The organism is Qipengyuania marisflavi (assembly GCF_005884405.1).
Taxonomy (GTDB): domain Bacteria; phylum Pseudomonadota; class Alphaproteobacteria; order Sphingomonadales; family Sphingomonadaceae; genus Qipengyuania; species Qipengyuania marisflavi.
Genome location: NZ_VCAO01000003.1, coordinates 275,710 through 472,120, shown reverse-complemented (window position 1 = coordinate 472,120; position 196,411 = coordinate 275,710). Strand labels below are relative to the sequence as shown.

The window sequence follows — 196,411 nt, the reverse complement described above, 5'->3', positions numbered from 1 at the left end:
CGAGGTGTCACCGCCACTGTCGGAAACGCTTCATCCGGCTTACTCTCTGCCGCCGGATATCAGCCGCAAACATCGGACCAAAGCGGTTCCACCACAGCCGGACCGTCTCGTGGCAGATGTCAATTCCGCGTTCGAACAGCAGATCTTCGACGTTGCGGAGCGAAAGCGGAAACCGGACATAGATCAATACGACCGGGCGGATGATGTCGGGCGATGAGTTGAAATAGCGGAAAGGGCTGGCAGGTTTGCGAGATCTGGGCATGTCGCTTGCCCTACCCTGCGACCATCATTTGCCAGCGGGATTAAAGCCGCGCCCTGCTACACGCCCTGCCCCACCCCGCCATCAATCGACCCCAGTGGCCACCAGGGGCCGCCTTCTCGGTTGGCCTTGTGGCGGCCCAGTTCGCGTAGGCAGGTCATGAAAGCGGGTTTGAACATCTCGTCATCCTTGAAGTTCTCGCCCTCGGTGTGCGGGAAAGTGTCGTATTGGTCGGCGCTGGTCAGCATGATCCGGCCATAGGGGTTGTACAGACGCAGCGCCGCGATGGCGCCGATCTCGCTTTCATTGACCAGCAAATCATAGCCGCGCTGGCCATTGCTCAGCGGGCCGGATTTGCTGTTCAGCTCTGGCTCGGGCTTGCGCATGGTCGGGCCGTTGCGCACGACATAGACCGTCGGCGCCGTCTGTTCGTAAGCCTCGGCGAAGTCGCGCGGGGCGAGCGATTTGGTCTTTGCAATGGCTTCGCGCACATCATGGTCGAACAGCGTCATGGCGCGGTCGAAAAAGACCGAGCGGCGCGTGCCGCCATCGTAATAGGTCAGGGCCTTCCCGTTCGAACCCGCCACGCGCAATTGCTGGTTAAAGACCGGCATGGCGCTGGAGGCCATAGTCACTGCCGCCAACCGTACGGCCGCCTGTTCGGGAGACGCGGCGGTACGCGCCAGCGCGCCGATGTCGGCATATTTGAACAACCCGCTATCCGCCTCGACAAACCCGGCGTATCCGGCGATCTTGGCGGCGGCGATGGCTTCGATCAGGCGGTTGTCGCCATCTGGTCGCAGCGCCTCCAAAATCCGCTGACGCAGGGGCGCAGTGCCCGCAGCCGAGCCGAACAGCGGCACTTTGAACAACCCGGAGTGAGCGACGACATCGCTCTCTTTCTCGGGCGAATATCCCCATGCCAGCTGACCCAGCGCGAAGCGGCGAATCTCGGCATCCTGACTGTCATCAAGCGCGACCATCAGCATCATTGTCTGCAGTGATCCGGTGCTGATCCCGGTGATGACCGCCACCCCCGGCAGCGCCATGTCACTGCCGCTGTTCTTGCTCAATTCGCAGAACAGCCCAGCGCCAAAGGCACCCCACTGACCGCCGCCCGACAGCAGCAGGACATTGCCCTGCCGCGCAGCGTCGCCGCCCTTCACGGCATCGCGGATCGAACAGGCGAGCGGATCGTCGGCGCGGCACATCTGCGGTACTTGCGCATCGTGTTGCACATCGCGGATCAGGCGGCCCGGATCGCCGTCGATGACATGGGCTTCAAAGCCCGGACATTCGAAAGTCAGCGCACCGCGGCGAAACACCGACAGCGCCAGCAACAGCCCGCTGATCACCAGCAGCGCCATTGCCGCTGCCCCTGCAAGAAATGCCCCGACCATATCCAATTCTCCCACCTATCCAGTGCGAGAGTGCCAGCGGGCCGGGCATCAAGGCAAGCCTTTCCTGCGGCGCGTCAGCCGTGCGCGCCAAACACATTGGCAATCGCCGCGCCGATGCGCAGGACCAGCGCGTGCGCTTCTTCGATCGGTTCGATGAAGTCGCGCCGGATCGCCGCATAGCCCACACCCTCGCCGCGCGGATATTCGCCCGGTTCATCGACCGCGAAATCAGTCTTGCGCGGGAAGCTGACCGGATAGGCGCGGCGCAGCTGGGCCAGCGCATCGTCGATCCGCAGAGAAAACACCATTTCCAGCACATCGGTGCGGCTGATGTCATTGGCGCGGCTGAATGCGGGGACCGAAACCGCCTTGAGGAAAATATGCTGGAGCAATGCCAGCCGCAGCGCCTGCAATATGCCGATGGTGCGGCGGACATTCTCGCGCGACTGATGCGGCTGCTCGTCAGGGATCAGCGCCAGCAGGCGGTGCAGTTTCAGCGCATCGACCCGCAGCCGCGACGCCATGCGGCGGAACACCCCATTGCGGTCATCGCCGGTAAGGTATTCGGCCAGCGTCTCGCACGCGCGCGCCAGATGCTCCTCTGTGCCGCGATAGGGCCGGCTGGCCCAGTAAGCCGAGTTGAACAGCTCGCCAAACGCCGCAACCGTCTTGATGCTGGCCAGCGCATTGGCGGCGCGCACCAGCCGCACGATCTGCCGCCCGCGCGCGCTTTCGGTCAGCAGCGCGGCGACATCTTCCTCGATACCGTCGGCTGCGCTGCCCACCCCGGCTATGACATTCACCGGATAGCCCAATTGTTGGAGGATGGCGTTGTGCGGGATCGCGCGGATCTGGCGCAAATTCATGTCGCGGTCGGCAGCCAGGTCGGACTGGCGGCGCGAGCGGCGGCTGCCGGTTTCGCTTAGCAGGCCAAGCCCGAAGGCGGTGACGGCGCGCGCATAGGTGCGGCTGGCCAGATGCCCCTGCTGGTGATCCTTGATGGCGCGGTAGAAATCCAGGCTGAGATCCGTGCGGCGATAGAACAGATCGGTAGGGACATCGACATCCGGCTTGGCCGGAGCCAGTTCGGCAATCCGCGTCAGCGTGGCGAGCGCCAGTTCGGGCGTGGCGAAGAACAGATAGCCATCGCCGCCCTGAAAACTCACCTCGGGTTCCAGCCGGATATCGGCCCGCGCAAAGCGTCGCCGCGCCCACGGGCTGAGCGGCCATTCAAGCCGGTCGGCAAAGCCCGAAGGATGCGCGCCGCGCCCCATGCCCTCGCCATGTGTGTCGAAGATCAGCGCGGCCACATCGCTCAGACCGTTGGCCGCCATCGCGCTCGCCAGCCGCCCTTGCAGCCGCTCAATCGCCAGACTTGCGGGGATCTGGCCCACGAACCGCCCCGCGTCGGAAAAGCCGGTCTGGATCGCCACCCTGCCTCTGGCGCGGGCGTAGCTGCGATAGTCATCCTCGGCGAGCAGTGCGTCGAGGAAGCGCCCGCCATGCTCCAACGCCGCCTCAGTCTCGAACAGCGGCGAGATATCAACTTTGTCAGCAATCCCGAAACGCCGCGCGAAATAAAGCGCAGCAAGCATGGTGGCGGGTTGTTCGCATTCCGCCACCAGCATGCGGATCGGGCTGTCGGCATCGACGTGCTTGAAGATCTGCGTCATCACCAGAAACTGGCGCACAGCGGTCGAGCTTTCGATGCCCAGGCTGGCGAAATTGGCGGTGAGCGGCTCTGCCCCCGCCAGCAATTCGCGCAATGCGGCCAGTGCGCCGCGGCTCCCCAGATCCAGCTCGGCACCGCCCGCCATGCGGGTGCGGATCGCATTGTGCAGCTGCTTGGCGTTCACGCGGAAATGAACCCAGCCCATGCCCAGCCCGTCGGCGCGCATGGCCGCTGCCAGCGTGCGCAGGGCAATGGCGCGTTCGGGTAAGGCATCACCCGCCTCGGCCTCGATTGCGGCAATCGTCTGACCCAGTGAGAGCAGCCTGTCCTCGTGATCGGCGGTCAGGCGATTGGCCGCTGCGCTCAGCGCCGCAGGTTCGCTCAAATCGCCGGCAAATTCCTCTGCTGAAACCGCCGCATGCGCTGCCGCGCGTTGCAATCTGCCGAGCAGGGGATGATCGCTGTCGATGGCCTTCAGCGAGCAGGCATAGCTTTCCAGCCGCATGACTTTTTCCGACAGGCGGAAGGCGATCGAGGTGTACCACTTGATATCGGTGCGCCCATCCATGTCGTAACCGACCCAGCTGGCGAAGCGGAATGGCATAGGGGCAAGCTCGCCCCAACGATCAGGCCAGCGCGCCTGCGCCTGAGCGAACACCGATGACACAATCCGGTCGCGCGCCTGCTGCGCATTGCCGATCGCAGACAACGCCTGCGCGTGTTCATAGGGCAAGGTGATAGTGGGCCGCGAGGTGTCCGTGGGGGTCAGCGCCTCCCCCGTCTGGGCCGCATTAGCGACAGCCGCAGTGGCGTCTGGGCCAAGCAGGAATGTGGGGTGCGCGGTAAACACCGCGTGCAGCTGGGGATGCTCCCAATGGGCGCGGAAGGCATCGAACCCGGTATCATTATCGGCAGTCAGCTCGGTCAGGCGGTCTAGCGTCCGAGCAGGCTCGACCAATGCGCCCAGACGCTGCGCACGCGCGGCCAGTCCGGCGGTTTCCAGCTCCTCCACCAGCCCGCCAAGATCGGCCAGCCCGGTCTTCCCCGCCTCGATCCGCCGTGACAGATCAAGCGACAGCTGGAACACCGGATTGAACAGGGGCGTTTCGCTGGTTTGCCGGTGCAACACCCGCAACCGTTCGGCGAGCGCGTCGAGCGTGATGTCTTGCGGCAAATCGGTCACTGTTGTTCCTCGTGGCTGCAGGCGGTGACTTCGCCGTGAAACGCGGCGGCCTGTCAAGGCGGCCGCCCGGCGCACGCCGATGAATACTTATGCGCCGACAAAGCCCCCATCACCCCTGCCTTTGGTCTGGACAGCGCGCATTTGAGCCGCCACCGCTGTGCCAGGAGCGCCGCGAACGGGGCCATAAAACGGGGATTGCAATGAGCGACTGGACCATCGGCATTATCGGCGGCTCGGGCCTGTATGCCATCGACGCGCTGGAAGATGCGCAATGGATCTCGGTGAAATCGCCATGGGGTGAGCCATCGGACAAGATCCTGTGCGGCACCATCGGACATGTCCGCGTCCGTTTCCTGCCGCGTCATGGGCGCGGCCACCGCATCGCCCCGGGCAGCATCAATGCGCGCGCCAATATCGATGCGCTCAAACGTTCGGGCTGCACCGATATTCTGGCGATCAGCGCGGTCGGATCGTTGTCCGAAGAATTGGCGCCGGGCCGCTTTGTCACGGTTGACCAGTTCATCGACAACACCCGGGGCCGCCCCTCCAGCTTCTTCGACAGCGGCTTTGTCGCGCATGTCAGCATGGCCGATCCGGTGTGCGCACGGCTGTCCAAACACGCGGTGCGCGCCGTGGGCAAGGCGGGCGGTGAAGTCACCGATGGCGCAACCTATCTGGCGATGGAGGGGCCGCAATTCTCCACCCGCGCGGAAAGCAAATTGTACCGCCATTGGGGCGCCGAGGTTATCGGCATGACCGGGATGCCCGAGGCCAAATTGGCACGCGAGGCAGAGCTGCCCTACGCGCTACTGGCGATGGTCACCGACTGGGATGCCTGGCGCGATGACGAGGCTGCGGTCGAAGTCGATCAGGTGATCGCGCAGATGCAGGACAATGCCAAACTGGCGCGCAAGGTGGTGGAGGCGTTCTGCAAGGGCCTGCCCAAGAAACGCGCACCATCTCCCATCGACCAGGCGCTGAGCGATGCGGTTATCACTGCGCCGGAACAGCATGACAGCACGCTGATGGCGAAGCTGGACGCTGTGGCGCGGCGTTTGCTTGAACGCGGATGAGCGAGCCGGTCGACCTGCTGGTCGTTGGCGGCGGCATCAATGGCGCGGGCATTGCGCGCGACGCCGCCGGGCGCGGGCTGAGTGTGCTGCTGGTCGAAAAGGACGACCTTGCCTCGCACACTTCGTCCGCCAGCACCAAGCTGGTGCATGGCGGGCTGCGCTATCTGGAGAATTTCGAATTCCGGCTGGTCGCTGAATCGTTGCGCGAGCGCGAAGTGCTGCTGCGCGCCGCACCGCATATCATCTGGCCGCTGCGCTTTGTCATGCCGCACGAACCCGAAATGCGGCCCAAGTGGATGCTGCGGCTGGGGCTGGCCTTTTATGACCGGCTGGGCGGCCCGCGCAGCCTGCCCGGATCGCACGGCGTCGATTTGCGCCAGCCGCCGCATCGCGGGGTGTTGCAGGAACGGCTGGTCAAGGGCTTCGAATATTCCGACTGCTGGGTCGAGGATTCGCGGTTGGTGGTGCTGACCGCAATGGATGCGAAGGAACGCGGCGCGACCATCCTGACCCGCACCGAATGCACTGATCTGGACCGTTCGGGAGAGCACTGGCGCGCCACCTTGCGTGATGCCAGCGGCGAACGTGTCATCACCGCGCGCGCAGTGATCAATGCGGCGGGGCCGTTTGTCGATCAAGTGGCCAAAACCGCGCTGGGCAGCGGCACGCCCGCGCATTTGCGGCTGGTCAAGGGCAGCCACATCATCGTGCCGCGCGCCTTTGCCGGTGAGCATGCCTATATCTTCCAGCAGCCCGATAAGCGGATCGTATTCGCCATCCCGTATGAGCGTGATTTCACGCTGATCGGCACCACCGATATGCTGTTCGAAGGCGATCTCGACGCGGTGACAATCTCGGCTGAGGAGCGCGATTATCTGCGCGCCGCCGCCTCGCGCTATTTCCGCAGCGGAATTGCCGAAGACGAGATCGTGCACAGCTTTGCCGGGGTGCGCCCGCTCTATGAAGACCATTCGGCGAAAAACTCGACCGTCACGCGCGACTATGTGTTCGAAGTCGACGCCGACGATGGCGCGCCGATCCTGTCGGTCTATGGCGGTAAGATCACCACCTATCGCCAGTTGGCGCAGCATGCGCTGGCGAAGCTTGGCAAGCACCTCCCAATTCCCGGCACAGAATGGACCGCGCAGGCGCCGCTCCCCGGCGGCGACATGACAGATGGCGATTTTTCGCGCTTTCTGTGGGAAGCCAGCGAAAATTATCGCTGGGCGCCGCCAGAGATGCTCCAGCGGCTGGCGCGCGCCTACGGCACGCGGATCGAAGCGATATTGGGCGGGGCGAGCGGGCTGGGCGATCTGGGCGTGTTTTTCGGGCGTGATCTGTATTCGGCAGAGCTGGAATACCTCATCGCCCACGAATTTGCGCGCACCGCCGAGGACGCATTGTGGCGGCGCAGCAAGCTGGGCCTGCATCTCGGTGCAGAGACGATTTCCGCGGTTGAGGACTGGTTCGCCGCGCGCTTTGCTTGATCGGACAGGCGCGCGGGTCCAAGGGGCCAAAAGGCCCTCCCCAGGACGAATCATATGGCATTGAACGACCCTTCCTCCGCCCTGTCCCGCGCCGATCTGCGCGCCCAATATCGCGCGGAAGAAAACGCCTGCGTCGAGCAGCGCATGGCGCAGGCGGCGCCTGCTACGGCCAAGCACGCCGAAGCGGCGGCGCTGGCCAGCGAACTGATCGAACACGCCCGCACCCGCAAGGCGAGCGGGCTTGATGCTTTCCTCCAGCAATATGGCCTTGCGACCGATGAGGGCATCGCGCTGATGTGTCTGGCCGAAGCGCTTCTGCGCGTGCCCGATGCCGCCACCGCCGATGTGCTGATCCGTGACAAGATCGGCGATATCGACTGGTCCGAGCATCTGGGCGCATCCAGCTCCACCTTCGTCAACGCCGCGACATTTTCGCTAATGCTGACAGGCGAAGTGCTTGAACGCCCCGAACAGGCGCAGCAGGGCATGGGCAAGACGCTTAAGCGGGCTATCGGGCGCGTCGGAGAGCCAGTGATTCGCAAGGCCACATTGCAGGCCATGAAGATTCTGGGCGGCCAGTTCGTGTTTGGGCGCACCATCGAAGAAGCCATGAAGCGGGCTGCACCAGAACGCGCCAAGGGTCTGACGCACAGCTTCGATATGCTGGGTGAAGCAGCGATGACGTTCGAGGATGCCGAACGGTACCGCGTCAGTTACGAACGCGCGATCGAACGGCTGGCGCGCGAGGCCGCCGCGGGCGTGTATGCATCACCGGGCATTTCGGTGAAACTGTCGGCACTGCACCCCAAATACACTTTCCTCCACGCGGAAAAGACCGCCGCCGAACTGGTCCCGATCCTTCGCGGGCTGGCGGGCAAGGCGCGTGATGCGAACATCCATTTCACCATCGACGCCGAAGAGGCCGAACGGCTGGAATTATCGATGGATATCATCGAAGTACTGGCGCGCGACGACAGCCTGTTCACCCGCGAGGATGGCAGCCGCTGGACCGGCTTCGGGCTGGCCATCCAGGCCTATCAGAAGCGCGCAGTCGCACTGTGCGAATGGACCGCCGCGCTGGCGCGCCAGCATGACCGGCGGTTTTTCGTGCGGCTGGTCAAGGGCGCTTACTGGGATACCGAAATCAAGCTGAGCCAGGTTGGCGGGTTTGATGACTTCCCGGTTTTCACCCGCAAGCTGGCAACCGATGTCAGCTATCTTGCATGCGCCGAGGTGCTGCTGGCCGCTGATGATGCGATCTACCCCGCTTTTGCGACGCACAACGCCTATACGGTGGGTGCGGTGAAGGCGCTGGCTGCCGCTGACGGCAAGGTTCAGACCGCCAAGGCGTTCGAATTCCAGCGCCTGCACGGCATGGGCGAAGATGTGTATGGCGCGCTGGCCAGTGTGGAAGGCAATGCGCGCACCCCTGTGCGGATTTACGCGCCGGTTGGCACGCATAAGGACTTGCTAGCCTATCTGGTGCGCCGCCTGCTCGAAAATGGCGCCAACAGCTCGTTCGTCAACCGTATGGCTGATGCCAATGTGCCTGTTAGCGAGCTGGTGACCGATCCAGTGGCGGACCTCACGGTGCTGGATCCCAAGCGCAATCCCGCGATCCCGCTGCCGCGCGACATTTTCCCGAACCGCCCCAATTCTGCCGGTGTCGATCTGGCCGATCCGCTGGTGCTGGTGCCGTTGATGGAACGGCTCGAAAAACTGGAAGACGTGCGCTTCCATGCCGAGCCGACCTTCATGTCGGGCGCCGAGGGCGAAATCGCGCCGATTACCAAGCCGCACCATCTTGATGTCGAAGTCGGTACAAGGCGGGACGCATTGCCGTTCGAGGTTGAGGAGGCGATTACCCGCGCCGACGCAATCCAGCCGGGTTGGAATGCGCTGGGCGGTGTCCGCCGCGCCTTGCTGCTCGACGCTGCTGCCGATGCGTTCGAAGCGCATACCGACGAAATCCTGAGCCTGTGCCAGCGCGAGGCCGGCAAGACGCTGGTCGATGCCGTTCTGGAACTGCGCGAAGCGGTCGATTTCCTGCGCTATTACGCCAATGAAGCGCGCCGCCTGTTTGCCGCCCCGCTGATGCTCCCCGGCCCGACTGGCGAGGAGAACCGGCTGAGCCTTGCCGGGCGCGGCGTGTTCGCCACGATCAGCCCGTGGAACTTCCCGCTGGCAATTTTCATCGGTCCCCCTGCCGCCGCTCTGGCCGCAGGCAATACGGTGGTCGCCAAGCCTGCCGAACAGACCCCGCTGATCGCCGCGCTAGCGGTCAAACTATGCCATCAGGCAGGTATCCCGGAAGATGTCTTCCAACTGCTGCCCGGCGCAGGCGATGTGGGCGAGATCATCACTTCGGACCCGCGCGTCGCCGGGGTTGCCTTCACCGGATCGACCCAGACGGCGCAGGCGATCAATCGCAGTCTGGCCGCGCGCGAAGGGCCGATTGCCACATTCATCGCCGAAACCGGCGGCCAGAATGCGATGATCGTCGATTCCACCGCGCTGCCCGAACAGGTGACGCGCGATGTGGTGGCATCAGCTTTCCAGAGCGCGGGCCAGCGCTGCTCGGCGCTGCGCGTACTGTATATTCAGGACGATGTTGCTGACGGGATGCTGGCAATGATCCGCGGTGCCTTCGAAGCGCTGACCATTGGCGATCCAGAACTGCTGGCCACCGAAGTCGGCCCGGTTATCGATCCCGATGCCAGGGCGGCGCTGGAACGCCATGTCGCACGCCGCCAAAAGGCGGGGCGGTCAGTGATACGGCGCAAGCTGTCGCGCACCCTGTCAGATGGCTGTTTCGTCGCCCCCACTCTTATCGAGATGGATTCCATCCTCGATCTGAAGCGTGAAAACTTCGGCCCGATCCTGCACGTCGTGCGATACCGAGCGGCGGATTTGCCGCAGGTTGTGGCGGATATCAACGCCACCGGCTTTGGCCTGACGCTGGGCCTGCACAGCCGGCTGGAAGGCACACGCGAATATGTCGAGCGGCACGCGCGGGTCGGCAATTTCTACGTCAATCGCAACCAGATCGGCGCAGTGGTGGAAAGCCAGCCGTTCGGCGGCGAAGGTATGTCGGGCACGGGCCCCAAGGCAGGCGGGCCGCATTATGTGGCGCGCTTTGCCACCGAACGGGTGGTGTGCATCGACACCACGGCAGCCGGCGGAAATGCCACACTTCTAGCCAGTTAGGCCCACAGGTTCTTCGCAAGTTCATGTTCGCGCGCTATGGAGCCGGTATGCAGCTATTCCGGATTCTCTTCGCCGTCCTTGCGCTTTCGTTTGCCACCGCAGCGCAGGCCGATGTTCGCATCACCTTTCACAGCTTCAATGGCTCGGTGCTGATGGGCCGTTATCCGCACACCTTTGTGTCGATGATCGGAACCCTGGATGATGGCACCAGAGTGAAGGAAAATTACGGCTTCTCGGCCAAGAAAACCAGCGCGGCGATCCTGCGCGGTCCGGTCGAACACATGATTCTGGTCGAAAAGGACAAGTGGCTGGAAAATACCAACCGCCACTTCACGCTGACCATCGATGATGCGAAATATCGCGAAGTGAAGGCCGAGGTCGAGCGTTGGCGAAATGCGCCGGGTGCCTATTATGATCTGAAAACCCGCAATTGCATTCACTTCGTCGGTTCGCTGGCCCGCATCGTTGGCGTCAGGGTCGAATATCCCGACGATATGCTGCGGCGGCCCAAGGCGTGGCTCAACCATGTGACCGGTCTCAACCCGAAACTCGGCGCAAAACCCATCGATTAGCGGATAAGCCCTACTGCGGCGCTTGCCCCCGCAGGCTGGCTGGGGGATCACGGGCACATGGCGATTCTCTCCGACAAATGGATCCGCGAAGCGGCGACGACACGCGGCATGATTGAACCCTTCGTCGAGGCGCAGCGCCGCGAAGGATGCATCTCCTACGGCCTCAGCTCCTATGGCTATGACGCGCGGGTGGCGGACGATTTCAAGATCTTCACCAATGTCGACAGCGCAGTGGTCGATCCCAAGGATTTCGCCGCCAACAGCTTTGTTGATCGCAAGACCGATGTTTGCGTCATCCCGCCCAACAGCTTCGCACTGGCCCGCACCATCGAATATTTCCGTGTGCCCGAAGACGTGCTGGTGATCTGCCTGGGCAAAAGCACCTATGCGCGCTGCGGCATTATCGTGAATGTCACCCCGCTCGAACCGGGCTGGGAAGGGCATGTGACGCTGGAGTTTTCCAACACCACCCCGCTCCCCGCCAAAATTTATGCCAATGAAGGCGCATGCCAGTTCCTGTTCCTGCAAGGCAATGAACGCTGCGAAACCAGCTACAAGGACCGCGCGGGCAAATATATGGGCCAGCGCGGGGTCACGCTGCCGCGGCTTTAGGGATGTGGGATCAGGCGTGCTGGCACAGATAGAAGGCGGGTGATGGGCTTTGTCCCACCAGCCCCGCTCCCCCTGCCGTAACGTCTTTGACACGCACCGCGTGGGGGCGCACATCTTCTGACCAACAGGAGATGCATGCATGACCAAGGACACTGCCGAATTTGATATCGTCGTTTACGGGGCCACCGGATACACCGGACGCCTTGTGGCCGAACATTTCGTGCGTGAATATGGCGGGAAGGCAAATGCGCCGAAATGGGCGATGGCGGGGCGCAGCAAGGACAAGCTGGAGGAAGTACGCGCCGAAATCGGGGCGCCTGCCGACACGCCGCTGGTGGTGGCCGACGCCAGCGATCCTGCCAGTCTGGACGCCATGTGCCACCGCACCCGCGTGGTGCTGACCACGGTGGGGCCATACCAGCTTTACGGCGATGCCCTGGTCGAAGCCTGCGCGCGCAGCGGCACCGATTATGCCGATCTGTGCGGCGAGCCGACGTGGATGCACGAAATGATCACTGCGCATCACGAAACCGCGAAGAAGAGCGGCGCGCGGATCAGTTTCTCATCGGGCTTTGATTCGATCCCGTTCGATCTGGGCGTGCTGATGTTGCAAAAAGAGGCGAAGCAGCGCCACGGCAGCCCTGCGCCGCGCGTAAAATGCCGCATCCGCGCTATGAAGGGCACATGGTCGGGCGGCACTGCGGCCAGCGCGACCCAGACGATGAAGGCCGCGGCACGGAACCCGAAACTGCTGGGTCTGCTGCGCGATCCCTTCAGCCTGACTCCCGGTTTTGAAGGGCCTGACCAGCCTTCCGGCATGATCCCGCGTTACGAGGACGAGCTGGGCAAATGGACCGCGCCATTCGTCATGGCGACGATTAACACCAAAAACGTCCACCGCACCAATTTCCTGCGCGGTTTTCCCTATGGCGAGGATTTTCGCTATGACGAGATGGTGCTGACCAGCCCCGGCGATGCGGGCAAGGCCGCTGCCAATGCGCTGGTCGAACTGGTCAAGAACCCGTTCGGTGCCAAACCGCCCAAGCCGGGCGAAGGACCCAACCGCGAAGAGCGTGAGAAGGGTTTCTACGACGTGCTGTTCGTAGGGGAATGGCCCGACGGCAAGCGGCTGCATTACGGTGTGAAGGGCCGCTATGATCCGGGATATGGCTCCACCAGCCGGATGCTGGGCGAAACCGGCATCGCGCTGCTCGATTGCAAGGCAGAAGGCGGCATCGGCACACCGGGTTCGTTCCTGGGCGAAGCGCTGGTCAAACGGCTGCGCGATCATGCCGAACTGACCTTCGCCGTCGAGGAGTAAGGAACCCGCGCGGCAAGTGGGCAGTTCTACCGTGTAAGACTTCAGGGGAGAGCAAAAATGGCAACCATTGCAGCAATTATCGGACGCATTCTGATCGGCGTCCTGTTCATCATCGCCGGACTGGGCAAGGTGATGGATCCGGCAGGCACGGCGCAGTATATGGAAGCCAGCTCTCCCTTCCCCGGAAGTCTGGCGCTGGGCGTGGGCATTTTTGAAATCGCTGCCGGACTGGTGCTGGCCAGCGGCTTCATGACCCGGATCGCCTCACTGGCGCTGATCGGTTTTACGGCCCTTGCGACATTGTTCTTTCACAGCAAGGTGACCGACCCCGCAGTGGCGGCGATGGCGCTCAAGAACCTCGCGGTGATCGGCGGATTGCTAATGGTGTTCGCTTATGGCCAGATGCGCGGGCGGATGGATGTGATCGAAGAACGCGCCAAGCGGCTCGATGCCGAAGTGCGCGCCGCCCATGCCGAGGGCAAGGCAGAAGGCGCAACCACCGTCGCCGCCCAGCCGGTCACACCTGTTGTGGCTGAGCCGGTTGCTGCGGAGCCGGTAGCCCCCCGTCCGGTTGCGGTCAAGCCAGTGGTCGACCGCGATGGCGATGGCCGTCCGGACTAGAAGCTTACCCGCACACTCGCGCTGAAATTGCGGCCTGCCAATGGGACGAAATCCTTGGTGAAGCTGGCATGGCGGCGGCCGCTGACGTCGAAGATATTGTCGGCCTTCAGCACCACGCTGACCATGTCATTGCCGCGAACCGGCCGCCAGGTGACCAGCGCGTTGACGAAGGTAAAGCCATCGGTGCGGGTTTCCAGCGGGGCCACTCGGTCCTGTTTGGCGGTCCATTCCGCCTCCACCCGCGCGTCGAAGGCGGCGGTCTGCGCCTCCAGCCCGGCGGTTAGGCTGAGCGGCGGGATACGCGGCACTGGCAAGCCATCGTCCAACTCGGCATGGATATAATCGCCCTGCAAATCGAGCACTAGCGAAAGCGGATCACGGTCGAGGAACGCCCAGCTAACCTCGCCCTCCAGCCCGCTATAAGTTGCGCCGGCCTGACGATAGGCGAACACTGGCAGGCCATCTTCCACACCGCCGGTTGCGGCCTGATAGATGTAATCATTAAACCAGCTGCGGAACGCCGCCAGGCTGAAAGTGATCGGCCCGGCGCGACCACGGGCATAAGCCTCTGCGCCCCACGCTTTTTCCGTGACCAAATTCAGATCACCGATTTCAAAGGCCTGTGTCGCGATATGCGCGCCATTGGGCAGCAATTCCTCGGCACTGGGCGCGCGTTCGGCGCGTGACACGTTGACGCCAAAGCGGATGCCGCCCGTCGTTTCATAGGACAGCCCCAGCGCGCCAGAGAACGCCTCGAAACTGCGCGCATAACCAATCGATACCGCATCGATACGGGTGGTTTCAAACCGCGCCGCGGCCTCGACCTCGACCGGGCCGTTGCCAAATTCTTGCAAGGCGAAAACTGCGAACTGGTTGGTGCGATTGGGGGCGATATAGGCTTCTTCGCCAGTGGCCGCGAAATCGCGGAAATAATACTGGCTACCAAACGATCCACGCCAGCCGCCGCGATCGGCCTGTTCGAAAGTCAGGCGGCCTTCGATGCCCTGAACGTCGAACACGGTCCCGGTTTCGGCGCCTTCGAATTCGGTATGCGTGTAATCGCTGAACCCGGCGCGCAGAGTCATGCGGCGCAGGAAGCCGGTACCAAGGTCAAGCTCGCTGCGGGCATCGGCGCGCAATTGGTGGAGGGCGATGGAGACATCCTCCTCGCCGCCGGGACGCGCGGGGATGCCATATGCGGTGTCATAAACACCCACCGAAGCTCCCAGATTGCTGTCGCCGCGGAACAGCGCAAAGCCGCCGTTGAACGTATAGGTCTCGGTCGCGCTATTGGGCACCGTGCCGCGATTGAGCGCCGCCGTGCGCAGCTCGTCCGCCGCCTCGGCATCGCCGCTGGCGACCAGCGCATCGGCCTGACGCAGCAAACGCGCGCGCAGCACGCGCGCGACCTGATAGCCGGCAATCTCAAGATCATTGCTGGTGTGATACGATCCGTCGAAATGCACCACCAGACCACCGCCCAGCGGTACATCAACCGACGCCCCGGCCTCGCGCAGATCGGACGCGGTGTCGCCCAGCAGCATCGCGTCGACATGGACAGCCTCTGCCGGGACGCGGCGCGGGATGCGCTTGTCGATAACATTGACCGCGCCGCCAATGGCCGAACTGCCATACAGCATCACCGCAGGCCCGCGCAGCACTTCGATCCGCTCAGCCGTCAGCGGGTCGATGGTGACCGCATGGTCAGCCGAAGTGTTGGAGATATCGATCGAGCCCAGCCCATCGACCAGCACTCGCACACGCTCGCCAGAAAAACCGCGCAGCACCGGGCGGGAAGCACCGGGGGAAAAGCCGGTCGCCGAAACGCCGGGCAATCCGGCCAGCACATCGCCGATCTGACTCGCCGCATTCTGTTGCAGCTCACTGCCTTCCATGACCGATGTCCCGGCCAGCAGATCCATTTGCTTGAGGCCATGCCCTTGCACCACGATCTGGCCCGTGGGGTTTACGCGGCGATCATGCAGATCATCCTCAACCGGGTCATCCTCCACCGGCGCCTTGGTGGCTGGCTTGTCGGGCGCGGGCTGCGCCTCCTGCGCCGCCACAGGCGCGGCCATGACCAGCGCCAGCATAGAAAGAGAGGCGGAGAGGCCGCCGTGAAGAGAGAGAGCAGGATACAACATTACCTGCGCATGTAGACCGCCGCTGCTGTCATGCAAGTGAACATCGTGCGATGATGGGGAAATGCCGACAAACTGCTATCGCAGAGCGGCCAGCTGCACACCCGCCGGCCCCGCGCGATCATGTCGCGCGGGGCCGGCCGGTAATGCTGGAAAATGGAGCGGGCGAGGCGATTCGAACGCCCGACCCCAACCTTGGCAAGGTTGTGCTCTACCCCTGAGCTACGCCCGCTCACTGACGCCCCGGACCCGTACGTTCCGGTGGGGAGGCGCGCGATTAGCAGCGACCTTGTTATCCCGCAAGCCCAAAGATTGCCGATCTGTCCAAGCGCGCCTCTGGCCCTTGCTCATGCGCGCGCGGGGCTTCACAATACCGCCGCGCACCCCACATGGGCCGCAGCACACTTCCCCGATTGAAAGGCGATAAACATTGGCAAGCATGGGTCTTAGCATCGACGAACAGAAAGCTGTCGACCGGTTCCGCACCAACGTGGTCGAGCCTTCGATGACAAAGCTCGTGATTCTGGACTTTTATGCCGATTGGTGCGGCCCGTGCAAAGCGCTGACGCCGATGCTGGAAAAGGTCGCGGCGGAATATGCCGACAAAGGCGTGATACTCGCCAAGATCGACGTCGATGCCGACAAATTCGTGGCCGCACAGTTCCAGGTGCAATCCATCCCCACCGTATATGCGATGTTTCAGGGCCAGCCGGTTGCCGATCTGACGCCGATGCGCAGCGAATCGCAATTGAAGCAGACGATTGACCAGCTGCTGACGCAATTGCCCATTGGTGAAGGTGCCGCAGCAGCCGATGCCGGTCCAGATGTCGCGCAATTAGTGGCGATGGGCGACGAAACGCTGGCGGGCGGCGATGCTGAACGCGCAGCGGGTATTTTTGCTCAAATTATCGAAATGACGCCGGACAATGCGGCTGCGCAGGCGGGGCTGGTGCGCGCATTGGCGCAGGCCGGCCATGTCGAGCAGGCGCAGGCGGCACTGGCCGCCGCCGAGGCCAATCCCGCGCTGGCGGACGACCCCCTGCTGGCGCAGGCCAGATCCGCGCTCGAACTGGCGGGCAACCGTGTTGACGATGGCGAACTGGCGGCGCTGCGTGACAAGGCGCAGGCCGATCCCGCCGATATGGCGGCGCGCTATGCCTATGCCGAGGCCGCGTTTGCGGGCGGCGACCGCGAGAGCGCAGGCACAGAGCTGCTGGCCATGTTCACCGCCGATCGCGAATGGAACGATGGCGCGGCCAAGGCCAAGCTGCTCCAGATTTTCGAAGCTGTGGGGATGGAAGACCCGTGGGTTGTGGCCACCCGCCGCCAGTTGTCCCGGCTGCTGTTCGGTTGAGCGGCACGGTGCCGAAACGGCTCTCTATCTTTCCGCTGCCCGGCGCAATCCTGTTTCCGGGGCTGCAATTGCCACTGCACGTGTTCGAACCGCGTTACCGCGAACTGGTGGGTAGCGCGCTGGCCAAGGATCGCCAGATCGCCATGATCCAGCCGCAGCGCGGCGGTGACGGCGCCCCGCTCTATAATGTCGGCTGTATCGGCAAGATCGATGATGTCGAAGCGCTGGAGGACGGGCGGTACAATATTGTGCTGGAGGGTGTGTCACGGTTTCGCCTGCTGCGCGAACTGGACGTGACCACCGCCTTTCGCCAGGTCGAAGGCGAATTGATCACCGATGTGCAGGACGAGGTTCTGTCCTCTGTCGAGCGCGGCAATTTCGAGTTTGAAGCGCGGCGCTTTGCCGATCTTCAGGGCTATTCGGTGGATTGGGATTCGGTCGAACGACTCGATGACGAAACGCTGATCAACGGCGTGGCCCAGATTGCACCGTTCGATGCTGCATCAAAACAGGCACTGCTGGAAGCGCCGGGGCTGGCACAGCGGTGTGAATTGATGGTCCAGCTGATGCAGTTCTACGGCTTCCGCGACGACGGCGAGGAAATCGTCACGCTGCAATAGCGGTCATATTCCGAAGCTGTTTTTCAGCCCGTCGATCACATATTGCGCCGCCAGAGCGGCCAGCAGCACGCCCAGCAGGCGGGTGATAACCGCCTCCACCCGGTCGCCGAACAGCCGCATCAGCGGACCGGCAGCAATCAGCGCCAGCATGGTCAGCACCAGCACCGCGCCCAGCGCGCCAAGGATGACCACCGTCTGCTCGGTCCCTTCGGCCTCGTTCATCAGAAGCATGATTGCGGCAATTGCGCCCGGTCCGGCCAGCATCGGCATGGCCATGGGGAAGACAGAAACATCCTCTACCTCAGGCGTCAGCGCCACCTTTTCGGCGCGCTCTTCACGGCGCTGGGTGCGTTTCTCGAAGACCATTTCAAACGCAATCCAGAACAACATCATCCCGCCGGCAATGCGGAAACTGTCGAGCTCGATATGCAAAGCGCCTAAGAGCCCCTCACCGAACAGCGCGAAAATCACCAAGATGATCGCCGCAATGAACGTCGCACGGATCGCCATATTGCGCCGCTGCGCCTGATTGGCACCCTTGGTCAGGCCCGCATAAATCGGCGCGCAACCGGGCGGGTCGATCACCACGAACAGCGTGATGAAGGCGGAAATGAACAGCTGAGTCATCATCTCAATCGCCGCAACTTATTGCTGGCGTTCCGGTGGGCGCTTGCGGCGCAGGAGCATTGGCGCGGAAGACTTCCTCCGCCGCCCCGGCGCGCATCACTTCGACCACTACCGTGCGCGCGCAGTCGGCGCCCAGCTCGCTGCGCCACAGCAGTGATCCGTCGTTCGAAACATTGGACTGCCACGCCTCTGACCGGCGCGTGCCGCGGCGCGGCGCGACGGTTTCGGGGCAATCCGCGACGGCGGCGGCGATCGTATCGGGTGCAACCTCGGCCTGATCGTCTGGCACGCCCTGATCCAGCACCCAGCGATATTCACCATTGCTCTGGCGTTGCCATACCGTGACAAACCGTGCGCGGCGGCCACTGGGATATTGCGCGCCGCCGGTGCTGACCGCAAAGCTTCCATCACAGCTGGACCATACCTGATCCGGGCCCCAGACAATCGGTTCGGCTGGATCAGCAAGTCCGCTGAGCGCTTGCTTCACGGGGACAAAATCGGGTGATGGCATCAGCGCATCATCGGTCGCGTAATGGCGGAATGCGGTCCAGGTGCCCTTTTCCCGCGCCATCCGTGCAAACGCCAGCTCGGCAGCGATAACCTCGCTGGGATTGGCCTTGGGCGTCAGCAAATAGCGATAGCGGTCGTTCGGACTGTTCGGGGCGTTGCACGCGCCCAGAGCGAGAGCCAGCAGGACAATGGCAAATCTCATATCGCGCCCTCTGCCAGAGCCACACCCGCATTGCGATGGGCAGCGACCAGCGTGTTGCGCAGAAGCACGGCAATCGTCATCGGCCCGACCCCGCCCGGCACCGGCGTAATCGCGCCCGCCACCGAACTGGCACCGGCATAATCGACGTCGCCGACCAACCGGCCCTTTTCCGCGCCGTCGGCAGGCGGCAGGCGGTTGATCCCGACATCGATGACCGTCGCGCCGTCCTTCAGCCAGTCCGCTTTGACCATTTCGGCGCGCCCCACGGCGGCGACCACAATATCGGCGCGCCGCACAACTGCGGGCAAATCCCTGGTCCGGCTGTGTGCGATGGTGACGGTGGCATTGGCGTCGAGCAGCAGTTGCGCCATCGGCTTGCCAACGATGTTGGAACGGCCGATCACCACCGCCTCCAGCCCGGACAGATCACCGAGCCGGTCAGTCAGTAACATCATGCAGCCCAGCGGTGTGCACGGCACGAAGCCGCTTTGCCCAACCGCCAGCCGCCCGGCATTGGCGACATGGAAGCCATCGACATCCTTGTCCGGACTGATCGCGGCGATTACCGCCTGTTCGTCAAGATGATCGGGCAGCGGCAGCTGGACCAATATGCCATCCACCGTATCATCGCCGTTCAGCTGTTCGACCAGCGCCAGCAGGTCAGCCTCGGCGGCATCGGCGGGCAGCCGGTGCTCGAAACTTTCCATATTGGCGGCCAGCGTCGCCTTGTTCTTGCTGCGCACATAGACCTGGCTGGCAGCGTCATCGCCCACCAGCACCACCGCCAGCCCGGCCTTGCGCCCTGCCGCAGCGGCAAAGCGCGCGGCCAGGTCGCCCACGCGTTCACGCAGGGTGGCGGCAAAGGCTTTGCCGTCGATGATAGCGGCGGCCATCAGGCGTAGATCACATTGCCGAGCACGATCAGCACAATGTTGAGCGCGATAATCAGCACCAGCGGCGAGAAATCGATCGAGCCGGTTTCCGGCAGCACCTTCCGGATCGGCCGCAATACTGGTTCCAGCAAACGGTTGATCGAATTGTAAAATGCGCTGAGAAATTCGTTGCGGTTGCTCACCACATTGAACGCGAACAGCAGCCCGATGATGAACTGGATGATGATCAGCATCACCAGCACATTGGTGAGCATGGCGATGATTTCGTAAATTGCGGAGAGCGCCTGCATTTGGCTTAATTCCGTCCCGTTGCTGTGTGACCAATGTCCTACAGGCTCTGCGCCTTGTGCGCCAAGCCCGAAAACCGCTTATCCCTTATCGTGAGAAGCGGCGTCGTGCGCCGTGCCGCCATTGCGGCTGATCAATGTACCCGCGCCGCGCGCAGTGAAGAATTCCAGCAGCATCGCGTGCGGCACGCGCCCGTCCAGTACCACCGCCGCCTCGCATCCCGCCTCCACCGCATTGACGCAGGTTTCCAGCTTGGGGATCATCCCGCCGGTAATCGTGCCCGCATCGCGCAGGCTGGCGATGTCGGCGGGGGACAGATCGGTCAGCAGCTCGCCCTGACTGTCCAACACGCCCGGCACATCGGTCAGCAGCAGCAACCGTGCCGCGCCCAGCGCCGCCGCCAACGCGCCCGCCATCGTATCGGCATTGATGTTGTAAGTGTGCCCGTCCTCGCCCGCGCCAATCGGGGCGACTACGGGGATCATGCCCGCAGCGGTTACGGTTTCCAGAATGGTAGTGTCGACATGCGCAGGCTCGCCCACAAAGCCGAGGTCCAGCGCCTTTTCGATATTGCTGCCCGGATCCTTGACCGTGCGGGCCAGTTTGCGCGCGGTGACCAGTGCGCCGTCCTTGCCCGATATACCGATGGCCTTGCCCCCGGCGCGGGCGATCGAGGACACGATGGCCTTGTTGATCGCGCCCGACAGGACCATTTCGGCAACTTCGGCAGTCGCCTTGTCAGTCACCCGCAGCCCGTCGATAAAGCGGGTCTCGACGCCTAGCTTCTCCAGCATGGCGCCGATTTGCGGCCCGCCGCCGTGGACCACCACCGGATTGATGCCGACCGCTTTCAGCAGCACCACATCCTCGGCAAATTCACGCGCGGCGCGTTCGTCGCCCATCGCGTTGCCGCCATATTTCACAACGAAGCTGCGTCCGGCATAGCGCTGGAAATAGGGCAGCGCTTCGATCAGCGTTTCGGCTTTGGCGTGGATCGCCGCCATATCGGGAGAACTATCGGTCATTGCCGCGCCCGCTTAGCGGCGGCAGTGCGCAAGGGCAAAGGATTCGCACCGCCCCCGGCGCGCTGCTAAGGCCGGATGGATGGGAAAGATCGTCCGTTTCGACAAATCGCGCCGTCGCCGCACGTCGAAATGGACGCGGGCGCAGGATTACGGGGGACCGCCGCGCCCACCGCGCAAAGATGGCGGCGGTCCCGGCTGGCTGGGCGCACTGCGGCCGCTGTTCTTTCTGGTGCTGCTGTGCGCCGCATGGGTGCTGTACGAAAACCCCGAGCTGGTCGGCGCACCCGACTTGCTCGCCACCGAACCGGAAGTCGTGGACGCCAGCTGGACCCGCTGCGGACCGGGGCGCGGTCAGCATTGCGTAATCGATGGCGACACCTTCAAGATCGGCGCGGCGAAGTTCCGCATCATGAGCGTGGACGCGCCCGAGGTCGATGCGCGGTGCCCGGCGGAGAAACAGGCTGCCGAGACGGCGACGCAGGGCCTGCAGGACTGGCTGAACGCGGGCGCTTTCACCATGCAGGGCCGCTGGGACGAACCCACCGACCGATACGGACGCGGCCTGCGCGAGCTTTACCGCACCAGCAACGGATCGCGGCAATGGCTGGGCGATGCGCTCGTCGAGCAGGGTCTGGTGCGCCGCTATTACGGCGGGACTCGCCAGAGCTGGTGCGCGACCGACTGACCGGCGTTACAGCGCCAATTCGGCCGCCAGCGCGGCGTAGTTTGCAAGACCCGTCACCGGCGCAATCCGCTCGGCCCACATGGCATCGATCTCCTGAGCAATTGACGGCGGGATCGGTACCCGGCGGGCGTCCTCACTGCGCACCTTGGAAGAGCTGCTTTCCACCGGCAAACCCAACACCCGCGCATTCATGTGCCGCATCAGATGATCGTCGAAACGGTCCTTGTGCTCCAGCATGAAGCCGCGGCTGGTGCGCACTTCAACCAGCGCCGCAGTCGCATCGGACAGCGGCAACTGCGCCAGCGCGGCCAGCCTGCCGATAGCCCCGCGCTTGTTCGCAATTACATCGCGGTAATCCATTACCAACGTATCCGCCTCGCCGCGCCGCGCCCACCAGCTCAGCAGATGGGTGAAATAGTCCACCCGGCTCGGCCCACCGCGTGCCCAGATCGGCATAAACGCCTCCGGCTGGATGGTGCCGGGCTCGAACAACCACCCTTCGAAGAAGTGGTACATCGACATATACGCCTCGTGCGGATCGCGCAGGGTGACCACATAGCGCATGCCCTTCGGCAGGCCTTCGTAATGCAGATGGCTCTTGTACCCGCGCGGCGCCGCCCGCTGATCGGCGTGCACATCGGTTTCGGGCAGCAGGATTGCCATTTCCAACCACGGCACTACGCGGCTGATATCGTCGAAATCCATGTCCCCGCCGCTGCCTGCCATGCGCAGCTGGTGGAACATCTGTTGCAGCATGGTGGTGCCGCATTTGCCAAACGGCGTGATGACCACATCGCCGGGGCGCGGGTCGAGCGGGCGAAACGCCGCCGCCTGCTGAGCCGAGGGGGTCAGCCCCGCCAGCATCGCCCCCAATTCCTCCGCCGAGCGTGGCCGTTCGCGTAGTTCAGCAGTCATCGCATCATCCTCCCGTTTCGGCCATCGGATGGCATGGCGAGGGGCTGGCCGCAAGGCTGCCGCGATGTTGGAGCGGGGCCCGGCACCCCATGATAGTTATGGAGACATGGACCACATGGACCACAGTCCTGGAGGGAAAAAACCGTCGCCCGCCAAATCGGCACTCATCGGCAAAATTACCCCGCCGCAAACCCTGTAGGAAAGCGCTTTGCCCGCGCCGCCATCTGGCCAAGCCGCGCAAACGGTGGCACTCCCCGCGTCATGACCATTCGCACCCTCGCCATCACCGCCGCTCTTGTCCCCGCCCTCACCGCCTGCGCCCACCGCGCGCCGGAGATTGCGCCGCAAGAGGCGTTCTGGTCCGCATTGGCGAGCCATTGCGGCAAGGCCTATGCAGGCGGATTGGCGAGCGAGGATGCGCGCGATGCCGACTGGCAGGGCAAACGCATGATCGCGCATTGGGCGGACTGCTCGCCAACCCGGATCGCAGTGGCCTTCCATGTCGAGCGTGATGCCGAGGATGGCAGCGATCCCGAAGCCTCAGGCTGGGACCGCTCGCGCACCTGGCTGGTCACGAAGACCGGCACCGGCCGCGCCGCGCGGCTCACGCTGAAACATGATCACCGGCACGATGATGGAACACCCGATGCCGTGACCTTTTACGGCGGCATCACCGCCGCCCCCGGCACTGCCCGCGCTCAGGATTTCCCCGTGGACGCGGAGAGTATCGCCCTGTTTGGCCGCGAAGGACTGGCCGCATCGCTCACCAATGTATGGCGCGTGGAGGTCGATCCGGCGGGCACGGGCGGCGCGAAATTCGCCTATCAGTTGACCCGCAAGAATGACCCGACACGGCTGTTCCGAGTGGCGATTGATGCCAGCACCCCCGTGCCAGCCCCACCACCTGCGTGGGGTTGGGAGTAGAGCGTCAGTACATCGGCTCGCACGCGATACCGTCATCGTCACCGTCCATGCCGGAGCGATATCCGGGCTGCCCGCGATAGAGCGGAGCCTTGCCCGCGGCGCGCACATCATTGCAGCCAGGATAATAGACCGAGGATTCCGCTGCATCGACAAATCCGCTGTCGGCGAATTCGGTGCTCGGTACGTACAATTCCTGCGCCGCGACCGGATCAGTATGTTCCGGGGTCACCACCGGGTCAGACGCGCTCGCATCCCAGATCAGGAACCCCAACACCCCAGCGCCCACGACGTAGAAGAACAGGACCGCAGAGAGTAGGTTCGTGAAGCTCTTCTTGCGGGTCTTGTGCCGAAATAGCGCGCGCCCGGTGTAGGCACCCGGCAGGCCCCCCATGACCGCAAGCTGGATCAGGGCGTTCTCGCTCACCCGCCGGCCCCCCGCCTCGGCCTGCGCCTTGTCATAGCCAAAGGCGGCGAAGGCGAAGAAATTGATCGCGATGAGATAGTAAGCGAAGTATTCGAGCATGGGTGTTTCGTGCGGCATGACGGACCTGTGTGACGGGTCTGCTGTGCTAGGTCCGTATTGTGAAGGAATGGTGTGCTTTTCTTGGGATTTGTTTGTTTGTAATTGTGTGAGAGGGGCGGGCTGCAATCGCGTGTGAGGTCAAGAGCGTTCAATCGATATGATTAGACGCGCGAAGTAAGGCCGCTTCGCCCTCGTTTTTGGCTGTGTATGAGAGGAATTCACGCTTCCCGAATTTCAGACCGAGCTGCCTCATGAGGTCAGCGTCATTTTCGGAATAGAGAATGGCGATTCCTTTCGGTGCAAGGATATCGCGCGCGCCGCTGTTGCGCCGGATACGCTTCATAAAATCATCTTGGGCAGCGACCCCTTCAATTTGAACCCTCGAGATCGCGACTTCCTGAAATCGTTCAAAAAGTGTGGCAATCCGCTGCGTCCCGCCGCCTTGCATGATTGCGTTGCGATCGTCAGAATTTGTAAGCGACCAGAAATTTGGCGTGTATGCAAAACGCTCCGCCATCCACCAGATGTTCTTCCGACCTTCAGCCGAAAGACCCGTCTTGGCATCGCGATTCGCTCCGGCCCGAAGATATTCTTGGCGAGCACGCACAAGGCCGAAATCGCAGAGCGCATCGCGTTCATTGACCTTAATCAGAATGCATAACTGGTTGAATGCTTCAGGCGGGATCATCCATCCACCTTTTTGTGCTGATGTCGATGTCTTGACATCAACCTCCTCCCCACCAACCAGAAGATCGAATTTGATACCTCGTGGCACGTCCAGCCAATCGCGCAGAATTATCTCGAACTTGGTGCCGAGATAGGTTTTTTCAGTCTTCTCCAGATCCGAGAAAAAGAACCTTCCCGTGCGCGCCGTATCGATAACTTCATCGATTGCCGACCTGAAGAAACCCCGCAATTTTTCCTCGAATGCTTCCCATCCCCCGACGGCATTGATGAGTTCGGTTTCGAGCCGCGCCAAATCGGGAAAATCCAGATGGTGATCTGGAAGCGGAATGCGTTGAGCTTCTTCGAACAGGTTCATGCAGCGCGTGGCGAACTTGCTGCGAATGTTTTTTGGACGCGCAACGCAACTGCCAGGTTGGCCGCAACCGCTCTCGCGACAGGGGGCGGAAATGCATTGCCTATTTGGCGGTATTGCGTGGTTTTCTTTCCGTAAAACTCCCAGCTATCGGGAAAACCCTGAAGCCGCGCGGCCATGCGTAGAGTCAAACGTGGCATCCCGACGAAATCTCGCTCCGGAGGGGCATTTGCAAGACTCTTGCCTTCGACACCCAAACTTGCCCAAGCCTTGCGCGCTCGCGTTGGCCCGAGATCTGGACCGCCATGCTTTTTCGACCCTCCCACAAGAGTCGGAGCGATATCATCGGCGCGGGCGGCCCATTGGCTTGCCCCTCGCCAACCATTCTCGGCCATAAGGTCATGGAGGAGTTTGCCAACCGAACGCGGGTTGTGCGGCTGCACTTCAGGCCAGTCGAATGCCTCAACCAAGTCCTTGCGAATGGCCACGATAACCACACGCGGGCGAAGCTGCGATACACCGAAATCAGAGGCGTTAAGCAAGCGCCAGTCGGTCTTATAGCCAAGTTTGTCCAACTGTGCACGCAAATGCGTTCGATAATCCTCGAAAACTGCTGAAAGAAAACCGCGGACGTTCTCGATCATTACCGCTTTGGGCCGAATTTCGTCCACCAATCGCAGGGCAGCAGGAAACAAATTGCGCTCATCCCTTTCACCCAGTTGCTTTCCAGCGACCGAAAATGGGGGGCATGGTAGCCCTGCCGTCAGCAGCTCTACGCCTTTGTAAGGTCGCCCATCAAACGCAGCCATATCCGCAGCGCGAACATCCCACGCAGGACGATTCAATCGCAAAGTGTTGGCAAAATCGGGCTCAATCTCGACCAGAGCCTCATGCCGGAAGCCTGCCTGCTCCAACCCGAGTGCCTGACCACCAGCCCCTGCACAGAATTCTATCGAATGCATGCGATACTCCCTCTTCTGGTATCGCTATGTTCTCTATGCGTTCCGGTCAAGCAGATGCCGCCAGTTTGGATCAACTCACTCCGCCGCCTGCACCCCGGCGTCATCGCCAAACAGACCCGGACCGTCGTTCTCGGCCAGATCGTTGGCTTCCTCGCCCTTGCCGGCGTTGGCGCGTTTGTCGAAGCTGCTCCACACGTCCTGCCAATTGCCGGTGGTCGCGCCCTTGGAGTATTCGGTGGCGCGGGTTTCGAAGAAGTTGGCGTGCTCCACACCGTTCAGCAGCGGGGCCAGCCACGGCAGGGGGTGATCCTCCACCATGTAAATCGCGGGCAGGCCCAGCTGGCCCAGCCGCCAGTCGGCGATGTAGCGGATGTAGCGCTTGATTTCCTTGGCGGTCATGCCGGGGACGGGACCGTCCTCGAACGCCAGATCGATGAAATTGTCTTCCAGCCGCACGGTTTTCTGGCAGGCATCCATGATGTCTTCCTTGACCGATTTGGTCAGGCAGTCGCGCTCGGCACAGAAGGCGTGAAACAGGCGCGTGATGCCTTCGCAATGCAGGCTTTCATCGCGGACCGACCAGCTGACGATCTGCCCCATGCCCTTCATCTTGTTGAAGCGCGGGAAGTTCATCAGCATCGCGAAGCTGGCGAACAGTTGCAGCCCTTCGGTAAAGCCGCCGAACATCGCCAGCGTGCGGGCGATATCCTCGTCACTGTCAACACCGAATTCCTGCAGGTAATCATGCTTGGCCTTCATCTCCTCATATTCGAGGAACATGCCATATTCGCTCTCGGGCATGCCGATGGTGTCGAGCAAATGGCTGTAGGCGGCGATGTGCACCGTTTCCATGTTGGAGAACGCGGCGAGCATCATCTTGACCTCGACCGGCTTGAACACGCGGCCGTATTTTTCGTGGTAGCAATCCTGCACCTCGATATCGGCCTGGGTGAAGAAGCGGAAGATCTGGGTGAGCAGATTGCGTTCGTGCGAGGTGAGGTTCTGCGCCCAGTCGCGGCAATCCTCGCCCAGCGGCACCTCTTCGGGCATCCAGTGGATCTGCTGCTGGCGTTTCCAGAAGTCGTAGGCCCACGGATATTCGAAGGGCTTGTAGGTGCTACGGGCTTCGGTCAACGACATCTTGTGGTCTCCGGGGATTCTGGGTGAACGAATCCATATAGGCAATTTTGCAGAAAAATCGAACCCAAAGCGTGGTGATTCGGCGGGGATAAGCCGGGGAGAAGTGTCCGTTCGTCGCAATGCACCGCTGCCGCGCCCGCTCCGGAACCGCGCGCGCGCCAGCGGCGTTGATCCGGTGAACGCAATTGTGCGGTCTTCGGGGACAGGCGAGCAGGCCCGGCCTCCCCTTTCGCGGGCCAATCCGCCGCCCCCGCGCCCCGCCTTGCGAAAGGCGGGGCGTATTGGTTTGGGGGTGAGGGAGTGTTTGCTGCCCTATCGCTGCGCTGCCTGAGGGCGGTTTTGTTCGCCCTAACGCTTCGCTGTTTGAGGGCGGGAGCTCACTTCCAGAACCAGCGACCCTGCGCTCCGCGGCGGGCGCGGTCGGTCCACATGCGCAAATACATCCACAGGCCCGAAAAGGCGAAAAACAGCAGCGCGAAGCCTGACAGGATCGACAGTGCGGTGCCCACGGGCCCGAATTCTTCGCCCGAATGCAAATGGTGGAAGAACCCGACCCATGCACGCGGGCCGGTCTGCGGCGGATCGGGACGGCAGCGCCACCCCTCGGGACAGGTGAATGCGGCTGCTTCGGGGGCGGTGGCGGGTGCGGCGGGTACAGTGGCAGTCGGGGCCGCAGCCTTGTCCACATTCTCGTGCGCCTGCACCTGCGGCACAACCTCTACCGGGCTTTCGGGCCACAGCGCGGCGAAATGGCTCAGCAGGCCAGTCGACGCGATAAACAGCAGGAAGATGCCGAAAACAACCGAAAGCCAGCGGTGCCACTTGCGCATAATTTGTCCTTTTGAGAATCGTTCGCAAACCCACTAGCGAAGGGTTGCGCCAAGGCAAGCGGGGAATGGCCGATTGTCCTTTAACCATTTATCCCTACAGTCGCCGCGATGGACGGGACTACTAAGCCAACTGAGGGGCTGGGGGCGATGACCGACCTTGCGCTGGCGCAGGGGACCGGTCCGCGCGCCTGGCCGAAACCGCTGCGCGCCGCTTTTGATGCCGACATGACCGAGCGGCACTTCCACGATGTGCAGTTCTTTGTGGCGATGGGCATGGTGCTGGCCATCGTTACCCTGTTTGTCGACGCCATCTCGATGCCCGACCATATCGTCGAGGCATCGCTGAACCGCCTCATCTTCGTGCTTCCGCTACAGATCGCGGCGCTGGCTATTCCGCGTCGCTACCCGCATTTGCAAAAAGTGCTAATGGGCGTGTCGCTGATAGCGTTTTCGATGGTGCTGATGCGCGGTGCGGTCTGGCCCGAACCGCCGATCGATGCATTCCTGATGATGGGCACAGTCCTGATGTTGGGAATAGTGGTTCCGGTCCTGCCGCTGGCGCCAATCGAAAAAGCGATTTTCGTGGTCTGCTATGTGATCGGCACCGCTGCGGCGATGTTTGCGTATGATCACCGGATCGCGGCCGAGGCGCCGTTTGTTGCGATCATCGTGCTGACAGGGGTGTCTGCTGCCGTACTGGGGCAGCGGTTGTGGCGGCTGCAAATCCGCAATTTCCTGTTGGCATTGCAGGCCAGTCACCAGATGGCGGATATGGAAACCGCCAACGCCCGCCTGGCCGAACTGTCACGGCGCGACCCGCTGACCGATCTGGCAAATCGACGCCATTTTGAAGATGTGTTTGCCAGCCATTTCAACGCCCGGCCCGCCCATGGCGAGGCGCGTGTGGCGGCGATGATGCTCGATCTGGATCACTTCAAGGCCTTCAATGATCGCTGGGGCCACCAGACCGGCGACGAATGCCTGCGCGCGGTGGCCGATGTGATGCGCAATTGCGCCGACGGACATGGCGGGCTGGCGGCGCGATTTGGCGGCGAGGAATTTGTCATGCTGCTGCGCGTCGATGGCGAGACGCAGGCGCTGCAGATTGCCGAGGATCTGCGCACCGCGATCGAGCGGATCGAAATGGTCCACAGCAACACCGACACCAGCGTCACCTGCACCACCAGCATCGGCGTGGCGATCCACGAAGATGACGAAGCACCGCATCTGGGACGGCTGCTCGCCGAAGCCGACATGGCGCTTTACCGCGCGAAAAACGACGGTCGCAACCGCACGCAAATGGCGCTGCCGGGAGCAAAAATGGGGAAAGTCGCGGTGGGAGCTGCGGCCTGATAAAGACTTCCGGAAAGCGCGTGCTGACGCGAGCCGCCTAACTATTCAGCTAGCATACAATGAGTTCCACTATTTTTTAGGTGGTGACCAACCTGAAAAGTACTTTGCGCGCTGTCGAGTGGGAGGGAATTGTGACGCCTCCTGTTCTGCCATAGTTATATTTATTCTCTTTGCATCTAGGTTTTCGACATCAAGATACATTGCTTCGCCAGTCACGCCATGTATATGAATATCACGATATACGTGATCTTTCCCATACGCTGCAAATACAGCATTGCTTTTTCCCAAGGCCTCTATCGGATTTTCAAGTCGGAGACGTTTCTCCTCTTCCGTTTCTTTCATGTTCACTTCCTTGTTCGAATTCCGGTCAAAAACAATCCAAAGTATACCTATTAAGATTCCTGCAATCCCGATATATAAAAATATAGGACTGGTTTTTGGAAATATGTCAGGTGCCGTCTCTACGACCAGCGTCCATCCGGCACTAATAAATGTAGTAGCCCAAGGCGCTGGATTAAGTTTTTTCAGCAACGCAACAGATTTCCTTGATCTCATCAACTCGACCATATGAGCCCATCACTGACAGGCGAGGCATTCCTCGTAATCGGTTTGTTCGGCAGACAGTTCGAACTTGGCCGCATCGGCGGTGTTGTCCGCTTCCACGCCGCCGGCGAAACCGGCGCGCTGCACGCTTTTGGAGCGGAGGTAATAGAGCGATTTGATGCCCTTTTCCCACGCCTGGAAGTGCAGCATCATCAGGTCCCATTTGTCGACATCGGCGGGAATAAACAGGTTCAGCGACTGCGCCTGATCGATAAAGGGCGCGCGGTCGGCGGCAAATTCGAGCAGCCAGCGCTGATCGATTTCGAAGCTGGTCTTGAAGGTCGCCTTTTCATCCGCCGTCAGGAAATCCAGATGCTGGATCGAGCCGCCCTTTTCGAGGATCGAATTCCAGACATTGTTGGAATCCTTGCTCTTTTTCTGGAGCAGTTTTTCCAGATAGGGGTTCTTGACCACGAAGGACCCGGACAGTGTCTTGTGCGTGTAAATATTCGCCGGGATCGGTTCGATACACGCGCTGGTGCCGCCGCAGATGATCGATATCGACGCGGTCGGCGCAATCGCCATCTTACAGCTGAAGCGTTCCATTGCGCCGGTTTCTTCGGCGTCGGGGCACGGCCCGCGTTCCTTGGCCAGCATCATGCTCGCCTCGTTCGCCTTGGTGCTGATGTGCTTGAACATCTTCAGGTTCCAGACCTTGGCCATCGGGCTTTCAAAGCCGATGTTCTTCATCTGGAGGAAGGAGTGATAGCCCATCACGCCCAGCCCGACACTGCGTTCGCGGCTGGCGGAATATTTGGCGCGCGCCATTTCATCGGGCGCGCGGTCGATATAATCCTGCAGCACATTGTCGAGCATGCGCATCACATCTTCGATGAACTGCTTGTCACCTTCCCACTGCTCCCAGGTTTCCAGATTGAGCGATGACAGGCAGCACACGGCGGTGCGGTCATTGCCCAGATGGTCACGCCCGGTGGGCAGGGTAATTTCGCTGCACAGGTTTGACGTCGACACCTTCAGACCCAGCTCGCGGTGATGCTTGGGCATCATCCGGTTCACCGTGTCGGAGAAGACGATATAGGGCTCGCCCGTGGCCAGCCGGGTTTCGACCAGCTTCTGGAACAGGCTGCGCGCATCGACAGTGGCGCGCACTTCGCCGGTCTTGGGCGAGGTGAGGTCGAATTTGTCGCCTGCACGCACCGCTTCCATAAAGGCATCGGTGATCAGCACGCCGTGATGCAGATTGAGCGCCTTGCGGTTGAAATCGCCACTGGGTTTGCGGATTTCGAGGAATTCCTCGATCTCGGGATGGCTGACATCCAGATAGCACGCCGCCGAACCGCGCCGCAGTGAACCCTGCGAAATCGCCAGTGTCAGCGAATCCATCACCCGCACAAAGGGGATGATGCCGCTGGTCTTGCCATTCAGGCCAACCGGCTCGCCAATGCCGCGGACATTGCCCCAATAAGTGCCAATGCCGCCGCCCTTGCTGGCCAGCCAGACGTTTTCATTCCACGTGCCGACAATGCCCGCCAGGCTATCATCAACGCTGTTGAGATAGCAGCTGATCGGCAGGCCGCGACTGGTGCCGCCGTTCGACAGCACCGGAGTGGCGGGCATGAACCACAGGCGGCTGATGTAATCATACAGCCGCTGGGCGTGTTCGGCATCATCGGCATAGGCATCCGAAACGCGCGCGAACAAATCCTGGAAGCCTTCACCGGGCAGCAGATAGCGATCGATCAGCGTTTCCTTGCCGAAATCGGTCAGCAGGGCATCGCGGCTGGGGTCGGTCTGCACGTCGAAACGGCGATCCATGACCTTCTTGCTGTCCGAGTTTTCAGCGTCGGCGCCGGCCTTGGCGACCGTGGCCATTGCCCCGGCGAGCATATCGCCCGCATCGTCGTCGATCAGGGCGTCGCTGCCCTTGTCATTCCTGTCCATTGCAACCGCTTTCTTTGTATTCTTAGGCTTTGCGCCATCGGGCTTATCGCTCTTGGGTTTGCTCGCAGACTGGGTGGCGGGATCGTCCTGCGTTTCCAGATCAAAATTCATCGCCGCGTCGCCCCCAGTCCGAAAATCCATGTCATCCCCACTATCTGTTTCGCGGTGCCGCGCCAGCTGCGCGATGTTCCGCTTGTGTTCGAGTCGGCAGGACGAAAGCCCAGCCTAGCAAAATTCGCCGGTCAACGGGCGAAAACTTATCCCGTTTTTCCCCACAGCCCGGCAAATTTCGTGCCCCTTCCCATATGGGGAGTGGCTGCCGAAACTCTAGGTCTTGTGGGTACCCCCGGTATCCTGACCACTAGATACTGAATCAGCTGGCGCAGATGTGCAAGAGGGTGAAGGAAGTTTTAACGCGGCTTTGCGGCCAATCGTGCAGGTGTCTTGCATTGGTGCAACGCAGCGACGCGTGGACCAAGCTGGACTTGTCGCTTGCGCAAGCCAAAAAATGAATCCGTGAAAAAATTTTTGCGGGCAAAGCGGCACGGCGCGGCTTGCGATCCAAACGAATCCAGCGGCGCAAGAAACGAATCCGCAGGCTAGCCGTCCAGCATATCCATCCGCCGCCGGATCGGTCCTGCGATCAAGACTATGGCGATAGCCCCGGTGGCCGAGAACGCGGCGTGCATCGTCCAGAAGGCGGTGTCCCCCATCGGTTCGTAAAAGCGCGCGAGGAAGCCCGAGATCACGCCGACAGCAAACAGCGTCAGATAAGCGCCCGCCATCATCAGCGCGTTGATCTTGGCCGGGGCGCGGCGGGATACCAGCGCCAGCGCGGTGGGCCATTGGTACATGAAGGCGACGCCCGACAGGAAGTAAGCGATCAGCGGGAAGAGAATGGACACCTTGCCCTCGCCCGCCAGCAATGATCCCAGCGCCAGCATCCCGGCGGATACGGCCATGATCGCCGCGCCGGTTGCCAGCTTGCCGAAATCGCCCGGCTCCTTGCCCCGCCGTGCCTGCCACGCCCACAGGCCCAGCAGCACCGGCAGGATCATCACCGAGGCAAAACTGTCCTCCGCCCCGAACCACGGCACCGGAACCGCAAACCCGCCGATAGACAGCGACACCCGTTCCGACACCCACAGCAGCCCGACATTGAACATCTGTTCGTAGGCAAAGCTCTGGAACATGGTCAGCACCAGCACGAACACCACCAGCGCGATCATCCGCCATTCGATGCGGGTGAGCGGTGGCAACACTTCGCCCGCTGGCGCAGCGGCGCGGTCTTCGGCGAAATATTTCAGTCCGGCAAAATAGACCACGGCGGCGATCAGCATCATCACCCCGGCGGCCCCAAAGCCGAAGTGCCAGCCGTAAAGCTGCGCCAGCAGGCCGCAGAACAGCGGGCCTATGGTGGCCCCGATATTGATACCGGTGGAAAATATCGCATAGCCCTTGGAGCACAGCTGCTCCTCGTGCCGTTCGTACAAATGGCCCACCTGCGCGGCGATATTGCCCTTCAGGCAACCCGATCCCAAAACCAGCAACAGCAGCGCGATCAGGAAGCTATAGTCGAACGCCATCGCGAAATGGCCCAGCGTCATCAGCGCAATGCCGATCATCACCACCCGTTTCGCGCCCAGCCAGCGGTCGGCCAGCAAGCCGCCGAACAGCGGGGTGAAATAGACGAACCCGGCGTACAGGCCGAAGGTCTGGCTGGCGAAGGCCTGCGTCGACAATTCGCCGAAGATTCCTTCTACCACGCTGCGATAGCCTGCCATGCCCGCGACATTGTCGATCCGGCCCGGCAGCAGCAGTTCCTGCACCATATAGAGCACCAGCAGCGTGCGCATTCCGTAGAAGCTGAACCGCTCCCACGCCTCGGTCATGGCGAGGAAATACAGTCCCTTGGGATGGCCCCAGAGCCGTTCCTCGCTGCGCGTCAACACTGCTGCTGTCATATTGCCGCCTCCCCGTTACCTATGCATCACACCGCGCGGGCGTGGCCGACAATGGCGTCGGCGATTTCCTCGACCAGTTCCAGCGGCAAATCATGCCCCATGCCGGGAATAATCTTGAGCTGCGCGCCGGGAATGGCGGCGGCGGTGTCGCGGCCGCCTTCGCATTTGACCAGCGGATCGGCCTCGCCGTGGATCACCAGAGTCGGCGCGGTGACTGCGCGCAGCCGTTTGCGGCGGTCGCCATCGGCGATAATCGCGGCCAGCTGGCGCTGCATCCCCTGCGGATAGACGCTGCGGGTGACATTGGCGGCGGTGCGTTCGCGCAGCCGCGCTTCGGGCGTGGGATAGTCCGGGCTGCCGATGGCGCGGGCGACCCCCATGCCGTGTTCGACCAGTACATCATGCTCCATCGATGGCGGCCGCGCGGTCAGGGCGCGCATCGCATCCTTGTCCGCCATCGGCAGTTTGGGATTGCCGGTGGTCGACATGATCGAGGTGAGGCTGGTGGTCTTTTCCGGGTGGTTCACAGCGATCAGCTGCGCGATCATGCCGCCCATGCTGGCCCCCACCACATGCGCGCCGGGAATATCCAGCGCTTCCAGCAGCGCGGCACCGTCATCCGCCATATCGGTCAGCGTATAGGGCGTGCGCGGGGTGAAGCCGAACCGCTTCATCAGCGCCGTGCGCATAAAGCCCGGCGCGCGCACGCCTTCAAACTTGTGGCTCAGCCCGATATCGCGATTGTCATAGCGGATGACGCGAAAGCCGCGCTCCACCAGTGCCTCCACCAGCTCGATCGGCCACAGCGTCAGCTGCGCGCCCAGCCCCATCACCAGCAGGATCACCGGCGCATCGGGCGTCCCGTGATCTTCATATTCAAGCTCGATTCCGTTGGCATGGATACGCGGCACTCTTGTCTCCTCCCGATATTATCTTATTCGGGGCGTATAGGCCCCACACAGGAAGACTTGTCCATGTTGAATATCCTCGGCGCAATTATCACCGGACTGCTGGTCGGCGCATTGGCGCGGTGGTTCTATCCCGGCACGGTGGAGATGAGCTGGCTGTACACGATCCTGCTGGGCGTGGGCGGATCGCTGCTGGCCGGGCTGGTGGTGCATCGCGGACGTGGCGGGATCAACCGTGCGGGCTGTCTGTCCAGTGTGGTGGGCGCGATGGCGCTGATCCTGCTGGGCCGGATGATGGGCTGGGGCTGACGCGCTCAGGCGCAGGCGGCACGCGCCTGACGCTTTAACGCATAGAGTTCCTCGCCAGCGTCCTTGACCGCTGCCTCGATCACCACATCGCTGGCGTCGATACAGGGGGCCAGCCCGATGTTGACGCTGACCGCCATCCCGTCGAGCAACGCCACGGGATGCTGGAGCAGAGAGGCTTCGATCCGCCGGATGATCTTTTCGGCATCGCCGCGGGCGACCGCTTCGAACAGGATCACGAATTCATCGCCGCCCCACCGCGCCGCCAGATCGCTGGGGCGGATGGTGTCGGCAATCCGCCCGGCGATAGCGCGCAGTACGCGGTCGCCCGCCGCGCGGCCCAGCTGATGATTGATGGCGGTGAAGCGATCCCCGTCGAGCACTGCGAGTGTGCCCCCGCGCGAGTTCCGGCGTGCCAGCTCGTCATAAAAGCCGCGCCGGTTGTACAGGCCGGTCAGCAGGTCGGAATTTACCGCTGCTTTCAGATGCATCACCGCAGCCCTGCTGGCCCGGGCTGGCGGCGCATCAGCGGCCGCGGGAGCAGTTCCGCGCGGCCCGCCCGCAAACAGGCGCAGCCACGATGTCCCCGGCGCTGCGGGATCGACAAGCCCGGCCAGGCCGAAGCCCGCCACAATCGCCCCCAGCAGCGTGGCGGTGAGCAGGGTCAGGAACAGCGGCCAGTGCCATTGCCGCAGCACGCCTTCCATCAGCACAAAGCCGACAAGCGGAACCAGCACAGCCCCCAATGACAGGGCAATCATCCGGCGCGCATGGGCGCTGGGCAAGTCTGGGGTGCTATCAATGTCTGCGCGCATATCCGGCCCTTCAGGTCAGCTTTTGTGGGCTTTCCCAATGGCCTGTCCGGGCAAGGATATGGTTTCCCCGGGGGCAGGGGTTTCTACGCAGGCGCCCTTATGGGATCAGCACGGTATCGCGCGCCACCGCTTCGGTCTGCTTGTGGTCCAGCGTGAAATGCAGGCCCCGGCTTTCGTGACGGCGCAGCGCGCTGGTGACGATCAGATCCGCCGATTCAATCAGATTACGCAACTCGATCAGATCGGTGGTGACGCGGAAATGGCCGTAATAATCCTCGACCTCGCCGCGCAGCATCCGAATGCGGTGCGCTGCCCGCTCCAGCCGTTTGGTGGTGCGGACAATGCCGACGTAATTCCACATGAAGCGGCGGATTTCGGTCCAGTTCTGCTTAATCACCACCTCTTCATCAGAATCGGTGACGCGGCTTTCATCCCACGGTAGGATCGCGGGCGGATCTTCCAGATCATCCCAGCTGGCCAGCACATCCTTGGCCGCCGCCTCGCCAAAGACGAAGCATTCCAGCAGCGAATTGGACGCCAGCCGGTTGGAACCATGCAGCCCGCTTTCAGTGCATTCGCCCGCCGCCCACAGGCCGGGCAGATCGGTCTTGGCATCCAGCCCGATCAGCACCCCGCCGCAGGTATAATGCTGCGCCGGGACGACCGGGATCGGATCCGTGGTCATATCGATCCCCAGCCCCATCAATTTGTCATAGATGGTGGGGAAATGCGCCTTTACGAAATCGGCGGGCTGGTGGCTGATGTCGAGATGGACATAGTCCAGACCATAGCGTTTGATCTGGTCATCATTGGCACGCGCCACGATATCGCGCGGGGCCAGCTCCATCCGCTCGGCATCGTAATCGGCCATATAGCGGTGTCCGGTGACCGGGTTGATCAGATGCCCACCCTCGCCGCGCACAGCCTCGGTGATCAGGAAATTCTTGACCTCAAGATTGTACAGGCAGGTCGGGTGGAACTGCATCATTTCCATGTTGGAAACCCGCGCCCCGGCGCGCCATGCCATCGCGATCCCGTCCCCCGTCGCGCCGCGCGGCGAGGTGGAGAACAGATAGACGCGGCCCGCGCCGCCGGTCGCAAGCACCGTGGCGCGCGCGACATGGGTCAGCACCTTGCCGCTCGCCTCGTCCAGCGCATAGGCGCCCCATACGCGGCCCGATCCCGAATAGTGTTCCTGATTGCGCCCGGTGATCAGATCGATGCAGGTCTGCCCCGGCAACAGCGTAATGTTGGGGTTTGCCGTGGCGGCCTTCAGCAGGGCCTCCTGCACTGCCCAGCCTGTGGCATCATCGACATGGACGATGCGGCGGTGCGAATGCCCGCCCTCGCGCGTCAGGTGCAGATCGCCGCTGTCCTGATTGAACGGTACGCCCAGCTCGACCAGCCGGGCAATGCTTTCGGGCGCGCGTTCGATAACGTATTCGACCGTTTCCAGCCGGTTCAACCCTGCGCCCGCCACCATCGTGTCACGCACATGGTTGTCGAACGTGTCGCCCGCATCCAGCACGGCGGCAATCCCGCCCTGCGCCCAGGCAGTCGATCCGCCATCAAGCGAACCCTTGGCCAGCACCAGCACCTTCTTGTGCTCGGCCAGCGCCAGCGCGGCGGTCAGTCCAGCAGCGCCAGAACCGATGACCAGGACATCGTGGAGTTCTTCATACATGCGCGCTCAATGGCGGCGCTTTCGGCGCGCGGCAAGAACAGAACGGCTTGCCGCAGAAGTGGCCACGGCATGGCTGGTTTGCGTTACCTCCGATTCGACGGGGATTCGGGGGTGCAGGGTCGCACACATGACATTGGGCTATATCGGCTGCGCTATCGGCCGCCACACTATCGACAAGCAGGCTATCAAACATATTCACGGGACCGATGTTGGCCGGTGTCGGCATTGTTCGGCCGCGCTTGAACATCAGCATCCAGACCATTGGGTGGTGCAGCAGGTTCGCGATGCGGGACTGAGCCACCGCTTCCGGTAATCCGGTAGCGGGCGAATTATCCCGCGCCGGTCAGCTGGACGAACACATCCTCCAGATCCGCTTCGCGCGTGGAGACGTCCTCGATGGCATAGCCGTGGCCCTGCACCAGTGCCAGCACCTGCCCCGCGCTGATGGCATCACGGTCATAGGTAACCTCCAGACGGCGCGGTTCGACCACTTCGGCCTTGATGAAGCTCGGCTCCATGAACGGGCCGGCCAGATCCTTGTCCACCGTAACCGCCACGATCTTCTCGCGCGCCATGCCCACCAGTTCGCGAGTCGGCTTGTCAGCGATCAACTCGCCGTGATTGATGATGGCGATGCGGTCGCACAATTGCTCGGCTTCCTCGAGGTAATGCGTGGTCAGCACCACCGTCACCCCGTCCTGATTGAGCTGGGTGACAAGTTCCCACAGCAACCGCCGCAGCTCGACATCGACGCCCGCCGTCGGCTCGTCCAGCACCAGAATCGGCGGCGAATGGACCATGGCCTTGGCAATCAGCAGGCGGCGCTTCATCCCGCCTGACAGCGTGCGCGCATACGCATTGCGCTTGTCCGCCAGATGCACCGCGCGCAGCAATTCTTCCGAGCGGCGCAGTGTTTTGGCGATGCCGTAAAACCCGCCCTGATTCTCCAGCACCTCAAACGGCGTAAAGAACGGGTCGAAAACGATTTCCTGCGGGACAATCCCAATCGAGCGTTTGGCGTTGCGGGGGTTGTCATCGATATCGAAACCCCAGATTTCCGCGCTGCCGCTGGTCTTGCGCACCAGCCCGGCCAGAATGTTGATCAGCGTCGATTTGCCTGCGCCATTGGGGCCCAGCAGGCCGAAGATGCCACCTTGCGGCACGTCGAAAGTTACGCCTTTCAGCGCCAGCTTGCCCACCTCGCCCGCACCCGGAGCGGCATAGCGTTTGACGAGGTTTTCGATGCGGATGGCAGGCGTGGTGGTCATGCCCGCCGCCCTAGGACGCGCGGCCCGCACGGGGCAAGCGGCAATGCTGGCGTGTGGCGTCCGACCAGCAGGAAAGCCAAGTGAGCGATTGCGAACACCGGCGCTTGAGGCGAAACACAAAACTCTTTATCGGGAGCCACCATGAGCCTGCCCCCGCCCGAAATCACCACTGTCGAAACCCGCCGCGTCTGGTGCGATGGCGCGACCGATATCCGCAGCGGCAAGAATTATCGCCCGGCGGTGCTGGGCCATCCCAAGGTGTGGCTGCAGATCGACGAGCATGGCTATGTCGATTGCGGCTATTGCGACCGCCGCTTTGTGCTGGCGGGCGGGCCTGCCGATGGTGCGGATCAGGCCAGCCTGCCCGACATCTCCGAAGGCGGCGATCCGGGACACCGCTGACCGCGCGGCGCAATCGCGGCTTCCACCCCGGCGCCCGGCACCCTACATGGGTGTTTATGACCCAGCTCAGTGATCCCTTCGGCCTGCTTTACGGCAGCACCTTTTCACCCGATGAAGCACAGGCGTTGACCGCGCGCATCCTCGCCCCCTGCGATGATGGCGAGCTATATCTGCAGTTCAGCGCCACCGAAGTGTTCTCCTTCGATGACGGGCGGCTGAAAACCGCCAATTACTCACGCGATTCGGGATTTGGCCTGCGCGGCGTCACGGGCGAGACCACCGGCTTTGCCCATGCCAATGAAATCAGCGCCCCCGCTATCGCGCGAGCAGGCGAAACGCTGCAATTGCTCGACCCGGCAAGCGGCGCCAAGGCCCCGCCGCCCGAACGCACCAACCGCCATCTCTACACCGAAGACAGCCCGCTGGACCTGGTGCCATTCGCCGAAAAGGTCGCGCTGCTGGAGAAGATTGACGCAGTTGCGCGCGCCAAGGATCCGCGCGTCGCGCAGGTCAGCGCCAGCATGGCGGCCAGCTGGAGCGTGATCGAAATCGTCCGCGCCGATGGCTTCACCGCGCGCGACATCCGCCCGCTGGTGCGGCTCAACGTCAGCATCGTGGCCGAAAGCAACGGACGGCGCGAAAGTGGCAGTTACGGCTTTGGCGGGCGCTATCTCTATGACCGTCTGTTTGACGAAGGCGCCTGGCTGCGCGCGGTGGATGAGGCGGTCCGGCAAGCCACCACCAATCTGGACAGCGTGGCTGCCCCGGCGGGCGAATGCACTGTGCTGCTTGGCCCCGGCTGGCCCGGCGTGCTGCTGCACGAGGCGGTCGGTCATGGTCTGGAAGGCGATTTCAACCGCAAAGGCACCAGCGCCTTTTCTGGCCGCATCGGCGAACGGGTCGCCGCACCCGGCGTAACCGTGGTCGATGATGGCGCTATCGCCAACCGCCGCGGCTCGCTCAGCATTGACGACGAAGGCACGCCAACGCGCGAGACTGTGCTGATCGAAGACGGCATCCTCAAAGGCTATATGCAGGACCGCCTCAACGCGCGGCTAATGGGGGTCGAGCCGACCGGCAATGGCCGCCGCGAAAGCTATGAACACGCGCCCATGCCGCGCATGACCAATACCTTTATGCGCGGCGGCAGCGACGATCCCGCCGAACTGCTGAGCCGCGTCAATGACGGCATTTACGCCACCAGCTTCGGCGGCGGACAGGTCGATATCGTCAGCGGCAAATTCGTCTTCGCCTGCACCGAGGCTTACAAGGTCGAAAAGGGCAAGATCATCGCCCCGATCAAGGGCGCCACACTGATCGGCGACGGCCCCAGCGTGCTGACCCGTGTGATCGGCATTGGCGACGATATGGCGCTGGATGAAGGCATCGGAATGTGCGGCAAGGGTGGGCAAAGCATTCCCGCCGGGGTGGGCCAGCCGACGCTGCTGATCAACGGCATCACCGTGGGCGGCACGGGTTAGGGCGCAGCAATGCTCGTCAACGGGCCACTGCGCCGCTTGCCGGCTTGGCCAAAACCGCGTGTGTGGCGATCAGCACTGCCAGTGGCGGGCATCGGCGGCGCTGCGCTGGGACTGATAGCTTGGCTTACCGGACTTGCACATTTTCGCCAGCCGAACTCAACCCATCGGCCCTGTCTACCGCGCTCATGCTGTTATTGGTCCCCGCTCTGGCCGAAGAACTCCTGTTCCGCTGGCTGCTGTTTCCCAGAACAGGCATTCGCGCTCACAAGGCGCTGGTCGGCATGTCGGTCGCTCTTTTCGTCCTGTGGCATCCGGTTCAGGCATGGAGCGGGTTAGGCCCTGCATGGTCGGCGATCTTTCTGAAGCCCGGCTTCCTTATGGCGGTCGCTGTGCTCGGTGTGACGCTCGCCGCCTTGCGTCTGAAGACCAACAATCTGTGGCCATGCATCCTGTTTCACTGGCTAGTCGTTTGCGCTTGGAAATTCTGTTTGCAGGTCCGTTCTGACACTCATCGTGGGTTCAGCCCAACTGTGCTATACACTGCGCTTCATCAGGAGACTCGCCATGCGCAAATTTGCTGCCACTGCCTTTTTTTCGCTTGCCGCTGCCGGTTTGCTGGCCGCCCCGTCCGTGGGTGCGCGCGAGCGGTTGTCGGGCGATGCCAAGCTGGCCAAGCTGCTCGACGGGCGCGTGGCCGGTGAGGGACGCAATTGCCTGAGCAGTTACAAGATGCGCCGGATGCAGGTGATCGACGGCACTGCGATCGTGTACCGCGATGGCAGCACGCTGTGGGTCAATATCCCCGCCAACGCCGAGCATCTGGATGATAGCGACGTCATGGTCACGCGGATGTTCGGATCGAGCTTGTGCCGCCAGGACATCGTGGACACCTACGACCGCTCCGGTCATTTTATGAATGGCGTCATTTTCCTTGGTGATTTCGTGCCCTATCGCAGAGTCGATAGCTAAGCCGCCTATTGTGAATTCAGACAATCGCGATTGGGCCGCCGAGCTGGTCCATTTCTGGTTCAGGGAGCTGGACAGCACCGACTGGTACAATGGCAGCGCGCGGGTCGATGACATATTGCGCGAGCGGTTTGCTGGTGATCTGACGCAGCTGGCCGATGGCGACTCCGCTGATTTCCTGACCGACCCCAAAACCGCGCAGGCTGCGATCCTGTTGTTCGATCAGGTGCCCCGCAACATTCACCGCAAAAGTGCGCTCGCCTTTGCCAGTGACCCGCTGGCGCGCGCGATTACGGATGGGGTGATAGAGCGTGGCTGGCTGGCGACATTTGCCGAGCGCGAGCGGCAATTTGTGCTGATGCCGCTGATGCATAGCGAACAGTTGGCCGATCAGGATCTGAGCGTCGCGCTGTTCGAACAACATGCGCCCGGAGCTTTGCCCTTTGCCCAGTCACACCGCGAAATGATCGCGCGCTTTGGCCGCTTCCCGCACCGCAATAATGTGCTGGGGCGCGAGACCACTACGGAAGAACAGGCCGCCATCGACAGCGGCTTCAGCTGGTAAGACGCCGTGCACGCGCCCCCGGACGCATTGGACCGGAGGCGCGGCGCGTGGTCAGGCGATCAGCGGCTCAGCTGGCCGCGAATGGCGCCATTGGGAAATGCCGCAGTGTGGACATTGACATAGAACGCTTCGGGATTGCCCTCGATGCGGTTCTGTTGCCATTCCATCGCATTGGCGCAACCCTTGTAACCGCCCTCGTTCGACGGCTTGAGCGTATAGACTGGCGGGCCATCGACGCCGCGTGCGCCCAAATGGATATGCGCAGCAGTAATCGGCCCTATATTGCGGATATCGTTGAGATCCCAGCAAACCTGGTTGGCTTCGTCCGATACAGTGATTTCCGCCATGCCCGCGCCATCGGGATCACCGCCGCCCACTTCCTGCGCGCCGGTCAGCGTTGCGCGATAGGTGTCGGATGTGGCTTCTGCGATGGATTCCTCCAATGTGGCACAGGCCGAAAGTGCAGCGGCACCGGCAATGGTGGCCGCGATCTGATAAATGCGTACCCGTTTCATGACAGCTCTCCTCATGTGGCGGCCCGTCAGTCCTGCGGGCCAAGCCACGGGATCAACGCCTCAAGCGCCCTTGGCGTTCCGCGCCTGCCCGGTGTGGCAATCGCCGCTGACCGGACATTCGCCGCACGCCATGCGCGAAGGGCGGCACAGGCTCTGCCCCAGTTTCTTCAGCAGAAGATGATGCTCATCCATATCGGCGGCTGACCATTCGTCCGGCACGATGGGCATCAGCGCATCATAGGCGCGCGCGGTGTCGGCTTTGGCCGGCACCAGTCCCATCCGCTGCATAATCCGGCGATGATGACCGTCGAGCACCATGGCGCGGCGATCGAAGCTGGAGACATTCATCACCCCCGCCGCGATCTTGCGCCCGACCCCGGGCAGCGCCTCCAGCCATGCCATCGCCGTGTCAGTGGACAGATTGGACAGATGTCGCAAATCCGCCGCCCCGCGATCGGCCACGATGGCGGTGAGGCAGGCCTTGAGCCGCCCGGCCATCATATTGGGATAGGTCGCCGTAGCGAGCATCGCCGCCAGCGCCTCCTCCTCAGCCTCGGCCACCGCCTCCCACGATCCGTAACGGGTCAGCAGGCTGTCGGTATTAGTATTGGAAACCGCCGATTTGGTCCGCGCCCCGATCACCCCCTGCACCAACGTCCACAGCGGATCACGCTGCCGCTCTAGCCGCGGCGTGATCCGTCCGAACCGCGCGATCAGCGCCGCTTGCGTGCGGCGCAGAATATCGGTGCGCGGGTCGGAGCCGAGGGGGAGATGCATGGCCCGTTATTGACAAAATGCCGTAAAGGTGTCAATTTGACACCATGGCAAAGACAGTCAAGATTGATGACGAACTGATCGATATAGTCGCGCGTGAGGCGTCGGTGATGAGCCGTTCCCTGGCGGGTCAGGTGAGGCATTGGTTGCGCATCGGCATGACCATAGAACGCTCAAGCGATTTCGATCAATCGCATGTGGCCGCTGCGCTTGGCGGGCGAATTGGTCCAGATGCGCTTTCGTGTGCCGAGCAGGAAAGCTTTGTCGAAGGCCTGTTCGAGGCAGCGCGCGAAGGCACGGCCGAACAGGACCGTTTCTTCACCGCACGCCGCGCTGAGGGCTTGGGCGTGGGCCTGCGTGACGGTGTGATCGTCGCGCAATCGGATGAGGTTGCACCGGGCTGATGGCGTCGCCGCCGTCCCGGCCAACCCTGTTCCTTATCGCCGGACCGAACGGGGCAGGCAAATCTACTTTCTACGACACCGTTCTGGCAAGCCGGATCGCCGCGCCTTTTGTAAATGCCGACCTAATCCAGCGCGACGAATTGTGCGATCCGTCGCCTGAGGCGTCCTATAAAGCGGCAAGTATGGCCGAAGAACGCCGCAGGGAATTTCTGGCCGAGCGGCGCAGCTTCGTGACGGAAACGGTTTTCTCGCACCCCTCGAAGCTGGAACTGCTCCGCTACGCGCGCAAAGCGGGATTTCGCATCGTGGTTTTCCATCTCAATGTTGCAAGCCCGGACCTCGCGGTGGCCCGCGTTCGCGCTCGCAGGGCCGAGGGAGGGCACGACGTTCCCGAAGCAAAAACGCGCGCGCGCTATGAACGCAATCAGGCGCTCATCCGGCAGGCGGTGTTACTGGCTGACAATGCGCAGATACTCGATGCCTCGGCTCTCAATCAAAAGCCGCGCGTACTGATGGAATTGAGCAATGCCCGGGTCGTGCGCCGGGCAGAGCAACGCCCTGACTGGTTCGAGGCGCTCTATTCAGACCTGCTCGACTAAACCGCTATTCCCACTCGATCGTCCCGGGCGGCTTGCTGGTGTAGTCATAGACCACCCGATTGATGCCTTTCACCTCATTGACGATCCGCGTGGCGCAGCCGGTCAGGAAGCTGGCGTCGAAGGGATACACATCGGCGGTCATGCCGTCGGTGCTGGTGACGGCGCGCAGGCCGCAGACGCTGTCATAGGTGCGCGCGTCGCCCATCACGCCCACAGTCTTGACCGGCAACAGCACCGCGAACGCCTGCCAGATCGCGTCATACAGGCCCGCGTTGCGGATCTCGTCCAGATAGATCGCATCGGCCTTGCGCAAGATGTCGCAGCGTTCCTTGGTCACTTCACCGGGAATTCGGATTGCCAGGCCGGGGCCGGGGAAGGGGTGGCGGCCCACAAAGACATCGGGCAGGCCCAGCTCGCGGCCCAAATCGCGCACCTCGTCCTTGAACAGTTCGCGCAAGGGTTCGACCAGCTGCATATTCATGCGTTCGGGCAGGCCGCCGACATTGTGATGGCTTTTGATCGTGACGCTTGGTCCGCCGGTGAAGCTGACGCTTTCGATGACATCGGGATAGAGCGTGCCCTGCGCAAGGAAATCCGCGCCGCCGATCTTGCGGGCCTCTTCCTCGAACAGATCGATGAAAGCGCCGCCGATGAATTTTCGCTTTTTCTCCGGGTCAGTCAGCCCGGCGAGGCCGGAGAGGAACATGTCCTCGGCATCCACATGGACCAGCGGGATATTGTAATGGTCGCGGAACAGGGTGACGACCTGCTCGGCCTCGTTCATCCGCATCAGCCCGTGATCGACGAACACGCAGGTCAGTTGCTCGCCAATCGCCTCGTGGATCAGCACCGCCGCGACTGCCGAATCGACACCGCCGGACAGGCCGCAGATGACCTTGCCATCGCCCACCTGCGCGCGGATTTCCGCGATCTTGGTCTTGCGAAACTCCGCCATCGTCCAGTCGCCCGCCAGCCCGCAGACATGGCGCACGAAATTTGCGAGCAATTTGCCGCCATCGGGGGTGTGGACAACCTCCGGATGGAACTGCGTGCCGTAGAATTTGCGGGCTTCATCCGCGATCACTGCGAACGGCGCGCCGTCGCTGGTGGCGACGATTTCGAAGCCGGGGGCAAACTGCGTGACCTTGTCGCCGTGGCTCATCCACACCTGATGGCGCTCGCCCTCTTCCCACATCCCGTCGAACAGGGCGCAGGGTTTGGTGACGGTCAGGAACGCGCGGCCAAATTCGCCGCCTTCCCCGGTTTCATGCCCCGGACGGACTTCGCCGCCCAGCTGCTGCGTCATCACCTGCTGGCCGTAACAGATGCCCAGGATCGGCACACCCGCGTCAAACAGGACATCGGGCGCGCGCGGGCTGCCGTCTTCGGGCACACTGGCGGGGGAGCCGGACAGGATGATGCCCTTGGGCCTCATCCGGTGAAAGGCTTCCTCCGCCATCGTATAGGGAGCGATTTCGGAATAGACCCCCGCCTCGCGCACACGGCGCGCGATCAGCTGGGTAACCTGGCTACCGAAATCGACGATAAGGATGGAATCGGGGAGATGAGAAGCGTCCATGCGCCCCGATAAGGCCAGCGCGGCGCGCCTGTCCAGCATTGCCCTGTGCGCATGGCGATCCGAGCCGGGCATTAGAGCATCGTGCACACCCTTCCCGCTCCATGACACTTGCGTCAAACGCAACACCCGTCGAGATTTTCGCACTTTAGTTCAAAAGTAAGCAAGTATATTACAGCCCTCAAGCCGGAATGCTGCATCCCTCCCAGCAGCCTTCTGGCATGACAGGACCCTCGGCGCGCTTTAGCGTGGTGTGGGTCCTGGCCTTCCTCTCCGGTGTGCGGCGTGTCCCGCCGGACAGGCGATATGGCAGCGAGTAGAGACGCGGCCACCGAACTTCCTCTCCCCCTCCCCCCCTAGTTTCGGTGCCGCGTCTCGAACGCGCTGTCCTTTGCGGGGCAGGTTTGAATATTCCACAACTCTGCACTTTTCGCGCAGTTTCGCGCGAAATTTGCACGTCCTCCCCAAACCCATCCCGATGGAGAATCCCATGACCATTTTCGCCACCCGCGCCTTTTCCCTGTTCGCTGCTGGCACGCTCAGCACCCTGATGCTGGCGCACACTTTCGTCTGAGCAAACTTCCAGCCTACCCTCATGCCGCCGCTTGTTCACAATGGTGCAAGCCAATGCTGCTTAGGCGTGCGGCATGAGGGAGAATTTATGACCGCTTGCAAACCCGTGCTGGCCTGTCTGGCCGCGCTGCTGTCATCCGCCGTACTGGCGCAAGACACGCCCGCTATTGAGCTGGCGGCCCCGGCAACCGCCACCATTGTGATCGACGGGCAGGATGTGCTGGTGGAGATCGCACCCGATGGTGCCAGCAATCCCATTGTCGATCCGGCGGTCGCTGCCGAACTGGGCCTGAAGGGCGGGTTCGTCGACGGCATCCATCTTGTCGGGCGGACCCGGATCAAGGCCGATTCCAGCCTTGAGCGTGTGGATTTCGGCGATGGCAAAGCGAAGAAGCGCCGCGTTTTCTGGTTCGACCGGCCCTATGGCACGGTGGCACAAGGCCGCGTCAGCCCGTATGCGTTGCCCCACTCCGTCATCACCTATCGCCTGCGCGGCACAGTGGCGGGAGAGCATGAAATTGTGCTGCCGCTGTTCAGTCACAATCGCGGCGGGCTTTATACCAAGCTGTTGGTTGGCGACGACTACGTGCCCACCTATTTCACCTTTGACCGGGCAGAAACCATGGTCACGGCGGCCGCTGGCGCGCTGCTGAGCGAGAAATTTGCCGGACGGATGGCAGGCGAAGCGCGGCCCATGACGCTGGAACTGGCGGTCGAGCGCCCGGTGCGTGCGATGGTGTTTGCACAGCCGGTGATGCTGGGCGCATTGCCGCTCGCCAATCTGGTGGTGCGCACGCAGGATACCGGATCGACCGCGGATATTCCCGACGACGAGCGCGATCCGAATGAAATCGTGGTGACCGCCGGCAAGGGCAAGCCGATGCACCGGCTGTTTGTCGGCCCCGACAGCCTGGCCGCGTGTTCAACGCTGACTTTTGACAAGCAGGCAGAGGAAATCCGCCTGTCCTGCCTCCCGGCCTAACCGCCGCTCAACATTCGATGACGTTGACCGCCAGCCCGCCCTTGCTGGTTTCCTTGTATTTTGTCGACATATCCAGCCCGGTCTGGCGCATGGTTTCGATGACCTGATCCAGACTGACGCAGCCTTCCGCGCCGGTGCGGTGCAGCGCGAGGCGCGCGGCGTTGACCGCCTTGACCGCGCCGATGGCGTTGCGTTCGATGCAGGGCACCTGGACCAGTCCGCCTACCGGATCGCAGGTCAGACCCAGATTGTGCTCCATGCCGATCTCCGCCGCGCTGGCGATCTGCATTGCGCTGCCGCCCCACAGCGCCGCCAGTCCGCCCGCCGCCATTGAACAGGCCACGCCGACCTCCCCCTGACAGCCCATTTCCGCGCCGGAAATACTCGCGCGCTGTTTGTACAGCAGGCCAATCGCGCCCGCAGTCAGCAGGAATATCCGGCGGCTTTCCGCGCAATCCTGATCATCCTGCGTCTTGCAGTAAAAGCGCATTACTGCCGGGATAATCCCCGCCGCGCCATTGGTGGGCGCAGTGACCACGCGGCCGCCCGCCGCGTTTTCCTCGTTCACCGCCATTGCATAGCAATTGAGCCAGTCGAACAATTGCTCACGCTCGTTCGACAGCGGATTGGCAGACAATTTCTCCCACAGATCGGGCGCGCGGCGGGTGACCTTCAGCCCGCCGGGCAGCACCCCGCGCTGCGTCAGCCCGCGATCGATACAGGCATCCATCGCCTGCGCCACGCGGTCCAGCCCGGCCACCGTCTCGGCGCGCGGGCGCAGCGCGTCTTCATTGGCCAGCACCAGATCGGCAATCGCCAGCCCGGTGGCATGACAGCTGGAGAGCAGTTCGGCAGCCGATCCGAAATTGAACGGCACCATTGTCCCGGCTGAAATCCGGTCATTCTTGGGCGGCTTTTTCAGCTGCGCCTCGCTGGCAACGAACCCGCCGCCGGTGGAATAATAGGTGCGCGCCAGCAGTGTCTGCCCGCCTGCATCGCTGGCGGTCAGCTCCATGCCATTGGGATGCAACGCGGGAATGATATGCCCCGCCAGATCGATATCGCGTGCGGGATCGAAGTCGATGGCTTGCTTGCCGCCCAGCAGCAGGCTGCCTTCGCTCTTCAGCGCGTCCAGCGCGGCGACGGCTTCGTCAGGGCAGGTATCTTCGGGCACAAAGCCCATCAGGCCCAGCATGGCCGCATCCAGCGTGCCGTGCCCCACCCCGGTCAGCGCCAGCGAGCCTTGCAACTCCACAGCGACCCGCGCGGTTCGCCCAAGCTTTCCCGTCTTGGCCAAAGCGCGCGAAAACATCGCGGCAATCCGCATCGGGCCGACCGTGTGCGAGGAGGATGGACCGATCCCGATCCGAAAGATGTCGAGGACAGATAGCATCGCCCAGACATGCGCCCCGCCGCCGCGCAAAGCAAGTGGTTGCAGCTGAAACCGCATAGGCTGCGAACTGTGGGAAAAAACCACCCGTAAACTTTGGCTTTGCGCTGCTTCGCGCCTATATAATCACTATGAACGAGAACTCTCAGAACACTCCCGATAATACCCCTGAAACCGCTGCGGCCCAGCCCTCTGCCAATGTGAAGCAGATGGGCGAGTATGGCGCCGATTCCATCAAGGTTCTCAAGGGCCTGGATGCGGTGCGCAAACGCCCCGGCATGTATATCGGCGATACCGATGACGGGTCGGGCCTGCACCACATGGTGTTCGAGGTATCGGACAATGCCATCGATGAAGCGCTGGCCGGGCATTGCGACCTGGTGCTGATCGAGCTGAATGCCGATGGTTCTGTCTCGGTCGAGGACAATGGGCGCGGCATTCCGGTGGATATGCACAAGGAAGAGGGTGTCTCCGCTGCCGAAGTCATCATGACCCAGCTGCACGCGGGCGGAAAGTTCGAAAACACCAGCGACGACAATGCCTACAAGGTGTCGGGCGGCCTGCACGGTGTGGGGGTTTCGGTGGTCAATGCGCTGTCCGAATGGCTGGAGCTGGTGATCTGGCGCAATGGCAAAGAACACTGGATGCGGTTCGAGCATGGCGATGCGGTCAGCCCGCTGGAGATCAAGGGCGATGCCGGGCGCGAACGCACCGGCACCCGCGTGACCTTCCAGCCCAGCACCGGCACGTTCAAAAACGTGATCGAGTTCGACTTTGAAAAACTGGAGCACCGCTACCGCGAGCTCGCCTTCCTCAATTCCGGCGTCCACATCCTGCTGCGCGACAAGCGGCACGAGGAAGTGGCCGAGCATGATCTGTATTACGAAGGCGGCATCGCGGCCTTTGTGAAATATCTCGACCGCAACAAGGCGCCGCTGATCCCCGAACCGATTTCGGTCTCGGCGGAAAAGGACGGCATCGGCATCGACGTCGCGCTGGAATGGAACGACAGCTATTACGAAAACGTCCTGACCTTCACCAACAATATCCCGCAGCGCGATGGCGGCACGCATCTGGCCGCCTTTCGCGCCGCGCTGACCCGCACGCTGAACAATTACGCCACGTCATCGGGCCTGATGAAGAAGGAAAAGGTGACGCTGTCGGGCGAAGACATGCGCGAAGGGCTGACCGCCATCGTGTCGGTCAAATTGCCCGATCCCAAGTTCGGGTCGCAGACCAAGGACAAGCTGGTTTCCTCCGAAGTGCGCCAACCGCTGGAAAGCCTGATGGGCGAGAAGATGAGCGAATGGCTGGAGGAAAATCCGGCTGACGCAAAATCGATCATCCAGAAGATCATCGACGCCGCCGCCGCGCGTGAAGCCGCGCGCCGCGCCCGCGAAATGAGCCGCAAGGGCGCGATGAGCATTGCCAGCCTGCCCGGCAAGCTGGCCGATTGCCAGGACCGCAATCCCGCCAATTGCGAACTGTTTCTGGTCGAGGGTGATTCCGCTGGCGGCTCCGCCAAGCAGGGTCGCGACCGCAAGACGCAGGCGATCCTGCCGCTGAAGGGCAAGATTTTGAATGTGGAGCGCGCGCGGTTTGACCGGATCATCGGATCGAAGGAAGTCGGCACGCTGATCCAGGCGATGGGCACCGGCCTGCGCGACGAATTCAACCTTGAAAAGCTGCGCTATCACAAGATCGTGATCATGACCGACGCCGATGTCGACGGAGCGCATATCCGCACGCTGTTGCTGACCTTCTTCCACCGCCAGATGCCCGAAATCGTCAAGGCCGGACACCTCTTCATCGCGCAGCCGCCGCTGTACAAGGTCGCGCGCGGCAAGTCCGAGGTCTATCTGAAGGATCAGGCCGCCTATGACCGTTATCTGATCGAGATGGGGTTGCAGGGCCGGATGCTGGAAACCGCCGGCGGGCCGCGCGGTGCAGGCGAATTGTCCGAGCTTGTCCAGCACGGGCTGCGGATGCGCAATCTGATGGGTTTCGTGCCGCGCAAATACAATCTGGCACTGATCGAGGCGGTTGCGCTTTCGGGTGCGCTCGACCCCGAAATGTCCGACCGTTCGGCAGCGCTGGACCGCGCCGCCGCGCATTTGCAGATGGGCGATCCCGACGCGCGCTGGTCAGCGGAAACAGACCCCGATGGGCTGGTCCGCTTCCGCCGGTTGTGGCGCGGCGTGACCGATGTTCACGAGATCGAGGCGGCGTTTCTCCACAGTGCCGAGGCACGCAAACTGCACCGCGTGGCGGGCGAATTTGTCGAAGTTTATACCGCCCCCGTCCGTCTGGTCCGCACCGCTGCGGGCGAGGATCAGGTCGAAGTGGATGATGCCGAGGATGGCGACACTGACGCGCCCACCTTTGGCGATGATTCGCTGACCCGCCCGACCGAACTGCTCGAGGCAGTGATGACCGCCGGGCGCAAGGGTCAGAAGATCCAGCGCTACAAGGGGCTGGGCGAGATGAATGCCGAACAGCTGTGGGAAACCACGCTGGACCCGGACAACCGCGCGCTGTTGCAGGTCAAGGTCGAGGATGCCGACATCACGGACGAAATCTTCACCCGGCTGATGGGCGACGTGGTCGAACCGCGCCGCGAGTTCATCCAGAACAACGCACTGAATGTCGCCAACCTCGACGTGTGATCCGGCTCAGGCGGTGCTGAAGAACCCGCTTTCCTCCCAGCGCGCGCGGCTGCGATTGTAAGTAAATTCGATCCAGTCATCCCTATGGTCGAGTGTGCGGGTGGCCATCATCGCCATGCTCGGCGCGGCACCCTTGGTAAAGGTCACGCTGCCCTGATCGAGCTGTTTCACCAGCCGCACCTGTTGACGGTCGGCATAACCATAAGCTGCGCCGCCCGCCGGATAGGCAGGCAGGGTCAGCGCCAAGGCGCTCTCGCCAGTCACCGCCAGCGCCATCAGCGGACCGGCGGGTGCCAGCACGCCTGACGCGCTCAGGCTCGCACCCTTGTAGATGCCCTGCGGCGTGTAAGCGGTGGTCGCCGTCCCGCCAGTAAAGGCGACGAAGGGCATCGACAGCGGATTGTCGCCGCCATTGGGCGTGCGCGCGCTGGCATAATCGCCCGACACCGCGATCCGGCAATTGCGCGCGATATAGCCTGCCCACACTATGCCCAGCCACTCATTGCCCAGCGTCTCGGCCAGTGCGGTGCGGAAATGGCGTAGCGTGATCCGCACCTGCGTGGGCGGCTGCTTATGCGTGTCTGCTGGCGCGCCCGGCACAGCTTCGGTCAGCGTATAGACGCCGTAGAATGTCAGCGCCTGAAACGACGGGCGGCGGTCGATCCACGCGTCGATTTTCAGATCGACATCGCGCAGCGCCATCGCCGCATTGCCGGTCATATGCACGCGCGTATCCACGGTGACGATATGCCCGCGCACCCAACTGGCGATGCTCAGCAGCCCGGCGGAATGGAATCGGCAGCCATCCAGCACAGTCGCCGGCGGCGCGGCGGCCTCGTCACGAGTGGGAAAGGCGATGTTGTACAGATAACCGCCCGCCGGGCCGCTGCCCAGGCCGAGCGTTTCGCAATCGCGCCACAGGCAATTGCGATAGACCGCGCTGGTCTTGCCGGTTTCCTCCTGCGCTTGAAAACAATCGCCAAATTCGCAGTCGCGCGCCACCAGATCGCAATCGACGCCGGGATTGAAAGCATTGCCATTGGTGGTCAGGAAGCGGCACCTCGTCACGCTTAACCGGCGCACCGCATCGACCGCTCCGGCGAGGTAGAAAATCTCGCCGCGCCAGCCAATCATATCGGTATCGGTGCAGTGGATTTCGCCCAGATAGCAATCCTGCGACCAGAACGCCTTGTCCGATATGTCCCACCCGTCGCCCGTTACGGGATCGGCGGGCCAGGTGGCGACGCCGGTGCGGGTACGGTTGCCCTGCAACACCAGCCGGTCGAGCGTCAGCCGGGCAATGCGGCGCGGCTGGGTGGTCGGGCGCGGGGTGTCGCCCTGAACATACAGCCCGCCGCCGCGCCACACCGCCGGGGCGGAGTCCGCTACGGACCGCGCGACTGTCTGCCAATTGCTGTCGGGATCGGCGCCGCCCACCCCGCGAAAATCGAGCACGCTGCGGTCTGGTGCACAGCCGCGCAGCGCCAGCGTGCGGCGGACCACGAGCGGATGGCCATCCTCCGCGCGGGTGTCGGCGGCGGGCGACGTGCGGACCGGGCAGTGGATGCGGTAATGCGCGCTTTCGAAACGCAGCTCGCGCGCGCCGATCGCCTCAGCATAATCGATCGCGGCCTGGATTGCGGGCTGGTCATTGCTCAAGGCGTCACCCAATGCCCCGCCCTGTTCGGCGCTGAGCGAACCGGCCTCGGGGAACAGGCGAAAGATGCGTCCATTGGCGGCAGCGAACACGAAACGCGGATGCGCGTCCAGCAGTGCCGCATCGCATAAATCATCGGCGATATAGCGCGCCGCACCCTTGCCCGCTGCGGCATATCCGCTGCTCTCCAACAGCACTATTTCGCCCGCCGGACTGCGCAGCGAGAGATCGGCGAACAGCGCGGGCAAGGCCTGCACCGCGCGCTGCGCCAGCCCCAGCGCCGGGAGCGCCAGCCCGCTCATTGCGACACCCGGTAGCTGATCGTGCCCGATTGCGGCGTCAGTTCCAGATACAATTCCGCCCCCGCTTCGCTGTCCTCCCACACCGGCTCACAAGCATTGGCGGCAAATACCCCCCATTGCGCGCCGCCAATCGTGACGGGAAATTTGGTCGCGCCGCCATCGGTCGAACGCAGCAGCCGCACGCTGCCCTCCCATGCGCCGGACAGACGCAGATAGACTGGCGCGAAGGGTGCAGGCGTGAACGGCCCGGCGACCTGCGGTGCGGCGGCCTGACCGGACAGCGGCGCGGGTGATTGCGGGCGGGCGGCGAAGGTGGGCAGCGGATTGGCCGGGCCGACGGCGGCGCAAATCCCTGCGGCGTCTTCCTGCCCCAGCGCGATCAGGGGGGCGAAGCCGCCGGGTGCTTCAACGCGAATCGGATCATTCATTTCCGGTTTGCTCCTTGTTTGAAAAGAGCCAGATCGGTTAATCAGCGATTGCCGTGTAGGAAAATGATTTTTTGCGCTGGGGTATTTGATGCGCGATAGGCTGGGGTAATGAAAGTCGCCGTTTTCCATCCTGGTACGCAGCATTCGCGCCAGACCGCGCTGGCGTTGCAGCAGCTTGAGCTTCTGGCCTTCCTGGCCACCAGCCTGTTCGACCATCCCGGTCGCAAGCGTTGGCCCGGTCCGCTGGGCCGCGCGATGGACACTGCGCTGGCCGGGCACCGCTTCCCCGCGCTCGATCCCGCATTGGTCCGCACCCACGGGGCGGAGGAATGGGTGGAACGGATTGCCGCCAAGCTTGGCGCGCGGCGATTAGCGCGCCGGATTGACCGCTTGGGCAATCGCCGTTTTGGAGGATGGCTGGCGGGGGAAGCGGCGCGAGAAACACCGCTCGCGCTATGGGGTTTCAACGGCGCATCGGCGCGCGCCTTCGCCGATCCGCGGCTGCGCGATTGCCCCAAGATCCTCGACCGCACAGTGGCAGACTGGCGCTTCTGGAACGCCGAGCTGGAAGTGATCCGCGCCAGTCATCCGGGCTGGCTGGCGGAAGGGCCGTGGCCCGCCGAAGCTGCTCAGATTGCGCGCGACGATTTGGAATACGCCCATGCCGACCGGATCGTCTGCGGCAGCCCCTTCGTGGCGCAGAGCATCCGTGACCACAGCGCAGCCGCCGGTCTCGACGCCAAATTGACCGTGCTGCCCTACCCCTTCGACACCGCGCTGTTCGGCGGAGCGCCCGAACCGGTGCCGCCGCCTTCGGGAGAGCCGGTGCGCTTCCTGTTCGCGGGTCAGGTTTCGCCGCGCAAGGGCATCCAGCATGTGCTCGAAGCAGTCCAGCGTCTGCCACGCCGCGATGCCCGGCTCAGCGTGATGGGCCCGCGCATGGTGCCCGACCGGATGCTGGCCCCCTATGCCGAACGGATCGACTGGCTGAGTGAACAACCACGCAGCGCGGTCCCGGCGATCATGCGGCAGCACGAGGCGCTGGTGTTTCCCAGCCATTACGAAGGCTCAGCGATCATCCTGCTCGAAGCGATGGCCTCGGGCCTCGCCATCATTCAGAGCCGTCAGGCGGGGCTGGGCGCATCGGCGAACAGCGGCATCGTGCTGGACGCGCCATCGGCGGACGGGGTGGAACAGGCGATGGCGGCGATGGCAGCCGACCGTGATGTATTGTTGGGCATGCGCCGGGCGGCATGGCGCGAATCGCAGGCGTTCAGTTTTGACGCTTATCGCGGCAATATCGCGGCGCTGCTCGCTGATATGGGGATTTAGCCCAGCAACGCCTGCATCGCGGTTTCGAATTTGTCGACAATCGCAGTCCTGGACCACAGCGCCTCGGCGCGTCGCTGGCCATTTGCGCCCATTTCCGCGCGGCGTGCCGGATCGGCTGCCAGCGCTTCGATCGCCTGCGCCATTGCCGCATCATCCAGCGGCGGGATCACTATCCCGCAGCCCTCAACCTCGCGCGCGATGCCGGTCCCCGGCGCAGCTGTGGCGATGACCGGGCGGGCCGACGCGAACATATTGCCCAGCTTGGACGGCAGCACCAGATCGGCCGCACCGGGCAATTGCGGCAGCAGATGGACATCCGCCAAAGTCAGCAGCGCGCCGAAGTTTTCGGGCGGCTGAAGGTCGCGAAACTGCATATTGGGCAGGCCCTGCGCCTGCTGCTCCAGCCGCACTCGGTTTGGCCCCTCACCAGAAACCACAAAGGCTATATCGCTGCGATGGGCCAGACGGCGCGCTGCTTCGATCACCACCTCCAGCCCCTGTTTGTTGGCGATGTTCCCCGAATAGAGCGCGACGAATTTGCCCTCCAGCCCCCATTCCTTGCGCAGGCCGCCGCCGTCAGCCGCTGCGATCTGCTGCGCATGATTGGCCCAATTGCGCAGTTCCAGCACCCGGCTGGGCGGGATGCCCTTATGCGTCAGCAACGTGCACATCGGTTCGCTGATGGTCGAGATCATGTCCGCCGCGCGCAGCATCCTGTCTTCAAACCGGGTGGCGGCATCGGCGATTCCGCCCTCGCGGTCGAGCAGGCCGGTGGCAAAGGCCGCGCCGACTTCGAAATCCTGGACATGCAGCCACAGCGGCACGCCCTCGCGCCGCGCCATACGCGCAGCGACCGGCGCAGCGACCAGTGACGGCGCGACGGTAAACACCAGATCGGGTTCCAGCGCCCGCCGCGCCGCACGGGCGGCGGGATAGGCGCTGCTGGCAAAGCTCATATGGTGCGCAAGCCGTTTCTTGCCGGTTGGATTGGCGGGGATGTAATGCGGACAGCGCATCACGGTGACGCCGTTTTCCTCGCTCGCCTGCCAGCGCCCCTTGAAGCGCGGATGCAGTTTCCAGTCGGGGTAATAAGGCTGTCCGACCACCGCGTGGACCCGGTGCCCGCGTGCCACCAGCGATTCCGCCAGACCCGCGCTGAACGGCCCGATGCCGATGGGTTCGGGCGCGTAATTCAGCCCGATGAAAAGGATTTTGCGCGGCGGCCCTGCGGTCATGCGGCGTGCAGGCTGCTGCGTCCGCGCGCGCCGCCGTCGCTGCCCGAAAGCCCGGCAAACAGGGTGTCGATAATCGCGCCCAACTTTGCCTCGCTCAGCCGGTCATCCAGCATCATCAGCATATCGGGCATGGTATAGGCGACCACCATCTGGTTGATCAGGCTCAGCGCCTCGTCAATCTCCAGCTTCGCGAAATAGCCTTCGTCCTGCGCCTGCGCGATCAGTTCGCACAGATAATGATCCGCCAGATCGATATAGGATCGCACCCGCTCAAACCGGCGCGAACCCAGATCGCACAGCAGCGCAAAAGTGTCGGGATCGCTGCGGAAATAGGCCCGCTGATGCACGAAGCGGCGCGCGAAAAATTCGTACAGCTTGCGATTGGCCGGCAAATCGCTGGCCATCACCGCTTCCATAATTTCAATGTGCGGCGCGAACCAGCGTTCGGCGACCGCGTCAAACAGATTGCTGCTCTCGGGGAAAATCGCATCGATGCGCGCCCGTGACAGCCCGGACTCGCCCGCGAGGATTTCGGGTGTCACCTCGACCCCGCGGCGCGCGGTAACTTCCATCGCCAGCGCCGCCAGCCGGTCGCGTTCACGCGCCTTGTTGTCCTGTGTCATCGCGCGATTTCCACCTGTCCGCTAACCCGTTGTGTCAAATTAGGCGCTGGCGGCGCAGGATTAAAGTCCTTATGAAGAAACTTACCCCTGCGGCGCGGCCCGCGGCGGGCGCGGGAAGAAGGCCGAGGTACGTTGTTGGTAGTCGGCATATCCGGCGCGAGACTTCGCCATGCCCTTTTCCAGCAGCGCGGCGCCCGACCATTTCATCAGCGTAAAGGTCAGAAACAGCGCCCCGATAATCGTGAAGGCTGCTACCCACCATCCGGCAGAGCAGGCAGCAATCCAGATCCCCCACCACACGCAGGCATCGCCGAAATAATTGGGATGGCGGGTATAGCGCCATAGCCCGCGGTCCATCACCTGACCGGCATTGGCGGGATCGGCCTTGAACCGGGCCAATTGCCAATCACCCACCCATTCGAAGAAAATTCCCACGCACCACAGGGCAAAGCCGGTGATCGCCAGCCCGCTGATCGGCTCGAACGTGCCGGCTTCGAGAATCCCGTATTGCGCGGGGCTGGAGACAATAAACAGCAGCACTGCCTGCCCCAGAAACACCTTGGTCAGCGCGGCCCAGCCAAAGCGGCCTTTCGCGCGATCCTTGCGCAGCATCCGCTCGTACCGTTTGTCCTCACCCTCGGCCCTCCAGCGGCGCAGCAGATGGATCGCCAGCCGCAGCCCCCAGATCACGGTCATTGCCATCAGCAATGTCGCCAAGGGGCCGGGTTGCTTCAGCCGCAGCCAGCTGACCAGCGCCAGCAGCGCCATCCCGCCGCCCCAGAAGGCATCGATAAAGGATACGTCGTTCACCTGCAGCGAAATTACCCACAGCAGCAGGACCAGCCCCAGCAAAATCACGGCATTGCCAATCAGCGCTTCAATCACGGCGTTTTATCTCTCCGGCTGTGTCGAGCGATGCCTCCAAGACATTGAAGCGGTCACAATCGGGGCGTTTTTCGCGGTAGAATGCGGCCAGCTTGGCCAGATCGGCGCGGTAATCACCGGTCGGCATCAGCGGTTCGCCGACACCGCCGCGCATCATATCATTGTCGACCCATGCGGGCAGGATCGGCACGCCCGCCGCCATGGCGATGTGATAGAAGCCGGTGCGCCATTCGCCGTTTGAACCGCGCGTCCCCTCAGGCGCGATAACCAGCGCCAGATCGTCTGCCTTGGTAAAGGCATCAGCGACCTGCTCGACATAATTAGCCCGCTTGTTCCGGTTCACCGACACCCCGCCCATATCATACATGAAATTGGTCATCGGCCATTTGAACAGCGTGTGCTTGCCCATGAAACTGGGCTTGATCCCCAATTCATGCGTCGCGCCAAGAAAGAAGATGAAGTCCCAATTGGACGTGTGCGGGGCGCCCAGAATCACGAATTTGCGCACCGCCGGTCGGGTGCCCTCAATCGTCCACCCCTTCCAGCGATACAACGCGATCAGCAGCCGCTTAAACAGGCGCGACAGCAGTGACGGCTGGCGGTTCGGATCGTTCGGCATTCTCTCTCCCTGTTTTCGCTCATAGCGAAACATCCGGCGAATGCGAGCTACATCCTGAACACGCCAAACGCGGGACGTTCCGGGATGGGTGCCTCCAGCGTTGCGGCGAAGGCCAGGCCCAGCACGTCGCGGGTTTGGGCCGGGTCGATCACGCCATCATCCCACAGGCGGGCGGTGGCGTAATAAGGGTTGCCTTCGTCCTCATAGGTCTGGCGGATCGGGGCCTTGAATTCCTCGACCTGCGCGGGGGTCCAGCTGTCCGCATCGCGGTGCACGGTAGCCAGCACCGATGCGGCCTGTTCGCCGCCCATCACGCTGATGCGGGCATTGGGCCAGGTGAACAGGAAACGCGGGTCATAGGCGCGCCCGCACATGCCGTAATTGCCTGCGCCAAAGCTGCCGCCGATGACTACGGTAATCTTGGGAACTGTCGCAGTGGCAACCGCAGTGACCAGCTTGGCGCCGTGCTTGGCGATGCCTTCCGCTTCGTATTTGCCGCCAACCATGAAACCGGAGATGTTCTGCAGGAACAGCAGCGGGATGCGCCGCTGGCACGCCAGTTCGATAAAATGCGCGCCCTTTTGCGCGCTTTCGGAAAACAGCACGCCATTGTTGGCCAGGATCGCCACCGGCATCCCCCAGATATGCGCGAAGCCGCACACCAGCGTGCTACCGTAATGCTGTTTAAACTCGTGAAACTCGCTGCCATCGACCAGCCGCGCGATCACTTCATGCACGTCATAGGGCGCGCGGACATCGTCGGGGATGATGGCGTAGAGATCATCAGCGTCGAATTTGGGCGGGCGCGGATCGCGCAGGTCGATATTTTCCGCACCGCCATTGGCGCCCAGATGGCTGACGATATCGCGGACGATAGTCAGCGCATGCTCGTCATTTTCGGCGAGGTGATCGACCACGCCCGATTTCTTCGCATGAAGATCGCCGCCGCCCAGATCCTCGGCAGTGATTTCCTCACCCGTCGCGGCCTTCACCAGCGGCGGCCCGGCAAGGAAAATCGTGCCCTGATTGCGCACAATCACGCTCTCGTCCGACATCGCCGGGACATAGGCCCCGCCCGCAGTGCAGCTGCCCATGACACAGGCGATCTGCGGAATGCCCTGCGCCGACATATTCGCCTGATTAAAAAAGATCCGCCCGAAATGGTCGCGATCGGGGAAAACCTCGGCCTGAAACGGCAAATTCGCGCCGCCGCTATCGACCAGATAGACGCAGGGCAGGCGGTTGGCCTGCGCGATTTCCTGCGCGCGAAGGTGCTTCTTGACGGTCAGCGGGTAATAACTGCCGCCCTTCACGGTGGGATCGTTGCAGGCGATCATCACCTGCCGCCCCGACACCCGGCCAATGCCCGCAATCATCGAGGCGCCGTTGACATCGCCGCCATACATTTCATTGGCGGCCAGCTGCCCGATTTCGAGGAAAGGCGAGCCGGGGTCGAGCAACCGCTCCACCCGCTCGCGCGGTAACAGCTTGCCGCGCGACACATGCCGCTCGCGGTGCTTCTCGCTCCCGCCCAGCGCCGCCTCGGCCACCTTGGCGCGCAACTCGTCGGCCAGCCCCTTATTGTGCGCAAACCGCGCCTTGGTTTCCGGGGCTTCACGGTCGATTTTTGAGGTTAGAGTTGGTGCGGTCATACCTGATTATCCTCTGGTGGCATTACCAATGGCAGCGCGGTCGCGCGCTCTCCCCTCTGACCGCGTTTACGATACTTGCTCTGGTATGCGCGGCGCTGTTTTGTAATCTCATACAAAACGATGCCCGATGATGTGCCGAGATTGAGGCTTTCAATCATCCCAAACATCGGAATGGAAATGCAAATTTCGCTTCGCTTTACGGCGAGATCGCTGATTCCCCGTTTCTCGTTTCCGAACCAAACCGCCAGTTTAGCATGTTCGGTATAGTCGCCTTCGTGAAGTACGGCATTGACCTGCCCTTTTACATGAGGCGATGTCACAACCGAATGAAAATTGTTCTTTTCCAAGTGGTCCAAGCACTCTTCGGTGCTGTCAAACCGCTTCACGAAACTCCATTTGACCGCTGATACGGATGTTTTGAAAATCGACTTCTTTTCACGCATGTCTTGCCAGTCATCGGGCAACGCCTTCCGTGGATCTACGACATAGACCTTTTCGACGCCCAGCGCGTTTACGTTGCGAATGACGGTGCCGATATTCTTCATGTCCGCAGGGTCTTCGATCACCGCTATCAAGTTCTTGCAGACAAATGGCTTTATCGCGTTCGCGCGTGCACGCATCGCCGGTTTCGACTTCTTCAGTTCTTCGCCTACTGCAACTGGCATATCCTCACCCCGCCGCCCCGATCAATTCGCGCCCGATCAGCATCCGCCTGATCTCGTTCGTCCCAGCGCCAATATCGAGCAGCTTGGCATCGCGCAGATAGCGTTCGACCGGCCAATCCTTTGTATAGCCTGCCCCGCCCAGCGCCTGCACGCTTTCGCCCGCCACGCGGAAGGCATTCTCGCTCGCCAGCAAGATGCACCCTGCTGCGTCGAACCGTGTAGTGTGTCCGGCATCGCAGCTTTTCGCCACCGCATAGGCATAGGCGCGCGCAGATTGCAGCGCGACATACATGTCCGCCACCTTGGCCTGCATCAGCTGGAAGCTGCCAATGGGTTTGCCGAACTGCTTGCGTTCGCGAAGGTAAGGAATCACCGTGTCGAGGCACGCCTGCATGATGCCCAGCTGCAATCCGGCCAGCACCACGCGCTCGTAATCCAGCCCGCTCATCAACACGCCCACGCCGCCATGCAGCGCGCCCATCACATTTTCTTCCGGCACGTGGCAATCGTCGAACACCAGCTCTGCCGTCGGGCTGCCGCGCATCCCCATCTTGTCAATCTTCTGACCGATGGAGAAACCCGGCATGTCCTTTTCGATCAGGAAGGCGGTAATACCGCGCGATCCGGCGCTATTGTCGGTCTTGGCATATACTACCAGAGTATCGGCATGGGTGGCGTTGGTGATCCAGAACTTGGTGCCGTTGAGGACATATCCGCCCTCCGCGGCATCCGCCTTAAGCTTCATTGAAACCACGTCCGAACCGGCGCCCGCCTCGCTCATGGCCAGGCTGCCGACATGTTCGCCAGAGATCAGCTTGGGCAGATATTTGGCCTTCTGGTCATCATTGCCCCAGCGGCGGATCTGGTTGACGCACAGGTTCGAATGCGCGCCATAACTCAGCCCGACACTGGCGCTGGCCCGGCTGACTTCCTCCACCGCGATGACATGCTCCAGATAGCCCATGCCCAGCCCGCCATCGTCCTCGTCCACGGTCAGGCCGTGCAGGCCGAGCTCTCCCATCTTGGGCCACAGCTCCTGCGGGAACCAGTCCTCGCGGTCGGCCTTTTCGGCCAGCGGTGCAATCTGCTCGTCCGCAAAACGGCCGACAGTCTCACGGATCATCTTGGCGTTTTCGCCAAGCTGGAAATCGAAATCAGGGGTCGCGCGCATGCTCTCTCCTCATGGCTCGCGATGATGGTGCGACCGGGCGGATAGCCGAGCCGGCCCGCGCGGGCAAATCGTAAGCCGTGGTTCATGGATGACAATGTAATTCGGTTATTATATGGGAGGACATCCGTCCTGGTTGGGGGCATCAAGTGTATCCGAAATCGCGTGAATTGTGGCCGCAGGGCGTAGCTCCGGCACAGGCATTCTGTGCTGAGGACAAGCGCCTGACGGTGCTGGCCGCGTACGGCACCGATGCGTTGATCGATGATCCTGAACTGCAGCGTATCGTCGAACTGATCGCCAGAATTTGCGATGCGCCGGTGGCGATGGTCACCATGGTCGAAGCGAACCGGCAGCATTTCCTCGCCAAATTCGGTGTCGATGAGCGAGAGACCCCGCGCCCGACCAGCTTTTGCGCGCACGCGATGCTGGGTGACGAGCCGATGGTCATCAATGATGCCACAGTCGATCCGCGCTTTGCTGACAACGAACTGGTCACTGGCGATCCGTTTCTGCGGTTTTATGCCGGGCAGCCGCTGATCTCGGACGAAGGTGCACCGCTGGGCGCGCTGTGCGTGATCGATATGGTGCCGCGGCCGATGGGGCTGACGCCATTGCAACGCGAAACGCTCGCGGTGCTGGCCGAGGCGGTGATGCGGCGGCTGTCGCAGGGACGCCAGGGGCGCGCCGCGACCAACGCGATCAAGCGCCGCGAAAACCGGCTGAAGACCATGATCGACAGCGTTCCCGGCATCGCCTGGTCCGCTGATGCGGATGGCAATCTTGATTACGTCAACGCGCGGTGGAGCGAGATTACCGGCGCGCCGGTCCCGCAATCGGTCAAGGAATGGGCCGACCATATCCATCCCGATGACCGTGAGGCGTCGTTGACGCGGTGGACCGGATCCATGCGCAATGGCGAGGCGCATGAGGATGAAATCCGCATGCTGCACGCCGACGGTTCGCACCGTTGGGTACTGTCGCGCGCGATCCCCGTGCTGGAAGAAGGGTCGGGCGGCAATCGCTGGTTCGGCACAGTAATCGATATCGACAAGGCGTACCGCCTGTCCGAATCGCGCGATCTGCTGGCGAACGAGCTGTCGCACCGGATCAAGAACATTTTTGCAGTGGTGTCCGGCCTGATTGCCGTGCGGTCACGCGGCAAGCCGGAGGTCAAGGATTTCGTTGGCGAGCTGAGCACGGCCATCCGCGCGCTGGGCATTGCGCATGATTATGTGCGCCCCTTCGATGGCCGCAAGACCGACAAGCTGCAGGGCCTGCTACGCGATTTGCTGGCGCCCTATGACAACAATGGCAAACGCTTCGACATTACCGGCGGAGATGTCGCGATCAGCCCGCGCACTGCCACGCCGCTGGCCCTGATCTTTCACGAGCTGGCGACCAATTCAGCGAAATATGGCGCGCTGTCGTCGCACGACGGCCGCGTGACGGTGGAAATTACGCTGCCCAAAGATGGCGATGACGGGATCAGCGTCGCCTGGCGCGAATCTTCCGATGTCACCATCGTCCCTGTCATCAAGGCCGACGAAGGCTTTGGTTCGCGCCTGCTGCGGCTGGCCATCGAAGGGCAATTGGGCGGACGCTTCACCCGCGAGTTTTCCGATGACGGGCTGGATGTGCTCCTCGAATTTCCGATGGACCGCATCGCCGGCTGAACGGCCGGGACAATTCGCGAGGCTTGGGGGTCGCAAGACACGGCTGCCCCGCCTATGGTGGCCGAATTGCAGGACAATAAAGCGGGACGAGACCATGCGGATAGCGATCGGAATGACAGCGGCACTGCTGCTCGCCGGGTGCGCGCCGCCCGTCGATGATGCGCCAGTGGCGGAGGACACCGATGCTGCGGTTGAGGCTGTGCCGACACCCGATCAGCCACTCCCCGAAATCTACGCCCAGACCGCGTGGCGGTCGGCGGCCGAAGATGGCGCACGTTATACCACCTATATCGACGAGGACGGCAGTTACCGCGATCTGCGCAATGGCGATCCGTGGCAGCAAGGCAATTGGACCTATGACACCAGCGGCAAGAAACGGCTGTGTTTCACGCCAGAGGACGAAGGCGCTGCGACCACTTGCTGGAAACCGGGCCGGATGGACGGCGACACCATGTATGCCACCGGGCCAAGAGGCCGCAGGATTGCGCTGGAGCAAGTCGACTATATCGCCCCAGAGGATGACGGCGAAACGTGACCTCAGCCCCGCCGCCGGCTCTTGAATTTCGCGATTTGTACAAAAGTTATGGCGCGGTTGACGCGGTAGCGGGCGTGTCGCTGGAAATCGCGCCGCGCAGTTTCGTGGCGCTGGTGGGCGCGTCGGGCTCGGGCAAATCCACACTGCTGAAAACCGTCAACCGGCTGGCCGTGCCCAGCAGCGGCGCGACTCTGTTTGAAGGCGATGATGTCAGCGGCGTCCCGCTGCCCGCCTTGCGGCGGCGGATCGGTTATGTGTTCCAGTCGATCGGCCTGTTCCCGCATATGAGCGTGGCGGAAAACATCGCGATCGGTCCCCGGCTGGCTGGGGAGCGACTGGTGGCGGAGCGCATTGCCGAACTGCTCGAACTGGTCGAGCTTGACCCAGCGATGGCGCTGCGGATGCCCGATGAATTGTCGGGCGGGCAGCGCCAGCGGGTGGGCGTGGCACGCGCGCTGGCGGGCGATCCGCATCTGCTGTTGATGGACGAACCCTTTGGCGCGCTGGATCCGATCACGCGCGATGCGCTGGGCACTGCGGTGCGGCGGCTGCATGACGAATTTGGCCTGACCACAGTGATGGTCACGCATGACATGGCCGAAGCGCTGCTGCTGGCCGACCGGGTGCTGGTGATGGATGCCGGCAGCATTGTCGCCGATGAAACGCCGCATTCGCTGCTGGCGGGCAATGGCAGCGCAGTGGCGCAGGCGCTGGTCGCCGTTCCGCGCGCGCAGGCCGCCCGGCTGGCGGAGATGACCTGATGGCCGGAGTGTTTTGATGGAAGGCTTGGGCACCGCGATGTTCGCATTGGGCGACAAGCTGGCCGCACACGTGTTGCTGTCGGCGGCGGCACTGGCGCTGGGCATCGCAGTGGCCTTACCGCTGGCGGTGTGGGCCAGCCGCTCGCCCCCGGTGGCGAAAATTGCGCTCGGATTTGCCAGCCTGGTGCAAACCATTCCGGCGCTGGCGCTGCTGGCGCTGTTCTTCCCGATCCTGCTCAGCCTACGCGCGGTGTTTGGCGAAGGGCTGCCGACGCTGGGCTTCCTGCCCGCGCTGCTGGCGCTGGCGCTCTATGCGCTGCTGCCGATCCTGCGCAATGCGGTCACCGCACAGGCGCAGCTTGATCCCGGCGTGCTGGAGGCGGCGGACGCGGTCGGCATGGGCAGCTGGCAGAAATTGCGGCTGGTCGAGGCTCCTCTGGCCGCACCCTTTGTGATGGCGGGCATCCGCACCGCCGCAGTCTGGACCATCGGCGCGGCCACGCTGGCAACCACCATTGGCCAGCCCAGTCTTGGTGATCCGATCTTTGCCGGATTGCAGACGCAGAACTGGGTGCTGGTGCTGGCCGGCTGTATCGCCAGCGCCGGTCTGGCAATGCTGACCGATGCGCTGCTGGGCTTGGCCGAGCGCGGCTTTGCGCTGCGCAAACGCGCGCTGTGGCTGGGCGGTCTGGTGGCGGTGATGCTGGGCATCGGCGCGGCGCTGTTCGTGCAGTTCGGCGCTCGCGATCAGGACCGCGTGGTGATCGGCGCAAAGACCTTTTCCGAACAATATGTGCTGGCCCGCCTGATTGGTCAGCGGCTGAAGGCCGAAGGCTTCGCCGTGGAATACCGCGATGGGCTGGGATCGGCTGTGGCGCATGATGCAGCGGCGACCGGCGCGATTGACCTCTATGTCGATTACACCGGCACGATCTGGACCAACCAGCTCAAACGCACTGACAATCCGGGCCGCGCGGAAATGTATGAGGAAATCGTGCGCTGGGAGAGCGAGACCAGCGGTGCGCGCGTGCTGGGGCGGCTGGGTTTTGAAAACGCCTATGGCTTCGCCATGCGGGGCGATCAGGCCCGCGCGCAGGGGCTGACCTCACTGGAGGATATCATCCCGCTGGCCCCGCAATTGGTAATCGGCGGCGATCCGGAGTTTTTCGAGCGACCCGAATGGGTCGCGGTGCGCGATGCCTATCGCCTGCGCTTCCGCGACAAGCGGACATTTTCGCCCACCTTCATGTATGATGCGCTGCAATCGGGCGAGGCCGACGTGATCAGCGCCTATACTTCCGACGGACGCATTGCGGCAGATGGGCTGACGGTGCTGGACGATCCGCAGCAGGCGCTGCCCAGCTATGACGCCGTGCTGGTGCTCAGCCCCGCCGCTGGACGCAACGAAGCACTGGTCGCCGCCCTGCAACCGCTGATCGGCGCAATCGACGTGGAAGCCATGCGCGCGGCAAATTTTGCCGTCGACCGTCCGGACAACAAGCAATCCTTTGCGCAAGCGGCGCGGGAATTGGCGGCGCGCTCCGGCCTGTAATCAGCCGCCGCGCTGCCATTTCTGGGTTTGGCAGAACGGGCCGAGGCAGCCTTTGACTTCAAGCTGGGAGGCGCCCTTGCGGCGCAGGATCGAGCGGTAGGTCTTGCCGCTTTTGGGATCATAGATCTGTCCGCGCCAGACATCGCCATCGGCAGTAAAGCCGGTCAGGATCGCCATGCCCATCAGCTTGCGGCTGCGTTTGCCGGCGTCCGAATTGTTCACATCCCGCTGATCCGCGCCGCCGGGAGGTGCAACGAGGAATTTGGCGATCCGCCCGCACAGCTTGACACCGCAGGGGGCGATTTCGACCACCGCATCGCGGCTTTGCGTGACCCAGCGGCCTGTGATCGGCTGCACCGCGAGCAGCGGCTGGACGGCCACCAGCAGTGCAGCAGCAGCGGTGATTGCGAGACGTTTCATGTGCGGCGCTTCCCTTCGGCGAATCCTGCCCCGCGCGGCCAGTCGCGCGCGGTGATCGCCATTATCTTGAACAGATCGCCCATCTGGTCGGGCGCGACAAGCCGATTGTGCGCAGCGGCGATTTCTTCGATCCGGTCGGGCGCCCGCACACCCAGTGCCTGCGCGCGCAATCCGATGCCCATCGCGCCCAACCAGGCCCCCTGCGTGGCCGTTAGCGCCGCCAGCCCTTCCCGCTGCGCCAGTTGCACCAGCGTGGCAAAATCGACATGCGCAGTGAGGTCGATCTCGCCCGGCGCGGAGAAAATATCGACTTTCTGATGCGCCCGCACCGCTTGCAGGGTGGAACCGGTGCGGAGCGAAAGATGCCCGTAATCGGCGAACAGCGCCGCGCCGCCTGCGACATCAATCCGGCGCGCGGCGTCCTGCAGGATCGCAGCGGCAGCGGGGCAAGTTTCGATCACGGTCCCGGCATCAGCATCGGCAAATCGCGCAGGCACCGCATCATTCATCGGCTGCGGTCCGGCGGCAAAGACGAAGTCCTCGCCGTCCAGCGCCACCAGCCGTTCACGCCAGCCGCTTTCGGTTTTCACCAACTGGCGGATAGGCAGCGCATCGAAGAATTCATTGGCGGCGAGCAGGATCGGCCGGCCTTCGGGCAGGCTGTCCAGACTGTCATGAAAATGCGCGCCCGCCAGTGTCCCTGCCTGGGTCTGGCGCAGCGCAGGAGAGCCTTCGACCAGATGCACTTGCGGCTGCAATCCCTGCGCCGCCATCGCCCGCAGCGCATCGCGCGCCAGCGTTCCGCGCCCCGGCCCCAGCTCGACATAGATCGCGTCTGCCGGCCGGCCCGCGCGGGTCCACACATCGGCCAGCCACAGCCCGACCATCTCGCCGAACATCTGGCTGATTTCGGGCGCAGTGGTGAAGTCCCCGCCCGCACCCAGCGGATCGCGGCTGGCGTAATATTGCGCGTTGCTTTCGCCCATATATCGGGCGACCGGCATCGGCCCATGCGCCGCGATCAGGCGGCGGAAGCGCGCGCCAAGGTCGGCGGGATCGCCCGCCTCGCTCATGCTGCCTGCGGCGCTGGCGCCTTGGCCCCTCCAACCGGCGGGCGGGTCAGCGCATAGCCGATCACCAGCAGTCCGACCGCGATCATCGGCAGGCTGAGCCACTGACCGCGCGACAGCCCGGTGTCAGTGACCACATGCACCAGATAGCTATCGGGTTCGCGGAAGAATTCGTTGATAAAGCGCGCTCCGGCAACGCCCACGGTAAACACGCCGACCAGCAGGCCGGGACGATACCGCGCGCGTGTTTTCCAGAACAGCGGCAGCATGATGACCAGCAGCAACAAGCCTTCCAGCCCGGCCTGATACAGCTGGCTGGGATGGCGACCAACTTGCATAGGATCGGTCGGGAAGACCATCGCCCAGCTGACATCGGTGGGGCGGCCATACAACTCGCCATTGATGAAATTGGCGAGCCGACCCAGCAGCATCCCGAAAGGCACATTGACCGCCAGATAATCGCAAACCCGCAGCCAGTTGAGCCCGCCGCGCCATGCCACCCAGGTGATCGCCAGCAGCACGCCGATAACGCCGCCGTGAAAGCTCATCCCGCCTTCCCACAGCTTGAACATGTCCAGCGTGCCGAACAGTTCAGGCTTGTAGAATACGACATAACCGAATCGCCCGCCTAGGATCACACCCAGCGTGCAATAGAAAAACAGATCGTCAAAATGACGCTGCGCCAGCGGGCTGCCGGGTGCCTTCATCATCCGGGACAGATGCCAGAAGCCCAGCACCAGACCGCCTAGATAGGCGAGCGAATAATAGCGCAGCGTGAAGAATCCCAAATCGATACCGGGCTTTAATCCCAGCTCGGCCCATTGGATCGGTTCGGCCGCTGCAGTCGCAGCCAATAGTGACAGCAAGTTCGTATCCCCTTAGAGAGAAGGCAAAGCCGCACCGGCGACCCATCGGGCGCGGCTTTTGGCATAGCAGGGGATTTGGGGAAAGCCTGCACCGCATGCCTGTGGGCGGATGCGTGGCGGTTGGCGCCGCGCGGCGACCACAAATGGAGAGGACCGAACACCACATGCCGACCGAACTCGACCAGGATATCGCACGTTTTACCGCCGCTGTTACCTCACCGGGGCAAATGTTCGAGACCGAGGAAACCACGCGCCGCGGCGTGGAAATGCCTGCCTTCAAAAGCGCCCCCCCCAGCCTCGCGCATTATTTCGCGCATTTCTGCAACGAACATCGCGAAGCGGTTTTTCTGGTCGATGGCGATCAGCGGATGACCTTTGCACAGGTCTATGCCGCTGCCACGCATGTCGCGCACGGGCTGGCGCATGACCACGGCATCACCAAGGGCGACCGCGTCGGCATTGCCGCGCGCAACTCCGCCAATTGGATCATCGCCTATATGGGCGTGCTGATGGCGGGCGGCTGCGCCACATTGCTCAATGGCTGGTGGACAGGCGAGGAGCTGGCTTACGGCATCCGGCTGGGCGAATGTTCGGTGGTGCTGGCCGATGAACAGCGCGCCGCGCGGCTCGACGGGCATGACCACGGCGCCAAGCTGATCGTATTCGGCCATCAGGCCCCGGCCGAGCTGGGGCTTGGTCCGATCTGGGGCACCGGCACCACGGCGGCGGCGATGCTGGGCGAATTGGGCCCGGATGATCTGGCGACCATCCTGTACACTTCGGGTTCGACCGGCAATCCCAAGGGCGCCTATTCGGACCACCGCGGCGTGGTCAATGGCGTGATGAACTATGTCGCGCAGACGGTCATGATCCTGCAAATCCTGACCGAGCGGGGCGAGGCACCTACAGTGCAGCCATCCGCGCTGATCGCGGTGCCGCTGTTCCATGTGACCGGCGAAGTGCCGCTGCTGCTGCAAAGCTTCGCCTTGGGTCGCAAGCTGGTGCTGATGCCCAAATGGGACGCGCGCGAGGCGCTGCGGCTGCTCGACGAGGAGAAGATCACCTATTTCGTCGGCGTGCCATTGATGAGCTTCGAGATGGCCACACACCCGGAACGTGGCAGCTTCGACCTGACATCGTGCAAGAGCTTTGCCGCTGGCGGCGCACCGCGTCCGCCCGAACACGTCACCAAAATCCGCGAGGCATTTCCCGATGGCTTCCCGCTGCTGGGCTATGGCCTCACCGAAACCAATGCGGTCGGCTGCGGCAATCTGAACGAGAATTACCTGGCCAAACCCGGTTCGACCGGCATGGCATCGCGGCCACTGGTCGATCTGGCGATCATCGATGATGATGGCAACAAACTGGAAAGCGGCGCTGTGGGCGAGGTTTGCATCCGTTCGGTCTGCAATTTCCTGGGCTATTGGCGCAATGACGATGCGACCGCTGCGGCGTTTACCGAGGATGCCTATTTCCGCACTGGTGATCTGGGTTACGTCGACCCGGACGGCTATCTGTTCATTGTCGACCGCAAGAAGGATATTATCATCCGCGGCGGCGAGAACATCAGCTGTATCGAGGTTGAGGAAGCGCTCTACAAACATCCCGCCGTCGCCGAATGCTCGGTCTTCGGTGTGCCGGACGAGCGGCTCGGCGAAACCCCCGCAGCGGTCTATTTCCTCCATCCGGGTCAGGAACTGGCGCCAGAGGAATTGCAGGCCTATCTGCGCGAGCATATCGCACCGTTCAAAATCCCGTCGCATCTATGGCGGGCTGACGATCATTTGCCGCGTCTGGGCACCCAGAAGGTCGACAAGCGCGCGGTCAAAGCCGTCTATGTGCAGGAACTGGCGGGCGCTTGAACCGGGTCGATGTCCCCCGTCAGCGCGCGATCATCGACCGGCGCAGGCTGGTCGGCGAAATTGCAGCGCTGGCGGCGAGCGACGATGCGCGGGGCGAAGTTGTCGCGCTGCTCAAAAGCGCACTGGAAAACGGCCGCGCCGAGCTGGAGCGGCGGCTGGCCGACAAGCCATCGGCAGGTCACGAGATCACGGCGGGCTATGCCTTCCTGGTCGATCAGCTGGTGCGCGTCATCTATGATTATGTGACCACCCATCTGGTTGCGGGCAGCAATCGGTCACAGGCCGAACGGCTCGCGATCATGGCGGTGGGCGGATATGGGCGCATGGAAATGGCGCCGCATTCGGATGTCGATATCGCCTTTCTGGTCGGCCATCGGCGCACCCCGTGGTGCGAACAGATGGTCGAGGCGATGCTGTATATGATGTGGGATTTGGGCCTGAAAATCGGCCATTCCACGCGCACGATGGATGATACCTTGCGGCTGGCGCGCGGCGATCTGACCATCCGCACCGCTCTGCTCGAAGGCCGCTATGTCTGGGGCGACCGCGAGCTGTATGACGAAGGATCGCGCCGCTACGAGCGTGAGGTAATGAAGGGCCACGAACGCACCTTCCTGACCGAAAAGCTGGCCGAACGAAACGCCCGGCACAAGCGGATGGGCGACAGCCGCTATGTCGTGGAACCCAACATCAAGGACGGCAAAGGCGGCTTGCGTGATCTGCAGACGCTGTACTGGATCGGCAAATTCATCCACCGCGTGCGCAGCGCCGCCGAGCTGGTGGACAAGGGACTGTTCACGCCGGTTGAATATCGCAGCTTCCGCCGCGCGGAAAACTTCCTGCTGGCGGTCCGCTGTCACCTGCACATCGTCACCGAGCGTGCCGAGGACCGGCTGACCTTTGATTTGCAGCGGCAAGTCGCCGAACGCATGAAATTTGCCGAACGCACGGGTAAGAGCGCGGTCGAACGTTTCATGCAATATTACTTCCTGCAGGCCAAACGCGTTGGCGGCCTGACGGGCGTGTTTCTCTCGCACATCGACGAGGAACTGGCGCAGACCCGCCAGCGCGCAGGCTTCTTCGCTGCCTTCACCCAGCGCGCGCGCAGCATTCGCGGTTACCGGGTCTATGGCGGGCGCATCGCCGCCCCGTCAGAGGACTGGTTCGAGAAAGACCCGGTCCGGCTGGTCGAAATCTTTCAGGTGGCAGAGGCCGAGGGGCTGGAAATCCACCCCGACACCATGCGCCGCGCTGACCGCGACAGCCGTTTAATCGATGCCGCCGTGCGTGACGATCCGCGCGCCAATGCGCTGTTCCTCGACCTGCTGAGTGGGCGCAACGATCCCGAACCCGTGCTGCGCTGGATGAATGAAGTCGGCGTGCTGGGGCGGTTCGTGCCCGATTTCGGCAAGGTCAACGCACAGATGCAGTTCGATATGTACCACCACTACACAGTGGACGAGCATACGATCCGCGCGATCGGCCTGTTGGGCGCGATCGAGAAGGGCCAGCTGACCGACGACCATCCGCGTGCCAGTCGCCTGATCCACAAGGTGAACAGCCGCCGTGCCGCCTATGTTGCAGTGCTGCTGCACGATATCGCCAAGGGGCGCGGCGGCGATCATTCGGTGCTGGGGGCCGAAGTGGCGCATGAATTGTGCCCGCGATTTGGTCTGACCGAGAGCGAGACCGATCTTGTGGCATGGCTGGTGCGCGAACATCTGTTGATGAGCGCCACCGCCTTCAAGCGCGACCTGACCGACCCCAAGACCATCGAGGATTTTGTCACCCGCGTGCAAAGCGGCGAGCGGCTGCGCCATCTGGCGATCCTGACCGCGGTCGATATTCGCGCGGTCGGGCCGGGAACATGGAACAGCTGGAAGGGCCAGCTGCTGGGCGAATTGTACGATCAGGCAAGCGAGCGGCTGCGGCTGGGCCATATGCGCCACGGGCGCGAGGCACAGGTTTCAGCGCGGCAGGCAGAGGTTGCCAAGTTGCTGGCCGACAAGGGCGGACTGGTCGCTGCTGATGCGGATTTGTTCGATGATGCATACTGGATTGCCGAGCCGCCCGATATCATCGCGCTGAACATGGTCCATTATGCCGCCGCGCGCCGCATGGGCCACGAACTATCCATTCATTGCGAGTTCTATCCCTCGCGCGGGGCCACGCTGGTGACAGTGATTGCCGCCGACCATCCGGGCCTGTTTTACCGGATCGCCGGGGGCATCCATCTGGCGGGCGCAAACATTATCGATGCGCGCATTCACACCAACCGCAAAGGCTGGGCGGTCGACAATTTCCTGGTGCAGGATCCGCATGGCGCGCCCTTTGGCGAGGCGGGCCAGCTGGAGCGCCTGAAGACCAGTATTGGCGATGCACTGGCGAACCGGATCGATCTGACGCCGCGTCTGGCACAGCGCCCGCTGCCGCACAGCCGCTCCAAGGCGTTCGATGTCAGCCCGCGCGTATTGTTCGACAACAAGGCATCGGGCCGCTTCACGGTGATCGAGGTCAATGCCCGCGACCGTCCGGCGCTGCTCAATCGGCTGGCGCGCACGCTGTTCGAGGCGGGTCTGGTGGTCCATTCGGCGCATATCACCAGCTATGGCGAGCGCGCGGCGGATACATTCTATGTGACCGATCTGACCGGCCATAAGCTGGCCTCGACAGAGCGGATGGTGAAAATCGAAAAGCAGCTGCTCGATGCGGCGAGCGATGCCACACAGGCGCGGCTGGAAGACGCTTAGCCGCGTTCGCCAAACAGCGCAGAGCCGACCCGGACATGGGTCGCGCCCAGCATGATGGCGCTTTCGAAATCGGCGCTCATCCCCATGCTGCGCCCCTCCAGCCCGTGATCGCGCGCCAGCTTGTCGAGCAGCGCGAAAAACGGCGCCGGTTCGATGTCGGCAGGCGGCAGGCACATCAGGCCGGCCAGCGGGATCTCCGCCGCACGCGCCTGATCCAGCAGGGCTGGCAGTTCGGCGACTGCGCAGCCGCCCTTTTGCGGTTCTTCGCCAATATCGACCTGAACGAAACACGGCACCTGCCGCCCGGTCTTGTCGAACGCCTTGGCCAGGGCGGTCACCAGGCTGGGCCGGTCGAGCGAGTGGATGCAGTCGAACAGCCGCACCGCATCTTCTGCCTTGTTCGATTGCAGCGCGCCGATCAGATGCAGCTGCACGGCGGGATGTTCCTCGCGCAGCGCGGGCCATTTGGCCGCCGCTTCCTGCACGCGGTTTTCCCCGAAATGGCGCTGGCCTTCGATCAGCAGCGGCTTGATCGCCTCTGCGGGATGCGTCTTGCTGACCGCCACCAGCGTTACCTCACCCGCATCGCGGCGCGCGCGTTTGCACGCGGCGGCTATTGCCTGTTGCACCTCACCGAGCGGAGTCTCTGCCTTTTCCATCGCATTGCGCTATAGCGCAGCCATGTCCCCGCGCCAGTCCCTACCCCTGCTATGGCTGCTCAGCGATGCGCGCAATGATGCCGTGCTGGAGAACGGCCTGCAGGCACTGCCCAAGGGGTCAGGCTTCGTGTTCCGGCACTATCATCTGGACCCGGCGCAGCGGGCACGCCGGTTTGGCGAACTGGCTGACTTGGCGCGGAAATCCGAGCACCTTGTGATCATGGCGGGCGAGGCCGGACTGGCGCGCAGCCTTGGCGCAGACGGTATATACGGCTCGCCCGCCGCCATCGCAGACGCAGAGGATATGCTTCGCCTCGCCGCCGCGCATGACGGCGCTGAATTGCAGGCCGCAGAGGCTGCGGGGGCCGATGGCGTGTTCCTCTCCCCCGTCTTTCCGACCCGCTCCCACCCTGGCGGCGCGACGCTGGGCGTGCATGGTTTTCAGGTGCTGGCGCAGCAGTCCCCTATCCCGATAATCGCGCTGGGCGGGATGACCCACGACCGCGCTGAAGAGCTTGCCTGGCCGCGTTGGGGAGCCATTGACGGCTTGAGCTAAATCCCACAGCTCGACGAACGCCGCTTGACGGCGGACTCGCACAGGACTCATACTGCGCGCTCACACCGCTCGCAGGGGAATATTCATGGCAACTCGCGCAGGCGCCAAACCGGACTGGCGCGCAGCCTTTCGTCGCTCGCTGCGCCGGGTCACGCATATGGCGGGCGCGGGGCTGCTGCTGGCCGTACTGGCGTTCCTGACGCTGAGCGTGGCCAGCTATACCCAGACCGATCCCAGCCCTTCCACCGCCGCCAGCGGGCTGGATGTGCGCAATTGGATGGGGACCAGCGGGGCGTGGACCGCCGAACGCGTGCTCAATTTCTTCGGCCTGACGGCGATCCTGCTGTTTCCGCTGCTGTATATCGCTGCCCGCCGCCTGTGGCGCGGTGTCGAAAATGCCGACGAGACCGAGACACCGGGCCGCTGGTGGGGGCCGCTGCTGCTGCTGTTGCTGGCGATGGTGCTGCTGGGCACAGTGTTGGCACTCAGCTTCGATGCGGCTTCGGGCTCGCTGCCCGCCGGGCCGGGCGGTCTGCTGGGCCAGCTGGGTGCGCTGGGCGTTGATGGCGTGGCGCTGCGGTTTGGTGAAAGCGCAGCGGGCTGGATCGTGCTGGCGCTGGCGCTGGTGGCGCTGTTTGGCGGCATTGCGCTGGTCACCCGCGTGTTTGCCATCGATTGGGCGCAGTTCCTGACCCTGCCTGAATTCCTGACCCGCCGCCGCGCAGAAACCGATAGCGACCTGCCCGTCACGCCCAAACGCCGCATTCGCGATAATGCCGCCCAGGATGATGACGAGGAGGCAGAGGATGCCGCCCCCGCGATGCGCGAACCGCGCCGCAGTCCGACGATCCCAGATCCGGTATCGGCCCCCGCCCAGCCCCGCGCCGCCAAGCCCAAACAGCGCGATATGTTCGCCACTTACGAGCTGCCCAGTCTGGAACTGCTCAACGAAATACCCGAAAATTCGGTGCCGAAGCTCGACAAGATCGCGCTCGAACGCAACGCCCGCCTGCTCGAAAACGTGCTCGACGATTTCAACGTCAAGGGCGAAATCACAGCGGTCCGCGCAGGGCCGGTGGTCACCATGTACGAGCTGGAACCCGCCGCCGGGATCAAGGCCAGCCGCGTGGTCGGCCTGGCCGAAGATATTGCCCGCAATATGAGCGCGATCAGCGCGCGCGTTTCGCCCATTCCGGGACGCACGGTGATCGGTATCGAACTGCCCAATGCCGACCGCCAGATGGTCAGTTACCGCGAGCTGGCCGCCTCCGGCGCGTTCGTCGACAGCAAGGGCGCGCTGCCGATGATCCTGGGCAAGGATATCGCGGGCGAACCGATTGTCGCCGATCTGGCCGCCATGCCGCATCTGCTGGTGGCCGGCACCACCGGATCGGGCAAATCGGTTGGCCTCAACGCCATCCTGCTCAGCCTGCTGTACCGCTTCACACCAGAGGAATGCCGGTTGATTCTGGTCGATCCCAAGGTGCTGGAACTCAAGACTTACGATGATATCCCGCACCTGCTCAGCCCGGTGGTGACTGAACCGCACAAATCGGTTCGCGCGCTGAAATGGGCGGTCGAGGAGATGGAAAAACGCTATCGCATGATGAGCAGCGTCAATTCGCGCAACATCGCCAATTTCAACGAGAAAATCAGCGCCGCCATCGCCAAGGGCAAGCCGCTGGGCCGCCGCGTGCAAACCGGCTTCGACGCCGAAACGGGCGAGGAAATTTACGAGGAAGAGCAGCTGGATTACGCGCCGCTGCCGCTGATCGTGCTGATCGTGGACGAGCTGGCCGATCTGATGGTCACTGTGGGCAAGGAAATCGAGGTGCTGATTCAGCGGCTTAGCCAGAAAAGCCGTGCGGCGGGCATCCATCTGATCATGGCGACACAGCGGCCCAGCGTCGATGTCATCACCGGCGTGATTAAGGCGAACCTGCCCACCCGCATCAGTTTCAAGGTCACCAGCCGGATCGACAGCCGCACCATCCTGGGCGAACAGGGCGCGGAGCAACTGCTGGGCAAGGGCGATATGCTGTACAAGCCCAACACCGGCGCGATGGTGCGTGTCCACGGGCCGTTTGTGGCGGACGAAGAGGTCGAGCGGGTCGCCGACCACTGGCGCGCGCAGGGTAAGCCCGACTACGTGGACGCCGTTACCGAAGAACCCGAGGATGGCGGCTATAATTTCGAGGACGAATTCACCGCCAGCGACAATCCTGACGAACGCAAATACCGACAGGCGTGCCAGATCGTGTTCGAAAACCAGAAAGCGTCGGGTTCGTGGCTGCAACGCCAGATGGGCGTGGGCTACAACACCGCTGCAAAATGGATCGAGCGGATGGAAAGCGACGGGCTGGTCGGACCCGCCAACCACGTCGGCCGCCGCGAAATCTTCCGCGACCGCGATGGCAATCCGATGTAGCCGAGCGCCCGCTCTGGCACAGCACATGCGCAGGAATACCTAGGCCCCCGGTCGCGGGATTATTTACCCCGTGCCGCTTTAAACCTCGCCATGGACGAGGGACACTTTGCAACCACACCCGCCGTAGCGGTTTCCGAAAACCGGCGTGTCGCAGAGCTGCATGCTCTGGGCATTCTGGACACCGCGCCGCAAGCGATTTTCGATTCGATCACCGCGCTGTGCAGTGCCAGTTTCGCGTGTAAGCTGGCGGGCATCGCACTGCTTGATGCTGACCGCCAGTGGTTCCTATCGACGTCCGACCCACTGATCCTGGAAGTGCCTCACGAGCTGGCACTGCGCAATCACATCATCGCATCGGGACAGCCCTTGCTGGTCACAGATCTGGCCGCCGACCCGCGCTTTCCCGATCACCCGATGGCTCGATCACAGAATGGGATTGCTTCCTATCTGGGTCAGCCGCTCAAGGGGCCGGGCGGTCACTGTATCGGCACACTGTGCCTGGCCGATCCGCAGCGCGCCAAGTTCACTGACGCTCATGTCACGCAGCTGGGGAAACTGGCGCTGGTGGTCGAACAATTGCTGCTGATGCACCGCAGCCATCTGGCAATCAGCGAGCTTAACTCCGAACTTGAGGGCCGGTCGCGCGAACTTAGCAATTCCAACCGCATCTTCGAGCAGGCGGAACGCACCGCCAATATCGGATCATGGCATCTTGATCTGGTCTAAAACACGCTGAACTGGTCGGCGCAGGTCTATGCAATCCACGGGGTCGAGCCGGGAACACCGCTGGAAGTCGACAAGGCGATCGAGTTCTATCTGCCCGAATATCGCGAAATGGTGAGCAGCAGCATCCAAGAGGCTCTGGCGCATGATCGACCCTTCGATTTCGAAACCAGTATCCAGCGGCCAGACGGGACAGTGCGCCGGGTGCGCAGCCAGGGCGAACGAATGCGTGATGACAGCACTGGGCAGGATTCGCTGATCGGGGTGTTTATGGACATCACCTCGAGTCACCGCGACCGCATTGCTCTGGTCCACGCTGCCAACCATGATTTGCTGACAGGGTTGTACAACCGGCTCCATTTCGATCGTTTGCTCGTCGAGAAGATCGCCGCGAGCCAGGGGCAGCGCGGCGCGCTGTCGCTGATCCTGATCGATCTCGACGGATTCAAGGACGTCAATGACACCTTTGGCCACCTTAATGGCGACTATGTGCTGGCTCAGACCGCCCAACGGATCGCTCGCGCAACGCCAAAGCAGGCGGTTGTGGCGCGCTGGGGCGGTGATGAATTTGCGCTGCTGGCCCCGCCCGGCGCATCGCGTGAACAGCTGGAGTTTATTGCCAGACGGATCACTGAGGCAGTCAGGCAGGACATCAATGTCCCCGGCGGCAAGATTTCAGTCGGCGCGACTTGCGGCGTGGCTGTCCACGATGGTCTGATCGAAGGTAAGGAACTGGTCCGCCGCGCCGATCTGGCGCTGTATCACGGCAAGAAATACGAACCGGGCCAGACACATTTTTATTACGACACGCTTGAGCGGTCGAATCATGCCCGCCAGATTGCCGTTGCCGAAGTGAAGAGCGCGCTGGCGAACCAGCGGATATGTGCCGGATATCAACCCATCGTACGTCTGGAAGACAAAGCCATTGTCGGCTTCGAGGCGCTGATGCGGCTGGATACCGATTCCGGGGTACGCATGACTGCAAGCGAGGTGTTGCCCGCGCTGCTCGATCCGGTTCTGTCGCGCGAGATTGGCAATAGGATGCTTGGCTTCGTGTGCCGCGACATGTCAGTTATGCAGGCAGCGCATAACGGATTGCGGTTCGTCAGTGTCAACGCGACCGAGGCCGACATCCTGAGCCGGGATTTTGCAGAGAATTTCCTCGCCACCCTGCGTGACAAGCAAATCGCGCCCCATTCGGTGGCGCTGGAAGTGACCGAAACGATGTTGCTGGTCAACGACACCCGCCGCGCGCAGCGGGTACTGACCACGCTGCACGATGCGGGCGTACGGATCGCGTTGGATGATTTCGGGACAGGGTTCTCCTCGCTGTCTCACCTGCGGGACTTCCCGATTGACAAGGTCAAGATCGACCGCAGCTTTGTCGAAACTATCTGCTCCGTGCACCAGAACCGGATGATTGTTCAGGCGCTGATTTCGATGGCGCACAATCTGGGGATCAAGGTGATTGCCGAGGGGATTGAAACCGAGGATCAGCGCGCTTTGCTGATGCAGATGGGCTGTCATCTGGGGCAAGGCTATCTGATCAGTACAGCGCGGACCTTGCGCGAAGTGACCCGCCCCGCCGCGACCACTGGCCAGCACAGGGCGCCGCCGACGGATCAGCGGGGCCGGTGGAAAGCGCCCGTCCCCCGCGCCGTCAATTCTCGCTGAGGTGGCTGTTATCATCATACCCTCTCGCCGTTAGGGCAATAGGACTTTGCAGGCAGTATCTTGCCGCGCTGTGGTTGCAGTTGTAACGAGCTGGGCGAGAAAAGGAGTCCTCCCCATGCGCATCGGTTGCCCCAAGGAAATCAAGAACCACGAATACCGTGTCGGCCTGACCCCCGAAAGCTCGGGCGAACTGGTGCACCGCGGCAATGAAGTGTGGATCGAAAGCGGGGCCGGAAACGGCATCGGCGCGAGCGATGACCAATACCGTATGGCGGGCGCCAAGATCGTCGACGGGCCCGATTTAATCTTCGCCGAATGCGAAATGGTGGTGAAGGTCAAGGAACCGCAGGCGGTCGAACGCGCCAAGCTGCGCCGCGACCAGATCCTCTACACCTACCTCCACCTCGCTCCCGATGCCGACCAGACCCGCGAGCTGGTCGCTTCGGGCGTTACCGCAATTGCCTATGAGACGGTCACCGGGCCAAACGGCACTCTGCCGCTGCTCAAACCGATGAGTCAGGTCGCCGGGCGCATGAGCATTCAGGCGGGCGCAACCGCGCTGGAGAAGGCGCATGGCGGACGCGGCGTGCTGCTGGGCGGCGTTCCCGGAGTGCTGCCCGCCAAGGTCACTGTGATCGGCGGAGGCGTGGTCGGTTTCAACGCCGCGCAGATGGCGGTTGGCCTGGGCGCCGATGTCACCATCCTCGACCGCGATCCTGAAGTGCTGGAAAAGCTGGGTATCCATTTCGAAAGCCGCGCCAAGACGCGCTTTTCCAACAAGGCCAATCTGGAAGAGGAAGTCTGCAAGGCCGACCTCATCATCGGTGCCGTGCTGATCCCGGGTGCCGCTGCGCCCAAGCTGATCAGCCGCGAAATGCTCAAATCGATGCAGCCGGGCAGTGTGCTGGTCGATGTCGCGATCGATCAGGGCGGCTGTTTTGAAACCAGCCGCGCCACCACCCATGCCGATCCGACCTATATCATCGATGATGTCGTGCATTATTGCGTCGCCAATATGCCCGGCGCGGTGGCGCGCACCAGCACCTATGCGCTCAACAATGTCACTCTGCCGCACGCGCTGCGGATTGCGCGCATGGGCTGGCAGGGCGCGCTGGCGGCTGATCCGCATCTTGCCGAGGGGCTGAACGTCCATGCTGGCGAGGTGACGTATGAAGCCGTCGCGACCGAATTGGGTTATGCCTACCGCCCGGTCGCCGAACTGCTGGGGCATTGATTCTTTTCTGAATTGCCCCGGAAATCGTCTCTGAATTCAACGCACTGAATTTTTGGTTGGTTTCAACTATTTTCGGCTAAGCCTTGTCCAGATGCTTCGTCTGGTTTTCCTTTTTTGCGCAACGCTATTGCTTTGGCTTGGCGCAGCATCTGCGCACGCCCGGACCAATGCCATTGAAGTTGCACCCAAATGTCACCTTTTTACCGGTGATAGCGCGACACTTGATGGCGCACTCAAATCACCTTCTAACTGGGATTGCAGCGCAGAGGGCTGGGATTCGCGGCTGCCGATAGCCTGGCTATCTTTCGACATGAGGGGGTTCACCAAGACCGAGCCCGCGTTCGATTTCCGCGCTCACATGGCAAAGCTTCGTTCGGTCACGCTTACGGCCATCGATGCGGATGGTGAACGGCGCAGTATCGTTCATCAGCCGGAGGACCTGTCTTATACGGAAACCGGTCCGTTTTACACTGTCACGCTTCCCGAAATCCGCGACGATACAGTGCAACTGATCGCCCGCATCGACCGCGCCCACAATATCCTGTCATTAAGCGGATCGCGCGTATCATCTGACGAAACCATGCAGGTATGGTCGACCGGGTCAGTGGCGCTGACGGCACTGGTCATGGGCCTTTTGATCGTCGCACTGGTGCTTGATCTCGCAGCCTACATGATACTGCGCCAACGTTTCGCCCTGATGCATGCCTGTATCATCGTCGGAATGCTCGGCTTTCTTGCCGTATCAAGCGGGCTGGTTTCCTTGGTCAGCGATGCCCGCACCGACCGGCTGTGGGTTTTCGGAACGCTGTGCTGCGTGTTTTCCGTCGCATCCTCATCAGTATTCGCGCGCGACCTGATCGAGAAAGGCATGCTCCCCTTGCAATTGCGCAAAGCGCTGCTGGTCTCTGCGGTATGGAGTTTCACGGTATCGGGTTTCTTCGGACTTCAACTGCATGCTACCCACGCTTTTGACAATTCGGCATATTTTATCTCGTTCCTACCGGTAATCGCAATTTACGCCATTAGCGTGTTTCAAGCGCTGATCCGAGGAAGCATTGCGGCCCGTTATCTCGCTTTCGGCTGGGCCGCTGTTATTCTCGCAGTGGTTGAGCGTATTGCCCGCGGGATGGGACTGTATGTAGGGCCTTCGGAGCTCGATCAGTTGCTGCATCTTGCCGTCGGGATCGAGGTCCTGATTGTCGCATTGGGCGTTGGCCACCGCTTCCTGCAGATTAAACGCGAACGCGACCAAGCCTTGCAAGCGGCTGATGTGATGGAACAATTGGTTCTACAAGATCCCCTGACAGGCGTCATGAACCGGCGCGGGCTTGAGCCTGAATTCGATCATTTGCTCGAACAAGGGTTTACCATCTGGGCATTGATCGACCTCGACAATTTCAAATCGGTCAATGATGAATTTGGGCATCAAATTGGCGATGAAGTACTCAAAGCGACAGCGCTGGCGCTTTGCCCTGACGAGAATACTCTTGTTGTCCGGATTGGCGGTGAAGAGTTCATTCTGCTGCTACGCGGCGCGAATGCCGTCGAACGAGCAGAGCGGCGGCGGCGAGCTATTACCAACAGGGTGATGACAGCAGTGCCGGTGCTTGATCGTCCGGTAACTGCCAGTATGGGAATTGTGGACATTGAAAACGTGGCCAAAGAGGTCAATATCGATTTCACAATTGTCTATTCGCGCGTTGACCAATTGCTATATCGCGCCAAGGAACAGGGCCGCAATTGCTACACCCATGAACGGCTGTCGTTATTTGATCCCGAACCTGCCGGTGAAGCAGGTGCGATGGAGCTGGGCTATGACTACCGCCCGGCTGCGAATCTTCGCGGATAAGAATTATTGCTAATCCCGCTCTCCGTAACCCGCCTTTAAGGCGTTGGCTCTAGGGCGGTCGGATGGGACGGGAATTTTCCGCCTTTTCGATGCGCAATTTGCGTGTGCTTTTGCTTGCGATTTTTGCGGGCTTTTTTGTCGTGCCTGCTTTAGCGTCGGCCCAGGCCGTGTTTTCGCCCGGCTCGGTCTGTCACACTTCGGGCAAGCTTACAGCATCCTATACCGACCTCCGGGCTGATCCGGCGCGCTGGGTTTGTGAAGGGTCGGAGATGGACTGGGAGCAACCGCGCCATGTCATCCGCCACGATTTGCGCGCCCGGCCCGCAGACCAGCCAAACCCGCAGTTTGCGCAGTTCGATCGCTATGATTTCGACGGGCTGACCGTCATTGTCGAAGGCGTGGATGGCAGCCGCGCGTCAAAGAGCTTTGCGTTTGACGATGTGCGGTTGGGATCGTCCAGCCTGCTATCGGTTGTCGACCTGCCAAAGATCAAGGAGCGCGCCGCTGCGGTGGTGATGGTGCTGGATGGCGGAATGTATCCCGAAGTGCTGGTGACTGCGCAGCTCACCGACAGCCTCATGGCCCGCGCCACTGCCGGGCTGCCGCATCTTTTCGCCGCGCTACTGTGCGGTTTGCTGCTGGCCCCGATGCTGTTCGATCTGGGCTACTTCCGCGCGCTGCGTGAGCCATTCCCGCTGTTTCATGCGCTGTTTTGCATTATGGCATTTGTGCAGACCGCCGCAGTATCGGGCCTGATCCCGCTGATGACCAATCTGAGCTTTTCAACCGAATTGATCATCACTTATTTCAGCCTCGACATCATGGTCGCGGCGACATTCCTGTTCGCCTATAATTTTATCGAACGCGAACATCTGGGCAGCTGGCATCGCAAGCTGCTGATCGCGATCGCGGCATTGGCAATCGCCAGCGGGGTGATGACCACATTCCTGCCCGATGCATTCGGCTATTGGATCGATCATGTCTATTTTGGCGTCTATGCGCTGATCCTGGCCGGCTATTTCACCGTGCTGTTTGTTGCCAAGCGGCGCGGCAGCCGGATGGCACCTTATCTGATCTGGGGCTTTGCGCCGCTGTCCGCGATCATTCTGGCCCAGCTGGCCAGCGTTTACATCCCGGTGCTGGGATGGGAATTCGACGAAACCTGGCCGCAAAATCTGGCGTTGCTGTTCGAAGTGGTCGCCACCGCGCTGGCGGTTGCCAACCGCTTCATCCGCATCCGCCGCGAGCGTGACCAGGCGATGGATGAAGCGCGCACGCTGGGCGCACTGAGCGAGCGTGACGAGCTGACCGGCCTGCTGAACCGCAGGGCGCTGGAGACGCGCTATGAAGCGCTGGTCGCTGACGGCTTCCACGCGATGGCGGTGGTCGATCTGGATCATTTCAAGCCGATCAACGACATTTACGGCCATCCGGTGGGCGACGCGGTGATCCAATGCGCAGCGGATGCGCTGGCTGCGGGTAGCGATCAGGATGTGCTGGCCTTCCGCATCGGCGGCGAGGAATTCCTGCTGCTGCTGCGCGGCAAAGGCGCCGCCAAACGCGCCGAAGCCCGCCGCCGCGCCATCACTGCGCGCACATTATCCGAAATGGACGGGTTTGATCGCCCGGTGACCGCCAGCATGGGCTTCCTCGAATTCGGAAAAGTCGTCGGCCAGCCGGGGATAGACTTTACCGCACTGTATTCGCGCGCCGACCAGCTACTCTACGCGGCAAAATGCGGCGGGCGGAACCGTACGGTCGAGGATCAGCTGGAAATGTTTGTTCCCGAAGACGAGGACGAAACCGGCTCGACTGCCTTCGCTTAAGCGAAGAAGGGCGCGACCACTTCCGGCCGGACGCGTACCAGCCGCCCGCTGGCGCGGTCCAGCATCGCCCAGTTTGTCGCTGCCGAGACAATCACCTTGCCAGCCGCATCGCTGAAATCGACCCGGCGCAGCGAAGTTGCCCCAAGCGGCTGCCCTTCGATCCAGGTTTCAGCAGTAACACTGTCGCCTACATCTACATTGCCCCGATAATCGATCTCGTGCCGCACCACGACCCAGATGAAAGCCGCATCATGTTCAGGCGCCGCCAGCGCGCGCCAATGCTCGGTGGCAAGGTCCTGCACCCATTGCACCCACACGATATTGTTGACGTGCCCCAGCTCGTCGATGTGCTGGGGCAGTGCCGTAAAGCTCTTGCGGAAGCGGACGCTCACGGCTGCTTGGTCATACCCAGCTGCCACAGAATGAAAGCGAACTCCTCGGCGGTTTCATAGATCGATTGATAACGGCCCGATTTGCCGCCGTGCCCTGCACCCATATTGGTTTTGAGCAGCAGTTCGTTGTCGTCGGTCTTCAGCTCGCGCAGCTTGGCGACCCATTTGGCTGGTTCCCAATAAGTGACGCGCGGATCGTTCAAGCCGGCGGTGACCAGCAGCGGCGGATAATCCTGCGCCACCACCTGATCATAGGGCGAGTAGCTGAGCATATAGGCAAACGCCTGTTTCGAGGTGATCGGATTGCCCCATTCCTGCCATTCGCCCGGCGTCAGCGGCAGGCTGTCATCGAGCATGGTGTTGAGCACATCGACAAACGGCACATGCGCCGCCACTGCGCCCCACAGATCGGGATCGGTGTTGATCACCGCGCCCATCAGCTCGCCGCCGGCAGAACCGCCTGAAATGCTGATCCGGCCCTTTTGCGTGATGCCGCGCTCCACCAATCCCTTCGCCACATCGACGAAATCGTTGAAGGTGTTGGTGCGGGCATTCATCTTGCCCTGCAGATACCAATTGCGCCCCAGATCATCGCCGCCGCGAATATGCGCGATGGCATAGGCAAACCCGCGATCGATCAGGCTGAGCCGCGACACGGTGAAGCCCGGCGGCACCGCATAGCCATAGGCGCCATAGGCATAGAGATGCAGCGGTCCGGCCCCGCCGTCTGCCGCCTTGGGCCGGTCCTTGCGCATCACCACGCTGACCGGGACCATCGTGCCGTCACGCGCGCGAATTTCCAGCCGCTCGGTCGTGTAGAGCGAGGGATCGTAACCGCTGGGAATTTCCTGCTGCTTGAGCAGTTCCAGCTCGCCGCTGGCGACATGATAATCATAGACCGAATCGGGCGTGACCATGCTTTCATAAGCCAGCCGAAGCTTGTTTGAGGCGTATTCGGGATTGTTCGACAGGCCTGCGGAATAGCTGGCCTCGGGGAAGGGGATCGCGGTCAGCTTTGCCGGATCGCGGTAATCGCGCAGCTGCACCTGATCGAGGCCGTTCAGCCGCCCTTCGGTGATGTAAAAATCGGCAAACAGATCGAATTCCGACAGATAAAACTCGTCCGACCCCGCTATCAGCGTGGTCCAGTCACCGGGCGCATCAAGGCTGGCGGTGGCGAGGCGGAAATTGACGTGATCATCGTTGGTATGGACGAACAGCGTCCCGTCACGCACGTCGACATCATATTCGACGCCTTTCTTGCGCGGTTTGACCAGCAACTGCGGCCCTGTGGGATCATCGGCGCGCACCAGCCGCACTTCGGTGGTTTCATTGTCGCCCGCCGCGATGATCAGCCAGTCTTCCTGCGCGGACAACCCGCTGCCAACGCGGAAGGTCTCGTCATTCTCGTGATACAGCTCGACATCCTGATCATTGGCCTCGCCCAGTCGGTGCAGCCGCACATTGTCGACGCGCCATTCCTTGGTCGCCAGACCATAGACAATGGCGCTGTCACCCGCCGCCCAGACCGGACCGGCCAGCGTGCCGGGAATCTCGTCCGCCAGCAGCTCGCCTGTGGTCAGATCCTTGATCCGGATGGTGAAGCGTTCCGCCCCGCTGGTGTCGGTCGAATAGGCGAGATAGCGCCCGCTGCGCGACATCGCGAAGGCGCCAAGGCGGAAATATTCCAGATCCTTGGCCAGCGCGTTTTCATCAAGGATCAGCACCGGATCGCCGCCACTGGCCGCGCGGCGGTAATGTTTGCGGTATTCCTGACCGGGCGAAAATTCGGACCAGTACAGCCAGTCGCCATCTTTCTGGGGCACTGAGGAATCGTCTTCCTTGATGCGTCCCTTGATCTCTTCGAACAGCGTATCGACCAGCCCCTTTTGCGAAGCCATCCGCGTCTCGAACCAGGCGTTTTCGGCCTTCAAATGGTCGAGCACATCCTTGTCATCAACCTCGGGATAGCCCTGATCTTTCAGCCAGTGATAGGGATCGGAAATGGTGATCCCGTGGTGGGTATAGGAATGCGCGCGCTTGTCGGCCGAAGGCGGATTTACGGGCGGTTTGGCGGGCTGATTCAACGGGGTCTGATCCTTGTCGGCAGGGGTCTGGGCCATTGCTGCGGGCGCGGCAGCAAGCCATGTGCAGGCGGTGATGAAGGCAATCGAACGCGGCAGTCGCATGGCTTGTCCCTTACCTATGTCCGCAGCGGTGGAAAGACCCGCCGCAGATCGCTATGATGGGTTCCTGACTATGCCGCCCGGTGATGGGCCGCAAGCGCCAACTCGCCCGATGGGCGAACGGCTCCGACAAAAGGTAGATTACGATGCTGATGCACACCCATGAAGCCCGCCTCGACGCCCTGCGCAAGGAACTGGCCAAACGCGGGCTGAACGGCTTTGTGATTCCGATCTCGGACGAACATATGAGCGAATACGTCGGCGAATATGCCCAGCGGCTGGCCTGGCTGACCGGCTTTGGCGGCAGCGCAGGCAGCGCGGCGGTGCTGGCGGGCGAGTTTTCGGGCAAGGGTGCCGCGATGTTTACCGATGGCCGCTATACCGTGCAGGTGCGCGATCAGGTGTCGGGCGAGCTCTATGATTACGAGGATGTCCCCGCCACCAGCCCGGCCAAATGGCTTGCCGCCAATGCGCCGCAGGGAGCGAAAATCGGCTATGACGCATGGCTGCACGGCATTGACTGGGCCGAAGATGCCGAGGCGCTGTTCGCCAAGCGCGGCATCACGCTGGTGCCGGTGGACAGCAATCCGATCGACACGGTGTGGCAGGATCGCCCGGCGCCCTCCGCCGCGCTCGCGGTCCCGCATGACGACAAATTCGCGGGCCGGTCCAGCGCCGACAAGCGCGCCGAAATTGCCGATTGGCTGAAACGCGAAGGCTATGACGCCACAGTCATCACCGCGCTGGATTCGGTGGCATGGCTGCTCAATATGCGCGGGGCCGATGTGGCCAACACGCCGGTGGCCCTGTCCTATGTGGTCGCCCATGCCGATGGCACTGCCGAACTGTTCATTGCGCCCGAAAAGGTCAGCCCCGAACTCTCGCAGCATCTCGGCAATGCGGTAAAGGTCCGCGACCGTGCGGACTTCCTGCCCACGCTGGGCAGTCTGTCGGGCAAGACTGTCGCGGTCGATCCCAAGCACGCGGTGGCAGGCATATTCTACGCCTTGCAGGCAGGCGGCGCGAAGCTGGTGCGCGATGCCGATCCCGCCGTGTTGCCCAAGGCGATCAAGACACCCGCCGAACAACAGGGCCACCGCGATGCTCAGGCGCGCGACGGGGCGGCGGTGACGCGGTTCCTGCGCTGGTTGAGCGTGGAGGCGCCCAAGGGCGAGCTTGACGAGCTGGGCGCGGCAGCCAAACTGCGCGAATTCCGGGGGCAGAGCGCTGCGCTGCGCGATACCAGCTTCGACACCATCAGCGCCGCGGCGGGCCATGCCGCCCTGCCGCATTACAAGGTTGATGAAGACAGCAACATCACCATCCCGCCCTCCAGCATTTTCCTGTGCGATTCGGGCGGTCAATATGATGACGGCACCACCGACATCACCCGCACCGTGTGGGTCGGGCCGGGGCAGCCGAGCGCGGAAATGATCGACCGCAACACGCGGGTGCTCAAGGGTCATATCGAACTGGCGCTGGCGGTCTTCCCCGATGGCACCAGCGGCGGCGCACTGGATGCGCTGGCGCGGATGCATCTGTGGGCTGGCGGTGTCGATTACGGCCACGGCACCGGCCACGGCGTCGGGAGCTATCTGTCGGTGCATGAAGGGCCGCAGCGGATTTCCAAGCCCGGCGGCGCGTTCCCCGGAACCGAAACACCGCTGCGCGAAGGCATGATACTGTCGAACGAGCCGGGCTATTACAAAGCAGGCGAATACGGCATTCGCATTGAAAACCTGATCCTGACCGTGGCCGCCGATATCGCTCAGAGCGAAGGCCAATATCTGGGCTTCGAGACGTTGACCTTCGTGCCGCTGGACCGGCGGCTGGTCGACAAGACCATGCTGACACCGCGCGAAATTGCCTGGTGGAACGATTACCACGCGCAGGTTCGCGCTATCCTCGCGCCGCAGCTCGATGGCGATGATCTGGCCTGGCTCGAAGCCGAATGCGCACCCTTGTAGAAGCACTTATGTTCCCATAATGTTCCGATGCTGCGAGTCGCTTGATAGGAGAAATCGCATGCTTGGTTATGTTACTCTCGGGACCAATGATCTCGAACGCGCCGCCGTTTTCTATGACGCCATCGCCAAGGAAATGGGTGTGGGGCGGATGATGGAATTCGACAGCTTTATCGCCTGGGGCGAAATGGGCGGCGCGCCGGGCTTTGCGGCCACCAAGCCGTTCGATGGCAAGGCTGCGACATCCGGCAATGGCACGATGGTGGCGCTGGAAGCAAAGGACCGCGACCATGTACAGCGGATTTACGATGCCGCGCTTGCCAATGGCGGCAGTGACGAGGGCGCACCCGGCCCGCGCGGGGAGCCGGACCCCACTGGCGTGGTTTTCTACGCCGCCTATTTCCGCGATCCCGATGGCAACAAGTTCAACGCCTTCCTGATGGACAAAGTGTCCTGACATGACCGACAAACGCACCCTGTCCGAAAGCTTCCTGCACCTCGGACTGGGTGCGACTGCGGTGCCGCAGCCCGAGTTTTCGGGCATGGAATGGTACGAAGGCTATGGCGCGCGGCACGGCGCGGACGGGGCCGAAGGGCGGCTGGTGTCGCAATATGAGTTTACCGAAGACTGGACCAGCTGGGAAATGCATCCGCATGGCAGCGAAGTGGTGATCTGCACCGCTGGCCAGATGACTCTGATCCAGGAAATTGACGGCGGCACAGACCAGACGGTCATGCTCGAAGCGGGCGAATATATCGTCAATCCGCCGGGCGTCTGGCACACCGCCAATGTCGAAGGAACGGCCACCGCGATCTTCATCACCGCTGGCGAGGGCACCCAGCATCGCCCACGCTGACCAGCTGTCACGCGGCTGAACACCGCGGCATGAACGGGACAAAGCGTTACAATTCACGCTGGGCGTGGGATAAAGCTGCGACAAAGCGCGCCTATAACCAATCCATGAGTTGCGGCGGGTCGGCCACTTTCCCCCCCTCACCCTGTTGCAGGCACCGTCGCAGCTCTTCGTTTTTACATTCGGAGAACCACCATGAAGAAGTTTGCCCTGACCCTTTCAGCCGCCGCACTGGCGCTGACCGGCGCGCACGCTGCGCTTGCCCGCGATCATGACCGCCCCAACCCTGACGCCAATGGCGATGGCGCAGTAACGCTGGCGGAAATGCAGGCGCATGGCGCGCAGATGTTCGCCAGGATGGATGTCAACAATGACGGCGCGATCAACGCTGCCGACCGTACGGCCAAGATGGGCGAGCGTTTCGCCGGAATGGACGCCGACGGTGATGGCGAAATCTCGCAGGCCGAAATGCAGGCCGCCCATGCCGCACGGATGCAGCAGCGCAGTGAGCGCCGCAGCGATCACATGGCCGATCGCTTCGCCAAGATGGACGCTGATAACAGCGGCGGACTGTCCGCAACCGAACTTGAAACAGCGCACGAAGGCCGCGGCCACCAGATGGGTGACGGCAAGCGCGGCAAGCACCGCATGGGTGGCGGCAAGGGCGAACGCGGCGGCCATCACGGAATGCGCGGCGGCGCTCACACCATGCTGGCGATGGCCGATGCCGATGGAGACAAATCGGTGTCGCGCGCCGAATTCGATGCCGGCATCACCGCACATTTCGGCATGATGGACAGCGATGCCAATGGCTCGCTTTCCGAAGCCGAGCTGAAGGCCGGGCACAATGCCATGCGCAGCCAGCGGCACGAACGCCGCCGCGACCGCGCTGGCAACTGAGCCGCTTGCCTCAAACCGGCACCAGACGGTAGGCGCGGGACAGGACATGACCGAACCCGCGCCCACCACCCTGCTGCTGGTCGATGACGAGCAATCCCTGCGCGAACCCCTGGCGGAGTATCTCACGCGCCAGGGGTTCCGCGTGCAGGAGGCCGCCAGCGCTGCTGCTGCGCGCAGTATGCTGCTGGGCGAAATGCCCGATCTGGTGCTGCTCGACATCATGATGCCGGGCGAGGACGGGTTGTCGCTGACCCGCCATCTGGTCGAGGCGCATGGCCTGCCGGTGATCCTGCTGACCGCCAAGGGCGAGCCGATGGACCGCATTGTCGGGCTGGAAATTGGCGCCGATGATTATGTGGCCAAGCCGTTTGAACCGCGCGAGCTGGTGGCGCGGATCCGTTCGGTGCTGCGCCGGTCGGACCGCACTGCCGTTCCGGCGGATGAGCAGCAGGCCTATCATTTTGAAGGCTGGACACTTGATCCGCTCAAACGCCGCCTGACCGATCCCGACGGCACGCTGATCCCCATCTCTACTGCCGAATTTCGCCTGCTACGGGCGTTTTGCGACCACCCGCGTCAGGTGCTCGACCGCGACCGCTTGCTCGACATGGTGCAGGGCCGCGAGGCGCAATTGTTTGACCGTGCGGTCGACAACCAGGTCAGCCGCCTGCGCCGCAAGGTAGAGGCCGACACGCGCAACCCGCATTTCATCCAGACCGTGCGCGGCGGCGGCTACCGATTCGGCTGCGATGTCACCCGCACTGCCGCGCAGGACGCGCGCTGATGCGGCTGCTGCCGCGCAGTATGCTGGGCCAGGTGATGCTGGCGTTGGCCGCCGCGCTGCTGATCGCGCAGGCAATTTCGGCAGTGCTGCTGTACCGCGCCGCCGAACAGCGCCGCGAATTGGTGATCGTCCACGCCGCCGCTTTCCAATTGCTGAGCGGGCCGCGCCGCAGCGGGCGGCATGAGGCCATGCGCGGCGACCGCCGTCATGGGCCGCACCGCTTTGACCCCGCCCGCGATAGTTCCGAGGCGATCCGCCTGCCGCGCCGCTTCCGCTATGACGAAACCCGGACCAATCCCATTGGACCCGGCGAGCCGCGCGACACCCGCCGCGAACGCGCGCTGACCGCGCTGTTACAGACGCAAGGTATTGCCATCGATGCCCTGGCCATCACCCGCCATCCATTGGCGGACGATCCTCTGGCGCAGCAGATGCGCGAAGAATTGCCGCTGCTCGACCAGACATTGCGCAGCCTGCCGCATGATGTGATGGTCATCGGCCTGAAACAGGAGGGCGCCGAGAACTGGCAGGTCGCCCGGCTTCCGGTCCCGCCGCGCGATGGCCAGATCCTGCGCACGCTGGTGCTGCAAACGCTGATCCTGTTCGCGGTGCTGGTCGGGTTGCTGTATCTGGTGCTGCGGCGGATTACGCGCCCTCTGGCGGCCCTGGCAGAGCGCACCCGGCGCTTCACCGGCACTGGCTCGGAAGAGCCACCGCTGCCCGACACCGGGCCGCAGGACATCCGCCGCCTGATCACCGCACACAATGCCATGCAGTCGCGGATCGGCGCGATGCTGGATGAAAAGGACGTGATGCTGGGGGCGATCGGGCATGATCTCAAAACCCCGCTAACCGCGCTGAGAGTTCGGATCGAAGGCATTGACGATGAAACCGCGCGCACCAAGATGGCCGCGACCATCGAAGAGATCACCCGCACCCTTGACGAAATCCTCGCGCTGTCCCGCATTGGCCGCAATGATGCCGCTGCCGAGCGTACCGACGTGGGCGCGCTGGCGGCCTCTGTGGTCGAGGAATTCGAGGATCTAAACGAGCCGGTCGAGCTGGCGCTGGGCGAGCGCGTGGTGGCTCCGGTGCATCTGACATGGTTGAAGCGCGGTCTGCGCAATCTGGTGTCCAATGCGCTGCGCTATGCGGGCGGCGCGCGCGTTTCAGTGGTGACCGAGGGCGGCGAGGCGATACTGCGCGTCGATGATGACGGGCCGGGGATTCCCGAGAGCCGCATCGCCGAAATGCTCGAACCGTTCACGCGCGGCGAAAACAGCCGCAACCGTGAGACCGGCGGCGCAGGTTTGGGACTGGCGCTGGCCCGCGCCGTGGCGCAGCAGCATGGCGGCACGCTCGTGCTGGCCAACCGCCCCGAAGGCGGCTTGCGCGCCGAAATCCGGATTCCGCTGGCTTAACGCATCAGCCCGCCGACCAGATTGCGCACAAATCTCCCGGCAAATGCCCCGCCGAAACTGGTCGCCACCGTGCCTGCCGCCGCAGTGGCCGCTGTGCGCACCGGATTGGCGCGCGATTTCTTGCCGAGGATGGCCGCCGCCGCCACGCTGGCCGCCGATCCCGCCGCCGCGCCCATCGCCGCCTTGCTGGCTTTCTCCCACAGCGAAGTGGTCTTGCGCGCCCGTTTGCCGACTTTCTCGCGGCCCTTTTCGGCAACCTCTTCTGCCGTCGCAGCAGCATCAGAAGCTTTCTGCACCAGCACTTCCTCCGCGCTTTCGCGGTCGACCGCTTCATCATATTTGCCGTCGAGCGGGCTGAGCGAATTGATGATCGCGCGTTCCTTGGCTGTAACCGTACCCAACCGCGAATGCGGCGGTTTGATCAGCGTGCGCTGGACCACGCCGGGCGCGCCGTCTTCCTGCAGAGTCGACACCAGCGCCTCGCCCACGCGCAATTCGGTGATCGCCTGTTCGACATCGAGGTCGGGATTGATGCGGAAAGTTTCCGCCGCCGCCTTGATCGCCCGCTTGTCGCGCGGGGTAAAGGCGCGCAGCGCGTGCTGGACGCGATTGCCCAGCTGGCCGGCGATTTCTTCCGGGATGTCGATCGGGTTCTGCGTGACGAAATAGACACCCACGCCCTTGGATCGGATCAGCCGCACCACCTGCTCCACCTTGTCGGTCAGCGCCTTGGGCGCATCGTCGAACAGCAAATGTGCCTCGTCAAAGAAGAACACCAGCTTGGGTTTGTCGGAATCGCCGACCTCGGGCAGCGTTTCGAACAGTTCGGCCAGCAGCCACAGCAGGAAAGTCGCATACAGCTTCGGGCTGCGCATCAGCTGGTCGGCGGACAGGATATTGATAATCCCGCGCCCCTGATCGTCCAGCTTAAGAAAATCGTCGATTTCCAGCGCCGGTTCGCCAAAGAACATATCCGCGCCCTGGCTTTCGAAGGACAGCAGCTGGCGCTGGATCGCCCCCACGCTGGCGCGGGTGACATTGCCGTAACGCGCCGACAGATCCTTCGCATTCTCGACCGTATAGGCCAGCATCGATTGCAGATCGCCCAGATCGAGCAGCAGCAGCCCTTCCTCGTCAGCGAATTTGAACACGATGTTCAACACGCCTTCCTGCGTGTCGTTGAGGTCGAGCAGGCGGGCCAGCAGCAGCGGCCCCATCTCGCTTACCGTAGTGCGGATCGGGAAGCCTTTTTTGCCGAACAAATCCCAGAAAACCGCCGCATTATCGGCATAGGCATAATCCGCCATGCCCAACTCCTGCGCGCGCGCTTCCAGCTTGTCGGCATGCTTGAATTGCGCCGAACCGGCCATGGCGATGCCGGACAAATCGCCCTTCACATCGGCCAGAAACACCGGCACGCCATTGGCGGAAAAACTCTCCGCCAGCCCCTGCAATGTCACGGTCTTGCCGGTGCCCGTTGCCCCGGCGATCAGGCCGTGCCGGTTAGCCTGCGCCAGTCGCAATACCTGCCGCTGGCCATCCTCACCCAATCCGAGAAAAATCTCGCTCATCGCCTGTCGCTCCCGTTCAAATTTGGCCTCCCGTGTGGCGCAGCGGTACAGGCGCGGTCAAGCAATGCCTCGACATGGCGGCGCGAGCGGTTAAATGCTGCTGCCGATGGCCGACCGGCATCCCTTCGTCCTCCTCGATGATGCCCGCGATAGCGGCGCGGCTGACGCGTTGCTGTTTGAAAACCCGCACGCAGTGTTCGTGGCGCGGCGGCCCGGAGATGTGGCCGAGGTGCTGGCCGCTGCTGATGCGGCGCGGCAGGCGGGCGGTACGCTGGCGGGCTATATCGCTTACGAGGCCGGGCTGGCGTTGGAGGACAGGTTGCAAGGGCTGGCCGATGCGCGCAGCGGCGGCGCGGGGCCGCTGGTATGGCTGGGGCTGTTTGACAATCACGAGCGCATTGCTGCTGCCGAAATGCCCGGATGGCTGGCCGCGCGTGCGACCGGTCCCGGCAGTGTCGGCCCCCTCGAACCGCAAATATCACTGGGCGGCTACGCCGAGGCGTTCGCGCAATTGCAGGAAGCGATCCGTGCGGGCGATATCTATCAGGCCAATCTCACCTTACCGTTGGCCGGCGGCTTCACCGGCGATCCGCTGGGACTTTATGCTGCGCTGCGTCCGGCTGCGCAGGCAGGTTATGGCGGAGTGGTGTTCGATGGTTCGCACTGGCTGCTCAGCCTGTCGCCAGAGCTGTTTGTCTCGCTCAAGGGGCAAGACGCCAAGGCCAAGCCGATGAAGGGCACCCGCCCGCGCGGCAATGATGCGGCGCAGGATCGGGCGCTGGCTGAAGAGCTGGCAAATTCGGCCAAGGACAAGGCCGAGAATCTGATGATCGTCGACCTGATGCGCAACGATCTGGCACGGGTTGCCGAGGCGGGCAGCGTGCGGGTCGATGCGCCTTTCGCGATCGAAAGCTATCCCACCGTGCACCAGATGGTGAGCGAAGTGCGCGCGCGGCTGAAACCGGATGCGGGCGCGATCGACATGGTGCGGGCCCTGTTCCCCTGCGGATCGATCACCGGCGCGCCCAAGATTCGCGCGATGGAGCTGATTGATGCGGTCGAAGCGGCGCCGCGCGGTCCCTATTGCGGTGCCATCGGGCGAATCGATGCGTCGGGCGATGCGGCGTTCAATGTCGCAATCCGCACCCTGCGGCTGACCGAGATCGAGAATGCGCGCGGCAAGGCGGTGCTGGGTGTGGGCGGGGCCATCGTCGCCGATAGCGAGATGCGCACCGAATGGCGCGAAGCCCTGCTGAAAGGCGCGTTCGCCCGCGCCAGTTCGCCCGATCACAAGGCCGCGCAATTCGATCTGATCGAAACCATGCGCTTTATGCCCGATGGCGGGATTCCGCTGCTCGAGGCGCATCTGCTACGGATGAAACAAAGCGCTGCCGAGCTGGGCTTTGCCTTTGACCGGCACGAGGCGCGCAACCAGCTGCACGCGCTGTGCTTTGTGCTGGAACAGCCATCTCGCGTGCGCTTGCTCGCGGCGCGCAGCGGGGCCATCGCGCTAGAAGCCTCGGACATTCCCGCGCCGTGGCCTGAGCCCGCACGCTGCATCGTGCTGCCGCTGCCAGTCGATCCGGGTGACTGGCGGCTGCGCCACAAAACCACCGACCGCGGCTTTTATGACGAGGGCCAGCGCATCGCGCGCGAACATGATGCGCAGGAGGCGCTGTTCGTGTGCGAGGACGGGCTGCTGACCGAGGGCTGCATTTCCTCTATCTTCGTGCGCGGGGAGGACGGTGTGCTGCTGACCCCGCCGCTGTATCTGGGGCTGCTGCCCGGCGTGCTGCGCCAGTCGCTGATCGACACGGATCAGGCGCGCGAGGCCGAATTGACAATCGCCGATCTCGAGGACGGATTTTTCCTCGGCAATGCGCTGCGCCAGCTGGTGCGCGCGGAATTGAAGGGTTCATGAAGAATATTGCTATCGTCTTCGAAGACGCCGAGGCATTGGTGATCGACAAGCCTGCGGGTCTGTCGATTGACCGCCCGCGCAAGGGCGGCCCCGCGCTCGAAGACCATTTCGAACAGCTGCGGTTGGGGTTCCAGCGCGATCCGGTCCCGGTTCACCGGCTGGATACCGATACCAGCGGCTGCCTGCTGCTGGCGCGCAATCCCAAGGCGCTGTCGCGGTTTGGCCGGGCGTTCGAGGAGCGAGTGGTCGAGAAACGCTATCTTGGCGTTTTGGCGGGAGTACCCGACCAGACCGAGGGTACTATCGAACTGGCGCTGTCGAAAATCAGCAGCGCCGAAAAAGGCTGGCGGATGATTGCCGCCAAGAAGGGCAAACCTTCGGTCACGCATTGGCGGATGTTACAGGACGTGGGCGGCCACGCGCTGCTGGAATTCCTCCCCGAGACCGGACGCACACACCAGATTCGCATCCATGCGCTGGCCGGGCTGGGCACAGCGCTGCTGGGCGATCCGGTCTATGGCAATGGCAAGGGTGCGCCGCGCACCATGCTGCATTCCGCAGCGCTCACCGTGCCGCGCGCGGGCAAGCCGCCAGTGGCCGCCACCGCGCCGCTGCCTGCGGATTTTGCCGCGCTCGGCTTTACCGATGGGTAAGATTGTCGACCGCGCGCTGGAGATTGCCGAGGAGAAGTTTATCGCTGCCTCCGGCCCCGGCGGGCAGAACGTCAACAAGGTCGCCACCGCAGTGCAATTGCGCGTCAATGTGTTCAAGATCGGTATTCCGCCCGAAGCGTTCGAGCGGCTCAAAATTATCGCCGGCAGCCGCTTGACCCAAGCCGGGGAAATCGTGCTGACCGCCCGCGAATTTCGCACGCAGGAGCAGAACCGCGAAGCCGCGCGCGAGCGGCTGACGGCGATTCTCGACGATGCGCTCAACCCGCCGCGTGCCCGTAAAAAAAGCCGCGTCAACCGCGTGGGTAAGGTCAAACGGCTCAAGGCCAAGAAGGTGCGCGGCACGGTAAAAGCCAATCGCGGCAAACCCGAACTGTAATCCGCCCTGTCAAACGCCGCCATTCCGCCGATAGGCCGATGCGCACACCAGCTTGACTTTTACCCGTGAATCACCGAAGGGGCGCGCCGGACGGCGGTGCATCGCGCGCCGCCCTTATTTTTTCACTGTAATTTTACCGGGGCCAACCGCCCCTCAGCGATCTTTAGGAACACGCCATGGCGAAGCCCGCAACCGTCAAGATCAAGCTCGTCTCGACTGCCGACACGGGTTTCTACTACGTGACGAAGAAGAATCCCCGGAACACCACCGAGAAGATGACCTTCCGCAAATACGACCCTGTCGTGCGGAAGCATGTCGACTTCAAGGAAGCGAAGATCAAGTAATCCGCGTTCCGCCTGAACACCGGGAACGACCCGGGTTCACGGACGGTTCAATGCTCCGACACTAATTGCAGGAGCATGATCAACTTGTCTTTTTTCTCGCATAATCCGATTCGCACCGCCGTCGCGCTCGCGCTGGCCGCTGCGGCGGTTCCCGTGTCCTTTGCCGCCGCGCCTGCCCCGGCAGCCGCGGCCGCTGGCGATCTGGACAAGGCCGTTGCCGCCTTGCGCGGTATTTCGACCATGAAGGCCGATTTCACGCAGACCGACCGCTCTGGCCAGACCATGGCGGGCGTGATGACGCTGAAACGGCCCGGCAAGATCCGCTTCGAATATGGCAAGGGCGTGCCCATGCTGGTCGTGTCCAACGGCAAGTCGATGTATCTGATCGATTACGAAGTGAAGCAGGTCCAGCGCTGGCCCATCAGCTCCTCGCCGCTGGGCGCGCTGCTTGATCCCAGCCGCGATGTGAAGAAATACGGCAAATTGCTGCCCACCAGTCACCCCGATGTGGTGAGCATCGAAGTGCGCGACACCAAGCATCCCGAATTCGGCGTCATTACGCTCATCTTTGCGCGTGATGCCTCGGCACCGGGCGGCTTGCGGCTGACGCATTGGGTGGCGCTCGATTCGCAGAACCATCGCACCACCGTGCGGCTGGCCAATCACCGTTACGGGGTCAGCGTGGCGGACAGCGCATTTACCTTCAAGGACCCGCGCCGCACGTCCCGTCGCCCGCGCTGAACGGTTGAACCATGAGGTGTTCGCGCCTTCGGTTTATTTGCGCGGCAACGTTCATTGGACAGCAATCCCATTGGGCATAGTTTGTGACTTCGAAGCGGCGCGGAGCGGGTTTCCCCCCTGTTAATCCCTCCGGCTAACGCCGTTTCGTTCCAAGCGTGACGAACGCTAACAAGGAACCCTCGTGCCAATGCCCCCGGCGCGAGGGTTTTTTGTTGCCTGTTACCGGCCTCGCCGCACTGGACCCGTGCGACGGCGCTCTCTATCTCCGCCCGATGGTCTCAGTCGCTTCATGGAATATCAATTCGGTCCGCTTGCGGATGCCGTCGGTCGCCCGCTTTCTGGAGGAACAGGCGCCTGACGTGCTGTGCCTGCAGGAAATCAAATGTCAGGAACACCAGTTCCCCTATGACGCGTTCCGCGCGCTGGGGTATGAGCATTTCGCCGTGCACGGGCAGAAGGGCTATCACGGAGTTGCCACTGTCGCGAAAGTGCCGCTGCGCGAATTTTCTCGGCATGACTGGCAGGCCAATGGCGAGGCGCGGCATGTCGGGGTGGAACTGACCGATCCCGCGCATCAGGGCATGATTATCGAAAACGTCTATGTGCCCGCCGGGGGTGACGAGCCCGACCGCGAAATCAATGCCAAATTCGGGCAAAAGCTGGACTTCCTCGAACGCATGACCCGCTGGGCCGACGCGGTTGACCGGCCGACGCTGATTCTGGGCGATTTCAACATTGCCCCGCTGGAAAGCGATGTGTGGAATCACAAGCAATTGCTCAAGGTGGTTAGCCATACGCCGCTGGAAGTCGAAACACTCAAGCGGTTTATGGATGCGCATGGCTGGACCGATCTGGGCCGCAAGCATATCCCCGATCCCGAACGCTATTTCAGCTGGTGGAGCTATCGTTCCAGGGACTGGCGCGTCAATGATCGCGGGCGGCGGCTGGACCATATGTGGGCCAGCCCCGAACTGGCCGCGAAAAGCATCGCGCATCATGTGCATGAGGATTGTCGCAGCTGGGAAAAGCCCAGCGATCACGTCCCGCTGGTTACCGAGTTCGCGCTCTGAGCGAGCCGCCATCACCCGCCCGCCGCGCGGCGCAGGCGGTGGACGCGCTGCGGCATGGCTGGCCGGTGCAGATAGCCGGTGCGCCGCTGTTGCAACCGGTCGAAACGGGGTTTGGCGAGCTTTCGGGTGAGGCCATGCTGGTGTCGGCCAGCCGCGCCGCCACGCTCAAGCTGGCCAACCAGCGTGACGCCGCCGTGCCGCGTGCGCCGGTCTTGCTGCGCGGGGCGGAGCCTTTCGATCTGGCGGCGGCGCTGGCTGTGGCCGACCCGGCGCTGGACCTTCAGACCCCGCTGAAGGGGCCATTCAAGGCGCTGGCGCTGGACTGGGACGATCAGGCCCGCGGCGCGCTGGAGCTGGCGCGAATCGCCGGGATCCTGCCCGCCTTTCTGGTCGCGCCGGGGGGTGCGGGCGAGCCGGTGCATCTGGAAGCAGGTGACATCGCCGCCTTTGCCGATCCGGCGCAGCTGGTCATTGCCACGCGAGCGAAATTGCCAATTGCCGAGGCCGAGGATGCGCAGATTGTCGCTTTCCGCAGCCCCAACGACACGCGCGAACATGTGGCGCTGGTAATTGGCCGACCCGACCCAGAACGCGCGCCGCTGGTCCGTCTGCATTCCGAATGTTTGACTGGTGATGTGCTGGGCAGCCTGAAATGCGATTGCGGGCCGCAGCTGGATGCCGCGCTGAGCGCCATGGCCGCAGAGGCCGCAACGGGCGGGGCTGGCGTATTGCTGTATATGCGGCAGGAAGGACGCGGGATCGGCCTGATCAACAAGCTGCGCGCATACCGTTTGCAGGATCAGGGCTTTGACACGGTCGATGCCAACACGCGGCTGGGTCTGCCCGACGAGGCGCGCGATTTCGCCACCGCCGCGCGGATGCTCGACCTGCTGGGACTGCGCGCCGTGCGGCTGATGACCAACAATCCGGCCAAGGTCGCGGCGCTGCAGGCAGCAGGCGTAACTGTGAGCGAGCGCGTGCCGCACGCGCTGCCCGATAATCCGCACAACGCCCGCTATCTGGCCACCAAGCGCGACCGCGCCGGGCATTTGCTGCCTTAGCTGGTCGTCAGGCTAAAGCCGCCGTCCGATCGGCTCGCCCATCCGCACAGTGCTTCCCGGTGACAGGCTGGGCAGCCATTCCACCACGCCGGGTTCGAACAACAGCACCACGGTCGATCCGAGCACGAAGCGGCCCATCTCGTCACCCGCTGCCAGCTGCCGTTCGCCGCCTGCAAATTCGGACCGGACCAGTTTGCGGCCATGCGGCTCGGCCGGGCCGGACCACACGGTTTCAATCCCCGCAACGATCATCGCGCCGACCATTACGCTGGCAAACTGGCCGACTTCTCCGGAAAACAGGCACGCCAACCGCTCGTTACGCGCGAACAGGCCGGTGACATTTTCGGCAGTCACCTGATTGACCGAAAACAGATCGCCCGGGACATAGGTGGCCGAGTTCAGCTCACCGGCGGCGGGCATGTGGACGCGGTGATAATCGCGCGGCGACAGATAGATCGTGGCGAATGCGCCGCCTTCGAATTGCGCAGCGGCCTTCGCATCGCCGCCCAGCAACTCCGCAACGGAAAAGTCATGCCCCTTGGCCTGAAACACGCGTCCTGCACTGATCTGCCCGATCTGGCTGATCGCGCCATCGGCGGGGCTGAGGATCTGCGTTGCCGCATCGCCCAGCGCGCGCGCGCCGGGTTTAAGAGCGCGGGTAAAGAAGTCGTTGAAGCTGGCATAGTCCGATACCGGCAGCGCAGCTTCACCCATGTCGACATCATAGGCGGCGATGAAACGGCGAATCAGCGTATCTTTGACCATAGGCACCGTGCTCGAAGCCAATTTGCCCACGCCGCGCGACAAGGCATGATGCGGCAGCGCGTGCTGAAGCCAAATAAAGGGGGAGCTGGCCATCTGTGGCTTTCCGCTAAGAGGAGGGAGACGCCGCCATGTCGCGGACGGGCGGCTGCGTCAACGCAGCTGGCTGTCCTTGCTGCCCCGGCGGTTGATGGCGGCATGGCTGACCGCGCTATCGCGGCCCGACTGGCACGAGACACAGGTGCGCACACCGGGCAAGGCAGCGCGGCGGCGCTCGGGAATAGCCTCGCCGCATTCGTCACAATATTCGGCGCTGGCACCCTTGGGCATCCGCGCACGGGCAATGCTGACCGCGTCGCTTACCGTATCGTCAATCTGATCCTGCACCGCGCCATCACGCGCCCATCCGCCTGCCATGACTATCTCCTTGCCGCATTAACGACCGAGATCGGCGATGCGTTCCGTGGGAAGAAACAGCGCTTACAAGGACTAACGCCGTTCAAATTCCCGGATACCCAGGCCAAGCCGGTTGTCGCGCAGTTCCAGCCGGTCGCCGGTCCAGTCGGCCACGAAGGCGGGCTTGCGCGTCAGGCCGGGGGCCAGCCGCGCGTCATTGCCCGCGATCAGCAACCCATCGGCGCTGTATCCGGCATCCTCTGCCCCCACCGCGATGAAGGTGGACCAGTTTTCCTTGTCCGGTCCCTGTACAAACCAATTGCCGGTAATCGCACCCGTGCCGCCATCGGGCAGGTCGATCATGTAATTGGTGCCCTGGCCTGCCGAATCGTCAAAGCTGCTGTCAGCGATCACCGTGCGTCCGGCGCGCGATTTGACGTAATGGCCGCCGCGTCCCGCTTCGAACCGGCTGCGGGTGATGGTGACGCGGCCATAATCGCCCGCATAGATCGCATGGGCGCAGCCGCCCGATCCTTCGCAGGTGCCCAGACGGGTAAAAGTGGATTTGTCGATCGCCAGATCGCTGTTTCTGCCGTTGACGGTCAGGATGCCTTGCTCACTATCTCGGAACCAGCTTTGCGAGACGGTCAGCGGGCCGTTCTCCAGCCGGATGCCCGCGCCATTGCGATCCTCGACGCGAATATTGGCGAAGACCAGTCCAGTGACCTGTGCGCCCTCACCATCCAGCACCAGTGCGGCCTTGCCCTGACAGGCCTTGCCATCGAATATCGCGGTACCGTTCTGGCGCGCGCGATAAGCGATGGTGCCTGCCTTCTGCACCGCGCATTGGCGATATGTGCCCGGCGCAATCAGGATCGTCCCGCTGCCGCTGCCAATGGCATCGACGGCCTGCTGCAAGCTTTCGTAACTGCGTCCATTACTCTCGACCGTGAAAGGCCGATCTGCCTCCTGCGCCAACAGTGCCGCCGCCGGAATTGCGCCAACCGCCAGCAGCGCGAGCAGCAGCACGGGCCACAGGCTGGGGCGTGTTGCGGGGCGGGATCCGGGCGAAACCATAGGCTTTTCATACGCCCTAATGGTTAATGAGGGAAAAATATTCGTCCTGGTGTGATCCACCAGCTATTGAGAAGGGGGCCGACCGCGGCGCGGGCGCGGCCCGGAATGGACCGGGATCCCGCGCCGCTCCAGAGCCTCGCGCAGCAGCATTTCGATCTGCGCATTGGCGCTGCGCAGCTCGTCGGCGGCCAGATGCTCGACCGCGGCGTGGACCGCCGGGTCGAGCCGGAGCGCAAAGGCCTTTTTCTGGGACAAGCTGGCCAAGGGTCGCGCTTAATAAAGCGAACCGGCGTTGACCACCGGATGCGCCTCGCGCTCGCCGCACAGTACCACCATCAGATTGGACACCATCGCCGCGCGGCGCTCGTCATCCAGTTCAACGATATTGTCCTGGCTCAGCTTGGTCAGCGCGTCTTCGACCATGCCGACCGCGCCGATCACAAGTTTGGAGCGCGCGGCGATCACCGCATCTGCCTGCTGGCGACGCAGCATGGCGCTGGCGATTTCGGGCGCATAGGCCAGATGGGTCAGGCCCGCTTCGTCAACCACAATCCCAGCGACGTGCAGCCGGTCGTTCAGCTCTTCGAGCAATTCCTGCGCGACCACTTCACCGCCGCCGCGCAGCGTGACTGCCTCGCCTTCGAAATCGTCATAGGGATGGCGCGAACCCACGGTGCGCAATCCGGCCTCGATCTGGATATTCACGAACTCTTTGTAGTCGTCGACATCGAAGCTGGCCTGCGCAGTGTCGGCCACGCGCCAGACCACATTGCACGCAATTTCAATGGGGTTACCGCGAAAATCGTTGATTTTCACCCGCTCGGAATGAATGTTATGAGCCCGCGCACTGAGCTTGGTGCGCATCATCCATGGCCATACCCAGCGTAGCCCCTCAGTCCGCTCGGTCCCGCGATAAGCGCCGAACATTGTAATTACGGCTGCCATATTGGGCTGGATCATAAAGAAGCCGGAAGCGACCACCCCCAGCGCCAGTATTGTGCCAATAATCGTCCCGATGAAGGTCAGCTTGGCGGCTTTGCTCGAGCCGCTGACTGGAACGAATTGCGGAATCACAAACGCTGCGACAACCACAATTGCCAGCAGCACGAGCAGCATGATATAGCCATTCGTGCTGGTCGCCGGACGCTCCCGGCTGATGTTCATTCCTTTAAGTTCCACCGTCATTGCGAATCAACTATGATATAAATCTGATATCATGTTTATATCAAATGAGGGTTGTGTCAATTCTGTTCGATGGTCCTCAGGAACCGCTCGCCATAAGCTTCGAGCTTTTTTGCGCCGACGCCCGCTATCTCGCCCATTGCGGCAAGGTCGGACGGACGGTGCGTCGCCATCTCGCGCAGGGTCGAATCGTGAAACACCACATAGGGCGGCACGCCCGCTTCGGTGGCCAGTTCGCGCCGGGTTTCGCGCAATGCCTCAAACAGCGGATCACCCACCGGATTGGGTGCAGCGTCACGGCCCCGGCGGCTGCGCGTGGCGCGCGGGGGGATGACGATCTCGACCACGCTCTCGCCCGTCAGGATCGCGCGGGCCGATCCGCCCAGCGCCAGCCCGCCATGCTCGGTCGCCACCAGATCACCGCGCGCCTGCAAAGCGCGCGACAGCGGCTGGAGCATCCGCGCCTCCTCGCTGCCGACGATCCCGAATACCGACAATTGGTCATGCCCGCGCTGGCGCACGCGCTCATCCTCCGCGCCGGTCAGCACCTTTTGCAAATGGCCAAGGCCAAAGCTCTGGCCTGTGCGATAGGCGGCGGAGAGCAGCTTGCGCGCCAGCTCTGTCACATCGGTGACGCCGGGCGGGAACAGGCAATTGTCGCAATTGCCGCAGGTGGCAGGCGGGTCTTCACCAAAATGGCGCAGCAGCACGGCGCGGCGGCACCCGGCGGTTTCGACCAGCCCGGCCAGCGCATCCAGCCGCGCCCGTTCCGCCCCGCGGCGCGCCTCGTCCACTTCGGACAGGCGTTGCCGCGCGGTGGCGAAATCGCCCGCGCCCCACAGCATCACTGCGTGCGCAGGATCGCCGTCGCGGCCCGCGCGGCCGGTTTCCTGATAATACCCCTCGACAGATTTCGGCACGCCGACATGCGCGACAAAGCGGACATCCGGCTTATCGATCCCCATGCCAAACGCCACCGTGGCCACGATCACGCGGTCCTCACTCGCCACGAAGGCCGCCTGATTGGCAGCGCGCGTCGCGGGGTCCAGCCCGGCGTGATAGGGCGCGACCTGCCGCCCCGTGGCCGCCGCCAGCTTCTCCGCCAGATCTTCCACCTTGCGCCGTGTGGGAGCATAGACAATCCCCGGCCCCGGCTGTTCTTTCATCAGCGCGGTCAGCTGGCGCACCGCATTGTCGCGCGGGCGCACGGCATAGCGGATATTAGGCCGGTCAAAACCCGCCAGCACCAACCCGTCATCGGGAATGCCCAGCTGCGACATCACATCGGCGCGGGTCTGGCGGTCGGCAGTGGCGGTCAGCGCCAGCCGGGGGACATGGCCAAAAGCATCCATCAGTGGGCGCAGCTGGCGGTAATCGGGGCGGAAATCATGGCCCCATTCGCTGACGCAATGCGCCTCGTCCACGGCGAACAGGCTGAGCGGTGAGGAAGCCAGGAATTCGCGAAACGCTGGCTGGCTGGCGCGTTCGGGCGCGACATAGAGCAGGTCCAGCTCGCCGCTGCGAAACGCATCCTGCGTCTCGCGCCAGTCCGCATCGGCGCTGGTCAGCGTGGCCGCGCGGATGCCATTGGCGCGCGCGGCGCGCAGCTGGTCATGCATCAGCGCGATCAGCGGGCTGACCACCAGACACGTGCCCGGTAGCATGGTGGCGGGCAGTTGGTACGTCAGCGACTTGCCCGCGCCGGTGGGCATCACTGCCAGCGTCGATTGCCCGGCCAGCACCCGCGTGACCACTTGGGCCTGCCGCCCGCGAAAATCGTCAAAACCGAACACCCGGCGCAATTCCTCGCGCGCAGGCGCCAGAGCGGGATCGGAATCGGCAATTTCAGGGGGTGCAAGCTCGGGCATCGCCCGACCTGTCGCGGTATCGCGGGGCGGGCGCAACCGCGCAGCACGCATTTTCCCCTTGGCCGCGCGCCCATTGCCATATTAACACGGTATCCGACCCTCCGGCATTCCGCCGGATCGCAGGAGAATTGCAGATGAAGTTCCGTTTTGCCGCGCTCACCGCCGCCACGCTGGCGCTCGCCGCTTGCGGCAGCACCGATGACGCCTCGACCGAAGCTGAGGCCGATACCGTTGAAATTACTGCTGACGAAGCGCTGGCCGATGTGACCGAAACGCCGGTCGCCGATGCTGACGCCACAGCCGCTGCCGCAACCGCTGGTGAAGGCGACACCGCGCCCGCTGCGCCGTCCGTCTCCGAGCAGCAGAGAATCGAATCGGCTGGCGACAATGCCGCCGCCACTGCCGAAGCGGCAATGGAAGCGCTGGCTGAAGACGAAACCAACTGACAATAGTGACTGACATTGCCGGGTGAGCGTGCGACCATCGCCGCTCACCCGCATTTGTGCAGTCTATAGCCCCGCACCCCGGGCGAGAGGCCAGACGCCATGACTTTCCGCGCAGCAATCGCACTCGCCGGCCTGATCGCCCTGGCCGCTTGTAGCGGTTCCGACGAACCCGCCGACCCCACCGCCATTACCGCCAATGAAGCGCAGGCACTGGACGAGGCTGCTGAAATGATCGAGCAGCGCCGCCTGCCCGAGGGCACCGTTCCTGCCGAAGCAGGCGCGCAGGACGCCGCAGCGGCAGCCGAACCTGCCGAGTGACACAGGCGGGCGGACCTGCCGGTATGGACCAGACGGTCTTCGCCCAGTTTATCGAACAATTGCACCGCTATGTCCGCGACCGGCTAATCCCTGCCGAACCGCAGGTGATCGCGGACGATGCCGTCCCGCCCGAAATCGTCGACGAGATGCGCGAGATGGGGCTGTTCGGCCTCACCACGCCCGAGGAATTTGGCGGCGCGGGGATGAATATCCCGCAATATGTCGAGACCATCCGTGTGCTTTCACACGCCATGCCTGCCTATCGCTCCACCGCTTCGATCAATCTGGGTATGGTGTGTTCGGCGCTGAAAAACGGCGGCACCAACGCGCAGAAAGCCGAATGGCTGCCGCGTATTGCAACAGGTGAGATCGCGTGTTTCGGCCTGACCGAGCCGGGATCGGGCAGCGACAGCGCAGCCATGGCGACCACTGCCAAGGCGGATGGCGATGGCTACATCCTGACCGGATCGAAACGCTATATCACCAACGCCCCGCAAGCGAAGCTGGGCCTGATCATGGCGCGCACCCATGCCGAAACGCTGCCCGGCAATGGCCATGTCAGCGCCTTTCTGGTGCCAATGGACAGCCCCGGCGTCAGCGTCAGCAAGCCCGACCGCAAGATGGGTCAGGCGGGCAGCCATATTGCCGACATCTATCTGGATGAAGTCAAACTGCCCGGCGCTGCATTGCTGGGCGGCGTGGAGGGCCGGGGGTTCGCCACGGCCATGCAAAGCCTCGACAACGGGCGGCTGTCGGTGGCAGCGGCCAGCTGCGGCTATGCGCGGCGGATGCTCGACACAGCCTTACGCTACGCGACCGAGCGCAAGGCTTTTGGCGAGCCAATTGCCGGGTTCCAGCTGATCCAGGCGATGCTGGCCGATAGCGAGGCGGAGCTGTACGCCGCCGAATGTATGCTGAAAGACGCGGCAGAGCGCGCCAATCAGGGCAAGGCCATCCTCGCCTGCGCCAGCGCCAAGCTGTTCGCCTCCGAAATGTGCGGCCGGGTGGCAGATCGCTGTGTGCAGATCCACGGCGGTGCGGGCTATCTGGCGGAATATGAGGCCGAACGGTTTTACCGCGATGCCCGCGTGTACCGGATTTACGAAGGCACCTCGCAGATCATGCAGCTGGTGATCGCCAAGCAGATGCTGCGCGATTTCGCCGCCGGTGCACAGGGCTGAGCGCGGATGTACGATCTGCTCACCGGCCTCAGCGTGCTCGAAGTCTCCAGCTTCGTCGCCTCGCCCACTGCCGGGCTGTATTGCGCGCAGATGGGGGCCGAGGTGATCCGCGTCGATCACAAGGTGGGCGGGCTGGATTACGACCGCTATATGCTGACCCGCGAAGGGCGCTCGCTCAGTTGGGAAAACCTCAATCGCGCGAAAAAATCGGTGGCGCTGGATTTGCGCAGTGACGAGGGGCGCGAGCTGCTGCTGGAACTGGCGCGCGCCACCGGGCAGGTGATCACCAATCTGCCCGAGCAAAGCTTCCTCAGCCATGCCGCGATGAGCGCCGGGCGGCCCGATCAGGTGCCCGAACTGGTGTCAGTGCGGATCATGGGCTGGCACGACGGCAGGCAGGCGATGGATTTCACCGTCAATGCGGCCAGCGGCTACCCATTGATGTGCGGACCTGAGGACTGGCCCGGTGACGCCAATGCCGCCACTCCGCCGCCGGTCAACCAGGTGCTGCCCGCATGGGATTTCATCACCGGGGCCTATAGCGCCTTTGCGCTGCTGGCGGCGCTGCGCCACCGTGACGCCACCGGACAGGGCAGCGAGCTGCGCGTGCCGCTGGGCGATGTGGCCATCGGCACCGTCGCCAATTCGGGCGCGATGGCCGAAATGCTCTATCGCGGCGACGATCGCGAACGGTTGGGCAACGCCATCTGGGGGGCGTTTGGGCGTGACTTCACCAGCCGTGACGGCACGCGCTTCATGGTCGCCGCATTGACGGCAAAGCAATGGGCGGGACTGGTCCGCGCCTTTGCGGTTCAGGAAACGATCGCGGTGCTTGAAGGCGAGCTGGATGTGCGCTTTGCCGATGGCGATGATCCGCGTTTCCAGCACCGCCGCCGCCTGTTCGTGCTGTTTCAGGATGTCGCGGGCGCGCTCGACTGGGCGGAACTGGAACGCCGGATGACCGCCGAAAGCTGCACCTTCGAACGCTATCGCACCATGCATCAGGCGGCACAGGACCCGGTATTGGTGGCGGACAATCCGCTGTTCGGCCCCTCGCCAGCAAACCCCAGCGGCTTTGCCTATCCCGCCCCGCGCAGCTTCGCCAATATCCCCGGCCAGACCCCCGCCGACCCCGCGCCGGCACCCTATCTGGGCGAACACACCGAGCAGGTTCTGGCCGAGCGGCTGGGGCTGTCCTCCGGCACCATCGGCGATCTGGTCGACCGCGGTATCGCGCGGCTTTCTGACAAGGAATAAACCCATGACGTCACTCCGCCCCGCCCTACGCCGTGTTGCCATCTGTTCGCCGCTGCGCACCCCGGTGGGCAAGTTTCTGGGCACGCTGGCCCCGCTGGAAGCAGGGCAGCTGGGCGCGATCATCATCAAGGCGCTGGTGGAGCGCAGCGGCGTCGATCCGGCGCGGGTCGAGGACGTCATTTTCAGCCAGGGTTATGGCAGCGGTGAGGCCCCCGCGATTGGACGCTGGAGCTGGCTGGCGGCAGGGCTGCCCATCGAAGTACCCGGCTATCAGCTTGACCGCCGCTGCGGGTCCGGCCTGCAAGCGGTCGTCAATGCGGCGATGATGGTCCAGACCGGCGCCGCCGATTGCGTGCTGGCGGGCGGCGTGGAAAGCATGTCCAATGTGGAACATTACACCACCACGGCCCGGCACGGCGCGCGGATGGGCGATCTGGCGCTGTGGGACCGGCTAACCCGTGGCCGACTGATGAGCCAGCCTGTCGAGCGCTTTGGGGTAATCAGCAGCATGATCGAAACTGCCGAGAATCTTGCCAAGGATTACGGCATCACCCGCGAAGCCGCCGATGCCTTTGCGGTGCGCAGCCACCAACGCGCGGAGGCGGCATGGGATGCGGGCAAGTTCGACGCGCAATTGGTGCCGGTCGAAATCCCGCAGCGGCGCGGCGATCCGGTGGTGTTCGCGCGTGACGAAGGCTTCCGCACTGACGCCACGGCGGACAGCATGGCCGCACTGCGCGCCATCGAGGGGCGAACCAATCCTGACGCCATTGTCACGGCGGGCAATGCCAGCCAGCAGAATGACGCCGCGGCGGCCTGTCTGGTGGTGGCCGAGGACCGGCTGGACGAACTGGGGCTGGAGCCCATCGCCTGGTTCCATTCCTGGGCTGCAGCGGGCTGCGATCCGGCGCGCATGGGGATCGGCCCGGTGCCTGCGGTGGAGCGGCTGTTCGCGCGCAATGGGCTGGGCTGGGACGATATCGGTCTGGTCGAATTGAACGAAGCCTTTGCGCCGCAAGTGCTGGCGGTGCTGAAAGGCTGGGGCTGGAGCGAGAATGACAGCCGGATGGAGCAGCTCAACGTCAATGGCTCGGGCATTTCGCTGGGCCATCCGATTGGCGCGACGGGCCTGCGCATCCTTGCCGATATGACGCATGAAATGCAGCGGCGCGAAGTGCGCTATGCGCTGGAGACGATGTGCATTGGCGGCGGTCAGGGGATGGCCGCCGTGTTCGAACGGGCCGCCTGATGGCAGGGAAATGGGATGACTGGATCGGGCGTGAGACACGCAGCACTGACCTGCTGAGCGCGGAACTGGCGGCGCGCTGGTGCGCGACTTTCGACCGCACTGTTCCCGAAGCAGAGGAAATGCCGCAAGGCGTGCATTTCTGTCTCTGCACCCCCGACGCAGCTACGTTAGAGCTGGGCGAAGACGGCCATCCGGCGCGCGATGATGGCCCCGGCAGCTTCCTGCCCCCAATCCCGCTGCCGCGCCGGATGTGGGCCGCCAGCACCATAAATTTCCACACCCCGCTGCGCATCGGCGCGCAGGTTGAACGCGTCTCTCGGGTGGCTGCGATTACCGAGAAATCGGGCGGCAGTGGACCTCTGGTTTTCGTCGAAGTGGCGAATGAGATGCGGGCCAATGGCACGCGCGTGGTCAGAGAGCAGCAGACGCTGGTCTATCGCGAGGCCGCCGCTGCCAATGCGGCATTGGTTCCGCCTGCCCCGGGTAATGCCATTTTCGACCCCGCCGAATGGGACGCGCACCGGGTTTTAACGCCCGATCCGCGATTGCTGTTTCGCTATTCCGCGCTCACCTTCAACACGCACCGCATCCATTATGACGCACCCTATGCCGCGCAAACCGAACGCTATCGCGGGCTGGTGGTCCATGGCCCGCTGACCGCCAGTGTGCTGTTGCAACTGGCGGCGCAGCAAGTGGGTGAGAACCGGCTGACCAGTTTCACCTTTCGCGGGGTCAGCCCCGCCATCGCGGGCGAGCCACTGCATTTGGTGCTGCGCGAAAATCAGGGCGCTCTCGACCTCGCGGCCTTTGCTGCGGACGGGCGGCAAGTGACCAAGGCACAGGCCGCACTCGGCTGACAGCCTGTGCCCGCTGCATCGCGCAGGGTCCAATTGTCAGCAGCGGCGCGCGGTGCTAATCATTACCGCATATATGGCTACACTTGCACACAAAGAAACCGATTATACGCGGCTGCCCGACCTTCCGGCGGACGTTTATACTGCACCCCTGCAAAAGCCCGAACATGTCGGCGATGACTGGCTGGAGCCCAAGCAGACCAGCTATACATCAGACGATGATGCGATCTGGAACGATCTGTTTGCGCGCCAGATGGATGTCCTGCCCGGCCGCGCGGCCAGCGCCTTTATGGCGGGGTTGCAAAAGCTCAACCTCAATCGCGGCGGCGTGCCCGAATTTGGCAAATTGTCTGAAGATCTGGACGCGCTGACCGGGTGGACCGTGGTTCCGGTGCCGATGCTGATCCCCGATCACGTGTTCTTCTGGCACCTTGCCAACCGCCGTTTCCCGGCGGGCAATTTCATCCGCACCCGTGAAACTTTCGATTACATCCAGGAACCGGACGTCTTTCACGATGTGTTCGGCCATGTGCCGATGCTGACCGATCCGGTCTATGCCGATTACATGCAGGAATATGGCCGCGCCGGGTGGAAGGCGATGAGCTATAACCGGCTCAAGGCGCTGGGCGCGCTGTATTGGTACACGGTCGAGTTCGGGCTGTTGCAGGAAGCCGATGGGATCAAGGCTTATGGCGCGGGCATTCTGTCCGGCCCGACCGAAGTGGTTTACGCGACCGAGGCGAAGAGCCCCAACCGGATCATGCTGAATGTCGATCGCGTGATGCGTACCGATTACGTGATCAGCGATCTGCAACCGACATATTTTGTGATCGAAAGTTTCGAAGATCTCTATCGCCAGACGGTGGAGCGTGATTTCGACCGGCTCTATCGCAGCCTGCCGCCGGGCTTTACCTTTGCCAATTCTTCGGTGATCGATCTGGACAATGTGGTGCAGCGCGGATCGCTGGAATACACCTTGCGCGGCGGACGCGGGAGCGGCGCCGACCCGGTCTGATCCACACGGCGATTCGCCCCGGATTGCTGGCCCAGTTTCAGGCCCGGATTTCAGGCCCAGATTTCAGGCAAAGAAAAACCGGCCCAGGATAGCTCCCGGACCGGCTCTTCGAAAACAATCAAGCCGAGGCTTACATGCCTTCAGCTTCATCCATGGCTTCGCCCTGCTCTTCCATGGCATCAGCCTTGTCTTCAGCAGCATCGGTCATGGCATCTTCCTGGGCGTCGGTGATCTGACCGGCGTCTTCCATGGCTTCAGCCTGGTCGCTTACGACTTCAGCGTTCTGCTCGCCGGCGTCTTCCATAGCGTTCTCGTTCGGGCCGTCGCATGCTGCGAGGCTGAGGCCGAGAGCGGCAACCGAAGCGACCATGGTGGTCTTGAAAATGCTCTTCATAATAATTCCCCTTGGGTGTTGAGATGTCCCTGATAGCAGTGGAACTGCAAGGACGTCAAAGAAATATGGCGAAAAAGTGTTTTCCTGATCAAGCGCGCCATAGGGCATGCTTTACTGATATGCGCGCTGACGAACGAAATAGAGGATTCCAATGCCTCCAGCCGCGCCCAATGTCGCCCACAGCAACGCAGTTGCGCTCAGGCTACTGAAAAATGTGCCGTTGCTTGCGATAAGGCCAACCAGCAAAGAGCCAAGCGAACCCACGGCGATATTCGCCATGATCTCGCGACCATCCTCGATCTTCAAAATAAACGTTGCCAACCATCCGAGGACGGCGCCAACGACGATGAGAATAATGAGGCCCATGCGGGTGTCCTAACGCTACGTTACAAGCCAACAAAGCCAGCGGCGCGCATTGGTTCCCATTATTGAGACGGGGCGTTAACCCTTTGGCAATGGCCTGTTGGCCGCTGCCTCAGCGCAGCGCCAGCCACACCACTGCCGCGCCGCCGATCACAATGCGGTACCAGGCGAAAGGCGCAAAGCCGTGGCGGCTGACATAGGCCACAAAGGCGCGGATCACGACCAGCGCGACGACAAAGCTGACCGCAAAGCCGATTGCGATTTCGCTCCAGCCGACAGTCGAGGCCCCGGCCGACAAATCATCGCTCTTGGTTGCCAGTTCCAGCGTGGTCGCGCCGATCATGGTGGGCACGGCGAGGAAGAAGGAAAACTCCGCTGCGGTCTTGCGATTGATGCCCATCGCCAGCGCGCCCATGATGGTAGCGCCCGAACGGCTGACGCCCGGCACCATCGCCAGACACTGCGCAAAGCCGACGCCGAGCACTTGCTTGATCGGCAGATCAGCAACGGTCTGGTCACCGCGCGGATTGGCGACTTTCTCGATCCCCAGGATCGCAATGCCGCCAATGATCAATGCCCATGCCACGATGGATGGGCTGCCCAGCATGATGTCGATATAATCCTTCAGCGCCAGCCCCAGCACCGCACTGGGCAGGAACGCCAGCAGGATATTGCGCGCGAACCGCAGGCCCTCGGCCTCCAACTTCAGCACGCCCATGCCAGCGCTCCAGAAGGTGCCCCAATATTGATAGACCACCGCCAGAATCGCGCCCAGCTGGATCACCACGTTGAACATTGCCCATTGCGCAGCGTCATAGCCGAACAGTTCGGTGGCAAGGATCAGATGTCCGGTCGAGGAGACGGGGACGAATTCTGTCAGGCCCTCGACAATGCCGAGGAGGATGGCGGTAAGTGTCTCGTTCATAGCGGCGGCGTCCTTGGAGCAAGTGCCGGGCAAGTCAAGTTTTCAGCCCCGCCGGTGCTGCGCTTCAAGCGCCTTCCAGCCCGAACTGCAGCGCCGCCAACCGCGAATACAGCCCGCTGCCGGCGGTCAATTGGGCGTGCGTGCCCTGTTCGACAATCGCGCCATCTTCCATCACCACGATGCGGTCTGCCGCGCGGACCGTGGCCAGGCGGTGCGCGATAACCAGCGTGGTGCGGTCTTCCATCAGATGGTCGAGCGCATCCTGCACCAGCCGCTCGCTTTCGGCATCCAGCGCGCTGGTGGCTTCATCCAGCAGCAGAATCGGCGCATCACGCAGCAAGGCGCGCGCAATCGCGATCCGCTGCCGCTGCCCGCCCGATAGCTGGGTGCCGCTCTCGCCCAGATAGGTGTCGAGGCCTTGCGGCAGCTTTTCGAGGAATTCGGCAGCATTGGCGGCGCGCGCGGCGTTCCAGATATCCTCGTCCGTGGCAGCCCAATTGCCGTACCGCAGATTGTCGCGCGCATTGGCGCTGAACAGCACGCCTTCCTGCGGGACGAAAGCGATGCGGCGGCGAATTTCTGCCGGGTCGGCGCTGGTCAGCGGCACGCCGTCGAGGCGGATGGTGCCCGCCTGCGGATCATAGAACCGTTCCACCAGCTGGAAGATAGTCGACTTGCCCGCGCCAGACGGGCCGACAATCGCCACCGTCTCGCCCGGTTCGACCTCAAGGCTGAAATCGGTGATCGCGGGGGTTTCCAGCCGTGTGGGGTAACGGAAAGTCACATTGCGCAGTGACAGGCTGCCGCGTGCCGGTTGGGGCAGTGCTTCGGGCCGGGCGGGCGGTGCAATTGTGGGCTGTTCGTCGAGCAATTCATTGAGCCGGCTGGCCGCACCCGCGCCGCGCAGCAGATCGCCATACACCTCGGTCAGCGCGCCAAACGATCCGGCGACCAGACCGGCGGTGAGCACAAAGGCGGCGATAGTGCCGCCCGATATGCTGCCTTCGCTGACCGCGGTTGCGCCGCGCCAGATCAGCAGCGTGATCCCGCCGAACACGAACAGGATCACCACCGCCGTCATCGCCGCGCGGATCACGATGCGCCGCTTGGCGGTTGCGAAAGTCTGCTCCACCGCCTCGCCAAAGCGGGCCTGTTCGCGGCTTTCCTGATTGAAACCCTGCACGATCTTCATCGCACCCAGCACTTCGGTCACCATCGCGCCGATATCGGCAACCCGGTCCTGGCTGGTCCGCGACACAGTGCGCAGCCGCCGCCCGAAAAAGGTGATCGGCACCACGATCAGCGGAATGATCAGCACCAGCCCGATGGTCAGCTGCGGCACCAGCCAGAACAGATAAGCGGTTCCGCCCAGCGCCATCAGCGTGTTGCGCAACGCCACCGACACTGTTGTGCCGACGACATTTTCGATCAGCACCGTGTCGCTGGTCATCCGGCTGGAAATTTCCTTGGGGCTGTTCGCCTCATAGAAACCAGGGGCCAGCCGCAGCAGATTTTCCTGCACCTTTAATCGGATATCGGCGACCACCCGTTCGCCCAGCCAGCTGACGAAATAGAACCGCATCGCGGTGCCAGCTGACAGCACGCCAACGATGATGAACAGATAGCGGAACCAGCGGGCGATTTCGTCGGGCTGCGAACCTTCGGCAAAACCGCGGTCGATAATCAGCTTGAAGCCCGCCGGAATTGCCAGTGTGGCACTCGCGGTGATCAGCAAAGCGAGGGCCGCCAGCGCGACATGGCCGGGATATTTCGCCACCGCGCGCCAGATCATCATCAGCGGCCGCAGCGAACGTTCGTGCGTGTTGCGCTTGTCCTTGCGCTTCAGCCGGGAAATCCCGCGCCGTTTCGTCTGATTCTCACCATTGGGAGCGTCCATCGGCCCCACCTAGGGTCGCACGGGCCGGAAATCCACCACGCGGCGCTGGTAACCACAGTTTTACCCCGATTGTGCATTGCACAACGGCGCCGGGCGCGGCAGGGTGCCGCTCTTACATCCCGGCGTCATAAACCGCAGAACACCGCCGGGAGCAGGGGAACCGCATTGCTTTACCACGCCTATGAATTGCAGCGCAGCTGGCTGTCGAGCGCCAGCGCCTGGGCCTCTATCGGAGCTGAGATGCTCTCCAACCCGATGTTGCCGATGGGCTATATGGGAATGGGTCCGGTCGCATCGAGCGCGCTGGAAGTCTTCGCCCACGCCGCCGCCCCGCGCGGCAAGCCGGAATTCGGGCTGGAAAGCGTCGAAGTTGAAGGCAAGCTGTATCCCGTCACCGAAAGCATTGTGGTGACCAAGCCATTTGGCGATCTGCTGCGGTTTACCCGCGATGATCTTCCCAAAGACTCACCGCGGTTGCTGATCGTGGCGCCGATGAGCGGGCATTTCGCCACCCTGCTGCGCGGCACGGTCGAACGGATGCTGGACCATTACGAGGTCTATGTCACCGACTGGGCCGATGCGCGCAATGTGCCACTGGCCGACGGGCGCTTCGACCTCGACGATTACATCGATTACGTCATCGCCTTCCTCGAACATATCGGCCCCGGCGCGCATGCGATGGCGGTGTGCCAGCCATCGGTGCCGGTGTTTGCCGCCACCGCGCTGATGAACCGCGACGATCACCCTTGCGCCCCCAAGACGCTGACCATGATGGGCGGCCCGATCGACACGCGGTCATCGCCCACTTCGGTCAATGATCTGGCGATGGATCGCCCGATCCAATGGTTCCGCCAGAATGTGGTCGCCACTGTGCCGATGCAATATCGCGGGCATGGCCGGAAGGTCTATCCCGGCTTCCTGCAACTGGCCGGGTTCATGAGCATGAATCTGGGTAACCACATGACCAGCCATTACGAGATGTTCAAACACCTCAATGCAGGCGACGATGCCAGCGCGCAGATGACCAAGGATTTCTACGACGAATACCGCAGCGTCTGCGACATGACCGCCGAATTTTACATCCAGACGGTGGAAGAGGTGTTCCAGAAACATTCGATTCCCAACGGCACCTTCATGCATCGCGGCGTGCCGGTCGATCTGGGCGACATCACCCGCACAGCCTTGCTGGCGGTGGAGGGTGAGCGTGACGATATTTCAGGGTTGGGCCAGACCAAGGCCGCGCTGGAGCTGACACCCAATCTGGCTACCGGAAAGAAGCACTATTACATGGCCGAAGGCGCGGGCCATTACGGCATTTTCAACGGCAGCCGCTGGCGCGACAAGATCGCTCCGGTGGTCGAGGAATTTATTGCCAAGCACGGCTGACACCGCGACGCCGATCATTTCGCGCGCGGTTTGTCTTTGGGCCACACCATGCGCAGTATCCGGCGCGCGACCAGCAGCATTGCGATGACCAGCGCCAGCAGCAGCGCGGCAACACCGGCTGCGGCCCACGGATATTCGTAGACTGCATAGAGCGCGCCTGCGGTCGCCACATCCTCCACGCTGGAGACGGCAATATTGCTGAAGGGTTCGGGGCTGGCATTGACCACGCCCCGCGCGCCCGCCTTGCCCGCATGTGACGCCAGACTGGCCCCGCCGCCCAGCAGGAAGGCGATAACCTGTGTCGCCGGGTCGGACGGGTCGACAATCGCCAACGCCAGCAGCGCCCCGCCAATGGGGCGCACAAAGGTGTGCACCGCGTCCCACGCGCTATCCAGCCACATCACCTTGTCGGCGAAGAACTCTGCCAGCGCTGCCGCAGCAGCAATTCCCATAACCCACGGATTGGCGAGCGCATCGAGGCTGGCAAGATGGTCGGGGAGCGGAATCGCGCCCAACCGCATTGCCAGTCCAGTAGCAAAAATGCTTAAATACAGCCGCCAGCCCGCCAGCAGACTGACGCTTCCGGCGATGCCGATAATTTCGACTATGCCCATATGCAAACATCCTCCGACCGCGAGGCCGGAGGATGCGCCTTTACAATAGTTTGAGCAAGCTAACTGGTCAGAAAATCTCGAACAGCCCCGCTGCGCCCATGCCGCCGCCGACGCACATGGTCACGACGCCGTATTTCGCCTTGCGGCGCTGGCCTTCGCGCAGGATGTGGCCGACGCAGCGTGCGCCGGTCATACCATAGGGATGGCCGACCGAGATCGAGCCGCCATTAACGTTGAGCTTGTCATTATCGATGCCCAGCTTGTCACGGCAATAGATCACCTGCACCGCGAAAGCTTCGTTCAGCTCCCACAGATCGATGTCTTCCACCTTCATGTCGAAGCGTTCGAGCAGTTTGGGGATGGCGAAGATCGGGCCGATGCCCATTTCGTCAGGCTCGGTGCCTGCAACCGCCATACCGATATAGCGGCCCAGCGGCTGGAGCCCGCGCTTTTCGGCTTCCTTGGCTTCCATAACGATGACGGCGGCCGAACCGTCCGACAGCTGGCTGGCGTTGCCTGCGGTGATCGTGGTGCCTGGACCCATCACCGGCTGGAGCGACTGAAGACCCTCCAAAGTCGTCGAGGGGCGGTTGCCTTCATCCTTGGCGATAGTCACGTCAGCGTCGGAAACTTCCTTGGTTTCCTTATCCATCACCTTGTGCGTGGTGCTGACCGAAACGATTTCATCGTCAAACAGGCCCGCTTCCTGAGCGGCGGCAGTGCGCTGCTGGCTTTGCAGGGCGTATTCGTCCTGCGCTTCGCGGCTGATGCCGTAACGCTGGGCGACCGTTTCGGCGGTTTGCAGCATCGGCATATAGACCGCGCCGTGCATCGCCATAAGTTCAGGATCGGGCATCACCCGCATTTCCTTGGTTTGGACGAGGCTGATCGATTCCTGACCGCCTGCCGCGACAATCTGCATGCGGTCGGTGATGACCTGCTTGGCGGCGGTAGAAATCGTCATCAGGCCCGAGGAACACTGACGGTCGATGGTCATCCCCGAAACACCAATCGGGCAACCAGCGCGCAATGCGACCTGGCGGGCCAGGTTGCCGGCCTGCGCACCCTGCTGGAGAGCGGCGCCCCACAGCACATCGTCAATCTCGCCAGCGTCGATCCCGGCGCGTTCGATGGCGGGGGCCAGAGCATAGGAGCCGAGCGTGGCACCCGGCGTGGAGTTGAAAGCGCCCTTATAGGCTTTGCCCATACCGGTACGGGCGGTGGAAACGATGACTGCGTCGCGCATGGTCATTCCTTCAGATAGGTTGAATGAGGGGGTCTGTTTCTGCCGGGGAGGAAAGGCGGATCAGACGAAATACATGGTCATCCATTCGGTGATCAGGGCGGGTTTGTCCTCGCCTTCGATCTCGATGGTAATCTCGCAGGCCTGCTGCCACTGGCCGGGGCGCTTTTCGGTCATTTCGGTCAGCTTCCAGTGGCCGCGAATGCGCTTGCCGCTGCGGACGGGCGAGATGAAGCGGGTTTTGTTGCCGCCGTAATTCACCGCCATCTTGATCCCGTCCATCCGCGGCACATCGCTGTTGGCGGTGAGGTAGGGGATCATCGACAGCGTCAGAAAGCCATGCGCGATGGTCCCGCCGAACGGGGTCATCTTGGCGGCTTCTTCATTGATATGGATGAACTGGTGATCGCCGGTGGCATCGGCGAATTTGTTGATGCGGTCCTGATCCATCTCGGCCCATTCGCTGGTGCCGATGGTTTCGCCAAGCTTGGCTGCGATTTCCTGCGGGGTCATGCGCGTCTCCTGCGTGTGATTGCGGTGGTTCGCGCAGGGCACACCCGCGCGGTTTACGCAAACGTCATGGCGCATCAAAAGGCAGGGCGCAATGGCCGCGCCGGTGCCGCTACGGCATGGCAGGATCACCGCCGACGGGGTCTGCGCGCGGCTGGCGGCGGGTCTGCCGTGCAGCCAGCCGGTCCGCCTCAGCACGCGCTGATTCGCGCATCCGGCAATGGTTCGCCAGCGCAATCTGCGCGCCGATCAGCATCAGGATCACCGGCTGGTACGCGATCCCCTGAAACAAGGCGCCGACCAGATAGACGATCTGCGCAAATTGCAGCGCACTGGCCAGCGGCGCCTGCCACTGTTCGGCCCCGCCCTGTTTGTGCCGCCAGCGCCGCCGGACCTTTTCCATCTGGATCAGCCCGATCGCGTGCAGCGCCAGCCACAGGATCAGGCCGGGATAGCCCTGCTCGCCCAGCATCTCGAACACCGAAGAATGATAGGCGCGCGAATCGTCGGTGACCTTTTTCATCTCGACCGAAGTGGTGTTGCCCTCGGTCTCGGTCACCGGCATCCGGTAGGTAAAGCTGTTGCCGCGATAGGCATCGAAGCCGCCGCCCAGCGGGTTTTCAGCGGCATAATCTATCGTCCAGTCCCACACTGCCATCCGGGTGGAGGCGGATTGATCGCCCGATGGCTGGGTAATGGTCGCCATCCGGTCATACCAGCTCTGCGGCAGGAACGGCAGCGCCACGACGCCCAGCGCCGCCGCCAGCGCAATATAGGTGAACCGCCGCTTGGCATCGCGCAGTAACATCACGCCCAGAACGGCAATGCACAGCAGGCCGGTGCGCGCTTCGGTCCCCACCGGGATCAGCAGGCAGGCAAATGTCAGCAAGGCGGCGAAAGTCTTCACACGCCAGTCAGGCGGGAAGATCGTGCCATGCCGCGCCAGCCACCAGGTGATGGGAATGATCGCCACCGCCACAGTGGCCAGAGTGGAGCTTTCATAGATGTTCGAATTGTCATTCACGAACAGATAGAGGCTGCCGTAACCGCCGCCGCCCAGCGCGGTTTTCATGCCCGCGCTGATGATAATTGCCCCGGCGGTGAGCACCAGGGTCAGCAGCGCCGCCTCGATCCGCAGCCGCGTGGTCAGTGTGAAGGGCAGGAAAATCGCGAACACCAGCGCCTTCCACACCCATTCCCATTTGAACGCGGCATCAATCGGAAAATCGGCGTTCTGCGTGGTCCAGAAACAATACAGCAGCAGCACCGCCAGAATACCCTGCCGCACGGTAAAGCGGGTGCCGGACTTGGTGTCGGCAATCGCCCACCCGGCAAACGCCAGCAGGAAAGCGATAAAGGATATGGGGAAGGCTGACGCCAGTGCCCAGCCGATCTTCTGCGGGGCCAGGACGTCGATATAGAGATAGGCCAGCACCCAGATAAAGGGCCGCCGAATCCCCAGCGCGAACAGCGTCATGACGAACAGGAACAGCGCGAGGTCAAGCATCGCGGCGGTCCGCCGACTTGGCGCGTTTGCGACGATTGCGGCGCAGCGGTTCGGGCGCGTCATCCGCCCCTGTCGCATCGGGCTCGGCCCCGGCCAGCGGGTCTTCGCTATCCAGCGCATCACGCATCACAATGCGCAGCACCGCCAGCAGCAGCAGGCCATGCGTCAGCGCGAGGGCGAAATAGTCGATCAAGCGGCGGTCCCGGTCATTGTCGCGGCTTCCCTAGCCTTTGCACGGTTGACGCGCCGTTAAGCCTGTGGTGGCAACCATAGGACAATGACGCGCGTTCTGCACATCCTCGATCACTCGCTGCCGCTGCATTCTGGCTATACCTTCCGCACGCGGGCCATTTTTAAAAGCCTGCAAGCGTCAGGCGTTGAAGTGCGCGGCATCACCGGCGCGCGTCATGCCGCCGAGGGGCCGGAAGTGGAGACGGTCGAGGGGCTGACCTTCCACCGCGCGCCGGGCAAACCGCCAGCGGGGCCGCCCGGCCTGCGCGAATGGCGCGAGATCGCGGCGCTGGGCACAGGGATCGAACAGCTCTGCGCGCAGTGGCGGCCCGATGTGATCCACGCGCACTCGCCCGCATTGTGCGGTATGGCCGGACTGCGCGCCGCGCGGCGGCTGGGCATTCCGTTTGTCTATGAAATCCGCGCCTTTTGGGAAGACGCCGCAGTGGGCAATGGCACCGGCAGCGCAGGATCGGTCAAATACCGCCTGACCCGCGCTTTGGAAAACCGCGTGGTCGCCGGGGCCGATGCGGTGTTCACCATCTGCGAAGGGCTGCGCAACGATCTGGTGGGGCGCGGCCATGATGCCGCCAAGATTAGCCTGTCGCCCAATGGTGTGGACCTGACGCTTTTCGGCGATCCGCCCCCGCGCGACAGCGCCTTGGCCGCGGAGATTGGCGTAACCGACGGGCCAGTAATCGGCTTTATCGGCAGCTTTTACGATTATGAAGGGCTGGACGATCTGATCGCCGCCGTACCCGCGCTGCGCAAACGCCATCCCGGCGCGCAATTGCTGCTGGTGGGCGGCGGGCCGATGGATGCGGCCTTGCGCGCGCAGGCCGCCGCTTCCCCCGCAGCGCAGGCGATTGTCTTCACCGGGCGCGTGCCGCATGATGTGGTGGAGCGGTATTATTCGCTGATCGACGTGCTGGCCTATCCGCGCAAGCAAAGCCGCCTGACCGATCTGGTCACCCCGCTCAAACCGCTGGAGGCGATGGCGCAGCGGCGGATCGTGGCCGCCAGCAATGTGGGCGGGCATCGCGAGCTGATCCGTGACGGGGAAACCGGGCTGCTGTTCCCGCCCGATGACCCGGCGGGCATCGCCGCAGCACTGGCCGATTTCATCGCCGATCGCGCCAGCTGGCCCGCCATGCAGGACCGCGCACGCCGCCATGTTACAGAGCATCACGATTGGGCACGGAACATAGAGCGTTATCGGGCCGTTTACCAAACATTGCTAAGGCATGGCGAGGACCGGCAGTAACCGCCGCGCCCTGACTGCACAGCATTTCATGGGGCAAGCATGACGACCGCAACCACCAAACCACCGATCAGCAGCCACCCGGCGTTCAAATACCTTGTGGCGCTGTGGTTCGCGCTGTTGCTGGGCGGCGGCTTGTTCGTGATGCCGGCAGAGGTTCACAACGCCATTTCCACCCGGCTGGGACTTGGTTCGGTGCTGCCCGCTGCGGCACCGCCGCTGGGCCTGACCGGACGCGCGGCCATATCGGCGCTCGCTGCGCTGCTGGGCTTTGTGCTGGGGCTGGTCATCGCGCTGCGGATCGCGGCGCTGAATGAGGGCGCAGTTGAAAGCGATTCTGACACGGAGTGGGACGCTGACGAGGCCGATGCGCCAGCATGGTCCAGCGAAGAGGTTGAAACTGCCGACGATGCGACACCCGCAGAGCCGGAAGCCACCACCGCACCGCACCGCATCCTCAATGCGCGCGAAGACATTGGCGAAGAAGGCATCGCTGCCCCGCTGCCGCCCGAACCCTATGACGAATTTACCGAGATCGAGGAGCCAGCAGAACCGGCTTTCGAGGACGGGGATTGTTCCGGCGACGCGCTGCTTGAAGCATGGCGGGAAGAGAACGAGCAAGACGAGGTCGAGCCTGACGAATTGCCTGAGCCCGAACCTGCTGCGGAAGAACCCGACATCGTTCTGGCACCGCCACCACCGCTGGACGAACCAACAGAGGACAGCGCCCCGGACACGCCCCTTGAGGATCAAGCCGAACCCGTCATTGAACAGGCACTGGGCGATCTCAGCCTCGCCGATCTGACCGACCGGCTGGGCCGCGCTCTGGCGCATCACCGCGAGCAGGGCGATTGGCCGGCTGAAGTTACCGCTAAACCTCATGGCGAGCGCGGCGATGAAGTGGTCACTTGCCTTCATCCCGAAATGCCAGCTGATACGCCAGAGGACAGCGGCCAGCCTGACGCGGATTCGCAGGCGATCCTGCGCAGCGCGCTCGACCGGCTCTCGCAAACCGGCAAGCCGCGCTAGGCGGCACGACCCCTCCCGCGCATACGAATCCACACCGGCCACATCTCTGCGCCCAGGCAAAAACTTGCCGCGCGTGAAATTTTGCTACGCCCTTCGCAGTTGCAAAATACTTTTCATGCAGCCATGACGATTTCTCACGCAATTTTATCGGCGTCCTGCGGGACGTTGACGAAACCGGCTCCCGAACACCCCGCCAATATGGCGCGGCCGGACGGGGGCGCGGAGGAGGACGTTTCCACTCATGGCGCACCTGACGCCCTCGCCTGCTGTGCCCGGAGCACAGGGTCTGTACGATCCGCGTAACGAACACGATGCCTGCGGCGTCGGTCTGGTCGCGCATATCAAGGGCGCCAAGAGCCACACGATCGTGTCCAGCGCGCTGGAAATTCTTGCCAATCTGGACCACCGCGGCGCGGTCGGGGCCGATCCGCTGCTGGGCGATGGCGCGGGGATCCTGATCCAGCTGCCCGACCCGCTGCTGCGCCGCTGGGCCGATGCGGCGGGTGTCGATCTGCCGCAGCCCGGCGATTACGCGGTCGCGCAATGCTTTCTGCCGCAGGACGCCACCGCCCGCGAGTTCGTCGAGGACCGGCTGGAGAAATTCATCGCCAAGGAAGGCCAGGTGCTGGTCGGCTGGCGCGATGTTCCCACCACGCAGACCGGACTGGGTAAGGCGGTTGTCGAATCGATGCCGGTGATGCGCCAATGCGTGGTCGCGCGCGGCCCCAATTGCACCGATCAGGCGGCATTCGAACGCAAGCTGGTGGTAATCCGCAAACAGACGCTCAACCCGCTGCCTGCGCTGGAGGAAAAGCACAATATTCCGGGGCTGGCCACCAGCTACATTCCCAGCTTTTCCAGCCGCACCGTGGTGTACAAGGGGCTGCTGCTGGCGACACAGGTGGGCAGTTTCTACGACGATCTGTGCGATCCCGATTGCGTCAGCGCGCTGGGGCTGGTGCACCAGCGGTTCAGCACCAACACCTTCCCCAGCTGGAAGCTGGCGCACCCCTATCGCTTCATGGCGCACAATGGCGAAATCAACACGGTTCGCGGCAATGTGAACTGGATGGAAGCGCGCCGCCGGACAATGGAAAGCGAGTTGCTGGGCGCCGATCTGGACAAGATGTGGCCGCTGATCCCGCATGGCCAGTCGGACACTGCGTGTCTCGACAATGCGCTCGAACTGCTGCTGGCGGGCGGGTACAGCCTGGCGCACGCGATGATGATGCTAATGCCCGAGGCTTGGGCGAAAAATCCGCAGATGGACCCGGCCCGCCGCGCGTTCTATGAATTCCACGCCGCCTTGATGGAGCCGTGGGACGGCCCCGCCGCCGTGGCCTTTACCGATGGCCGCCAGATCGGTGCCTGCCTTGACCGCAATGGCCTGCGCCCCGCGCGCTGGTACACCACCAAGGATGATCTGGTGGTGCTGGCATCGGAAAGCGGCGTGCTGCCCTTCGATGAAAGCGAAATTACGCGCAAATGGCGGTTGCAGCCCGGCAAGATGCTGCTGATCGATCTGGAAGAAGGCCGCATCGTCGAAGATGGCGAGCTGAAGGCCGAACTTGCTGCGGCGCATCCTTACGAGGCGTGGCTGGAAAAAGCGCAATACAAGCTGGAGGATCTGTCCGCGATCGAGCCGGATCTGTCCGCGATCCCGCCCGAGACCAATGGTCTGGTCGAGCGTCAGCAGGCGTTTGGATATACGCAGGAAGACATCACCAAATTCCTCGAACCGATGGGGAAGGCAGGGGACGATCCTATCGGCTCGATGGGCACCGACACGCCGATTGCCGTGCTCAGCCAGCGCCCGCGCTTGCTGTATGATTATTTCAAACAGAATTTCGCGCAAGTCACCAATCCGCCGATCGACCCGATCCGCGAAGAACTGGTGATGAGCCTGCTGTCGATGATCGGCCCGCGCCCCAATCTGCTGGGCCGCGATGGCGGTACGCACAAACGGCTGGAGGTGACGCAGCCGATCCTGACCAATCAGGATCTCGCCAAGATCCGCTCGGTCGAGGCGGCGCTGGATGGCGCCTTTCGCACGCACACCATCGACATCACCTGGGACGCGGCCAGCGGGGCCGAGGGGCTGGCGATGGCGCTGAAGGAAATGTGCTGGGCCGCGACCGAGGCAGTGTTGCTCGACGCCAATATCCTGATCCTGTCGGACCGCGCGCAAGGGCCGGACCGCATCGCCATGCCCGCGCTGCTGGCCACCGCTGCGGTGCATCACCAGCTGGTGCGTCAGGGCCTGCGGATGCAGACCGGGCTGGTGGTCGAAACCGGCGAGGCGCGCGAAGTGCACCATTTCTGTGCGCTGGCGAGTTACGGGGCGGAGGCGATCAATCCCTATCTCGCGCTTGAAACGCTCGAGCATCTGCGCGTCAATCGCTTTGCCGACATCGCGCCGGATCAGGTCGCCGCCAATTTCACCAAGGCGGTGGGCAAGGGCATCCTCAAGGTGATGTCCAAGATGGGCATCAGCACGTACCAATCCTATTGCGGCGCGCAGATCTTCGACGCGGTCGGGCTGGCGAGCGGCTTCGTCGATACCTATTTCACCGGCACCGCGACCACCATCGAGGGCATCGGCCTGGAACAGGTGGCCGAGGAAACCGTCCGCCGCCATGCGCAGGCTTACGGCGGCAACCCGCTCTATGACGGAATGCTGGATGTCGGAGGGATATACCAATACCGCATCCGGGGCGAGGAACACGCGTGGACCCCCACCAGCGTCGCGCAATTGCAGCACGCAGTGCGCGGCAATGACCCGAAGAATTACGCCGAATTCGCTGCGGCGATCAATGAACAGTCCGAGCGGCTGCTGACCATTCGCGGGTTGATGGAGCTGACCCCCGCTGACCAGCCCATCGACATTTCCGAAGTCGAACCGGCAGCGGAGATCGTCAAACGTTTTGCCACCGGCGCGATGAGCTATGGTTCGATCAGCCGCGAAGCGCACACCACGCTGGCCATTGCGATGAACCGTATCGGCGCGCGTTCCAACACCGGCGAAGGGGGCGAGGAGCCTGACCGCTTTGTGCCGATGGACAATGGCGATTCCATGCGCAGCCGGATCAAGCAGGTCGCCAGCGGCCGGTTTGGCGTAACCGCCGAATATCTCGTCAATTCGGACGATATCCAGATCAAGATGGCGCAGGGCGCGAAGCCCGGTGAAGGCGGCCAGCTGCCCGGTCACAAGGTGGACAAAGTTATCGGCAAGGTCCGCCACGCCACCCCCGGCGTGGGCCTGATCAGCCCGCCGCCGCATCATGACATCTATTCGATCGAGGATCTGGCGCAGCTGATTCACGATCTCAAAAACGTCCAGCCAGCGGCTCGCATTTCGGTCAAGCTGGTGTCCGAAGTGGGCGTGGGCACGGTCGCGGCGGGCGTGTCCAAGTGCAAGGCCGATCACGTCACCATTTCCGGCTATGATGGCGGTACGGGGGCCAGCCCGCTGACCAGCCTGACGCACGCCGGCAGCCCGTGGGAAATCGGCCTCGCTGAAACGCAGCAGACGCTGCTGCTCAACGATCTGCGCAGCCGTATTGCCGTGCAGGTCGACGGCGGGCTGCGCACCGGGCGCGATGTCGCCATCGGCGCGCTGCTGGGCGCGGACGAGTTCGGCTTCGCCACCGCCCCGCTGATCGCGGCGGGCTGTATCATGATGCGCAAATGCCATCTCAACACCTGCCCGGTGGGCGTGGCGACGCAGGACCCCGAATTGCGCAAGCGGTTCACCGGCACGCCCGAACACGTGATCAACTACTTCTTCTTCGTGGCCGAGGAATTGCGCGCCATCATGGCCGAAATGGGCTTCCGCACGGTCGCCGAAATGGTTGGCCGGGTGGACCGGCTGGATATGCGCCGCGTCCACCGCCACTGGAAGGCGCAGGGCGTCGATCTGACCCGCATCCTGCATCAGGTGCCGCTGGCGCATGACGCTTCGCTGCGCCATGTGCAGGATCAGGACCACGTATTGGGCGGGGCGCTGGATGTCGAGCTGATCGAGGCCAGCCGAGAAGCCATCGCCACTGGCGCGCCCGTGGTGCTCGACCGCCCGATCCGCAATCTCAATCGCAGCACCGGTGCCATGCTGTCGGGCCGTATCGCCGAGGCCTATGGCCACAGCGGTCTGGCCACGGACACCATCCGCATCAATCTGACCGGCGTTGCCGGGCAAAGCTTTGGCGCATGGCTGGCGCATGGCGTGGCGCTGGAATTAACTGGCGATGCCAATGACTATGTCGGGAAGGGTCTGTCCGGCGGACGCATTGCCGTGCGCCAGCCGGAATCGGTCCAGCGCGATCCGGGCTGCAACATCATTGCGGGCAACACCGTGCTCTATGGCGCGATTGCGGGCGAGGCCTATTTCGGCGGCGTGGCGGGCGAGCGCTTCGCCGTGCGCAATTCGGGGGCGATTGCAGTGGTCGAGGGCACGGGCGATCATGCCTGCGAATATATGACCGGCGGCACGGTGTGCGTGCTGGGCCAAACTGGGCGCAATTTCGCCGCAGGGATGAGCGGCGGCGTGGCCTATGTCTATGACCCCGAGGGAACGTTCGAAACGCGCTGTAACATGGCGCAGGTCGATATTCTGCCGATCAGCGCTCAGGATGACGACGGGGCGGAAAATTCGTGGGGTCGCCCGCAGCAGCGCCCCCGCAATGTCGAGGATTTCGGCATGGGAGATCCGCTTTATCACGATGCGCAGCGGCTGCGCGTGCTGGTCGAACGCCACCGGCTGCACACCGGCTCGGCCCGCGCACAGGCGCTGCTCGACGATTGGGACAATGCGCTGGGGCATTTCCGGAAAATCATGCCGCGCGATTACGCCCGGGCGCTCAAGGCGCTTGAGGCGGAACGCGCGGATGCAGCAATGGAAGCGGCGGAGTAAGCGATATGGGTAAGGAAACCGGCTTCCTCGAATTTGAACGGCGCGAACGCGATACGCTCGCCCCCGAAGCGCGGCTGCGCGATTACAAGGAATTCACGCTCACGCCGCCAGAGGATATTCTGCGCGAGCAGGCCGCGCGCTGCATGGATTGCGGTATCCCGTTTTGCCACACCGGCTGCCCGGTCAACAACATCATCCCCGACTGGAACAATCTGGTATACGAGGACGACTGGCGGCGCGCGCTGACTGTCCTGCACTCCACCAACAATTTTCCCGAGTTTACCGGGCGCATCTGCCCCGCCCCGTGCGAAGCCGCCTGCACGCTCAACATTGGTGACGCGCCGGTGACGATCAAATCGATCGAATGTGCGATTGTCGACAAGGGGTGGCACAATGGCTGGATCAAACCCGAACCGGCAGACAGACGCAGCGGCAAATCGGTCGCCGTAATTGGCAGCGGTCCCGCCGGGATGGCCTGCGCCCAGCAATTGGCGCGTGCCGGTCATGCGGTCACAGTGTTTGAAAAGAGCGACCGGATCGGCGGCCTGCTGCGTTACGGCATTCCCGACTTCAAGATGGAAAAGCACCTGATCAATCGCCGCGCGGTGCAGATGGAGGCCGAGGGCGTCCAGTTCCGCACCAGCAGCGAGGTTGGGGTCGAGGTCAGCTTCAGCGCGCTGAAAGAGAATTTCGATGCCATCGTGCTGGCAGGCGGCGCAGAGGAAGCGCGCCAGCTCGACATTCCCGGTGCCGAACTGCCCGGCGTGCGGCTGGCGATGGAATTCCTGACCCAGCAGAACAAGCGCAATGCGGGCGATGACGAAGTGCGCGCCGCGCCGCGCGGCACACTGTCCGCGACCGGCAAGCATGTCATCGTGATCGGCGGCGGCGATACCGGCAGCGACTGTGTCGGCACCTCCAACCGGCAGGGCGCGGTCAGCGTCACCCAGCTGGAGATCATGCCGCAGCCGCCGGAAAAAGAGGACAAGGGTCTGACCTGGCCCGATTGGCCGATGAAGCTGCGCACCACGTCATCGCATGACGAAGGCGTGACCCGCGATTTTGCCGTGCTGGCCAAGCGCGTGGTGGACGAGAATGGCGATGTCGCGGGGCTGGAATGCGTGCGCATCGAATGGGTGGATGGCCGGATTTCCGAAGTGCCCGGCAGCGCCTTCACCCTGCCAGCCGATCTGATCCTGCTGGCGATGGGCTTCACCGGCCCCAAACGCCGCGGCCTGCTCGACCGTGCCGGGGTATCGCTGGACCAGCGCGGCAATGTCGCCGCCGATACGCAGGCCTATGCCACCAGCGAGGCGGGCATCTTCACCTGCGGCGATATGCGGCGCGGGCAAAGCCTGGTCGTGTGGGCCATCCGCGAAGGCCGCCAGTGCGCGCGCAGCGTGGACGAAGCACTGATGGGCACCAGCGAACTGCCGCGCTGAGGCGGCTTAATCGATGGCAAAGATCAGCTGATCGCTCTCACGCGGCAGGCGGCGGCCTTCCTCGGGTAAGGGGGCGAATTGGTCCTGTGTCAGATGCAAATTCGTCAGGCCTGCAATCTTGAAATGACCCAGTGCCGGGCTTTCGTCCTCGCGCCGCTTCTTCTGCGGATTGAACGCGCTCACATACAGCGCATCATTGCGCACGAAAATCTGATGCGGCGCCAGATCCATCGGCACGGCGTTGTACACCGCCTGCACCATCTGCTTGTTACGGATAGCCTGCGCGAGCGTCTGGCCGAGATCGGCGATCGTGGGAGAATTATGCTGCATTGCACCATAATGGCGATTTGACGCGCAGGATCAAGGGGAAATGCGATTGGGCCACCCCTGTTGACGAGCGCGCGAGCCAATGAATAGCTATGCGGCGCAGGTCACGCAGCTCGCCACACTCGGATCATTGGCCAGCCGCTGCGGCGCGATCGCTTTGCCGCAGGTGGCGCAATAGCCCCATTCGCCATCGTTCAGCCGGACCAGTGCCGCTGCGATCCGCTTGCGTTCGGCCTGGCGGCGGCGTTCGGCGGCCTGCGCCATCGCCTGCTGCTGCATCGCGTCCATGCGCGACAGGCGGCCCACGCTGTCCTGTTCCAGCTTGACCGGTGCACGGCCCTCGGCGCTGATGCGGTCTTCCTGCGCCAGCTCCTCGCGGCGGGCGATCAGGTGCTGGCGGGCTTCGGCTTCGGTCATAATGCTACAATGACCAGTCGATGCCCCCGCGTCCATGCTTGGCGAGAAACGCGTTGGCGCGGCTGAACGGGCGGCTACCGAAAAAACCGCGATAGGCGGATAGCGGGCTGGGGTGCGGGCTTTCGATAAGACAGTGCGATCCGCCGCGCAGCCCGGCGACGCGCTTGGCTTTGCCCTGAGCATGGCTGCCCCACAGGATAAACACCGCCGGTTCCCCCCGCGCCGCCACAGCCGCGACGCAGGCATCGGTGATGGCGTCCCAGCCGCGCCCGGCATGGCTGCCAGCTTTGCCGCCCTCCACCGTCAGCGTGGTGTTGAGCAGCAGCACGCCCTGCTGCGCCCAAGGTGTCAGATCGCCATGCGCGGGGCGCGGAATGCCGAGGTCTGCCTCCAGCTCCTTGTAGATATTGACCAGACTGGGCGGCACTTTGACGCCGTGGGGCACCGAGAAGCTCAGCCCCATCGCCTGACCAGGCCCATGATAGGGGTCCTGCCCGAGGATCACCACTTTCGCCTGGTCCAGCGGGGTCAGTTCGAGCGCGCGCAGGCGGGTGCCGCGCGGGGGATAGACCGGCTTGCCCGCCCCCTCCTCGCCGCGCAGGAATGCGCCCAGCTGGCGGGCTTGTTCGCTGGCCAGCACCGCTGCCAGCGCGGGCTGCCAACTGCCGGGGATCGCCTGATCTGTCATCCCCCCGGCCTAGCCCGCGCTGCGCCCGCTCGCCAGCACCCCTTTTCAGCCATCCCCAATCGGCCTAAGGCCGCGCGCATGGCTGTACATTTTCACGAAGAAGACCTTCCCGCAGGCGTGCTCGCCGATGGCCCGCTGGCCGTCGATACCGAGACCATGGGGCTACAGACGATCCGTGACCGGCTGTGCCTGGTGCAGATCAGCGACGGCAATGGCGATGAACATCTGGTGCGGTTTTCGCCCGGTAGCAGCTATGACGCGCCCAATCTGAAAGCGGTGCTGGCCGATCCTGACCGCGTGAAGCTGTACCATTTCGCCCGCTTCGACCTAGCAGCCATCGAATATTATCTGGGCGTGACGGCCGCGCCGGTGTTCTGCACCAAGATCGCCAGCAAGCTGACGCGGACCTATACCGACCGTCACGGGCTGAAAAATCTGGTCGAGGAATTGCTCGGCACTAGCATTTCCAAGGCTCAGCAGTCGAGCGATTGGGGTGGCCCCGAGCTGAGCGATGCGCAGCGCGATTATGCGGCGTCGGATGTGCGTTTCCTGCACCGGCTCAAGGCCGAGCTGGAAAAACGGCTGGCGCGCGAGGGCCGCACCGAAATGGCGCAGGCCTGCTTCGATTTCCTCCCCGCCCGTGCCCGGCTGGATATTGCCGGCTGGGATGAACACGACATCTTCAGCCACGTGTAAGGCGGCAGGGAGCAGGTAGCATCATCATGGCCACCACCCATCGCAGGATAGAAACGCAGGACGCCAAGGCGCTGCGCTCACGGCGTCAGCATTTTGCTGCGCCGGGGGGCAGCCATGACAGGATCGTCGGCTTTCTGGCGCGCGCCCTGCCGATGGCTGTGGGCGTGCTCGCGGCGGTGATGGTGATCACTCCGCTGGGTCCGCGCGGCGAGATCAGCTTCCTGCTGGATCGCAACAAGGTGGCGATGATCAAGGAACGGCTGCGCGTCGACAATGCGCTGTATCGGGGACAGGATGCCAAGGGCCGCCCGTTCTCGCTGACGGCGGGCGAAGCGGTCCAGCAATCCAGCGCCGAAGGCATCGTGCGGATGGACGATCTGGTCGCCCGGCTGTTGATGACCGATGGCCCGGCGCGGCTGTCCGCCAGCGCGGGGCAATATGACATCAATGACGATATCGTCGCAGTGGCGGGGACGATGCGGCTGGCGACTGCCGATGGCTACCGGATGATGGCCAGCGGTGTCTCGGTCAATCTGAAAGACAAGACGCTGACCGGCGCAGACGGGGTCGAAGGCGAGATTCCCGCCGGGACATTCCGCGCCGACCGGATGTTCGTCGATCTGGATGCGCGCACGATTACCCTTTCCGGCAATGCGCGGCTGCGCATGGTCCCCGGCAAATTGAGGATGCCCTGATGAAGCAGCATTTTTCCACCATGGTCCGTTCGGCGCTGGGCGGCTTTGCCCTGACCGCTGCCGCGCTGGGCGGTATGCATCTGAGCGCGCAGGCGATTGGCGGGCACAATTCCAACGCGCCGGTATCCTTCGCCGCCGACCGGATCGAATTGCAGGACCGTCAGGACCGCGTGGTGCTGTCCGGCAATGTCCAGATAACGCAGGCAGGCCTCAGCCTCAGCGCGGCACGCACGCTGCTCAATTATACCGACGCGGGCAGCCTGAAAATCCAGCGCATCATGGCGACTGGCGGCGTCAGCGTCAGCCGCGGCAATGAACGCGCGCAGGGTGACAGTGCGGTGTATGATTTCAACCGCCGGATTATCACCATGGCGGGCAATGTCCGGCTCAATCGCGGCAGCGACACATTGCGCGGCGGGCGGCTGGTGATCGATTTGGCCAGCGGCGTGTCCAGCGTAGATGGCGCGGCCAGCGGTTCTTCCTCGGTCACCGGGGCCACCAGCAATTCGGGCGGGCGCGTCACGGGGACGTTCTCCGTCCCGCAGAACTGAGGCGCGGCGGGCGGTATGACCCGCAGCGCAGCCATACAGATCGGACCCGCGCTGCTGGCGCTGCTCGGACCGCGTGCGGCGAAGGCGGCAGAGCTGTCGGCAGCGGATTGGGAGCAGCTGGACGCATTGGCCAGCGATCACCGGCTGCAACCCCATCTCCATGCCCGAACCACACGCGGCGAGATTGGCACTGAGGTGCCAGCCGTGATTGCCGCGCGCTGGCGGGATGCGCACCGCAGCAATGCCATCGCCATGCTGGCCCAGCGGCGCGACTTGCTGCTGGCGGGTCAGGTGCTTGGCGCGGCGGGCATCGGTGCAGTGGCGCTGAAAGGTTCTGCACTGGCGTGGCGCGGCTATCCCGCCCCGGCAGAGCGGATGATGCGCGATATCGACATTTTGGTTCCGCAAGCGCAGGCCCCCGCCGGGTATCACGCGCTGCGGTCCGCTGGCTGGGACGCGCCCGAAATGACCGCCGGACAGCTCGAAACACTGGCGCAAGAGGCCAAGCACCTCCCGCCGCTGCGCTCCCCCTCTGGCGAGACGCTGGAGCTGCATGCCCATGCATGGGAGCCGCTGCCCGCACCGGGGCGCTTTATGCCGCCCACCGATGATGACGGCCTGCTGGCGCGTGCGGCGGAGTGCAAACAGCTGGGCATTGCCACGCTCGCTGGCGAGGATTTGCTGGCGCATCTGATCGTCCATGCGGTCTATTCGCACCGCTTCAACAACGGGCCATTGCTGCTGGCCGATGTGGATTATGCCGTCGCTGCCGATCTGCCCGACTGGCCGCGCCTGCGGGAACGCGCAATTCGGGACGGGTGGCAGCGCGGCGCGCAGCTGGTGCTGGCGCTGGTCGATCACTGGCGGCGGCCGGGTGTTTATGCCCACAGCGGGTTTGGTGACTTGCCCGATGCGGCCATCCTTGCAGAGGCGGGCGCTTTGCTGGTTCAGGATGTCGGCGCGCGCAAGGACATTACCGCATTGGCGGCGCTGCAATCGGGCGGTTCCGGCTCGGTCCGCAGCGGTGCTGCTGGTCAGGGTCGCAGCACCGCAGGCCAGCTTGGCCGCCGCGCAGTGTCGCTGGCAAGAAGCATGACGCGCGCGCCGATTCGCGCCTCGGCGGCGCAGACCGCGCGGCTTGACCGCTGGCTGGCGGGTTAGTCAGCGCCGCGCATTGGCATAGCGGGTCATCCCGGCCAGACCCTGCGCCAGCAACAGCTCCGCCGCCTGGCTGTTGGTCAGCAGCGCGCGGTGCAGATCGACCAGCCGCAACGTCAGCCGGTCCAGCTTGGCGGCGGGCCAGCGTTGCAGCTGTTCGATCAGCTCACGCTCTTCCTTCCAGAAAATTCCCAGCCGCGCTTTTTCGCCCTTGTCGAGATCGGCCAGCCGCCGCGTGCCCAGCGCCGCGGTCAGCCGCGCCATCTGCGCCGCGCGCCGTTCCAGCGCCAGCAGCACGCCGACCGGGTTGAGGCCAACCTGCTTCATCCGCGCGATTTCCGCCGCCAACCGGCCCGCGTGACCGCCCAAAACCACATTGACCAGGCTGGCAAAGCCGTCCTCCTCGCTGACCGCACCAATCGCGTCGAGATCGGCAGCTTCGGCGGCCTGCGGTGACTGCGGCGAGGTGTCGAGATAGATCGACAGCTTGGTAATTTCCGACTCCGCCAGCCGGACATCCAGATTGGCGGCGCGGGCGATCCGTTCAGCCAGATCGCCGCCCAGCCGCACACCGGCGGCATCGGCCATCGTCCGCACGCTTTGCGCGACCGAGCGCAAATCGGGCGGATAGAACATCGCCACCAGCGCATCCTTGCGTTTTTCCAGCAGCTTTGCGGTGCGCGATTTGTCCGTGGCAGAGGTCGCCACCACCACCACCGGACAGGCCGAGCCTGCGCCCGCCTCGCCGGTCTGGATCAGCGTTTCCAGCGCGGCATGCGCCTCGTCACCTGCCGCACGCACCCAGATATGGCGGGCATCGCCAAACAGCGAAGTCGTGCGGGCCTCGTCACCCAGCTTTGCCGGATCTGCGCGCAATTCAGCGCCAGACATTTCGACCCGCTCCCCCGGCTCGTCAAACCAGCTGACCAGATCGCGCGCAGCGGCGGTCGCCCCCGCCTCGTCCGCACCGCAAAAGAAGAAAATGCCGCAAGTCTGCACGGCCCCGCGCGCCTTGCTGGCGAAATCGCGGTTGGTCAGCTTCACTGGTTCGGACGCAGCGCCAGAGCCACGCGGGTCACGATCCGGTCCGCCACATCGCGCGCCAGATTTTCCAGCGCGGTTTGTTCGGCAGCGATGGTGGCATATTCGCTCGACACGACATCAATCCCCGCGTCCGATCCGGCAGTGGCATCCAGCAGGATTTCGCCGCTGGCCACATCGACCAGCTGATAGCGCGCACGCAAGGTGCGGCGTTCTCGGGCGATGGTGTCATCGCGCAGCACGCCCAGCCCCTCCAGCTCGTCATCCAGTCGGACATCAAGGCGGTAACGCGGCTGCGCAGTGCCCGCCGCGCCCAGCCGGTCGTTCAGCGCATTGCGCACCAGCCAGCCCGCGCGGCCTTCGATGGCGGGCACATCCACGCCCGCCAGCCCCTGAGCCACCGCGCCGCTGCCGCCGCCCGCATACATGGGTTGCAGCCCGCAGGCAGACAGCGCGAACAGCGCGGAGAGGAGGAAGGCGAAACGCATCAGGTAACGATATTGACCAAACGATCGGGCACTACAATGACCTTGCGCACTTCGGCCCCGTCAAGCGAGCGCTGCAGCTTCTCGGAACCCAGCGCCAGCGCCTCCAGCTGATCCTTGGGCGCACCCTTGGGCGCGGTCAGCGTATCGCGCAGCTTGCCGCGATGCTGGACCGCGATGGTCACTTCGTCCTCGACCAGCAGCGCCGGATCGACCGCAGGCCACGGCGCATCGGCGACCAGCCCGTCCTGTCCCAACGCGTGCCAGGCTTCTTCGGCCAGATGCGGCATCATCGGCGCGGACAATTGCACCAGCGTGGCAATCGCGGCGCTGCGGCTGGCCGAAGCAGGCGATTTTTCAACCGCGCTGGTCAGCTCGTAAATCCGCGCGACGGCCTTGTTGAACGCCAGCGCCTCGATATCTTCCGCCACGGCAACGACCGTGCGGGCAATGTGTCGATCAAGCGCTTCATCTGCCCCCTGAACACCCCCCTGAACATTGGCGCCATGTTGAGCGAATAGTCGCCACAGCCGGTGGACGAACCGGCCGCAGCCTTCGATGCCCGCTTCCGACCACGGCAGATCGCGCTCCGGCGGGCTGTCGGACAGCACGAACCAGCGCACTGCGTCAGCGCCATAGCGCGCGATGATGGTATCGGGATCGACGACGTTTTTCTTCGACTTCGACATCTTGATGACGCGGCCGATTTCAACGGGCTCGCCATCATCTTGCAACACCGCGCCATCACCGGTCCGCTTCACCTCGGCGGGGGTGTAGAACACAGCGCGCCCATCCTGCGCCCGGCTGTAAGTCTCGTGCGTCACCATGCCCTGCGTGAACAGGCTGGCGAACGGCTCCTGCACATCGATCAGGCCGATATGGCTGAGCGCACGGGACCAGAAGCGGGCGTAGAGCAAATGCAGGATCGCATGTTCGATGCCGCCGATATATTGTTCGACGGGCAGCCACTTGGCGATTTCTTCGCGGTCGCAGGGCTGGTCCGCAGGCTGGCTGGCGAAGCGCAGGAAATACCATGAGCTGTTGACGAAAGTGTCGAGCGTGTCGGTTTCCCGCTCCGCCGCGCCGCCGCATTCGGGGCAGCTGGTGTGCTTCCACGTCGGGTGCCGGACCAGCGGGTTGCCCGGTGTCCGGAAATCCACATCATCGGGCAGCGTGATCGGCAGGCTATCCTTGGCCGCCGGGACCACGCCGCATTTCTCGCAATGGATAAACGGGATCGGTGTGCCCCAGTAACGCTGGCGCGAAACGCCCCAGTCGCGCAGCCGCCACACGGTCTTGCCCGCGCCGCGCCCTTCGGCCTCAAGCCGCCGGATAATCTCCCGCGCGGCGTCGTCGACTGCCATTCCGTCGAGGAAACCGGAATTGACCAGCACGCCCTCTCCGGCCTCCGCCTCGCCAGTGAACGCCTTGTCCGCCTCATCCGCGCTGGCCGCGACCACGCGCGGGATCGGCAGGGCGTATTTGGTGGCGAATTCGAAATCGCGCTGGTCGTGCCCGGGCACCGCCATGATCGCGCCGGTGCCGTAATCCATCAGCACGAAATTGGCGATGAAGACGGGCAGATCCGCGCCGCTGAACGGATGGCGCGCGGTGATACCGGTGTCGAAGCCCAGCTTCTCGGCGGTGTCCAGTTCCGCCGCCGTGGTCCCGCCGCGCTTGCATTCGGCAATGAAATCGCGCGCCGCCTGGCTGTCAGCCGCCACGCCCTGCGCCACCGGATGGTCTGCCGCCACCGCGACAAAGCTCGCGCCGAAAATCGTGTCGGGGCGCGTGGTATAGACCGGCAGCTTGTCGCCATTCGACAGGTCGAAGGAAAACTCGAGTCCCGACGATTTGCCGATCCAGTTTTCCTGCATCAGCCGCACTTTATCCGGCCAGTCTTCCAGCTTGCCCAGCCCGTCCAGCAATTCCTCGGCGAAATCGGTGATCTTCAAAAACCACTGCGCCAGTTTGCGCTTCTCGACCTCGGCGCCGCTGCGCCAGCCCTTGCCGTCGATCACCTGTTCATTGGCCAGCACGGTCATGTCGACCGGGTCCCAATTGACCTCGCTTTCCTTGCGATAGACCAGACCCGCTTCGTAAAGATCGATAAACAGCGCCTGTTCGTGGCCGTAATATTCCGGCTCGCACGTCGCCAGCTCGCGGCTCCAGTCGAGCGCGAAGCCCAGCCGTTTGAGCTGGGTTTTCATGTGGTCGATATTGGCGCGGGTCCAGCCGCCGGGATGGACGCCTTGCTCCATCGCCGCATTTTCCGCCGGCATCCCGAACGCATCCCAGCCCATCGGATGCAGCACTTCGTGCCCGGTCATCCGCTTATAGCGCGCCAGCACGTCGCCCATCGTGTAATTGCGGACATGGCCCATATGGATGCGCCCGCTGGGGTAGGGGAACATCTCGAGCACATAGCTCTTGGGCTTGGGCGAATTGCTGTCGGCGCGGAAGGTCTGCGCATCATCCCACGCGGCTTGCCAGCGCGGGTCGGACGTTGCCGGATCGAAACTGTTGTCGGTCATGCCGCCCTGTTAGGCAAAAACCGCGCTATTGGAAGGCAGTTCGCATCACAAAACCGAATTTGCGCTAAACCGCGTCTGGCACGAATCGCTCAGGAAACACCCTTACGGCGCAGCGCGCGCGCCTTGGTCAGGATGATGTCTTCCAGCTTCTGCACCGTGGCAGCCTGAACCGGGGCATCGACCCAATTGCCGCCCTGGTTGACCTGTCGGCTGGCAGCGACCCGCAAACCGTCTGCACGCAGGTCCTGATCGAGGATAGTGACGGTCATCTTGACCCGCTCACCCGGATTGGCCGGATTGGCATACCAGTCGGTGACGATCACGCCGCCATTGCTGTCCGCCTGAAGCAGCGGGGCAAAGCTGACCGTTTCCAGCGCCGCGCGCCAGAGATAGGAATTGACGCCGATGGTGGTCACCTGCGCTGCGGCGAGGTCGGCCTTGGGGCGTTCACGCCCGCCGCCGCACGCTGCGAGACTTGCGGATGCCGCAGCCACCAGAAGGATGGTGGCGGGGCGGCGAAGGGATGCAAAAACGCTCATGTCGGTCCTTAATCTCGCACTCGTTTCACGGCTCTATACTGCCTGCGCGGATGCGGGCAAGGCATTGCGCGGGGATGGCCTGCCGATGGGCCGGTGATGATGGCGGGCCAGCAGCGGGTGCGAAAAGCCACCCGGGCCGCTGAATGCGTGCTGAATCGCCGGGGTTGTGGAGAGTCTGCAACACTTGGGTGTGAACGGTCTCCTGCCCCTGTGGAAAAGCTTCCCATGATGCGGGCGCAGGTTTAGTGTCTGAATCGATAACGAGTCGCTTCCCCCGAAATTCTTTCGCACACGGGGCATTGTCAGGAATCGTTCAGCGGTTTTCTGGTCAAAGGGATAGCGACGAACAGAGGGCAGTTGGAACGCAATGGCACTTTTCGGGGCAAAGCTGGGCAAGATGCGGGTTTTTCCCGCTGTGCTCGCTGGCGCCGGTCTGGCGCTTACGGTTCCCGGCACTGTGCTGGCGGTTGGCGGTGCTGACACGGCGTTGCCCGATGCCAAATCCGCCCAGTTCTATCCCTTCACTCCGGCCAAGGTCGATGCGCAGCTGGCGCTGAAAGTCGCTGCGCTGCTGGGCGATGACAGCCTGCGCTTCACACCGGCCAGCAGCACCTCGCCCAAACGTGACCGCACGGTTACCGTCGCGGTGCGCGTCGATCCCGAAACCGCCCGCGCGATTTCCATCCGCGGCGCTATCGATGCGGCAAGCGGCGATGACAGCCGTCTGGCAGCATTGGTGGTTTCGCCTACCCGCTATAATCTGGGCATCTCGCGCGGTTATCAAAACTTTGCGAAGCCCGCCAAGGAACCTGCCCTGACCGAAGGTCTGCGCAATCCTGCCATGCCTGATCTCGCCAGCTTCCGTCCTGAAAAGGACAGCAATTCCGGCAAGAAGAGCCGTTTCCAGTCGCGCATCGCGCTGGAAAATGAAGAGAACACGGGCCGCTCGGCACGGACATACGAATCGGCTGGCGACCAGAGCCTCGACGTGCGCGGTTCCTACCGCCTCGGCCGCAATCTGGACGTGACCGCCGGGGTCCGGCTGTCGCAGGATCGTGACCGGCTCGCCCCGCTTACCGATGGCGTCGAAGACAGCCAGGCGGTTTACGTGGGCACGCAAATCCGCTTCTGAGCGGACCGCCTTTCCAGCACCTTCGCGAATACCATCGCACCTCCCGCAAGCCATGATTTTTGGCTTTGCGCATGGCGGACCCTCGCCTAGAACCCGGCTAACGCTACGGAAAGCTTGGGAGAGAATGCTATGGGAAGAGTGGCCATCGTAACCGGAGGCACGCGCGGCATCGGCCGCGCAATTGGCGAAATGCTGCGCGATCAGCATGGCTGCACCGTCATCGCCAATTACGCCGGGAATGACGAGGCCGCCCGCGCCTTTAGCGACGAAACCGGCATGCCCACGGTCAAATTTGATGTCGGCGATCATGAGGCTGCAGTGGCCGGCTGTCAGGCGGTCGAGGACGAGCATGGCCCGGTCGATATTCTGGTCAACAATGCCGGCATCACCCGCGACGGCACGCTGCTGAAAATGAGCTATGACGACTGGCACGATGTCATGCGCATCAATCTGGGCGGCTGCTTCAACATGGCCAAGGCGGTGTTCCCCGGCATGAAAGACCGCAAGTGGGGCCGGATCGTCAACATCGGGTCGATCAACGGGCAGGCCGGGCAATATGGCCAGGTCAATTACGCCGCCGCCAAAAGCGGTATCCACGGCTTTACCAAGGCGCTGGCCCAGGAAGGTGCGCGCTTCGGTATCACCGTCAACGCCATCGCGCCCGGCTATATCGACACCGACATGGTCGCCGCCGTGCCCGAGGCGGTGCTGGAAAAGATCGTCGCCAAAATCCCCGTCGGCCGCCTTGGCCAGGCAGAAGAAATCGCCCGCGGCGTCAGCTTCCTGTGCAGCGAAGACGGCGGCTTCGTCACCGGCTCGACCATGAGCATCAACGGCGGCCAGCATATGTATTGATAGGGGGTGGGCCGCAAAAACATCCACATATCCGGCCAAGCCATCTATCGTCACCGGGCTGTGTCTATCCTGGCGAAGTGTGGTAGCGGAGCACTGTGCGCAAACACGTGCGCAGCTGCCGACAAGAGCATGATTTATGACCGATAACAGTACCCCGCCGGATGCGCGCGCTGACGAGCTTGCGGCGCAATTGATATCGGCAAAGCGGTCCGGCGGTGCCACCTCTTCCGAACGGGTCCGGTTTCTGGAAGCGATGACCGAAGCGGTTCCGGTCGGCATCGTCTTCGCCGATACGACCGGGCGCATTGTCCACGGCAATAGCCGGGCAGAGGAAATGGTGCGCCACCCGGTTTACTTCTCAGACGATGTCGATTCCTATGGTGAATGGATTTCCTTTCACCCGGATGGGCGACAGGTGCAAAGCCATGAATATCCCCTCTCACGCGTCATTCGTGACGGGGAAAGCTCCGCCTCGCTCGATGTCCATTACCAGCGCGGTGATGGCACCCGGTTCTGGATGCGGATTATCGGGCGGCCGGTTTGCGACGCTGACGGTGCAATGATCGGGGCGACCGTTGCCTTGATCGATATCGATCACGAACGCCAGCTGCAGAAATCCCAGGACATTCTGATTGCAGAACTGAACCACCGGGTAAAAAATGCCTTCAGCGTGACCATGGCCATCGTCAGGCGTTCGTTGAAGGATTCCATCGTTCCGCAGGAGACTATGGAAGCCATCGCCTCGCGGCTGGGGGCATATTCCAGTGTTCACAGCCGTCTGATCGGGAGTGACTGGGGCTACGCCACTCTCCGGCAGATTGCCGATGACGTGTTGCGGCCGATTGGCGGCGATAATATTTCGCTTGACGGTCCGCCGGTCAGAATGTCCTCGCAAATGGGCATTTCGCTGTCGATGGCACTTTATGAACTCGCGACCAACGCCACGAAATATGGTTCGCTGTCGGTGGATGGCGGCACAGTCGCCATGCATTGGGAGATCGATGCGTCGCAGGATCCTGAAAGCGTCTGCATCCGGTGGCGTGAGGAAGGCGGGCCGCCCGCCACCAAACCGCATAGGAAGGGGTTTGGCACATTTATCACCCAGCGCGCTGTGGCAGCGGAAACAAAGGGCGATGTCTCCGTTTCCTATAACGAAACTGGCCTTGAATGGGCGCTGACCATGCCGCGGCCGCAACATCGCGAGAATATAATATGAGCGACCACCAAAAACGAATCTTCATTGTCGAGGATGAATTGTTCCTCGCCTTCCAATTGTCCGATGATCTGGAACAGCTTGGCTATGAAATCGTCGGGCCCGCATTGCATCTGCAGGACGCGATAAAGCTGGCACGGGACGAGCCGATGGACGCGGCCTTCCTCGATGTAAACCTGGGGCACGGCGACACGTCCAAAGCCGTGGCCGACATCCTGCGGGAACGCGAAGTGCCCTTTGTTTTCGTCACCGCCTATGACCGCCACGAGGTCACCTTTGCCCTGCCCGACGATGCGATCCTGAAAAAACCCATCACCAGCGAAGAGGTGTTGGCCACCTTGCGTCAGCGGCTTCCCGACGCCGAGCTGTGATGGCGGGCTGTTGACTGCCCCCTATCACCCGCCGCGCAAATATTCAGTCCGGATATCCGGGCACCGCACGTCGATCAGTCTGGAACCGTTGTTCTGGCAAATGCTGCGTGATGCCGCGGCGCAGCGCGGGGTGGCGGTGGATACGCTGGTCGCCAGCATCGATGCCGACCGGATCCGCGCGGAGACGCCGCCGGGACTCGCCAGCGCGGTCCGGGTGTGGCTGGTCACACAGCAAAACGGCGGCAGGATCGCTCCCGCCGCCGCTTCATCACAGTAGTCTTGCGCGTCAGTAATTCGCGGGCGGATCGCTGGCCGGGAAGCTCTGGTCGGCTTCCTCGTCAGTCTTTGTCCAGTCCCGCTTCGGCGTATCGCGCATGGCTTCGGGCCCGGCATCGCGCACCTTGGCATCGCCCTGGTTGGGAGCGAAGGCAGCGGGCGATCCACCGAAGTTCTTCTCGTAATACTTGTAACCGAAATAGCCGAGAGCGCCGAGCGCTGCGAGCTTGAACATGGGGGTATTCCTTTCAAAGCGTTTCGCAATAGCAACGATGCCGCTGGCCGAAAGGTTCCTATGGCCTGATCACTCGTCGCCGACGCGTTCGATATCTGCGCCCACCAGCTGCAATTTCTCCTCCAGCCGCTCGTACCCGCGGTCGAGGTGGTAGATGCGGCGCACGGTGGTTTCGCCCTTGGCGGCCAGTGCGGCGATGATCAGGCTCATCGAAGCGCGCAGATCGGTGGCCATCACTTCGGCCCCGTTCAGCGTTTCGGTCCCGCGCACAATTGCGGTACGTCCGGTGGTTTCGATATCCGCACCCATCCGGCTCAGCTCGGGCACATGCATGAAACGGTTTTCGAAAATCGTTTCAGTCAGCACGCTGGTGCCTTCCGCCTTGCACAGCAGGCTCATCAGCTGTGCCTGCATATCGGTGGCCAGCCCCGGATAGGGGGCCGTGGTCAGATTGTGCGCGCGCAGGCGGCCATTGGCGGCGACGCGGATGCCGCCCTTCACCTCTTCGCTTTCGACACCGATATTGCGCAGGGCGTGCAGCGTGGAACCCATGTCCTCCGCCTTGGCCCCTTCGAGCAGGACTTCGCCGCCGGTAATCGCTGCGGCACAGGCATAGGACCCGGCCTCGATCCGGTCAGGCATCACGCGGTAGGTGGCGCCGTGCAGCCGTTTTACGCCGTGGATCGTCAGTTCGGACTGGCCGATCCCCTCGATCTCTGCACCCATCGCCACCAGCAGATTGCACAGATCGACAATCTCCGGCTCACGCGCGGCGTTGATCAGGCGGCTGGTCCCATTCGCCAGCACTGCTGCCATCAGCGCGTTTTCCGTCGCGCCCACCGACACCACGGGAAAGTCAAAATCGCCGCCGGGCAGGCCGCCATCGGGGGCCATCGCCTTGACGTAACCCTGCGCCAGCTCGATCTGCGCGCCAAACGCTTCGAGCACCTTGAGGTGGAGGTCGATCGGCCGGTTGCCGATGGCACAGCCGCCGGGCAGTGACACGGTCGCCTCGCCCATCCGCGCCAGCATCGGGCCCAGTACCAGGATCGACGCGCGCATCTTGCGCACCAGATCATAGGGCGCGACGGTGCTGGTCAGACGCGTCGCCTCCAGCGTCACCACGCGGCCAAAGTCCTCGGGTCGCTGTCCCTGGATCGTATGCGACACGCCAAATTGCGTCATCAGATGCTGGAAACCATCGATATCCGCCAGCCGCGGCAAATTGCGCAGCGTCAGCGGCTCGTCGGTCAGCAGCGCACAGGGGATCAGCGTGAGCGCGGCGTTCTTGGCGCCAGAAATGGGAATGGTACCCGACAGGCGGTTACCGCCACGAATGAGAAGCTTGTCCATATGCCAAGCCTTTACCTCTCCGCGCGCCGCTGGCAAGCGTCACGCCATTGTCGCACTATAACGGCAGGACTGTCGTTCTGTTACAATCCAGTCAGTGGAGCATGGCCTAGCGGCCCCGGATATGACCCAGCACAAACCCATCAAGAAAGCCGTTTTCCCCGTTGCGGGGCTCGGCACCCGTTTCCTTCCGGCCACCAAGGCGATCCCTAAGGAATTGCTGCCCATCGTCGATCGGCCGCTGATCCAATATGCTGTGGATGAAGCGCGCGAGGCAGGGATCGAGCAGATCATCTTCGTCACCGGACGCGGCAAAACCGCGATTGTCGAACATTTCGATGTCGCCTTCGAACTCGAAGCGACCATGAATGAACGCGGCAAGGATATGAGCGTGCTCGACGCCACGCGCGCCACGCCGGGTGACATCATCACCGTGCGCCAGCAGGTGCCGATGGGGCTGGGCCACGCCATCTGGTGCGCCCGCGCCATCATCGGTGACGATCCCTTCGCGATCCTGCTGCCGGACGAGCTGATGGTGGCAGAACGCGGCGGGGGGCCGGGCTGCATGAAACAGATGGTCGAGGCCTATAACGAGGTTGGTGGCAATCTGATCAGCGTGCTCGAAGTGCCTGAGGAGGAAGTGTCCAGCTATGGCGTGATTGCGCCGGGCGCGACCATCAGCGACACTTTGACCGAGGTAACCGGGCTGGTCGAAAAACCGCCCCGCGCCGAAGCGCCGTCGAACAAGATCATCTCGGGCCGCTACATCCTGCAGCCCGAGGTGATGCGGGTGCTGGAAAATCAGGGCAAGGGCGCGGGCGGCGAAATCCAGCTGACCGATGCGATGGCGAAAATGATCGGCAATCAGGCCTTCCACGCGGTGACCTTTGCCGGTCGCCGCTTCGATTGCGGCAGCAAGACCGGCTTTGTCGAGGCCACACTGGCGCTGGCGCTGGAACGCGAAGACATGGGTGCCGAAGTGCGCGCAATGGCGGAGCGGTTGTTGCGGGATTAAACCGGAAAAAGGGGGCGCCGAAGCACCCCCTTTTCCTGATTTGCGCCCTTTTCCCGTATTGCGATGGGGGGGTCAGCCCTTGGCGGCGCCGCCAGTATCGCGGGTGCCGGTATTGGCCTTGCCCGGCTCATTCTTGCCCTTGTGCGCAAGCGCCGTCATCGCGGCTTTGTTCGCCGTGGGCTCGGCAGCACGCGGCGCAGTTTCCGGCTTGGCTTGCTCCGCAGCTGCCGCGCCGTTGACCAGCCCGCCCAGCGAGCTGCCGTCGAGGCCCAGCTCCTTCATCAGCCCGTCCAGCACCGGAGCCTGCGCCCGGTAAGCCAGTGCGGCGCTGACCGCGTCGGTGGCCAGATTGCCGGACCCGCCGCCCGATGAGCCATTGCCATCGGCAGCGCTGCCGCCTTTGCCGCTGCCATTCGTCAGGCCGTCGACCTGCACGATCTTGATTGAATCGATGGCCTCCATCGGCTTGGCGCTTTCGCGGATGACTTCAGGCAGGACCTTGAGCAGCGCCAGCTTGGTCTGCAGGCTGATCTGGTCCATCGACAGAATGTTGGCCGCTTCGTTGACTGCGCGCTGACCGGCTGCCTCCACTTCGAAGCGGACGCGGGCGGCATCGGCGCGCAGCTTTTCAGCCTCGGCCTCACCCTGCGCTTCAAGCCGTGCCGCCTCGGCGCGGTTCGATGCGGCATCCTTGTCGGCTTCGGCTTCGACGCGGACGCGGATGGCGTCGCGCTCTGCCGATTTGGCCGCCTCGATCAGTTCGATCCGCTTGTCACGGTCGGCAATCTCGGTTTCGCGAGCGGTTGCGACCTGTTCTTCCGCAGACACGGCCTTGGCACGCGCCTGGTCAGCTTCGGCCTTGGCCTGGCTTTCTTCGCGGCTTTTGTTTTGCACCGCGATCTGCTGTTCCTGACGCGCAATTTCGAGCGCGCGCTTCTGGTCGATGCGGGCTTCTTCCACCAACCGGTCAGCTTCGATCTGCTGCGCATCGACCTGCTTCTTGGCCTCGATCTTGGCAGCATCGGCTTCGCGGCTCCGCTCGGCCTGTTCGCGGGCAACTTCGGAGGATTGCTTGGCGCGGCGCATCTCGACTTCGCGCTCCTGCTCCAGCCGGGCAAATTCATTGTCGCGGCTAATCTGGAAACTGGCCTGATCGGCTTCGAGGTTCTTGGTTTCCATCTGCACACGCGTGTCCTGCTCGATGTCGTTGCGCAGTTTCTTGCGCGCCTCGATCTGCTCGGTCAGCTTGGTCAGACCCTCCGCGTCGAAGGCGTTGTTGGCGTTGAAGTGTTCGATACTGGTCTGGTCGAGCCCGGTGAGGGAGACCGATTCCAGTTCCAGCCCGTTCATCGCCAAATCGTTGGAGGATGCCTGCTGCACCTTCTGGACGAAGTCGGCGCGCTGTTCGTGCAGCTCGTTCATGGTCATCCCTGCCGCGACAGAGCGCAGCGCGTCGACGAATTTGCCCTCGACCAGATCCTTGAGCGCTTCGGGGTGCATCGTGCGCTGGCCCAGCGTCTGCGCGGCCATTGCGATGGCACCATCATCGGGGCGCACGCGGACATAGAATTCCGCCTTCACATCGATCCGCAAGCGGTCGAGCGTGATCAGTGCCTCGCTGTCGCGGCGCACCACGGGCAACACGACGGTGTTCATATTGACCGGCATGGTTTCGTGGAACACGGGCAGCACCAGCGCGCCGCCGTTCATCACCACGCGTTCCCCGCCGACACCCGTGCGGACGAAGGCTACCTCTTTCGAGGCGCGGCGATACAGCCGGGCAAAAGCGATCAGGATGATCAGGACGACCAGAACGATCACGCCGATGGGCACCGCCATGTTTATAAAATTTTCCATTGCTACTCCTTGTTGAAATTCAGTTTGGCGACAGCTGGCGGTCGGCCAGCGCGGTCGCATAGAATTGTTCGCCGTCACGGCGGACGAGCAGGATTTCGTCGCCCGAATGCAATTCGCTGGCATCTTCGTGCGGCTGCACCATGACATGATGCGGATGGCCGTAAATGTCGTTCACACGCGCCCGCGCGGGTGAGCCGGCACGGGCCACGCCATCGGTAATCACCGCGCGGCGGCCCAGCAGCGTGTCAGTCGACACGGCGCTGGTTTCGTCCTGCGGCAACAAGCGGCCCAGCGGGTGCGCGACCATGCCGGTGATCGGCAGCGTTGCCGCACCCGCCAACACTCCGGCCAGCCAGACATTGAGCGGTCCGCCCGTCAGGCTGATCGCCAGCTCCTGCATCCCGGCACCGATCCCGGCAAACAGGCCGAGATACAGCGCCAGCCATACGGTCAAAGGCACACGCCCCAGCCCGATCAGGCTGAACAACCCGTCAATCGGCCCGCTCGAAATCGTACCGTCGCCATCGATATCACTGTCGAAACCGACATCCGCATCTCCGAACATATCCGCCACGCCGACAAGCTGGACGATGGCCAGAATGACCATCAGGATCAGCGCCGCTGTAAACGGCATATTGTAAGCTTCAAGTATAGTCATAGGCACGCTCCGACTAGGCCGGAACCATTGGTTCTCCAGCGTTTTTCCATGACTAATATTTAGCAGAAACCCTATTCGCGGGGTAGCAAAATCGGAAACAATCGTGCCGATTTCGGGCGCGATATGTCCCGGAATGACTATCCGGCGGCTTGTGCCGCGCGCGCGAATTCATCGCGCAGTTCGCGCTTGTACAGCTTGCCATTGGCCTCCCGCGGAAGCTCGGGCCGGAAGTCGAACAGCCTGGGCATTTTTACCCGGCTCAGCTGCGGCGCCAGATAGTCGCGCAGCTCCTGCTCCAGCGCCTCGCCCGCAGCGGCCATATCGACCGGTTGGACCACCGCCACCACCCGTTCGCCTAGATCGGGGCACGGCGCGCCGATCACGGCGGCATCCATCACGCGGGGGTGTGATACCAGCAGGTTTTCGATTTCCTGAGGGTAGATATTGACCCCGCCGCTGATGATCATGTGGCTCTTACGGTCGGTCAGGAACAGATAGCCTGCCTCGTCCACATGGCCGATATCGCCCAGCGTCATCCAGCCTTCGGGATGCATCGCCTCGGCGGTTTTGCCGGGATCATTGTGATAGCTGGGGATGCGGTCATATTCGAAATAGACCAGCCCATCGGTCCCGGCAGGCACTTCCTCGCCATCAGGCCCGCAGACGTGCAACTTGCCCAGGATTGCCTTGCCGACCGTGCCCGGCCGCTCCAGCCATTCCGGCGCCTTAACCAGGGTCATGCCGATCCCTTCGGACCCGGCGTAATATTCATTGATGATCGGCCCCCACCATTCGATCATCGCCTGCTTGACCGGCACCGGGCACGGCGCAGCAGCATGGAGCGCGCGCTGATGGCTGGAGAGGTCATGGGCGGTGCGGGCGGCGTCATCCAGCTTGAGCATGCGGACAAAGTGCGTCGGCACCCACTGGCTGTCTGTGACGCGGTATCTCTCGATTGCGGCCAGCGCCTGTTCGGGATCGAATTTTTCCATCACCACAATCGTTCCGCCCAGCGCATGCGCGGCAGAGCACCAGGCGACAGGTGCCGCGTGATACAGCGGGGCGGGCGACAGATAGACCATGCTGCCATCGGTGGGCATGCCTGCGCCCATGATCGCCAGTCCGACAATGGGATTGGGCGTCAGGATATTGTCATCTTCGGGCGGTTTGGGCCGGATCCCCTTGGGATAGCCCGTGGTGCCCGAGGAATAGAGCATGATCTGGCCGGGCAGCCGGTCGGCGATGGGCTGCGCTGGCTGGCTGGCCAGGGCCGCTTCGTAGCTGTCCTGATCGCTGCCGCCGATGATCAGCACCGGCAATTCCGGGCAGGCTTCGCGGATATCGCTCAGAACCTCGGCAAAATGGGTGCTGGTGATCAGCACATCGGCCCCGCTATCATTCAGAATATAGATGCATTCCGAAGCCGTAAGCCGCGTCGAGAGCGGCACCGCCATAGTGCCTGCCCGCTGATTGCCCCACGCAATTTGCAGGTTGTGCACGCTGTTTTCCAACAACAGCGCGACATGATTGCCCCGCGTCAGCCCGCGCGCGCGCATGAGCTGCGAAAAGCGGTCGGCATAGGCATCCATCTCGCCATAAGTGACCGTTTCCCCGCTGCCTGCCATGATGATGGCCGGGTGGCCGGGCCGGGACTGAGCGTGGGTGGTGGGATGCATAGTGGTCTCTCCTCGCGCGGCCTCTGGGTGGGCCAACTGCGTTTCTGGGAGAAACCTACCTTACCAAGGCCATCGGGCAAGAAAAAAGGCGGCGGAATGAACCGCCGCCCTTAAGCGCTTTCTTGGAGGATTGCGCGAAACTGCGTTCAGTCGCCGCCCTGGCCGCCGTCACCGGTCGCCAGTGCAAAGGCCTGTTGGGCCTGCGATTCGACCATGTAAGGGACCGGGTTCACGGCCTTGCCGTTGATGCGGACTTCATAATGGAGGTGCGGGCCAGTCGAACGGCCGGTCGAACCGACGTAGCCGATGATGTCGCCCTTTTTCACCCGGCTGCCCGAAGACACGGCGATACGCGACATATGCGCATAACGGGTCTGGAGATTGGCACCGTGTTCGATGGAAACGTAATTGCCATAGCTGCTGAAGGGCGCAGCCTTGCTGACCAGGCCATCGGCCGTGGCATAAATGGGCGTGCCGGTCGGGGCCGACAGATCGACACCCTTATGCGAACGGCGCGTGCCCAGCACAGGGTGGGTACGCATTCCGTAATCGCTGGTCAGGCGGGTATCTTCCAGCGGCATCCGCGAGGGCACCGAAACCGCGGGGCGTGCCGAAACCGGCTTGCCAGTGTCGATCGATTCCCAATTGGCGAAAAGCTGTTTGAAGTTCGCGTCATCGCTATTCTGCGACTGCGCGGTGACCTTGCTCATGTCGATGGCGCCGACTGCGGCAGCGGTGTTGCTCTGTGCCGCGGCGGGCGAAGCCGCCATGCAAAGGCTGGCTGTGAGCGCCATAAAGGCGACCTTGATGCGTGCAGAAAACATGTATTGACCCGTCCATCCCGCGCCTTTTGACGCTTTTACGATCCAGATCGGCATGCACCCCTACTCCGCATGCCAATCTTTTTTTCATTTTCACCGGAACCCCCCGGCATCTCGTATGTTTGGCTTATCGAGGAAAAAGTTTACAACGCAATACCAGCGTATAAGTCCCGCGACAGACCGGCTGCATAACGCGCTGAGTCGTTGAACGGAGCCCTCAGCCCCCCTGCAAAATGAATTTTGACCAAATTTTGCCATGATTCCCGTGGGTTTTCGCCGCGCGCCGCGCAAACATCGCGAAAATGCTTGGTTCCGTGGGCGACATGGCGAATTTCGTCGTCAAGGATTCGTTCAAGAATTTTCGCCCCGTTTTCATCACCTTGCGCGCGCACCCGCTCCAACATCGCCGGAGTGACGTCCAGACCGCGCGCCTCCAGCACCATGGGAACGATTGCCAGCCGGGCTGAAACGTCATGCGCAGTATCCTGCGATGCGCCCCACAGCCCGTCGTGCGCCGGCAACGCTCCATAGAAAGTGCCCAGCGAATCAAGTTTGCAGGACAGCAAGGCGAAGCGCATCGCCTCGTCAGCGGCGACAGACAGGAAGTCGGTAACGAATTGCGGCCCCATCGCTTCTCCAAACCGCCCGGCCATGTCGAGCGCCAGATCAATGGCGACGAATTCGATATGTGCCAGCGCGTGCCACAGCGCGATCCGGCCCCGTTGTGACCCCGCCTTCCCCCGCCGCGGCATTTGTGCGGGCGGCAGCAATTGCAGATTGCCGGGCAAGGCCGGTCTGTCTGGCATCGGGCAATCGAAGGTGAAGGCCAGCCGCCCCAGCCGCCAGTCCCGCGCGACCTGCCGCGCGGCGAAGACTTTCGCCTTTGCCTCTCCGGTCAGCAGAACGGCGCGCACCGCCTCGGCAATTGACGGTTGCGGTGCGGTCATGCCTCCTGCGCTGCGGCCAGCACCGCATCGGCGTGACCCTTCACCTTAACCTTGGGCCAGATGCGCAGGATGCGGCCATCCTCGCCCACCAGATAGGTTGAGCGGATCATGCCCAGATAGGTTTTGCCATAGAGCTTCTTCTCCCCCCACACGCCCAGCGCATCGGACAGACCGCCGCTTTCGGCATCGGTAGCCAGATCCACTGTCAGCGCATGCTTGGCGATGAAATTGCGATGTTTCTGCGGCGAATCCTTGCTGACCCCCAGCAGCGCCGTGTTCGCTTTCGCAAAACCGTCCCGCAATGCGGAGAAGTCCTTCGCCTCTGTCGTGCAGCCCGGCGTGTTGTCGCGCGGATAGAAGAACAGTGCCAGCTTGCGTCCTTTGAAATCGGACACGCGCACTTCCCCGCCATCGGGGGTTTGCAGCGCGATATCGGGCATGGTGTCGCCCACTTGCGGGATTGCGGGATTGCTCATCAATCTGTCTCCAATGGTTCGGCGAAAACCGCATGCCAGGCGGCTGCGACAGCGCGCCGCGCTGCGGTGAATTCTGTAATCAGCCCCCGGTTATCTTTGCAGCCGCACAATTTGGCGAGGATCTGCGCGGCTTTGCCCGGCGGCATGACGAGATCGGGGGCAAGCATCCGGGTTCCCACCAACAGCCGCGTCATCAGCGCATGCGCCTCGCGCAGTTCGGCGGGCAGCAGGCCATCCTGCACCAGCACGGCAATGGCTTTGGCCAGATCGGGCGTCAGCGCACGGCGATCACGCAGCTGGAGGAAATGGACGATGAATTCCAGATCGACCAAACCGCCGCGCAGCAATTTCGCGTCGAGCGGCCCCTTGGCCGGTTTGTGCCGCGCCATCTCCGCGCGCATCGACAACACGTCGGCGCGCAATGCCTGCGGATCACGTTCGCGCAACAATACCCCTTGCACCGCCGCCTCAAGCTCTGCGCGTGCCTGCGGCGAGCCCACCAGCACGCGGGCGCGGGTCAGCGCCATATGCTCCCACGTCCACGCATCCTCGGCCTGATAGCGCGCGAAGCTTTCCACGCTTGCGGCCAGCGGGCCTTGATTGCCTTGCGGGCGCAGGCGCGTGTCGACTTCATACAGCGCGCCCTGCGCAGTCGGTACGCTGAGCGCGGCACTGACCCGCTGTGCCAGACGGTTATAATAGAGCGTCGCGCCAAGTGGGCGCGCGCCATCCGATTCCGCTGTGTGCGAGCCGGTGAAAAGGTAAACGATATCGAGGTCGGAGGCGTGGGTCAGCGCCCCGCCGCCCAGCCGCCCCAGCCCCAGCACAACCAGCTCGCTGCCCGCAATGCTGCCATGCTTGGCGACAAATTCCGCGCGCGCTCCGGCGCTGGCGACTTGCAGCGCCGCCTCTGCCGTGCGCGAAAGGGCCGCGGCGATATCAAGCGGATCATGCGCCGCCTCGATCAGCTGGACACCCAGCGCAAACCGCGTTTCGCCCGTGATGCGGCGGATGCGGTCCAGCAATTGTTCGTAATCATCGCCCCGCTCACGCCGCTGCATCAAGGCTGCGAGATCGGCGGTGCTGCCCGGCAAATCGAAAGCGCTGCGGTCGATCAGCGCGCCCAGCAATTCAGGCCTACGCCCCAGTGCATCGGCCAGTGGCGGGGCCAGCGCCAGGCAATCGGCGAGTAGCTGGAACAGGCCGGGCCGCGCCTCCAACAGGCGGAACAGATTGATCGCGCTGGAGGCGCGCGCCAGCAATGCCTCCCAGCGGTTGACCGCGCGCTCAGGATCGACCGCAACCGCCATCGCCGCCAGCAGTGACGGCCGGATCGCCTCGAAGGCCGCAATCGCGGCGGAACTGCGCAGCGCCTGATAGCGGCCATCGGTCCAATGCGACACGCGGTCCACCAGCGCCGGATCAAGCTGGGCGGCATCCGCCTCGGGCGGGTCGAGATGCGGGCTGTCGGCGGGGACAGAGGTTTCATCCTCGGCCAGCAAAGCACCGAACCGCTGCGCCACGGGGGCGGTCAGCTCCTGCAATGCGCCGGTCAGCGCCGCCGCATCGCGCAGCCCGTGCAAATGCGCCACATTGTCCAGCGCCTCACCTTCTGGCAGCGAATGGGTCTGCTGATCGTCCACCATCTGCAAGCGGTGCTCATACATCCGCAGCGCGTCATAGCTGTCGCCCATGATGCGCGCGTCATCCGCCGCAATCCGTCCGGTCGCCGCCAGCGCATCAAGCGCGGCGCGGGTGCCCCGGCAGCGCAGCGAGGGATCACGTCCGCCGTGAATCAGCTGGTGCGTCTGCGCGAAGAATTCGATCTCGCGGATGCCGCCGCGCCCCAGCTTGAGGTTGAACCCCGGTGCGGGGGCGGTCGGCCCGCTCTGCTGTTCACGGATGCGCGAAGTCAGGCGGCGGATTTCATCAATCGCGCCAAAATCCAGACTGCGCCGCCAGACGAAAGGGCGGATCGTGTCGAGAAAAGTCTCGCCCGCCGCGATATCGCCCGCACAGGCGCGCGCGCGGATAAAGGCAGCGCGTTCCCACGCCAGGGCGGAGCTTTCGTAATGCGAGGTTGCGGCGGCCAGCGAGATTGCCAGCGGGCTGACCTCTGATGCCGGACGCAGTCTGAGATCGACGCGGAACACATATCCCTCGGCGGTGGTGTCAGAGAGAATGCGCACAATGTCGCGGGCATAGCGCTGCGCGGCCTCGCCCGGCTCGTCCCGCTCCCGGCGCGGCAAGGTTTCGGGGTCGAACAGCAGGATCGGATCGATGTCCGAACTGTAATTCAGCTCACCCGCGCCATGCTTGCCCAGCGCCAGCCCGATCATCCCGGCGGGCTGCGCATCGGGCACCCGGCGGGCAATTGCAGCAACAATGGCGGCGTGCAGGGCGCGGTCGGCAAACAGCGACAGCTGGCGCATCACGAGCGCCAGGGGCAACGCCCCGGCCAGATCACCTATGGCCAGCACCAATGCCAACGCCAACCGCTCCCGCCGCAGTGCCACCGCGACGTCATCAATGCCGTCGCCCGAAGTCTTGGCTGCCGTCAGCGCCGCCTCGCCGTCACCCTGTGCCAGTAATTCGGCGAGGTCGGGACGCCGCTCAAGCGCCCGCGCAAGGAAAGGCGCATGTGCGCGTGCGCGTGCCAGCGCTCCGGTCCAGTCCTGAGCCATCACCGCATCCCTGACGGCGCAGAGCCGCACGCGCAAGCTTGCCCTTGTGCGCGATGGCTGCAACAACCCCGCGCGATAGACATTTCCGAGAGGGCACCTGCCATGATCCGCACCACTTTTGCCGCCAGCGCCGCGCTGCTGCTCGCCGCCTGTTCGATGGGACAGGAAGCCGAACCGACCGGCCAGACCGCGCTGGACATTCCCGAAGTCGCCGATGGCGTATTGTCGGAAGAGACCATGAAGCAGGTCACCGAGCGGCTGTCGTCTGACGAGTTCGAAGGGCGGATGCCCGGCTCTCCGGGCGAGGAAAAGACCGTCGCCTATCTGATCGAGCGCTTCGAAGCGGCGGGGCTGGAACCCGGCAACAATGGCAGCTGGGTACAGAAAGTCCCACTGGTCGAGATTACCGGCAAGGATTTCGCCCCGCTGACAATCTCCGGCGGGGGCGAGGATATGGCGCTGGAATACAGCAAGGACTGGGTCGGCGTGACCTACCGCGAAGACGCCGCGACCAGCCTTGAAGACAGCGAGCTGGTGTTTGTCGGATACGGTATCAACGCGCCTGAGAAGGACTGGAACGATTATGCCGGTCTCGACATGGCGGGCAAGACGGCGGTGATCCTCGTCAATGATGCCGATTTCGGCACCGAGACGCTGGAGGGGCCATTTGGCGGCAAGGCGATGACCTTTTATGGCCGCTGGACCTACAAATATGAAGAAGCCGCGCGGCAGGGCGCAGCAGGCGCGATCATCATCCATGACAGCGAACCTGCGTCTTATGGCTGGAACGTGGTCGAATCCTCGTGGTCCGGCCCGCAGGCCTATGCCCAGCGCGGCGAGAATGCGCCGCAGCTGACAATCATGAACGGCTGGGTCCAGATGGATGCCGGCAAGCGCATCCTGGCCGCTGCGGGACAGGATTTCGCCAAGCTGTCTGCCGCTGCGAAGAAGCAGGGGTTCAAGCCAGTGCCGCTGGGCCTGACCGCATCAACCAGCTTTGCCAACGACATCCGCAAGTTCGAATCACAGAATGTGATCGGCGTGATGCCCGGCAGCGAACGCGCCGACGAATATGTCATCCACACCGCGCATTGGGACCATTTGGGCCGCTGCACACCGGCACCCGATGGCGATGACATCTGCAATGGCGCAGTCGACAACGCCACCGGCACCGCTGCGCTGGTCGCTCTGGCCGAAGCGCACGGCAAGGCCGGGCCTGCCAAACGCAGCCTGGTCTTTCTGGCCGTGACGGCAGAGGAATCGGGCCTGCTGGGCGCGGATTATTATGCCGCCAACCCGGTCTTCCCGCTCAACCAGACAGTCGGCGGGATCAATATGGACGCCTTCCTGATGGCCGGTCCGTCCAATGATGTGACAGTGGTGGGTCCGGGCAAATCCAAGCTCGACGATTTCCTTGAAGCAGCGTTGAAAGTGGATGGCCGGGTCTCCACCCCCAATCCCAACCCCGAGGCAGGCTACTATTACCGCTCTGACCATTTCGCCTTCGCCAAGCGCGGCGTGCCGATGCTCTATGTCGATGGCGGAGAAGATCTGGCCGAGGGCGGCACCGAAGCAGGCGCAGCGGTCGCGCTGGATTACCGCGACAACCGCTATCATGGGCCGAAGGATGAATATAACCCCGATTGGGACTGGTCCGGCGTGATGGGCGACGTCAAGCTGTTCTATCGGATCGGGCGGATGCTGGCCGAAAGCACCAGCTGGCCGAACTGGAACGACGGCGACGAATTCCGCGGCATCCGCGACGAAAGCTGCGCTGGCGAAGGTCCGGGCTGCTGATAGCAGGCTGTTGAAACCCCGCTGACAGGAACCGGATGTGACCTTCACCATGCCGCCCGAATGGGCGCCGCAGGACTGGCTGTGGATCGGCTTCCCGCATGATGCCGATGAATGGCCTGCGGTGCTGCCGCGTGCGCAGGAACAGATCGCTGCTTTTGCCAATGCCGTTGCGGAGAGCGGGCAGGATGTGCGCCTGCTGGTGCGCGATGGCGCGAATGAAGCGCGCGCGCGCAATCTGGTTTCTGCGGGGGTTACGCTGGAGCGGCGGCACTATGGCGATGTCTGGCTGCGCGATACCGGGCCGCTGGTGCTGACCCGCCCCGATGGCGGGCGCGCGGCACGGCGCTTTGGCTTTAACGGCTGGGGCGGCAAATATCTGATGGATGGCGACCAGACGGTCGGCGCGCGGCTGGCCGAGGATGCCGGTCTGCCGCTGAAGGTGGGTGACTGGGTGCTGGAAGGCGGTGCCATCGATGGTGACGGGCGCGGGCTGGTGGTCACCACGCAGCAGTGCCTGCTCAACCCCAATCGCAACCCGCAATTGTCACAGGATCAGATCGAGCAGCGACTGTGCCATGATCTCGGCTTCAAGAACGTCCTGTGGCTTGGCGATGGCTTGATCAATGATCACACCGATGGCCATGTCGATAATCTTGCGCGGTTTGTGGCGGCCAATACGCTGGCGCTGCCCTGCGCAACCGGCAGGGATGATCCCAACGCGGCGATCTATGCCGACGCTAAAGCGCGGGCAGAGGGGGCGGGCGTGACAGTGCGCGAAATCCCCTCTCCCGGACGGATCAGCAGCGGCGACCGGATCGAACCCGCCAGCTATGCCAATTTCGCGATCACCAGCCATCTGGTGGTGGTCCCCACCTTTGGCAGCCCGCATGATGCGGACGGCGTCGCGGCGATTGCCGCGTTGTTCCCCGATCGCGCCACCATCGGCCTGCCCGCCGATGCCGTGCTGGCGGGCGGCGGCGGCTTTCACTGTGCCAGCCAGCAGATGCCCTCTGCCCGGGCCGCGCTTTAACGTTTCGTTAGGGAAATGCGCCGAGACTGGCCCGATGGCCAAGGCAATCGCTCAAATCCGCGCTCAGAACCAGCATTCGCTCGACCCCTTCGCGGTCGCCAGGGCGGCAATCGTGCTGGGCTGTGCGCTGGCGCTGGCTGCTGCCGGCCCGGTCTTACCCGCGCTAGGCCTGTAACAGCTTAACAAAAGCGACGGCGGCCGCGGCTGCCAGCATCAGTGCCACAAAGCTGCGCCAGATGCGGTCATTGACCTTGCCAAAGGCCAGCGCGCCCAGCCAATTGCCCACCAGCACCGCCGGAAACAGCAGCAACGACAGCAACAGATGTCGCAGCTGGAGCACGCCCAGCGCCGCTCCCGATCCCAGCCCGACCAGCGCGGCAAAGCTGAAGATCAACAGCATCGAGGCTTTCGCCTGCACCCGCGGGATTGCCCTGCCGACATAATAGGGCACCACCGGCGGCCCCGGCATCCCGGCAAAACCGGTCAGCAGCCCGGTCGCGATGCCGGTGACACCCGTGTGGACATGACCCGGCAAATCGGCCGGTCGCTGCGGTAGCAGGATCGCGGCAAAGGCCGACAGCGCAACCAGAGCGATCAGCACGCGCGCCAGATCGGGCGCTGTGATCGACAGCAGCCACAGGCCCGGCAGCGTGGCAACCAACACCCATCCAGAAATGCGCAGCGCCGATTTTTCCGCATTGCTCCAGATGCTGCGCGCTTCGCTCAGCCCGACCAGCAGCGCCACGCCATTGGTGACCATCACCGCCTCGACCGGGGTCAGCGCCAGCGCCAGCACCGGGACCAGCAGGATCGCCATACCGAAGCCCGCCAGCCCGCGAATGAAGGCGGCAATCAGTGCCGTCGCCAGCGCGCCGCCCACTTGAAGCGCGGAAAATCCGGCGAGCAGTTCCATCGTAATGCGGCTGAATCAGCGCAGATCGGGCGCGGTGGCCGCAGTGCGCAGCATCGTGATAGCTTCGTCCAGCGACATCACCTTCTGGTGCTGTTCGCCCAGCGTGCGCACAGCCACAGTGCCTTCCTCCGCCTCGCGCTTGCCAACTACCAGCAGGTGCGGAACCTTGGCCAGGCTGTGCTCGCGCACCTTGTAATTGATCTTCTCGTTACGCAGATCGCTGGCCACGCGGATGCCCGCCGCTTTCAGCTGGCCGACCACTTGATTGGCATAGTCATCAGCGTCCGAAACAATGGTCGCCACTACAGCCTGCGTCGGGGCGAGCCAGACGGGCAGCTTGCCCGCGAAATGTTCAATCAGAATGCCAATGAAGCGCTCGTATGACCCGAAGATTGCTCGGTGCAGCATGACTGGACGATGTTTATCGCCATCTTCGCCGATGTAATTCGCATCGAGCCGTTCGGGCAGCACGCGGTCGCCTTGGATCGTGCCGACCTGCCAGGTCCGCCCAATCGCATCGGTCAGATGCCATTCCAGCTTGGGGGCATAGAATGCGCCTTCTCCGGGAAGCTCTTCCCAGCCGAATTCCTCGGTGTTCATCCCGGCTTCGGCCACCGCGTCGCGCAGTTCCTGTTCGGCCTTGTCCCAATCCGCATCCGAACCGAAGCGCTGTTCGGGCCGCAGCGCCAGTTTGACGTGATAGGTAAAGCCGAAATCGCGATAGACCTGGTCCGCCAGCGCGCAGAACTTGCGCACTTCATCAACCACCTGATCTTCGGTGCAGAAGATATGCGCGTCGTCCTGCGTGAACTGGCGCACCCGCATCAGCCCGTGCAGCGCGCCATGCGGTTCGTTGCGGTGACAGCAACCCATCTCGCCCAGCCGGATCGGCAGGTCGCGATAGGACGTGATGCCCTGTTTGAAGACCAGCACATGTGCCGGGCAATTCATCGGCTTGATCGCCATCCAGTCGGCATCATCGGCCACTACTGGCGCGGCCTTGCCCTCATCGGCGTTCACGTCCGGCACCATGTCGGGCACAGCGAACATGTTTTCCGCATATTTGCCCCAATGCCCGGACTGCTCCCACTGGCGCACATCCATCAGCTGCGGGGTCTTGATCTCGCGGTAATCGGCGGCATCCATCTTGCGGCGCATATACGCCTCAAGCTCACGCCAGATCTTGTAGCCCTGCGGATGCCAGAACACGCTGCCGTGCGCCTCTTCCTGCAGATGGAACAGATCCATTTCGCGGCCCAGCTTGCGGTGGTCGCGCTTGGCGGCTTCTTCCAGCCGCATCAGATGCGCGTTGAGCTGTTTCTTGTTGAGCCAGCCCGTGCCGTAAATCCGCGTCAGCTGCGCATTGTTCTGGTCGCCGCGCCAATATGCCCCGGCAACCCGCATCAGCTTGAATGCCGCAGGGTCCAGTTTGCCGGTGCTGGGCAAATGCGGGCCGCGGCACATATCCAGCCAGTCCTCGCCCGAATGATAGACCGTCAGTTCTTCGCCCTCGGGCAGTTCGCGCGCCCATTCGGCCTTGAAGCTTTCGCCCTCGGCCGCCCATTTTTCGATCAGCTGTTCGCGGCTCCACACCTCGCGGCGCAGCGGCTTGTCGGCCTTGATGATCGCGCGCATCTGTTCTTCGATCGCGGGCAGATCGTCCATGCTGAACGGCTCGCGGTTATCGGGCGCCTTGACATCGTAGTAGAAGCCGTCCTCGGTCGAGGGACCAAAGGTGATCTGCGTGCCGGGATAAAGCGCCTGCACCGCCTCGGCCAGAACATGCGCGAAATCGTGGCGCGCCAGTTCCAGCGCGTCATCCTCGTCGCGCGCAGTGACCAGTGCCAGCTGCGCATCGCCTTCGAAGGGGCGGTTGAGGTCACGCAATTCCTCGCCTGAGCCGTGGTCGACACGCGCGGCCAGCGCCGCCTTGGCAAGGCCGGGGCCGATCGCAGCGGCGATATCCGCCGGGGTGGAGCCATGCGCCACTTCGCGCACCGATCCATCGGGTAGGCTGATCTTGAGCAGTTCGGTCATGTGTACTCGTCCGTTTGGTGTGCCGCGCCCATGGCACATCACGGCGCGCGCTTGAAGCGGCGTTTGGTCAGGACCCGGTTTCTGCGCCCAGCGCCAGCGTCCGCCTGCCCGTCAGCGTGGTGAGCGTCTTGGTCCCCGCCAGATCGGCACCGCGCGTCCGCACGCTGCTGACAAAGCGGTATTCGCTGCTCGCCCGCTGGGGCGTGAGTTCGACCGCCATATAGCCGCGCTGCGACGTGTCGGCCCAGCGCAATTGCGGATTGCGCTGCACCAATGCGCCCGTCAGGACCGGCGGCGGAAGCATGGGCAGATAGCCTTCGAAACCCGGCGATGACACCGACTGGCCGCCAAATTCGACACCCACCGGCGCGCTGTCATGCGACAGGTCGAAGGCCCATGCATTGTGCGTGTCGCCCGCCAGCGAAATCAGATTGGCATCGGCGGCCAGCGCGGCTGCAAACAGCCGTTCGCGCGCGGCGGGATAGCCATCCCACGCATCCATATTGAGCGGCAGCCCGGTCTCCGCCGCCCGCGCGCCTGCCACCACCCGCTTGCGTATGAAATCGGGCGTATCCTTGGGCAGCAGCGCATCGACACCCGGCGGCGAGGACAGACTGCCCATCAACACCTGCTGCACCAGCACTTGCCAGATTTTGCCGTCACCGCGCGACCGCTTCAGGCCATTTGCCAGCCAGCCCTGCTGCGCCGCGCCCAGCATTTCGCGCGCGGGGTCGCGATAGGTTTCATCACGAAAAGCGATCAGCGCCGCCTGTGCTGCTTCGGAAGTGGTCTTGCCCGCCAGCAGATCATCGAAGGAAAATTGCTCTGAGCGCGCGGTCAGCCGGGTTTCCAGCCGGAACAGCGTCGCCAGATTGCCGATTTCATATTCGGCCCATGGCTCGTCCGATACCGGCATCCATTCACGATAGGCGCGGATCGCGGCGGCCTTGCGCACATCCCACGGGCCTTCGCTGTCCGGTTGGTGGTTCTGCGCGCCGCCCGCCCACGAATCATTCGCGCTTTCGTGATCGTCCGCCACTGCGATCATCGGGAACAGTTGGTGCAGACGGCGCAAATCGGCATCGCGGCGATAAGCGGCAAAGCGCGCGCGGTAATCAGCCAGCGCCACCAGCTCGCGCTCTGGCCAGACCGTGCGGCCCGGAGTCACATCGCCAGCGGAAGGATAAGTGCCCGGCGCATATTCATAGAAATAATCGCCCAGATGCAGCACGCAGTCGACATCATCGGCCTGTGCCGCATGGGCATAGGCATTGAACCAGCCAAAGCCGATGTTGGAACAGGAAAATACCGCCATGCGAAACCGCCCGGTCTCCCCTTCGGACAGTGTCTTGGTGCGGCCAATGTCGGAAACCGCGCCATCGGGTGCGATAAAGCGATAATAATACCAGCGCCCCGGCTCCAGGCCCTCCACAAACAGCTTGGCGCAGAAATCCCGGTCGGGTGAAGCCGGCGTCTGCCCCCCGGCAATTGGCCGCGCGAAATCAAGCGATTCGCTCAACTCGCAAGTCAGCGCGGTTTCCTGCGCCGCGACATAGCGCGTCCACAACAGCACCCGCCGCGCACCGGGCTCCCCACTGGCGACACCATGCGAGAACCCGCGCTGCCCCACCTGCGCAGAAAGCGGCGCGGCCGCCAGCCCGGCACCAAGGATCCCGCCCTTGATCAGGCTGCGCCGATCCAGCGGCAGCAGCGGCGCGGTGGCAGGTGGTTCGGTCGGGATCACAGGCAGTCTCCAAATGTCAGCGACACGTGACTGCGATGGATGACAGGCCAAAGACAAGGGCAAATCGCAAGTGACAAGCCTGCGCTCCTATTTGTCAATGATGCTTGACAACGACGCAGCGTCGTGACAACTACGCTTTACATTATTGCAAAGGAGCTTGACCATGTCACAGATTACCAAGGCCCTCATCTGGGCGACCTCAATCCTCGCAGTCGCATCTGCCGGTCGTTATGGCGTGATGGACGCCGACACCGCGCAAACGCTCACCCTGACACTGCCGGCACTGGCCATCGCATCGCTGGCTTATGGCCGGAAAGCGGGCGGTCGCTGCCCCGGGCTGAGAGCATGAGCGCGCCTGAGAACGCCGCTGGCAGGCAGCGCTCCGCCGGGTTTTGGGGCGGGCTAATGCTGGCTTCGATTGGCGTACTGGCCGCGCTGAAATTCACCGATGCCATCAACCGGTCAACCGTGATGATTCTGGCGATCGTGCCGGTCATCTTGATGCTGGCATTTACCGCGCGGCGCAGCGGGTCAATCGCGGCACCGCCTCGGGCAGCGCAGCGGCGGTCCGCTACACCCGCGGCATCATGATGGCCTCGCTCGCCTACATCCTTGGGCTGGGCATCGCGGTCACGTTGTGGCGCAATTACGAATTGGCCGATGGCATCACTTTTCTGCTGGCGCTGATGCCGATCATCCCGATTCTGGCGATGATCTGGGTGATGGCCCGCTATCTGAAAGAGGAAACCGACGAATATCTGCGCCACCGCGCGGTCACCGCATCGCTGGTCGGATTGGCAGCGGTGCTGGGCGTCGGATCGTTCTGGGGCTTCCTCGAAACATTCGAGCTGGTGCCGCATGTGCCGGGCTGGTGGAGTGTACCGATCTGGGCACTGGGCATGGGCCTTGCGCAGCTGGTCTGGAAAGTGCGCGAAACATGAAAAACCGCCTCAAGGTCCTGCGCGCCGAGCGTGACTGGAGCCAGCAGGAACTGGCCACCCGGCTCGATGTCAGCCGCCAGTCGGTGAACGCCATCGAAACCGGGCGCTATGATCCCTCGCTGCCGCTGGCGTTCCGTATTGCCGATATATTCGCCATGCCGATCGAGGAGATATTCCTCCGCAAATAGGTCCGTGCAAACGGTGCAGAAGCATTGACAAAGTCACTCCGGTCCCGGACCAAGTCTGCACGGGAAACAGGGGCCGGTAATTCATGGATGATCAAGACGGGGCGAGCGCCTTCGGGTTCGAGGGCAGCTGGCGCGAATTTGCGCCGATCGCTTTTACCAATCTGCTGCTGACCATTGTGACGCTGGGCATTTACCGCTTCTGGGCGACCCCGCGCGAACGGCGTTATCTGTGGTCGCGCAGCCGCTTTGTTGATGAAAATCTCGAATGGGCGGGCACGGGCAAGGAACTGTTTATCGGCTTCCTGCTGGTGCTTTTGCTGTTTGCCTTGCCGTTTTTTGTCATCAGCCAGGTGGCTCAGGCGCTGGTGATGCGCGGGCAGGAAGCACTCGGTACGATTCTGACACTCGGGTCATTCCTGCTCATTTTCTACCTCGCCGGTGTCGCCCGGTTTCGCGCGCTGCGTTATCGCCTGTCGCGCACTCGCTGGCGCGGTATTCGCGGCGGCAGTGACAATCAGGGGTTCGGGTTCGGCCTGTCCTATATGTGGAAGACATTGGTCGGTTATGTGGCGCTGGGCCTGATGATTCCGTGGTCGATGACCAGCCTGTGGAACGAACGCTGGGGCAAGATGAGCTTCGGCCCTTATGAATTCCAAGCCAATGCCGAATCGGGCGGCGTGTTTGCCCGCTTCCTGCTGTTTTATCTCTCGCCGCTTATCTTCTTCGTCGGCGCACTGGTGCTCGGTGCAATGGGGATGCTGGCTGGATTTGGAGTTGGCGGCGAAGAAGGCGCCAAAATTGGCGGCTTCGTGAGCTTGCTGGGCATTGCCCTGTTTTTCTATCTCGGCCTGGGCCTGATTGCGGTGGTGTTCTACGCCAAATATTACCGCGAGGTGGTCGGCGCGACACAGTGGCGCGATATCGGTTTCAGTTTCGAGGCATCGACCGGGGACTGGATCAAGCTGCTGCTTGGCGATTTTGCGCTGGTGGTGCTGACACTGGGCATCGGCTGGATTTTCCTGAGCTATCGCCATTGGAAATTCTTCATGGTCCATTTGGAAGCGCGCGGCGAAATCCTGCTCGACGAGCTGACCCAGTCGACCACCCGGACGGCCACGCATGGCGAAGGCCTGCTTGACGCGTTCGACATGGGCGCGATCTAGGCCGGTGGAGCAGGGCTTTCGCACCAGCGCACAGTGGTATGACGGCGTCACCGCGCGCCGGCACGAGGGTGAAGCCGAGTGGGATGGCAGCGGCCAGTTGCTGCTCCATTCCTCCGACGGGCAGAGCACTGCTGTCGCGCTGGAAGATCTGCGCTACTTCGAAAAACGGCGCGATTCGCTGGTCTATGCCCGTGACAGCGTGGCCGACTTTCGGCTGGTACTGCCCGCAGATCTGCCGCCCGCGCTGGACCGCGCCTTGCCCACACGCGGCGAATATGGCGCCTGGATCGACCGGATGGGGCTGGGCAAGGCGATCATCGGCTTCGGCGCAATCAGCGCGGTGGCGGTGGCCCTGTTCATGACCGCGCCCGAATGGCTGGGGCCGCGCGTCCCGGTCAGCTGGGAACGGAAAATGGGCGACGCCATGATCGGCAATTTCGGGGGCCGACTTTGCCACACACCCGCCGCCGATGCCGCGCTGGCCAAGATGCAGGATCGCATTGATCCGGCTGCGGGCGATATCCGGGTCGGCCTGGCCAATATCGACATGGTCAATGCCGTCGCCCTGCCCGGTGGGCAGGTGTTGATGTTCGACGGGATCATCCAGCAAGCCGAAAGCCCTGAAGAGCTGGCGGGCGTATTGGGGCATGAGATCGGCCATGTCCGCGAACGCCATGTGATGACCGCATTGCTGCGGCAGTTCGGGCTGTCGATCTTGCTTGCCGGGGCCAATTCAGGGCTGGGCGATACCGCCTTCGGAATTGCCGCTATGGGATATTCCCGCGATGCCGAGCTGGAGGCCGACGCCTATGCCCGCAAGCAGATGGCGAAGGGCCGCGTTTCGCCTTTGGGCGCAGCGGGCTTTTTCGAGCGGATGGCTAAGGAAAGCGGCGAGGGTGAAAGCCCTGCGCTGATCGGCTGGATCGCCACGCACCCCTCGTCCCGCGACCGCGCAAAGGCTTATCGCACCTCGGCAACTGAGGGTGCCGCCTATCCCCCGGTGCTGACCAAGCAGGAATTCGCCGCGCTCAAATCCGCGTGCAAGGACGATCCCGATGTCGAGGATTTCGACTTCTTCTGATGCCATCGGTCACAGCAGGCTTGCACTGCGGGCCGCCGCGCCCGACAGCGTGACGCCATGATCGAAACGCAATTCCACACCATGCCAGACGGCCGCCGCGTCGCCTTCCGGCTGCATCGCGGGGCTGATCCCGCGCTGGTCTTCCTGCCCGGCTATATGTCCGACATGGCAGGCGGCAAGGCGAGCGCGCTAATGGCATGGGCGCAGCAGACAGGGCGCAGCTGCCTGCTGATGGATTATTCGGGCTGCGGGACAAGCGCGGGCGAATTTGCGGATGGCACGCTGTCGCGCTGGTCCGCCGAGGTGGCGGCGCTGATCAAAGTGCAATTGGACGGCCCCGTGGTGCTGGTGGGATCGTCGATGGGCGGCTGGCTGATGCTGCTGGTGGCACGGGCGTTGAGCACGCAGGTCGCAGGGCTGATCGGCATAGCCGCCGCGCCGGACTTTACTGATTGGGGCTATGGCGAGGGCGACAAAGCACGGCTGGCAGCGGGTGAGATCGTACTTGAGGACAATCCTTACGGCCCCGAACCCACGCCGATCCATCCCGGCTTTTTTGCCGATGGTCAGGCGCAATTGCAGCTTGGCTCCACCATTCCGATCGATGCGCCGGTGCGGCTGATCCACGGCCAGCGTGATGCCGATGTGCCGTGGCGGCTCAGCCTGCAGCTGGCCGAGGCGCTGCGTTCGGACGACATACAGGTGACGCTGGTAAAGGACGGCGACCACCGCCTGTCGCGGCCGCAGGATATTGCCCTGCTGCTGCGGACTGCGGCTCTGTTGACGGAGACATTCGAGTGATTGCTGCTGCCCTTGCCCTGCTGATGATGCAGGCCGGACCCAATCCTGCCGATGGCGCGATTCAGGGTCTGCCCGATGAACTGCGCAACCGCGCCCCGCGCGCACAGCCGCAGACTGCCGCACCTGCGCGCAACAGCCCGCTAACCGATTGCCTGCTGCTGTCGCGGGACGATGCCGATGCGGCGCTCGACCGTGCGCAGGCGTGGCGCGAGAGCGCGAACAGCAATCTGGAACTGGCGCAATCGGCGCATTGTCTGGGGCTGGCACTGGTGGCGCTGGAACGCTTTGGCGAAGCGCAGCAGATCTTTTCGCTGGCCAGTGAAGAGGCTCCGCTCGAAGCGCCTGCCTATCGCGCACGGCTGGCGGCGATGGCGGGCAATGCCGCGCTGGCTGCGGGCGATGCCGATGGCGCTGCCGGGCTGTTTGCCGGTGCGGTGGAACATGCCAAGGCTGCCGATGATTCGGGACTGACAGCCGGGCTTCATATCGACCGCGCACGTGCGCTGGTGGCGCTGGACCGGCTTGACGAAGCCGCTGCAGCGCTGGCGCAGGCCCGCGCCAGTGACCCCGCCAATGCACAGGCGTGGCTGCTATCGGCCACGCTGTCGCGCCGTCAGGAGCGGCTGGGCGAAGCGCAGCAATCAATTGAATACGCCGCCACTCTGGCCCCCACCAACCCGGCCATCGGGCTGGAAGCAGGCGTAATCGCCGCTCTGGCGGGCCGCGAACAGGATGCGCGGCGCAGTTTTGCCTCGGTTATCGATGTCGCCCCGGACAGCGATGAAGCCCGCCGCGCGCAGGTCTATCTGGCGCAGCTCCAGCCATGACCACATATTCCGTGCTCGATCTGGTGCCTGTCCGCCAGGGCGGAACTGTGGCCGAAGCGCTGAGCGCTGCGACCGAGCTGGCACAGTCTGCCGAAGCTGCAGGGTACCGCCGGTTCTGGGTGGCCGAGCATCACGCGATGGAGGGCATTGCGGGCGGCGCCACCGCCGTGGTGCTGGCGCATATCGGCAATGCCACCAGCACGATCCGGATCGGCTCTGGCGGGATCATGCTGCCCAATCACACACCGTTTCAGATCGCCGAGCAGTTTGGCACGCTGGACGCGCTGTTCCCCGGCCGGATCGACCTTGGACTGGGCCGCGCGCCGGGGGCCGGGCCGGAATTGCAGCGCGCCTTGCGCAAAGACCTCCACCGCGCAGCGGAAAGCTTCCCGCAGGACGTGGCCGAGCTGCGCGCTCTTTTCACCGGCGACATCGATTTGCCGATCCGCGCAACGCCCGGTTTCGGCGCAAACCCGCAATTGTGGATGCTGGGCAGCAGCCTGTTCGGTGCCCAGCTCGCCGCGCGGCTGGGCCTGCCCTATGCCTTTGCCAGCCATTTTGCCCCCGACCAGCTGGACAATGCGCTGGGCGTCTATCGCCGCGATTTCCAGCCATCGGAGGCGCTGGCGCGTCCGCATGTGATGGCGGCGATGAATTTGTTCGTGGCTGACACTGCTGAAGAAGCTGAATATCTGGCGACCTCGCAGATGCAGGCTTTTGTCGCGCTCAGGACCGGGCGTCCGGGCAAATTGCCGCCGCCTGTTCGCGGTTACCGCGATACGCTGCCCGCCCCCGCTGCTGCCATGCTGGCGCATATTGGCCAGGCCAGCGCCACTGGCACACCCCAGCAGGCGCGCGACGCAGTCGCCGCATTTGTGGCGCGAACCGGCGCTGACGAGATTGTCTTTGCCGGCCCGACTTTCGATCCCGCGGGGCGCATCCGCTCGCTCGAATTGGCGGCCGATATTATGGGCAGAGCAGCCGCCGCCGCATAGGAATGCACGTGACCGGCGCGTCGGGTCTTGCGACGCTACGGCAACAGGCCTAGGCGCGGCGGGTTAGTTGTGCCTGTCACGACATGGATATTACACCGCCGCGACATGATCGTGCGCCGACAAGCGAGAGGCCCCCGATGGGTTCGAAGACCGCCACCAAGTCCGCATCGGACGCCCTTCCCAAGCCCCTGCTGAAAGCCTTTGCGACGCGCATGGAGCAGTCGCTGCTGCGCGGCGACACGCCCTTCCGCAAGGAGCGGCTTAACGAAGCCGCGCAGTTCCTGCTGGGGGCGGCGATGCAGCGCGAGTTCGGCAAATTGTCGATCGAACTGGAAAGCGTCAGCGACGAATACCGCTACACAAGGATCGCCATCGTCAATGACGATATGCCGTTTCTGGTCGATTCGGTTGCCGCTGCTATCGCTGGGCTGGGACTGTCGATTGACCGGCTGGTCCACCCGGTTATCCCGGTGGTCCGCGATGACGATTGCACGCTGACCAGTGTCCCCTCGGATGATCCCGAGGATGGCTATTACGAATCGCTGATCTATGTCGAAACCGCGCGCGTCGATGCCAAGGCGCGGCGTGAATTGCTGGCGGTTTTGCGCCGCGCGCTGGGCGATGTCCGCGCTGCCGTGAACGACTGGCCCAAGCTGCAAAAAGCGATGGCCGATGATGCCGCGCAAATCGAAGAAACCGAAGGCGCGGCGCTGCTCGACTGGCTGAACGAAGGGATGCTGACCCAGCTGGGCCATCTGACCCGGCACCGCGATGGCAGCCAGACCGATGCGCTGGGGATCTGCCGCAAAAGCGCGAAGGATCTGCTCGCCGATGCCTCGTTCGAGCGTGCCTTTGCCTGGTTTGACAGTCGCCGCGATGCGCGCGTTCCGCTGATTATCAAGGCCAATCTGCTGTCACATGTGCACCGCCGCGTGCCGCTCGACCTGTTCATTGTGCCGGTGCGCGACAAGGACAAGGTCACTGCCCTGTCGGTCCATGCCGGTGTCTGGACCAGCGCCGCGCTGGCGGCCCCGCCGCGCACCGTGCCGGTGCTGCGCCGCCATCTCGACGATCTGCGCGGGCGGCTGAGCTTTGACGATAGCAGCCATGCGGGCAAGGCGCTGGTCCATGCGCTGACCGCGCTGCCGCATGATCTGATGATCGGTTTTCCGGACGAGGATGTCGAGCGGGTATCCACCGCGATGATGAGCCTGGTCGACCGCCCGCGCCCCCGGCTGGCGCTGGTCGAGGCGCCGCTAGCCCGCCATCTGTTCGCCTTCGTGTGGTTGCCGCGCGATATGCTGGCGACGCAGGTCCGGCTGGAAATCCAGGCGCTGCTCGAAGATGGCGCTGCGGCGCGGATGCTCGACTGGAGCCTCGAGGTCGAAGGCGGCAATCTGGCAATGCTGCGCTTTGTGCTGGATATTCGCGAGGCTGGCCGCGTGCCTGACGAGGCCACGCTGGAAGAACAGCTGCAAACCATGCTGCGCGGCTGGGGCGAAGCTGTCGAGGCCGAACTGGCCGGGATGGAAGATACCGCCCGCGCCGCTGCTGTGGCGCTGCGCTTTGCCGATGCCTTTCCCACCGCCTATCGCGCGCGTTTCGGCCCGCAAGAGGCCGCGCGCGACATTGCCCGGCTGCACCGGCTGGGCGCCCATGCCGACAGCGAACAGGCCAGCCAGCGCGACGCGCGGATGTATTTCTGCGAGCGCGAAAAGGCCGGGTGCCTGCGGCTGAAACTGTATCAGGCGGAAGGCAGCCTGCCGCTGTCCTCTGCCGTGCCGACGCTGGAGGATTTCGGCTTCCATGTGCAGTCCGAAATGCCCACCGTGCTTGATGATGGCAAGCTGGGTACAATCCATGATTTCCGGCTCGACCTGCGGCAGGGCAGCGATGTCGAAAGCCTGATCGAACGCGCCGACCAGATCGAAACCGCCATCGCCGCCGTGCTCAATGGCGAGGCGGAGAATGATCCGTTCAACCGGCTGGTGCCCGAAGCCGGGCTGACCGCGCATGAAGCCAATTGGCTGCGCGCGATCTATCGCTACCTGCGGCAGGCCGGGATGGGCTTCACCATCTATACTGTGGTCGATGCGCTGAGCGCTGCGCCCGATGTAACCCGCGCGCTGATCGCGCTGTTCACGGCGCAGCATGACCCTGCCTTCAAGGGTAATCGCGACAAGGCGGTGGAAGATGCGGCCGGCGCCATCAAACGCGGCCTGTCCAAGGTTCAGGCAATCAATGACGACCGCCTGCTCAGGCTATACAATTCTGTTATCGACGCGGTTCTGCGCACCAATGCCTTTTCCCCTGCGGCGACAGAAGCGCTGGCGTTCAAGATCGATTCGCAACTGGTCCCCGGTCTGCCCCGGCCAATCCCCTGGCGCGAAATTTTCGTCTATTCGCGGCGCGTCGAAGGTATCCATCTGCGGTCCGGCCCGATTGCCCGCGGCGGGCTGCGCTGGTCCGACCGGCGCGACGATTTCCGCACCGAAATCCTGGGCCTGATGAAGGCGCAGCGGGTCAAGAATGCCGTGATCGTCCCGACCGGGGCCAAGGGCGGGTTCTATCCCAAGTTGCTGCCCAACCCGACTATCGACCGCGATGGCTGGGCGGCTGAGGGACAGGGCAGTTACGAGGTGTTCATCCGCACGCTGCTGTCGATCACCGACAACATTGTGGACGACAAGGTGGTGCATCCAGATCAGGTGGTGATCACCGATGGCGAAGATCCTTATTTCGTGGTCGCTGCGGACAAGGGCACGGCCAAATTCTCTGATATCGCCAATGCCATCGCCGAAAGCCGCGATTTCTGGCTGGATGATGCTTTCGCTTCGGGTGGGTCGAACGGCTATGACCACAAGGCGATGGGCATTACCGCCAAGGGCGCATGGGTTTCGGTCCAGCGCCATTTCCTGGAAATGGGCGTGGATGTGCAGTCCGAACCGGTAACGGTGGCGGGCTGCGGCGATATGTCGGGCGATGTGTTCGGCAATGGCATGTTGCTGTCCAAGGCGATCAAGCTGGTCGCCGCCTTCGATCACCGCCACATTTTCCTCGACCCCGATCCCGATCCGGCGGCCAGCTGGAAAGAACGCCAGCGGATGTTCAACCTGCCGCGTTCGAGCTGGGAAGATTACGATCCCAAGCTGATTTCACGCGGCGGCGGCGTGTTTGCGCGCGATGCCAAGACGATCAAATTGTCCAAGACCGTGCAAAAGCTGCTCGATATCGAACATGGCGAGGTTGAGCCGGAAATGCTGATCTCTGCCATCCTCAAGGCACCCATCGATCTGATGTGGTTTGGCGGCATCGGCACCTACATCAAGGCCGGGGCGGAAAATAACGTCCAGGTCGGCGATCCGGCCAACGACTCGCTGCGCGTGGATGCCAGTGCCGTGCGCGCAAAGGTGCTGGGCGAAGGTGCCAATCTGGGCATCACGCAGGCGGGCCGTATTGAATTTGCGTTGGCCGGTGGACGCATCAATACTGACTTTATCGACAATTCGGCAGGCGTCGATTGTTCGGATAACGAGGTCAATATCAAGATCGCGCTCGCCGCTGCCAAGCGTGCCGGGCGGCTGTCCGAACCCAAGCGCGTCAAGCTGCTGGAATCGATGACCGGTGAAGTGTCGGCACTGGTGCTCGAAGACAACCGCCTGCAAGCGCTGGCGCTGTCGATTGCCCAGACCGGCGGCGAACGCGCGATGAATTCGCAGCTCCATCTGATCGAAACGCTCGAAGGCGGCGGCAATCTGGATCGCCGCACCGAAGGGCTGGCCGACAATCAGACGCTGAGCCGCCGCGCTGCGGATGGCATCGGGCTAACCCGGCCGGAACTGGCCGTGCTGCTGTCCTCCACCAAGCTGGTGCTTCAGGATGCCATCGAAACCAGCCCGCTGGCCGATGACAAGGCGCTGCACGACCTGTTGATGAACAGCTTCCCCGAACCGATGCGCGGGCCGTATCGCAAGCAGATCGAAACGCACCGGCTGCGGCGCGAGATTATCGCGACCAAACTGGCCAACCGCATGATCAACCGCATGGGTATCGTGCACCCGTTCGAGCTGGCCGAAGAAGAAGGCGTCGAGCTGTCGCAAGTCGCCGCCGCCTTTGTCGCTGTGGAGCATTTGTTCGACCTTGCCCCGTTATGGGAAGAGCTGGAGCAGGCCGACATGGCCGAAAAGGCGCGGCTGGTGCTGTTTGACCGGCTGGCGGCGTCGATCGGCAATCTGGTTTCCGACGTGCTGCGCGCCGGAGCAGGCCAGATCGAGCCGAGCAAGATGTTCGCCGAACTGGGCAAGGGCGTACGTATCCTGACCGAATCGACCGACCAGCTGCTGGCCAAGGAATTGCGCCTGCAATCGGCCAAATTGCAGGAAGGCTTCACCGCTGTCGGCGCGCCGGAGCGGATTGCCGAGCATGTCTCGCGCCTGTTCGATCTGGATGGCTCGGTCGGTTTGGCCAGACTGGCGAAAGAAACCGATATCGAACCCAAATCGCTCACGCTGGGCTTCAGCGCGATTGGCGAGACGCTGGGTATCGACTGGGCGCAAAGCACTGCCGCGCTGATGAACCCTTCGGATGTGTGGGAACGGCTGCTGGTGTCCGGCCTCGCACGCGATTTCCAGCAGATGCGGCTGGACCTGCTGCGCCGTCTGTCGCGCCGTAAGGGCGCCAAGGAAGACATGCCCGAAGCGGTTGCCAAATGGGTCGATGACCACGAAGGCGGCGTGCGCCAGTTCCGTGCCATGATCGACCGTGCCCAGTCGCAAAGCCCGGTTGCCCCGGCAATGCTGGCGCAGATTGCCAGCATGGCCCGCAACCTGCTGGGCCGGTGACAGTGCGCTGTGCCCTGCCGCTTGACCTCGGCCCATTTTGACGCCAGCCCTTCCCGCGATGGAGCAGTATGACATCGTCATCGTGGGTTCGGGGCATGGCGGCGCGCAAGCCGCCATCGCGCTGCGCCAGGCCGGGCATGAGGACAGCATCCTCATGGTCAGCCGTGACCGCAATCCGCCCTATGAACGGCCCCCGCTGTCAAAGGATTATCTGGCGGGCGAGAAACCGTTTGAACGGATCCTGATCCGGCCAGAACAATTCTGGGCTGATCGCAATGTAACCTTGCGGCTGGGCTGCAACGTCGATGTCGTCGACTGGATGAGCCACGAACTCGCGCTCTCTGACGGCGGTAAGGTCGGCTATCGCAAGATGATCTGGGCGGCGGGCGGCGATGCCCGCCGGCTCTCTTGTCCCGGAGCCGATCTTGCAGGAATTCACACCGTCCGCAGCCGCCGCGACGTGGACGCGCTGCGCGCCGAACTGGCGGTCGGAGCGCGCCGCGTAGTAATCGCTGGCGCCGGATATATCGGGCTGGAAGCCGCCGCCGTGTTGCGCAAGCTGGGCTGCGAAGTGACGGTGCTGGAACGGCTCGACCGCGTGCTGGCGCGGGTTGCCGGGCCGGAGCTATCCGCCTTCTACGCCGCCGAACACAGTGCGCAGGGCGTCGATCTGCGGCTGGGTACCGGGGTGGAGCGGATCGAAGGCGAGGACGACCGTGTAAGCGCGGTGGTTTCCGATTCCGGCGAAACCATCGCCTGCGATATTCTGGTGGTGGGCGTGGGCATCGTCCCGTCCGTCGGCCCGCTGATTGCTGCCGGTGCCGCAGGCAGCAACGGGGTCGATGTGGACACGTTCTGCCGCACCTCGCTGGATGATATCTACGCCATCGGCGACTGCGCCGCGCACGCCAATCCCTATGCAAGCAACAAGGTGATCCGCCTCGAATCGGTGCAGAACGCCAATGACATGGCGACCACCACCGCGCGGTCGATCATGGGTGACAAACAGGATTACGATGCCGTGCCGTGGTTCTGGTCGAACCAGTATGATCTGCGTCTGCAAACGGTCGGATTGTCGCTGGATTATGACGCCACCGTGCTGCGCGGCGATCCCGAGGCGCGCAAGTTCAGCGTGATCTATCTGAAGGAAGGCCACGTGCTGGCGCTCGATTGCGTCAACAACACCCGCGATTATGCGCAGGGCCGCAAGCTGGTGGAAGCGCGCGCGGAGATAGAACCGGCGCTGCTCGCCGACACCGAGGTTCCGCTTAAAGAGATGCTCTGAGCTGCCCGGCAGCCCAGTCCGCCGCCTCGGCAACCGCCGGGTCGGGATCAGCGCGCAACCTCTCGACCTGCGGCACCAGATGCCCCTTTCCGCTATTGCCCGCAGCGTAGAGGCAATTGCGCACAAACCGGTCGCGCCCGATCCGCTTGATGGGCGAGCCGGAGAAAAACTGCCGGAAGCCAGCATCATCGAATGCCAGGAAATCCGCCAGCGGCGGCGCGATCAGTTCTACGCGCGGGGCGAGCTTCAAATGGCGGTGCGCAGTGTCGGCAAACTTGTTCCACGGGCACACTGCCAGGCAATCGTCACAGCCATAGATACGGTTGCCCAGCGCCTTGCGGAATTCCACCGGGATCGGCCCCTTGTGCTCGATCGTCAGATAGGAAATGCACCGCCGCGCATCGAGCCGGTAAGGCGCGGGAAACGCATCGGTCGGGCAGGCGTCCTGACAGGCACGGCACGAACCGCAATGGTCGCTGCCCGGCGCATCCATGGCAAAATCCAGCGTTGAGTAAATCGCGCCAAGGAACAGCCAACTGCCATGTGTGCGGCTGACCAGATTGGTGTGCTTGCCCTGCCAGCCGATCCCCGCCGCTTGCCCCAGCGGCTTTTCCATTACAGGGGCGGTATCGACGAACACCTTGAGCTGGCTGTCCGGTTCGCGCGCCACCAGCCAGCGGGCGAGCGTTTTGAGCGCCTTTTTCACCACATCGTGATAATCGCGGCCATGCGCATAGACCGAGATGCGCGCCTTGTCCGGCGCATCCGCCAGCGCCAACGGATCGCCATCGGGGGCATAGCTCATGCCCAGAGCGATCACGCTGCGCGCTTCTGGCCACAGCCCCTGCGGACTGGCGCGCTGAGCCTTGCGCGTCTCCATCCACTCCATCGCACCGTGGCTGCCCTCGCCCAGCCATTGTTCCAGCCGTTCGCCGCGCAGCGCGTCGGGCGCCGCGCTGGTGAAGCCGCAGGCGACAAAGCCCAGCCGGGCAGCTTCCTGCTGCAGATCGGCCTGCAGCGCAGCGATTGAACGGTCCTTAACCAAACTTCCTGTTGCTCCCGTTCACGCATGGCGGGTACGCCGCTGGGCATGCTTACCCAGCCAAGCGCGGCGCCGCGACCCTTAACACACACTCGCCCGCTGGCCATCGAGGCGCGCGGCCTGGTCAAACGCTTTGACAACACGCTGGCGGTGGACGGTGTGGACATCGCCGTGCCCGAAGGCGCGATCTACGGCATCCTTGGCCCCAATGGTGCGGGCAAGACCACAACCCTGCGGATGCTGCTGGGCATTATCGACCCCGATGCCGGGGTGCGCCGGGTGTTCGGGAATGACCGCCCGCACGAGGTCGCGCGGCTGATCGGCTATCTGCCCGAAGAACGCGGGCTGTATCCGGCGATGAAATGCGACGAGGCAATTGCCTTTATGGGCGCATTGCGCGGATTGCCGCTGGAAGAAGGGCGCAAGCGCGGGCGCGAACTGCTGGAAAATCACGGGCTGGGCTATGCGATCGACCGGCAGATCCGGCAGCTGTCGAAGGGCATGGCGCAAACCGTGCAATTGCTTGGCACGCTGGTCCATCACCCCCGGCTGGTGGTGTTTGATGAACCGTTCAGCGGGCTTGACGCGATCAACCAGGGCAAGCTGGAAGTGATGATCCGCGATCTGGCACGCGGCGGGACGACGGTGATTTTCTCCACCCATGTCATCCACCACGCCGAACGGCTGTGCGATGATGTGGCGATCATTGCCGGGGGACGCGTGCCCTATGCCGGTTCGGTCGATCTGGCACGCGACCGGATCCCGGCGCAGGTCCGGCTGGAAACTGCGCGCGGCGAGGGTGTTTGGCGCAGCGCGCTCCCCGAAGACGCGCGGCATGACCACAAGGCCAGTGCCAGCCATTTCTGGCATTTCCCCATTCCCGATACCGGTATCGAGGCGCTGCTCAAGCGGCTCATAGAAGGTGAGGCGGGCATCCTGTCGCTGTCGATCGAACGCGCGGGCCTGCATGATGCCTTTGTCGAGATTGCCGGAGAAGCGGCGGCGCGCGCGCTGGCCGAAGATGCGCAGGAACAGGCGTGATGGACATCCCCCATGACAAGGCCCGGCTGTCGCTGTTTGCTGCTGCCCGCGTGGTCGCCCGGCGCGATTTCCATGCCATTCTGTTCAGCCGCGCGTTCTTCTTCTTCTTGCTCGGCCCGCTGTTTCCGGTGCTGGTCGGGGCGATGGCAGGCGGCATAGGCGGACAGGTCCAGCGTGAGGCAGCGGTCAACACGCTGGCGCTGGCAATGGCCCCTGCGGACAACGCTGCAATGCTGCGCGCGCGCGAACGGCTGGCCCCGCAATTGGGGCAGGGCCTGCCCACGCTGACCCCGGCAGAACAACAGATCGCGCCGGAGGAAATACTCAAGCTGACCGGGGAGAATTACGCTGCCGTCATTTCCGGCACACTCACCGCGCCTGTGCTGACCGGACCCGAAGGCCCGATTGCCTATTGGAGCGGGCCGGTGGCGCTGCTGGCCGCCAATGCCGCCGCTGACACCCCCGCCGCCTATCCTGCGGTTACGCGCAGCCCCACGGCGACCAGCGTGGCCGCGGCCCGGTCCGACCGCATCCGCACCGCGCAGGCCGGACAATTGCTGCTGTTCCTGCTGATGATGCTGCTGGCGGGCATGGTGCTGTCCAATCTGGTCGAGGAAAAGGCCAACAAGGTGATCGAAGTGCTGGCCGCCGCCATCCCGATGGATGCGGTGTTCTTTGGCAAATTGTTCGCCATGCTGGGGGTCAGCTTTGTCGGGATCGCCGTGTGGGGATCCTTTGCCGCACTGATCATAGCGCTGGGCGGCGATGCGCTGCCGTCTCTGCCCACGCCCGCGCTGGGCTGGCCGCTGTTTATCGCGCTGGGCATTGTCTATTTCGCGATGGGTTATCTGCTGCTGGGATCGCTGTTCCTGACCATTGGCGGGATGGCGGCGACAGTACGCGAGGTGCAGACGCTATCGATGCCGATCACCATGATGCAGCTGCTGGTGTTCTTCCTGGCCGCTTATGCGATTACCCAGCCCGGATCGCTGCTCGAACTGGCGGCGGCGACTTTCCCGCTCAGCTCGCCATTTGCGATGCTGGCGCGGGCGGCTCAGTTCGAATCGCTGTGGCCGCACGCCCTGGCAATTGCCTGGCAGGCGCTGTGCGTGCTGCTGTTCGTGCGGTTTGGCGCGGCGCTGTTCCGCCGCAGGGTGATGAAGTCCGGCAAGGCAGGGCGCGCCGGCAAGACCGCCCGCCGCGCAGCCTGACGTCGGAAACCTCCAATCCATCAAGCCTGCTGCCATGTAGGTTCCGCTTTGCAACGCACTATTGACATCATTGTCAGCTAGGGCACGATGCCATCAAGTCAGGGCGCGCAGCAGATCCGTCCGGCAGGAGAGAGATAGCCATGGCCACCACCGCCCCCGAGAAGCCACAATTCCGCACTGCGCCCACCGCGCATCGCGCGTTGCAGGATCATTACGAATCCAATCCTGAATGGCATCCCGACCATCCGCATGAATGGGATGTCAGCCGGTCGGACATCTATTTCGAAGACCGCTGGCAGCCCATCTTCGCTGACATGCGCGCCAAGGGTCCGATGCATTACATCCCCGAGAGCCCGTTCGGCCCCTATTGGGCGGTGGTGCAGCACAAGGCGATCCAGCATATCGAGGCGCTGCCCGAGCTTTTCTCCTCAAGCTGGGAGCATGGAGGGATCACGATCCTCGACCGGCTTGATGACGAAAAGCTGGCCGAAATGGGCCGCGAACGCTTCGAACTGCCGATGTTTATTGCGATGGACCGGCCCAAGCACACTGGCCAGCGCCGCACTGTCGCCCCCGCCTTCACGCCCAGCGCTATGAAGGGCATGGAAGACAGCATTCGCCAGCGCACCGGCGAATTGCTCGACACACTGCCGCGCGGCGAAGTGTTTGACTGGGTCGATACTGTCTCGATCGAACTGACCACCGGAATGCTGGCGCTGCTGTTCGGCTTCCCGTGGGAAGATCGCCGGTTGCTGACCTTCTGGTCCGACTGGGCGGGTGACACCGAACTGGCGCTGGTGCGCGATCTGGACGAGCAGCGGCAGGGCATCTTGCGCGAAATGGCGATGTATTTTCAGATGCTGTGGATGGAGCGGACCAATCAGGATCCCGCGCCCGACCTGATCTCGATGATGATCCATTCCGAAGCCATGAACCAGATGGATCCGCAGGAATTCATGGGCAATCTGGTGCTGCTGATTGTTGGCGGCAACGACACCACCCGCAACACGATGAGCGGGATCATCCACGGCCTCGACAAATTTCCCGAGCAACGCAAATTGTTCGAGGAACGCCCCGATCTGATCCCCAATGCCGTGCAGGAGTGCATCCGGATGCAGACCCCGCTGGCGCATATGCGCCGCACGGCGAGCGAGGATACCGAACTGTTCGGCGAGCAGGTGAAGAAGGGCGACAAGCTGGTGCTGTGGTATCTGTCCGCCAATCGCGACGAGGAAGTGTTCGACAACCCCGACAAATTGCAAATCGACCGCGACAATGCGCGGCGGCATCTGGCGTTCGGCTATGGCATCCACCGCTGCGTGGGAGCCCGGCTGGCCGAACTGCAATTGCGCATCCTGCTGGAAGAAATGCACGAACGCCGTCTGCGCGTGCATGTTGCCGGCGATGTCGAGCGAGTGCGTGCCAATTTCGTTCATGGCTTCCGCAAGCTGGAAGTCGAAGTCACCGAATTCTGATCTGCGACAAGCGCGGTTCAGACGCACCATGATAAGGCGGCTGCATGACTGATACCAAAACACTCCCCGCTACGCGCCGCGGCCTGCTCGGCTGGCTTGGCGCAACCGCCAGTTTTGCCGTGCTGGCCGGATGCGGTTCAGGCCGCGCCGAGGCGAAGAATTACCCGGTCGCACTGAGCGAGGCGGAATGGCGCAAGAAGCTGACCAAGGCGCAATTTTACGTGCTGCGCGAAGAAGGGACCGAACGGCCCTACACCTCGCCGCTCGACAAGGAGAAACGCGCCGGAACCTTCGTCTGCGCGGGCTGTGACAATGCGGTTTATTCCAGCAAGACGAAGTTCGATTCGCGCACCGGCTGGCCCAGCTTCTGGCAGGCGCTGCCCGGCGGGGTCGGGACCAGCAAGGATTACAAGATCGGCTACCCCCGCACTGAAGTGCATTGCGCCGATTGCGGCGGCCATCTGGGACATATCTTCAACGATGGCCCAAAACCGACGGGCAAACGGCACTGTATCAATGGCGCGGCGATGAAATTCCGCGCCGCCTGATTCGGGTTGCGCTTAGGACGCCGTCCGGTCTTCGGCCAAAACCAGCGTTGGGCATTGCACCGTTGCTGCCAGCAATGAAAAATCGCGCAGGGTGAAGGTGTTGTCGAACACCAATCCATAGCTGTGATCACGCCGCCAGCGGACCTTCGCGCGGATTTCGGGCAGTTGCTCGCCTTGGATGCGCACGGTCTGGTCGATTGCAAATTGCGCCTCGCAATCCACGCGCGCGCCCTGTTGTGACAGGTTTTCGGCAATTGCTTCATGCCGCGCGGTCAGCGTGGTGAGGACCAGCGGCATCGCCAGATTCAGCCGCAGCTGGCGCTTGGGGAAGGCCCAGGATTCGTGGATCAGTTGCTCCACCGCGACTGAGCCATCGAAGCGAAAGTTTGCCTCGCGGCCATCTTCGCTCACCTTTTCAAGCTCGAAACATTCGCCGTTCTGCAGTTCGAGCGCGATCTGTTTGCACATCGGCAGATCGTGGAAGGTGCGCAGCTTCACCCCTTCCTGTGACACATCGCGGATTACGCAGACGAACTCGCCCTGCGCCGATACGATCTTCGCAGCGCGAATCAGCGAAGTGTAACGCGGCACTGCGCGTTGTTCTTCCTGCTGATCCTCAGCCGTATTGGTGTGATTGAAACCCGTCGCCAAATCCATGTCGTCCCCTGACCTTTCAAGATCGGCCCGCGCCTTGCGGCGAAACCATCACTTGCACTGGACCAGTGCCCCCTTGAACGCACCTACTGGAGCGATAGGGGTTAACACGCAGGGCGCGGGACAGGGTGAACGGGCTTTAAAGGTTTGGTGCGGGTGGCGGGACTCGAACCCGCACGAGCAAAGCTCAGGGGATTTTAAGTCCCCGGCGTCTACCATTCCGCCACACCCGCGCTGCGCGGGGGACTAGAGATAATGCTGCGGTGCTGCAATCGCCTGCGCGACGCATTGCCATCAATCTTCGTTGAGGCGGCGGCGCATATCCTTGCCAGGCTTGAAATAGGGCACGCGCTTGGCGGGCACATCGACCGCTTCGCCAGTGCGCGGGTTGCGGCCCTTGCGCGCTTCTCGCTCGCGGGTTGAAAACGCCCCGAAGCCGCGCAATTCGACGCGGCCACCTTCGGCCAGACGTTCGGCAATTTCATCGAAAAAGACATCGACGATCTGCTCGATCTCTTCCGCGCGCAAGCCTGGATTGTCCTGCGCCAAGGCGGAAAGGAGTTCGGATCGAATCATGCGGTAATCTCCTGATCACGTGCGATGCGACGCGACCCGTGCTCTGGTTTCTCAGTGCGCCCCAAGCTCGACCAGCGGCGCATGCGCCGGTTCGAAGAAAAGCATTTTGCCAGATGGCGCGCCTTGCTGCAAGTAAACATGTGTAATCAATGTGGGTGGGCGGCGGTCACGGCCCCTCAGGCGTCGTGCAGCAGCTCCTCGGCGCGGATGCCCAGCCGAGCCATGCGGCCGCGAATTTCCGGCCACTCTTCCTGCAAAAACGCAGCGCGTTCGCGCGCGCGCAGAGTATCAGCGGCACCGCGCACCACATACATTCCAACCCCGCGCTGCACCTCGACCAGCCCATCAGCCTGGAATTGCTGATAGGCCTTGGCCACGGTCAGCGGGTTCGCACCCTGCTCCGCCGCCAGAGCGCGCACCGATGGCAGCATCTCGGTTTCGGCATAACGTCCATCGATGATCGCGGCGGCAATCATGTCGCGCAATTTGAGATAAACGGGCTTCGACTGGGTGGACATGGTATTTCCCCGATGCGTAAGTGCATCAGTGCCATAATACAGCGCCGCGCGCAAGGTTCCCGTCTGCGGCAAATTAGGACGGCTGTCCGCAGCGAAACCTGTCGCGCTTGTAACTATTGCTTCACAACTGCGCACAAGGCGTTAGGTTGCCCGCCCATGACGGCCCTGAGGGGGCCGGACCAGATAATGGATATTGGGGAGTTCGCATGAAAGACATGGCACTTTGGGGCACGGAGGACTGGATTGCGGGTATCGCAGCAGTCGTCCTGGCAATTTTTCTCATCGCTGGCGCCTGGGCGGTAACCCGCAAGGAGCCTGAAGTCGCTGGCCATCCCAAGGGCCTGTATATCCTGTTCTTCGCCGAAATGTGGGAGCGGTTCTCCTATTACGGCATGCGCGCGCTGCTGATTTTCTACCTGACGCAGCATTGGCTGTTCAACGACAGCGCTTCCAACATTGTCTACGGTGCCTATGTCAGCTTGGTGTATATTACCCCCGTGCTCGGCGGCTGGATTGCTGACCGCTATCTGGGCCAGCGCAAGGCGGTGCAGTTCGGTGCAGTCTTGCTGACCTTCGGCCACTTCCTGATGGCATTCGAAGGGACCGGCGGACAGAACGATCCGACGATCAACATCTTCTGGCTTGCTCTTGCCTTCATCATCGTGGGCTCGGGCTTCCTCAAGGCGAACATCTCGGTCATCGTCGGCCAGCTTTACCCGCGCACCGACGTCCGCCGCGATGGCGCTTACACCATCTTCTACATGGGCATTAATGTCGGCGCAGCGATCGGTACGATCGTAGCGGGCTATCTCGGCGTGACGCTGGGCTGGTCCTATGGCTTCGGCGCTGCCGGTATCGGCATGCTGCTGGGCCTGATCGTCTTCGTGCTTGGCCGTCCGTTGCTGCTTGGTCAGGGTGAACCGCCCAAGCTGCTCGCCAAGGGCACCGAAATGATCATGTACGCAGTTGGTATTGTCGGCGTCGCCATCATGTGGCTGCTGATCCAGTACCAGTCGGTGGTAGGCGGCCTGATGCTGCTGTCGGGTGTCGCTCTGCTTGGCTATGTCCTGATGGAAGCCTTCAAGCTGGAAAAGCAGCCGCGTGAGCGGATGTTTGCGATCCTGTTCCTGATCGCGCTGCAGCCCCTGTTCTGGGGCCTGTTCGAACAGGCGGGCGGCTCGCTCAACCTGTTCACCGACCGTTATATCGATCTGGGCGGTGTTCCGGCACCGATCTTCCAGTCGATCAACCCGATCTACATCATCCTGCTGGCTCCGATCTTTGCATGGCTGTGGACTTTCCTGGGCCGCAAGGGTCTGGAACCGTCCACTCCGGCCAAGTTCGGCCTGGGCCTGATCCAGCTGGGCTTCGGCTTCCTGGTGCTGGTCTGGAGTGCGGCATCGGTAGGGATCGACGCGAAGGTGCCGGTCATCTTCCTGTTCGGCATCTACTTCTTCCACACCACTGGCGAGCTGTGCCTGTCACCTGTCGGCCTGTCCGCGATGAACCGGCTGGCGCCGCGTCATCTGGCCAGCCTGATCATGGGCGCTTGGTTCTTCGCCACGGCTGGCGGCAACTATGTCGCGGGCATGATCGGCGCTGCGACCGGCGGCGAAGATGGCGCGATGACGCGTGAGGCAACCATGGACATCTATTGGCAGATCGGCCTCGTGGCGATCGGCGTGGGTCTGGTGGTTATCCTCATTTCGCGCTTCGTGAAGCATTGGATGCATCTCGACACGCTGGCCGATGACGATGTCGGTGACGATCTGCTGGGCCAGAGCGAAGGCCCCGGTGAACCACAGGGCGCCGGGATCCATCCCGCCACCCGCCAGCAAGACTGACAATGACAAATAAGGGCGCGGTTCAGGCCGCGCCCTTTTTCTTTGGGGATCCGATGAAACAACTCCGCTTTTCGATCATCGCCGCGCTCGCATTTGTTGCCGCCGCCTGCTCCACTACCAATGGCGAGGGGCCGAAAACCGCCTCCGACACACAGACCGCCAAGGATGCGCCAACCCCGTTCCCCTCCACCTACAACCGCTATCCCGGCCGCCCGACCGCATTAGTCGGCGCGACCGTCTATGACGGCAATGGCGGACGGATCGACAATGGCACGGTACTGCTGCGCGATGGCGAAGTGGTGGCAATTGGCGATGCGGCACTGGCCACTGACGGGTACGACCGGATCGACGGCACGGGCAAATTCGTCACCCCCGGCATTATCGACATTCACAGCCACCTTGGCGATTATCCCAGCCCCAGCGTCGATGCGCATTCGGACGGGAATGAAGCGACCAGCCCGACCACGCCCGAAGTCTGGGCCGAACATTCGGTCTGGCCGCAGGACCCCGGCTTCAGCCGCGCGCTGGCCAATGGCGGGATCACCAGCCTGCAGATCCTGCCCGGCTCGGCCAACCTCATGGGCGGCCGCTCGGCCACGCTCAAGAACGTCCCCGCGCGCACTGTGCAGGGCATGAAATTCCCCGGCGCGCCCTATGGCTTCAAGATGGCGTGCGGCGAAAATCCCAAGCGCGTCTATGGCGGCAAGGGCCGGATGCCATCCACCCGGATGGGCAATTTCGCCGTCAATCGCCAGACCTGGCTCGACGCCAAGACCTATGCCGATGGCGACCGCAAGAAACGCGACCTCGCCAAGGAAACGCTCGCCGGCGTCCTAGATGGCGATATTCTGGTCCACAACCATTGTTACCGCGCGGACGAAATGGCGCTGGTGATGGATATGGCCAAGGAGATGGGATATAAAGTCAGTGCCTTCCATCATGCGGTCGAAAGCTACAAGATCGGCGACCTGCTCAAGGAAAACGACGTGTGCAGCGCGATCTGGGCCGACTGGTACGGCTTCAAGATGGAAAGCTATGACGGCATTCAGGAAAACGGCGCCTTGCTATGGAAGGCCGGGGCCTGCGTCGTTATCCATTCCGATGACGAAAACGGTATCCAGCGGCTGAACCAGGAAGCCGCCAAGGCGCAGGCTGCGGGCAGGCGGATGGGCATCGATATTCCCGATGCCGAAGTGGTCCGCTGGATCACCCTCAACGCCGCCAAAGCGATGGGCATCGATGACATGACCGGTAGTCTGGAGGCCGGAAAAATGGCCGATGTGGTGCTATGGAACGGCGATCCGCTGTCAGTATATTCGCGCCCCGAAAAGGTCTGGATCGACGGCGCGCTGATGTATGATGCCAATGATCCCAAACGCCGCCCGATCAGCGATTTCGAGCTGGGACAGCCCGGTGCAGGAGACGTGAAATGAACGCCCGCGCACTCCTCCTCGCCGCCGCTGCCGTAACAGCATGCGCCAGCCCTGCCGCCGCGCAGGACATGGTCATCACCAACGCCACCGTCGCCACTGGCGATGGCTCCGATCCGGTTCAGGGTGCCACTGTTGTGGTCCGCAGCGGCCGCGTGGTCGCCGCCGGGCAGGGCGTGGCCGTGCCCGCCGGAATGCCGGTAGTCGACGGGACCGGACGCTGGGTCACGCCCGGCATCTTTGCTTCGCTGACAACGCTGGGCCTGTTCGATGTGGGCGGGGTGCAGGAGAGCAATGACAGCGGCGCGCGCAATTCGCCCTTCGGTGCTGCGCTCGACGTGGCTCCCGCCCTCAATCCGGCATCGCAGCACGTCGCAGTGGCGCGCGCTTCGGGGATCACCCGCGGCAGCGTCTATTCGCAACCATCCAGCTCGATCTTTGGTGGCCAGGGCGCAGTGGTCGATATGGGCGCAGACAGCACCATGCTGGTCCGCCCCCGCGCCTTCCAGATGGTGGTGCTGGGCGAATATGGCGCAAGGCTGGCAGGTGGCAGCCGCACCTCCGCACACGCGCTGTTCCGCAATTCACTGCGCGAGGCGCGGCAATATGGCAGCGATGCCCGGATTACCGGCGGCGGCGCGCGCGGTCAGGTTTCGACGGGTGACGACATTCCAGTCGATACGCGGATGATCGACAATGCCGCCAATCGCGGTGACGATGTGCTGCTGACCCGCTTCGATGCGGCGGCGCTGGTGCCAGTCGTGCGCGGCGAGCAGAAACTCTATGTAGTGGTCGAACGCGCCGCCGACATTCGCAATGTGCTGGCACTCAGGCAGGAATTTCCCCGGCTCGACATGGTGTTGGTCGGGGTCAGCGAAGGCTGGCTGGCCGCCCGCGAAATCGCGGCGGCAGGGGTGCCGGTGATTGCCGATCCGCTCGACGATCTGCCCTCCAGCTTCGAACAGCTGGGCGCAACGCAGAGCAATGTTGGACGGATGATTGCCGCCGGGGTCAAGGTGGCACTGGGCGGACTGTCGGGCACCACCGGAGACCAGCCCAAGAATCTCGCGCAATATGCCGGCAATCTGGTGGCGCTGACCCGCGTACCGGGGGCCACCGGGCTAAGCTGGGGGCAAGCCTTTGCCACCATCACATCCATCCCGGCATCGATTGCGGGCTATGGCGGCCGGTTCGGCACGCTGACAGCGGGCGCGGCTGGCGACATGGTAATCTGGGACGGCGACCCGCTCGAAGTGTCGAGCGCGCCGGTCACGGTGTATATCGACGGGGTCGAACAACCGCTCGACAATCATCAGAGCGGCCTGCGCGAACGCTACCGCGACCTGGACGAGAGCCAGATGCCCAAGGCGTATGACTGGTGAACGCGGTGAAGCACACCATGCTTGCCGTTGCCGCAGTGATGCTCGTCGTGCCAGCGCTGGCGCAGGAAGAACCCGCAGCTGTTGACCGGTCGCAGGACATGGCGTGGCACAGCGCGCAGCAATCCTATCTCTCCGGCCTCGCCGCTGCCGATGGTTGGCGCGCGTTGCCCGGCGGGCTGCACTGGCGGCGCACCGCCGGCGACGGATCGGGCGCGCACCCCAGTGTCGAGGACACGGTAACGGTCCATTACGCCGGGACGCTGATCGACGGCACGGGCTTCGACAGCTCCTACGAACGCGGCGAACCTGCCACCTTCCCGCTGGGCCGGTTGGTCAAGGCATGGCAGATGGCGATCCCGCAAATGGGCGTGGGCGACACCATCGAAATCGCCGCCCCCGCAGACCTCGCCTATGGCCCGGTTGGCAGAGGCCCCATCCCGGGCAACGCCACGCTGCTGTTCAAGATCGAGCTGTTGGCGATTGCGGGAAAGTAGTGCGTTCGGCTGGGGCTGGCCGCCAAACCCGCTCCTAAAGCGTGACCTAAGCCCGCGCCTCTTCCACGCCTGCCGAATTGTGCCGTAGCGCGGTGAGCACGGTGTCGACGATCTGCGGCGCATTCAGCCCGGCTTCGTCATATTGCTTCATCGGATCGCCGTGGTCCTGAAACGCGTCGGGCAGGCGCATGGTGCGGATCTTGAGGCCTGCATCCATCAGTCCCCGGTCACTGGCGAGCGTCAGGACATGGGCACCCAGCCCGCCAATCGCGGCTTCCTCTACCGTCACCACAACATCGTGATCGCGCATGGCCTTTTCGATCAGCGCGCTGTCGAGCGGCTTGGCGAAGCGCAGATCGGCAACTGTGGTGGAAAGCCCCTTGGCCTCCAGCTGGTCGGCCGCTTTGAGCGCCTCCTGCAAGCGTGTGCCCAAACTGAGGATCGCGACCTTGGTGCCGTGGCGGACGATGCGGCCCTTGCCGATCTCTAGCTTCTGCGGAACCTCTGGCAAATCCACGCCCACGCCGTTGCCGCGTGGATAGCGGAAGGCGATCGGGCCATCGTCATATTCGGCGGCGGTGTAGGTCATGTGGACCAGCTCCGCCTCATCAGCGGCGGCCATCACCACCATATTGGGCAGCGTTGCCAGATAGGTGACGTCGAAGCTGCCCGCATGGGTCGCGCCGTCGGCACCCACCAGACCGGCGCGGTCGATAGCGAAGCGCACGGGCAGGTTCTGGATGCACACATCGTGCACCACCTGATCAAACGCGCGCTGGAGGAAGGTGGAATAGATCGCGGCGAAGGGGCGCATCCCCTGCGCGGCCAGACCGGCAGCAAAGGTCACGCCGTGCTGTTCGGCAATGCCGACGTCGAAAGTGCGGTCAGGATGCGCCTTGGCAAAGCGGTCCACGCCGGTGCCGCTGGGCATTGCGGCAGTGATCGCGCAAATTCGGTCATCGGATTCGGCCAGCTTGGCCAGCGTTTCGCCAAATACGTTCTGATAGGCGGGTGCACCGGGGGCGGACTTCGCCTTTTCGCCCGTCACCACATCAAATTTCGGCACGCCATGATATTTGTCATCGCTGTCTTCAGCGGGGCCGTAACCCTTGCCCTTTTTGGTAACGACATGGATCAGCACCGGACCCTGTTCGCTGTCGCGGACATTTTCGAGCACAGGGATCAGATGGTCCAGATTGTGGCCGTCGATGGGGCCGACGTAATAAAAGCCCAGCTCTTCAAACAAAGTCCCGCCGGTCACCATGCCGCGCGTAAATTCCTCGGCTTTTTCGAGACCTGAGTGCACCCGGCGCGACAGCTTGCGCGCGAGTTTGGAGGCCAGAGTGCGCAGGCCGAGATATTCGCTGCTCGATACCATACGCGCCAGATAGGCGGACAAGCCGCCCACCGGCGGGGCGATGGACATGTCATTGTCATTGAGGATCACGATCAGGCGATTGCCAGCCTGTTCGGCATTGTTCATCGCCTCATAGGCCATGCCAGCGCTCATCGCGCCGTCGCCGATCACGGCAATCCCGCGCCCCGGCTTGCCCTGCAACTTGTTCGCCACAGCAAAGCCCAGCGCCGCGCTGATCGAGGTGGAGGAATGCGCCGCGCCGAACGGATCGTATTCGCTTTCGCTGCGCTTGGTAAAGCCGCTCAGCCCGTCAGCCTGACGCAGCGTGCGGATGCGGTCGCGGCGTTCGGTCAGGATCTTATGCGGGTAGGCCTGATGGCCAACATCCCACACCAGCCGGTCAGCCGGCGTATCGAACACATAATGGATCGCCACGGTCAGTTCGACCACGCCCAGACCCGAACCCAAATGCCCACCGGTAGAGCCGACGGCATTGATCATTTCGGCGCGCAATTCGTCCGATAGCTGGCGCAATTGCGGCTGTTCAAGCTTGCGGAGTTCGCGGGGATTATCAACCGTATCGAGCAGCGGTGTGTCAGGGCGTGAAGTCATGGCCGAGGGCCATACACTGGCTGTTCTAGCCTGTCGATGAACCGTTCACAGATGCTGTCAGGCCTCTAGGCAGCCACGCTAATCAGGCGGCGCATTCTGTGCACAGGCCGCGCAATTCGACCACGGGGCGCACATCGGCAAAACCGGCGGCATTCCCGGCATCGCGCAGCGCGCCGGTCACCCGCTCGTCATCCAGATGCGTGGCCTTGCCGCAATCATCGCAGATCAGGAAAATGCAATCGTGGCGGCAACCGGGATGCGTGTTGACCAGATAAGCGTTCGCGCTTTCGATCCGGTTGGCCAGATTGGTGCGCACGAACAGATCAAGAATGCGGTAAACGCTGTTGGGGGCAACGCGTTTGCCGCGCGCCGCACCAAGATTGTCGGCAATATCATAGGCAGAGGCGGGCTTGTCATGCCGCGCCAGTTCCTGAAACACCGATTCGCGCAGGCCCGTCCACTGTTCGCCTGCATCGGTGAGCGAGCGGCGCGCGGCGTCAATCAGCGCCTCGCCCGAATGTTCCTTGTGTGTGTGACCTGCCATGCGCGGGAGGTAAGCCTCTGTGCGCGCGCGTTCAAGTTAGTTGCGCTTGAAAGTCGCGCTATAGACACCCGGATACATCGCTTTCAGCGCCGCAATTTTGGGTGCATCCCAGCGCCGGATATATCCGTGGCGCGGGTTCTTGATCATGAAATCCTGATGATAGGTTTCTGCCGGATAGAAGCCCGAAGACCGTTCGATCGCGGTGACAATCGGCTTGTTCCACAATCCGGCCTTGGACAGCTGCGCGATATAGGCCTTGGCCACGGCGGTCTGCTCACCCGAAAGAGGGACAATGGCAGAACGATAATGCGCGCCGACATCGGGGCCCTGACGGTTCTTCAATGTCGGATCGGCGACCACCGAGAAATAGATCCGCAGCAGCTGGTCGTAACGGATGACTTTGGGATCATAGGTGATCTTCACCGCCTCGGCATGATCGGTCATGCCGGAGGACACCAGATCATAGCTGGCCGAACGCTTGGTTCCGCCGTGATAGCCGGACACCGCGCTGGTCACGCCTTTGACATGGCTGAACACGCCCTCGACTCCCCAGAAGCAGCCACCGGCGAAGATCGCAGTCTTGAGCCCGGCGCCTTCCTTGGCGACGCGGCTGGCGGCGGGGGCTGATACCGGCTTCTCGCTGGCGAAAGCGGGCTGCTGACAGCCCATCGCGGTCACCGCGAGCGCCAGAGCGAAAAGCGGTGCGCGCAATTGCATCAGAAAATCGCGGCAATCATCTGCGGAACAGCGGAAAACAGGTTCGCGCCATTTGTCATCGCCAATGCCAACGCGCCGGCGGCAAAGCCGATGCCGAAATTGCGGTAAAGGTCAGCGGTAAACAGTTCCATATCGATTCCTATCTCGGGTTCGACAGATGGTTAGCCGATCAGGCTTTGCAACATCCTTAATGTGCAGGTTGCTTGCGGTTCATCTGTACCGGGTGGTTCGCAGCCCCGGCCCGATTGGTTACAGCGCGAACATTATTTGCGCCTAATGGCGGAAATGGCGCATTGCTGTGAAGACCATCGCCAGCCCTGCTTTGTCCGCCGCCGCGATCACCTCGTCATCGCGAATCGATCCGCCCGGCTGGATAACCGCCGTCGCGCCCGCTTCGGCTGCCGCCAGCAGGCCGTCGGCGAAGGGGAAGAAGGCATCCGATGCCACAGCGCTGCCTACGGTGCGCGCAGCGTCCCAGCCGTATTTCTCGGCAGCTTCGGCGGCCTTCATTGCGGCAATCCGGCTGCTGTCGCGGCGATTCATCTGGCCTGCGCCAATCCCTGCGGTGGCCCCATCCTTGGCATAAACGATGGCGTTGGATTTGACGTGACGCGCCACGGTCCAGGCAAACAGGCAGTCCTGCAATTCCTGATCGGTTGGCGCACGCTGCGTCACGACTTTGAGATCGTCCGGCGAGATCGCACCATTATCGCGGGTCTGCACCAGCAGGCCGCCAGTGATCGGCTTGACCGACAGCCCGCCGCGGCGCGGATCGGGCAGTTCGCCGGTCAGCAGCAGCCGCAGGTTCTTCTTTTTGGCGAACACCGCGCGCGCATCGTCAGTTACGGACGGCGCAATCACCACTTCGGTGAATATCTGGCCGATAGCTTCGGCGGTTTCGGCATCAAGCTCGCAATTGACCGCGACGATCCCGCCAAAGGCTGAAACCGAATCGCAGGCGAGCGCTGCATCCCATGCTGCGATCAGTGTCGGTGCCTGCGCCACGCCGCAGGGGTTGGCGTGCTTGACGATGATGACCGCCGGGTCCTGTCCGGCAAACTCGGCGCACAGTTCCAGCGCGGCATCGGCGTCGTTGTAATTGTTATAGGACAATTCCTTGCCCTGCAGCTGCTGCGCCTGCGCGATGCCGCTGCCATGTGGCCCGACCGGCGTGTACAGCGCCGCCTTCTGGTGCGGATTTTCGCCATAGCGCAGTTCGGTAACTCGGCGGCCATTGACGCTGAGCATATCGGGGAAAGTCTGCTGCTGATCGGCGAAGGCGAACCACTGGCTGATCATCGAATCATAGGCTGCGGTGGCGGCAAACGCCTTGGCCGCCATCTTGCGACGGAACTCCACACTGGTCTTGCCGCTGCTTGCTTCTAGTTCTTCCACGAGAGTGCCATAATCCGATGGGTCAGTGACAATAGTGACGAATTGGTGATTTTTCGCCGCTGAACGAACCATACTTGGCCCGCCGATATCGATATTCTCGATAATCTCGTCCCGCCCGGCACCGCGCATGACAGTGGCTTCGAAAGGATAGAGATTGACCACGACCAGGTCGATCGCGCCAATTGCGTGATCTTCCATAGCCTTGGCGTGATGGGGATTGTCGCGCACCGCCAGCAAGCCGCCATGCACCATCGGGTGCAGCGTCTTGACGCGGCCATCCATCATTTCGGGAAATCCGGTCAGGTCGGACACATCGCGGACGTCCAGCCCGGCATCGCGCAGCGCCTTGGCAGTGCCGCCGGTCGAAACCAGCTCTACCCCGCGCGCTGCCAGCGCCTTGCCCAGATCAACCAGCCCGCTTTTTTCGGACACTGAAAGCAGTGCCCGCGCAATCGTCACATCCGTCACGTGAATTATCCCATTCGTTTGAACAGCCAGGGGAACCGTCCCCCGCCGCGCGATGTCATGCCTTCCACCACCAGCTGCCGGTTGGCGCGCGGGCGACCTTGCCCGTCGACCCACAGGCTTTCCTCGATGGCCAGTTCGGCCTCGCCGCTATCGCCGCCCAGCCGGAATTGCCAGTAGCTTCCGTCAGGCAGAGCCATTCCCGCGCCGCGCCGGTCCTCCGCCAGACCGACATCGATCCGGGGCGCCAGGTGAAAGCGGATGGCAAAACCGATTTTACCGCGCTGTCCGCGCCGCCCCGCCGGTTCCAGCAGATCCTCGCCGCGCAGTTCTATGCCGTCGGCGGCCAGCATCAGGATGCGCCGGTGCACCAGGGCGAAGCGTGCGGCATAACCATTGTGGCTGGCCTCGATCCGCAAGGCGCGGCGCTGTCCGATGGCGACCTGCGCGCGGACCATTTCGACTTCCTCGACGCCTTTGCCAACTTCGCCATTGATCAGCACGGCGGTGGAATTGGCATCGCCCAGCATCAGCGTAGAATGAGCCGCTGTGCCGCGCAGGCCCTGTTCGATGCGCAGCGGAACCTGTCCGCCCGCCAGCTCTGCACCGCCGCAATTGACCACGATCCGCTGCTTGGCGTGCGAAAATTCAAACGCCAGCGTCGACGCGCAGCCCGCACGGGCATGGCGCGCACGCGGCGGCGGGGCGGCGTCCATCACCACCACACCCTTGTTCGCGGCCAGCCGCTGATAGCCCCAATAGCGCGTGTCCTGCGCCGGGCGAGTGCGTACGCCGCTGGCCTCGATCAAACCGGCGACCGTGGGCGCAGACACGGCATTCGCGCCCTGCCAGCTGCCCAATCCGCCATCGCCCATTCGCAGCGTCAGCAGTGGCGGCACCAGCAGCGCCAGCATGGTTTCCAGCGCGTGAGGCGGTTCTCGGCCCAGCGCAGCATAACAGGCGCGCAGATCCACCAGCAGCGCAATCGCTTCCATTTGCGCCAGCGGGCTGCGCGACAGCACCCCGCCATCATCGCTGACCAATTCGCCCAGAGCGCGCAGCAACCCCGCCTCGCCATACAGCCGCCGGGGCCGCCCGTCGGGCAGCAGCAGCCCGGCAGCGACAATTGCGCACCACCCTGCCACCTGCCCCAGCCGGTCACCCGCATTGGCAACATGACGGTCCAGCCAGCGCGCGGTGCGCTCCATCGCGGCCAGCGTTTTTGTGCGCAGCGCCCCGTCCTCACCTGACAGGATCAGCGGCGCATGGACCAGCCACGTCAGCAGCCGCAGTCCGGCGTGCTCGACGCTCCAGGCAGGCCCCTTGGCCGGTTCGGGAATGGCCGCGAGCCATCCGGCCAGCAGCCGCTCGGCCACCGCTGTGCATTGTTCGCGCGGGGCGCAACTTGACAGATCGCGCAGCCAGGTAAAGCTATGCACCGCACGCTGGAATGGCAGGGTCAACCGCGAGGGGAAGGAGAAATCGAGCGCCTGAGTCGGCAATTTGTGCCCGGCCACCAACAGGAACCCGGCTCGCAGCGCCATCCCCTGCGCCCGGTCCCCGCCCAGCGGGCTCTGCACTGTCGCCAGCAAGCGCGGGCGAGCAGGCTTGCGCAGCGGCGCGGCCAGCACCGACGGGGGCACGCCAAGCCGGTATGCCCAGCGCACCAGCCCATCGACCGGCCCGGTGCGCGGCGGCGCGAAATCGGCCAGCGCCAGCGCGCGTGAAGGCTCGGAAACGGCGGCGCTATCTTCGGCAGCAATGCGCGGCACCACCAATGGCTCGTCGCTTGCGCCCAATGGCAGGGCGGCCTGCGCGCCGTTTGAAAGCGGCTTGGCCGGACGCTGCGACAGCCGTGCCGACCCCTCGGTCATGCTGCGCCTTTAAGCGCGGCGATATTGGCGGCGTAGCAGTCCGGGCCGCCCTTGAAAGTGGCCGATCCGGCGACCAGCACATCGGCCCCCGCAGCGACGCAAAGCCGCGCGGTTTCGGCATTGACGCCGCCATCGACTTGCAAATGGATCGGCTTGCCCAGCGCATCAATCCGGCGGCGGATATCCTCGATCTTGCGCAATTGCGAATGGATGAAGCTTTGCCCGCCAAAGCCGGGATTGACGCTCATCACCAGCACCAGATCGGCATCTTCGAGCAGATAGTCGAGCGCATCGACCGGCGTGCCGGGATTGAGCACCACACCGGCTTTCTTGCCCAACGCGCGGATCGCCTGCAACGTGCGGTGGCAATGCGGCCCCGCCTCGGGGTGGACGGTGATGATATCCGCCCCGGCCTGCGCAAACGCTACGAGGTAGGGATCAACCGGCGTGATCATCAGATGCACGTCGAACACCTTGGCGGTATGCGGCCGCAGCGCCTTTACAACGTCGGGGCCGATGGTGATGTTTGGGACGTAATGGCCGTCCATCACATCGATATGGACCCAGTCCGCCCCGGCCACGTCGATTGCGCGCACCTCTTCGCCAAGCCGAGCGAAATCGGCCGAAAGGATGGAAGGGGATATCAGCGGGGCTGCCATGGGCGCGGACCTGTCAGGTGCTTGGCCACGGCGTTACGCGGGTGGACGGGCGGTTCACAAGCGCTGGCGCGGCCTTTTCCACATGGCCTTTCCTCCGTGGCTGCCCGCCGCTAGCACACAGTCATGCCCATTGTTCGCAAATTGCCCGAAGCCTTTGTCGAAACCGAAGTCGATGGCGAGGTCCTGCTGATCGATCTGGACGGCGGCGAACTGTTCTCGCTGACGGGCACCGCACGCGCGATCTGGCTGGCGATCGACGGCAGTCGCGACGTGCCTGCAATCGCGGCCAGCCTGGCCAACGCCTATGACGGGGACGCCGCCGCCATCCGCAGCGAATGCGAATCCTTTGTTGCGCAGCTGGCGGAGGCCCGGTTGGTGGTGGTTAATTGAGCGGCGTTGAGGGGGGGCAGGCGGAAAACTTGGCGCAACGCGGCCAAGCTGCTAAACTCAGCCCTGAAAAGAGGATACCCGATGCCATTTGACGATCAGAGCAACCCACAGCAGGCGCGGCCAGAATGGAGCACGCCGGTGCTGACCAAGCTGGGTACGATCCGCGATATTGCTGGCCCAAAGGGCGGAACGCTGACCAATGGTTTGAACCGGGACCGCATTCCAAGCTGAGAATGCGAGCTGAGCCGCGCGTTTCCCTGTGATTGCCGCCTGGCTCGCCACGTCCGAACACCCTGCGCCTGACTGCGCCCGACTTGCTGCGACGCTGGGCGCAGCTGCCAATCGCTTTCTCGACCACGAAGCCAAGCAACATCTGGCACTTGCCGCATGGCGCGCGCCGGGGGGTGAGCCTGCGCTGGCCACTGGCGCGCGCGGCATGGCAGTGGCTTTCGACGGATGGATCGCCAATCGGGCGGTGTTGCGCGCGAATCTTGGACTCGCCGACGGCATCAACAATGCGCAATTGTATGCCGCAGCCTTGCAGCTTTGGGGCGATCAAACCGATGCGCAGGTCGATGGCTGTTACGCCGCCATCGTCACTGGCGGGCCATTTTCAGACACCCTGAGACTCTCACGCAGCGCCTTTGCCGCGCCGCCGCTGCATTACGCCCAGACGGACGGCCAATTAATGGCATCATCATTGCTGCGGACGCTGGAACTGCTCCCGGGCATCGCTTTACGGACCTTACAAAGCGATATGCTGCTGACAGTGCTGGCCGGGGCGAGCGAGGACGCTGCGCGCGGCTGGTATCCCGGCACCGCGCGTGTCCCAATGGGTACGGCGCTGGCAGTCGATGTCGCGACCGGATCAGTTCGCGAACTGTGGCGCTATCGCTTCGCACCGCAGCAGGATGCGGCAGCGCTGAGCGATGATGCAGTGGTAGAGCGCGCGCAGAGCTTGCTCGATAAGGCCGTGGCGGGGGCAAGCAGGGGAGCGGATGCGCCCTGCGTGTCGCTTTCGGGCGGGCTGGATTCCTCGCTGGTCGCCGCCAGCCTGCTGCGACAGTCGGGCGAACAGCAGCTGCACAGCTACACCTACGCTCCCGAGATCGACAATTCGCTGGTCCTGCCCTCGAATGAATTTGGCGATGAAAGCGCGATTGTCGGAAATTTCGCGCAATTCCATGCGCCCCGCCTCCATGCCCACATCATGCGCAGCGAAGGGGAAGACTTCCGCGCCGGACTTGATGAATTGCTCGCCATTGCGCGCTGTCCGCCGCGCGAGATGGGGATTGTCGCCCCCTTAATTGCCGCCTTGGGCGCAGCCGCAGACCGTGGCTGCGATGTGATGCTGGGCGGTGATGAGGGCAATTCCACGCTCAGCGCGACTGGCGGCTGGGCCTATCGCCATTATTTCCGGCACGGCCAATGGCGGCGACTGTGGCGCGAATTAAACACACGGCGCGGTGACCCGAGGCCT

General features: G+C 63.2%; 183 protein-coding genes, 2 tRNA genes and 1 pseudogene (1 of these 186 cut by a window edge). 97 read left to right on the top strand and 89 right to left on the bottom strand.

Going from position 1 to position 196,411, the window contains the following annotated elements; translation table 11 throughout:
- Positions 1-10: 10 nt before the first annotated feature.
- The 3 genes and pseudogenes from FEV51_RS13345 to FEV51_RS09300 form a co-directional block, all read right to left on the bottom strand.
- Positions 11-262, bottom strand: a pseudogene (locus FEV51_RS13345) (IS6 family transposase); the annotation flags it as partial.
- A 56-nt stretch (positions 263-318) separates the two neighbouring features.
- Positions 319-1,659, bottom strand: coding sequence for a patatin-like phospholipase family protein (locus FEV51_RS09305; RefSeq protein ID WP_138618146.1), 1,341 nt, complete (start codon positions 1,657-1,659; stop codon positions 319-321).
- A gap of 74 nt (positions 1,660-1,733) precedes the next feature.
- Positions 1,734-4,514 carry a phosphoenolpyruvate carboxylase gene (locus tag FEV51_RS09300; RefSeq protein ID WP_246034506.1) on the bottom strand — a complete coding sequence of 927 codons (2,781 nt, stop codon included), beginning with the start codon at positions 4,512-4,514 and terminating at the stop codon, positions 1,734-1,736.
- Positions 4,515-4,714: 200 nt separating this feature from the next.
- Here FEV51_RS09300 and mtnP point away from each other — a divergent pair, with 200 nt between their 5' ends.
- The 7 genes from mtnP (at position 4,715) to FEV51_RS09265 (ending at position 13,407) form a co-directional block, all read left to right on the top strand.
- Entirely contained in the window at positions 4,715-5,587 is an 873-nt protein-coding gene (mtnP, locus tag FEV51_RS09295) for an S-methyl-5'-thioadenosine phosphorylase (RefSeq protein ID WP_138618145.1), read from the top strand.
- Positions 5,584-7,074: a glycerol-3-phosphate dehydrogenase gene (glpD, locus tag FEV51_RS09290; RefSeq protein ID WP_138618143.1), complete on the top strand. Its 1,491-nt coding sequence runs from the start codon at positions 5,584-5,586 to the stop codon at positions 7,072-7,074. The genes mtnP and glpD overlap by 4 nt, the downstream gene beginning before the upstream one ends.
- 54 nt (positions 7,075-7,128) lie before the next feature.
- Complete coding sequence (putA, locus tag FEV51_RS09285; RefSeq protein ID WP_138618140.1) at positions 7,129-10,281, top strand: bifunctional proline dehydrogenase/L-glutamate gamma-semialdehyde dehydrogenase PutA; 3,153 nt, start codon at positions 7,129-7,131, stop codon at positions 10,279-10,281.
- A gap of 47 nt (positions 10,282-10,328) precedes the next feature.
- Positions 10,329-10,853, top strand: coding sequence for a hypothetical protein (locus FEV51_RS09280; protein WP_138618138.1), 525 nt, complete (start codon positions 10,329-10,331; stop codon positions 10,851-10,853).
- A 57-nt stretch (positions 10,854-10,910) separates the two neighbouring features.
- Positions 10,911-11,465: a dCTP deaminase gene (dcd, locus tag FEV51_RS09275; RefSeq protein WP_138618135.1), complete on the top strand. Its 555-nt coding sequence runs from the start codon at positions 10,911-10,913 to the stop codon at positions 11,463-11,465.
- A 139-nt stretch (positions 11,466-11,604) separates the two neighbouring features.
- The gene (locus tag FEV51_RS09270; RefSeq protein ID WP_138618133.1) at positions 11,605-12,786 is read left to right on the top strand and encodes a saccharopine dehydrogenase family protein; all 1,182 of its coding nucleotides are present in this window, start codon (positions 11,605-11,607) and stop codon (positions 12,784-12,786) included.
- 57 nt (positions 12,787-12,843) lie between these two features.
- On the top strand, positions 12,844-13,407 hold the full coding sequence (locus FEV51_RS09265) for a DoxX family protein (protein ID WP_138618131.1): 564 nt from the start codon (positions 12,844-12,846) through the stop codon (positions 13,405-13,407).
- Here FEV51_RS09265 and FEV51_RS09260 read toward each other — a convergent pair.
- Together FEV51_RS09260 and FEV51_RS09255 are read right to left on the bottom strand one after the other, a co-directional pair.
- A complete protein-coding gene (locus tag FEV51_RS09260) occupies positions 13,404-15,551 on the bottom strand; it encodes a TonB-dependent receptor (protein WP_138618129.1) in 2,148 nt (715 codons plus the stop codon). The two genes, FEV51_RS09265 and FEV51_RS09260, sit on opposite strands and share 4 nt — an antisense overlap.
- Before the next feature lie 154 nt (positions 15,552-15,705).
- Positions 15,706-15,780, bottom strand: a tRNA-Gly gene (locus FEV51_RS09255).
- A 207-nt stretch (positions 15,781-15,987) separates the two neighbouring features.
- On the opposite strand from FEV51_RS09255, the gene FEV51_RS09250 reads away from it, so the two are divergent.
- Both FEV51_RS09250 and FEV51_RS09245 read left to right on the top strand, forming a co-directional pair.
- Complete coding sequence (locus FEV51_RS09250; RefSeq protein WP_138618127.1) at positions 15,988-16,902, top strand: tetratricopeptide repeat protein; 915 nt, start codon at positions 15,988-15,990, stop codon at positions 16,900-16,902.
- Between the two features lie 8 nt (positions 16,903-16,910).
- Positions 16,911-17,522, top strand: a complete 612-nt coding sequence (locus tag FEV51_RS09245; RefSeq protein WP_246034505.1) for an LON peptidase substrate-binding domain-containing protein — start codon at positions 16,911-16,913, stop codon at positions 17,520-17,522.
- 3 nt (positions 17,523-17,525) lie between these two features.
- Here FEV51_RS09245 and FEV51_RS09240 read toward each other — a convergent pair whose 3' ends face one another.
- The 5 genes from FEV51_RS09240 to argB form a co-directional block, all read right to left on the bottom strand.
- Positions 17,526-18,149, bottom strand: coding sequence for a MarC family protein (locus tag FEV51_RS09240; protein WP_138618249.1), 624 nt, complete (start codon positions 18,147-18,149; stop codon positions 17,526-17,528).
- A 4-nt stretch (positions 18,150-18,153) separates the two neighbouring features.
- Complete coding sequence (locus tag FEV51_RS09235; protein ID WP_138618122.1) at positions 18,154-18,861, bottom strand: hypothetical protein; 708 nt, start codon at positions 18,859-18,861, stop codon at positions 18,154-18,156.
- Positions 18,858-19,754, bottom strand: a complete 897-nt coding sequence (gene folD, locus FEV51_RS09230) for a bifunctional methylenetetrahydrofolate dehydrogenase/methenyltetrahydrofolate cyclohydrolase FolD (protein ID WP_138618120.1) — start codon at positions 19,752-19,754, stop codon at positions 18,858-18,860. The genes FEV51_RS09235 and folD overlap by 4 nt, the downstream gene beginning before the upstream one ends.
- Entirely contained in the window at positions 19,754-20,044 is a 291-nt protein-coding gene (locus FEV51_RS09225) for a YggT family protein (RefSeq protein WP_138618118.1), read from the bottom strand. The genes folD and FEV51_RS09225 overlap by 1 nt, the downstream gene beginning before the upstream one ends.
- Before the next feature lie 78 nt (positions 20,045-20,122).
- On the bottom strand, positions 20,123-21,067 hold the full coding sequence (argB, locus tag FEV51_RS09220; RefSeq protein WP_138618116.1) for an acetylglutamate kinase: 945 nt from the start codon (positions 21,065-21,067) through the stop codon (positions 20,123-20,125).
- A gap of 79 nt (positions 21,068-21,146) precedes the next feature.
- Between argB and FEV51_RS09215 the strand changes: the two genes are divergently transcribed.
- On the top strand, positions 21,147-21,752 hold the full coding sequence (locus FEV51_RS09215) for a thermonuclease family protein (protein WP_138618114.1): 606 nt from the start codon (positions 21,147-21,149) through the stop codon (positions 21,750-21,752).
- Positions 21,753-21,758: 6 nt separating this feature from the next.
- Here the strand turns inward: FEV51_RS09215 and FEV51_RS09210 are convergent, their stop codons facing one another.
- The gene (locus tag FEV51_RS09210) at positions 21,759-22,667 is read right to left on the bottom strand and encodes a sulfotransferase domain-containing protein (RefSeq protein WP_138618112.1); all 909 of its coding nucleotides are present in this window, start codon (positions 22,665-22,667) and stop codon (positions 21,759-21,761) included.
- A gap of 261 nt (positions 22,668-22,928) precedes the next feature.
- On the opposite strand from FEV51_RS09210, the gene FEV51_RS09205 reads away from it, so the two are divergent.
- A complete protein-coding gene (locus tag FEV51_RS09205; protein ID WP_138618110.1) occupies positions 22,929-23,591 on the top strand; it encodes a hypothetical protein in 663 nt (220 codons plus the stop codon).
- A gap of 4 nt (positions 23,592-23,595) precedes the next feature.
- Here the strand turns inward: FEV51_RS09205 and FEV51_RS09200 are convergent, their stop codons facing one another.
- The 5 genes from FEV51_RS09200 to FEV51_RS09175 form a co-directional block, all read right to left on the bottom strand.
- Positions 23,596-24,114, bottom strand: a complete 519-nt coding sequence (locus tag FEV51_RS09200; RefSeq protein WP_246034504.1) for a DUF1294 domain-containing protein — start codon at positions 24,112-24,114, stop codon at positions 23,596-23,598.
- Positions 24,115-24,262: 148 nt separating this feature from the next.
- Positions 24,263-25,156 carry a NaeI family type II restriction endonuclease gene (locus FEV51_RS09190; protein WP_138618108.1) on the bottom strand — a complete coding sequence of 298 codons (894 nt, stop codon included), beginning with the start codon at positions 25,154-25,156 and terminating at the stop codon, positions 24,263-24,265.
- Positions 25,153-26,115: a DNA cytosine methyltransferase gene (locus FEV51_RS09185; RefSeq protein WP_138618106.1), complete on the bottom strand. Its 963-nt coding sequence runs from the start codon at positions 26,113-26,115 to the stop codon at positions 25,153-25,155. Before FEV51_RS09185 ends, FEV51_RS09190 begins: the two co-directional genes overlap by 4 nt.
- Before the next feature lie 75 nt (positions 26,116-26,190).
- Positions 26,191-27,255: a ribonucleotide-diphosphate reductase subunit beta gene (locus tag FEV51_RS09180; RefSeq protein WP_138618104.1), complete on the bottom strand. Its 1,065-nt coding sequence runs from the start codon at positions 27,253-27,255 to the stop codon at positions 26,191-26,193.
- A 377-nt stretch (positions 27,256-27,632) separates the two neighbouring features.
- Positions 27,633-28,085, bottom strand: coding sequence for a PepSY-associated TM helix domain-containing protein (locus tag FEV51_RS09175; protein WP_138618102.1), 453 nt, complete (start codon positions 28,083-28,085; stop codon positions 27,633-27,635).
- 147 nt (positions 28,086-28,232) lie between these two features.
- Here FEV51_RS09175 and FEV51_RS09170 point away from each other — a divergent pair, with 147 nt between their 5' ends.
- The gene (locus FEV51_RS09170; protein WP_171033081.1) at positions 28,233-29,438 is read left to right on the top strand and encodes a GGDEF domain-containing protein; all 1,206 of its coding nucleotides are present in this window, start codon (positions 28,233-28,235) and stop codon (positions 29,436-29,438) included.
- 69 nt (positions 29,439-29,507) lie between these two features.
- Here the strand turns inward: FEV51_RS09170 and FEV51_RS09165 are convergent, their stop codons facing one another.
- The 4 genes from FEV51_RS09165 to FEV51_RS09150 form a co-directional block, all read right to left on the bottom strand.
- Positions 29,508-29,969: a hypothetical protein gene (locus FEV51_RS09165; RefSeq protein ID WP_138618098.1), complete on the bottom strand. Its 462-nt coding sequence runs from the start codon at positions 29,967-29,969 to the stop codon at positions 29,508-29,510.
- A 45-nt stretch (positions 29,970-30,014) separates the two neighbouring features.
- Positions 30,015-32,084, bottom strand: a complete 2,070-nt coding sequence (locus FEV51_RS09160) for a ribonucleoside-diphosphate reductase subunit alpha (RefSeq protein WP_138618096.1) — start codon at positions 32,082-32,084, stop codon at positions 30,015-30,017.
- 458 nt (positions 32,085-32,542) lie between these two features.
- Complete coding sequence (locus tag FEV51_RS09155; RefSeq protein WP_138618094.1) at positions 32,543-33,907, bottom strand: peptide MFS transporter; 1,365 nt, start codon at positions 33,905-33,907, stop codon at positions 32,543-32,545.
- Positions 33,908-33,933: 26 nt separating this feature from the next.
- Positions 33,934-34,818, bottom strand: coding sequence for an alpha/beta fold hydrolase (locus tag FEV51_RS09150; RefSeq protein WP_138618092.1), 885 nt, complete (start codon positions 34,816-34,818; stop codon positions 33,934-33,936).
- Between the two features lie 63 nt (positions 34,819-34,881).
- On the opposite strand from FEV51_RS09150, the gene FEV51_RS09145 reads away from it, so the two are divergent.
- Positions 34,882-35,124 (top strand): GlsB/YeaQ/YmgE family stress response membrane protein, encoded by a 243-nt coding sequence (locus FEV51_RS09145; protein ID WP_138618090.1) that lies wholly within the window; start codon positions 34,882-34,884, stop codon positions 35,122-35,124.
- A 5-nt stretch (positions 35,125-35,129) separates the two neighbouring features.
- Here the strand turns inward: FEV51_RS09145 and FEV51_RS09140 are convergent, their stop codons facing one another.
- Complete coding sequence (locus FEV51_RS09140) at positions 35,130-35,936, bottom strand: GGDEF domain-containing protein (protein WP_138618088.1); 807 nt, start codon at positions 35,934-35,936, stop codon at positions 35,130-35,132.
- A 97-nt stretch (positions 35,937-36,033) separates the two neighbouring features.
- The gene (gene nadB, locus FEV51_RS09135; protein WP_138618086.1) at positions 36,034-37,620 is read right to left on the bottom strand and encodes an L-aspartate oxidase; all 1,587 of its coding nucleotides are present in this window, start codon (positions 37,618-37,620) and stop codon (positions 36,034-36,036) included.
- Positions 37,621-37,747: 127 nt separating this feature from the next.
- On the opposite strand from nadB, the gene FEV51_RS09130 reads away from it, so the two are divergent.
- Positions 37,748-37,933 carry a hypothetical protein gene (locus FEV51_RS09130; protein ID WP_138618084.1) on the top strand — a complete coding sequence of 62 codons (186 nt, stop codon included), beginning with the start codon at positions 37,748-37,750 and terminating at the stop codon, positions 37,931-37,933.
- A gap of 16 nt (positions 37,934-37,949) precedes the next feature.
- Here FEV51_RS09130 and FEV51_RS09125 read toward each other — a convergent pair whose 3' ends face one another.
- Positions 37,950-38,888 (bottom strand): ABC transporter ATP-binding protein, encoded by a 939-nt coding sequence (locus FEV51_RS09125; RefSeq protein ID WP_138618082.1) that lies wholly within the window; start codon positions 38,886-38,888, stop codon positions 37,950-37,952.
- Positions 38,889-39,029: 141 nt separating this feature from the next.
- Between FEV51_RS09125 and FEV51_RS09120 the strand changes: the two genes are divergently transcribed.
- From FEV51_RS09120 to FEV51_RS09100, 5 genes are read left to right on the top strand one after another with little or no spacing between them, the layout of a single operon-like run.
- On the top strand, positions 39,030-39,290 hold the full coding sequence (locus FEV51_RS09120; RefSeq protein ID WP_138618080.1) for a zinc-finger domain-containing protein: 261 nt from the start codon (positions 39,030-39,032) through the stop codon (positions 39,288-39,290).
- Positions 39,291-39,346: 56 nt separating this feature from the next.
- A complete protein-coding gene (gene tldD, locus FEV51_RS09115; protein WP_138618078.1) occupies positions 39,347-40,771 on the top strand; it encodes a metalloprotease TldD in 1,425 nt (474 codons plus the stop codon).
- Complete coding sequence (locus FEV51_RS13480) at positions 40,684-41,472, top strand: CPBP family glutamic-type intramembrane protease (protein WP_425466609.1); 789 nt, start codon at positions 40,684-40,686, stop codon at positions 41,470-41,472. Before tldD ends, FEV51_RS13480 begins: the two co-directional genes overlap by 88 nt.
- The gene (locus FEV51_RS09105) at positions 41,402-41,740 is read left to right on the top strand and encodes a hypothetical protein (protein ID WP_425466608.1); all 339 of its coding nucleotides are present in this window, start codon (positions 41,402-41,404) and stop codon (positions 41,738-41,740) included. The genes FEV51_RS13480 and FEV51_RS09105 overlap by 71 nt, the downstream gene beginning before the upstream one ends.
- A 10-nt stretch (positions 41,741-41,750) precedes the next feature.
- The gene (locus FEV51_RS09100; RefSeq protein ID WP_246034503.1) at positions 41,751-42,302 is read left to right on the top strand and encodes a DUF924 family protein; all 552 of its coding nucleotides are present in this window, start codon (positions 41,751-41,753) and stop codon (positions 42,300-42,302) included.
- A 59-nt stretch (positions 42,303-42,361) separates the two neighbouring features.
- Here the strand turns inward: FEV51_RS09100 and FEV51_RS09095 are convergent, their stop codons facing one another.
- Complete coding sequence (locus tag FEV51_RS09095; RefSeq protein WP_138618070.1) at positions 42,362-42,817, bottom strand: CHRD domain-containing protein; 456 nt, start codon at positions 42,815-42,817, stop codon at positions 42,362-42,364.
- 60 nt (positions 42,818-42,877) lie between these two features.
- Complete coding sequence (locus FEV51_RS09090; RefSeq protein WP_138618068.1) at positions 42,878-43,594, bottom strand: endonuclease III domain-containing protein; 717 nt, start codon at positions 43,592-43,594, stop codon at positions 42,878-42,880.
- Between the two features lie 44 nt (positions 43,595-43,638).
- On the opposite strand from FEV51_RS09090, the gene FEV51_RS09085 reads away from it, so the two are divergent.
- On the top strand, positions 43,639-43,995 hold the full coding sequence (locus FEV51_RS09085) for a TA system antitoxin ParD family protein (RefSeq protein ID WP_138618067.1): 357 nt from the start codon (positions 43,639-43,641) through the stop codon (positions 43,993-43,995).
- On the top strand, positions 43,995-44,594 hold the full coding sequence (locus FEV51_RS09080) for an ATPase (protein WP_138618065.1): 600 nt from the start codon (positions 43,995-43,997) through the stop codon (positions 44,592-44,594). The genes FEV51_RS09085 and FEV51_RS09080 overlap by 1 nt, the downstream gene beginning before the upstream one ends.
- A 4-nt stretch (positions 44,595-44,598) precedes the next feature.
- Here FEV51_RS09080 and guaA read toward each other — a convergent pair whose 3' ends face one another.
- Positions 44,599-46,173 (bottom strand): glutamine-hydrolyzing GMP synthase, encoded by a 1,575-nt coding sequence (gene guaA / locus FEV51_RS09075; protein ID WP_138618063.1) that lies wholly within the window; start codon positions 46,171-46,173, stop codon positions 44,599-44,601.
- A gap of 658 nt (positions 46,174-46,831) precedes the next feature.
- On the opposite strand from guaA, the gene FEV51_RS09070 reads away from it, so the two are divergent.
- Positions 46,832-47,725: a hypothetical protein gene (locus FEV51_RS09070; RefSeq protein ID WP_138618062.1), complete on the top strand. Its 894-nt coding sequence runs from the start codon at positions 46,832-46,834 to the stop codon at positions 47,723-47,725.
- Positions 47,726-47,732: 7 nt separating this feature from the next.
- On the opposite strand, the gene FEV51_RS09065 is transcribed toward FEV51_RS09070, so the two are convergent.
- Positions 47,733-49,118, bottom strand: coding sequence for an L-serine ammonia-lyase (locus FEV51_RS09065; RefSeq protein ID WP_138618245.1), 1,386 nt, complete (start codon positions 49,116-49,118; stop codon positions 47,733-47,735).
- Positions 49,119-49,324: 206 nt separating this feature from the next.
- Between FEV51_RS09065 and gyrB the strand changes: the two genes are divergently transcribed.
- Positions 49,325-51,781 carry a DNA topoisomerase (ATP-hydrolyzing) subunit B gene (gyrB, locus tag FEV51_RS09060; RefSeq protein WP_425466613.1) on the top strand — a complete coding sequence of 819 codons (2,457 nt, stop codon included), beginning with the start codon at positions 49,325-49,327 and terminating at the stop codon, positions 51,779-51,781.
- A gap of 6 nt (positions 51,782-51,787) precedes the next feature.
- On the opposite strand, the gene FEV51_RS09055 is transcribed toward gyrB, so the two are convergent.
- Both FEV51_RS09055 and FEV51_RS09050 read right to left on the bottom strand, forming a co-directional pair.
- Complete coding sequence (locus FEV51_RS09055; RefSeq protein ID WP_138618058.1) at positions 51,788-53,740, bottom strand: hypothetical protein; 1,953 nt, start codon at positions 53,738-53,740, stop codon at positions 51,788-51,790.
- Positions 53,737-54,168 (bottom strand): hypothetical protein, encoded by a 432-nt coding sequence (locus tag FEV51_RS09050; protein WP_138618056.1) that lies wholly within the window; start codon positions 54,166-54,168, stop codon positions 53,737-53,739. Before FEV51_RS09050 ends, FEV51_RS09055 begins: the two co-directional genes overlap by 4 nt.
- Positions 54,169-54,276: 108 nt before the next feature.
- Between FEV51_RS09050 and FEV51_RS09045 the strand changes: the two genes are divergently transcribed.
- On the top strand, positions 54,277-55,500 hold the full coding sequence (locus FEV51_RS09045) for a glycosyltransferase family 4 protein (RefSeq protein ID WP_138618054.1): 1,224 nt from the start codon (positions 54,277-54,279) through the stop codon (positions 55,498-55,500).
- On the opposite strand, the gene FEV51_RS09040 is transcribed toward FEV51_RS09045, so the two are convergent.
- The 7 genes from FEV51_RS09040 to FEV51_RS09010 form a co-directional block, all read right to left on the bottom strand.
- On the bottom strand, positions 55,497-56,735 hold the full coding sequence (locus FEV51_RS09040; RefSeq protein ID WP_138618052.1) for a WcaI family glycosyltransferase: 1,239 nt from the start codon (positions 56,733-56,735) through the stop codon (positions 55,497-55,499). The two genes, FEV51_RS09045 and FEV51_RS09040, sit on opposite strands and share 4 nt — an antisense overlap.
- Positions 56,732-57,358: a TetR/AcrR family transcriptional regulator gene (locus tag FEV51_RS09035; protein WP_138618050.1), complete on the bottom strand. Its 627-nt coding sequence runs from the start codon at positions 57,356-57,358 to the stop codon at positions 56,732-56,734. Before FEV51_RS09035 ends, FEV51_RS09040 begins: the two co-directional genes overlap by 4 nt.
- A gap of 81 nt (positions 57,359-57,439) precedes the next feature.
- Positions 57,440-58,243: a DUF1295 domain-containing protein gene (locus FEV51_RS09030; RefSeq protein WP_138618048.1), complete on the bottom strand. Its 804-nt coding sequence runs from the start codon at positions 58,241-58,243 to the stop codon at positions 57,440-57,442.
- Positions 58,236-58,862 (bottom strand): lysophospholipid acyltransferase family protein, encoded by a 627-nt coding sequence (locus FEV51_RS09025; RefSeq protein WP_138618046.1) that lies wholly within the window; start codon positions 58,860-58,862, stop codon positions 58,236-58,238. Before FEV51_RS09025 ends, FEV51_RS09030 begins: the two co-directional genes overlap by 8 nt.
- A gap of 47 nt (positions 58,863-58,909) precedes the next feature.
- Positions 58,910-60,514, bottom strand: a complete 1,605-nt coding sequence (locus FEV51_RS09020) for a carboxyl transferase domain-containing protein (protein WP_138618044.1) — start codon at positions 60,512-60,514, stop codon at positions 58,910-58,912.
- A complete protein-coding gene (locus tag FEV51_RS09015; protein ID WP_138618043.1) occupies positions 60,511-61,179 on the bottom strand; it encodes a TrmH family RNA methyltransferase in 669 nt (222 codons plus the stop codon). Before FEV51_RS09015 ends, FEV51_RS09020 begins: the two co-directional genes overlap by 4 nt.
- A gap of 4 nt (positions 61,180-61,183) precedes the next feature.
- Positions 61,184-62,350 carry an isovaleryl-CoA dehydrogenase gene (locus tag FEV51_RS09010; protein WP_138618041.1) on the bottom strand — a complete coding sequence of 389 codons (1,167 nt, stop codon included), beginning with the start codon at positions 62,348-62,350 and terminating at the stop codon, positions 61,184-61,186.
- A 146-nt stretch (positions 62,351-62,496) separates the two neighbouring features.
- Here FEV51_RS09010 and FEV51_RS09005 point away from each other — a divergent pair, with 146 nt between their 5' ends.
- The 4 genes from FEV51_RS09005 to FEV51_RS08990 all read left to right on the top strand — a co-directional run bounded on the left by FEV51_RS09005 (position 62,497) and on the right by FEV51_RS08990 (position 66,871).
- Complete coding sequence (locus tag FEV51_RS09005) at positions 62,497-64,023, top strand: sensor histidine kinase (protein WP_138618039.1); 1,527 nt, start codon at positions 62,497-62,499, stop codon at positions 64,021-64,023.
- 112 nt (positions 64,024-64,135) lie between these two features.
- On the top strand, positions 64,136-64,558 hold the full coding sequence (locus FEV51_RS09000) for a hypothetical protein (RefSeq protein ID WP_171033080.1): 423 nt from the start codon (positions 64,136-64,138) through the stop codon (positions 64,556-64,558).
- Entirely contained in the window at positions 64,555-65,319 is a 765-nt protein-coding gene (locus FEV51_RS08995; protein WP_138618035.1) for an ATP-binding cassette domain-containing protein, read from the top strand. The genes FEV51_RS09000 and FEV51_RS08995 overlap by 4 nt, the downstream gene beginning before the upstream one ends.
- Positions 65,320-65,335: 16 nt before the next feature.
- On the top strand, positions 65,336-66,871 hold the full coding sequence (locus tag FEV51_RS08990) for an ABC transporter permease/substrate-binding protein (protein ID WP_138618033.1): 1,536 nt from the start codon (positions 65,336-65,338) through the stop codon (positions 66,869-66,871).
- Here FEV51_RS08990 and FEV51_RS08985 read toward each other — a convergent pair whose 3' ends face one another.
- From FEV51_RS08985 to lgt, 3 genes are read right to left on the bottom strand one after another with little or no spacing between them, the layout of a single operon-like run.
- Complete coding sequence (locus tag FEV51_RS08985; protein WP_138618031.1) at positions 66,872-67,291, bottom strand: DUF2147 domain-containing protein; 420 nt, start codon at positions 67,289-67,291, stop codon at positions 66,872-66,874.
- Entirely contained in the window at positions 67,288-68,364 is a 1,077-nt protein-coding gene (locus FEV51_RS08980; protein WP_246034502.1) for a class I SAM-dependent methyltransferase, read from the bottom strand. The genes FEV51_RS08985 and FEV51_RS08980 overlap by 4 nt, the downstream gene beginning before the upstream one ends.
- Positions 68,361-69,227 (bottom strand): prolipoprotein diacylglyceryl transferase, encoded by an 867-nt coding sequence (gene lgt, locus FEV51_RS08975; RefSeq protein WP_138618029.1) that lies wholly within the window; start codon positions 69,225-69,227, stop codon positions 68,361-68,363. The genes FEV51_RS08980 and lgt overlap by 4 nt, the downstream gene beginning before the upstream one ends.
- 164 nt (positions 69,228-69,391) lie before the next feature.
- Between lgt and FEV51_RS08970 the strand changes: the two genes are divergently transcribed.
- Both FEV51_RS08970 and FEV51_RS08965 read left to right on the top strand, forming a co-directional pair.
- Positions 69,392-71,089 carry a class I adenylate-forming enzyme family protein gene (locus FEV51_RS08970; RefSeq protein ID WP_138618241.1) on the top strand — a complete coding sequence of 566 codons (1,698 nt, stop codon included), beginning with the start codon at positions 69,392-69,394 and terminating at the stop codon, positions 71,087-71,089.
- Positions 71,086-73,839, top strand: a complete 2,754-nt coding sequence (locus FEV51_RS08965; RefSeq protein ID WP_138618027.1) for a [protein-PII] uridylyltransferase — start codon at positions 71,086-71,088, stop codon at positions 73,837-73,839. The genes FEV51_RS08970 and FEV51_RS08965 overlap by 4 nt, the downstream gene beginning before the upstream one ends.
- Here the strand turns inward: FEV51_RS08965 and FEV51_RS08960 are convergent.
- Complete coding sequence (locus FEV51_RS08960) at positions 73,836-74,498, bottom strand: YggS family pyridoxal phosphate-dependent enzyme (protein WP_138618025.1); 663 nt, start codon at positions 74,496-74,498, stop codon at positions 73,836-73,838. The two genes, FEV51_RS08965 and FEV51_RS08960, sit on opposite strands and share 4 nt — an antisense overlap.
- 22 nt (positions 74,499-74,520) lie before the next feature.
- Between FEV51_RS08960 and FEV51_RS08955 the strand changes: the two genes are divergently transcribed.
- From FEV51_RS08955 to FEV51_RS08925, 7 genes are all read left to right on the top strand, one after another.
- Positions 74,521-75,054 (top strand): thiamine phosphate synthase, encoded by a 534-nt coding sequence (locus FEV51_RS08955; protein WP_138618023.1) that lies wholly within the window; start codon positions 74,521-74,523, stop codon positions 75,052-75,054.
- Between the two features lie 85 nt (positions 75,055-75,139).
- Positions 75,140-77,482, top strand: a complete 2,343-nt coding sequence (locus FEV51_RS08950) for an FtsK/SpoIIIE family DNA translocase (protein ID WP_138618021.1) — start codon at positions 75,140-75,142, stop codon at positions 77,480-77,482.
- 90 nt (positions 77,483-77,572) lie between these two features.
- A complete protein-coding gene (locus tag FEV51_RS08945; RefSeq protein ID WP_138618019.1) occupies positions 77,573-78,208 on the top strand; it encodes a GAF domain-containing protein in 636 nt (211 codons plus the stop codon).
- Between the two features lie 6 nt (positions 78,209-78,214).
- Positions 78,215-79,879, top strand: coding sequence for a bifunctional diguanylate cyclase/phosphodiesterase (locus FEV51_RS08940; RefSeq protein WP_281281620.1), 1,665 nt, complete (start codon positions 78,215-78,217; stop codon positions 79,877-79,879).
- Positions 79,880-79,994: 115 nt separating this feature from the next.
- Positions 79,995-81,113, top strand: a complete 1,119-nt coding sequence (gene ald / locus FEV51_RS08935; protein WP_138618015.1) for an alanine dehydrogenase — start codon at positions 79,995-79,997, stop codon at positions 81,111-81,113.
- Between the two features lie 91 nt (positions 81,114-81,204).
- A complete protein-coding gene (locus FEV51_RS08930) occupies positions 81,205-82,962 on the top strand; it encodes a GGDEF domain-containing protein (RefSeq protein WP_138618013.1) in 1,758 nt (585 codons plus the stop codon).
- 269 nt (positions 82,963-83,231) lie between these two features.
- A complete protein-coding gene (locus FEV51_RS08925) occupies positions 83,232-84,788 on the top strand; it encodes a sensor domain-containing diguanylate cyclase (protein ID WP_171033079.1) in 1,557 nt (518 codons plus the stop codon).
- On the opposite strand, the gene FEV51_RS08920 is transcribed toward FEV51_RS08925, so the two are convergent.
- Complete coding sequence (locus FEV51_RS08920; protein ID WP_138618009.1) at positions 84,785-85,180, bottom strand: acyl-CoA thioesterase; 396 nt, start codon at positions 85,178-85,180, stop codon at positions 84,785-84,787. The genes FEV51_RS08925 and FEV51_RS08920 overlap by 4 nt on opposite strands.
- Entirely contained in the window at positions 85,177-87,369 is a 2,193-nt protein-coding gene (locus FEV51_RS08915) for a S9 family peptidase (protein ID WP_425466607.1), read from the bottom strand. Before FEV51_RS08915 ends, FEV51_RS08920 begins: the two co-directional genes overlap by 4 nt.
- Positions 87,370-87,512: 143 nt before the next feature.
- Between FEV51_RS08915 and FEV51_RS08910 the strand changes: the two genes are divergently transcribed.
- From FEV51_RS08910 to FEV51_RS08885, 6 genes are all read left to right on the top strand, one after another.
- Positions 87,513-89,333, top strand: a complete 1,821-nt coding sequence (locus tag FEV51_RS08910) for an aminopeptidase P family protein (protein WP_138618007.1) — start codon at positions 87,513-87,515, stop codon at positions 89,331-89,333.
- 58 nt (positions 89,334-89,391) lie between these two features.
- A complete protein-coding gene (locus tag FEV51_RS08905) occupies positions 89,392-89,787 on the top strand; it encodes a VOC family protein (RefSeq protein ID WP_138618005.1) in 396 nt (131 codons plus the stop codon).
- A gap of 1 nt (position 89,788) precedes the next feature.
- Complete coding sequence (locus FEV51_RS08900) at positions 89,789-90,187, top strand: cupin domain-containing protein (RefSeq protein ID WP_138618003.1); 399 nt, start codon at positions 89,789-89,791, stop codon at positions 90,185-90,187.
- 192 nt (positions 90,188-90,379) lie between these two features.
- The gene (locus tag FEV51_RS08895) at positions 90,380-91,084 is read left to right on the top strand and encodes a hypothetical protein (RefSeq protein WP_138618001.1); all 705 of its coding nucleotides are present in this window, start codon (positions 90,380-90,382) and stop codon (positions 91,082-91,084) included.
- Between the two features lie 46 nt (positions 91,085-91,130).
- Entirely contained in the window at positions 91,131-91,868 is a 738-nt protein-coding gene (locus FEV51_RS08890; RefSeq protein WP_138617999.1) for a response regulator, read from the top strand.
- Positions 91,868-93,289, top strand: a complete 1,422-nt coding sequence (locus FEV51_RS08885; RefSeq protein WP_138617997.1) for an ATP-binding protein — start codon at positions 91,868-91,870, stop codon at positions 93,287-93,289. The genes FEV51_RS08890 and FEV51_RS08885 overlap by 1 nt, the downstream gene beginning before the upstream one ends.
- Here FEV51_RS08885 and FEV51_RS08880 read toward each other — a convergent pair.
- Positions 93,286-94,860, bottom strand: coding sequence for a helicase HerA-like domain-containing protein (locus FEV51_RS08880; protein ID WP_138617995.1), 1,575 nt, complete (start codon positions 94,858-94,860; stop codon positions 93,286-93,288). The two genes, FEV51_RS08885 and FEV51_RS08880, sit on opposite strands and share 4 nt — an antisense overlap.
- 106 nt (positions 94,861-94,966) lie before the next feature.
- On the opposite strand from FEV51_RS08880, the gene pabB reads away from it, so the two are divergent.
- The 7 genes from pabB to ribA all read left to right on the top strand — a co-directional run bounded on the left by pabB (position 94,967) and on the right by ribA (position 101,047).
- Entirely contained in the window at positions 94,967-96,781 is a 1,815-nt protein-coding gene (gene pabB / locus FEV51_RS08875) for an aminodeoxychorismate synthase component I (RefSeq protein WP_138618237.1), read from the top strand.
- Complete coding sequence (locus FEV51_RS08870) at positions 96,778-97,434, top strand: RluA family pseudouridine synthase (protein WP_138617993.1); 657 nt, start codon at positions 96,778-96,780, stop codon at positions 97,432-97,434. Before pabB ends, FEV51_RS08870 begins: the two co-directional genes overlap by 4 nt.
- Positions 97,427-97,831, top strand: coding sequence for an alternative ribosome rescue aminoacyl-tRNA hydrolase ArfB (arfB, locus tag FEV51_RS08865; RefSeq protein WP_138617991.1), 405 nt, complete (start codon positions 97,427-97,429; stop codon positions 97,829-97,831). The genes FEV51_RS08870 and arfB overlap by 8 nt, the downstream gene beginning before the upstream one ends.
- A gap of 176 nt (positions 97,832-98,007) precedes the next feature.
- Positions 98,008-98,175, top strand: coding sequence for a 50S ribosomal protein L33 (rpmG, locus tag FEV51_RS08860; protein WP_138617989.1), 168 nt, complete (start codon positions 98,008-98,010; stop codon positions 98,173-98,175).
- 75 nt (positions 98,176-98,250) lie between these two features.
- Positions 98,251-98,916, top strand: coding sequence for a LolA family protein (locus tag FEV51_RS08855; protein ID WP_138617987.1), 666 nt, complete (start codon positions 98,251-98,253; stop codon positions 98,914-98,916).
- A gap of 272 nt (positions 98,917-99,188) precedes the next feature.
- Positions 99,189-99,986, top strand: a complete 798-nt coding sequence (xth, locus tag FEV51_RS08850; RefSeq protein ID WP_138618233.1) for an exodeoxyribonuclease III — start codon at positions 99,189-99,191, stop codon at positions 99,984-99,986.
- 38 nt (positions 99,987-100,024) lie between these two features.
- Positions 100,025-101,047, top strand: a complete 1,023-nt coding sequence (ribA, locus tag FEV51_RS08845; RefSeq protein ID WP_246034501.1) for a GTP cyclohydrolase II — start codon at positions 100,025-100,027, stop codon at positions 101,045-101,047.
- A gap of 12 nt (positions 101,048-101,059) precedes the next feature.
- Here ribA and asd read toward each other — a convergent pair whose 3' ends face one another.
- From asd to recQ, 6 genes are all read right to left on the bottom strand, one after another.
- The gene (asd, locus tag FEV51_RS08840) at positions 101,060-101,905 is read right to left on the bottom strand and encodes an archaetidylserine decarboxylase (protein ID WP_138617985.1); all 846 of its coding nucleotides are present in this window, start codon (positions 101,903-101,905) and stop codon (positions 101,060-101,062) included.
- A gap of 57 nt (positions 101,906-101,962) precedes the next feature.
- Positions 101,963-102,226, bottom strand: a complete 264-nt coding sequence (locus tag FEV51_RS08835) for a DksA/TraR family C4-type zinc finger protein (RefSeq protein WP_138617983.1) — start codon at positions 102,224-102,226, stop codon at positions 101,963-101,965.
- Between the two features lie 72 nt (positions 102,227-102,298).
- On the bottom strand, positions 102,299-103,282 hold the full coding sequence (locus FEV51_RS08830; RefSeq protein WP_138617982.1) for a right-handed parallel beta-helix repeat-containing protein: 984 nt from the start codon (positions 103,280-103,282) through the stop codon (positions 102,299-102,301).
- A gap of 63 nt (positions 103,283-103,345) precedes the next feature.
- Positions 103,346-103,537, bottom strand: a complete 192-nt coding sequence (locus FEV51_RS08825) for a type II toxin-antitoxin system antitoxin (protein ID WP_138618231.1) — start codon at positions 103,535-103,537, stop codon at positions 103,346-103,348.
- Between the two features lie 18 nt (positions 103,538-103,555).
- Positions 103,556-104,446, bottom strand: coding sequence for an SPFH domain-containing protein (locus FEV51_RS08820; protein WP_138617980.1), 891 nt, complete (start codon positions 104,444-104,446; stop codon positions 103,556-103,558).
- Positions 104,447-104,523: 77 nt separating this feature from the next.
- Positions 104,524-106,332 carry a DNA helicase RecQ gene (gene recQ, locus FEV51_RS08815; protein ID WP_138617978.1) on the bottom strand — a complete coding sequence of 603 codons (1,809 nt, stop codon included), beginning with the start codon at positions 106,330-106,332 and terminating at the stop codon, positions 104,524-104,526.
- A gap of 134 nt (positions 106,333-106,466) precedes the next feature.
- Here recQ and FEV51_RS08810 point away from each other — a divergent pair, with 134 nt between their 5' ends.
- From FEV51_RS08810 to phhA, 7 genes are all read left to right on the top strand, one after another.
- Positions 106,467-106,778 (top strand): hypothetical protein, encoded by a 312-nt coding sequence (locus tag FEV51_RS08810; RefSeq protein WP_138617976.1) that lies wholly within the window; start codon positions 106,467-106,469, stop codon positions 106,776-106,778.
- A 99-nt stretch (positions 106,779-106,877) separates the two neighbouring features.
- Positions 106,878-107,096 (top strand): hypothetical protein, encoded by a 219-nt coding sequence (locus tag FEV51_RS08805; RefSeq protein ID WP_138617974.1) that lies wholly within the window; start codon positions 106,878-106,880, stop codon positions 107,094-107,096.
- 23 nt (positions 107,097-107,119) lie between these two features.
- Positions 107,120-108,277 (top strand): acyl-CoA dehydrogenase family protein, encoded by a 1,158-nt coding sequence (locus tag FEV51_RS08800; RefSeq protein WP_138618229.1) that lies wholly within the window; start codon positions 107,120-107,122, stop codon positions 108,275-108,277.
- A gap of 6 nt (positions 108,278-108,283) precedes the next feature.
- Complete coding sequence (locus FEV51_RS08795; RefSeq protein WP_138617972.1) at positions 108,284-109,534, top strand: CoA transferase; 1,251 nt, start codon at positions 108,284-108,286, stop codon at positions 109,532-109,534.
- Between the two features lie 4 nt (positions 109,535-109,538).
- Positions 109,539-110,783 (top strand): acetyl-CoA C-acetyltransferase, encoded by a 1,245-nt coding sequence (locus FEV51_RS08790; RefSeq protein WP_138617970.1) that lies wholly within the window; start codon positions 109,539-109,541, stop codon positions 110,781-110,783.
- Positions 110,783-111,640: an HTD2 family dehydratase gene (locus tag FEV51_RS08785; protein WP_138617968.1), complete on the top strand. Its 858-nt coding sequence runs from the start codon at positions 110,783-110,785 to the stop codon at positions 111,638-111,640. The genes FEV51_RS08790 and FEV51_RS08785 overlap by 1 nt, the downstream gene beginning before the upstream one ends.
- Positions 111,641-111,713: 73 nt before the next feature.
- The gene (gene phhA / locus FEV51_RS08780) at positions 111,714-112,652 is read left to right on the top strand and encodes a phenylalanine 4-monooxygenase (protein ID WP_138617966.1); all 939 of its coding nucleotides are present in this window, start codon (positions 111,714-111,716) and stop codon (positions 112,650-112,652) included.
- Between the two features lie 130 nt (positions 112,653-112,782).
- Here phhA and FEV51_RS08775 read toward each other — a convergent pair whose 3' ends face one another.
- The 4 genes from FEV51_RS08775 to FEV51_RS08760 all read right to left on the bottom strand — a co-directional run bounded on the left by FEV51_RS08775 (position 112,783) and on the right by FEV51_RS08760 (position 116,231).
- The gene (locus FEV51_RS08775; protein WP_138617964.1) at positions 112,783-113,046 is read right to left on the bottom strand and encodes a hypothetical protein; all 264 of its coding nucleotides are present in this window, start codon (positions 113,044-113,046) and stop codon (positions 112,783-112,785) included.
- 111 nt (positions 113,047-113,157) lie between these two features.
- Positions 113,158-113,412: a GlsB/YeaQ/YmgE family stress response membrane protein gene (locus FEV51_RS08770; protein ID WP_138617962.1), complete on the bottom strand. Its 255-nt coding sequence runs from the start codon at positions 113,410-113,412 to the stop codon at positions 113,158-113,160.
- A gap of 109 nt (positions 113,413-113,521) precedes the next feature.
- The gene (locus FEV51_RS08765; RefSeq protein WP_138617960.1) at positions 113,522-114,334 is read right to left on the bottom strand and encodes an undecaprenyl-diphosphate phosphatase; all 813 of its coding nucleotides are present in this window, start codon (positions 114,332-114,334) and stop codon (positions 113,522-113,524) included.
- A gap of 64 nt (positions 114,335-114,398) precedes the next feature.
- Positions 114,399-116,231: an ABC transporter transmembrane domain-containing protein gene (locus FEV51_RS08760; RefSeq protein WP_138617958.1), complete on the bottom strand. Its 1,833-nt coding sequence runs from the start codon at positions 116,229-116,231 to the stop codon at positions 114,399-114,401.
- 165 nt (positions 116,232-116,396) lie between these two features.
- Between FEV51_RS08760 and FEV51_RS08755 the strand changes: the two genes are divergently transcribed.
- The gene (locus FEV51_RS08755) at positions 116,397-117,617 is read left to right on the top strand and encodes a polyhydroxyalkanoate depolymerase (RefSeq protein WP_138617957.1); all 1,221 of its coding nucleotides are present in this window, start codon (positions 116,397-116,399) and stop codon (positions 117,615-117,617) included.
- A 14-nt stretch (positions 117,618-117,631) separates the two neighbouring features.
- Here FEV51_RS08755 and FEV51_RS08750 read toward each other — a convergent pair whose 3' ends face one another.
- The 5 genes from FEV51_RS08750 to FEV51_RS08730 all read right to left on the bottom strand — a co-directional run bounded on the left by FEV51_RS08750 (position 117,632) and on the right by FEV51_RS08730 (position 121,684).
- Complete coding sequence (locus tag FEV51_RS08750; RefSeq protein ID WP_138617955.1) at positions 117,632-118,231, bottom strand: DUF4126 domain-containing protein; 600 nt, start codon at positions 118,229-118,231, stop codon at positions 117,632-117,634.
- A gap of 67 nt (positions 118,232-118,298) precedes the next feature.
- Positions 118,299-119,477 carry an acetyl-CoA C-acyltransferase gene (locus FEV51_RS08745; protein WP_138617953.1) on the bottom strand — a complete coding sequence of 393 codons (1,179 nt, stop codon included), beginning with the start codon at positions 119,475-119,477 and terminating at the stop codon, positions 118,299-118,301.
- Between the two features lie 60 nt (positions 119,478-119,537).
- Positions 119,538-119,987, bottom strand: coding sequence for a MaoC family dehydratase (locus FEV51_RS08740; RefSeq protein WP_138617951.1), 450 nt, complete (start codon positions 119,985-119,987; stop codon positions 119,538-119,540).
- Between the two features lie 109 nt (positions 119,988-120,096).
- Positions 120,097-121,491 carry a DUF5935 domain-containing protein gene (locus FEV51_RS08735; RefSeq protein ID WP_138617949.1) on the bottom strand — a complete coding sequence of 465 codons (1,395 nt, stop codon included), beginning with the start codon at positions 121,489-121,491 and terminating at the stop codon, positions 120,097-120,099.
- A complete protein-coding gene (locus FEV51_RS08730; RefSeq protein WP_138617947.1) occupies positions 121,484-121,684 on the bottom strand; it encodes a hypothetical protein in 201 nt (66 codons plus the stop codon). Before FEV51_RS08730 ends, FEV51_RS08735 begins: the two co-directional genes overlap by 8 nt.
- A gap of 84 nt (positions 121,685-121,768) precedes the next feature.
- Between FEV51_RS08730 and FEV51_RS08725 the strand changes: the two genes are divergently transcribed.
- From FEV51_RS08725 to FEV51_RS08710, 4 genes are all read left to right on the top strand, one after another.
- Complete coding sequence (locus FEV51_RS08725; protein ID WP_138617945.1) at positions 121,769-122,986, top strand: TIGR04063 family PEP-CTERM/XrtA system glycosyltransferase; 1,218 nt, start codon at positions 121,769-121,771, stop codon at positions 122,984-122,986.
- Positions 122,987-123,025: 39 nt separating this feature from the next.
- A complete protein-coding gene (locus FEV51_RS08720) occupies positions 123,026-124,012 on the top strand; it encodes a hypothetical protein (protein WP_138617943.1) in 987 nt (328 codons plus the stop codon).
- Positions 124,013-124,253: 241 nt separating this feature from the next.
- A complete protein-coding gene (gene gltB / locus FEV51_RS08715; protein WP_138617941.1) occupies positions 124,254-128,921 on the top strand; it encodes a glutamate synthase large subunit in 4,668 nt (1,555 codons plus the stop codon).
- A 5-nt stretch (positions 128,922-128,926) separates the two neighbouring features.
- A complete protein-coding gene (locus FEV51_RS08710; protein WP_138617939.1) occupies positions 128,927-130,363 on the top strand; it encodes a glutamate synthase subunit beta in 1,437 nt (478 codons plus the stop codon).
- Between the two features lie 6 nt (positions 130,364-130,369).
- On the opposite strand, the gene FEV51_RS08705 is transcribed toward FEV51_RS08710, so the two are convergent.
- From FEV51_RS08705 to FEV51_RS08695, 3 genes are all read right to left on the bottom strand, one after another.
- Positions 130,370-130,693, bottom strand: a complete 324-nt coding sequence (locus FEV51_RS08705) for a WYL domain-containing protein (RefSeq protein WP_138617937.1) — start codon at positions 130,691-130,693, stop codon at positions 130,370-130,372.
- An 87-nt stretch (positions 130,694-130,780) separates the two neighbouring features.
- Positions 130,781-131,107, bottom strand: a complete 327-nt coding sequence (locus FEV51_RS08700; RefSeq protein WP_138617935.1) for a TraR/DksA family transcriptional regulator — start codon at positions 131,105-131,107, stop codon at positions 130,781-130,783.
- 4 nt (positions 131,108-131,111) lie between these two features.
- Positions 131,112-131,795, bottom strand: coding sequence for a uracil-DNA glycosylase (locus FEV51_RS08695; RefSeq protein ID WP_138617933.1), 684 nt, complete (start codon positions 131,793-131,795; stop codon positions 131,112-131,114).
- A 78-nt stretch (positions 131,796-131,873) separates the two neighbouring features.
- On the opposite strand from FEV51_RS08695, the gene FEV51_RS08690 reads away from it, so the two are divergent.
- Genes FEV51_RS08690 through FEV51_RS08675 form a run of 4 tightly spaced genes read left to right on the top strand, consistent with a single transcriptional unit; the run spans position 131,874 to position 134,898 of the window.
- Entirely contained in the window at positions 131,874-132,491 is a 618-nt protein-coding gene (locus FEV51_RS08690) for a ribonuclease D (RefSeq protein WP_138617931.1), read from the top strand.
- Between the two features lie 26 nt (positions 132,492-132,517).
- A complete protein-coding gene (gene lptC / locus FEV51_RS08685) occupies positions 132,518-133,186 on the top strand; it encodes an LPS export ABC transporter periplasmic protein LptC (protein WP_138617929.1) in 669 nt (222 codons plus the stop codon).
- Entirely contained in the window at positions 133,186-133,737 is a 552-nt protein-coding gene (locus tag FEV51_RS08680) for an LptA/OstA family protein (protein ID WP_138617927.1), read from the top strand. Before lptC ends, FEV51_RS08680 begins: the two co-directional genes overlap by 1 nt.
- Positions 133,738-133,752: 15 nt before the next feature.
- The gene (locus FEV51_RS08675; RefSeq protein WP_138617925.1) at positions 133,753-134,898 is read left to right on the top strand and encodes a nucleotidyltransferase domain-containing protein; all 1,146 of its coding nucleotides are present in this window, start codon (positions 133,753-133,755) and stop codon (positions 134,896-134,898) included.
- Here FEV51_RS08675 and holA read toward each other — a convergent pair whose 3' ends face one another.
- The 4 genes from holA to FEV51_RS08655 all read right to left on the bottom strand — a co-directional run bounded on the left by holA (position 134,899) and on the right by FEV51_RS08655 (position 139,494).
- On the bottom strand, positions 134,899-135,939 hold the full coding sequence (holA, locus tag FEV51_RS08670) for a DNA polymerase III subunit delta (protein ID WP_138617923.1): 1,041 nt from the start codon (positions 135,937-135,939) through the stop codon (positions 134,899-134,901). It abuts the gene before it with no gap.
- A complete protein-coding gene (gene lptE / locus FEV51_RS08665) occupies positions 135,936-136,424 on the bottom strand; it encodes an LPS assembly lipoprotein LptE (RefSeq protein ID WP_138617922.1) in 489 nt (162 codons plus the stop codon). Before lptE ends, holA begins: the two co-directional genes overlap by 4 nt.
- On the bottom strand, positions 136,424-138,955 hold the full coding sequence (leuS, locus tag FEV51_RS08660; protein ID WP_138617920.1) for a leucine--tRNA ligase: 2,532 nt from the start codon (positions 138,953-138,955) through the stop codon (positions 136,424-136,426). Before leuS ends, lptE begins: the two co-directional genes overlap by 1 nt.
- Positions 138,956-139,044: 89 nt before the next feature.
- Positions 139,045-139,494, bottom strand: coding sequence for a DUF3576 domain-containing protein (locus tag FEV51_RS08655; RefSeq protein ID WP_138617918.1), 450 nt, complete (start codon positions 139,492-139,494; stop codon positions 139,045-139,047).
- Between the two features lie 367 nt (positions 139,495-139,861).
- On the opposite strand from FEV51_RS08655, the gene FEV51_RS08650 reads away from it, so the two are divergent.
- From FEV51_RS08650 to FEV51_RS08630, 5 genes are all read left to right on the top strand, one after another.
- A complete protein-coding gene (locus FEV51_RS08650; RefSeq protein WP_138617916.1) occupies positions 139,862-140,626 on the top strand; it encodes a hypothetical protein in 765 nt (254 codons plus the stop codon).
- Positions 140,627-140,755: 129 nt separating this feature from the next.
- Positions 140,756-141,481, top strand: coding sequence for an acetoacetyl-CoA reductase (phbB, locus tag FEV51_RS08645; protein WP_138617915.1), 726 nt, complete (start codon positions 140,756-140,758; stop codon positions 141,479-141,481).
- A 136-nt stretch (positions 141,482-141,617) separates the two neighbouring features.
- Positions 141,618-142,697 (top strand): HWE histidine kinase domain-containing protein, encoded by a 1,080-nt coding sequence (locus tag FEV51_RS08640; protein ID WP_138617913.1) that lies wholly within the window; start codon positions 141,618-141,620, stop codon positions 142,695-142,697.
- Positions 142,694-143,065 (top strand): response regulator, encoded by a 372-nt coding sequence (locus FEV51_RS08635; protein ID WP_138617911.1) that lies wholly within the window; start codon positions 142,694-142,696, stop codon positions 143,063-143,065. Before FEV51_RS08640 ends, FEV51_RS08635 begins: the two co-directional genes overlap by 4 nt.
- A 10-nt stretch (positions 143,066-143,075) precedes the next feature.
- Complete coding sequence (locus FEV51_RS08630; RefSeq protein WP_138617909.1) at positions 143,076-143,342, top strand: ribbon-helix-helix domain-containing protein; 267 nt, start codon at positions 143,076-143,078, stop codon at positions 143,340-143,342.
- A gap of 9 nt (positions 143,343-143,351) precedes the next feature.
- On the opposite strand, the gene FEV51_RS08625 is transcribed toward FEV51_RS08630, so the two are convergent.
- Together FEV51_RS08625 and murA are read right to left on the bottom strand one after the other, a co-directional pair.
- Positions 143,352-143,576 (bottom strand): hypothetical protein, encoded by a 225-nt coding sequence (locus FEV51_RS08625; protein WP_138617907.1) that lies wholly within the window; start codon positions 143,574-143,576, stop codon positions 143,352-143,354.
- 69 nt (positions 143,577-143,645) lie between these two features.
- Positions 143,646-144,929, bottom strand: a complete 1,284-nt coding sequence (murA, locus tag FEV51_RS08620) for a UDP-N-acetylglucosamine 1-carboxyvinyltransferase (protein WP_138617905.1) — start codon at positions 144,927-144,929, stop codon at positions 143,646-143,648.
- 121 nt (positions 144,930-145,050) lie between these two features.
- Here murA and galU point away from each other — a divergent pair, with 121 nt between their 5' ends.
- Positions 145,051-145,941, top strand: coding sequence for a UTP--glucose-1-phosphate uridylyltransferase GalU (gene galU, locus FEV51_RS08615; RefSeq protein ID WP_138617903.1), 891 nt, complete (start codon positions 145,051-145,053; stop codon positions 145,939-145,941).
- A 72-nt stretch (positions 145,942-146,013) separates the two neighbouring features.
- Here the strand turns inward: galU and FEV51_RS08610 are convergent, their stop codons facing one another.
- The 7 genes from FEV51_RS08610 to glnE form a co-directional block, all read right to left on the bottom strand.
- Positions 146,014-147,780, bottom strand: a complete 1,767-nt coding sequence (locus FEV51_RS08610; protein ID WP_425466612.1) for a flotillin family protein — start codon at positions 147,778-147,780, stop codon at positions 146,014-146,016.
- Between the two features lie 37 nt (positions 147,781-147,817).
- Entirely contained in the window at positions 147,818-148,456 is a 639-nt protein-coding gene (locus tag FEV51_RS08605; RefSeq protein ID WP_138617899.1) for a YqiJ family protein, read from the bottom strand.
- A 137-nt stretch (positions 148,457-148,593) separates the two neighbouring features.
- Entirely contained in the window at positions 148,594-150,132 is a 1,539-nt protein-coding gene (locus FEV51_RS08600; protein ID WP_138617897.1) for an acyl-CoA synthetase, read from the bottom strand.
- 146 nt (positions 150,133-150,278) lie between these two features.
- Positions 150,279-150,956: a M23 family metallopeptidase gene (locus tag FEV51_RS08595; protein ID WP_138617895.1), complete on the bottom strand. Its 678-nt coding sequence runs from the start codon at positions 150,954-150,956 to the stop codon at positions 150,279-150,281.
- Between the two features lie 140 nt (positions 150,957-151,096).
- Complete coding sequence (locus FEV51_RS08590) at positions 151,097-151,900, bottom strand: ferritin-like domain-containing protein (RefSeq protein ID WP_138617892.1); 804 nt, start codon at positions 151,898-151,900, stop codon at positions 151,097-151,099.
- The gene (locus tag FEV51_RS08585) at positions 151,897-152,376 is read right to left on the bottom strand and encodes a peroxiredoxin (RefSeq protein WP_138617890.1); all 480 of its coding nucleotides are present in this window, start codon (positions 152,374-152,376) and stop codon (positions 151,897-151,899) included. Before FEV51_RS08585 ends, FEV51_RS08590 begins: the two co-directional genes overlap by 4 nt.
- On the bottom strand, positions 152,376-155,060 hold the full coding sequence (gene glnE / locus FEV51_RS08580) for a bifunctional [glutamate--ammonia ligase]-adenylyl-L-tyrosine phosphorylase/[glutamate--ammonia-ligase] adenylyltransferase (RefSeq protein WP_138617888.1): 2,685 nt from the start codon (positions 155,058-155,060) through the stop codon (positions 152,376-152,378). The genes FEV51_RS08585 and glnE overlap by 1 nt, the downstream gene beginning before the upstream one ends.
- A 102-nt stretch (positions 155,061-155,162) precedes the next feature.
- Between glnE and FEV51_RS08575 the strand changes: the two genes are divergently transcribed.
- Genes FEV51_RS08575 through FEV51_RS13140 form a run of 3 tightly spaced genes read left to right on the top strand, consistent with a single transcriptional unit; the run spans position 155,163 to position 158,062 of the window.
- Entirely contained in the window at positions 155,163-156,857 is a 1,695-nt protein-coding gene (locus FEV51_RS08575) for a M28 family metallopeptidase (RefSeq protein WP_171033078.1), read from the top strand.
- A 49-nt stretch (positions 156,858-156,906) separates the two neighbouring features.
- Positions 156,907-157,887, top strand: a complete 981-nt coding sequence (locus FEV51_RS08570) for an agmatine deiminase family protein (RefSeq protein WP_138618225.1) — start codon at positions 156,907-156,909, stop codon at positions 157,885-157,887.
- Positions 157,888-157,921: 34 nt separating this feature from the next.
- Positions 157,922-158,062 carry a hypothetical protein gene (locus tag FEV51_RS13140; RefSeq protein ID WP_171033077.1) on the top strand — a complete coding sequence of 47 codons (141 nt, stop codon included), beginning with the start codon at positions 157,922-157,924 and terminating at the stop codon, positions 158,060-158,062.
- Here FEV51_RS13140 and FEV51_RS08565 read toward each other — a convergent pair.
- The 3 genes from FEV51_RS08565 to FEV51_RS08555 form a co-directional block, all read right to left on the bottom strand.
- The gene (locus tag FEV51_RS08565; protein ID WP_138617886.1) at positions 158,051-158,800 is read right to left on the bottom strand and encodes a sulfite exporter TauE/SafE family protein; all 750 of its coding nucleotides are present in this window, start codon (positions 158,798-158,800) and stop codon (positions 158,051-158,053) included. The two genes, FEV51_RS13140 and FEV51_RS08565, sit on opposite strands and share 12 nt — an antisense overlap.
- Positions 158,801-158,815: 15 nt before the next feature.
- On the bottom strand, positions 158,816-160,837 hold the full coding sequence (thrS, locus tag FEV51_RS08560) for a threonine--tRNA ligase (RefSeq protein WP_138617884.1): 2,022 nt from the start codon (positions 160,835-160,837) through the stop codon (positions 158,816-158,818).
- A gap of 67 nt (positions 160,838-160,904) precedes the next feature.
- The gene (locus FEV51_RS08555) at positions 160,905-162,581 is read right to left on the bottom strand and encodes an alkaline phosphatase D family protein (protein ID WP_138617882.1); all 1,677 of its coding nucleotides are present in this window, start codon (positions 162,579-162,581) and stop codon (positions 160,905-160,907) included.
- A gap of 163 nt (positions 162,582-162,744) precedes the next feature.
- Here FEV51_RS08555 and FEV51_RS08550 point away from each other — a divergent pair, with 163 nt between their 5' ends.
- From FEV51_RS08550 to FEV51_RS08500, 11 genes are all read left to right on the top strand, one after another.
- The gene (locus FEV51_RS08550) at positions 162,745-162,930 is read left to right on the top strand and encodes a hypothetical protein (RefSeq protein ID WP_138617880.1); all 186 of its coding nucleotides are present in this window, start codon (positions 162,745-162,747) and stop codon (positions 162,928-162,930) included.
- Complete coding sequence (locus FEV51_RS08545) at positions 162,927-163,172, top strand: hypothetical protein (RefSeq protein WP_138617878.1); 246 nt, start codon at positions 162,927-162,929, stop codon at positions 163,170-163,172. The genes FEV51_RS08550 and FEV51_RS08545 overlap by 4 nt, the downstream gene beginning before the upstream one ends.
- A complete protein-coding gene (locus FEV51_RS08540) occupies positions 163,169-163,522 on the top strand; it encodes a hypothetical protein (RefSeq protein WP_138617876.1) in 354 nt (117 codons plus the stop codon). Before FEV51_RS08545 ends, FEV51_RS08540 begins: the two co-directional genes overlap by 4 nt.
- Positions 163,519-163,710 (top strand): helix-turn-helix transcriptional regulator, encoded by a 192-nt coding sequence (locus FEV51_RS08535; RefSeq protein ID WP_138617874.1) that lies wholly within the window; start codon positions 163,519-163,521, stop codon positions 163,708-163,710. The genes FEV51_RS08540 and FEV51_RS08535 overlap by 4 nt, the downstream gene beginning before the upstream one ends.
- 83 nt (positions 163,711-163,793) lie before the next feature.
- A complete protein-coding gene (locus tag FEV51_RS08530) occupies positions 163,794-164,873 on the top strand; it encodes a YjgN family protein (protein WP_138617872.1) in 1,080 nt (359 codons plus the stop codon).
- Positions 164,845-165,954 carry a M48 family metallopeptidase gene (locus tag FEV51_RS08525; protein WP_222927449.1) on the top strand — a complete coding sequence of 370 codons (1,110 nt, stop codon included), beginning with the start codon at positions 164,845-164,847 and terminating at the stop codon, positions 165,952-165,954. Before FEV51_RS08530 ends, FEV51_RS08525 begins: the two co-directional genes overlap by 29 nt.
- A gap of 57 nt (positions 165,955-166,011) precedes the next feature.
- Positions 166,012-166,755 carry an alpha/beta hydrolase gene (locus FEV51_RS08520; protein WP_138617868.1) on the top strand — a complete coding sequence of 248 codons (744 nt, stop codon included), beginning with the start codon at positions 166,012-166,014 and terminating at the stop codon, positions 166,753-166,755.
- Positions 166,752-167,582 (top strand): tetratricopeptide repeat protein, encoded by an 831-nt coding sequence (locus FEV51_RS08515; RefSeq protein ID WP_138617866.1) that lies wholly within the window; start codon positions 166,752-166,754, stop codon positions 167,580-167,582. Before FEV51_RS08520 ends, FEV51_RS08515 begins: the two co-directional genes overlap by 4 nt.
- A complete protein-coding gene (locus tag FEV51_RS08510) occupies positions 167,579-168,577 on the top strand; it encodes an LLM class flavin-dependent oxidoreductase (RefSeq protein WP_138617864.1) in 999 nt (332 codons plus the stop codon). The genes FEV51_RS08515 and FEV51_RS08510 overlap by 4 nt, the downstream gene beginning before the upstream one ends.
- Positions 168,578-168,714: 137 nt before the next feature.
- Positions 168,715-173,418, top strand: a complete 4,704-nt coding sequence (locus tag FEV51_RS08505) for an NAD-glutamate dehydrogenase (RefSeq protein WP_138617862.1) — start codon at positions 168,715-168,717, stop codon at positions 173,416-173,418.
- A 58-nt stretch (positions 173,419-173,476) separates the two neighbouring features.
- Positions 173,477-174,703: an NAD(P)/FAD-dependent oxidoreductase gene (locus tag FEV51_RS08500; protein WP_138617860.1), complete on the top strand. Its 1,227-nt coding sequence runs from the start codon at positions 173,477-173,479 to the stop codon at positions 174,701-174,703.
- Here the strand turns inward: FEV51_RS08500 and queG are convergent.
- A complete protein-coding gene (queG, locus tag FEV51_RS08495; protein WP_138617858.1) occupies positions 174,687-175,748 on the bottom strand; it encodes a tRNA epoxyqueuosine(34) reductase QueG in 1,062 nt (353 codons plus the stop codon). The genes FEV51_RS08500 and queG overlap by 17 nt on opposite strands.
- A 45-nt stretch (positions 175,749-175,793) precedes the next feature.
- Between queG and FEV51_RS08490 the strand changes: the two genes are divergently transcribed.
- The 4 genes from FEV51_RS08490 (at position 175,794) to msrB (ending at position 180,020) form a co-directional block, all read left to right on the top strand.
- On the top strand, positions 175,794-176,786 hold the full coding sequence (locus FEV51_RS08490; protein WP_138618223.1) for an ABC transporter ATP-binding protein: 993 nt from the start codon (positions 175,794-175,796) through the stop codon (positions 176,784-176,786).
- A complete protein-coding gene (locus tag FEV51_RS08485) occupies positions 176,786-177,997 on the top strand; it encodes an ABC transporter permease (RefSeq protein ID WP_138617856.1) in 1,212 nt (403 codons plus the stop codon). The genes FEV51_RS08490 and FEV51_RS08485 overlap by 1 nt, the downstream gene beginning before the upstream one ends.
- 140 nt (positions 177,998-178,137) lie before the next feature.
- The gene (locus tag FEV51_RS08480; protein ID WP_138617854.1) at positions 178,138-179,472 is read left to right on the top strand and encodes a cytochrome P450; all 1,335 of its coding nucleotides are present in this window, start codon (positions 178,138-178,140) and stop codon (positions 179,470-179,472) included.
- Positions 179,473-179,516: 44 nt separating this feature from the next.
- Positions 179,517-180,020 (top strand): peptide-methionine (R)-S-oxide reductase MsrB, encoded by a 504-nt coding sequence (gene msrB, locus FEV51_RS08475; RefSeq protein ID WP_138617852.1) that lies wholly within the window; start codon positions 179,517-179,519, stop codon positions 180,018-180,020.
- Between the two features lie 12 nt (positions 180,021-180,032).
- Here msrB and FEV51_RS08470 read toward each other — a convergent pair whose 3' ends face one another.
- From FEV51_RS08470 to FEV51_RS08455, 4 genes are all read right to left on the bottom strand, one after another.
- Positions 180,033-180,677, bottom strand: coding sequence for a PilZ domain-containing protein (locus FEV51_RS08470; RefSeq protein ID WP_138617850.1), 645 nt, complete (start codon positions 180,675-180,677; stop codon positions 180,033-180,035).
- Positions 180,678-180,822: 145 nt separating this feature from the next.
- Positions 180,823-180,907 (bottom strand) — tRNA-Leu (locus FEV51_RS08465).
- 61 nt (positions 180,908-180,968) lie between these two features.
- Positions 180,969-181,250, bottom strand: a complete 282-nt coding sequence (locus tag FEV51_RS08460) for an integration host factor subunit beta (protein ID WP_138617848.1) — start codon at positions 181,248-181,250, stop codon at positions 180,969-180,971.
- Between the two features lie 176 nt (positions 181,251-181,426).
- On the bottom strand, positions 181,427-181,768 hold the full coding sequence (locus FEV51_RS08455) for a GntR family transcriptional regulator (RefSeq protein WP_138617846.1): 342 nt from the start codon (positions 181,766-181,768) through the stop codon (positions 181,427-181,429).
- A gap of 206 nt (positions 181,769-181,974) precedes the next feature.
- Here FEV51_RS08455 and FEV51_RS08450 point away from each other — a divergent pair, with 206 nt between their 5' ends.
- From FEV51_RS08450 to FEV51_RS08435, 4 genes are read left to right on the top strand one after another with little or no spacing between them, the layout of a single operon-like run.
- Positions 181,975-183,612 (top strand): peptide MFS transporter, encoded by a 1,638-nt coding sequence (locus FEV51_RS08450; RefSeq protein ID WP_138617844.1) that lies wholly within the window; start codon positions 181,975-181,977, stop codon positions 183,610-183,612.
- A 53-nt stretch (positions 183,613-183,665) separates the two neighbouring features.
- Entirely contained in the window at positions 183,666-185,045 is a 1,380-nt protein-coding gene (locus FEV51_RS08445) for an amidohydrolase (protein ID WP_138617842.1), read from the top strand.
- Positions 185,042-186,424 carry an amidohydrolase family protein gene (locus tag FEV51_RS08440; RefSeq protein WP_138617840.1) on the top strand — a complete coding sequence of 461 codons (1,383 nt, stop codon included), beginning with the start codon at positions 185,042-185,044 and terminating at the stop codon, positions 186,422-186,424. Before FEV51_RS08445 ends, FEV51_RS08440 begins: the two co-directional genes overlap by 4 nt.
- The gene (locus FEV51_RS08435; RefSeq protein WP_342773741.1) at positions 186,421-186,918 is read left to right on the top strand and encodes an FKBP-type peptidyl-prolyl cis-trans isomerase; all 498 of its coding nucleotides are present in this window, start codon (positions 186,421-186,423) and stop codon (positions 186,916-186,918) included. Before FEV51_RS08440 ends, FEV51_RS08435 begins: the two co-directional genes overlap by 4 nt.
- A gap of 46 nt (positions 186,919-186,964) precedes the next feature.
- On the opposite strand, the gene dxs is transcribed toward FEV51_RS08435, so the two are convergent.
- From dxs to rpe, 7 genes are all read right to left on the bottom strand, one after another.
- Positions 186,965-188,887 (bottom strand): 1-deoxy-D-xylulose-5-phosphate synthase, encoded by a 1,923-nt coding sequence (dxs, locus tag FEV51_RS08430; RefSeq protein ID WP_138617838.1) that lies wholly within the window; start codon positions 188,885-188,887, stop codon positions 186,965-186,967.
- Positions 188,888-188,969: 82 nt separating this feature from the next.
- Positions 188,970-189,431 carry a Fur family transcriptional regulator gene (locus tag FEV51_RS08425; protein WP_138617836.1) on the bottom strand — a complete coding sequence of 154 codons (462 nt, stop codon included), beginning with the start codon at positions 189,429-189,431 and terminating at the stop codon, positions 188,970-188,972.
- A gap of 36 nt (positions 189,432-189,467) precedes the next feature.
- Positions 189,468-190,148, bottom strand: coding sequence for a peptide-methionine (S)-S-oxide reductase MsrA (gene msrA, locus FEV51_RS08420; RefSeq protein ID WP_138617834.1), 681 nt, complete (start codon positions 190,146-190,148; stop codon positions 189,468-189,470).
- On the bottom strand, positions 190,148-190,279 hold the full coding sequence (locus tag FEV51_RS13415; protein ID WP_281281616.1) for a hypothetical protein: 132 nt from the start codon (positions 190,277-190,279) through the stop codon (positions 190,148-190,150). The genes msrA and FEV51_RS13415 overlap by 1 nt, the downstream gene beginning before the upstream one ends.
- Before the next feature lie 142 nt (positions 190,280-190,421).
- Positions 190,422-192,011 (bottom strand): bifunctional phosphoribosylaminoimidazolecarboxamide formyltransferase/IMP cyclohydrolase, encoded by a 1,590-nt coding sequence (gene purH, locus FEV51_RS08415; protein WP_138617832.1) that lies wholly within the window; start codon positions 192,009-192,011, stop codon positions 190,422-190,424.
- 5 nt (positions 192,012-192,016) lie between these two features.
- Positions 192,017-193,882, bottom strand: coding sequence for a heparinase II/III family protein (locus tag FEV51_RS08410; protein WP_138617830.1), 1,866 nt, complete (start codon positions 193,880-193,882; stop codon positions 192,017-192,019).
- Positions 193,879-194,541 (bottom strand): ribulose-phosphate 3-epimerase, encoded by a 663-nt coding sequence (gene rpe, locus FEV51_RS08405; RefSeq protein ID WP_138617828.1) that lies wholly within the window; start codon positions 194,539-194,541, stop codon positions 193,879-193,881. Before rpe ends, FEV51_RS08410 begins: the two co-directional genes overlap by 4 nt.
- 123 nt (positions 194,542-194,664) lie before the next feature.
- Here rpe and FEV51_RS08400 point away from each other — a divergent pair, with 123 nt between their 5' ends.
- The 3 genes from FEV51_RS08400 to FEV51_RS08395 all read left to right on the top strand — a co-directional run.
- Positions 194,665-194,931, top strand: a complete 267-nt coding sequence (locus FEV51_RS08400) for a PqqD family protein (protein WP_138617826.1) — start codon at positions 194,665-194,667, stop codon at positions 194,929-194,931.
- A gap of 81 nt (positions 194,932-195,012) precedes the next feature.
- Positions 195,013-195,162: a hypothetical protein gene (locus tag FEV51_RS13135; protein ID WP_171033076.1), complete on the top strand. Its 150-nt coding sequence runs from the start codon at positions 195,013-195,015 to the stop codon at positions 195,160-195,162.
- A gap of 28 nt (positions 195,163-195,190) precedes the next feature.
- On the top strand, positions 195,191-196,411 hold the 5' portion of the coding sequence (locus FEV51_RS08395; protein WP_138617824.1) for an asparagine synthase-related protein. Its footprint extends 678 nt past the window's final position; the window shows 1,221 of its 1,899 coding nt (coding positions 1-1,221); the start codon lies at positions 195,191-195,193; its stop codon lies beyond the right edge, outside the window.

What these genes read in the sequence shown, in the direction of transcription:
- FEV51_RS09305 (WP_138618146.1), bottom strand. Translation starts at nt 1,659, where the DNA reads ATGGTCGGGGCATTTCTTGCAGGGGCAGCGGCAATGGCGCTGCTGGTG.
- mtnP (WP_138618145.1), top strand. Translation starts at nt 4,715, where the DNA reads ATGAGCGACTGGACCATCGGCATTATCGGCGGCTCGGGCCTGTATGCC.
- glpD (WP_138618143.1), top strand. Translation starts at nt 5,584, where the DNA reads ATGAGCGAGCCGGTCGACCTGCTGGTCGTTGGCGGCGGCATCAATGGC.
- putA (WP_138618140.1), top strand. Translation starts at nt 7,129, where the DNA reads ATGGCATTGAACGACCCTTCCTCCGCCCTGTCCCGCGCCGATCTGCGC.
- FEV51_RS09280 (WP_138618138.1), top strand. Translation starts at nt 10,329, where the DNA reads ATGCAGCTATTCCGGATTCTCTTCGCCGTCCTTGCGCTTTCGTTTGCC.
- dcd (WP_138618135.1), top strand. Translation starts at nt 10,911, where the DNA reads ATGGCGATTCTCTCCGACAAATGGATCCGCGAAGCGGCGACGACACGC.
- FEV51_RS09270 (WP_138618133.1), top strand. Translation starts at nt 11,605, where the DNA reads ATGACCAAGGACACTGCCGAATTTGATATCGTCGTTTACGGGGCCACC.
- FEV51_RS09265 (WP_138618131.1), top strand. Translation starts at nt 12,844, where the DNA reads ATGGCAACCATTGCAGCAATTATCGGACGCATTCTGATCGGCGTCCTG.
- FEV51_RS09260 (WP_138618129.1), bottom strand. Translation starts at nt 15,551, where the DNA reads ATGTTGTATCCTGCTCTCTCTCTTCACGGCGGCCTCTCCGCCTCTCTT.
- FEV51_RS09250 (WP_138618127.1), top strand. Translation starts at nt 15,988, where the DNA reads ATGGGTCTTAGCATCGACGAACAGAAAGCTGTCGACCGGTTCCGCACC.
- FEV51_RS09240 (WP_138618249.1), bottom strand. Translation starts at nt 18,149, where the DNA reads ATGACTCAGCTGTTCATTTCCGCCTTCATCACGCTGTTCGTGGTGATC.
- FEV51_RS09235 (WP_138618122.1), bottom strand. Translation starts at nt 18,861, where the DNA reads ATGAGATTTGCCATTGTCCTGCTGGCTCTCGCTCTGGGCGCGTGCAAC.
- folD (WP_138618120.1), bottom strand. Translation starts at nt 19,754, where the DNA reads ATGGCCGCCGCTATCATCGACGGCAAAGCCTTTGCCGCCACCCTGCGT.
- FEV51_RS09225 (WP_138618118.1), bottom strand. Translation starts at nt 20,044, where the DNA reads ATGCAGGCGCTCTCCGCAATTTACGAAATCATCGCCATGCTCACCAAT.
- argB (WP_138618116.1), bottom strand. Translation starts at nt 21,067, where the DNA reads ATGACCGATAGTTCTCCCGATATGGCGGCGATCCACGCCAAAGCCGAA.
- FEV51_RS09215 (WP_138618114.1), top strand. Translation starts at nt 21,147, where the DNA reads ATGGGAAAGATCGTCCGTTTCGACAAATCGCGCCGTCGCCGCACGTCG.
- FEV51_RS09210 (WP_138618112.1), bottom strand. Translation starts at nt 22,667, where the DNA reads ATGACTGCTGAACTACGCGAACGGCCACGCTCGGCGGAGGAATTGGGG.
- FEV51_RS09205 (WP_138618110.1), top strand. Translation starts at nt 22,929, where the DNA reads ATGACCATTCGCACCCTCGCCATCACCGCCGCTCTTGTCCCCGCCCTC.
- FEV51_RS09200 (WP_246034504.1), bottom strand. Translation starts at nt 24,114, where the DNA reads ATGCTCGAATACTTCGCTTACTATCTCATCGCGATCAATTTCTTCGCC.
- FEV51_RS09190 (WP_138618108.1), bottom strand. Translation starts at nt 25,156, where the DNA reads ATGAACCTGTTCGAAGAAGCTCAACGCATTCCGCTTCCAGATCACCAT.
- FEV51_RS09185 (WP_138618106.1), bottom strand. Translation starts at nt 26,115, where the DNA reads ATGCATTCGATAGAATTCTGTGCAGGGGCTGGTGGTCAGGCACTCGGG.
- FEV51_RS09180 (WP_138618104.1), bottom strand. Translation starts at nt 27,255, where the DNA reads ATGTCGTTGACCGAAGCCCGTAGCACCTACAAGCCCTTCGAATATCCG.
- FEV51_RS09175 (WP_138618102.1), bottom strand. Translation starts at nt 28,085, where the DNA reads ATGCGCAAGTGGCACCGCTGGCTTTCGGTTGTTTTCGGCATCTTCCTG.
- FEV51_RS09170 (WP_171033081.1), top strand. Translation starts at nt 28,233, where the DNA reads ATGACCGACCTTGCGCTGGCGCAGGGGACCGGTCCGCGCGCCTGGCCG.
- FEV51_RS09160 (WP_138618096.1), bottom strand. Translation starts at nt 32,084, where the DNA reads ATGGATTTTCGGACTGGGGGCGACGCGGCGATGAATTTTGATCTGGAA.
- FEV51_RS09155 (WP_138618094.1), bottom strand. Translation starts at nt 33,907, where the DNA reads ATGACAGCAGCAGTGTTGACGCGCAGCGAGGAACGGCTCTGGGGCCAT.
- FEV51_RS09145 (WP_138618090.1), top strand. Translation starts at nt 34,882, where the DNA reads ATGTTGAATATCCTCGGCGCAATTATCACCGGACTGCTGGTCGGCGCA.
- FEV51_RS09140 (WP_138618088.1), bottom strand. Translation starts at nt 35,936, where the DNA reads ATGCGCGCAGACATTGATAGCACCCCAGACTTGCCCAGCGCCCATGCG.
- nadB (WP_138618086.1), bottom strand. Translation starts at nt 37,620, where the DNA reads ATGTATGAAGAACTCCACGATGTCCTGGTCATCGGTTCTGGCGCTGCT.
- FEV51_RS09130 (WP_138618084.1), top strand. Translation starts at nt 37,748, where the DNA reads ATGACATTGGGCTATATCGGCTGCGCTATCGGCCGCCACACTATCGAC.
- FEV51_RS09125 (WP_138618082.1), bottom strand. Translation starts at nt 38,888, where the DNA reads ATGACCACCACGCCTGCCATCCGCATCGAAAACCTCGTCAAACGCTAT.
- FEV51_RS09120 (WP_138618080.1), top strand. Translation starts at nt 39,030, where the DNA reads ATGAGCCTGCCCCCGCCCGAAATCACCACTGTCGAAACCCGCCGCGTC.
- tldD (WP_138618078.1), top strand. Translation starts at nt 39,347, where the DNA reads ATGACCCAGCTCAGTGATCCCTTCGGCCTGCTTTACGGCAGCACCTTT.
- FEV51_RS09095 (WP_138618070.1), bottom strand. Translation starts at nt 42,817, where the DNA reads ATGAAACGGGTACGCATTTATCAGATCGCGGCCACCATTGCCGGTGCC.
- FEV51_RS09090 (WP_138618068.1), bottom strand. Translation starts at nt 43,594, where the DNA reads ATGCATCTCCCCCTCGGCTCCGACCCGCGCACCGATATTCTGCGCCGC.
- FEV51_RS09085 (WP_138618067.1), top strand. Translation starts at nt 43,639, where the DNA reads ATGGCAAAGACAGTCAAGATTGATGACGAACTGATCGATATAGTCGCG.
- FEV51_RS09080 (WP_138618065.1), top strand. Translation starts at nt 43,995, where the DNA reads ATGGCGTCGCCGCCGTCCCGGCCAACCCTGTTCCTTATCGCCGGACCG.
- guaA (WP_138618063.1), bottom strand. Translation starts at nt 46,173, where the DNA reads ATGGACGCTTCTCATCTCCCCGATTCCATCCTTATCGTCGATTTCGGT.
- FEV51_RS09070 (WP_138618062.1), top strand. Translation starts at nt 46,832, where the DNA reads ATGACCGCTTGCAAACCCGTGCTGGCCTGTCTGGCCGCGCTGCTGTCA.
- FEV51_RS09065 (WP_138618245.1), bottom strand. Translation starts at nt 49,118, where the DNA reads ATGCTATCTGTCCTCGACATCTTTCGGATCGGGATCGGTCCATCCTCC.
- gyrB (WP_425466613.1), top strand. Translation starts at nt 49,325, where the DNA reads ATGGGCGAGTATGGCGCCGATTCCATCAAGGTTCTCAAGGGCCTGGAT.
- FEV51_RS09055 (WP_138618058.1), bottom strand. Translation starts at nt 53,740, where the DNA reads ATGAGCGGGCTGGCGCTCCCGGCGCTGGGGCTGGCGCAGCGCGCGGTG.
- FEV51_RS09050 (WP_138618056.1), bottom strand. Translation starts at nt 54,168, where the DNA reads ATGAATGATCCGATTCGCGTTGAAGCACCCGGCGGCTTCGCCCCCCTG.
- FEV51_RS09045 (WP_138618054.1), top strand. Translation starts at nt 54,277, where the DNA reads ATGAAAGTCGCCGTTTTCCATCCTGGTACGCAGCATTCGCGCCAGACC.
- FEV51_RS09040 (WP_138618052.1), bottom strand. Translation starts at nt 56,735, where the DNA reads ATGACCGCAGGGCCGCCGCGCAAAATCCTTTTCATCGGGCTGAATTAC.
- FEV51_RS09035 (WP_138618050.1), bottom strand. Translation starts at nt 57,358, where the DNA reads ATGACACAGGACAACAAGGCGCGTGAACGCGACCGGCTGGCGGCGCTG.
- FEV51_RS09025 (WP_138618046.1), bottom strand. Translation starts at nt 58,862, where the DNA reads ATGCCGAACGATCCGAACCGCCAGCCGTCACTGCTGTCGCGCCTGTTT.
- FEV51_RS09020 (WP_138618044.1), bottom strand. Translation starts at nt 60,514, where the DNA reads ATGACCGCACCAACTCTAACCTCAAAAATCGACCGTGAAGCCCCGGAA.
- FEV51_RS09015 (WP_138618043.1), bottom strand. Translation starts at nt 61,179, where the DNA reads ATGCCAGTTGCAGTAGGCGAAGAACTGAAGAAGTCGAAACCGGCGATG.
- FEV51_RS09010 (WP_138618041.1), bottom strand. Translation starts at nt 62,350, where the DNA reads ATGCGCGCGACCCCTGATTTCGATTTCCAGCTTGGCGAAAACGCCAAG.
- FEV51_RS09000 (WP_171033080.1), top strand. Translation starts at nt 64,136, where the DNA reads ATGACAGCGGCACTGCTGCTCGCCGGGTGCGCGCCGCCCGTCGATGAT.
- FEV51_RS08990 (WP_138618033.1), top strand. Translation starts at nt 65,336, where the DNA reads ATGGAAGGCTTGGGCACCGCGATGTTCGCATTGGGCGACAAGCTGGCC.
- FEV51_RS08985 (WP_138618031.1), bottom strand. Translation starts at nt 67,291, where the DNA reads ATGAAACGTCTCGCAATCACCGCTGCTGCTGCACTGCTGGTGGCCGTC.
- FEV51_RS08980 (WP_246034502.1), bottom strand. Translation starts at nt 68,364, where the DNA reads ATGAGCGAGGCGGGCGATCCCGCCGACCTTGGCGCGCGCTTCCGCCGC.
- FEV51_RS08970 (WP_138618241.1), top strand. Translation starts at nt 69,392, where the DNA reads ATGCCGACCGAACTCGACCAGGATATCGCACGTTTTACCGCCGCTGTT.
- FEV51_RS08960 (WP_138618025.1), bottom strand. Translation starts at nt 74,498, where the DNA reads ATGGAAAAGGCAGAGACTCCGCTCGGTGAGGTGCAACAGGCAATAGCC.
- FEV51_RS08955 (WP_138618023.1), top strand. Translation starts at nt 74,521, where the DNA reads ATGTCCCCGCGCCAGTCCCTACCCCTGCTATGGCTGCTCAGCGATGCG.
- FEV51_RS08950 (WP_138618021.1), top strand. Translation starts at nt 75,140, where the DNA reads ATGGCAACTCGCGCAGGCGCCAAACCGGACTGGCGCGCAGCCTTTCGT.
- FEV51_RS08945 (WP_138618019.1), top strand. Translation starts at nt 77,573, where the DNA reads ATGGACGAGGGACACTTTGCAACCACACCCGCCGTAGCGGTTTCCGAA.
- ald (WP_138618015.1), top strand. Translation starts at nt 79,995, where the DNA reads ATGCGCATCGGTTGCCCCAAGGAAATCAAGAACCACGAATACCGTGTC.
- FEV51_RS08930 (WP_138618013.1), top strand. Translation starts at nt 81,205, where the DNA reads ATGCTTCGTCTGGTTTTCCTTTTTTGCGCAACGCTATTGCTTTGGCTT.
- FEV51_RS08925 (WP_171033079.1), top strand. Translation starts at nt 83,232, where the DNA reads ATGGACTGGGAGCAACCGCGCCATGTCATCCGCCACGATTTGCGCGCC.
- FEV51_RS08915 (WP_425466607.1), bottom strand. Translation starts at nt 87,369, where the DNA reads ATGCGACTGCCGCGTTCGATTGCCTTCATCACCGCCTGCACATGGCTT.
- FEV51_RS08910 (WP_138618007.1), top strand. Translation starts at nt 87,513, where the DNA reads ATGCTGATGCACACCCATGAAGCCCGCCTCGACGCCCTGCGCAAGGAA.
- FEV51_RS08905 (WP_138618005.1), top strand. Translation starts at nt 89,392, where the DNA reads ATGCTTGGTTATGTTACTCTCGGGACCAATGATCTCGAACGCGCCGCC.
- FEV51_RS08900 (WP_138618003.1), top strand. Translation starts at nt 89,789, where the DNA reads ATGACCGACAAACGCACCCTGTCCGAAAGCTTCCTGCACCTCGGACTG.
- FEV51_RS08895 (WP_138618001.1), top strand. Translation starts at nt 90,380, where the DNA reads ATGAAGAAGTTTGCCCTGACCCTTTCAGCCGCCGCACTGGCGCTGACC.
- FEV51_RS08890 (WP_138617999.1), top strand. Translation starts at nt 91,131, where the DNA reads ATGACCGAACCCGCGCCCACCACCCTGCTGCTGGTCGATGACGAGCAA.
- FEV51_RS08885 (WP_138617997.1), top strand. Translation starts at nt 91,868, where the DNA reads ATGCGGCTGCTGCCGCGCAGTATGCTGGGCCAGGTGATGCTGGCGTTG.
- FEV51_RS08880 (WP_138617995.1), bottom strand. Translation starts at nt 94,860, where the DNA reads ATGAGCGAGATTTTTCTCGGATTGGGTGAGGATGGCCAGCGGCAGGTA.
- pabB (WP_138618237.1), top strand. Translation starts at nt 94,967, where the DNA reads ATGGCCGACCGGCATCCCTTCGTCCTCCTCGATGATGCCCGCGATAGC.
- FEV51_RS08870 (WP_138617993.1), top strand. Translation starts at nt 96,778, where the DNA reads ATGAAGAATATTGCTATCGTCTTCGAAGACGCCGAGGCATTGGTGATC.
- arfB (WP_138617991.1), top strand. Translation starts at nt 97,427, where the DNA reads ATGGGTAAGATTGTCGACCGCGCGCTGGAGATTGCCGAGGAGAAGTTT.
- rpmG (WP_138617989.1), top strand. Translation starts at nt 98,008, where the DNA reads ATGGCGAAGCCCGCAACCGTCAAGATCAAGCTCGTCTCGACTGCCGAC.
- FEV51_RS08855 (WP_138617987.1), top strand. Translation starts at nt 98,251, where the DNA reads ATGATCAACTTGTCTTTTTTCTCGCATAATCCGATTCGCACCGCCGTC.
- xth (WP_138618233.1), top strand. Translation starts at nt 99,189, where the DNA reads ATGGTCTCAGTCGCTTCATGGAATATCAATTCGGTCCGCTTGCGGATG.
- asd (WP_138617985.1), bottom strand. Translation starts at nt 101,905, where the DNA reads ATGGCCAGCTCCCCCTTTATTTGGCTTCAGCACGCGCTGCCGCATCAT.
- FEV51_RS08835 (WP_138617983.1), bottom strand. Translation starts at nt 102,226, where the DNA reads ATGGCAGGCGGATGGGCGCGTGATGGCGCGGTGCAGGATCAGATTGAC.
- FEV51_RS08830 (WP_138617982.1), bottom strand. Translation starts at nt 103,282, where the DNA reads ATGGTTTCGCCCGGATCCCGCCCCGCAACACGCCCCAGCCTGTGGCCC.
- FEV51_RS08820 (WP_138617980.1), bottom strand. Translation starts at nt 104,446, where the DNA reads ATGAACATCAGCCGGGAGCGTCCGGCGACCAGCACGAATGGCTATATC.
- recQ (WP_138617978.1), bottom strand. Translation starts at nt 106,332, where the DNA reads ATGCCCGAGCTTGCACCCCCTGAAATTGCCGATTCCGATCCCGCTCTG.
- FEV51_RS08810 (WP_138617976.1), top strand. Translation starts at nt 106,467, where the DNA reads ATGAAGTTCCGTTTTGCCGCGCTCACCGCCGCCACGCTGGCGCTCGCC.
- FEV51_RS08805 (WP_138617974.1), top strand. Translation starts at nt 106,878, where the DNA reads ATGACTTTCCGCGCAGCAATCGCACTCGCCGGCCTGATCGCCCTGGCC.
- FEV51_RS08800 (WP_138618229.1), top strand. Translation starts at nt 107,120, where the DNA reads ATGGACCAGACGGTCTTCGCCCAGTTTATCGAACAATTGCACCGCTAT.
- FEV51_RS08795 (WP_138617972.1), top strand. Translation starts at nt 108,284, where the DNA reads ATGTACGATCTGCTCACCGGCCTCAGCGTGCTCGAAGTCTCCAGCTTC.
- FEV51_RS08790 (WP_138617970.1), top strand. Translation starts at nt 109,539, where the DNA reads ATGACGTCACTCCGCCCCGCCCTACGCCGTGTTGCCATCTGTTCGCCG.
- FEV51_RS08785 (WP_138617968.1), top strand. Translation starts at nt 110,783, where the DNA reads ATGGCAGGGAAATGGGATGACTGGATCGGGCGTGAGACACGCAGCACT.
- phhA (WP_138617966.1), top strand. Translation starts at nt 111,714, where the DNA reads ATGGCTACACTTGCACACAAAGAAACCGATTATACGCGGCTGCCCGAC.
- FEV51_RS08775 (WP_138617964.1), bottom strand. Translation starts at nt 113,046, where the DNA reads ATGAAGAGCATTTTCAAGACCACCATGGTCGCTTCGGTTGCCGCTCTC.
- FEV51_RS08770 (WP_138617962.1), bottom strand. Translation starts at nt 113,412, where the DNA reads ATGGGCCTCATTATTCTCATCGTCGTTGGCGCCGTCCTCGGATGGTTG.
- FEV51_RS08765 (WP_138617960.1), bottom strand. Translation starts at nt 114,334, where the DNA reads ATGAACGAGACACTTACCGCCATCCTCCTCGGCATTGTCGAGGGCCTG.
- FEV51_RS08760 (WP_138617958.1), bottom strand. Translation starts at nt 116,231, where the DNA reads ATGGACGCTCCCAATGGTGAGAATCAGACGAAACGGCGCGGGATTTCC.
- FEV51_RS08750 (WP_138617955.1), bottom strand. Translation starts at nt 118,231, where the DNA reads ATGGGCATAGTCGAAATTATCGGCATCGCCGGAAGCGTCAGTCTGCTG.
- FEV51_RS08745 (WP_138617953.1), bottom strand. Translation starts at nt 119,477, where the DNA reads ATGCGCGACGCAGTCATCGTTTCCACCGCCCGTACCGGTATGGGCAAA.
- FEV51_RS08740 (WP_138617951.1), bottom strand. Translation starts at nt 119,987, where the DNA reads ATGACCCCGCAGGAAATCGCAGCCAAGCTTGGCGAAACCATCGGCACC.
- FEV51_RS08735 (WP_138617949.1), bottom strand. Translation starts at nt 121,491, where the DNA reads ATGCTTGACCTCGCGCTGTTCCTGTTCGTCATGACGCTGTTCGCGCTG.
- FEV51_RS08725 (WP_138617945.1), top strand. Translation starts at nt 121,769, where the DNA reads ATGACGCGCGTTCTGCACATCCTCGATCACTCGCTGCCGCTGCATTCT.
- FEV51_RS08720 (WP_138617943.1), top strand. Translation starts at nt 123,026, where the DNA reads ATGACGACCGCAACCACCAAACCACCGATCAGCAGCCACCCGGCGTTC.
- gltB (WP_138617941.1), top strand. Translation starts at nt 124,254, where the DNA reads ATGGCGCACCTGACGCCCTCGCCTGCTGTGCCCGGAGCACAGGGTCTG.
- FEV51_RS08710 (WP_138617939.1), top strand. Translation starts at nt 128,927, where the DNA reads ATGGGTAAGGAAACCGGCTTCCTCGAATTTGAACGGCGCGAACGCGAT.
- FEV51_RS08705 (WP_138617937.1), bottom strand. Translation starts at nt 130,693, where the DNA reads ATGCAGCATAATTCTCCCACGATCGCCGATCTCGGCCAGACGCTCGCG.
- FEV51_RS08700 (WP_138617935.1), bottom strand. Translation starts at nt 131,107, where the DNA reads ATGACCGAAGCCGAAGCCCGCCAGCACCTGATCGCCCGCCGCGAGGAG.
- FEV51_RS08695 (WP_138617933.1), bottom strand. Translation starts at nt 131,795, where the DNA reads ATGACAGATCAGGCGATCCCCGGCAGTTGGCAGCCCGCGCTGGCAGCG.
- FEV51_RS08690 (WP_138617931.1), top strand. Translation starts at nt 131,874, where the DNA reads ATGGCTGTACATTTTCACGAAGAAGACCTTCCCGCAGGCGTGCTCGCC.
- lptC (WP_138617929.1), top strand. Translation starts at nt 132,518, where the DNA reads ATGGCCACCACCCATCGCAGGATAGAAACGCAGGACGCCAAGGCGCTG.
- FEV51_RS08680 (WP_138617927.1), top strand. Translation starts at nt 133,186, where the DNA reads ATGAAGCAGCATTTTTCCACCATGGTCCGTTCGGCGCTGGGCGGCTTT.
- FEV51_RS08675 (WP_138617925.1), top strand. Translation starts at nt 133,753, where the DNA reads ATGACCCGCAGCGCAGCCATACAGATCGGACCCGCGCTGCTGGCGCTG.
- lptE (WP_138617922.1), bottom strand. Translation starts at nt 136,424, where the DNA reads ATGCGTTTCGCCTTCCTCCTCTCCGCGCTGTTCGCGCTGTCTGCCTGC.
- leuS (WP_138617920.1), bottom strand. Translation starts at nt 138,955, where the DNA reads ATGACCGACAACAGTTTCGATCCGGCAACGTCCGACCCGCGCTGGCAA.
- FEV51_RS08655 (WP_138617918.1), bottom strand. Translation starts at nt 139,494, where the DNA reads ATGAGCGTTTTTGCATCCCTTCGCCGCCCCGCCACCATCCTTCTGGTG.
- FEV51_RS08650 (WP_138617916.1), top strand. Translation starts at nt 139,862, where the DNA reads ATGGCACTTTTCGGGGCAAAGCTGGGCAAGATGCGGGTTTTTCCCGCT.
- phbB (WP_138617915.1), top strand. Translation starts at nt 140,756, where the DNA reads ATGGGAAGAGTGGCCATCGTAACCGGAGGCACGCGCGGCATCGGCCGC.
- FEV51_RS08640 (WP_138617913.1), top strand. Translation starts at nt 141,618, where the DNA reads ATGACCGATAACAGTACCCCGCCGGATGCGCGCGCTGACGAGCTTGCG.
- FEV51_RS08635 (WP_138617911.1), top strand. Translation starts at nt 142,694, where the DNA reads ATGAGCGACCACCAAAAACGAATCTTCATTGTCGAGGATGAATTGTTC.
- FEV51_RS08625 (WP_138617907.1), bottom strand. Translation starts at nt 143,576, where the DNA reads ATGTTCAAGCTCGCAGCGCTCGGCGCTCTCGGCTATTTCGGTTACAAG.
- murA (WP_138617905.1), bottom strand. Translation starts at nt 144,929, where the DNA reads ATGGACAAGCTTCTCATTCGTGGCGGTAACCGCCTGTCGGGTACCATT.
- galU (WP_138617903.1), top strand. Translation starts at nt 145,051, where the DNA reads ATGACCCAGCACAAACCCATCAAGAAAGCCGTTTTCCCCGTTGCGGGG.
- FEV51_RS08610 (WP_425466612.1), bottom strand. Translation starts at nt 147,780, where the DNA reads ATGGCGGTGCCCATCGGCGTGATCGTTCTGGTCGTCCTGATCATCCTG.
- FEV51_RS08605 (WP_138617899.1), bottom strand. Translation starts at nt 148,456, where the DNA reads ATGACTATACTTGAAGCTTACAATATGCCGTTTACAGCGGCGCTGATC.
- FEV51_RS08600 (WP_138617897.1), bottom strand. Translation starts at nt 150,132, where the DNA reads ATGCATCCCACCACCCACGCTCAGTCCCGGCCCGGCCACCCGGCCATC.
- FEV51_RS08595 (WP_138617895.1), bottom strand. Translation starts at nt 150,956, where the DNA reads ATGTTTTCTGCACGCATCAAGGTCGCCTTTATGGCGCTCACAGCCAGC.
- FEV51_RS08590 (WP_138617892.1), bottom strand. Translation starts at nt 151,900, where the DNA reads ATGACCGCACCGCAACCGTCAATTGCCGAGGCGGTGCGCGCCGTTCTG.
- FEV51_RS08585 (WP_138617890.1), bottom strand. Translation starts at nt 152,376, where the DNA reads ATGAGCAATCCCGCAATCCCGCAAGTGGGCGACACCATGCCCGATATC.
- glnE (WP_138617888.1), bottom strand. Translation starts at nt 155,060, where the DNA reads ATGGCTCAGGACTGGACCGGAGCGCTGGCACGCGCACGCGCACATGCG.
- FEV51_RS08575 (WP_171033078.1), top strand. Translation starts at nt 155,163, where the DNA reads ATGATCCGCACCACTTTTGCCGCCAGCGCCGCGCTGCTGCTCGCCGCC.
- FEV51_RS08570 (WP_138618225.1), top strand. Translation starts at nt 156,907, where the DNA reads ATGCCGCCCGAATGGGCGCCGCAGGACTGGCTGTGGATCGGCTTCCCG.
- FEV51_RS13140 (WP_171033077.1), top strand. Translation starts at nt 157,922, where the DNA reads ATGGCCAAGGCAATCGCTCAAATCCGCGCTCAGAACCAGCATTCGCTC.
- FEV51_RS08565 (WP_138617886.1), bottom strand. Translation starts at nt 158,800, where the DNA reads ATGGAACTGCTCGCCGGATTTTCCGCGCTTCAAGTGGGCGGCGCGCTG.
- thrS (WP_138617884.1), bottom strand. Translation starts at nt 160,837, where the DNA reads ATGACCGAACTGCTCAAGATCAGCCTACCCGATGGATCGGTGCGCGAA.
- FEV51_RS08550 (WP_138617880.1), top strand. Translation starts at nt 162,745, where the DNA reads ATGTCACAGATTACCAAGGCCCTCATCTGGGCGACCTCAATCCTCGCA.
- FEV51_RS08545 (WP_138617878.1), top strand. Translation starts at nt 162,927, where the DNA reads ATGAGCGCGCCTGAGAACGCCGCTGGCAGGCAGCGCTCCGCCGGGTTT.
- FEV51_RS08540 (WP_138617876.1), top strand. Translation starts at nt 163,169, where the DNA reads ATGATGGCCTCGCTCGCCTACATCCTTGGGCTGGGCATCGCGGTCACG.
- FEV51_RS08535 (WP_138617874.1), top strand. Translation starts at nt 163,519, where the DNA reads ATGAAAAACCGCCTCAAGGTCCTGCGCGCCGAGCGTGACTGGAGCCAG.
- FEV51_RS08530 (WP_138617872.1), top strand. Translation starts at nt 163,794, where the DNA reads ATGGATGATCAAGACGGGGCGAGCGCCTTCGGGTTCGAGGGCAGCTGG.
- FEV51_RS08520 (WP_138617868.1), top strand. Translation starts at nt 166,012, where the DNA reads ATGATCGAAACGCAATTCCACACCATGCCAGACGGCCGCCGCGTCGCC.
- FEV51_RS08510 (WP_138617864.1), top strand. Translation starts at nt 167,579, where the DNA reads ATGACCACATATTCCGTGCTCGATCTGGTGCCTGTCCGCCAGGGCGGA.
- FEV51_RS08505 (WP_138617862.1), top strand. Translation starts at nt 168,715, where the DNA reads ATGGGTTCGAAGACCGCCACCAAGTCCGCATCGGACGCCCTTCCCAAG.
- FEV51_RS08500 (WP_138617860.1), top strand. Translation starts at nt 173,477, where the DNA reads ATGGAGCAGTATGACATCGTCATCGTGGGTTCGGGGCATGGCGGCGCG.
- FEV51_RS08490 (WP_138618223.1), top strand. Translation starts at nt 175,794, where the DNA reads ATGCTTACCCAGCCAAGCGCGGCGCCGCGACCCTTAACACACACTCGC.
- FEV51_RS08485 (WP_138617856.1), top strand. Translation starts at nt 176,786, where the DNA reads ATGGACATCCCCCATGACAAGGCCCGGCTGTCGCTGTTTGCTGCTGCC.
- FEV51_RS08480 (WP_138617854.1), top strand. Translation starts at nt 178,138, where the DNA reads ATGGCCACCACCGCCCCCGAGAAGCCACAATTCCGCACTGCGCCCACC.
- msrB (WP_138617852.1), top strand. Translation starts at nt 179,517, where the DNA reads ATGACTGATACCAAAACACTCCCCGCTACGCGCCGCGGCCTGCTCGGC.
- FEV51_RS08470 (WP_138617850.1), bottom strand. Translation starts at nt 180,677, where the DNA reads ATGGATTTGGCGACGGGTTTCAATCACACCAATACGGCTGAGGATCAG.
- FEV51_RS08460 (WP_138617848.1), bottom strand. Translation starts at nt 181,250, where the DNA reads ATGATTCGATCCGAACTCCTTTCCGCCTTGGCGCAGGACAATCCAGGC.
- FEV51_RS08455 (WP_138617846.1), bottom strand. Translation starts at nt 181,768, where the DNA reads ATGTCCACCCAGTCGAAGCCCGTTTATCTCAAATTGCGCGACATGATT.
- FEV51_RS08450 (WP_138617844.1), top strand. Translation starts at nt 181,975, where the DNA reads ATGAAAGACATGGCACTTTGGGGCACGGAGGACTGGATTGCGGGTATC.
- FEV51_RS08445 (WP_138617842.1), top strand. Translation starts at nt 183,666, where the DNA reads ATGAAACAACTCCGCTTTTCGATCATCGCCGCGCTCGCATTTGTTGCC.
- FEV51_RS08440 (WP_138617840.1), top strand. Translation starts at nt 185,042, where the DNA reads ATGAACGCCCGCGCACTCCTCCTCGCCGCCGCTGCCGTAACAGCATGC.
- dxs (WP_138617838.1), bottom strand. Translation starts at nt 188,887, where the DNA reads ATGACTTCACGCCCTGACACACCGCTGCTCGATACGGTTGATAATCCC.
- FEV51_RS08425 (WP_138617836.1), bottom strand. Translation starts at nt 189,431, where the DNA reads ATGGCAGGTCACACACACAAGGAACATTCGGGCGAGGCGCTGATTGAC.
- msrA (WP_138617834.1), bottom strand. Translation starts at nt 190,148, where the DNA reads ATGCAATTGCGCGCACCGCTTTTCGCTCTGGCGCTCGCGGTGACCGCG.
- FEV51_RS13415 (WP_281281616.1), bottom strand. Translation starts at nt 190,279, where the DNA reads ATGGAACTGTTTACCGCTGACCTTTACCGCAATTTCGGCATCGGCTTT.
- FEV51_RS08410 (WP_138617830.1), bottom strand. Translation starts at nt 193,882, where the DNA reads ATGACCGAGGGGTCGGCACGGCTGTCGCAGCGTCCGGCCAAGCCGCTT.
- rpe (WP_138617828.1), bottom strand. Translation starts at nt 194,541, where the DNA reads ATGGCAGCCCCGCTGATATCCCCTTCCATCCTTTCGGCCGATTTCGCT.
- FEV51_RS08400 (WP_138617826.1), top strand. Translation starts at nt 194,665, where the DNA reads ATGCCCATTGTTCGCAAATTGCCCGAAGCCTTTGTCGAAACCGAAGTC.
- FEV51_RS13135 (WP_171033076.1), top strand. Translation starts at nt 195,013, where the DNA reads ATGCCATTTGACGATCAGAGCAACCCACAGCAGGCGCGGCCAGAATGG.